This is a genomic window from Dyadobacter diqingensis (assembly GCF_024220585.1).
Classification (GTDB): domain Bacteria; phylum Bacteroidota; class Bacteroidia; order Cytophagales; family Spirosomataceae; genus Dyadobacter; species Dyadobacter diqingensis.
The window spans coordinates 1-230,686 of the sequence record NZ_JAMXKF010000005.1 but is presented as its reverse complement, the minus strand read 5'-3'; the positions used below and the strand labels follow the sequence as shown (position 1 = coordinate 230,686).

Genomic DNA, 230,686 nt, shown 5'->3' with positions numbered 1-230,686 from the left:
CGCTTACCTGCGGAAATGGCGGTTTCGTTCTCGGCGTAGCCCTTTTTCCTTCCAGCGCGTTCAGAAGCGCGGTTTCTTCGCCGCATATGTATCTTCCCACGCCGGTATGCAAATACATTTCAAGATTGTATCCGCTGTTAAGGATGTTCCTGCCGAGATACCCCGCGGCGTAAGCTTCATCCATGGCATGCCTGACAAGCCTGGCCGCTTTTTTATACGCCCAACGCAAAAAGATGTACGAGATATTCGCCTGAATTGCGAACGCAGAGATGATCATACCTTCAATCAGCTGATGTGGGTTCCCTTCCAGCAGCAGGCGGTCCTTGAAAGTGCCGGGTTCCATTTCGTCTGCGTTAGCAATCAGATATTTTGTTGTTTCGCCGTCGTTCATGGGGACAAAGCTCCATTTCATGCCGGTATTAAATCCCGCGCCTCCCCTGCCTTTCAGATCAGATTCCTGTACCGTTTTCGTTACCTCTGACGGATTCATCGACTTTAATACCTTGCGCAAAGCCTGATATCCTCCCACCTGCTCATAATCTCTCAGATTAAGCGGCGGTCGCGAGGAGCTGATATGTTGGGTGAGCGGCGTTTCCATGGCATTATTTATATCCGTCTAAAATTCCATCCAGATCATCACGGGTCACGTTACGATATAATTCGTTATTGACCATCAGTGCCGGTGCATGGTCGCAGGTACCGAGGCAGGCATTAGGCAAAAGCGTAAACCGGCCGTCGGCAGTGGTTTCTCCAAAGCTGATTTGCAGTTTGCCCCTCAGATGTTCATAGAGTTTGTCATACCCCATGACATAACAGGTGATACTGTCACAAAGCAAAATGATGTTTCTGCCAACCGGTTTGCGAAAAACCAGATTATAAAATGTCGCTACACTGTCCAGTTCCTCCGGTGACATCTGCATATAGTCTGCAATGGCTCTCAGGCTCTCGTCCGAAATCCACCCACGGTGCTGCTGGACAATTTTCAGAGCCTCTATGCAGGCCGCCCTGCGCAGCGGAACCAGTGCGATCTCATGATCTATCTCCGTTATTTCTTCTGCTGTCAGCATAATTATTACGAATCATAGTCTAACCCAAACATCTTTACCTGTCAATATCCGCCAAAACATAATCCATACTTCCCAGAATAGATAACAAGTCGGCGACCGTGTAACCTTTGCTGATATACGGCAGCATTTGCATGTGCGGAAATGACGGAGTCCGTATCCGCACACGATATGCCGATGTGTTACCGTCACTCGTCAGATAATAACTGTTGGCACCCTTGGTTGCTTCAATGCAGCTCATGGCCTCTCCCGCCGGAATCACGGGTCCCCAGCTCACGTTCAGAAAGTGGGTGATCAGGGTTTCAATATCTTTCATCGTGTTTTTCTTAATGGGTGGCGTTGTCAGCGGGTGATCAGATTTGTAAGGTCCCTCCGGCATATTGTTCAGGCACTGTTCAATAATCCGGAGGCTTTGCCACATCTCTTCAACCCGCACAACGGCGCGATCATAACAGTCTCCGTTTTTAGCGGTCGGAATGTCAAAATCAAAGTTTTCGTATCCTGAATAAGGCTGCTTTTTTCTAAAATCCCAGGCAAAATCACAGGCTCTCAGACCGGGGCCAGTTACGCCCCATTCAATGGCTTCTTCCAAAGTGTAAATACCGATCCCCACCGTACGCGCTTTAAAAATGCTGTTTTGCATCACCATCCGGTGGTATTCCCTAAGCCGTTTCGGGAAGTGATCAATAAAGCTACGAACCAGTTTATCCCACCCGGCGGGCAAATCCTGCGCAACGCCACCGATACGAAACCAGTTGGGATGCATACGCGCGCCACATATCGCTTCCACGATATCGAAGATCTTTTCACGGTCGGTAAACATGTAAAATACGGGAGAAAGCTGTCCAAGGTCCTGTGCGAAGGTGCCATACCACACCAGATGGCTGGCAATGCGGAAGAACTCGCAAAGCATGACACGAATTACCTCCACGCGTTCAGGCACCTTAATCCCGGCCAGTTTTTCCACAGCCAGCAAATAGGCAAGGTTATTCATCACGCCGCCAAGATAATCCACCCGGTCGGTGTAGGGTATGTACGTGTGCCACGACTGCCGTTCACCCATTTTCTCAGCGCCCCGGTGGTGAAAACCAATATCCGGTACAGCATCCACAATATCTTCTCCATCCAGCTGAAGGATAATTCTCAGCACACCATGTGTGCCCGGGTGCTGCGGCCCGAGGTTCAGGAACATGAAATCAGCATCTTCGCTGTGTCTTTTTAAACCCCATTCTTCCGGTTTAAATTGCAGTGCTTCCTGTTCCCGGTCCTGCTTTTCGTCCCATAACCGGAATGGGTCCATTTCGGTTGCCCGCGCCGGATGTTCTTTTCTCAAAGGGTGCCCTATCCAAGTTAACGGCATCAATATACGTCTAAGATTAGGATGGCCTTCAAACCGGATCCCGAACATATCATAAACTTCCCTTTCATACCAGTTTGCATTTTTCCACAAATCAGAAATGGAAGCAATGCTGGGGAACTCGCCATGCAAAGCAACTTTAAGCCTGACAAAACAATTGCTTTCAAAGGAGAACAGATGGTATACAATCGTAAAATCAGGCGAGATAACACCGTTTGATTTGGTCTTGGCCCTGTTTCGCTCATCAATGGCGGAAAGATCAAACAACATGCCAAAAGGATGATGTGCTGTTTGTTTCAGATACGTGAGAACTTTGACGATATTATCCTTTTTTACCCATAGGGTTATTACCTCATCAGTTGCTGATTGTTGAGCAAGGGCGGATTCTCCAAAAACGGAGATCAGTTCATTTTCCAAGCCTGAATATTCATTCATGCTCTTGAGGTTTTAGTTTGTCAACCGCACGCTAACGTACTTCTGAGTCTTTCAAACACTGTCAGGAGTACGAAAATCAATCATCTTTTTCCTTTCTTCTCTTTTCTCTTCCCTCATCACCAACTGCCCGGGTTTGATAACCCCTTGCGGGCCAATGGCCCAGCTCAACGGCCGCTGCTCCTTCCCAACCGAGTCGGCCAGAAGCGTTAATCCCTGCATAAATGCATCGGGTCTGGGTGGACAACCGGGGACATACACATCCACCGGCAAAAATTTATCGACACCCTGTACCACGCTGTAAATGTCATACATCCCACCCGAGTTGGCGCAGGAGCCCATGGATATCACCCACTTGGGTTCCATCATCTGCTCATGCAGCCTTTTGATAATCGGTGCCATTTTCACAAAAACGGTACCTGCGATCACCATCACGTCTGCCTCACGCGGTGTTCCCCTGATCACTTCCGCTCCAAAACGAGCGACATCATATTTACTGGTAAGGCTCGTAGCCATTTCTACAAAACAGCACGACAACCCGAAGTGGAAAGGCCACATGGAGTTTTTACGCCCCCATGCCAGCAAATCCTGGACCGTTGTGAGCATTACACTTTGCTGCACCGATTCTTCAAAAGAACCCGTACCTTTTACCGCGTTGGCGGGCTCTGAAGGACTACTCAGCCACCATTTCATATGACAGGTTTCTTTAAAGGAAGGTTTTTTCGGTAGGCTTTCAAAATCTTTTTGCCGTCAGGGCCAAAATCCAGTGCGCCTACACTCCATTCGTAGATCAGTACCGCAAAAAGAAGTCCGATAAAAACGGTGATTCCAAGATAACCAGGCCATCCCAGTTCCTTGAACGCCAGCGCCCACAAAACAATAAATACCACCTCGATATCAAAGATGACGAACATCATCGCAACCAGATAAAACTGAGCTGAGAACCGCAGCCTTGCCGAGCCGGTTTCCAGAATGCCGGATTCGTAAGGCTGAGCGGTCGCACGGTCCTGATGACGTTGTCCAAGAAAATAAGAAAGCGAAATGATCAGTGTCAGCAGGCTAAATACCAACAGGGTGTAAACCCAAAAGGGCCAGCCTGGCGTATCCGATGTATTTAATTCATTCATAACCCACTTTATTAAAAAACGTTGTCAGTCAAAAACTGCCCTTTCTTAATGGGTACTACTCTGAAATTTAATACAGACAAGACTCAAACGGGTTAAATCCCCGTGATGTAATGTTTCAGGTTTCCAATGATAAACTGCTGGTCTTCAATAATGTATTTCACCACGTCACCAATGGAAATTATGCCGATAAGCTCTTCATCGTCCACAACGGGAAGATGCCTGATAAATTTATCAGTCATCAATGCCATACAATCTTCGATGGACGTATCCGAGGATACCGTAACAGGGTGCTCTGTCATGATTTCTCTGATCATGATCTCTTTGGAGGCCTTACCTCTCAGGATAACTTTTCGCGCGTAATCTCTTTCTGTGAAGATACCGATAAACCTCTTTTGTTCCATTACCAAAAGCGCTCCGATGTTTTTTTCGAACATCAGTTCCAGGGCTTCAAAAACAGTGTTATCCGGATGAATGGATACAGGCGCTGTCTTTTTTGTTTCCAGAATATTTCTGACTTTTCCCATAATTAGCTCCTTTCTCTTTTCAGATTTGGTAATAATTTGGTTACTATAAAGATAACTTTTATGCAAATAAAAAACTACGATTCGAATATTTTTTAGGATTTTATTTTGCACAAAGATTGATCACCTCCCGAAGTCTGCCAAAAAGTTATCCCAGACCCTGTTTCAGGCCAATTTCACCTCTGCAACTGGTTCCTCAGGATACCCAATTCTACCTGCTTTCCAGCCAGTTTAAAAAACTGCTGACCTTTTCCTTTCCGATGAGCAGTTTATCCGGCGAAGGAATAGTCAGTTTGACAAACAGCTTTCTGGAAAAGTAATGTTCCACTTCCTTGATCGCATCAAAATTGACCAGGTACTGACGGTTAAGCCTGTAAAACTGACTGGCCGGTACGATGCCCTGCACCTCTTCCAGCGGCTGTGAAATCGAATACTCATGATGGTCAAAGGTCATGATGCAGGTCGTTTCGTTGTGTATGTAGAAAAACGCAATATTCTCCGTTTTCACGGTCAGGTATTTATTCTGTTTGAAAACCAGGAAGCTCTTCTTTCCATCAGGCTCACCAAGCCTTTTCAATAACATTTCCAGATCCGGCACCAACGGTTTTTCTGTGGAAAAATAAGACCGCAGATTACTCAGTTTGTCGAGCGCCGATTCAATATGTTCCTTTTTAAATGGTTTTAACAGATAATCGATACCGTTGGCTTTGAAAGCTTCAATAGCGTAGTTGTCGTATGCGGTGCAAAAAATGATCGGCGGAATGACCTTGACCGATTCAAAGATCTCGAAACACAGCCCGTCGGACAACTGGATATCCATAAATATCAGATCCGGCTGCGGATTCTCGGTCAAAAATGAAACTGCCCTTTCTACGCTTTGTATGGTTGCCACGATTTTAGCATCTGTTCTGATGGAAGTGATGATCTGAGCCAGCGATTTGGCTGTTTTGATCTCATCCTCAATGATTAGTATATTCATGAATTAACGGAAGTTTTACTCTAAAAAAGTCCTGATCTGTTTCTATATCTATTTTTTTGTCCAGCAAATGCAGGTAGCGCCGGTTGATATTATCAAGGCCCATTTCGGTAGATCTGCCCGGGTTCTTTTTAAGCTGTAACCGGTTCTCCACTACAAGCCTGTCACCTTCGGAATACAAAACAATATTCAGCGGATAATCCAAAGAAACGACATTGTGTTTGATGCAGTTCTCCACCAGTAACTGGAGCGTAAAGGGCGGAATAAAAGTATTGTAATGCCCTCTTTCAATTTTATATTCAATATCAATCCCTTCTTCAAATCTTGCTTTCAAAAGAAACATGTACGCGTCCAGAATCTCGATTTCCTCCGACAAAGGAATAACATCCATTTTCCTGTTTTCCAGCGTAAAACGATAAAAATCGGATAGTTTCAGGATAAAATCCACGCTGTTCTTATCGTCCAGCTCCACCATGGATTTCAACGTATTCAGGCTGTTAAACAAAAAATGCGGGTTTACCTGCTGTTTGAGCAGCTCATACTGGGCACCCAGATTATCGGCCTTCGTCCGTTCCAGTTCCAGCGTTACCTGCTGGTTCTGATGCGTCTGGTATAACAGATTTAAAAGCATGTAAAAGACGAGGGTAATCAATATTCCGCGCACTTCAAACATCAGCATGACTGGCCCAAAGTTGGGCATCGGTCTTACAAATTCGCGTAGCCCGACCATCAAAAACATCAGGATAATGCCGAGGGTCAGACTGCGGATCAAAAGCGGGAAAGAAAACCCCGTCGCAGAATGCCTTTTTGAAAACTTGGGCAACGAATAAATATTAAAATACCAGACAAAAAGCGTAAATGTGGAGGTGATCAAAGCATCAGCAACGGCGTCGAAAGCACTGAAATGTTTCTCTGCTATTTTGGGTACGGTGGTCAGCACGCCCAGCACAACAGAGCTTAACCAGATCACCACGGCTGAAACTTTAAAAATTATTTTACTCATAACGCATTTGCTTTTACAGATGGGAAAACGGACGCTTTTTGATCAAAGATAAAATTTATCCTTTCCTGTTTGTCAAAATTAACTTTTTCCAAAACGTTCTCACCGTCCGTTTCTACTTCATAGTCCGCCCGGACATTATCCTTGTCAGCGGGCGACACACGGACTGTTTCGACCGTTTGTCTGGCCCCGTTGATGTTTCCGCCGAACCAAAACGGATTGGCTTCCTGCGCCCAGGTCACCAGCGTAAAAACCTCGCCTGGTACGTGCTGGCCGCTTCCGTCCCTCGCCGCTTCAAGCGCAGCCTCATTGCCGTAAAGCGTTGACATTGTGCCACGTTTCTTGTTAAAATTTGATGTGATCACGTGCAGTCCTTTCGCTTCAAAAATCGTTTCGGTGGCCAGTGTCGGCTTGGCTGAGTCGCTGCATGCTGATAACATCAGGCACGCAGCGATAAAAAACAGGATTCCGGTTTTCATCAGTTTCATCACTTTTCGGTTTAAATATTTTCCTTAAAATCAGGTTTGGCTGCTGCCAGAATTTCACCGCTATTTCTGTTTTGAAGAAAACCGATTATTTCCCAGCCCTTCGCATCAAAACCCTCGGGAAGACTGATCTCGGCAGTTCCTGTGCCTGTCTTACCTACCGCCTGGCTCTGGATCTGGTGTACGATCTGAACGTGTGAAAGTTCCCGACCGGCATTTTCTCCGCGTTTTACAGTAGTCCGTGCCACTTTTTGTACCACGGCCAGTTGCAGGTCGGTACTTTTCGAAGCTCCGTTTGTCTGGTACTGAATGATCAGTTTGTTCTGTCCCTGTTTCGCTTCCAAAACCAATTTTGCCGAAGCTGACGATTGTAAACCGGAGGTTATCGCGTTCGTCAGTTTTGATTCGTCAGAGCCGACGAACTCTTTTTCCCCATTCACAACGATCTGTGGCGTATAAACGGTCTCAGTTCTCAGCCAACTGGCATACTCGTATTGCCGGGTCGTAAAATCTCCCTTGCTGAACACATCTTTCCAACCCTGATTATCCCAGTAATCGACATGGAAGGCCAGGATATAAACCGGTTTACCGGGATTGGCCTGTTCCACTTTCGCCACCAGCTCGTCGGCCGGCGGACAGCTCGAACATCCTTCCGACGTGAAGAGCTCCACCACCGCGAAACCCGGCCCGGCCACCTTTTCACGGTTATTTTTTTCCAGACCGGCCTCGTGATTGTACTGAACAAAGGAGGTTAAAATTAAAGCCGCCAAACCCAGGCTGACAGCAACAGAGATCATGATGAACGTTTTCATGTATTTTATTTTTAATGGTTTAAAGTTTATTTTTAGTTGGAATATCAAATACAAATCCATTTTCAGGAACCATACGGTGGCAATTGATGCAGGAAGTTGCAAACGAAACTGTTTTGCCATACGGTTCCAGGCCAAGCCCGTTAAATCTGGCAAAACCCCAGCCTTCCGTATCCTTGAATTTCTTATCGTCTCTGATCATCATTTGAACGTTATTGAAGTTGCCGGGTTTTACATTCCCCTCAGCGTCTTCATGCTGGCTGTTCCAAACCACTTTTACGATCACCGCACCATTTGGCCAGGGTTTAATCTTATTCTCTTTGATCGCGTTTACGGCAATTTCATTTCCATAAATGAGGCGTATCGTGCCGTTGTCAAAACGATTGGTAGAACTTATCACCTTCCAGTTTTTGTAATCGTCAAAATAAGCGATACCATTCACGGAGGTTGGAACCTGATGCCCACGCTCTTTTTCTACTTTAACAACTTCCTCACCTCCCGTTTTTATTTTTGCGGTGTCACCCAAAGCATGATTTTTCCGCGACAGATCGATCACATAATTTTTCAGTATGCTAAGCTCCTCTTTTGTAATTTTTGCACCGGGATGGATTGTCGTGTATGTTGGCAAAGGCATTTTTCTGGCATCAATCATGTTGACCATGTACCACAATTTGGTTTCCTGATCTCCCTTGGAAATGCTGTCCCACTCGGAGAAGTTAAACCGATCTCTGGCCTCCTTCACGTCAGCAGCCACGACATAGGAAAAAGGGGCAATTTTATCGTACCATTTCAGGTTGGTCTCATTGGAATGACAATCATAACAGGCACGCTCGAAGATGCTCGTCACTTCCTTAGGGCCCTTAAATGCACCAGATATCGCAGGGTTGGAAATTTCAGGGCTCGTTGCCTGCAAACCGACAAATCCTGCAAACAAAATACAGCCCAGCAGGACCACCGATTTATTATACCTTTTTTGTTTTGAGAAGTTCATATCTGTTTCTTTTTTTCTCAAAGGTAAATCGACGGCAAAATCCGGAGCATTGAAAACCGGCTCAGTTAGACCAATTGGCGGGTGAACTGGACAGTTTAAAATCCGAACTTTCTTTTGCAAAAAAGAACCGTAAACCCATACATTATTAAATGCCAGTCAGCCATTTTACAACCCTCAAATCACAGAAAAAAGCCGCTTTCCTGCTGGCCATGCGGACTGTCCACTTCACCCTTCAATTTGCCTAATCCGGCTTTTTTCCATGTGCCGTTTTTCTCCTTTTGCTGTCTATTTGTATCAGCATTCAGCGGAAGTCGCTGCCAATCTTATCCAACAAGCATATGAAAACGAACTCTTTTATTTTAGCCATGATGTTGATGGCATCAGCAACCTTTAAAAGCAACGCCCAGGATTTAGTCCTGCCCAATCCGAGCACTACTCAAACGGTTATCCAGGATCTGGGACTTGGGAAAGTAAGCGTTACCTACTCCCGTCCACCGGTGAAAAACCGTAAAATATTCGGTGGGCTGGTGCCTTACGGACAGGTATGGCGGGCGGGTGCCAACAACGCGACCGTTATCAAGTTTTCGGAAGATGCCATTGTGGAGGGCCACAATATTCCCGCCGGTGCTTATGCGCTGTTCTGCATTCCCGAGAAAGATGAATGGACGATAATCCTGAACAAGTCAGCCGATCAGTGGGGCGCTTACGCCTACAACCAGGCCAGTGACCTGATCCGCTTTAAGGTTAAGACGATCAAAACGGCTGAAAAACAGGAGGCTTTTACCATGCTGTTTAACAACCCGACAACCATAACATCGTACCTGAACATCTCCTGGGACCAAACGGCTGTAAATATTCATTTGACGACCAATGATGATGCCAAAATTGTTGCCAGCATCGATCGTATCATGGAGAAAAAAGAGGTATCCAACCTCAACTATTTCAACGCCATACAATATTACTATATCAACAACAAAGATACAGACAAGGCGCTGGGCTGGATTGCCAAAGCGGAACAGGATTTTCCAAAAAGAGCTTCCTACAAACTTTTCAAGTCACGTTTTTTACTCAGAAAAGGTGATAAAGCAGGTGCGCAGGCCGCAGCGGAAGCAGGTATCAAAACAGCGCAAGAAGGCAGTGACAACGAATATTTGCGGCTAAATCAGGAAGCTCTTGAACAAGCCAAACGATAAAGATCCATACCGGACTGCGGTATCATAATCCAAAATTTATCCTTAAACAACGACATCATGAAAACCTTACTAGTATTTGTTGCCGGACTACTTTCAACCTTCTCCGCCAACAGCCAGATTTTGAAACCCGTAAAATGGAGTTATGCAGCAAAGAAAACTTCGCCAACCGAGGCCACGGTTTTTATCAAGGCCACAATCGATGCCGGCTGGCATGTATACGCCCAATCGGTGCCGGAAGGCGGGCCTCTGAAAGCCACTTTTACGTTTACACCTTCCAAATCATTTCAGCTGAACGGTGATGTTGCTGAGCCGAAACCCATTACCAAATTCGAAAAGTTCTTTGATATGAATGTCAGCTACTTTGAGAAGGAGGTCATATTTCAACAAAAAATCAAACTGAGTGGCAAAACCACGGTAAAAGGTGAGGTGGAATTTATGGCATGCAGCAATCAGCAATGCCTTCCTCCCGAAACCGTCGCATTCTCAATCCCTGTGAAGTAACAATCAATAAAATTATCATAAACAATTCATAATCAATAAAACAAAATGGAAAATCACCAAATCGAAAACGCATCTGTGAATCACGCTCAATCAAACACAGAAACTAAATTCACCCAAATTGAAAAGGTGTTGTACACAGGTAAAACCCACACCACCGGTGGCCGTGACGGCGCTTCTCAAAGTTCAGATGACCGGTTAAACATCAAACTATCATCACCGGGAAGTACCGGTGCCGGAACCAATCCCGAACAGTTGTTCGCAGCCGGATGGTCGGCCTGTTTCATTGGCGCCATCGGTATTGCCGCTTCCAAAATGAAGGTTACACTGCCAGCAGACCTGGCTGTGGATGCAGAAGTGGATCTGGGTACGGCTGCCGGCGGGTACTTTTTACAGGCCCGTCTTAATGTAAGCCTGCCAGGTTTGCCTGCCGACATCGCACAATCGCTGGTAGACGCCGCGCACCAGACCTGTCCCTATTCCAAAGCCACCCGCGGCAACATTGGGGTCGTTATTAATCTGGTTTAAACTGAACCATTTCTAAAAATAACCTGTCCGGCTATTACGGGCAGGTTATTTTGTGCTTAAGGCCTGCGTCGTCTTTGATATCATCAAAAACAAATCACTATTATTGCATTAAAAAGATAACCATGAAAATTACTTACTACGGTCACTCCTGCTTCTCGGTCGTCGCTGGTGGCAAACATATCCTGTTTGATCCCTTTATTTCGGGAAATGAACTGGCGAAAGGTATCAACATTGATGACATAAAGGCCGATTACATTTTCATATCTCACGGCCATTTTGACCACATGCTGGATGCCGTCGCTATTGCGAAACGTACCGGTGCGATGATCGTTGGGATCTGGGAACTGTATATCTATTTTACCAAAGAAGGCGTTGAAAATGTGCATCCGTTAAATCCGGGCGGCAAGGTAACTTTCGATTTTGGCACGGTAAAAGCGGTTTCGGCACAGCATTCAAGCAGCCTGCCGGATGGAAGTTATGCCGGTGTTGCGAGCGGATTTGTCTTGAAAACCACCGACGGAAATTTCTATTACAGCGGTGATGCCGGCCTTTCCCTTGACATGACGTTAATCCCCAAATGGGCTGACCTGGACTTCGCCGTTTTCCCGATTGGTGATGTACTGACGATGGGCGTTGAAGATGCGATCGAAGCGGCAAACTTTGTTAAAACAAGTAAAGTTATAGGAGTTCATTACGATACATTCGGGTTTATCAAACTGGACAAAGCAGAAGCAATTCAGGAATTTAAAAATGCCGGCCTGACGCTGCATTTACTTGAAATAGGCGGAAGCATCGACATTTAAGTATAGTTAAAAAACGAGCAGAACGCCAGGGGATTATTTCCCCTGGCGTTCTGCTCGTTTTCATGGATACGGTCGCGATAACTATAAAAAACCTTACAGCTTCTGTTCCAAAAGTGTATTGACAGATGTTTCAAAATGACTTTTGAATTTCAGATGATAATCACCGGCACCAGGGCCGTAAAAGGACGTGCTGATGTCGCTCACCACACCGTTTTTATCCAGCAGAATTGTGGTTGGAAAAACTTTGATCGCCGTCAGCTGCGGTAGCGTTTTTTCCGCCCGTTGCGGGTCTCCTGCGGTCACGCCGGTATTCAGGATCGGATATTGAACATTAAACTGGTCTTTGAATTTTTGCAGGCTTTTCACCGACCTTGCCGCATCCGTGCTCAGCTCATAACCCAGCGCAATAATTTCAACGCCCCGATCTTTATTCTTCCGATAGAAATCGCTCAAAAAAGCTGTTTCGTCCATACAATTCGGACACCAGGAGCCCATGAGCTGTAAAATCACCACCTTACCCTTAAAACGCTCATCGTTCAGTGAAACCGGATTCCCTTCCAGATTTTTGAAAGTAAAATCAAGTTTACCATCACTGCCTTCCTTCAAGGCTGTAACAGCCGTCGCAGGTGCTTGCAGGACTGCATTCTCATCTTTTACGGCTGTCCAGGTTTCCACACCCGAAAGTCCATTGTAGAAATGACCGGAGAGATGGTCGCCATTAATTTTTGCAGACAACAAAAGCGCGTGACTACCATCGAAAGTGGAAAGAGAAAGAGAATCTCCGGATACCACACCATCCAGATACCGGTAGTCGCCGGACGGTGTCAGCACCGATCCCGACAGAATATTCCCCTTTTGAATAATCTGTCCAATAGCCGCTCTTTTGGTGTTATTAGCACGTGTAAATTCGATGTTCCATTTGCCATGAACCTGTCTGGGTTTGCCGGTTTTTCCAATCGCAAAACGGCCACCTCCGGCGGAAGCCCTAAATGGAAAAATGAGATCTTTACTGGCCCCGCCGCTGACCCAGACACCGCTCAGGCTGTCTTTACGAATCACTTTGGCCTTAAAATAAGATTCAAAAACCGGCATTTTAATGATAAGCGAATCATTTTCGATGACCATTTCCTCGGTTTTTATACGTTCTGATGCATTTAAAACGGAGGTTATCCATTTCCCATTCTGGTTTTGAATATCCAGTTCAAAGGGAATTACATGCCCATCCGGCCGCTGCAATGCTGCATGCCATTTACCTTGCGTAAGCGTCGGTTGTGCCACGGCGGATGTGTACAGGAAAAATGCCATACATAGTCCGCCCAGTCCATATTTCTTGTTCATGGATTTAAATTTTGAGTGTTTAAAAAAATTATCGATTGAATACGCTGAGGCCCGATTGAAGATAATCGTGATAACTATCCACATCGTAATCAGCTCCTTTTGGTGTTACCAGTTCCTTTTCCGAAACAGGGTTCTGCAATACATAAAACGGCTGCGAATTGGTATTAAAATGTGTAGCCTGAATGTCGCTGTTGAGCCCGCCGATCGTGGTAATTCTCCTGTTGCTGAATTTACTTATGTATTGCTCATTAGCGGGTAGTTCGGTCTTATCATCAACATACAACTGAATCAGGACGTAATCATTTTTAATTAAAGACAGCACCTTATTGTCCGGCCAGACGGTTGCTTCCATTTTGCGGCAATTGACGCATGCATGGCCTGTAAAATCAATCAATACCGGCTTGTTTACTTTTTTGGCATAGGTTATGCCCTCTTCGTAATCGAAAAACGGGTGCAGGTTAAGCGGTTTGTCAAACAAATCCTGATACTTGCGGGGTTGCGGCTGCGAAACCGACGTTTCATTAACCGCTGTTATGCTGCTATTTCCTGACAACAGTGGCGTGTACAAGTCGAAATCCTGGCCCGACTGCGGCGGCAGAAAAGCAGCGATGGATTTTAAAGGTGCCCCCCAAAGACCCGGAATCATGTAGATTGAAAATGATAACACGATGATCGCCATAAAAAGCCGGGGAACGCTGATGTATTTGAGTTCACTATCGTGACTAAACGTTAGCTTGCCAAGGAGGTATAAACCTGCAAGCGCGGCAATCACAATCCACAAGACCAGAAACACCTCACGGTCAAGAATATGCCAGCGGTATGTAAGATCTACGTTGCTCAAAAATTTAAGAGAAAGCGCCAGTTCCAGAAAACCCAGACAGACTTTTACACTGTTAAGCCAGCCACCCGATTTAGGAAGACCTTTAAGCCAGGACGGAAAAAGTGCAAAAAGCACGAAGGGCAGTGCCAGAGCCAGTGAAAATCCGAACATTCCCATGGCCGGTCCCAAACGCGCGCCCGAAGTGGCTGCTTCGACCAAAAGGGTACCGATGATCGGACCGGTGCAGCTGAACGACACCAGCGCCAGCGTTGCAGCCATGAAAAAGATCCCTGCGAAACCTTTGCGATCACTGTTTTCCTCTGCTTTGTTAAGCCACTTATTGGGCAGGACAATTTCGAATGCACCGAAAAATGAGGCGGCAAACACGACGAGCAACACGAAGAAAACAAAATTAAATATGCCGTTCGTAGCAAGTGCATTCAACGCGTCCGCGCCGAAGACAATGGTGATCAGCATGCCCAAACCCACGTAGATCAGAATAATGGATAAGCCATAGATCACGGCATCAATGATACCTCTTCGCCGTTCCGTGTGTCGTTTGGTAAAAAATCCGACGGTGAGAGGTAACATGGGAAATATGCAGGGCAGCAAAATAGCAGCCAAACCTCCCAGAAATCCGGCCAAAAAAATCGTCCCTAAACTTAATGGCTCTTTTGCCTTTTGCTGCGACGCGGTCTGATTTACCGCCACATCCAGGGATTTCACAGATTCCTTTACCGCTTTATGTTCCAACACCGGTGCTTTTACAACCGGCTCGAAAACAAGGCCGGACGTGCCGGTAGTATCTACCTCCTGAACGGCTGCGTTAAGTGCCGGTGTCAGCAGCAAAAACCATAATAAAAAAATGTAATGCAGTTTGTTTTTAGTGAGCGTTTTCATCATTGCCTTTTAGTAATCTTTTGTTCCCGATTTATTTCCCTTGGTCAGCGGATCACTCTTTTTGTTGTAATCCCTGGTTCAAAAGTATTTTTTCAGCAACAGATCCGGATGAACTAATTACCCCAACCGGGCAAACCGATAGCTGAATTGGGCGAGAAAAGCGTTCAAATTGCAGCACCTTTCTGTCGAACGCATCTTTTCTAAAAAAGGCCGTTGCAGAAGGTTCCGGACAAAAAAAGCCGGCTTAGCATGCCGGCTCCTTTCAAACTACATAAACCTAAAATTGAATTTTTATTTCGATGACGAATAAAGCTGGTTGAACAAAAGTTTGAATGTGCCGTAAGACTGAGCCCGAAAGGTGATCTCCGGCCCGAAAGCGATCAGTTTTCCATTACCTACTGTCGCCTCGAAAGCCGTAACGCCTCCCTGCAAATAAGCCTGTCCCCACGCCCACCCGCTGCGCAGCGGTTTATTGGTATCAAACCACATCAAAGGTTTGATCAAACCTTTGGCAACGGCATCCGCCGACAAATTGAATACAGGGCTGGCGTCAAAATAGATATCACTTTTTGAGCCCATGCCCCAGGTTGTTTTCTGGGTGGAATCCACGGCTACCTGCAAAATGCTGCCCGGCACATAATACTTTTCACCCGGCAGCGGCCTCTCGATACCCGACGATGTCATTTCCAGCAACGCATTTCTTACAGGCAATCCTATGTGATAGGCCAGGCTCGTACTGCTCCCGATGGTAAATACCGAGCCACCTTCTTCCATGAATTTCTTCAAGGATGGGACAGATTTCGCCACGATCAGGTTACCCATTTTATGATGAAATTCAGCAGGCACTTCCTCTTCTTTCGGTTCTCTCCTAGTGAAACCTTCTCCACCCGAACCGTTGGCTCCTATGCCGGGAATTGCTCTGGTTACGAATAAAATCAGATCGTATTTTTTACGGAGCTCACCGGCATCAATATCTTTTGCATAAACAAGCTGAACCGGGAAATGATATTGTTCAGCCAGCCACCGAACCCAGCCCGAAGGCATCGAGCCGCCATAATTGTCCCATAATGCTACGCGTGCCGGCGAAATCCTGTTGAGGTTCGCAGGACGTTTGCTGACTGCTTTTACCGATGAACCCAGCTCCGCCGCCGATTTTTCGAGCAAAACTTTTGACCTGGCCGATGAAGGAACAAAAAATGTCCCCTGGTCTTTCCCACTGCTTACCCTGAAAACCTCAATCCCCGCCGCCAGCAGGTCGTTGATATAAATAAAGGAGTTGTTCACTGCCGGACTCAACACATATCCCGCTGACGCATTGGGCACAACCGTTTTCACCGTCAGCAATTCGCCATAAGGGATTTTCTCAAACGGTCCGGAAAAGTCATTTAGAACCCGGTCAAACTTCACCCCCATCTGGAAGGCAAGTGTCCAGCCGGCGGCGTCATAGGGACGGATCGGCGGACCACCAGCATATTGGAAGTCATTCGGATGATCCTGCGGCTCAAACATATCGAGGATGTGCGGACGAAACGCCTGATTTGATTTTACGATGTAGGACCCTGCGGAATACTTTTTGCCGGCAACCGAGAAATCGGCAGATGCTTTTTGAACCTGAATTCCTGCCTTGATGAGCGCATTCAAAAACTTCACAGCAGTCGGAAAATCAGTCTGACCGGAAGGAATAATATACCCTCTGGCATCGCGTAATGTGGAATCCTTCAATACCAGATCGTAGAAATTAATCTTGGCCGGCGGCGCAGTTACACTGGCTGTTACCACGGGGCGGTTGGCTTTGATGGCTTCATTGATCGCGTCAATCCGTTTCGGATAAGGCGTCCAGAAATCCATATTACCGCGATCAATCGAATTTTTACCCATATGATAAATATTAAAAAGCAGGTCGTCGTAGTTACGTGCTGCATAGTCCAGTACCGAAAAGTTCAGCGACAGGGAGTAGTCGATGGACTGTTTGAAATGCCACGACTGTGGCGTCACCGGATTAGGCGTCGCACCATTGGGGATCAGTCGCTGCGGAACCAGTGGAATATCCTCAGGCGTAGGCCCGCCGATAATTTCGGTCAGCAGGCCCACCATGTTGTGAAACTGCGTCGTCGTGCGCAACCCTCCGTTATACCAAGTCGAAAATGTTGAGCCGGTTAACCGTGTAAAACCCGGCTTGTTTTCAACATTCAACCGGTTGTACATTGCAGCACCCACGGCGTCAATACCGGTAATAAGCAATGGATCAAATACATAGTTAAACGGGTCCCGGTATGGCGGCCCCGCAAGCACAGAACCTGCCGGCCCGCGCTGATGATGGTTATACATAATCTGCGGAATCCATTCGACAAAAAGCTGGCGCCCCATGTTTTGGGATTCCTTCATCTGCATCATGTAAAAATCGCGGTTATTGTCATGACCGATGTACTTCTGATACAGTCTGGGCAAAAATTCCAGTGTACGTTTTTTAGGATCTTTCTCGCGCATGTACCAGTTGCTCACCAGCTCCTGCCCATCCGGATTTGCGTGGGTCATCAGGATAATCACATTGTCCAGAATCCGCTTCGTTTCCTGGTCATTACGGGTTGCAAGTTGATAAGCCGTTTCAATCAGCTGATGGATCCCGACGGTTTCCGTGGCATGCAGTCCCCCGTCAATCCAGACTACCGCTTTGCCTTCCGACGCTAAAACTTTGGCTTGTTCCGGGGTAAGGTCTTCGGCACGACCCAGTTTCTGGGAGATTTCTTTAAACCGTGCAAGATTTTTAAGGTTTTTAGGAGAGGAAACAATCATCATGTACTGGTTCCGGCCTTCTTCGGTCAAGCCGATGCTCGTCAGCTCTACACGGTCCGAAGCTTCGGCCAGTTTCTTGAAATAGACCTCCGTTTGGGTAAAATTGGCAAGCTGATAGTCATCCCCGATAGCAAAACCAAAATGCTCTTTCGGAGACGGAACAGTCTGGCCAAAACTCACCGAAATGCCGGTAATAAATGTGATCAGGATCAGGTGAAAAGTTTTTCTTAACATGTCAGGTTTGTAAAAAGTATAACGCATATCGGGTTTAAACATAAAAGTAACCTTCCTTCATCAATTGCTGTTTTTTGCTGAAACTGTTTTTTACCCGTCGGATGGCGGAAAAAGCCATCCGACGGGAGGCTCGCTCCGTCCGACGGCGGAAAAGCCGTCGGACGGATAAAAAAACGTACTAATCACCAGGCACAAAACCCGGCTAAACCAACCCGACTGTACTACTCGCCCGGATGATAAGTTTTCTCCGCGTTCGCAAGGACGTCCTTTTTATAGAAAAATATGTCCTTGTACTGATGATTAATATACCCATCAACCTGGTCGGTAAAATGCGGCGATGCAGGATCAGCACTCGAACCGCCCGTCAGAATGGTTTTTGCTTTCAGTTCCTTTCCAAATTCTACCACTGCCACAAATGTATTACCGGTTAGCCCATAGCGACTTTTGGTTTTAGGACCCTTTTTACTGACATAAGCATTCAGCGAACCCAGATAACCCGGTGTGGCCGGCAAAGCCCAGCTTTTATTGCTGTCACTTGGCGCTTGTCCGGCAGCATTGCGCTGGTAACGATTGACCGAACCCCAGCTCACCTGCCAGGTACCAAAGTCTTTGTTAAGCTCTGTAATAACCGATTTCAGAGCATCGGTCAATTGGTGTTCTGCAAGATTTTTAGTTGAAACAGCCGCCCCATTCGTGATCGAATACCTTTCCTCCATTGTGTACGGCTTTTGAAGTTTAGCTAAATCCATCTCAATGATTTTCTCGATCCACATCACCGCCAGCGTCGTTGCAACGGAGCTCGTATCCGTTCTGAAATCCCAGTTTTCCAATGCCTCAACGGGACCAGCCAACTCTGTGTTACCCGGAGTTATTTTACCGTAAGCGGAAATCAGATCCGGAATGTATAGGGCAGCATTTGGCAAATAAGTGTCATGTGCAGCGGCCACAATATCATCCATCGTCGCATCCTGAATTTTATCCAGCACCCGCACCGCATTCATAGCCCTTGGCGTTTGTCCGTCAGGAAACATGTATTTGGGTTTCTGGCTCATCAAAGAATCATAGGGCCCTGTGGCATAAAGAACCGTGGAATTACAGTTCTGCAACCAGCCATTGGCCGGGTTAACATAATTCGGGATCTCATCCAGACTGTAAGTTCCTTTCCATTCCGTAGCATCCGTGCTGCCATCGACCGGACGCTTCCAGTCAAAAGACGGATCCTTTTGAGGAACAAAATTGCCATGCCAATAGGCAATATTACCTTTGTCATCTGCATACACCACGTTACTTCCGGTCATAGCCCTCCTGTTCATGGACGCCTTAAACTGTTCCATATTTCTTGCTTTCATCTTCTCCCAGTGCATCGCAAGCAGATCAATGCTTGCGTCGACCGTTTTTAAAGTCACCCATTTATTGTTCAGAATAGAAACTACCGGGCCATGATGCGTGTGATAGGTCATGAACTTTTTGGTCAGGATTTCATTTCCTTTTTTATAGGGAATGGTAATCTCGGTGCTGTCCACGGGCCGGAGTGTTCCGTTATATTTGTAAAAACACTTCCCATCTTTTTGCTCCACCGTTTCTGCATATAGGTCCTTGGCATCAGAAAGAGATACGGGATGCATCCAGCCAAGATTTTCATTGAACCCCTGAAACAGACTGAACTGGCCAAAGAAAGGCGCTCCGTAAGAATTTAATCCCTCTTTACTGACAAGCTGAATTTCGATACGTCCGTAAAATTCTGAATGCGGATTGATCAGCAGCATTGCATTTTTACTTTTCGTACGGGACGGCGCAATGGCCCAGCCATTGGATCCCGATGGTTCACGATACGGGTTCGATTCCTCCATGGGTGCATAGGAAGTAAATTTTGGTGCCTTTTTAGAATACAGAGCAATAAAATCCTCCTCATCAACATTGCTGCCACCCACCGCAGGTATATCATTCATGAGACACATCCATGGCTCGACACGTTTGATCAGTTTTGGCTTTTTCTCAGGATGCGAGATCATATAATAGTTGATACCGCCAGCGAAACCGACACATAACTTTTGAAGCCACGGAGGTGATTTTGAAAACGCCGCTTTCGCCTGTACGGAATCCGTGAACATTTTTGACCAAAGATCCTTGTAAACCGCCGGCTCCCCGTCGACTTCTGCCTGTCGCCCAAGCCGGCTGATCAGCGAAGCTTCCACCTTATCAAAAAACTCCTCACATTGGACATAACTTAACCCGAAGACAGCCTGCGCATCGGTTTTTGTGTAAACGTGCGGCACACCATACCGGTCTTTAACGATGGTCACCTGGCCGGCCTCCTTTTTCAATGTTTTAATTTCTTTCGGCGAGAATGTCTGTGCCGAAAGGTTGAATGACAATGCGAGTAAAGCAAGAACTGATACTTTTTTCATAGAGATTATTATTTGCCTTAATATTCCTGGCGTCACACCATTTTGATTATCCTGACCTTGTTGTATCAGGACCGGCCTTAGCTATCGCCACCGTAACACCCCGACTGATAGTAAGATAACCATAAGACAATTGTTATAAAAAACAGGGTACCTCTGTTTAAGAAGTTCTTCAAAAGTTTAAATTTATTCCTGCTATCAGTATACAAAAACACCTTACCAGCGTATAAAAAACAGAAATCCTGATTCAGAACGGGGTAGCAGCGATTCTGAATCAGGAAAAAAAAGCAAATCAGAATGATCTGCCAAACTCGGTTAAAAGATCGTATTGAGAACACCACCGTCGGCCCGCAGCGCAGAGCCGTTTGTGGCTATCGACAAAGGACTGGAAAGATACACCGCCAGGTTGGCAATCTCGGAAGGCTCGATGAACCGCTGTAATAAGGAAGTAGGGTTGATCGCCTGCATCAGATTCTGTTTTACGGCCTCAACAGGCTGGTTCTGTGCCTTTGCCACATGCTCAATCGCAAGCGCGGCACCGTCGGAATACGTAGGCCCTCCCAGAATCGTGTTCACGGTGATCTCGGTATTTCGGGTCAGCTCGGCCAAACCCCGGCTCACGGATAACATTGCGGTCTTGGTAGTTCCGTAATGGATCATATTCGCCGGGATATGCACTGCGGATTCACTGCTGATAAAAATGATGCGCCCCTGGTTTCTTTCCAGCATACCCGGCAACAAAGCGCGTGATAATCTGACGCCGCTTAACACATTCACTTCAAAAAACTTCGTCCAGTCCTCATCCTGAATCTCGCCAAATTCGCGAAGCTCAAATATTCCTACGTTATTGATTAAAATATCAATTTGCGGAAGAGCAGCCAATAATTTATCCACTTCGTTTACATCGGAAAAATCTGCGGCAATACCTGACACCGCTCCTGCCGGCACTTCTTTCTTTAACTTTTCAACAGCCTGATCTATCTTTTGCTGCGTTCGTCCGTTGATGATAACCCTGGCGCCTTCAAGCAAAAGCGACCTGGCAATGGCAAACCCAATGCCCTGTGTAGATCCGCTGACAAACGCCGTTTTTGATTTTAATTGTAAGTCCATACGACTATTTTTTTTCGATTTTTTAGTTGTTTTATTTTTGTGCTGATCACTACAAAATTGCTCAAAAAAATTTAGCTGATAATTTCGAGCTGCATTTCAATCTGTTTTCGCAGTACCTCCTCATCCGGATACATACGTCTGAGCACGTTCAAACCACTCCACAAGGTTATCAGGTATCGTCCCAGAATAACGGGATCGGTTTGGTTTTTAAGCGTGCCCTTTTGCTGAGCCCTGGTTATAATCCTGACGTAAAATTCCTCTACTTCCTTCAAAATAGTCACCGCAGCCTCTTCCATTTCCTCATCAAGGGATGCCATTTCCACAACGGTATTGACGATCAGACAACCCTGCGCATGCGTCGATACATCAGCTTTGGCTATACTCCTGAAAAAGTCTTTGATCATCTCAACCGGTGTCTCACTGTTGTTGACGGATTCTTCAAACCGTTTCAGTGCCTCCCTGCGCTGGTGAATCGTTTTCTTAAACAGCTCCTTTTTCCCGCCTTTAAAAGCATTATAAAAACTTCCGCTCCCCATGCCCATGGCTTGCAGAATATCTTCTAGTGAAGTCGCTGTGAACCCTTTTGTCCAAAACACCTTTTGCGCTTTCTCCAAAACATCCTGGTTATCATAAATCGCCGGCCTGCCTCTCATGTCCGTATCCGTTTTAAAAGTATTTTTGTAATGATCAATACAAAATTATATATTTTATTTCAAAAAACAATTCCGGCAAAAGAAGAGCACGGGATTTACCACAGAAAGCGTGGATAAAAAACGCCGTCAATCCAAAAAGAAAGCGTCGCATTTTGAATAATTCTCTGTTTGTAACGTCTTATATTGCAATAACAAACAAAGTTATTCCGATCAGGAAAAATACCGGTAATCATCAACCAGAAACGTACTATGAAAAAATTACTTCTCTTTGTCCTAAACCTCCTTATCGTCTGCTCACATGGTGCGACAGGCCAGAAACCAACGCAGCGGAACAGACAGCAGCTATCGAAACTCACCTTGCTTCCGGGGAGTTGGGAATTAAACTACATTTCCGGGCCGAGGATTGCCTTTGACGGATTGTATCCTAAAAACAAGCCGACGCTGATCCTGAACGCATCTCTTTCCGAGTTCAACGGCAATAGCAGCTGTAACGGTTACGGGGGAAAAGTCACGGTAAAAGGCAGCAAAATCACTTTTGGTGATGCCATTGCGACCATGATGGCCTGTGAAGGCAACGGCGAACAGGTTTATTTTAAAACGCTGAAACAGGTTACATCCTATAATATCAGTCCGGATGGTAATACGTTAAACCTCCTGAGTAAGGATATTGCTGTGATGCGTTTCGCCAGAAAAAATAAGGACGAATCAGACGGGCACAACAGCGCTCAGTCGCTGGACTGGCCTGGGACCTACCGTGGAATCACGCCGTGTGCAGATTGTGAAGGGATCGAAACAACCGTTTCTCTTGAAAAAAATCGTACGTTTCAGATTCAGCGCAAATACCTCGGCAAAAAAAGTAAGCCCTTCCAATCCAAAGGGAATTTTACCTGGCGCAAGGACGGAAACTCGATTCTCCTGAAAGAAGCCGGTAACAGCACGACGATTTTTCGTGTCGGTGAGGATCATCTGGTGCAGCTCGATCAGCAGGGAAATACGATCACAGGATCGAATGCGGATAAATATATTCTGACGCGGCAATCACCGGAGATTACGGAAAAGTACTGGAAGCTGATTGATATCGGGGGCAAACCACTGGAAAAAAATGATAACCGAGAGCCGCATATTATCCTCAAAGCCCGTGGAGGGCGGTTTAACGGGCACGGTGGCTGCAATGTGCTCAACGGGCAATATGAATTACAGTCCGGCAACCGCATTTCATTTTCTAAAATTGTCAGCACGGAAATGGCCTGCCAGCATACGGTCAACGAACAGCAATTGATCAAAGTCCTGCAAACCGCCACGCGTTACACGCTAAAAGGTGAAACTTTACTACTGAGCTCATCACGTAATATTCCCCTTGCCAAGTTTGAAGTGGTATACCTTAAATAATAAGCGGGCCAACTAAAAAGAGCAGACCTTGTGAACAAAACCACAAGGTCTGCTCTTTTGCACAACAACTCCGGCAAGTCTACCAACCCATGTAATAACCCTTGCTTAGCCAAACGGGACGTTTCATGCCAAAATGTTCCTGTAACATTTTTTCCGCCTCACAGAATGCACCCTCTACCCAACCCTGCTGGTCCGAATAAGCTTCGCCACAGATATGGATCCGCTCGTTAGCATCCGGTTTTCGCATGTAGGGCATCACATCTTTTACTGAAATTCCGGCCTTCCAGGCGTGGTATCCGGCACCATAGGGGTCGTCCGTCCAGTCTCTGAAATAGGTGACGTAAGGATCAGGAATGGCAACCATTTTTCCATGGACTTCACGGAGCTGCGACATTACTTCATCCACCATCAGCTGCGTTGCCTGCACATGATCCAGCTCCTTCAACTCATTAAGCGAAGCCGATTTGGCAGCTTTCACCTTAAACAACACCTTATCATCCGAAAGCGCCTTCCAGAATGTTTCTGTTTCCATATCCCCGTAACTGCCGAGCAACATCGAATTATCCGTCACCGGGTCCGTACCGAAATAATAACATTGCCGAATCGGAAGATCCGTTATCGAATGCCCTGAATCCAGGCCCAGTTGTTTCCACCAGGGATGTTTGAAACCCATCAGAATCTTGAAAGCAGGCTCCATAATTACGGAACGGATATTTTTATCGAGGACCGTGTTTTCATTTACATTAAAGAAGAAATTGTCCTGATCAAGAAGTTCAAGCGACTTGCGCGGCATCGCCAGGATAATGGTATTTGTATAAGCTTTCCACTGTTTGTTGGTTTTCAGGTTCAGGAAAGTGAGCTCATATTTATGCCCCTTTTCCTTATGGTCCCTGCTGAAAGTAAGCAGTTTGTTTTCCGACCAAATGCAGGCACCTTCATGCCCCATGTACTGATTAGCCAACGCATAAGCGATGCTGTCGTAACCTTCCTCGATCGTTTTGTAAGTAATGTTTTCAGAGAAATCCCCAACCATATAGGGAAATGCCTCGGCTGCGTTCCAGTTGATGGTGTTGGAATAGTACCCGCCTGCATTGGCCAGAAACAAATATCCTTCCTGGGAAACCTGGTCTTTGATCAGGTTCCAGAAGCCCAGGTCGTTGACCTTGCGTCCGTCATAGGGAGAACCCTTGAAATGATAAGTCAGCTTGGGTTTTACCTGGTCCCAGTCGCGGCTCGTGAGCATAAAACTAAAATCATACTGCGAAGGTCCCTTCGAAACTTTATCCGAATAATTTCCGACAAACCAGGGGTCAGCCATTAATACCTCATAAATTATTTTGTTAAACAGCTGATCGGAACTGAAACCGTGATCGTCTTCATTGAGGTAATACCGGGTTTCCAGCTTTTCACCGTAACGCTGGGCAATATTCCAGGCATCCTGTTTGAAATGCTGTTTCCGTAAGTAGAACAACAGTTCGGCCGGATTTCCCATGGGAAAATCTACCGGCGTCATTTTGTCTTTAAGCACAGGCGTGCGCTTGCTGAGATCTTTTTCCGAGGTGGGATAACCCTCAATCAGCGTGGTCACAATTTCCTGGGAAGTCAGGTAACGCATACCGCCAAGTTCGCCCCAAAAGTTCATTCCTGGCATAATGACTGATTCCAGCCTGCCGCCAAGCCTGTCGCTCATGTCAAATATCTGAACCTGATCAGCGGCATATTTTTTATGTTCTGTCAGCCGGTAAGCGCTGTAAAGGCCGGAAGTCCCTGCGCCTATGATGGCTACCTCTATTTTCAATCCGGGCGCCATGCCGCTGTTAAGTGGTGTGTTCTTATTCATCGTGTGGTTATCGTTGGATTTAAATTGCTTTGAAAAAATTATAGCCCAGTTTGAACGGTGTAATATCGAATTCCGAATGTCCGTCGAGCGACAGATCGGTTAATATTTTACCTAAAAACGGTGTAAACTTCGCAGCCCAGCCTGTCGCATAAACCACGATGTTTTTGTGATTGGGCACATAAGGCGGTGCAAAATCGATCAGCAGCTCTTTGTTGGCAATCTTGCTGAGGGCGATCAGACAGGTGGAAGTAAAATGCGGAACCGGATCCAGTCCGGTCATATGGTTTTTTATCCATTCCGAAGTATAGGCAAGCTCCTGCGGATTAGGAACCAACGTTCGCTGGTCCGGGTCAGATAAGGGATCAATCACAAAATCCGGTGCGACCCGGATATACTCAGGGTGGTCCCAGACCACTCCCGGAAAACCATAAAACTGGTTTCCATTTTCTCCGATGGCGTTCTGAAAAACAAACCAGGTGGGATATTGAATGGAAGGATCAGTCTTTTTGAAATAAGCGGACGACATATTCCAGTAAGTCGCCTCGATTCTAAAATTTAACAGGTTGATGACATTGTCGATGTACGGCCCCGGAACAAGGATCAGTTTCTCGGTTACAAACGTCCCTCTTGGCGTCATCACCTCAAACAATTTGCCGACCTGTTTGATATCGGTGACAGGAGATTCTTCCTTCAAAGTGATGTGGGCACTTTTTTCTGCCGCTTCGTATAAAGTTTCTATCGTGGCCTTAAAATCAATACTGGCACCATCAGCCTGAAAAAGCCCGGTATAGGTATCCGGTAAGTTCTTAAAATGATATTTCGCCTCGATCTCTTTCGAGGTCAGTGTGGTATAAGGGACATTCAGGGCTTTAAGCGCCTGTTCTGCTTCGGCGATATTGCCCTCCGTTGAATGGACAGCCGGATCACCAAACCAGAGCGTCCCGACTTTATCCAGCAATTTTCTGGGCGTCTGATTTTGCAATTCATCCCAGAAAGGCTGTGCATCCAGCGCCATTTGTACCATGTATTCCTCGGGGTAAGGAATGCGATATTGCCGGGAGACACCCGCCGAACTGCCCAGCTGATTTTTGAATTTAAACTGTTCAAGCACGAGTGTTTTGCAGCTTCTCTTGTTGAGATGATAAGCGGTGGCCAGCCCGATGGCACCTCCGCCGATGACGATCACATCAAAGTGCTTGCCTGTTTCTTTTGTCATAGTTCAAGATGTTTGAGGGGGAAGACTGTAAATATTTAAATCAATTAAAGGTCCCGTAACTGATCATTCATTTGATCGTTTAACTTTTGGTAAAATGCAGCCGGAAAGCATTCCGGCTGCACCTCATTACTGTTTAACCATGGTGTTGATATTCACGTGAGGCCACTGTATCAGTTTGGACGGATCATGAAACTGAGGAATAAACTCGATCATGGAGGTTTGCGAGTATTGTAATTGCAGGAACGTGCCGCCGGTTGTCGGATTCTGTACCGTTTCTATCCAGAATATGGCTTCAAAACTGGTTGTATTGGCGTTCTTCGTGATAAAGGGGATATTGGAAATACCTCCCTGATTTGCTGTACTGACCGAGATATTAGTAGATGAAATAATGGTTTGTCCGCTTATTGCATCAAGCAGTGTCGCATTAGGGTTGATCTTGTTAAAACCTTGCATCGGCACAAGATAAGGGTCAGTATAACCGAAGGGCATTTGTCCCGGGCCGGTGATTGGCAGCGTGCTTATCGGCTGAATGGGTGGCGGACCGGCCGTTACGGATGAGCCTCCCAAGGCCAGCAGCGAGTCACCGTGCGGAACGGATGCCTGGCGAGCGATACTGAAATCGCTTGGACAATTCGGCAGTAACAACCAGGTGCCATTTTCCGCATGAAGTAAACTTCCGTCAACATTGCTGTGAACACTCAGGCTGTATAACAAAGTCGGCACCTGCTGAATAATGTCCGTTCCGCGGTTGGGTGTCGGCGTACTCAGCGGCGTGATCGTAAGCGTTTCTGTATAGGGCTGTACCAATAGCAAAAAGCCTCCTTTTTGGTTCGGAACGGCTACCAGATTCCAACCTTTATTTCCTACCCAGGTTCCGATAAGGTCCGTTAAAGGGCCGAACATTGATGTAGTTTCTGAAACTTCGCCGCCAAGCCTTAGTGTTTGCGCGATATTACTTGATACTTTTAACATAGGGATTAAGTTTACGGTGATAATTGTATAAAATTGATTAGGGTAATTCGGATTTATTATGGTTCGTATTCGAAGGTGGGGCCAGCCATCATGCCGGAATCTCCCAGGGGAATGTTCATCAGTTCAGTAGCCAGATATTTCAGTTTATACATCAGGGCTATTCCTTTCATCAGCTGTTCCGGCTCTCCATTGCAGGCTTTGTGAATCTGGTCAAGCAGCTGGGTATACGACTGGTTAAATTCCTTTGCTTTTGTCAGTAAATCGGGCTGATCTTTATAATCCTCCACTTTCGGATTGGCTTTCATGTTATGAACGGCAATCCAGTCAACGACGATCGGGTCGCCAGTCGGGCCGCTTTTCGGCGTATCATCTTCGGCATACATGCGTTCCATCAACAGCTCGTTGAACCGGAAATAGTGCGCATACTCCGTGGTCTGACCGAATAATTTCGCATCAGAATCGTCAATTGTATCATCTATTCCTTCGCCCTGCCCTACAATTTCTTCGATTGCTTCCCGCGCATTTTCTATGCTGTATACCGGTACGATCATCCCACCACTGCCGTAATAATGCTCCTGAGTAACCTGCCTCTTATGGACTTCCGGATCATCGATAAAAATCCCGCCCGGCGTATTTTCATTTACATATTCAATTCCCAGCATAATGGCCTGATAAAACTGCCCGATGGTTTGGAAACCAGGATCTTCAAACAACAAATCGGCCGCCTGTTCGGGATCAAATTTCGGAAGCGGTGGTGACGGCTTTTCAATTTTCAGAAAAACGTCAATGCTTTCTTTGGAGAACTTTTCAAGACCGACGATGAAAGACTTATCACTTCCGGGAAGATAGCCGGGATACGTCGGGACAAATTCTTTTTGATTGATTACCGGCTTTCCCCCAATGGCGTTAAGAATATTGGCCGCCAATATCATGTGCAGCATTTCTTCAACAACCACACTGCGGATAATCGTCGAAGCGACCGTATTGGTACCTTCCTTAATGGAGTAAAGCGCGCAAAGATAAGGCGGTATGGTGGAGTGTTCCAGCTCAACAGCCGTTTGCAGGTTACGTTTCAGGTCGTCCAGTGTTTTGATTAAAGGCTGTGGTAACTGTGCTTTTTCCGCTCCCTCCACAGCAAACAATCGGGCGGGCGAAACAGCGGGCAACGGCTTAATCAGTTTTTGCCTTTTCGGATTACCCGGCTGCGTTGTCGATCCGGTATATATTTTGTTTAGTAAATCGCTCATGGGTGAAGATCTTAAAGTTGTTTGAGGATATTTTCGGCCACGTTGAACGCCAGGGCCGTCATGGTCAGGGTGGGATTTGAGGTACCCAGCGTAGGCATATTTCCGCAACCTGCCAAAAACAGATTGTCGTGATCCCAGCAACGCTGATCTTTATCTACAACCGAATCGTCTTTGGTAAAACCCATCCGGTGTGTCCCCACGATATGCCCGGCTCCCCGAAAGGTATAGCCCTGGCCTTTGTAAACCACATAATCCGGGTCAGTCACGGGATTGTAAACCGTATGGTCTTCAATGTCATTGGCCTCAAAAATCTGATCAGAAACAATCTTCGCAGCCTCAAACGATTTCAACATATAATCGCTTACGCTGTAATGAATGACCGGCTTATAATTTCCAAGCGCATCTTTGTAAGCGGGATCAATGGTCACTCGGTTTTCCGGTTCGGGACTTTGCTCGACCTCAAAATGCAGCAGTACCTGACGGGTCACGACCTCATTGATATGATCACGCAAAGCCTTGCCAAACAGGCCGTTGGCGATGGCCGCACTAACATCCGAACCCGGCGAAAATACAGGCCAGCTCCACCCCCAGTTATCGATCGGTGATATCCAGGCCGCATGTTCTTTTCTGAATTCTCCATCGCGGAAAGTTGGGATATTGGTTGTGGAACCCGGGCCGCGGTAAGGATAAACCTTTTCCTTTGACAACCCCCAGGTTAACATCACGAGGTGGTCCATTAGATTACGCCCCACCTGATCGCTGGTATTGGCGGCGTCTGATGCCAGCAAAATCTTGGCATTTTCAATAGCACTCGCAGCCAGGACATAAATCGTGCCTTTTGCCGTCAGGTTGGTATGCTCCGGTTCCCCTGGATTTTCATACCGTTTGTATTCTATGCCTTCGACGCGTTTGTTTTTTTTGTCGATGATGATCCTTGACACCACCGAGCGCGTTGATACTTCAAGATTCTCTTTGTTAGCCTTTTTCAGCGTTTTCAGAGCATTATATTTGGCTTGTACCGGGCAGATGGGCACGCAGCTTGCATTGCCCTCGCAACGTTCACCGGTGTAATTATCCCAAAGAGACGGGATGTTGTTATACTGATCAGCCTTCGCTAACCGGAGTTTCTTTTTCGTTTTATCCCAGATTATTTTGCTGTAAGCATAACGGGTATTAGGTACAGAATTGCGGCCTTGTGGAGTACTGATGCAGCTCAGCTGATACGTTTTATCGTTCACGGTTACTTTAAGCCGGTCGGTTTTCTTTGAAATCAGCCCGTCCATATAACTCTGCGGAATTTTCCTCATCGGATATACATAATCTTCTCCAAAGAAATCGGGACCAATACCCGGGTAATGCTGATCCTGCACATTCCCCGACACTCCTATTTCCAGCTCGGCCATCTCGTAAAAAGGTTTGAGATGCTCATAACTGATCGGCCAATCCACGTTTTGATCATACACCGACTTCATTCTGAAATCGTTGGGAAGCATCCGCAGCGTAGTACCCAGCCAGTGCATCGTGGTTCCGCCCGGCCCGCGCATACAGTCGCTCGCGAAAGGCAGCGGTCCTTTTTGGACCAGATAACCCGGAGGTGGTACCTGTCCCGGTTGCAGTTTCTGAATTTGAAGTACATCAATCGACGGCGCATCTTTCAAATCCGGATAGGGTGAATTCGGGACCTTTGCAGGAGCATTGTAGAAAGTCCGGATATAATCCTGATATACATTGTAAGCCGCTTCCCCTTCCAGAGCGATACCGGCCTGTAAACCAGCTTCCAGTATCAGCACTTTCTTGCCGGCGTTGGTTAATGTTTTGGCAATTACGGAGCCCGATATACCCGAACCCACAATCACCACATCATAATGTTTTGATTCCATTTTTCTCAGGTTTTTAGGTGATGATTACAAAGGAGGCATACTCCAGGAGCCAAATCCAGGCTGTTTTGCACCGGGCGGATGAGTCTGCGCGGCATCCCAGACAAGTCCCTGCACATAGGCCTGGCCGTCTATCACATCATTTCCCCAATTGCCTGTATACCACATCGTAATGATTGATCCGGCCAGGCCGTTATACGATGAAGGTTGCATGAGTCTGGAAGTTATCGCCTGATTAATTTTTTCAGGTTCATTGCGATTTTCAAGTAAAATTTTTTCTACTTCCTCAAAGAAGTAAGCAAAGTTCGCCTGGCCGGTATTAGCCTGCAAGGCATGATAATAGGTATCAAACATACCGGTTGCATAAAGCTCCGCGTTGTTGAAACCCGTAAGAAGCACTGATATTTCAAGGAATAAATTTTTAGGGTCTACTTCTGGTTTCATGTTTACAAATCCTGCTTTTCAGCCGTCTGACCTGATTCACACCGATATAAAAAACTTACAATTAATCACTTACCTACTTTTCTTATTAAAAAAAAGAAGCAAAAAATTGCCGTGCATCACATCATAAATGGCTCACAGGTTGGCTAAAGGGATAATTCCCGATTACGTTCAAGTTCATGGAAGGTATGATATCAACAGGTTTTCCCCGGCGATTTTTTCATCGCCAAGACGTACGTGTAGCATAGGAGGGCATGTTAATCAGTTAATATTTAAAGAACGTTGAGTTTTATTTATGTCATATTTATTTGTAGTTTATGTAAAATAATTATTACACAATATTAGTATAAACTTAAAAAATATTCCAATAATATAATTACTACCAGCTATTGAATTTATTTAACGGTAAAAATTGATAAACTTGACAAATGCCATACAGTGCGATTCCAGCCCGCTTAACCTGTCAGTGTGGTAACGGAACGCATAAATATATACGCACCTGGTAACTAATTCTAAAATTGTGTGCCTTCTGCTGATCCTTTTCTTGCTTTTGAATACGAATTTTATAATATTTATTCGAGTGCATTTTATACCATAAGCGAAATAAATTCGATTCGATGAGGGCTGGTCTATGCTGTATTCTCTTGCTGGGGTTATTTGTCCTGCCGGTTTTTGGCCAGGTTGAAAAAATACGCACACTCAAACAAAGCCTTTCTTCAATCAAAGACAGTACGCAATACGTTGACGCAGTCAACAGAATATCACTGCTTTTTTATGAGCAAAATGCAGACAGCACGCTCTACTATGCATTGCGTGCGCGCGAAATCGCTTTCAGGCTGGAATATGCCCGGGGACTGGCCGATGCTACCAATAACATGGGCATTGTATTTGATATCAAAGGCAACATTCAGCTTGCTTTACGTTATTACAATGATGCCTATAACCAGTACACGGCGCTGAATGATTCTTCCAATATCGTTCAAACACTGATGAATATCGGCAGTGTTTATAGTGTCAGCGGTAAGGATCAAAAAGCATTGGTCAACTTTGATAAGGCACTGTCACTTGGAAACCTGATTGCCCATGACTCGATAACAGCGATCGTTATCTATAATTATGTATTGATTTACCCCCAGAAATTTACGGAAAAACAAAAATCTGCCTACATCGAAAGGGCTGATAAAATTTCCGAAAAATATCATGACCTACGCTTAAAACTGGCGGTTCAACAGCTCAGAGCTAATAATCTGATTGAAAACAAGAAAAAGAAACAGGGCGTAGAATTGCTGGAACAAACCCTGACAAGTGCTCGACCCCGAAAAGGGTGTAACGTTTTTCAGGCAGGCGCTTCGCATTGCAGAGCAAAAAAGCTACCGCATGTACGCCCAACAAATTTGTAAAAGACTTTATGAAATTTATCAGGACCGGGGGGACAATGCAACCGCTTTTATTTACAGTAAAAAACTTTTGAAACTGTATGAACAACAAACCGAAATCGACCGGGTTTCGGGTATCGATTACATTGAATATGCGGTAAAAGACCAGCAGCTGGTTTCTCAGAAAGTGGAGGCAGAGTACAGTCAACGGCTTCTTTGGCTGGCTGTCGCGGTTTCTGTTCTTACCCTGCTCAGCATTATTTTCTTGTGGAGAAACTGGAAACTGACCCGAAAAACCAACGAAGTGCTGACAATGCAATTTCGTCAGCTCGAATCCACCACCGAAGATCTTGAAAAAAGCAACAATAACTTCGCCAGACTTATCAAAATGGTGGCGCACGATCTGCGCAATCCTATTGGCGCTATTCATTCACTGAGCACGCTCCTTCAGGATGATGAGCTGACCTCGGGCGAACGCGGTGAATTTGTCCAGCTTATTTATGAGTCAAGCAATAGCTGTCTGACATTGATCAGTGATCTGCTTCAGACCGATTTTAATTTCCATGAATCAGAATTAAATAAAGAACCGATTGATCTGCCCGCCTTTCTTCTGCAAACTGTCGTTTTGCTGACCTTCAAGGCTAATGAAAAAAAACAACAGCTTGTTTTACAAGAATCAACACCAAAAACCATCACAGCAGACCGCGACAAACTTTTGCGGGTACTTAATAACCTGATCGTAAATGCGATCAAATTCAGTCCGTGCGGAGAAACAATTGAAGTAAATGCGAAGCAGGAAAAGGCGGGAATTATCATTTCTGTGAAAGACAATGGCTTGGGCATCCCAAAAGATCACGCTGAAAAACTATTTGATCCCTTTACGCCATCCAAAAGAAAAGGAACAGCCGGAGAGCAGCCTTTCGGACTGGGGCTGTACATTTCCAGGCAAATTGTAGAGGCACATCACGGCCGGCTCTGGTTCGAAAGTGAAGAAGGAAAGGGGACAATCTTTTTTGTATTTTTGCCGGAATAACCTTCCTGAATTTTCGATAATCCCCCGCCTACATCCGTTTTTAAGCCAAATCAGCCCTCCTGAAAACCGCGGACCAGCACCGGCTCTTTATCCATATTAAAAACAACCCGGATCAAAACTCCGTTTTCGCTCTGAACCACGAGCTTTTCACCAATCTGCCGGGCAAGGCCATCCATAAGTTTCGCTCCCATTGAATCATTCTTATGAAAATCAAATCCCTGAGGAAAGCCAATACCGTTATCCTTCACCTGTAATCTTATCAAAGAATCACTGAGCAGCTCCATACATACCGAAATCAGACCAGGCTCCTCTCCCGGGAACGCATATTTGATCGCGTTCGTAATGGCTTCGTTCAGTATCAGCCCTACGGGAATGGCCTGCGAGATCACAAGATCTATGCTGTTTACATCAATTTCAAACGACAGGTTTTCTTTCCTGTTAAGACTTTCATCCAAATATTTGATCAGCTCGGTGATATAAGTCTGCATATTCACCACCGTTACATTCTCCGACTGATATAACTTTTCATGGATCAGCGACATCGCCTGCATCCTGTGCCTGCTTTCCCCGATCGCTTCGATCGCCTGTTTGTTATCGAGATAACGTGACTGGGTATTAAGCAGACTAATCACAATTTGCAGGTTATTTTTGACCCTGTGATGGATTTCTTTCACCAGCCATTCCTTCTCCACGATCAGTTTGTTCTGTTTTATCAAAACTTCCCTAAGCCTGAGATTTTGTTCATTGATCTCTTTCTGCTGTGCCTGAAGCCTGGTATTATCTTTTTGTTTGATTCGATAGCCCAGATAAGCAAAACAAAGCATCATCAGCGCCGAAAAGCCGATAATGTTTCTGGTGGTATTGGCCTTCTTCAGGTTAACTTCCTGCAACTGCCCTTTCGTTGTCAGCATCAGGATATTCTTTTGTTTTACCTGAAGTTCCTTATCCTTCTTTTCCGTTTCATATTTAAATTGCAGCTCCCCGATCTGATTGCTCTTCGTAATGTTGAACAACGAATCGTCCAGTTTTTTATGCTGTTCAAAATGCCTGATGGCCGACACGTATTTGGCCGAAGCAGAGTCGACCCTGAATTGCATCAAATGAATTTTACTGAGTGTGATCGGTCTCACCCTTCCGGCAGGTATTTCAAGTATCTTATTGTAATAAAATCCAGCCTTTTCGAAACGGTTGGTCAGGACATAAAAATCCCCCATGATCTGAAAATAATGGATATAATCCAGTAACATTTCCTCAGGCTGCGCGTAGGGAATCTGACTGGCCAGATTTAGCTTATACAACCGCATCATTTCGAGATAATGTTTTTCGGCAATCCGGTATTGTTTGAGTGCAACATAACAATTGGCAAAACCTTCCTGAAGATCAACTTTATGAGATCGATACAACGGCGGCACTTCCTGACTTGCTTTGATCAAAAATTTCAGACCTTCTTGCGGTCGTTCGTCTTTTATAAAATCGTAAATGATCAGACTTAAATAGCCATAATAATCATAAAAAACCTTTCTTTCCTTTAAAATATCAAGTGCTCTTATACTCCACACAAGGCTTTCCTTAAACATTTTAAGATCGGCATAAACGAGGGCCAGCTTTTGATAACTATAATCGATCCCCTCCGTTTTACCAACCGCTTCCATACTTTTTATTATTTCAAGCCGGTAGTACAGTTCCTTATGCAGGTCTATTTGCGCCCGGCTGAGTTTTGCGAAGGAATCATAAACCTCATAAAGATTTTTATTGCCCAGTTTTTGATACTGCGCCAGCACAATGTTCAGCTCCGATTTCGCCAGCTCCAATTTCCTCTCCTTAATGTGGCTCTCCGCCATACCTTTTAGCATCGCCACTGACTGAGCCTTATACCCGAGACTGTCATAAAGCGTCCGGGCGTGTTCAAGCGCCCGAATTTTATCGGGAAGGTTAACATTTGTCCCATCCGGTATTTTTTTCGCCATCCGATCCCAGGTCTTTGCTTCGCTAAGCCGGTCATGCTCATTTTGGTAATCCCTGATAATCCCGAAATAAGCCGCTTTCCCCTTCCCCACTTCTCCCCGCACAAAGTAGTAATCTGCAAATTCCAGCATACATCTTCTATACCATCCAGGATTGCGTATCAGCTTGCTCAGACGAATCGCTTCAACATAATAATCTCTGGCGCTATCCAGTTCTCTATCCGTTGACTCCGGCCTGGACACAAAATAACCAGCCTTTCCCAAAAGCCCGCTGATATGGTTTTCATCAGACAGTCTTTTCTGTCGGATACCAGCGAACGCGGAAACTCCGTCCGATAAATAAACTGTAATCGCCATAAGCAACAACAGGCTTCGCAATTTAAAAGAGGAGGACATGATCAGGTCAATAGGTTACAGGTTTATTGAAAGTACCCCAATAATCTTATAAAGTTACGTTCTTCACGAATTTAAGCACGCTTATTGAGATATTTACATCATTAATCCAATAACCGTTAGTTCCGTGACGCAAGTCGACCCAGGATCGGATCGCGAAACGCTCATGGTAACCGTTCTTCAGACCAAATTGTATTACAATCTGAATCCTGCGTCAATAAACACTGACAATAAGGGACTTAATCAAAAACGGGGATATATTAACTTGTGTGCCGTTAAATAAGTTTATTTGTACCTTTTGGAACATATACAGTAAACGACCCTGTTTTTGTACTAAGTTTAATTGCGACGGAAGATATGTGCAGGCATAAACTAACTTAATTCCTCTCCTCTATGAAAATTATTCAGTTCGCGTTCACAACAACATTTCAAAAGTTTACTTTGCCGGAACCGGTTACCCATCGCCATTTCCCGGATAGGAAAATCTTCTATGCCTTATCCAAAAATCTTTCTTTTATGCAATTTTAGCAAAACCTTCTTTTTATAAAAGCCGGTTAAATTATTGCTAAAATGCATCCGCATTCGGTCACAATTTCTCCATCACTCTATTTATGGAACAAACCATAAAACGGAAACATTGTGCGCTATAACAAAGTCTCCCTTGGGCATATACCTGATCGCATTTGCAGTATCGAAAATAACAACGTAAACATGAAACTCCTTCAAAATGAAACATCCATGTATTTTTATTCTCTATTTCGTATTTCAAAACGTTGCTGCGAACGCTCAATTTACGGCTGGATCCAGAGGGCTTTTTATCAAAGGCGGCCATCCGGTGAATCTTTACGGTTTGACCTTGCAACCTACACCCGATTTGACAATCGCGGACAATATTCTTGCGATTTCTAATACACCCATTCCCCGAAATTCGACTCAGGGAATCAAACGTGTTTACAGTTTTGCTTCACCCGTCAATTTTAACGGTATCATCGGCTTGTTTTATAAAGACGATGAGGTAAATGGCAATACAAAATCATCTTTGCAGATCACCTATTCAAGCGCATCCGGCGGACCTTTTACCGAAACTACGGGAAGCACCTCTGCTCCCACTGTTAACTACTTGTCTAATAGCCTCTCCGGAAATGTTAAGGGCATTACCGCAATCAGCCCAACCCCACTTCCCGTTACGCTTGTTCGTTTTAATGTTAAAAAAGAGGAAAAAACAGTACTGCTCGACTGGTCTACGAGCACCGAAACAAACAGCCATCTTTTTGATATTCAGTCATCAACAGACGGATATATCTGGAAGTCCAAAGGCTCCGTATTGGCGAAGGGCGAAAGTACCAAACCCGTTCGGTATTATTTTACAGACACCGCTCCTTTTCCCGGCCAGAATTACTACCGGTTAAAAATGGTCGATCATGATGGTACTTATGCGTATAGCCTTGCACGGAATGTGAATTTTCCTGTTGAAGATATCATTTCGGTGTATCCAAATCCGGTCATCGATAAAGCGATCATTACCGTAAAAAACTGGGCTGATGTTGAAGTCATTCAGATCAGCGATTTACACGGTCGGATCCTATATCAAACGCAAAATAAAATTGATGCTGACTTAAAAAACGGGTCGTCTGTCAGTATGGGCGCACTGCCCGCAGGAGCTTATTTAATCAATGTTAAAAACAAAAATGGAACAAGCCAATCACTAAAAGTGATCCGGCAATAACCTGACCAGGCTGACCTACAATCTATCTATATTTCTATTTTAATATTTGTAACGCTCCAAACATATCAAAATGAAAAACTTCCTTACTTACCTCATCCTTTTTGCGTTAACGATTTCTGGAAATGTTTTATTCGCCCAAGTGGGACTGGGTACACTTACACCAGACCCTAGCTCAGAACTGGACGTAAATTCGACCACGCGAGGAATGCTTACGCCACGCATGACACAAGCTCAACGTAATGCAATTACTGCTCCCGCCGAAGGATTGCTAATATACCAAACGGATCAGGCACCAGGCTTTTACTTTCGTCAGGGTGCCCAGTGGATCAAGTTAAGCACCGCGCCGGACGCACCTCATAATACACTTTCCATCATACCATTTTCGTCCGGAGTTCCGGTACGCATAATTCCACAACATTCGGGGCTGGAAAATCTTGGCAGCATCATCGGATTCAGTAATGCCACACTGGATGTTCCCGCCACAACGCCAACGATCGATGTTACATCGGGTTTGGGAAATAATGTTAATCATGCGATGATTATGCCAATAAACGGAACGATCAAATTTCTTTCTGCCTCATTCACTTTTACAGGCGCAGTTCCAACACAGGAGGTCTATCTCTATGTTAAAATTTATCGGTCGGATAATGGTGTCTCTTTTTACTACACGGGACAATATGCATTTATGGCCAAAGGCGCTGGAAATCCGGTGGCATTGCAGGTTTTGAGAAATGATCTTGACTTATTTGTTCCCGGAGGAACACATCTGATGATGTTTATTTCGGCAACTTCTAACAACGGGAATACCCCTATCACAGGCTTTGCGAGAGCCAGCCTAGGGATTCAATAAATCCTCCCGGCATTATCCATGTAACGCATGAATAATGCCGGGAGGATAAAATTTCTATCTGGAAACGAATTCCAAAATCGCCTCAATCACAACCTCCGGATCCTGCAAAGGCACATAATGTCCGCTGTTATGCGCAATAACCTGTTTACTGTGAGAAGATAAATTGAGCAGATCTTTTTGCTGCTGACGGTGTAAAGTGAGGTATTCCGTTGCCAGTGATTTTTCACCGAGAAAATCAGCTCCGTTGGGATACCCTCCCGTGATTACGGTGAGCGGGATATCGCCGAATGAAGTAATGACCTCCACCTGTTCAAACATCGGATCATCATCCACGGCTTCTTGCAGAAATGTTTGATAGGATTTATAGAAATAGTCCCGCACGTGTTTGTTCATCCAGTGTTTCAGCGGGAGATCAGTCATGAATGGTTTATACGAAAAATAAAGTCGCGCTATCCCTGTTTCCATCAATACCGAAACGAGCCATTTCGGAGGTACAACCAAATATTTCTTTAACTCTTTCGAAGCATTTTTTATTTGCAGCGGGTGCGATACGTCGGCAAAAATAACGGCGGAAATATCCTGCTGATGATCCCGCACAAAAGGACGAAGCGTGATGCCCGCCAGTGAGTGCCCAACCAGAATATAGGGCTTGGGACAATTTGTTTTTTCAAGCAGCTGTTCAAGTTCCGAGGTAATACTTTCGAGCGTCTTTGTTTGTGCACCACCCTCGCTCCACATCAGACCTGCCCGGTCATAGGAGATGGTCGTCGTGTGTTTTGAAACAGAATCCTGTATCTGTTCCCATATTTTATAATCGCCTCCGAGCCCGGATTGAAATACGACCGTCGGACCGCCCTCGCCCTTTTTCACAAAGTGTGTTCTGACGCCATTTATGTCACAGAACTCGTTTTGAGGAGGTCTTTTGCTGTTAAAATACATCTGAGCGCCATGCTCATACAAGGTGCCCATCACCAGCACTGCTAAAAAGAAAAAGAGCACTCCTTTCAAAAACCTTGTTAAGCCTTTTTTCATTTGCGTTTGTATTTACGTTTTCCCGCGAACCTGATATAACCCCGAAATCCAGGAGCCATCCCTGGTTATCCGGCATTCTTCAACCGGTTACCTTATCTCGCGGCCACATCCGGATTGATACAGTACTTATACTTTCTGTTTTCGTAGTTTCTGATCACAAAATTGAAATCCACCAGCCAGTTAAGACACTGGTAAACATAAGGAATACTGATTTTAATTCTCTCCCGCCGCATCAGCAGCAGGAGTTCGTCAGCGTCAATGTACGTGCCTGCGCGTTCCAGAAAAGCGGCCACCTGAATTCGTTTTGATGACATTCTTACCCCTCTGACTTTACACTCGATGATGAGCTGCTGAACAAAACTGGCCTGGCCCGTTTTGTTCTCCATTCCCTGCTCCATGACTTAATTTCCACCTTTTACACGGTTCTGAATATCTTCGCTGCCCGAATTCCGCTTACGCATCGGTGTAATATCTTTTCCAAACCGGTACGAAAAAGAAAGCGTTGCCATGCGGCTGTCGAAACGGATGTGACCGGTCATGTCAAGGTTTTCATACCTGGCCGTCTGGCGGCGCTGACGTGTCTGGAAAATATCGTTAACCATCAGTTTTATCGTTCCTTTTTTACTAAGCACCTGCTTCTGCGCGCCTGCTGAAATCACATAGTAAGCCTTTGACACAAATACGCCATACACCGACTTTGAATTAAAAAACCCACTCAGCTCTGCCGAATAGCCATTTTTAAACTGAAAACTGTTCTGAGTATTTATAGTAAAACTTGTAATGGCATTGTTCAGGTCACCGCCTTTCTGGTCACCTTTGTACTGGTTTCTGAAAACATTGGTAAAATTATTGCTGCTCCACCAGCTTGCCGGCTGTAACGAAGCTGTAAAACTGATGCCGTAATTGATGAAACTTTTCAGATTTTGCGGGCTTTGATATGTGGTGTTCAGAGAGTCTACCTGCCCCATCATCCAGTTCATGACATCGGCTGTATAGCTGTAATTGATGGCCGTAATGAATTTCCCCTTGTACGTATGGCTCACCTCAACCGAGTGCGTCAGTTCCGGTTTTAGAAACGGGTTCCCCTCATAATACAGGAAAGGATCGCGAAAAAAACGGAACGGATTCATATCCGAATAATCCGGGCGCTCCACCCTCCGGCTGTATGAAAACTGGCCGCTGTGCTCTTTTGTAAAAGTTTTGGTCACAAACAAACTCGGGAAAAGCTGAAAATAGTTTCTTTTCACAAGTGAATCCGTGGTTACCTGATGTCCCTCCGTCTGCGTGTTTTCTGCCCGAAGCCCTGCCTGTACACTTAGCGAACCAAACTCCTTGCTGAAATTGACATAACCGGCATGAATGGTTTCTTTATAGGTAAAATAGTTGCTCCACGAAGCATCCGGCACCCACTGGTCATTTCTGAGGGTATCGTATTTCAGGTTGTTATCCACCGAAACATAACTGCTTTTCAGTCCGGTTTCAAACTTGGCTTTCTCCCCAAACGGATGTGCGTAATCGATTTTGGCAACGTACACATCCGTGATCGACGGCACTTTCCCCCGTCTCACCGACCGCCTTTCCAGCGCCGGGCTCTCTGCCTGATAATGGGTATCCATGCTCTGGCTCGACCGGTTATCATTCCTCGAAAAATCCAAGTCAGCCGACAACTCCCGTCCTTCGGTATCAAAACGATGTACGTAGTTAAGGTTATACGCGTTGCTGTTCCACCGGTCCAGGTTATCGTTGTGCGTCTGCGGCTGGCTGATCATCGTCCCATCGACAGAAACCAATTTATTGGTCGTATTATTATCGTTGATATATTTCCCAAAATTGCCGTTCATCAGGACGCCAAAGGTGTTTTTTTCATTGAGGAAAAAATCGGCTCCGACTTTGAAATTATTCGTATACAAAGGCTCGTTCGTGGCCGAGTTCTGGTAAGAGATCCGGTTGGGCTCCCCTTTCTTCTCTCCGTCATAAAACCTTCTGACATATTCCAGATATTCAACTTCCCCGCGAAAAGCGTGGTCATAACTGCCAAAGACATTCAGTTTTCCGCTCCGGTAGTTCAGGCTGGTACCTCCGCCGTAGCGATTCGCGCGGCTGCGAGCCAGGTTGCCATAAACACTGCCATTGATACCGACCTTTTCATTCTTTTTAAGCACGATATTGATAATTCCCGAATTGCCGGCCGCATCGTATTTGGCAGACGGGTTCGTAATCAGTTCAATTTTGGAAACCGATCCCGAGGAAGTACCGCGCAAAAGGGTTGTCAGTTCGCGCTGCGATAAGTAGGTCAGTTTGCCGTTCAACATGATACTAACTCCCGGTTTCCCTTTCATGGAAATATTTCCCTCATCATCTACCGTTACGCCCGGTGCTTTTTCCAGGAGCTCCAATGCCGTATTCCCTTCGGCCAGAATACTGCTTTCAATATTCAGGACAGTCCGGTCCATTCGTTGCTCGATCAGCGGTTTTTGCGCCGTGATCGTCACCGCATCCAACATTTTGTCGTCAGAAACCATCGATAAAATGCCCAGGTGGTGCTTTTGTTCCCGTTCCGAAAGTGTGAAATATTTTGAGTTATAGTTTTTAAAGCCCAGAAAACCCGCACTGACCCAATAGGTTCCAAACGGAATTTTTTCAAAAATAAACCGCCCTGCCGAGTCGCTCAGCGTACCTTTTACGATACTCGAATCTTTGGCATTGTAAAGCGCAATCGTTGCGAATTCGATTCCCTGACCTGTGGAAGTTTTGAGTTGCCCGGTCACCGAAGCAGTGATTTGCCCGTAAACGACCGTCCCTGCTCTGCCCAAAAGCAGGCAGAGGAATACTAAATTCCTGATTTTTTTCATGACATTAGATTTGCATGGCAGCTACAAACTGCCATCCTGTTGATGTTTGTGTTCGTTGATGAAGTATAATTTAGTCTTCTTTAAGTTTGTTGATCAGCAATACCCGGCCCTGAACTTTCAATCCTTTTTTAAGAGTGCCGGATTTTACATCATACGCCCAGATGTGCGACTCCCGCTCATTTTCACTGATGGAGATATAAGCTTTCCCGTTTTCAACCAGTACATTCTCGGTAAAGGTCAGCGCACTGAGCGGCAGATTCAACAACGTTTTCGTTTGTGTTTTTAAATCCAGCACATAATATTTTGCCAAATACCCGTTGACATAATCCATGTATTTCGTTATCCTGTCTTTGTCGATCATCTTCACCAGCGCCTTGTCATTTCCAAGATGGTAGAGAAGATAAGTTTCCTGCTTTTTGTTGTCCGTAACCTGGAAAAAATAATCCGGATCCAGCTTTTCCTCACCCTTTTTGATACGATAAATACCCGAAGGCGCCGATGGGTGACTATGTGTACGCCCCCCCGGAGCCGCCAGAAAATAGATATCACCCTCCTGCTGAAAAGAATAAGGTGCATGCAGGTAAACACCTCCGGGCCAGGTAGAACGCGTATCTTTTTGAACACTGATCGTTTTCATGGACGGATAGTCGATGACGGCAACAAAAGTGGTGTCAACGGGCGGGGTTTTACTTTGCCATCCTTCATAATGCGTGTATCCGACAAACAGCCTGTTGTCACGAAAAGCGCCGATCACACCACCGTATTTCAATCCATTGGGTGGCAGCGGAATATTTAAATTTCCATGAGAAAGCAACTTCATGGCCACCACATCAACGATGCTGTATGTAAACTGCTTCCCGGCCAGGGTACTCCCGATCAGAAGCGTCCGGTCATCCACCCAGCTGTACCAACTTTCATAAACCTTCCAGGGGATTTTGTCAAAAGGTATTCCCGCTACGGCTACCAGCCCTTTGTCGGTCGGCTTATACTTGGTGAATACCGGCTTCCCGTCATCGATTCCATAATAATACCCGGCGCGGCAAGCCATAACCAGACTGTAAATCTTTTCCGAATTTTCAGAAATTTTCAGTTCACCCTGCGTAAGTGAGTTTACCGGCAGCAGATATTCCTCGTCAAGATCTTCGCCCGCAAAAACAACAATTCCATACTTCGCATCCGTTCTTTCGTCGGTCTTATCCGGCTTTTTGTCGCACGAAATTGTCGTGATAACAGCTGCAAGAATAATCAGAAGGGAATGGAGACTTAGTTTCATGGGTCAGGCACCAGGCGTGTTCAGCATCAGGGAAATATTGAAAGTGTAAAGTAAAGGCAAATTTGGGATAATTTGTCTATCCGCCACAGTTTGATCAGATAAATTGCGGCAGCTTATGAAATTCACTGCCGCAACTTTCTTTTTATTTGACAACATCCACCAGTAAAGTCGCTGCGCGCCAGAAAGCTTTGTAATCGTTCCCGTTTAATTTCCCCTCTTCCTTCCAGCTTTTTGAAGCTTCGATAAAATATACCCCAGGCCAGATCGGCACAAATTCTGCATTGCCCTTTTCATCTGTCACAACTTGCTTCGACCAGCCCGAAGGGGAAGAAACCGTGATGTACAGCTTTTCAAACGGGGCATTTTTAAACAATCCTTTCAGGCTGACAGGTTTGTTGACCTTCGCTGCCTGACCCGAAAAAATGCTAAGGTCTGTACTGCTTACGGCATCGTTTCCTGCAACCGGCTTCCCTACATTTACCACCGCATTTGCGTTGAACTGATATACCGTTGTGCCGCCCAGATCTTTGGAAGTATGCCCAACCGATAACGTATATACGCCGTCCTTTTCAGGAGTAAATTCAGAGGTAAAATGATCGGCGCCCGCTGTGGTTGTCAGCTTAACCTTTTGCTTATCGGGACCGGTGAGCCAAAGTTCAAACTCTTTTACATCCGAGTACCAGTCGGCCAGTTTTTCCGGTGTTTCTCCCGGCTCGGAATAGATGATCTTAACGGTTTGTTTCTGACCTGCTTTCCCAACCGGTGCGGTCTGGATCCACAACGCATGTGCAAAAATATTTCCGGCGCTTAAAAGAATTGCTGACGCAAGTAAGGTGAGTTTTTTTAACATGATAAACTTAAATTAATTGAATTGGAATTATTGATCATTAAGATTGTGCTGTACCGATGCCGATCGAATACCCGACCTGGACTTTGCTTGCCCTGGCTTGAAAGCCGGAACTTTTTTCTGTGTGTATACTGTATTCGTTGATGGCAGATCCTCTGCTGGCTGACCTTTCAATTTCTTCGGCTTCTTTTTACGTTTCCCCCACCAGATGATAAAACCGGTCACAGGAAGTGACGCGCCGATCAGCGAAGAAAAAAAAGCAAGCACCTTTCCCGGAAATCCCAGAATACTTCCGATGTGAATGTCATAGTTCATTCTGCGTAGCCGGGCACCGAACGAGGCCTGGGCATAAGGCGTATCATAGAGCTCATTATCCGACAGTCGTTTTAGGGTGTGCCTGTCAAATGTGTAACTTTCGTTATTGTAAAATTGATGTGCACTTGGGTAAATCGTTATCCCGATTGTCGATTTGGCATCCAGTGTATCCGGATAGCTGTAATAAAATCCCTGTGCATCCGGATGAGCCTTGGCAACACTGGCCCAGGCTTTGTTCATGGCCTGATCAGGTTTGTAAAACTTGTTGAGCTGCAAAGAATCCGAAGCGCTTTCCTTCCATTCGGGCAGGGTCTGCCCGCCGGATGTCGTCCAGTATAAGCCTTTGCTGTACCACTCAATGCCCCAAACCATGCCGGTAAGGGCAATAGCCAGCAGGAAAAGCAGGCTATAAAAACCAAGTACGTTGTGCAGATCAAGGTTAACTCTTTTGAACGAACCGTTCCATTTGATTTTAAAGCTTTTATCCCTGGTCGACTGCGTCCATTTTTTGGGATACCACCAGATAAGCCCCGTGATCAGCAGCACCACGAAAATCAACGTACCATAATTAACGATCGGTCGTCCGATTTCATAAGGCAGCCACAAAAAGCGATGACCGTTGAGCACCCAGCGAAAAAAATCCGTTTCGTCTTTATGGTGCGTTACTATGCTCAGCACTTTTCCGGAATAAGGGTTCAGTTTGACTGTGTAGCGGATTTTATCCTCCCACTGCCCCACCCCCACGTTAATGGCGCGGCCCTGATGATAATTGGCATAAGTAACTTTTTTGCCGGGATAAAGACCTGAAACAATATGCCGGATTTCCGAAGGCGCGATTGTCGTTTTATTCTCCACAACCACATTGTTCTCCGGCTCCATCAGCATGGTTATCTCTTCATTAAAAACCCATATACAGCCCGTCACACAGACGATTAACACGATAATTCCCGAAGCCAGGCCCAGCCACAAATGCAACCAGTCGTTAACCCTGCGAAAGAGTGACTTCCCGTCCGTCTTTTTTCCGGCTGCCCTTTTGCCTGCTGATTCTGATAGGTTATAAAATTTCATGGCTATACTTTTGATTCCGTTACAAATCCTCGTAATATTTTGAATATCATGGTGTGTATAAAATGCTGAAAACGGTTTGGAATGAAGTAACTGCCACTTAACTATAAGTAGCATAAATCAGATTTCCCCGAAGGTGTGTTTAAAAAAAATCTATATTTCCGTCGTCTTTTTGATCACAAAGTTGAACAAACAGTCTGCCAACAAGCCAACAGACTGTCTGTCTGAAAAATTACTCGTAAGATAATTTCGATATGGTTGTGATATCGCTGATGCCTTCAAACTGAAGACCTCTTTTACCCACGGCTGTTTTGGCGTCGATCGTGTACACATAGTGCGTACCGGCATCATCCTTCATCACATAACGTACCGTGTTTCCGTCACTTTCAACAAATGTTTTTTGCTTGTATGGCATCTGTGCATGCTCCGGTACGCCCGAAACCCAGGTAATGGTTTCGGCTTTTACATCCACCACAGCCAGTTTTATACGGCCAGCCCATTCGGTTGCCTGCGCTTTTGTCGAGTAAAATGCCATCAGGAATTTACTGCCGCTGATATAATCTCCGCGGGAAATTTTAAGACCGGTTTTCTCTTCGACATTGAAAAAATACGTCTGATCGAATTGGTCCGCTCCCTTTTTTACACGGATAATGGCAGACGGATTCTTCGAGTCCGCAGCAGTGGACCAGGCATACACATCACCGTCTTCGATTTGTCTTAAACCCTGCATGCCAAACCAGTTTCCGATATAACTGGTGCGGCCATCACGGATCACTTTCTGGAATTTAAGGTCAGGATAACTGACCACCATGATCCAGGTACTATCTTTCAACTTTGTTGTCTGCCCGTCTACTCCCGGAAAACACTCGAAAGGAATGTAAAGCTTATCCTTATCAACCGGGAAAACGCCATACCAGGAAGGCATCTCGCCATTGCCGGTTATCTTGCTCATATCAATGGTATTACGCCCTGAAAGAATGAGATTTTTAGCGTTGAAACGGAATAATGTTGACATCGGATCTGATTTCCCTTCAACAAAACCGCCGCCAACCCATTCCTCGTCGTTAACCGCGCCATAAATAGGCGCCGTCACAGCGTTCACGGTATTGCCAGCCTGCACAATAGCACCTTTTCCATCCAGTTTGTAGGGCGTGATAGGCCCTTGCCCACCCCAGACTGCCGCAAAAAGTGTGTTATTTAAAGGTATAAATGAATAGGCATCGGTTTCGATCCCCAGGGAAAGCCCCACTTTTCCACCCGTTACCGAATCCGCGGAAATGATGTAGGGCGCCTTTTCAATCCCCTCAGAACCTACGGAATAAGCCACAAAAACATATTTTGACCTGGCACCTGTTTCAGGCGTTGGCGTGGATTCCTTTTCGTCGTCGCTGCTGCAAGCGGCAAGTCCGAACATCGCCGCCCATGCCATGGAAAGTATAAATTTATTCGTTTTCATAAGTCAGATCAAATTTAATAAGTCAGTTTTGTAATGGTTGTCACGTCACTGATGGAGTCAAATACAAGTCCCTTCTTACCTTTTGCCGTGCTTGCGTCGATCGTATAAACGGCGAATTTCCCGTCATCACTTTTCAGCACATACTGGATCGTTTTGCCGTCGCCCTCGTAATAAGTCTTGTTTTTATAAGCCAGTGTCGCATGCTCGGGCACTCCGTCCACCCAGGTAACAGTCTGGTTGTTAACATCAACGATCGCAAGTTTAACCCGGCCGCCTGAAATACCGTTCGTAGAAACATTACCCGCCGTAAAAATCGACATCAGGAATTTTCCGTTGGCAACATAGTCTCCGCGGTTGATCTTCAAACCTGTTTTTTGCTCCACGTTAAAGAAATAACTCTGATCGAACTGCTCCTCTCCTTTTTTGATACGCAAAATCGCCGAAGGATTTTTAGAACCCGTTGCAGACGACCAGGCGTAAACATCACCGTTTTCAATCTGCTTAACCCCCTGCATACCAAACCAGCTGCCGATGGTGCCCGTGCGACCGTCACGAATGACTTTCTGAAACTCCATCGCCGGATAACTGAACACCGCGATCCAGGTGCTATCCAAATATTTGGTTGTTTTTCCACTCTCGCCCGGCGTTGCGTAATAAGGGGCATAAAGCTTGGAATCAACCTGGAATACACCTGAAAAAGTGGCCATTTCATCGTGTCCGGTGATCTTCGACAAATCCACCGTGCTTTTACCGGCAAGGATATTATTCTTCGCGTCAAATTTGAAAAACGTCGCAGTCGGATCGGATTTGCTTCTGGAAATCTGGGCGCCTACGAAAGCGTCCGCATTGACCGTACCGTAAATACCTGCCGTAACTGCATTAACCGTATTTCCCACCTGACTGACAGCCCCTTTGGCATCGAGTTTGTAAGGCGTAATCGGCCCCTGCCCGCCATAAACCATCGCATAAAGGGTATTATTTTGTGAAATAAACGAGTAAGCATCCGTTTCCACGCCACCTCCCGATGTCGTTAAAGTTCCTCCCGAAACAGAGTCCGCCGTCACAATATAGGGCGCGGTTTCGCCGCTGGATCCCACGGAATAAGCTACAAAAACATACTTTGATTTTTCCTTAGGCTCCGGTGTAGGCTCTGTCCCTTTTTCATCATCACTGCTGCATGACGCCATCCATAGCATACCTGCCGCAAACATAGCGAGTAACACGCTGTTTGTTTTCATCACTTTTTATTGATTTTTAATTAAAACTGGATTATAAGATTTTTCATGGCCATTATTTCACAAGAAAATACCGCAGTTTGATATTGAAAGATCTGCTTGGTTTCTGCAAGCTGAAATTATCGTAAAGCGTTGCGTCGGTCAGGTTCCGGCATTCAAAAGCGATGTTATACTTTCCATTCGCCATCGAATAAACGATGCTCGCGTCATGCGCCAGCTGCTCGGGAATCGTCAGCTTGCTGCTGGCAGCTCCCTGACTTGGCCAACGGAGATAATATTCATGCACATAAAGCAGATTGTATCCGATCGTCAGTGTATTGCTTTTTCCGCCCACGTTCTGGAAAAACAACGACGCATTTCCATTCCCAAAAAGATAGGGCATGTTGGGTATGCGGTCTTTGTACACCGGACTCACGACAGTAGTTGAGCCTTCGTATTTGGTATTATTGCGGATATTCTGGTAGGTAACATTGATACCGGCATTGAATAAACGTTTATAAGAATATCGGATTTCGGCGTCAGCTCCGCTGTTGGTCACGTCACGAAGGTTAACCATCTGCTGAACCGCCCTGCCAAAAGAACTGTAAAGGCTTGGACGGATAAAATCCTTCGCCGAACGATAAATCAGGTTGGCGTCAAAGTAGAGATGATGAACCCTGTTGATGGATGTGGTATAATTCACGCCCAGATTGTAATTGTTGCTGCTTTCCGGACGGAGGTTTGTATTGGAAGCCAGGTTGATCACATCGCCAAACAGCTCATCATTTTCCGGCAAACGGTAGCTTTTCTCATACGAACCTTTCACCTGAAGATTGGGGCGGATAAAATAGGTTGTTGCCAGACCATAACCATTTTGCGTAAACTTGTTCTTTTGAATAAAGTACTCGTTGTTCAGCACATTCGAAGACTTGCTTTTCTGAATATATTCCTTGAAGAAAAACGTGGTGTTCCATTTTGAACTGATATCGTAACGATAACCAAGTCCGATCACATTTTTGTCCGTTTTTTTAGGCAGGCGGATCGACTCGTCGTTCGGATTTAATACATCTTCTCCTTTTCTGTTAAAAGTATTGTAGGTACTATTCAGCACAAGGGAATGTTTTTCGCTGATCTGATAACTCAGGTTTGCATTGAAAAGGCCGTTATTGTTTCGGTATTTATACAAATTCCGGCTGAGCTCCCCTCCCGGAATGTTGGGGTTACTTCCCTTGTAAATGAAATCACCGAGCCAGTTGTACTGTTTAAAAGCGGTATCGATCGACTGCTCCTGTCCGAGGTTAAAGTTTCCGTTAAAGCTCAGATTAAGCCCTTTAACAAACAGATCTTTTTTCGTGTACTTGATCGTTGGCATAACGATATTTCCTTTCCTGCGTCTTTCCCCGAACACATCATACATGCGGTTACCCGTCTGAATATCCGCCTTGTTCTGCCCCAATGTAATCCCCACAATCAAACGATCCGCAAATTTTTTGTTGACCACACCCACATTGGCGATAACAGTTTCATTGCGATACGTGTCGTGAAATCTTCTTACGCGGCTTGGAATGGAAAGCCCCGTGTTAAGATCCGGAACGACATCCACATTGACCCAGTAGTTGTTGTCGGAATAATTTTGAAAGGCATTCAGCTGAAATGTAAACCCGTTTGCCGTCGTAATTCCGGTATTAATTGCCGTTTTATGCGTATTGAAAGAACCGAAAGAATAGGAAGCATCCAGATAATTTCTGCGGTTGGGATTGGTTACGATATTCACAGCACCACCCAGGGCATCAGCGCCAAGCCAGATCGGCACAACGCCTTTGTAAACCTCGATACGGTCCGCAAGGTTGACAGGAATATTATTCAGCTGGAATGACGAACCAAAATTATCCATAGGAATACCGTCCATGAAAAACTTCACCTGTTTTCCGGTAAAGCCGTTCAGCGAAAAGTTAAAACTGGAACCTACACCACCCGTCTCCCGCACCCGAACGCCCGAAACCCTGTCGAGCACATTGGACAGATCCATGGTCGTGTTGTGCAGTTGTTTGGCATCAATGGCCGTTATGTTAAAAGCGAGTTTCGCGGTTTCCTTCACCTCCGTAAGCCCGATAACCGAAACCGCTTCGAGTTCTTTGGTAGAAGATTTAAGCTTGATATGAAATTTATGGTGCTCGCCGGCTTTCACCACCACTTCCCGTTTGTGGCTTTCATATCCCAGAAACGAAACGGATAACGTGTACTTTCCCTGACTTACCTCCTGCAACGAATAATTCCCCTCCGAATTGGAGAATGTACCCTTGCTCGTGCCGGTCAGCGCGACGGTTGCACCCGGCAGCAATTCCCCTTCGACAGACTTGACCGTGCCGGAAATTGTTGCTTTTTGGGCGAACGATAGTAAAGAACAGGCACAGAGTATGCCTGTAAGCAAGATTTTGTTAATTTGCATTACTTTTAATTTTTGACGACTTTAAGAGTTCCCGTAGTGATGCGGGATGAGCCGTACGGTTGGCGCCGTGCGGTTCTTTTTTTTGGTTTATATTACAACCTGTCCGGGTAAATCACTGATCCGGTTACGGTTGACGACTATGATCTCCTCTTTTTGCATGTTATGCTGAAGAGCGACATAGGATTTTCCTTCTTTACATGTTATGATCTGTTTAGCGTTATTTGATTTCTTGCAGTCTGAACTAAAAACGACTTTCATATCTCTCCCCGACCGGTTGGTAATTTCCATCGCACCGCAAAAATGAATGCTGCTGGTTTGCTCGGAATAATTGGTATTGGCCAGGACCTTGCTATGGGGCGCGAGCGTAAAAACAAGCCCGGAAGAAGTTGTAAAACTCTTACTGTTTTCCCCAAGCAGATTGTCATAGGAAGTTATATTCTCCTCGGAAAACGGTTTCGAATTCTGATAAAATCCGTTGATCCAAAAGCCTATGACCAGACAGGCTGCGGCAGCGTACCAGGCAAAGGTTGTTTTTAAATCACGACGTTCCTTACGCTGATAGAGAGCGATATGCCGGTCGAGCACATATTCAATTTCCAACCTGACTTTTTCTTTGCTTTCAGGATCCGGGAAGACAGATGCCGCGGATTCCGTTTCCTCCGAAGCCAGCCACAGCGTCACCGCCCAAATTTCTTCGGAAGTTGCGGTTCCATCGCTGTATCTTGCCAGAATCTGTGCTGTTATTTTCATTTGTTGCTTTCCCTATATAATACAAGTTGAACAAAAGGCACATCAGTCCCAATACGGAGGGAAATATTTTTAAAATACCGGATACTTTTTTTTAATACTTAAACCGGCACGTTCAAAAATGTTCATTCATTGTTTCAAAAACGAATTCAGACCGCAGAATACCCTGTGCCTTTGTCCAGTTTTTCTTTCAGGAAATGTAGTGCACGCGTAAGGTGATTTTTCACCGTCTTTTCAGAAAGTACCATTTCGGTGGCAATTTCTCTGGTATTTAATCCTTGTGAACGACTTAATTCAAATACCTTTCTGCATTGCCCCGGCATGGCATGGACAAAATGTTGCAGCTGGGCATTGAGCTCATTCAGCTCGACATGGTCGAGCGTCGTATTTTCTTCTGTTTTTTGTTGATCCCGGACGTTTTCAAGATGCCGCGTCCTTATGGTGAGAAGCCGGTAATATTCCAGTGTTTTCAACTTGGCTGCTCTGAGCAGGTAATGTTCGACAGGGCCTTCGATGGTCAGCGTATCCTTTCTTTGCCAAAGTGAGAAAAAAATTTCCTGCACCAGTTCCTTTGCGACCTCCGAATCATTGATTTTACTATAACAAACAGTATATAATTTCTCCCAATGTTTGTTATAGATCAGCTTAAACGACTGATCATTGATTCTGAAAAGTTCACTTTTATCGGGTACAGGTTTATTCACTGGCTACATAGTTTGAAGCAAATATAGATATTTGTTTATATTTAGTCCAAATAATAACAAATAAACCTTGATATAAAGAATTTAATAGCCGTTAAACATTACCAATAAGTGCGGCCTCTGGCTGTCCATCAGGCTGATAAGAAAATCCTACAAAATAAAAGTCGTCTGAGGCTCAAACTTCTCCCCTAACCCGAATCATTTCCCTGGGCATTTGTATCGATTACGGACCTATACAAAATATATAGTGTTCGCACACACAATCAAAATATACATGTGTGTGCGCACACTTTTTTATTCATCGCTATTGCGAATATCAGATTAAAGATTAATTTTACTTTTAAGACTACTCATAGAATTAAATTCTAACCTATTCCATTTAACCACAACTAACACTTATGAAAAACAAATTTTCCAAAATTTTGTACCGGTTAGTTACATCAGGTGTGGCTGTGATGTCTCTCCTGCCGTCAGCACTGAATGCTGCGCCTGACAACGGCACCACAAACCGGATAAGCCAGCGCATTAACGCCGCCGAATTCACAGTCAAAGGAACTGTTACCAGTGCCGAAAAAGAAGCACTGCCCGGTGTTACTATCGTCGTAAAAGGGACATCCCAGGGAACAACCTCCGATGCAAACGGGAATTTCTCCCTGAGCATTTCTACACCCGGATCCACCCTTATTTTCAGTTTTATCGGATATGCAACCCGGGAGGTTGTTGTAGATGGCGCCAAAACACTCGACATTGTGCTCGAATCCGATGTAAAAGGCCTTGACGAAGTGGTGGTGGTTGGATACTCAGCAAAAAAACTGCGTTATTTATCAAGTTCAGTCTCCACGATCAACAACGAAAAACTCCGCGACGTCACCTCCAACGAGTTACCTAACCTGCTGCAAGGCAAGGCGCCCGGTGTCGTGGTTTCTTCGGGCTCCGGTGATCCTACGAAAGCAGCCAGTATCGTGATCCGGGGTGCAGGAACAATATCAGCCGGCACCTCCCCGCTTTATGTCGTGGATGGAAACATTGACGGTACCTATAACCCCGTCGACGTGGAAAGCATTACGGTATTGAAGGATGTTGCGGCTACCGGTTTGTACGGTTCCCGCGCCGCCAATGGCGTTATCATTGTAAATACCAAAATGGGGAAAGCAGGCAAAACGGAGATCAGTGTGAACAATACACTGGGTTTTGCAGAAGCCAGCAGCGGGAAATTCAAACTCATGAATTCGCAGCAACTCTATGACTACCAGAGCTCATTTTACCCAAGAGACCCGTCGGCGTTATCAACCAACACCAATTGGTGGAACGAGGCATTCAGAACGGCGTTTGTCAATAATCACAATATCTCTGCCTCGGGAGGCACCGACAAAACCACGTATTACATCTCTGCAAATTATTACAAGGAACAGGGAACGGTTGTGGAGAATGACAAGACCGGTTATAACTTCCGGGCCAATATGAAGTCCCACCTGACCAGCAAATTAACAGCGTCGGTACTTTTCAACGGACAGTACACCAAGGATAATTACCAGAACAGCAACACGTTGTATGATGCTTATGTCAACCTGCCTTTCGACCCTGCTTATGATGCAAACGGTGCTCCGGTCGATGGACGTTATTACCCAAAATGGCTGGGGCGCGATCGTGAAAACTTCCTGCAATCGTTACAGTACAACTATGCCAATGGAAAAAGTTTGAGAACAAGCCTGGATGTGAACCTGGATTACGATCTGACAAAAAATATTACGCTTTCCAGCTATAACCGGGCCAATTTCAGCAACGGATCTACGGTTACCTATTATGACCGACGCACCAAACAGGGTGGAGCCAACGGCGGAGAGTTATACAACGGAAATACCAATGCCAACCGTTTGCTGACTTCAAACAGGATCCGGTACAGTGAAGATTTCGGCAAACACAGCCTGACCGTGCTGGGTGTTGCCGAAGCAGAAACATCCTATAATTATTATGCAACGGTTTCGGGCAAAGGGCTTCCGGCCGGGCACGATGTAATGTCTGTGGCGACCAACGTATTAACCTCTCCCACAGCATACAGCGAGCAGGTGGCATTCCGCAAGTTTCTTGGTCAGGCGGATTACAGTTATGACAACCGCTACTTTTTAGTTGGCTCCTTTGTCAATGAGTTTTCTTCCCTTTTCGGAAAAAACAATTCGTCAGCCAACTTCTATCAGCTAGGTGCTTCCTGGGTACTGTCGAATGAAAATTTCCTAAAAAACAACAAAACACTCACATTTGCTAAAATACGTTTGAGCCACGGGATTGTCGGAAATGCCACGATTCCAAACTTTGCGTCACTGGGTTTATATTCGATATCTCAGTCGGCCAGTTACGCAGGTTTGCCGGGAGCATCGCCTTTCCAGAAAGGAAATCCGGATCTGACCTGGGAAAAAATCAAGTCTTCCAACATCGGGGCTGACATCAGTTTATGGAACAGAGCTGATTTGAGTATCGATGTTTATAACAAAACATCCGACGACCTTTTATATCAAAAACCGCTCACAGCGACCACCGGATATAGTTATGTGTGGGTGAATGCAGGATCTGTAAGAAACAGAGGAGTGGAATTCAACCTGACCACCAGAAATTTCACAGGCGGCGATTTCACCTGGGAAACCAACCTGAACATGGCTTTCAACCGCAACAAAATCCTTGAATTAAGTAATGGCGCAGCCACTTTCGCTCCGGGTAACCGTTTGCCACTGGCAGCAGGACATGACATGGGCGAATACAACCTGCCGATCTGGGCGGGAGTAAACCCTGAAAACGGGGATCCGCAATGGGAAAAACTGGTAACGGATGCCAACGGTGTTATTACCAAAGAACTGACAAACGTTTACAGCAGCGTGCAAACGGCACAATCTCGGCAGTTTACCGGCAAATCGGCTACACCTAAATTTACGGGAGGATTTTCAAATACGTTCAGCTACAAAGGTTTCACGGTCTCTGCATTTTTCAATTTTGTTTACGGAAGCTGGGTGTACAACGACAGCCGTTTTTACTTCGACAACGACGGATTGTATGAAAGCTACAACGCCATGGTACTTGCCAAGGGCTGGTCGCGCTGGGAAAAACCCGGCGATGTTGCCACACACCCGAAACCCATTGTGGGCGGAAACAAAGACTCCAACCAGTCGTCTTCACGATACCTGGAAGATGGCAGTTACATTCGTTTGAGAAACGTACGGGTAGGTTATACCATTCCGGCACGGGCTGTAAAAAAGATCGGATTTTCGAGAGCCAACATTTTCCTCAGCGCGGATAACCTATGGACAGGAACCAAATTCTCGGGAACAGATCCGGAAGTTTCCTTTGCCCGCGAAGGCGAATTTGCGTTGGGCTTATCCAGCATAAAATACCCGATAAGCCGTAAATTTTTGTTAGGCGTTAACTTCACTTTGTAAAATATCAGGTCATGATCAAGTTCAATTCCATAAAATTATTCCTTACTCTTGGGCTGATAACGATGTTTTCAGCTTCATGCGAGCAGTATTTCGAACCAACGACAACCATTGATGAAACCACTGCACTTGCCAACGAATCCGACGTTCAGACGGTTACCATAGGAACTTATTCCATGCTCCTGCACGCTAATTACACAACCAGCGGTCATTACATGATGGAATACCCGAGTGATGAAATCGCACAGGGGCAAATCTCTTCCAATGACCTCACCAGGCTTTACCGATATACGCATATCAACACATCCACTCATGCGACCAACTTCTGGAGTCAGGCCTATAAGGTTATTGCGGCGGCCAACAAGGTCATTGCTTTTGTTCCCGACAACGCATCGGCGGAACTGAAACAACTAAAAGGTGAAAATCTGTTTCTGAGAGCCATGGTGCACTTCAACCTGGTCAGAATGTTTGGCCGCCCTTATCCGCAAAACAGCGGCGCCAATCCGGGCGTACCCATTTTGAAGGAAGGCATGAGTGATGCAGATGTGCTGACGTTATCGAGATCTTCTGTAAAAGAGGTTTACGATTTTGTCATCAGCGACCTGCTGTCGGCGGCGGCGCTGATGGGATCAACCAAAACAAACATTTATGCTTCCAAAGAGGTGGCATATGCGTTGCTCTCGAAAATATATCTTTTTAAAGAGGATAACGAAAATGCGCTCAAATATGCCAATCTGGTCATTGATAGCAAAAGATATTCACTGCTGTCATCGTCGGACTACCCGAGTTATTTCAAAATGGCGACGGAGAGTAACAAAGAGACGATTTTTGCCGTGCGTCATACCAATGTTCAGATTGCAGGGATCGGAACAATGTACATCAGCAGCGACCAGGCCGGAAATCCGCTGGGTCAGGGTGTAAGCGGCTGGGCCGAACTTTATGCTTCGAAAAAGTACATTGATTTCATAGCCAAGTATCCGGAAGATCTGAGAAAATCCTTTGTGACACCCTATAACATCAGTGGTGTTTTGCAGTTCAACCAGAAACTGACGCCTGCCACACCGATGTATTATATCAATAAATTCACTTTGCAGGAAAATGTGATCAATGCAAGTTCTCCTGTTTACCTGAGACTTGCCGATATATACCTCATCCGGGCCGAAGCAAACGCAAAACTCGGGAAGCAGGAAGCCGCCATTACGGACGTTAACCTGATCCGCGCCCGCGCGGGTCTTTCAGGCACTGCGCTTCATACGGCTGCGAGCATTACGGCACAAGGTAAAACATTGCTGGAAACCGTTCTTGATGAACGTTATGTGGAACTTGCTTTTGAGGGACACCGGATTTATGACTTATTCAGAAACAATATGCCGATGGTCAGAAATTATCCGGGAACGCATGCGCAAAACAACACGCCGACCACCGACATTCGTCAGACTGTTTTGCCGACCGATCCACGGGTGGTTTATTACATACCGCAGGCGGAAATCAATCAGAATAGCAAGCTAACGCAAAACCCTTAATATCAAGAACATTAAGTCGCTATGAATGCTGGCTGCTGTTTGAGAATCAACCAACGAGTTGCTTTTCAAACAGCAGCCCATTTTATGTTATGCTTGTTTATACCCCTTTGGAAACATGAACGTGAGCAGCGCCGCAATCAGCAGAAAGTTAAATTCCACACCATTACGCCCGCCTCCTACCACAAACCAGCCTTCCGGAAAATGTACCATCACGATCCCCATGATCAGGATAATAATGGTGATCCCACAGGCCCATTTGACAAACTTTTGAAAGATCAGGCATACAGCGGCGGCTACATGTGATAACTTGATCGCCCATGCCAACGGTACGCCAAACGGCCCAAATCCCTGCTGATTAAGATATAAATTACCAAAATCATTCACGCCGTTGTCAAACATGCCGGGAACGCCATGCATGATCAGAATGACGACTACTGCAAATCGTAAAATAAAGTTATTGTCAAGTAAACTCATGATTTTCGGGTTTGTGTTGGCCTGGGCTTGTTTTATCTCAATTCGCTCCCGGCAGTTGAAAATATAAAAATTATTTAGATATGCAGTAAAACCGTTTCATTCGCAATGGGCTGCCAGGCTTTCACTTATCCCCGCTTCTGAGATTTAAACGGCCGATTCCAAAAGTAATCGTAATTTTACGGAGAAAACTTCTCAGTAATTGACGTATGGATTATGTCTGCAAAGTGAAAAGCAAGACCGGATTGATTGCATTCATGATATTATTTACCAGCTTTTTTTCTTTTGGATTCCCGAGAGAAAAGGGCCGCGTGCTTAATTATACCCTGAAACAGGGCCTCTCTTTTGGCATCGTCAACAGCATTGTTCAGGACGATAAGGGGTTGATGTGGTTTGCCACCAGCGACGGCCTCAATCAGTTTGATGGCAATACTTTTAAAATATTCAAGTTTAATGCCGATAACAAAAACAGTCTTTCCGGAAACTATATAAAATCCATTTTTAAAGACAAAGACGGAATTATATGGGTTTCTTCCCGTAATGGAATTAACGAATTTTCAGCTGACAAAGAGCAGTTTATCCGTCATCACCCTTCTCCTGACAAGAAAGGTGTCGACGCGGACGTGAGTGATATCAGTCAGGCCAGAAACGGTGATTTATGGCTTTCTTTGAATGGAAACGGATTCTGCTCCTATAACAGAGCCAGGAAAACTTTTACCTATTACAACCAGAATACCCTGCCCATATTGGCCTCCAATTCGATCTTAAACGTTTTTGAGGATTCGCACCATATGTTATGGGCGGGAACGCGAGACTCAGGTATCGAGGTTTTCCGGATTGATAAAAACCGCAAACTGACCAAATCGGGTCTGGATCTGACGGCGTTGCCTGACGCCCGGATCAACAGTATTTATGAAGATCATCTTGGTGATATCTGGATTGCATCCTCAAAAGGGCTAATCTTTTTTAAGCGAAGCAACGGCAAATTTTATGTGTTAAAACTCAATACCTTTCACGGAAGTAACATTTGCCTGTCGCTGCTGGAAGATCAAAAAAAACGCCTGCTGGTGGGCGTGCAGGATGGAGGACTGTACAGCCTGGACCTTGCCCAGGTGCAAAGCCGCGAACCGGGTGAGTTTTCGTTTGAACCTGTAAAAAATTCCCGTGCCGAAGGTATTACCCAGCGTTCAGTTCAGTCGCTTTTTATGGATAAGGACCGGAATATCTGGCTCGGGACTTACGGCGAGGGGGTATATCTGATCAGCAGCATCGTCGAAAAATTTCAGCATTTTGAAAAGAAAGTCGTCGATGACCGGGCGGAAGGTTACTTGAGATATTACGGAATTTGTACCGATGAGGAAGGAAATTTATGGCTAGGAACTGACGGTGACGGCATTTATAAAACCAAAAGTACAGGCGAAGTAATCAAACATTACCCGGCGACAAACAAACCCGGCGGTCTGACGGACGGCGCAGTCATTTCCGCTTACCGGGATAGCGGCGGCAACTTATGGTTTGGAACCTATTCGAAAGGCCTCTTCCTTTACAACCCGGCAACGGATTCATTCAAACAATATGCCAATGAGCCCGGCAATCCCCGGAGCCTTCCCAGAAATGACGTCCGGGTAATTTTTGAAGACTCAAAAAAGACAATCTGGGTTGGCACCAACGGCGGTGGACTTTGCAGGATGGACAGAGCCAGCGGCACTTTCAGCCAGTTTATCCCCGGAAACAGCAGCCTTAATGCCAACGACGTAAGAGCGATAACGGAGGATAAGAGAGGTAATCTGTGGATTGGTACATATGGTGGCGGCTTGAATTACCTGGATTCAAAAACCATGAAATTCACCTCCTACCTGAACGACCCGAAAAAGAAATTTTTCCTTTCCAACCGTATCATTTTTTCACTTTATCTTGATCAAAAAGAACGCCTTTTCGTGGGTTCCGAAGGCAACGGGCTCTTAATGGTCGATACCCGGAAGAAAACGGCAAAGCTGTTTTCTGAAAAAAATGGTCTGGCCAATGACGTTATCAATGCCATACAGGCAGAAAGTGATACCAAAATCTGGGTCAGTACCAACAAAGGTCTGTCAAGAATTAATCTGCTTGACAATTCGGTCGAGAATTTTGACCGTAGTAACGGGCTGCAAGCCGGTCAGTTTAATCCGGGTTCGGTATTGTATAACGAGAAGGAAAAGTTTATCTGTTTTGGCGGAACGGAAGGGTGGAACCTGTTTTATCCGGACCAGATCCGGTCTTCGCTCTACCACCCCCGTGTGCTCGTGACAGGCATCCAGTTATTTGGAAAGGACGTTCAGGTTGGCCTGGAAAAAGACGGCAAGATGGTTCTTAACCGGCAGATCACGGACGATACAAGAATCGTTCTTGATCCGAAACAAGCCGTTTTTTCCATTCTGTACACCGCCTTGAACTATGCATACCCCGAAAGAAGCAAGTTTGCCTACATGCTGGAAGGCCTGGATAAGGATTGGAACCATGTGCTTAACGAACACGCGGCCACCTATCGCTACCTACCCGCCGGCGACTATACTTTTAAAGTAAAAGCCTCCAATCAGGATGGCATTTGGTCTGACGACTATGCCAGTGTGCATATCCGCATCCTGCCGCCATGGTATCAGACATGGTGGGCCTACATGCTCTATGTGACGGCCATCGCGCTGGCTTTTTATTATTACCAGCAATATAAAATCCGGCAGTCCAATCTTCAATACGAGATCAGGCTGGCGCATTTTGAGACGCAAAAAGAGAAGGAGCTGAATGAGAAAAAAATCTCGTTTTTCACGCATATTTCGCATGAGTTCCGAACACCCTTAACGCTGATCATCAACCCGGCCAAAGAACTTTTAAAGGAAAATAATACGCAGCAGGATGCAACCAGCCTGAATATCATTTATCGTAATGCAAAAAGATTGCTGAGCCTCGTCGACCAGCTTCTGCTTTTCCGGAAGGCCGAACAAAAACAGGATGAACTGAAACTGGCCGTACATAACTTGCCTGAGCTAATCCGGGAAGTGTTTCAGTATTTCTCCCATCAGGCTGAACATAAACATATCCGTTACGATTTTATCTGTGACAACGAAGACATCGAAATCACGGCGGATCGTGAAAAAATTGAGATCGCCTTATTCAACCTGGTTTCCAATGCGCTCAAATTCACACCCGAAAATGGCCGGGTGAGCGTTCACTTAACCGAAACCGAAAATCAGGTACAAATCCTGGTTTCTGATTCAGGACCAGGAATTCCGAAAGAAGCCAAGGAAAAAATCTTCTCTGTATTTCACCAGTATGCCGACAGCCGTTTTCCATCCAAAGGCGGGTTTGGAATCGGCTTGTTTCTGGCACGAACGTTCACCGAGAGCCACTTTGGCACCTTAACTTATGACTCCGTCGCAGAAGAAGGCACCACTTTTAAAATGACCCTTTGGAAAAAGCATAACGCCCTCCCGGCTGATACCAAAACAAGCCTCAAAACAGAAAATGCATCCGTCCTTCTTGAAGAACTTGCAGAAGCTCCGCCCCAGGAAACAAAACCAATGGGTATTACCAGCGAAAGCAAACCCGTGATGGAGGAGCTGAGTGCGGACTTTGCCACCTTGCTTATCGTGGACGACGATACCGAAATCCGGCAATATTTAAGACATATTTTTACTGGAAAATATAAACTGCTGGAAGCCGTCAGCGGTGAAGAGGGTCTGATGCTCGTCAAGAGATATTTGCCGGACATCATCATTTCCGACGTCATGATGGACGGAATTTCGGGGATCGAAATGTGTGCACAGCTGAAAGCCGATGTTTCGCTGAGCCATATCCCGGTTGTACTGCTCACGGCAAGCTCCTCATCACAGATCCGTCTGCAGGGAATCGAGGGCGGCGCGGACGATTATATCAGCAAGCCATTTGACAAGGATCTGCTGGTTGCCAAAATCGCTTCAATCCTTAAAAGCCGGAGCGACCTGCAAAAATATTTCTTCAACGAAATCACCCTGCAAAGTAACGATTTCAAGATATCGTCGGAGTATAAGGAATTCCTCAAAAGTTGTATCGGCATCGTCGAAAATCACCTGACCGATCCGACCTTTAATATTAAGGTGCTGGCGGCCGAAATCGGGATGAGCCACTCGACATTGTACAACCGGATCAAGTCGATCTCGGGGCAGTCGACCAACAGTTTTATCCGCTTCATCAGGCTGCGCCGCGCGGCCGAAATTCTGATCACCACCGACACGACAATTTCCGAAACGGCGTACCAGGTTGGTATCAATGATATCAAATATTTCCGCGAACAGTTCAATAAACTTTTTGGCATGAAACCTTCGGAATATATAAAAAAATACAGAAAACCCTTCCACGAAAATCAGCTGATCAACAAGGACGTTTTCAGGAATAAAATGGGATAATTCAGCAAGAATATTGAAGTATGAAGCGTATGACAAGCCTGATTCGATTAGAATCAGGCTTTTTTATTGAAATACCCCCTTTTTAATATGAGAATGTCCCCCGTCTGGCAGATTTAAATAATCCTACTTTTGATTGATCAATTTATAAAAAATCAGAACCCCGGCAGGACATATTATTATTTCAAGAAAGGCGGTTTCCAAAGGCATATTTTGAAAATAATGAAAAATCCGCACGCAAATCTGCGCTGATTTTAAAAGCCAATTATTTAATTATTCAATCATTTCTGTATGAAAAAAACTTTTCGTAAAACCTCTGCTTCGCATCCGCACCCACAAGGTGCAGGCAGAACAATTTGGAAAAGCGGGCTGCTTGCTCTGCTTTTTATGGTCGTATCTACGTTCAGTTTTGGACAGGCATTTAATGTCAAAGGAGTACTTACTTCCGAGACGGGCGAAACCCTGCCTGGCGCCAGTGTAATCTTAAAAGGAACCTCAACGGGTACCACCACAGATGCCGAAGGAAAGTACTCTCTGAATCTTCCCGATTCCAAAGGCACGCTTGTATTTACCTACATCGGTTATGTGGGGCAGGAAGTGGCTGTGGCGAATAAAAGTCAGATCGATGTGAAGCTGCTAACCAACGACAAAACGCTTGACGAGGTTGTCGTGGTAGGTTACGGTACACAGAAAAAGGCGACTTTAACAGGATCTGTTTCCGAAGTGAAAGGTTCTGATATCGTTAAAAGTCCGCAACCAAACCTTTCCAACTCCCTGGCGGGACGTTTTTCTGGATTTGTTGCCAACAACCGTGGCGGTGAGCCGGGTTATGACGGTTCCAGCTACACGGTTCGTGGTTTCGCTTCCACAGGAAATAGCGATGTGCTGATCGTTGTGGATGGTATTCCCGGACAGGTTGGCGGTCTTGATCGTCTTGACCCGAATGATATCGAAAGTATTTCTATCCTGAAAGATGCTTCGGCCGCCGTTTACGGAAGCCGTGCAGCGAATGGGGTTATCCTGGTTACGACTAAACGTGGCGGAACGGGTAAACCGGTTATTTCTTACAGTTTCAACCAAGGCTTCTCCTCGGCAACCCGTCTTCCAAAACTGGCAGACGCACCGACTTATGCGACGATTCTGAACGAGATCGATTATTACAACAATCCGGCCGGCGGCATGAACCAGCATTATTCCGCTGCGGAAATCCAGAAATTCAGAGATGGCTCAGATCCGATCAATTACCCAAACACCGACTGGCAGAAGGAAACATTGAAAAAAATGGCGCTGCAAAACCAGCATAACCTGGGTATCAATGGCGGGACAGAAAATGTAAAATATTATGTTTCCCTGGGTACGATCTATCAGGACGGTTTATACAAACACGGAGCGACCAAGTACAAACAGTACAACTTCCGCTCTAATATTGATGCCAATGTTACGAAAGACTTCAAAGTAACCCTTTCACTTTCGGGTCGTCAGGAAAACAGACAATTTCCGGTATCATCGGCTTCCAATACTTTCCGCTCTATCTACCGTGCCTACCCGACCGTGATTTCAAAATATCCAAACGGCTATTACTCAACCGGTGTAGAAAACAGCAATCCGGTAGTTTTGGGGACGAACATGGGCGGAACAACCAGCAACCCTACCTCTGTTTTCAATGGTATTTTACGCGCAAGTTATTACACGCCTTTTATAGACGGGCTCTCAGTGGACGGCTTTTATTCGGTTGATAAATCCTTCAACTTTTCCAAAACGTTCAGTGTTCCTTACACGCTTTACAACTACAACAAAACAACGGACGCGTATAGCGCTGTTGTAGCCGGCGGATCGGCGGGTAAGGCATCTTTGACGGAAAGCCAGACGAACATTACCAACATCACCCAGAACATTCGTCTGAATTACCTGCGCCAGTTTGGAGCACATAATGTCAATGCATTTGTGGCTTATGAGCAAAACAAACGCAATGAAATGACTCTCGGAGCATCAAGGATCAACTACCCTACTGCTTCCACACCGGAACTTTCTCAGGGAGGTCCGGCTGCTACAGACAAGGATAACAACGGAAAGAGTTATAACTTCACAAGAAAAAGCGTAATTGGTCGTCTGGCCTATAACTTCAATGAGAAATATCTGGCAGAAGTACAGGCTCGTCTGGATGGTTCGTCTATTTTCCCGAAAGGAAACCAGTACGGTTTTTTCCCTTCTGTATCGGCAGGTTACCGGATTTCGGAAGAAGACTGGTTTAAAAACAGCGTAAATTTTGTTAACGACCTTAAAGTCAGAGCATCTTACGGTACATTGGGTAACGACAACGTAGGCCAGTTCCAGTATTACAACAACTACTCGTTTAACAATCAATATGTTACCGGTGACAATGTGATCACATCAGGTATCGATTTGACTAAACTTGCGAACCCGAACATTACCTGGGAAACGGCCAAGAAAATGGATATCGGCTTGAATGCGGTGGTATTGAAACACTTCAATCTGGAAGTTATTTACTTTAACCAGAAACGTTCCAACATTCTTGCAGCACGTAACGCATCTATCCCTAATACATCAGGTATCGTAAATCCTTACAAAACCGATCAGAATACGCCATTGGTACCGGATGAAAACCTTGGAAAGGTTAACAGCAGCGGTTTTGAAGCAACTTTGGGATACAACCATGCAGGGAATTTCCGGTATAGTATTTCAGGAAACGTTACCTATGCAAAAAGTAAAATCGTGTTTATCGATGAAGCACCGGGCGTACTGGATTACCAGCGCCAGACAGGCGGTCCGCTTTACACGGAACTTCTTTACAACACCCTTGGGATTTTCCGCACACAGGCCGATCTGGATAAATATCCTCACATCCAGGGTGCGAAATTCGGTGACCTTATTCTGGAAGATTACAACCAGGATGGTAAAATCACAGCCGATGACCAGGTCAGAACAAAATATGGCAATGTTCCTTTGCTAACCTACGGATTGGTTTTCAACGGAGGTTACAAAGCTTTTGATGCTTCGATCGTATTCTCGGGACAAGGCATGGTAACGCAGTATGTATTGCCGGAATCAGGTCAGGTTGGAAACTTTTACAGCAGCTGGGCAGATAACCGTTACAGCCCGACAAACACAGAAGGCACCTATCCGAGAGCAGATACAAGAGCGTCTTCGTCGATCAACGGAGGTCTTTATAAAAACAACTTCTGGCTGAACAACGCTTCTTTTGTAAGGCTTAAAAACATTGAAGTAGGTTACACACTTCCAAAAGTAACGCTTTCAAAAATCAGATTGTCGTCGCTGCGTGTTTATGCAAGCGCTTTCAACCTGTTCACCATCACCGGCGTGAAAGATTATGATCCGGAAGGAAATAATTCAAGCGGACAGTTTTATCCGCAGCAAAGAATTATCAACCTGGGTGTCAACATTAAGTTTTAATTGAAAACCGAATCATTATGAAGCGAATAACAAAATTTACAATACCTGCACTGCTGGGTGCCATGCTTTTAACTTTCTCAGCATGTCAGGAAAATTTTCTGGATGTAGTGCCAACGGACCGTGTTTCGGATGCATCAATCCTGTCTGATTCCGTGCTTTTCGAAGCCTATGTGCTGAACCGCTACATGGGTGCGAGACTGACGGACAAGGAAGCCGAAGGAACCCTGCCTGGGTTTGGACGCGGATTTGAATACGCGATGTGGTCGTCGGTAACGGATGAATCCATCTACAACAATGATGATAATACCTGGCTTGTTCAGCGCGGACAAATTGCGCCGGAGAACACAGGGATTGCGGGAACATTCTGGGGAAGAAGTTACAGAAGTATCCGTGAGCTTAACTATGCGCTGGCAAACGTGGATAACGTACCCATGAGCCAGCAAAAGAAAAATGCACTGAAAGGTGAAATCAAGTTTATCCGCGCATTCCGTTATCATGACCTGATCCGTAACTACGGAAAAGTGGTTTTGCTCGGTGATAAAGTTTACGAAATCAGCGACGACCTGACCAGCCAGGATCTTTTCAACCGTTCGGATATCAAAGCGGGTATTGATTATGCGGTGGCTCAGCTGGATGAAGCGACTGCCCTTTTACCTGCTTCCAATGATAACAATGCCTGGAAACTGGGCCGTGCAACCAAAGGTGCTGCATTGGCTTTGAAAGCAAGATTGCTGCTTTATGGTGCAAGTCCGTTGTATAACGCTGCTACCTGGCAACAGGCTGCTGCGGCTTCCAAGGCTGTTATGGATTTGAATAAATACAGCCTGTTTACCGGTGGTTATGGTAATCTTTTTACCTCTGAAAACAATTCAGAAATTATTTTCGGGCGTTTTTATGCAAAGGGAGCGCGCCACGTATGTCTGGAAATTGCAAACGGTCCTAACAGTTATAACGCCTGGGGCGGAAACGTACCGGTTCAAAATCTGGTGGATGATTATGAAATGCTTGACGGAACAAAAATCTCAGATCCGGGCACAAGTTATGATCCGAAAGACCCGTATAAAAACAGGGATCCAAGGTTCTACGCGACCATCCTGTACAACGGAGCCACTTATCGTAACAGCACCATCCAGACTTTCACACCGGGTGGGAAGGATAGCAAGGACGGTCCATCCAACTGGAATACATCCAAGACAGGATATTATCTTAAAAAATTCATGAACGACAACCTGCCGATCGATAACCCATGGGATATCGCCGGTACGCAGACCTGGATTTATTTCCGCTATGCTGAAATTCTTCTCAACTATGCAGAAGCACAAAATGAAGCTTCGGGACCTGATGCGAGTGTGTATGCAGCCGTGAACGCGATCAGACAACGTACCGGTGTGGCGATGCCTGCCCTTGCGGCAGGCCTGACGCAGGCACAGATGCGTGAGAAAATCAGAAACGAACGCCGTATTGAGCTTGCCTTCGAAGAACATCGTTTTTATGACGTACGTCGCTGGAAAATCGCAAACGTTACTGAGAATGTACCTGCATATGGTATCGAGATCGGTAAAAACGGAACGGCTTTAACTTATACCAAAAAAGAAGCCCTGACCGGAAGAAGTTTCGCTGACAAACAGTACTGGCTGCCGATCCCCCGTTCGGAAATTCAGGCTTCTAACAACAAGCTTGAACAAAATCCGGGTTATTAACTGACCTTGTTTAATCGCCCTTTTCTTCCCGGAAAAGGGCGATGTTTTTTCCCCTAAACAAAAACACATGTATTTTCCACAAAATCATTACTGTAAAACCGTTATTGCTGCCAGCCTCTTTCTATCAGTAACATGTTGTAAGGGATCGGAACCGCAAAAAAACAATACGACGCCGGATAAAGAGAAATCGGTGACGGTGACCATAAATCCGGCAAAAACCTATCAAACCATCGATCATTTCGGCGCATCTGACGCCTGGGCCTGCCAGTTTGTGGGCAACTGGCCCGATGTCAAAAGAAATGCGATTGCTGATCTGCTTTTCAGCCGTGATACGCTGACCAACGGACAACCCAAAGGAATCGGCCTTTCATTGTGGCGGTTCAATATCGGGGCAGGAACGGCTGAACAGGGTGACGGCAGCGGCATAAAAGACGAATGGCGCCGTGCTGAGGGTTTTCTGAACAATGACGGTACTTACAATTTTAACAAACAGGCTGGCCAGATCTGGTTTATGAATGCTGCAAAAATGCGCGGTGTCAACGAATACCTTGCGTTTCCCAACAGCCCTCCAGTCCAGCTGACGGTTAATAAAAAAGGTTATGCCACTGCCGGCAAGCCTAATCTTTCCACGGAACAGTTCGGAAAATTCGCTGATTATATGGCAGAAGTAGTCGCCGGAGTCAAGCAAAAAACAGGGATTACCTTCAACCACATAAGCCCATTAAATGAACCCCAGTGGGATTGGAGCGACGGCGGCCAGGAAGGAACACCTTTTTTCAACAACGAAATTGCAGCGATTACAAGATCCCTTAGTGCCTCACTACTCAAAAAAAACCTCACAACGAAGATTGACGTGGCAGAAGCCGGTCAGATCGAATACCTGTATTCTGAATTTAACAAACAGGGCAGGCAAAATCAGATCAGTGCCTTTTTCAACAAATCGTCCGCAGACTACATCGGCAATCTGCCCAACCTGACGCCGGTGATTTCGGGACACAGTTATTTTACAACCTCACCTTACAAGGATGGGGTGGCAAAAAGGGTACAGATTGCCCAGGCACTTCAAAATAATCCTGGCTTAAAGTACTGGATGTCGGAGTATTGTATTCTGGGTGATAACAACGGAGATATCAAGGGAGAAGGAAAAGATCTGGGGATTGATCCTGCACTTTACGTGGCGCGCGTAATCCATAATGACCTGGTTAATGCCAACGCTTCCGGATGGCATTGGTGGATCGCGCTTTCACCTTATGACTACAAAGACGGTCTGATTTACGTGGATAAAAATAAAACGGACGGTAACTTCCAGACCTCGAAAATGCTTTGGGCACTGGGTCAGTACAGCCGTTTTATCCAGCCAGGCGCGGTCAGAATTGACGTCACCAACAGTTCAGAACTGCTGGTTTCTTCATTCAAAAACACCAATAACCAACTGGTGACGGTGATCGTTAACCCAACGGCTCAGGACGTACCAGTAAAACTGGATTATACTGCTTCCAAGGTAAAAAATAGGATTTACCAGACCTCAGCCCAATCGGATATGGTACCTGTTTCCATCAATAACACAGGCGAATTTGCTGTTGGTGCAAAAAGTATTGTGACTGTTATTGGCAAACCATAACCGACGCTGACTATCTAATTGTTTGATATAAAATGACTCGCAGATCATCCAATGCTGATACTGCGGGTCATTTTTGCGTAAGTGCAAACGAGCGCTACTAAACGTTTGATGGATTCATGGTCACGCATTCAGAGAAAGCGACCAAACCCGTCACCACGAAATTTGTCCGTTTCACCTGGAAACTCTGATAGGGAATAGCTCAATTTTCGCTAATTTCCAGCATGAACGCATCACTCCCACTCCAAAATCTGTACAGACTCAATCTGTTGATGACCATTTTTATCAACCTGTTTGTCTTTGTCATGCTGATCATCAGCAAGGTTGAATCGATCACGTTTGTGATCATGACTTTCGTGCGGGGCTGTATCATGATTTACCTGCTGGGATTGTCAAACATCTACACGCTCCGTATCTGGCGCTCAAAATATGCCCAGTCGAACAAAAGGGGTATTTTTTTGAGATATTTATTCGGCACGTTGTTAAGTCTGACCATTTACACGGTACTGATTGTATGTTTTTCATTTTTGTCAGGAAAGCAAAACGAGTTATCGGATCAAAAAATGATCATAACGCATTTTGTTTCGTACGTGATCTTCAACACACTGATGATCGTACTGCAAAATCAGGTGCTTCTCCAGCACAGCAAGTCTCAGGCAGAACTGGAAAATATGCAATTGAAAGCGGCTGTCAGCGAGGCCTCTAATTTTCTCTTACGGCAGCAGATCCATCCGCATTTTCTTTTCAATTCCCTGACTATTTTAAAATCATTGTACAAAAAAGATACTGAAAAAGGTGAATTCTATCTGACCAAGTTGGCCAATTTCCTGAGGGCTTCCGTTTCAGATCATGCTTCCAAAATTTCTTCGCTGCAAACGGAATTAACGCTTTGTCTTGACTACATGGAAATGCAGAAAATCAGGTTTGGTGATGCCATTGAATACAATGTAAACGTATCCGAGCAAGCCAGAAGCAAATTTGTACCTTTCTTTTCCATTCAGGTTTTACTGGAAAATACAATTAAACACAACGCCCTGACCGAGGAAAATCCACTAAGAATCAATGTCTCGGATGACGGAGATTATATTACGGTTGAAAATAACCTTCAGGTAAAATCCAACAAAGAAGTTTCGACAGGCCTGGGTTTGGCAAATCTTGCAGAGCGGTACAAACTTTTGTCGGGTGATCAAATTGATATAAAACAAAGCGCGGAACGTTTTTCAGTAACTATTAAAATGTACGAGAATGAAAATTATAATCATTGAGGACGAAAAATGGACCGCCGACGACCTTGCAGATACCATTATTCAGGCTGCACCCACAAGCGAGATCGTCACAGTTTTACAGTCGGTAAAAGAGGCGCTAACCTATTTCGGCAAAAACGCCGCTCCGGATTTGATATTCAGTGACATACAGCTTGGCGATGGGCTGAGCTTTGAAATTTTCTCAGCGATCGAGATTACCACGCCAGTCATTTTTTGTACCGCTTTTGATGAATATGCGCTTAACGCTTTCAACGCCAATGGCATCGATTATTTACTAAAACCGTTTACACTAACCTCCGTTCAGGCAGCGCTAAAAAAATTTAATAACCTGCGAAATTCTCAACCGGTAAACAACGACAGCTATTTCCAGTCGCTGATCAAAGAAATCTCGACTCAGTATCAGCCCAGGCAAACGGCTATTCTGGTCTATTACAAGGACGTGATTATGCCTGTAAAACTGGATGATATCGCTTTGTTTTACGTTGAAAACGAAATTACCCACCTCGTAACTTTTGACAACAAAACCTATTACCCCAAAAGCAATCTCGACGAGCTGGAAAAAATAACCGGCACCGGGTTTTTCAGGGCTAACAGGCAATGTCTTCTGAACCGGAAAAGTGTGGTAAATGCATCCAGCTATCTTTCACGGAAATTGTCAGTGGCCGTGTCCATCCCTTTCCATGATATTATCACGGTAAGCAAAGAAAAGACGCCCCAATTCCTGGCCTGGTTATCGGGGCATCCGTAATGTCTCACAGGGCGATGCCCTGTGGTGAGGGATGACGCCCTTTCAGGGCTGTAATTTCAGTCCTTTCCAGAATGGCAGGAACGAAACCGTCAGGTTTAAATAGGGTTCGTTGGTCGTTTTGGTTTTGATGAAGTAATCTGCCGGACGGGCTGTGTCGCCCATAAGTTTGGTAGACGGCGTTGTGAAAATACCGGCACTGACACCCACCACCACACTTTTGGATATCAAATGCTCCAAAGTCACACCAGACTTGATAATTAAAGTTGTTCCAATGGCATTCGCCGGTAAGTTGGACTCATTCAGATTAAAAAAGAAGAAATTGCCGGTCAGCTCAGAACCGAGCGAAACGAAACTTTTGGCTGATAATTCTTTTCTGAGAACAATCCGTGATGGCATATCGGCGAGCAATTCCATGCCCATATTCGAAAACTTCCGGGAATAGCTGATGATTGGCGTTACAGGGGTTACCGAGGAACGGTCACTGATCAGTGCCAGTCCAACCGACAGACTTGAAACCGGATTTCTGAATAGATTAATGGATGCGAATCCTGTAAAAACCAGCCTGGTTCTGTCAAGCTCAGCATTGGCTAGTCCTGACGCAGCAACACTCAGTGTAAGAGGTTTGTGAAACAATGAATCGGTTCTGGTGAAGCTGGCAACAAAATTGAGTGTGGTCAGATTCGTTTTCATATTTTTCACACCCAGCCGGGGTGTATAGCTGTTCACACTACTAAGGTTCAGGTGCTGGTTGGTAATTCCAAACGTTGAGGATATCGAATTTTTACCCCAGGACACAACAGGCACCGTGAGGTGCGCCTTAACCCTGACGATCTGCGCTTTCCCGTCGAACAGATCGTCCCCGAGCAGCTTTGTATTGACATTTGCATTGGAGACAAAATCCGTTGAAATGGATGCCTGCCGGATGCTTGGATATTTTAAGGCAGCCATTCGGTAATAAGTGAATTTTAGTGAATCCAGTGCTTTTGGGCTAAGCTGATATTTTAAACCCTGGCCAAACGCAGGAATTACGATTACCCACAACAGGGCACAAGCAATGATTGTTTTCATTGTTAATAAATTAGGTTAGATTTTTGACCGTTCTGTGAATTAATGCTTTGCACTTTTTGGTAGCCCAAACCGGATTATCATTCCTCCATCATCACGCAAAGACCAGACACAATCGGAATATATATCATGGCGCTGGCCAGCCCCTTCATGATAAACTCCGCGTTGTCACTTTCGACTTCCAAATTCTTTACAGACACAGTATCCGGACACAGCATACCTGTCTGGTAAAATCTGAAAGTCAGCGATTTAATTGGTTTTGATATTCTTTTGGTGCTACAAATCCATGACAAGACAGAACGCTCTTCCCCCTATCTATTTTTCAAAAAAATCATTAATAAAATCACGGCCTGAAAAGATCCTTAAACATCTGCAAATGATATCATTTTTACGCAAAAAAAAAATCTCAGCGAGATCCACTTACAAAAGATAAGTAAATCTCGCTGAGATAGTAAAAAAAATGCTGTTTGACGCGGTTAAGACCGGTTTAAGCATTTAAAGCAATGACCGGTTCGGGTTGTGGTTTGGTACCAAAACGGACAAGCAGTTTTTCGATGATAAGATAAACGGAAGGAACCACAAACAAGGTAAAGATCATCGAGCTCGTAAGGCCACCGATAATCACCCAGGCCATTCCGTTTTTCACTTCCGCGCCCGGACCACTCGCCAGCGCGATCGGCAGCATTCCCAGGATCATCGCCAAGGTGGTCATCAGGATAGGACGAAGCCTTTCCTTACCCGCTTCAATAAGGGCCTCTTTTACAGAATGTCCCTGGCTTTTCAGTTCGTTGGTGAAGTCAACAATCAGAATCGCATTTTTAGAAACAAGCCCCAGCAGCATGATTACCCCGATGATGGAAAAAATATTCAGCGTTTCCATCGTCAGTGCAAGGGCAAGAAACGCTCCGATCAGCGCAACCGGTATTGAAAACAATACCACAAACGGGTAGATCAGGCTTTCATAAAGTGCAACCATGATCAGGTAAACCAGCAAAATCGCCGTAACCAGTGCCATTCCCAGACTGCCAAATGCGTCGCCCTGGTTTTTCACTTCTCCCAGATATTCAATGGTAATTCCCTCCGGCAGTTTGATATGGCCTGCGCTCAGTTTGATATCGTCCGCCACCGATCCCACCGGGCGGCCTACCACGTTGGCATTAACCGTGATCGCATTGAGACGATTATTTCGCTGTAACACACTCTCACCCAGGGCATCCCCCACTTCTGCAAACTGGCTTAATACAAAACTCTGACCATCGCTGTTCGCAAACGACAGATTTTTGACATTCCCAATTTCCGAACGGTTATACTGGTCGAGACCAATTTTGATATCATACTCATTACCAGCCTGTTTGAATTTACTCTTATCATCGCCGCTGAAAGCATTTTGCAAGGCAGCGCCAACCTGGCTGGCATCAAGTCCCAACAACGTCATTTTTTCGCGGTCGAGTTTTACATCCACTTCCTGTTTTTGATCTTTAACGGATAACTCCACAAACTGCGTTCCCGGAATGCTGGCAATGGTATCTTTGAACTGACTGGCCACAGCCCGAACCTGTTCAAGATCAACACCTTTTACTGCAACCTGAATCGGCGCCTGACTTTGTCCGGAAATGCTTGTTGGCGAAGAGGATACCTTTATGCCTGGTATCACCGCGCTGATTTCCCGCTGCATTTTCAACCCGAATTCACCCGGAGAAAAACTTCTTTTACTTTTATCTACCAGTGTCACAGTTAGTTCCGACAAATTTCCATTATTGGCCGCACCAGCAACACTCCCCGAGACAAATCCGATACTTGAAAATACATTCACTACCTCGGGTTTTTGCATCACCATCTTTTCAACCTGCTGCGTGACCATATTGGTCTGATAAATGGTCGCTGACGGGTCCAGCTCAATCTTGATCATAAGCTCACCCTGATCCGATGACGGGATAAAAGTAGCACCAATAAAACCTTTGGCAAGCAGCATAACAGATCCGAAAATCAGTATCAGAACGCCGGACAAAAGCCAGCGTTTTTTCCCCAGTGCAATCTCCAACAGGTATGCATAATCCGCTTTCAGCTGATCAATAATGCGTTCAAAACCAAGGTTCAGTCTACCCCACCAGCTTTTTTCATTCATTTCTTCGAGTTTACCAAAACGGCTTGCCAGAAGCGGGGTAATGGTGAAGGAAACGAACAAACTCATCAGGGTTGAGATCACGACAACCAGTGAAAATTCACGCAGAATAGAGCCGATGATACCACCTGAAAGTGCCAGCGGGAGAAATACCACGACGTCTACGAGGGTGATAGCCAGGGCAGTAAAACCAATTTCACTGCGCCCGTCGAGCGCCGCTTTTCTTCGGTCGGAACCCATTTCCAGATGCCGGTAAATATTTTCCAAAACCACGATCGAGTCATCCACCAGAATACCGACAACCAGCGACATCGCCATCAATGACATCATATTCAGCGAAAAACCGAGAAAATACATCGCAATAAACGTCGGAATGATGGAGCAAGGCAAAGCCACCAGAACGAAAAGAGAGCTTCTGACGCTATGCAGAAAGGCAAGCATAACCAGTCCGACGATGATAATCGCCAGCACGAGATCTTCCATCACAGCATGCGCCGATGAAAGTGTGTACGTACTCTGATCGCTGGAAACTTCAAATTTGACATCATGTGATTTAAACTGATTTTCCAGTGAAGTAAATTTTTCCTTCACCAGCCGACTGACATCCACAGCATTGGCATCTGTTTGCTTAACCAGCTGGATACCAATGGATGGAATACCGTTGATGTGATTGATTGCCGTAGTCTTGGCGGTTGCATCCACCACTTCGGCCACATTTTCAAGATAAATCGTCCCTCCTTTTCTATCCTTTGAAACAATCAGTTTGTTGATCTGCCCTACCGAGGTGACATTGGCGTCATAACGAATGGAAAACTGCTGATTTTTCGTTTCAATCTGCCCGGCCGGAAACGACTGATTGGCCTTGGCCACCGCCTGAGTAACCTGGGCAATGCTTAAATTATAGCCTTTCAGTTTAGCCTGATCAATATTGACCTGAATCTGGCGTTCGTCGCCGCCAATGATATTAACCTGTCCGACACCCGGAATATTCTGAAGAAGCGGACGCACCTGAAGATCAATAAGGTCATACAAGTCCCTTGGAGCCAGTTTGGACGTTACACCTGCCTTAATCACCGGTGTTTCTTCAAGACTGATCTTGTTGACAAGCGGTTTGTCGATGTCTTTGGGCAATTCATTTTGCGCCTGATCCGCTTTTCGCTGAATATCCCGCTCGGCTTTGTCTACATCGGCATCACTTTTCAAAGTCACCGAAATTTGTGAAACCCCTTCCTGCGAAGTCGAACTGATCTGATCCAGACCTTCGATGGAGGCAAAGGCATCTTCCAGCTTTTTGGTTACCGAACTTTCAACCTCCGCTGCCGAAGCACCCGGATAAACCGTGCTGACACTGACGACATTAACCTGCATTTTAGGCAGCAGATTATAGTTAAGCAAGGTATAACTCTGCAACCCGAAAAGGATAAGCACAGTAAAAATTACCACGATTAACAAAGGCCTTTTTACGGCTATTTCTGATATTGACATGTCCTTTGATTAATTAGATAAACTAACTTCACTTCCGTTTTTCAGGTTAATCTGCCCCGAAGTCACCACACGATCACCGGATTTCAATCCGCTGATTATTTCTATCATACCGCCCGTTTCCCTTCCCGGCTGCACGGCTCTCAGAGCCACCCTGTTGTCCTGCCCGATCACATAAACCGAGGCATTTTTAACACTTTCGGTAAGCGCCTCGCGTGGGATAACCAGAATCTGTTCCTTAGATTTTTGGGAGAAATCCGCATAGACAAACGTGCCTGAACGGAGCGGTGCATTCTGCGCATTATCGACCATGATTTCTGCCATATAATTGTGCGTGACATCAGCCTGCGGACTTATAAAAGATACCCTCCCCGAAAAAACCGTATTAGGATATACGTCCGTGGTAATCTTTACAGATTGTCCCTGTTTGATCTGATATACCTCAGCTTCCGTCAGATTCACCTGTACTTTTGTACGCGACAAATTAACGATCGTGGCAATTTCAGAACCTGCATTGGCAAAAACACCTTCTTCCAGATTTTTGGCCGCAATGATACCGCTTGTCGGCGCTTTCACCGAAGCGTCCGTCATTTGCTTTTTGATCTGGTCAACCTCAACAAGCGCGTCGTTGTAATTCTGACGGATCTCGTTTACTTTTTCTCTCGTCGCCGCTTTCCCTTCGTAAAGCTCAGTATAGGTTTGCAGGTCCGTTTTCAGTTTGGCCAGACTGCTCTGGGCTTTTTGAAGATCCAGCTGGGCCGTCCGGTTATCCATCATAGCCAACACCTGCCCCTGACGAACCTGATCTCCCAGTTCAAACCGCACCTTTTGCAAAATACCGCTGCTGGTCGTGATCACCTTCGATTCTTTGTAAGGTGCCAGGTTTCCCGTTTTCACAATGCTTACTTCCAGAACCTGTTCTTTCGCTGCCGCATATTTAACAGGAATTTTGACCGCCACTTTTTTCTCTGGCTGATTATTTTCATCCAGTTGCTTTTTATTGGCTGTCAGCTTAAAAGCGATCAACAGGATCACCGCCAGAATGCCGATTGAAATGATGTATTTACGTTTCATGATGGATATTATAACGTGTTATGAAAAGTTTTCAAAGTGCCGTTCGCTTTTTCAAGATCGATTTTGGCTATCAGAAAATTATAGAGAGAATTCAGGTAATTACTTTGGGCTTCTTTTAGCGAATACTGCGAGTTCAGCCAGTCGGTCAGGTCCGTAACACCCTTCTGATATTGCAGATCCGTGCTTTTGAAAACCGATTCAGCAAGCCCGATCGTTCTTTTGTCATTTTCCAGGCTGCTTTGCGCCTTGATCAGTTGGGTACGGGCATTGTCGAATTCCAAATGGAAGGTCTCCTGATCGATCTTTAAATTCTCACGCGCATTAACCTGCTTAATCCTGGCCTGATTGTACTGTGCATTACGCTTAAAACCATCAAAAACCGGTATCGCCAGCTTCACACCGACAGCGGCAAAATCACTGATCTTTGAAAAAGACTGACCCAGATCATCGCCAAAACCGACCCCGCCATATCTTGCATACGCTGTCAGTTTTGGAATTGCAGTAGCGCGGATCCGCTTCTGGTCGATATCAAGCAGGGTGATGTTAACTTCTGACAACTTAAAATCGGTACGGTTTGAAACGTTGAATAACGGAAAATCAGAGAGGGTAAAATGGGTCTGCTGTGCAACGGGTTCATCCAGCACAAAATCCTGGATTTTAAGCGAATCGCTGAGCGAATAACCCATCGCGTTTTTCAACTGGTTTTGCGCCAGTTCAAGATTGCTTTCCGCAACCAGCACCTGCGAATTGGTGTTATTGTAATTCACCTGGATCTTATTGACATCCGATTCCATCGCCACACCTTTTTCCAGTTGCAGTCTGGAAATCCCGAGCTGCTGCTGATAGGTATCTAGATTGCTTTGCAACAACGACAACTGCTGACGATAGACAAAAATCTGGTAATAAGCATTGCTGATGTTGTAAATGATGGTCTCGTCATTCTGCTGGGCATTTAGCTCCGCCTGTTTGATCGACACCTTATTGGCCTTCAATCCCGTGATCAGGGATTTGTCGAAGATCGTCTGGTCAACCTGGGCAGTGATATTGCTGTTGAATTTTTTAGTAAATGCTACCTTCACATCCGTGGGGCCAAAAACACCGGCAGGAATGACGGATTGCTGCACTTTAAGGTTATCGTCGACACTCCCGTTCACATTCACGGCAGGCAGATATGCCGCCATGGCTTCCTTTGCCTTGAAACGGGCAGCCTCTCCTTCATTTTTATATACAACCGTGCTGCGGTGGTGTTTAAGGCCATAATCTATGCATTGCTTTAAACTCAGATGCTCCTGTGCCTGTGCGGAGACAGACAAAGCGATAGCGAATATCAGAAAAAAATACCTTTTCATTTGGCTTATAGTTGACACTTCAAGTGCATTTTTGATAAGTCAAAATTCATTCTCCGGACGCATAAAGAGTTGCAGTTCGTCATTGAGACGGACAAAATCAGGGGTGAAAAACAGCAGCCATTCGTATTGTTCTATTTTTACTCATTTAAGTTCAAAGGGCATTTATCGAAAAATGTCTTCCCTGCTATGAGCGCGCCGATACCCGTACCCCGTTCTACCAGTTTCAGTAGTCAATTTGTCCGTTTCGCCCGGGAATAGGTACTTTTTCTTGCTGTTGCAACGGAGTTTTGCGTAAGCATTCATCAAGTGGAATAAGTCAGAAATGACCACTTGGGCATACATTCAACGAGCAGGATACTATGAAAAAGGAGAACGAGCACTGTGCAACAGGTTTTATTGAAGAGATTTGGAATGGCAGAAAATTTGACAAACTGGAAAACTATCTCCACCCAGATTTCACAGACTATTCGCTGCCCGCAGGACTGGGAAATGCCGCAGGTTTAAGGGCTTATCTGACAGAATTAACCGGGAACATCAACCACAAAACCACCATTCAAAAACTGATTATCGATCAGGAGTTTATCATTCTGGAAGTCAGCGTAAAGTTAAGCGCCGCCGCCAAACCCATGAGCAAACAGTTCGATAAAAAACAGCATGAAACGATCACCGGATACCGGATTCTGGCGATGGCAGACCAGCACATCATCGGACACTGGGAGTGCTTTGATTAGTGGAGAAAAGTCACAATCGGTTACCTAAAATTGCTGCTTCTGTACCATCACCTGTTTGCCAGCTCCTGAGCAACTCCTGATAATTTTTAAACAAAGATTTGACAGAACCCAAATCTTAGAAATATTTTTATTAGCATTGGGTGTTATTTAGCACATGTCTTTTCTGAAACATAAAGAATTTTAGAAAACATGCCGGCAAATCCAGTCCGGCATCAGGAGAATCGTTATGCATACCAACCAACCCTTACACGTTTTAGTTGCGCCCCTGGACTGGGGATTGGGCCATGCAACCCGCTGCATCCCGATCATCAGATATCTTCTTGAAAAAAACTGCGTGGTAACGCTGGCAGCGGAAGGCCCGGTAGCTGTGCTGTTACGAAGCAATTTTCCTGATTTGAAAATAATACGATTACGGGGTTATAAAATTTCGTATAGTAAAAATTCGCTCACCTTCGCCGCGAAAATACTGGCGCAAGTCCCTAAAATATTAAGATCCATAAAAAAAGAAAGGCACTGGCTCAGCCAAATGGCAGACGAGTATAAATTCGACCTTATTATTTCTGACAACCGGTATGGGCTAAAAACAGCCGGCCATTATTCGGTTATCATGACGCATCAGTTGCAAATCAGATCGGGACAAGGAGCACTGGCAGACCGTGTTTTAAAATCACTGCATTATCCCCTGCTGGAAAAGTTTGACGCATGCTGGGTTGTTGACGAAGCCAGCCAACAAGGCCTGGCCGGAAGTTTGTCGCACCCTGACCAGATACCTGCAAACGCCCGATACATTGGTTTGCTATCTCAGCTGAATCCTGCTGTTGAGAGGATCGCCACGGATGAAAAACATATTTTGGTTTTACTTTCCGGGCCTGAACCTATGCGTGGCATTTTAGAGCAAAAAATATTGGCGCAGGCTTCCGAACGGAAAGAATACCGTTTCACGATCGTAGCCGGGAATCCCTCTGCGCTTGTCCCGTTGTCGTTACCTGATCACATCAGCTACCACACACACCTGAACGCCCCGCAGCTGACGGAGTTACTCAACAAATCGGTTCTTGTAATTTGCAGAAGCGGCTATTCTACCCTGATGGACCTGGCTGTTATGCATAAAAAAGCGTTGCTAATCCCGACACCCGGACAGTCGGAACAGGAATATCTGGGTCATCGCCTGCTTGATCGAGGGTTATGTTTCTGTCAAAAACAGTCGTTGTTAAATCTGGAAAAAGACATTCCAAACGCCTTAAAATATCCGGGATTTGATCAGTCAACCAATGGAAACATTCATCAGCAGATGCATGCCGCGATTGATGAAGTTTTAAACCATATCCGGTCTGAAAAAACGCGTTAAAAGCAGGTTTTTGCTAATTTGCAGAATATCATTAATTGATTCTGCTTATGAAATTTTTCATCAATGAAACCAGTCAGATCGTTAACGAAGCGATTGACGGATTACTCACAAATCCTAAACTGGCCAAACTCGATAATTTTCCGGAGGTAAGGGTTGTCGTGCGTAAAGACTGGGATAAATCCAAAGTAGCAATAATCTCCGGTGGCGGATCCGGTCACGAACCCGCACATGCAGGTTTTGTCGGCAAGGGTATGCTTACCGCAGCCGTTTGTGGTGATATTTTTGCGTCTCCAACGGTTGATGCCGTTTTGTCGGCAATATTGGCAGTAACAGGCTCTTCCGGCTGTCTGTTGGTTATTAAAAATTACACGGGCGACCGTCTCAATTTCGGGCTGGCAGCAGAACAGGCCCGGGCGCTGGGTTTCAATGTAAAAACCGTCACCGTCGATGATGATATTGCACTGGGCAAAGATGTAAAGAGACGCGGGCTGGCAGGGACTTTGTTTGTGCATAAAATTGCCGGGCAGCTTTCCGAAGAAGGGAAAACCCTGGATCAGATTGCCGATGCTGCGCAAAAGGTCATTAACAATACTTCATCGATCGGACTCTCATTGACTGAATGTCAGCACCTTGGACAGGAACCAACACATAGGCTGAATGATCATCAGGCTGAACTGGGACTTGGCATTCATGGGGAGCCGGGTATAGAGGTCATTGCCTATGATAAAGCCGACGTGATGATGACGCTGGCTGTCGACAGACTTACTTCTTTTCTGCCCGAAAGCGACGATAAATATGTTTTGCTATTCAACAACATGGGCAGTGTCAGTCCTATCGAAATGAGCTTACTGGTTAACTCATTTCAAAAAACGAAACTTGCCGAAAAAATCAATTACCTCATCGGGCCGGCAGCGTTGATGTCGTCGATCAATATGAGCGGTTTTTCTCTTTCTGTTTTGTTACTCGATGAGGAAACAGAAAGAGCCTTGCTGGCTCCCGCAGAACCGGCAAGCTGGCAAATTCACCCATTTACAAAACCGGCCACGATAAGCAGTCCCAAATTACCGGAGACGATACCCGACGCTCCTTCTCAAAATCCCAGAGTTCAAAAGCTGATCGAAAAGGTGGCTCATTTACTTGTAAATATTGAAAAAGAGATTAATAACCTGGATGTAAAAGTGGGCGACGGAGATGCAGGTTCTACGTTTGCGTTATCAGGACGGCGACTTTTAACAGTGATAGAAAAACTTCCGCTCAATGAAACCGGAAAACTGCTGTCTACTATCGGCAGAATTCTGGCCCGCGAAGCAGGAGGATCCAGCGGCGTTTTGCTGTCTATTTTGTTTACAGCAGCAGGAACTGCTTACAGCGAAAATCCGGATCTTGGCAAAGCATTACTGGCTGGTTTGCAAAAAGTAAAAGATTACGGCGGTGCGGCGCTGGGCGACCGGACCATGATCGACGCCCTTCAGCCCGGATTTGAGTCCCTGGCGAATGGAGATACTATAACCGCAGCTGCCGGACACGCCCGTCGCGGCGCAGATCATACCAAGGATATCGTCAACACGAAATTTGGCCGCTCCTCGTATTTATCCGAGCAGGTGCTTAGAAATGTACCGGATCCCGGAGCAGAGGTAATCGCGAGAGTTTTTGAAAAAATCGCCGAAATAAGTTAGGAAGTGAAATCTCAAAATCGAAACAAAGCCAGTCTCTCAAATCCCGGACTGGCTTTGTTGTTAGTATTCGGCTTCGAAATGATATTACGGGCCTGACAGAGCCATATCATTTATAATCTGATTGTTAAAATCCGCAATTAATTGTCACAATAATTACTTAACGGACATCTATATTGTTAAAAAAAATCTAAATTCAGTCCTCAATTCCTGAGTAAAAAAGCAATCTGGATTTTTTGTACACCTAACGCCAAACGACATGAGCAAAATCATCCCTCACAACCGTGATTGCAAGAGAAAAAATTTGGTCAAAAAGCAATCTGACAGGACTTAATTTTTGATATTTACTATACTCAATGAGCTCCCCTTTTTAAAGCCATCGTTATGAACCAGCGTTTTAAAAGTTCTCTTATTGACAAGCTTTTAGATAATTCGATTGAGATTGATGAATTGAAGTGGCTGCGTGAAGATATCGACGCGGCGGATCTTTCATGTATCATCCAAAGGATATATGACCTGAACGAGAGCTATATCCTGAAAATCTCTGCCGTTAATGGCATGCTGGAAAAGCTAAATGTGATCAAAAATAAACGCCGTAACAACAGGTTCTTTAATAAAATCAGGAAAGGTTTCCGCCAGGTATCTAAAAGCGACAGGAAGATCATTCTAGCAGAAGGTGATTCCTGGTTTAATTATCCGATCATCCTTACCGATCTCGTGGACGTCATCGGGATGGATAAAGATCTTGCAGTATATAGCATTGCGTCAGGTGGTGACTGGCTTCTGAATATGCTTACGGCGCGTGTGTATGTGGAAGAACTTTCGCTGCTTCACCCTGATTATTTCCTGATCAGCGGCGGCGGGAATGATCTTGTAGGGTCCAGCCGGATCGCAGCCATGCTGGACCCCACCGGGCAGTCCAATGAATATGCCAGAAACGAGTGGGCGCAATACATGATCGGGAAAGTACATGCAGCAGGTATTCAGCTCAATGAAGATGACTTCAACGAAGGGCTAAAATACATCTCAAAGGACTTTTTCGCGCTGCTGATGTTTTTTCACCTTCAGTATTATTTTCTGATCAGCGAAATCCTGAATGCCGGGAATAAAGGCAACAAAACACCAAAGTTTGAAAACATTAAAATCATCACGCAGGGATATGACTACCCTGTTCCTTCCTACGAATCGGGCATCGGTGTTAACCCCTTGCACTGGTATGTTCCGCTTATCAGGAAGTTTCAGCAAAACGGGAACTGGCTCAAAACACCGATGCAGCTGCGAGGCATTAATGACGCAGAAACTCAACGAAAAATCGTCTATGCGATGATCTTTCTTTTTAACGAAATGATGATCGATATCGGACATATTTTCACTGATGATAAAAAAATGCCAGGACGGGTTTTTCATATCGATGCCCGGGAATCCGTCGGTGAGAACGGCTGGACGGATGAGCTGCATCCCAAGGCAGAACATTTCATGAAAATAGGAAGGGTTTTCAAGCAGTGTATCAAAAACCCAACCTCAGCGACTTATCAGCAAGTTTTCGTTGTAAAAGAATTTAACAAATGAGCAATATGAGACTGATTGCCTGGCTGTGTTTTATTTTGCTAGCCGCTACTTTAAAATACCTTTCGTGGGACTTTCAGCATTTCAATCCCGGGATTCCGAATGATTTTGCATTCGAAACGGCCGGCAAAGATGAAACCCGGGCGATTGTTGAAACTTGGGATACATCTTCCTGGGGCCAGCATAGCGTCACCACGGGTGTGAAGCTGTTTACTTTCATCGACTTTGCATACATTCTCGCATACAGTTACATACTGGTCACGCTGAGTTATGACAGGATGCAGCTCGAACGCCATACCTTTTTAAATAATCTGTTGCGGCTCTGTTTCCCGCTGGCTATTCTTGCGGGCCTTTTTGATGTCGTTGAAAATATCCTGTTCCTTTTCAACATGGAGCATTATGATCTGGCCGGAGGTTACATTTCAATCAGTCCGTTCACCTACACCAAATGGACTTTGATAGCCATTGTTGCCCTGATCTGGCTTATTTCCAAAATCAAAAGCCTCATCATCAGATAAAAAATGCGGCGATATGGCTACCGCCGCATTTATCCTGAGAAAATAATTTTACTGCGATGTCTTCTTTTTATTTCAGTTTGACAGCGATCGTGTCATATTTGCTCACCGTAAAGACATCAATCGCTTTGCGGTCCGGTTTGAAAGAAGATTTATAACTCAGCGCCGTACCCGGTTTCCAATCGTTTAGCGTACTTATATTGACAGTTGCGCCCACCAGCAGCGTTTTCGGCTTTGAGTCAGTCGCTACATATTTCAGCTCAGTATTCACATTCACGGTATCCGGCACATTCCAGTTGACTTTTAGCACTTTAAGCGTCGAATCATATGCTGTTGAGCTGATGCTTCGGTTCAGCAGGCCCGTTTCGTAATGCGCTCCGAAGGTTCTTCCGTTAAATCTCAGAGGCACCGACTTATTCCCCTTCGCGTCCAGGGAATACATTTCGAAGTTATACGCGCCTTCGGGTAAAGGATCGATCATGATTTTGACCGTGTCACCAATACGATTTGAAGCAACGGGAGCTTCCAGCGAGTCAGCCCGGTTGTTCCAGTAAAGCCGGAACTTTGTTACGCTGGGGTCGGCACTCAGTACCCACAATAACTGTGTTCGGTTTCTGCCGGATGCCACCAGAACGGTGTCTCCCCTCCCCGGATAAACAATTTCCCCACCAACCTGATACTTCCTGAAATCATCCCATTCTGTGCAGGCTGTGAGCATGATCAGAAAAAACAAACAACCTGTAATGCCGTATTTGATTTTCATACAATTTCTGTGTTAAGTTATTTAGTATCACCCCAAAAGGCCAGCTCCGTAAAATGGACAAACTTGGTATCCGACCAGTTCTGGTGTATTTGCATGCGGATGTAACGAACCCGGGGTGCAGAAAGCGGAAATACAAACTCCTCCCCGGCCGACATATACGCGATATCATCACCTGTATTAACCCCATAAGGACTTCCCGACGGTTTTATCGATTCGCAATCCATCAGTTTGGTCCATCCCTCATAGTTACCTTTGGTATTGGGGGCCTTCTCACTTCCCCACATCGTCCATTTTCTCGGATTACCATGTTTGTAAAACCAGTCGCCCTGTCGTTGCCATAATTTAAACCGACTCAGTTTGGCAACAACGCCAAGGTCAAAAGTAAAATGAATAGGCATTTCCCGGGTGGAAAGCGGAATGGTATGGAAACCCGGCTCCGTCACTTTCGTATCCCATAAATACTGTAACTGCCAGCCATAACCACTTTCTTCATCCGTTGGCAACTTATACTCCCGGAACTTTGTCTTGTCGAGCTGCTGCTCATAAAGCGGCGAAACTTCTTTGAAAATTGTATCCGAATAATTATTCCATCTGTCGCGGACGTATACGCCAAATTTACGGCTTAACGTATCGAACCCACGTGCTGCAAACGAGCCGTTTTTCACCTGCGTGTACAAGGTTTCTACCGGAATAAAATCTCCGTTGTTGTCTTTGGTGATGACCACGATCGCAAGTTTTGCCTCGGAAGGATTGGTAAAAGCAACATTCAGACCACCAAAATCAACACCCAGCTGAACCGAATTAAACACCGTTCTGACCGGCGGCGCCTGTGGAGAGATCTTGACAGTAACCGGCTCCGACTTATTGGAACTCTTATCGACTGAATACAAGGTGATATCATAATCACCAGCGTCAGAAAAACCTTCCACAGTCAGTTTATTGGTATAATGTGAAGCCTTGACCTCGCTCAGCTCTTTCTTGTTTTTATTCGCCGCAAAGGTGGCCATCACATATTCCAGGTCCTCGTCTTTTGGAAGCGAATAAGTTATCGTTGCACCACCGGGAAAATTCACGACCGATGCGTTCATGATCATCCCCGGCTTTTCCGAATCGCTGCCCAGTGGTTTACGGATCTGGTCGGTGTCCGAGCAGGAAAAACAAAAGGTGAATGCGGCTGCCAGCAGCAATATTATCTGTATCTTTTTCATAAATAGCGCAATTTACCAGCCAGGATTTTGAACAAGATTTGGATTGACGATCAGCGAGTTTTCCGAGATTGGCCAGAAATAATCTTTCAGGCTGAAACTGCTGGTAAAAATGGGGCGTACCCTGTAATAATTTACAGCCTCGCGCTGAGCAATATCCCACCCGTTAACGGAACGTTGCAGGTAATTTTCAGCCACCTTCCATCTGCGTAAGTCCCAGAACCGCTTGCCTTCAAAAACCAGTTCGATGAGTCGCTCCCGCTGGATAATTTCCCTGAGGCCGTCTTTCGATGTAAATTTTGATGGTTTGCTGGAAAAATTAGTCCACGATTCAACCACACCTTTTAATCCCGCCCTCAGCCGGACCCGGTCAATCCACTGATAAACCTCGGCGGATGGCCCCTGTGACTCATTTAGCGCTTCGGCATACAGCAGGTACAAATCTGCCAGCCTCATGATCGGAAAAGGATAACCTTCCACAGTATATTCCTGCGCCGGATCATTGATGGCATTGTTGTAATTGGCCAGTTTTTTGGGCCAGTAACCAGTTACAGAATACAATGAAGCGCCCTGTCGCCCACCGGTTTGCCCAAGTTTTCCTTCCAGCACCCAGGTATTGTTATCATCATTTTTGCCATGACCAAACCAGATGCTGCCATCAAAACCCAGATCGGCATAAAACCTTGGTTCCCGGTCGTAATTGAGCTGAACCGTGGTATAACCTTGTTTGATGTAATAACGCTCGCTGGCCAGGGCCTGCCGTAATGCGGTAAACCGGCTGGCATATTTGTAATTCCTATCCTCTTCAATTGGGACGCCATTGTTGCTGTAAAACATTTCAGCAATATGGATCGGAGGTGCCAGCATGGAGCCGATACTTTCGTTGGGAATGGTTCCCGTAAAAGGGCTTAACCGCGCCTGAGATAATGACTGAAATCCACGACTTCCCCCACCGATTGAGTTGGAAGCTCCCCATATCAGTTCCACATTCCACTTATCAGTTACCGCAGCGCGGATCGACATCAGCCGCTGGGTAGAATCCGAAACTTTCGTGGAAACCGATCGCGGCACAAATTCATACAGCTTATGGCCGTTCCCGATACAGGCATCGATGGCAGCCTTACAGGCCAGCGCAGCTTTCTGCCATTTCTCAGGACTTTGTGTGGTGCTGAACAAGGCATCACCATTCTTATTTTTCAGATTGGCGTAATTCTGGTTTCCGTTGAAAAGCGGACTGGCGGCTGTTGTTAATATTTCGGCTTTGATCGATAAGGCGATCGGCTTGGTTATCCTGCCCAATTCAGCAAACTCAACGGGAAGAACCGTCGGCAGATCCACGACCGCTTCATCGATCAGGCTCACGGTGTAATTAAAAACAGAGTCCACATGTTCCCGGTTTACTTTAACCTCGTCAATGGAAGCCGATATCGGAAGATTCTTTTTGATGATCGGAATCGGGCCGTACATGCGCAGCAGGTAATAGTGATAATAAGCTTTCAGGAATTTCACCTCGGCAACCCATCTTTTCTTTTCAAAATCGCTGAGATCCCGAACCTTATCCACGTTTTCGAGAAAAATATTACACTCCCTGATGGCCTGAAAAAACTTCCCGTCCCAATAATTGGCTATCGGCGCCACGATATTCTGCTCGCCCCGGGCAATCCGGTACAAACTGGCGTTGATGTTACCCAGTGACGGATAAACGGTCACAAATTCATCGCCCGTCAGAAATGCCGGATCTTGTCCTTCATTGCCAAATTGTGGTAAATTATTGTAACAGGTATAAAGATATTTTTCTGCGTCAACCCGCATTTTGAAGGCATTGTCAATCGTCGCGACGTTGTCGGGAACAATGTCGAGGTATTTCTGACAGCCGCCGGCCAGCAGCATTACGAAAAGCAAAAGGCCGTGTTTTACGTTAAATATTTTCATATTTCGAGCTTAGAAATTCATGTTCAAACCAATGTTAAAAACCTTCTGAACCGGATAACCCAGGCCATTTCCGCCCATCTCAGGGTCCCAAAGTTTAAACTTGCTAAATGTCAGCAAGTTAGTCCCGCTGAAATAAACCCGAAAATTAGTAACTTTCAGACTTTCAAGGAGTTTACCCTTTACTGTATAACCCGCTTCAAGTGTTTTCAGACGAAGAAATGAGCCGTCACGCATAAACCAGGTGCTTCGCTGCGTATTGTTGTTATTGACAGTGGTAGACATTCTGGGCCAGACCGCATAGATATCACGATTTTCTTCCGACCAGTGACTATCGGCAAAGGCTTTCAAAAGTGCGTTTTCACCGATCAGATTACTCGGGTACAAATTATTGTCATTGTTATCTTTGGGATAATTGATAAAAGGTGCCGTTGCAACCGGATTAATAAAAAATGATTCTCTGCCCAGCCCCTGAAAAAACACTGAAAAATCAAATGGGCCGCGTCCCGCTGAAACTCCAAAACCGTAGGTAATTTCCGGCGTTTCCGGATGGCCGATCGGTACGAAGTCGGTATTGGTGATCTGCCCGTCTCCGTTGATATCACGGTATTTGATATCGCCGGCACCATACATGCCAAAATTCTGCCGTGGGGAATTTTTCACATCGTTTTCATCAATAAAAAGTCGCTCCGCAATTAATCCTCTTGGCTGGTTGATCGACTGCCCAACCCTTGACAGGTGCCTGTCGCTATAATCCGGTTCTTCGAAAACCGAATAAATCGTTCTGGCCATCGTCAGATTTCCGCGGGCGATCATCCAGGTGCCATCTTTGAAGTTCTGGTTAAAATCCACAGCCAGGTCAAATCCTTTCGATTTCGCTTCACCAACATTGGCAGAGGGTATCACCGAAAGCCCCATGGTTGTAGGGATTGACGCCCTTTCCATGAGAATATTCGAGCGGCGTTGTTTGTAAATCTCCGCAATAACGTTCAGCTTTTGTAGGATCGAAAATTCCAGTCCAAGATTGGTCTGGTGTGACGTTTCCCAGGTAATATCCTTGTTCTCATAACGGCTGATTGAAACTCCGTTCCGGGTAACATTTGAGTTATAACCAAATGAAGTACCACGCGAACCATTATTCAGGTTAACTTCTGAAAGAAAGAAAAAACGCTGATCCGGTCGCCCAATGGCATCATTCCCAACAAGCCCGTACGAGCCTCTGACTTTAAGTTTGTTCACCACGCGATCAAGCGGTTTCCAGAAGTTTTCATTGGAAATCACCCAGGCACCGCCAATCGTGGGGAAGAAACCAAACTGCTTCGATTTATGAAAACGTTCCGATCCATTGTACCCGAAGTTAAACTCGGCAAAGTAACGGTTATCATAGGAGTAAGATAATCTTCCGGAAACACCTGTGTTACGACTGGGCAACGACATTTGTAATGTTTGTACTTCATTAGGCGCCGAATTGTCTTTCAGGCTTTGCTGCAAAGTGGTTACCACGGTGGCATTTACAGAATGAACCTGCTGAAAAACCCGGGAATAGTCGAAGGTTCCCTGAAGATAAAGGAAAGTTTCCAGGTTTTTGCTGCCGGGTTTGTAGTTCAGATATTCCGTGGCCGGTTCACTGAAAAACGCATTGCTGGTTTGCTGATTGAGCCAGTTGAGTGTGTACGTATCAGAGGGTTTGTCATAAGTGGAAACACTGTAAAAATACGGATTATAGGCCCTGGTAACATCGAAATAAGAAGAACGGTTGATGTTAGCCAATCCGCGGGCACTAAGTCCCTTGGTAACAAAATCCAGTTTCTGGGTAAGTTCCAGCTGCGTAAGCATTTTGGAACGGGAGTATTGTTTGTAGCCCCTGACCATATCTGCGTACGGATTCAGATACTGGCCCAGGTCAAAGTTCCCGAAAAGAATGTGGTCGGTTGCTTCATTCGCTTTATCGGGGGCATAAAAAGCAGGATAGGAAGTCGGACTTGTTTTAAGTGCTTTCTGATAAATCCCCGCACCACCGTCGATCGGCCCGTTGTAGTCATCAAAATTCCCGTAAAGCCTTACAATAAGCTGGGTCGACGGGCTCAGATTGATGTTCACGTTCGAACGAACAGAATAGTTATTAAGCTTGACGTTGTTGTTGAAGTTATTCATTTTATCTACTTTCAACATCCCGTTGTCATTGCTGAAAGAAGCAGCCACGTAATACTGGGCAACCTCCCCCCCACCGGACACGCTTAAATTCCCTCTTCGGTTTTGCGTATATTCTTTAAATAATGCTTTGCGCCAGTCCGTTGCCGGATACACATATGGATTTTTGCCTTTCAGTGTATTGTCAATCTGATTTTGAGAATATTTGATAGCCGCAAGCGGATCACGTGTCAGCTGCGCCTCATTGTAGAGTTTCATATACGTGATCGGATCGGCAAGCTCAACATTTTGGGTGGGCATGGAAACCGAGTTTTCCAGTCGAAAATTGATTTTCGCTTTTCCGGCCTTGCCTTGTTTCGTCGTAACATAAACCACGCCATTGGCTCCCCTAGCTCCGTACAATGCCGTTGCGCTGGCATCTTTCAGAATGGAAAAACTCTCGATATCATCGGGTTGCAGGCGCGCCAGGTCTGTTACGGTCAACTCCACGTTATCAACCAGAATCAACGGGGAGTTATTATATCCGAAAGTCGTGATACCGCGGATAAAAAAAGTGGCATTGTCAACGCCCGGCTCTCCGCTGCGCTGGTAACCAATCACACCGGATAAGCGGCCAGCGATCGCAGTCGTTAAATTGCTCGAAGGGATTTTCAGATCACCCGGTCTGATGGTTGTTACAGCACCAACAACCGCTTCCTTTCTTTGCTTTTGGCCAAAAGCCGTCACGACAACCTCGTCAAGTGCTTTATTATCGACTTTAAGTACGACGTTTAATATGGACTGCGTCCCTGCTTTTTTTTCTTCCGATAAATAACCCACAAAAGAAAAAATCAAGACCGCGTCGTCATCGGGAATAACCAGGCGGTACGTGCCATCCGCTTCGGAAGTAGTACCTTTCTGCGTGCCTTTCAGCACGATACTCACACCGGGTAAGCCCTCTCCCTTTTCATCGGTGATCTTACCGGCAACCTGTTTTTCCATTACTTTTATAACCGATTCGCTTTGAATCGCACCCGTCGGCTCTTTGGATTCGGGGGGTAATTTGGAAAGAATGATCTGGTTGCTTTTCACAACCTGATAGATAATGTTCCTTGGCAGCAGAAGTCTTTTGAGAATCTCGTCAACAGACTCATCCTTGACTTCCATCGTGATTTTCTCCTCGGAAGCAATCACATTTTTCTGATATGAAAACGACAGATCGACTCGTTTTTCAATATCACGGAGAATTGTTTTAATGGTTCCATTCCTAACCGATAGTGATATACGTTGCTTCAATAACTCCTGGGAAAGTAACGGCACACCCGAGCAAAAACCCGTAAAAAGTACCGCGATTAGAATTTGATGGATTGACACGCATATTATTTTACTAACCTTAAACCGATTTATAAAAATTGCCATACCTTTTTTGTTTTCCATTTTTGAATGAACAGGCGGGTTCGAAATCTAAACCCAGTCAATTACGGCATGCCGGTTTTCCTTACGTAACAGTAGTATTTTCCATGTTTTTTTAAGTTAGGTGAAAGCCCTGATGATTAACTTTATGCAAAAATTTTCCCTTGGCACACCGGCTTCTTTTGAAGTGGTATGCCCAAACAAATGTTAACGACTTATTAAATCTATGTTACCCTTATCGCTGGCTAATTTGAAACCGGGCATATTGATCCCGTCGGCCAAATGCTGGCAGTGACAGAAAGACGCCTCTTATATACAGGTACATCTTCCAAAAAAAACTAACCTTACTTTTTAAATTATTTTTTGTTTTTTTATAACTTATTTTAAAAACAAGAAAAAAAACATGTCGCAATTATTCTCCTGCGCACCCCTTCGATTCGATAACAATCTGTGCGTCAATTTCTTTATAGGTTCCACCGATCGTTTTACAAAGCACATCGAGATTGTCGTAAAGCGATTCACTGCGCAGGGAGGTTGAGACAATACATTTTGAAAGAAGTTCATGATCGTAAATGATCCTGACGCCATAGATCTTTTCCATTTCCTTTAAAACATCCGTTGCCTGAACGTCCTCAAATTTCTTTTTGTATTCTGCCGGAAGATTGGCAATGGGCAGCGGCGTATCCACCAGATTCTTTTTCAGACTTTGTTCGTCTCTGTCAAAAGTTACTTTTTGATTAGGAAGCAGCACCAGGCCAGTCACCTCAGGATCCATGCTCTGTATCCCGCTTTGCTTGTAAACTGAAACACGCCCCGTCCGCACATCAACCGTTACAGATTTACTATTTTCAAAAGCCTTGATTTCAAAACTTGTTCCCAAAACCTTCGTAACCGTCTCGTTGGCATAAACATAAAATGGTTTTGAAGCATCGCGGGCAACATTAAAAAATGCTTCGCCGCTGAGATATACCTCCCTTTTCTGCTTTTGAAAATTCGGAGGATAACTTAATTTGCTGTTCTTGCCAAGCGTCACCACACTGCCGTCACCCAGACTGATCTGCATTGGTGTTTCTCCGGTATTTACCTTTTCAAGGAGCTTATTTTCAACTTCCGCGTGGGTGATCAGTTCTTTGTACGTTATCCGTTTCTGGCCATAATAATAGTTCCAGGCACCCAAAATCACACCAATCGCAGCCACCAGGCTTCCTGCTTTTTTTAACCAATAAAAACCTGCACGCGATTTACCGGTGCGCATTGACGAAGTTTCCTCATCTTTCATGGACGACTCAATTCGTGACCATACCTGGTCTTCATCAAGTGCCGCCGGCAAGTTCTTTTCAGCTTCATGCAGTTCCAGCACGACCTGACGCGCCCTTTCAATCAGTGCTTGCTTGTCAGGATTGGCCCGTAAAAATTCATTCCACACAAAGGAATCTTCCTTGCGCAACACCCAGTTAATGAATGAATCATTATTTAAAAGATTTTCAGGATTCAAACGCTCATCGTTCATTCTAAGGGAGGTATTATGTTGTGCCCTGTTTTACAGGTACAAAATGTTTGAAAAACTAACCTGTTTTCTTGTATTATTTCTGTCAGATTTTGTATCTAACACCAATACAAGTCGTTAGGCCATTGATAACAGCATCGTCAAAAACGAAAGCTCTTTGAGTCTCAGGCGCAGGACCGCGTACGACTTGAAAAGTAGATTGCTCACAGATTGTTTGGAAAGGCCCATCAGTTGTGAAATATCATCGAGACTCATACCGTGATAAAACCGCAGATTGATCACCTCTTTCTGCCTGTCCGATAAGTTTTCGACCGCATCTTGAACCCGTTTCACCCGGGCCTGCAAACTTTCCGAATCGATGGATTGCTGCTCACTGGATAGAGAAACCAGATAATCCAGAAACCCGTCGATATCCTCCGAATTTTCAAAAATGTTGTTTCGTCCATTCCTGACCAACCGATTCCTGAGGGCGCGAAACAGATAGAACTTGATGTTTTCAACTTCGGCAAGATGCTCCCGGCGCCTCCATAAGTCTATGAAAATATCATGAACGGCATCTTCAAGCAACTGCCTGTCCAACGTAAGCCGGCAGCCATAACGGCAAAGAATTTTGAAATAACGCTGATACAGGACTTTGAAAGCCCGCTGATCTCCCTGCTTAAAGTGTAACCAAACAATTCCGTCCGGTAATGGTTCGGAATCGTTCCCTAAAAAGTTAGACATGCGCAATAAGCTTACATTTAAGTGAGTAGTGTTGATCCCTTTCTGATTGAATACATAAAACAAGTCTAGGGATATTTATACTAATATTCTAGTAATTTTCATGAAATATTTTATAAAACCAAATGCAAACCATTTCCAACTGAACTTTACAACAATCAAACCTGGCCCTTAGCACAATCTCAGGCGGGCTGCGAGCTGGTAATTTTGCCTTCATAACAAAACGAAAATCATGAAGACAATTTTTATTACAGGCACTTCGAGTGGCCTGGGAAAAGCGGCGGTTAGTTTATTTCACAGCAACGGCTGGAAGGTTATCGCCACGATGCGTAACGTTGAAAAAGGAAAAGATTTCGAAGGAATGGAACATGTGACTGTTCTGCCACTGGATATCAACGAAACGGATCAAATTAAAACCGCCGTTACAAAAGCGCTCGCGCTGGGCAATGTAGGCGTAGTATTAAACAATGCGGCCTATGGTTTTATTGGTCCTTTGGAAAACGTTACGGAGCAACAACTGCTCACACAGGTCAATACAAATCTTCTTGGGGCGATCAGGGTGACACAGGCATTTATTCCTCATTTCAGAGAAAATAAAAGCGGCCTGTTCATCAACATTACCTCAATGGCCGCGTTGCTCACCTTTCCATTTGCGAGCTTATACCATGCGGTGAAATTTGGGCTGGAAGGTTGGAGTGAAGGAATGAGTTATGAGCTGGCACCTTTTGGCGTGGGTATAAAAACAGTGGCACCCGGTTATATCAAAAGCGAATTTGGGACGAACATGGTGGTCACTACGGGAGAGCCCTACAAAGAGGCTATGGAGCATTATCTTGGCGTTGTGACCAGTCCTGAAATGATGGAGGGAGGCTCAACACCTGAGGATATTGCCAAGGTAGTGTATCAAGCCGCAACAGATGGGAAAGATCAGGTGCATTATGTGGCCGGCAACGACGCCAACAACCTGTACAACCGCCGTTTGCTGGTAGGCCCCGAAATATACCGACAGGAAACTACCCAGCATTTTTTGAAGTAAAACAGTTGGCCGAAAGCCTTTATGTAATTTTACAAGCAGCACTATTTTGCCTACAAAGCCGGTGCTGCTTTTTTCAATTTCCAGATGTCAAATACAACCAGTCCAAACGTTCCGCAGATTGTTTACTCTGCAACTTCGAAGCGCATGATCGAAGGCGAGATCTTTATCAGACAACACGTGATCGACTATATTATTTCCGGTACATCTGAAACATATTTTGGAGGCAAATCACAAATTTATAATGCCGGTGATTTTCGTTTTGCGGTCAAAAATCGGTTGAGCAAATTTGTTAAGCAGCCACCCGCCGCGGGAGCATACCGATCCATATCCATTTGCATTGATCAGGATACGCTGTTTGAAATGAAGGATCAATATCAGCCTGAGAAATTAAGTCCTCGTGCTTTTGACAATGTATTTTTGTTAAAACCAAACACATTGTTTCGCAACTATATGGACTCTCTCCTGCCTTATCTTGAAAATGGCACACAATTACATACAGATCTGGTGAAAGTTAAGATCAAAGAGGCGGTTATGATCTTTATAGCAGCAAATCCCGGGTTAAAAGAAATCCTGTTCGATTTCAGCGAACCCGGTAAAATAGACCTGGAAGCTTTCATGGCATCCCACTATAACTACAATGGCAGTCTTGGGGAATTTGCCTATCTCACAGGACGCAGTCTGTCTGCTTTCAAACGTGATTTTGCACAAATTTTCAAAACCACACCAAATAAATGGCTGATAAAAAGAAGGCTGGAAGATGCCCGATATCTGATCAAAGAAAAAAACTGGAAAGCGACAGATGTTTACATTGAAGTCGGTTTCAAAGATTATTCTCACTTTTCTGTTGCTTACAAACAGTTCTTTGGCCAAAGTCCTTCCGCGAAATAAATTAGGTCAGCGGTTACATGAGTAATTCCAAAAGATACACAGGCAAAACAACGTTCAATAAAAAATTGTACAATACTTGCCAAATTTGGCAATTTACTCACTATGTTGTGTCTGCTTTAAACTTTCCGTCGTTTATCACCCTTTCCCTATGCACAGAATCCGGATCATCAGCCTGTTATTGCTACTAGCGCAAAGCTCATTTTCTCAGGTTCAGGAACAGCACCGTATTAATTTCATGGAAACTTCATGGAAAGATGCCGTGGCGCAGGCCGGTCGGGAAGGTAGGTTTATTTTCCTTTACGCCTACACGCCTTCCTGCCATTTTTGCAGACAAATGGAGAAAGAGGTGTTTCCTAAAAAAGCGGTGGTAGAATTTTACAATACCCATTTTATAAATTATAAAATCAATATAGAAGACGGCGCGGGCGGAGAAGCCCTTTCCAAAGAATATGGCATTTTAGAATTTCCCACTTACGTATATCTTGACGCTTCGGGCAATCGGGTTCATCAAAGCGGCGGTGCCAAATCGGAGAACATGTTTATCGTCGACGGTAAAAATGCCTTTGACCCTAAAACCGCGTTTTTTTCATTGAAAAACAGGTACGACAGCGGGGAAAAGTCGCCTGAATTACTTTACAATTACAGCAATGCGCTGCGCAATTATCATAGTGCTGACAGCAATGAAGATAAAGTTGTTAGTGAATATTTGAATACGCAGCCTGCCGCAGATCTGGAATCCGAAAAAAATCTTCAATTTATCTTTACAAGGTATTTAAGCTATGGAGCACCTTCAACGCAGTATTTTCTCAAAAACCAGCAAAAATTCTCTCCTCTTTTCAGTCAGTCCGAAATTGATCATAAGGCCAACAGAATCATTACTCAAACGGCCAGCCTCGCCGGAAGAGAAAACAACCCAGCATTATTTGAGGAATTAAAACAAATGGTACGATCTGATTTTAAGGACACAACCCGGGTTCTGGCATTGGCCGAAATCCATTTTTACGGAGGAAAGAGAGACTGGAAACAGTATGCAACAGCGACCTGGAATTACGGCAGCAATGTCAAAAACGAAGCAGACTGGAAGACTTTACATGAAACAGCAATCTATTTAAGACATTTCGCGAAGGACACCGCTGTGTTAACAATAGGTGCCAACTTGATGGAAAAAGTGATCCATAAAAACAGAAGTTACGAAAACCTTTGTTTGTACGCGGAACTCCAATACAAGGTTGGCAAAAAAGATCTGGCACTTACTTCGGCGAAAGAGGCTTTGACATTAGCCAACCAGACAAATCAGGATGATAATGATGCAAAGGAACTGATCGCCAAAATAAACGCAGTAAAGAAGAACTAAGGTTGATACCGTTTTAGAATAGCTTTTAGTCTAACAGTTCTTTAACAGACGAATTCGATAAGCATAAAGCAATCCTGTCAAACGAGTGTTTATTGAGCCAAACCCAGACAAATTTCCTGTACGCAGGTTGCTCTTCCCCCTCAATTATTATCGTCTTTTCCCCTTTAAAAGTGCCCGTAAGTTGAAATTTTAAGGTTTATCAAACCTTGTACACCATTTGTACACCTCCTAACACTGGTGTATTAACCTTTTGTATACCTCAAAAAATAGTGGTTGTTTTTGATCCTGCCTAGGTTTGTATCGCCTTCTGCAACACGCTTCCGAAACGGCAGACGGTTAGCAATACCAAAACTTCAATCACTTAATTTTTCAACTTTTTAGCACATTGCCATGAAAAACAATTTACACATTGCCTTCCGGGCAATACTTATTTTTATTGCCTTCGCCGGCTGTTACTCCACCGCTTTCTCACAAAACTGGGACCAGATTATTAAGGCCAACGCGTCAGACCGGAATGACAAAGCAACCGGTGTCAGATCAAAAGATGACGGTTACGGCGCTTCGGTGGCAATCTCCGGTGACTATGCTGTTGTTGGTGCCTGGGAAGAGCAGGAAGATATGGAAGGAGATAATACGCTCAAATCGGCGGGCGCTGCCTATATTCTACATCGTACCGATGGTAAGTGGAAGCAGTTAAAAAAGATTTGCCCTGCCGTACGAAAGGAGCACACCGGTTTCGGCTACTCCGTTGCCATCAACGGAGACTATGTGGTAGTGGGCGCGGCGTTTGAAGATTCTGACCCCACTGCACTCCTAAGTATGCATGATGTAGGAGCCGCCTACGTGTTCAAAAGAGACCGTGGCGGAGAGGATAATTGGGGACAAATCAAGAAACTTATTCCATCTACACCAACTAAAATGGGCCTGTTTGGTTATTCTGTTGCCATTAGCGGCGACTACCTTGTGGTTGGAAGTCCAAGTGAAACAGAGGATCTTAACGGGCCTGGCCAAAAATACCTCGCCGGAGCGGCGTATGTTTTCAAAAACAACGCTGGCGGCACAGAAAACTGGGGCCAGGTAAAAAAGCTTACCATGGTAGAACGTAGAGAATTTGTCGAATACGGTATGTCAGTCGGCATTAGTGGCGATAATATCGTAGTCGGCTGTCCGTTTGAAAACATAAAACTTGCGAACAACGTCGTAAGAGAGGATGCCGGTTCTGTTTTGGTTTACAACAAATTTCAGGGAGGAACTGATAACTGGGGACTGATAAGCACAGTTGTGTCCCCTAACCTGCCAACCTCTTATGGATTTGGTGGGTGTGTAGCCATCAGTGGGAATTATCTGGTTATTGGCCATGATCGGGGATATGGGCTTAGTACGACCATTGAGGCTGCATATATGTTCGAAAAAAATCAGGGTGGTTCAAATAAATGGGGACTGACCAAAACTTTGGCCACTCCTACACACCAAACAGGCGACTATTTTGGAATGTCCCTGGCTATTAGCGGTGAATACGTTATTGTTGGAGCGCTGGGAGATAGTACCACAGGGCAAAATCCTATGCGGGGCTCCGGAGCAGCATATATGTTTAAGCGAGATGAAGGCGGGGCTGGCAACTGGGGACAAATCAAGAAAATTACAGCGTCAATTCCACAAGACAGAGACATATTTGGTGCAAATGTTGCAATTTCCGGTCAGGATATGTTGATCGGTGCGGAGCGACATGACAATGACGAGTCAGAATCTAATCCAGTGAGCCAGGCTGGCGCCGCCTATTTCTTCCAACGCGACAAGGGTGGCAACAACAACTGGGGTTTTGTTAAAAAGAGCATTGCAGAAGACCTTACTCCTGACGACAATTACGGTTATTCGGTCGCTATCAATGGAAATTATGCGGTGGTGGGTTCTCCAAATGAGGACCAGGACCGGTATGGAAGAAATACCTTGCCGGATGCCGGAGCAGCTTACATCCTGTTTAACAACAACGGCAAATGGGTACAGGTCAAAAAACTGACACCGGAATTACGTGGCGCTGGCGATCATTTCGGAACTTCTGTGGCGATTGACGGCTCTTATGTCATCGTTGGAGCACCTGGTCATGACTTTAATACCGAAGGAAACAGGGCCCTCAAAGATGCCGGAGCCGCATATGTTTTCTTTATAGACGCAGGCGAATCAGGAAACTGGGGCCAGGTTGATAAACTCTCCGCGTCAAATCGACAGGCTAATGATCTTTTTGGGACGTCAGTATCCATGAGTGCAGGTATCGCCGTGGTCGGTGCGCCCAACACCGATATGTCCATTGGCGACCAAAACTACGGTTCCGCATATGTATTTGCCAAAGATGCAAACACCCAAAACTGGAACCAGACCAAGGAGTTAATCGCCGAAGCAAGATTTGACAATGCCTATTTCGGAAATTCGGTTGCCGTCAGCGGGAATCATATTATTGTCGGCGCACAAAACGACTACCATAATGCTGCCGGCTCTTTCATCATCAATTCCGGCGCTGCTTATGTCTTTAAAAAAGATGACAAATATCGTAACAACTGGGTTCTGGCCAAAAAGGTATATGCTTCTGTTCCAACCTACAATGACGGTTTCGGTCGTTCCGTATCCATCAGCGGCGATTACGCAATCGTAGGCGCCTATGCTGAATCGGAAAACAGTCTGGATACCGACTACAAACAGTATGCAGGCTCCGCCTACATATTCAAGAAAGATCAGGGAGGTAACGAGAGCTGGGGACAAATCAAAAAGCTGACCGCAGCAGACCGCTCCAAGGAAGACTTGTTTGGCGCATCGGTGTCCATCAACGCGGATTACGCCATCGTAGGTGCCTATCTTGAAGATGAAAACGCAGCTCTTTCAGACACTCGCAACGGATCTGGTTCTGCTTATTTGTTCCACAAAAACATTGGCGGACAGGATAACTGGGGACAGGAGAAAAAAATCACAGCCTATAACCGGCATGCCGGAGATCAGTTCGGGCAGGCCGTGGCTATCAGCGGGCTAAGCGCCATTGCAGGTGCACCATTTGATCAGTTCGATACCGCTGAACAGAATCAATTGGCAGGTGCAGGTTCCGTACACATATTTTCCACGACCATATTTACACAAGTTGACGTCCCCATAAAACTATCCTCCTTTGCAGCCGACAAAGTTGAAAGTCAGGCCAGAATCAGCTGGGAAGTAACTTCGGAGAAAGGACTGGATTATTATCAGGTACAGAAAAGTACCGATTCGCATGAGTGGGCAACAATCGGGGAACTGTCAGCTTCACAGGCAACAGAAAGTGCGGGAGTTCATTCCATGATGGATCTCAAACCCGATGAAGGCCAGAATTTTTACCGGGTAAAAATGGTGCATTCTGATGGCAGTATCGTATACGGGAAAGTCGGGAATCTGGAATTTAAAGAATTGGTAAAAATGGAAGTATATCCTAACCCGGCCGTTGACAGGATTTTTATAAAGGCCAATATGCCAGCCCAGGTGGCATCCGTTCGTATACTCAATACCGCTGGTAAAATAGTAATAAACCAAACTGAGATGACGCCGCAAGGCATAGCCGTTAATCATTTGCCGGCTGGCATTTACCTCGTACAAATTGTAAAAACAGGTGGCGCGATACAAACAGAAAAGATTTTGGTGGCCAGATAAAAACTACATTCAAGTACTGATTATCAATGCCGGTTCGAAATTTCGGATCGGCATTGATGGTTTACTTAACCGGTGAATTTCAGTAAAAAAATCCTTAAACCTTATTCAACACATTATTAAAATGGATAGTAAATTTGCTGCCTTTACCTGGCTCACTTTCTACACTGATTTTACCTCCTGATGCATTTACGATCTTTTTAGCAAGATAAAGGCCAATCCCCTGCCCTTCCACATTGACTTGTAGTCTGGCATACTTGTCGAAAATTTTGTCAATATGATCTCTTTCCATACCAATCCCATTATCCTTTACGGAAAGAATTGTGTTTTCAGCATCTGCTGTCAGACAGATATCGATTACCGGAGGCCTTTCGGACTTATACTTTATACCATTTGAAATCAGATTGAACAGTATGCTTCTGAGATTCTTTCGTGAAAAATCGATTTGTTTAATCTGAAGGTCTCGTCGGATCAGCACATCACTGGCTTTGATTCTGTCGGCCAGGCTCCAAACAATATTATCCAGAATTTCGTCCACATCAACAAGTTCTGTTACCAGTGAATCATTTTCAATTTTGGCCACCACTGCAATTTCACCGATCAGGGATCTGAATTTTTTAATCGATGTATCAATGATCGGCAAAAACTCATCCAGTTCAGCATCACCGGTTTTTATCGCATTCATCACCGAAATACTTGCCTCAATACTTGTCAGGGGTGCCAGCAAATCATGTGAGGCAGTGTGAACAAAATTGTCGAGATCGGCGTTAACGCGCGTCAAAATTTCGTTCTTTTTGTCAAGTTGCTGTTGTGTTATTTTCAGCTCGGTGATATCATTGAATGTAATAATCGCTCCCGTGGTTTTGTTATCCGGCTGCTGGATATACGGCATGGTCATCACCTGATACCAGCGACCATCATTTGCCTCGATCTCGCGGGTGATGACAGAATCTTGCGTCAATATCATCCTGATGTCGTCGGTGATTGTTTCGAACTTAAAATTGGTCGAGATATTACCTATTGGCCGCCCGATATCGCTGTCAAGAAGATTGATCAGCTTAACCGCACCCGGCGAGAACTTCATGATCCTAAGTTCTTTGTCTATAAACAACTGCCCGTTGACATTACTCCTGAAATAGTTATTCAGATCATCATTGAGTTCAAGCAGCTCCTTGTTTTTAAACTGATAGTCGGAATTGATCGTGTGCAGCTCTTCGTTAACCGACTGCATTTCTTCGTTCGTGCTCTGCATCTCTTCATTGGCCGAAAGCAGCTCTTCGTTAAAAGACTGCATATTTTCATTTAGCGAATACAGCTTCTCTCCGGCAGCAATAAGTTTTTCTTTCAGCTCCCTGTTTTCCAATTCGAGGCTTGTCGTATACTTGCTTAGGTAAGTCTGTTCATCGAAAATCTGACCAGCGTCTATCAGGGACCCATTAGGCGTGTCCTCGCTGAAACGTACGACCAAAAAACCATTACGCCGGCCTTTGAAAATCATTGGACTCACAGATAAGGTCACCTTGATAACATCGGAACCCTGCTGGATTTTTATCCCGCTAACCAAAGTGGACTCATTACTAATAGAAACCTCACTTCTGACGGTTTTAAAAGCCACGGCAAGCGGGCCGGGCAACAACTCCGTCAGGTCAGAAGTAAGGATTTTTTGAAGCAGAAATTTGGAAGTGTCCCCATAAGATTTCAGGATCTTTTCATTTTGATCAATGCAAACAATCAGATACCCCAGATCAGTCATCACCGTTTCGCTTACGGCATCACCCAAAGTCCTGTCGATACTCTTGAAGGTATCATCCAGCGGATTTACAAGATCGGATGGCTTCGCATACATAACCCTGGGCAGCGAAAATGACTCAAATCGTACGGCCAGATTCGAATCCAGATTTTTATATATCTTCCATTTTTTACTGACAACTTCGAGGCTCTGTAATATTGGGGAAGGATTTTCGCTTGATCCCAAAAACAGATATCCTTGCTGCCTGAGTCCAAAAAGCAACATCAGATATATCTTCTTTTGCAGCGCCGGCGTCATGTAAATCAATAGGTTCCGGCAGCTGATAAAGTGCATGTTACAATACGGAGGATTTTTAACCAGGTCGTGCTGTGCAAAAATGACCATTTTCCGCAGCTCAGGCCTTACTTTATACCCATTCTCCTCAATCTGAAAAAACCTTTCGAGACGGGCTGTCGAAACATTGGCCATGATCCCTGAATTATAAACACCTCTGCCTGCATGTACCAGCGCCGCGCTGTCAAGATCGGTTGCAAAAATTTTGACGGTATGTTCATTGACCTTCTCCCCCAATTGTTCATACAGCAGCATGGCAAGCGAATAAGCTTCTTCGCCTGTGGCACAGCCTGTGATCCACATACGAATTTCCTGGCGCGGCGACAGGTTTTCGATGATTTCCGGCAGAACCTTCTTTTCAATAATATCAAAAGCTTCACTATCTCTGAAAAATGCAGTGACGCTAATCAAAAAATCTTTGGCAAGTGCTTCCAGTTCAACTGAATTGACCTTCACAAACTGAAGGTAACTTTCGAGGTCTTTAAAACCATGAGAGGCCGCCCTTCTTTTGATCCTTCTCAGGATCGTCGATTGTTTATAATCCGAAAAATCAAGCGGCAACTGGTGGTTGATAAGCTCAATGATTTCCGCTACATGCAGTTCATCATCAATACCCGATACCTGCAAGTCTATCTCTCGTTTTACATAATCTTCAATAACCTCAGGCATGGTTTCAGGTTCAAGAACAAAATCGACCATGCCGGAAGCAATCGCATTGGAAGGCATGCTATGAAATTCGGTAGTTTCCGGGTTTCTCGCAATCACCAGCCCGCCTGCCTTTTTGATGGCCTTAATACCTGCGGTGCCGTCTGAGCCCATTCCTGAAAGAATGACACCGATGGCCTTCGGGCCGAGATCTGCTGCGAGAGAAATGAAGAAAGTATTTATCGTCATGTAAGGAGCCCGTTCATTTTCCTTATCTCTCAAATACAACTTCAGGCCGCGGATCGTCAAAAATTTATCGTTTGGAATAAGATATACCTGATTGTTTACAACCTGCATCCCGTCCTCGGCCTGCTGAACTACCAGCTTGCTATGTTTGGAAAGCAGCTCTACCATTCTGCTCTTAAAATCCGAGGACAAATGCTGGACAATCACATAGGAAACCCCGTCCAGGGGAGTATGATCAAAAAAGTTGGTCAGCTCTTCAAGACTGCCCGCAGACGCGCCTACGGCTATGATATGATGTGGTACTGCTGTGAGCATGGAATGTAAGAAAAATAAATGGACACCATATTAACTACAAGGTAGCCTTAACCAAGGCCATTCCCAGATAAATCATTCATCTGCATCAAATTACTTTGCGCAGCATAGACAGCTAACCGATAAAAAGGCTCCCGACATACCTGAGCAAAGGTTTTATCTTTTTGTGTTTCATCCATTTATACAAGTAATCAAAATAGAACGAATACGATTTCAACCATACATTACATAACCGCCAATATTGTGTACCTTACAGAAACAACAAAATCATGTCGAAAGAAAAAACTGTTCAAAAGGGAGACAAGAAAAAGGCCGAAAAAAATCTGAAAGAAAAACGGGCAGATAAAAAAGCGAAAAAAGGTGGCAAGTCCTACGCAAGTGAATAGATGGTTCTAATAATTCAATAGTAAAACCCCGCATCCAGACATTGGATGTGGGGTTTTTAATTAAATTATTACCGGCAGCTCCGGTTGCAAAACGGCCGGCGATGCAACAAGTCCGATATAGATCGAAACTTGATGCTGCAAACCATCATCGATCAGCATAATTTCATCACCCATCCCGCGTTCGTCGCCGGATTGCCACCACGAGTCAACAATATCATTTAACTGAAAAACAGTAATGTGATACACGGAGCTTTTGAATTTATACTGAATGAACACAGAGGGCCATTCGGCAGGAAAACAAGGGCGAAGTTTAAGCCGGTCGGCCGTACGCTCCATTCCCAAAAATGATCCTGTAATAAACTGGTACATCCAGCCAGCGGATCCCGTATACCAGGTCCACCCTCCCCGCCCCTGATGTGATTCGTTCGCATAGACATCAGCCGCCATCACATATGGTTCCACCTTATAAATCTGTGCAGAAACTGCATCAGAACTGTGATTTAAAGGGTTGATCAATTGAAACAATTCGTAGACCTTTTCCCGTTCGCCCAGAGCTGCAAAACCCATAAGCGCCCAAATCGCAGCGTGCGAATATTGTCCGCCATTCTCTCTCACGCCCGGCACATATCCCTGAATATAACCCGGATTGGGTCCCAACCCGTTAAACGGAGGATCAAGAAGCTGGATCAGTTTTAAGTCCCTTTTTACCAGATGCTCATCCAGGGAAGCCATCGCAGTTATTTTTCTTTCACCACCTGCTGCTTCCGAAAGCACCGACCAGCTTTGAGCTATCGCATCAATCCGGCATTCTACATTCTCTTTCGAGCCCAGCTCAGCACCATCATCAAACCATGCACGTTTGTACCACTTACCATCCCAGGCATTGGCTTCGATATTTTTCTGAATTTTTGTTGCCTGTTGATCACAAAACTGTGCAAAGGCGGCATCGCCAAAAAGATTGGCAACATCTTCAAAACGCTGAAGAACATCAAACAGGAAAAAAGCAAGCCACACACTTTCCCCGACTCCCTTATTTCCGACCTGGTCCATGCCATCATTCCAGTCACCCGAGCCGATAAGCGGCAAACCATGAACGCCCAATTTCAAACCATGTTTTATGGCGCGGACGCAATGCAGATACAAAGTGCCGCTCTGACTGCTGTTCATCGGCAGATCATACAAAGAATCTTCACCCGGATTCAACAGCCGGCTTTCAAGAAATCCAATTTCCTCATTAAGAATTGCCTTGTCTCCCGTGACCTTAACATACCTGGAAACGACAAATGGCAGCCATAACAAATCGTCTGAACAATGCGTGCGAACGCCCCTGCCTTCCGTCGGATGCCACCAGTGTTGCACATCGCCTTCGGTAAACTGCCTGGACGCATTTAAAATGATCTGTTTTCTTGCCAGTTCGGGCGTTGTGTGCAGCAATGCCAGTACATCCTGCAACTGATCTCTGAAACCAAAAGCACCTCCGGACTGATAAAACCCACTTCGGGCAAAAACGCGACAGGCCAGTGTCTGATAAACGAGCCAGCCGTTGGCCAGTATGTTAAGAGAATTGTCGGGTGTGGCAATCCTGACGGCGCCTAAAATTTCGTCCCAGTATTCTTTAACATCCTGAACCGAATTCTTAATTGCATCAATATCCGAAAACTGCCGGATCAGCGTTTGTGCAGCGAAGCTGTTTTCCGCATTACCGATCCTGAAAATAACTTCCGTTTCTTCACCATCCGTCACGTCGATACTTACCTGGATTGCCGCACAGGGATCCATGGCGGCTCCGGTTTTATTGGATAACTTCTTGCGGTACATCGCCTGAGGATCTTTCAAATTGCGGTTTCGGCCGATAAATTCAGAGCGGTCCGTAGTAAAGCTCTGATACACGCCGTCCACCTGAAAAAATGTTACCCGTTCAGCAAAAGCAGTATTGTATCGGTTTCTGATCAGTAAAGCGCCGCTCTCAGCATCGTGTTCAGAGACAATATGCATACCGGTTTTTGAATGTACATCCCCTAAAATCATTTGTAAAAAACCCGTAACAGATAACTTGCGGTCCCTTCCGGATTCATTTTTTATCCTGATCGCAACAAATTTCACCGGTGACTCTTTGTCTACCGACACATGCATTTCCGAGAAAACACCTTGTTCACGATGTTCGAACGTGGAATAACCAAAACCATGCGTAGTGATGTACGGCGTATTTCCAATGGCCGGAAAAGATGAAGGCGACCAAAAACTGCCGGTTTCTTCATCCCGGATATAAAAAGCTTCGCCGCCCATATCACTGACGGGGTCATTGCTCCATGGCGTAAGCCTGTACTCATGAGCATTCATTGCCCAGCTATACGCCGAACCACTTTCGGAAACGACCGTGCCAAAATCCTGATTGGCTATCACGTTGACCCACGGTGCGGGCGTTGTACCCTGCTTATCCGTAATAATCTTGTAGGATTTTCCGTCCGGAGTGAAACCGCCGGTACCGTTATTGTACAAAAGATCGTCGGGTAAAGTCATGGTCTGCTGTGCCAATGGCAATATCCAGGGTTTTACGACAAGCAATGGCGGCAACACATTTGTCTGATAATGCCGGTTTACCTGTTCGGATAAGGTTCCCTTATTGTCATGGATTATGATTCTGGATACACTTTCAAAAAGTGTCCGGTCTTCCGCCGAAAGCTGATCAGCCGATTTGACAAAAATATTGCCGGGCGTATTGTATAAAACACTGCCATTCTCGGCAGATATCAGCCCAAGTATCTGTTCCTGCAAAACCTGACGATAAGAACCGTAATCCTCATTCCAGATCACCAGATCTACTGCCAGCCCTTTTAACCGCCAATAGGCATGCGCCTGAACCATTTGTCTGACGAGATCAACACTTTCAGGATCGTAGATATGTAACAGAACAATAGGCAAATCACCGGAAATGGAATGGCTCCACAAACCGGATTGCCCCCTGAAATTACCGGAAATTACAGCCGCATCAGCTCTCAAACCCGGATTATGGTAAATGATTGATGAAGCCATCCGGTCGTATAACTGTGCATCGGCTTCCTGCACATTTATCTGACGAAGTAATACCTGACTATGAGTCCATGAAAGCTCAAAAGCACGTTTTTTCAAATGCCTGTCCCTGTATTTATGTATCAGATTTTCACAATCCGCTTTGGTAACTCCCATCCCGTAAATCATATCAATCGTCGCCGTCTGACCCGGTTTGATGGTTATTCTGTGACGAATGGCCACAATCGGATCAAGTACAGAACCCTGATTTCCAGAAAGTGTGTCCACGTCCATCGCCTGCGGATGAGCCAGTGTTTTTCCTCTGCCAATAAATTCCATCCGGTCTGTTTCATAGGAAACCTCTTCCGAAGTAGCTCCGTGTATGTCCATCATGTGAAACATCCATGGCGGCAGCTCATCTTTGGAGCGGGCTCGTCTGGTACATATTACAGCCTTGTATTCAGGAATAATTTCTGTTTGGACAAACAGATTGCTGAATGATGCATGAGCCTCATCGGAAGCCTGACTCGCCAGAACGATTTCGGCATAACTTGTTATTTGCAAAACCCTGATAAACTGAGTCTTGTTTGTAATCCGCACCCTTCTCATCTCCGTATCATCTTCGGGAGAAATCACAATATCGGTTTTGGTAAAAAAACCATGGTCATAACGGGCAAATTCTGCATGTCCAAGCGAAAAAACGGCTTCGTATCCTTCACAAGGAAGTAACGTCGGCTGATGCGTATTGGACCAGAAATTTCCGCTGTTCAGATCTTTTATGTAACAAAATATGCCTTTTTCATCCCGGGTAGTATCTTCACGCCACCGTGTAACGGCAATATCTTTCCAGCGGCTGTAACCACCACCGGAATTTGTCACCATCACCTGATAACGGCCATTGCTCAGCAGCTGTATTTCCGGTATTGGCGTATTGGCTGTGGCAATGCTCCTTACCTGCACATCAGCTGACGCCCGGGTCGTTTCGACAAGATCGGCCGTATGAGCGTAAAATACCGTTGCTCTTGGAATCCGTTCCTGAAGAAGTAATAAAGTTGCCTGAAAACGAAGCTCGGAAACAAAACGCTGCTGCATCGGTTTATTGAGCAGAAGATAAGCCAGTGACAAAAATCCCATCCCCTGGTGATGCACCATGAAAGAATAAAGTATACTGTTTGTTTTTCCCCTCGGCAGCCGGCTTGCAGTGAAATCAATGGCTTCATAAAATCCATAATCACCTTCAAAACCCTCTCTGGCAAGCAATTGAAGGTTTGCGCTTGCTTTGGCGGGCGAAACCATTAATGCCAGCATCGAGGCATAAGGGGCTATGACAAGATCTTCCTCCAACCCGCGCTTCAATCCAAGACCCGGAACACCGAAAGCCCTGTATTGATAGTTCATACTGGCATCTACCATGTTGTAGGCCGACTCCGAAATCCCCCATGGAATACCCCTTGATCCGGCATAATCAATCTGCCGTTTTACGGTGGCCTTGTTGGTTTGATATAGCAAGGTATTTTCATAGGCCGGCATGACCAGCTGCGGCATCAGATATTCAAACATCGATCCACTCCATGAAAGCAATATCGGATCCCCGCCCGAATTGGTCAGCAAACGGCCCAGTGCAAACCAGCTTTCCTGCGGCAATTTGCCCTGGGCAATACCTGCAAAAATCCCAAGCCTGGCCTCTGAGGCCAGCAGATCATAGAAACTATCGTCTTTTCTCTGTTCATCCACATTGTATCCGATCCTGAGCAGGCTCGTGGATTTATCAAACAAAAAATCATACTCAACCGTGCTAAGCTGCTCACAATGTTCGGCAAGCTCTTCAACCAGTAAAATCCTTTCACCAGCCAGTTTCCCGGCGGCCTCGACATGGGTTCGGAGCTGCATCAGGCATGTTTTGTTCTCACTGTCCGAGTCGTGTTCGTAGGCGTCGATATAACCACGGAGCACGCCTGGCAATTGCTGAATCTGATTAAGTGAAGGTATGAGACTGATTTGTTTCAACTCCTCAAATTGATTCGGAACGGGTAATAACTCAAGCCAGGGCGTCAATTGATCTAAATCATCCTGAATGCTGGTTATCTGGGCTGAAAGATTATTGATCCACCTGTAAACATTTGTTTCATTCGTACCTTTACCCAAACGAAGTTCTGCTACCAGAGCCGTCAGCTCATCAATGCGGTCCTTGACAAGAAGCAAAGAGTCGTTATCGACGGCAGCCATATCCAGTACCTGCACGATTTTTTCCAGCACATGTACATTTTCCGCTTTGGAAAAATCACAAATGATCGCCACGGTCGTTCTTAGTCCTTGATAACTTTTTTTGCTAAAAACCGGTTCATAAGGCAACGATAAGAGCCCCTGTTTCAACGTAAGCAAATGTCCGACAAGATTCCCGCTGTCCACCGTGGAAACGTAACGCGGTTTCATTGCCAACAATGTAAGCGTATCATACCAGTTGAAAAAATGGCCCTGATATCTTTCCAGCCTTAGCATCGACTGCATTGCATTGTTCGATCTGGAAAGAAGCTCGCCGCCACCGATATAACCAAAATCATAGGCCGTTAGATTGGCAAGCAAAGCCAGGCCCAGATTTGTCGGAGAAGTACGATGCGCAATCACCGCGACCGGCTCCTGCTGAAAGTTATCCGGCGGCAGCCAGTTTTCTTTTTCTGTGACAAACTGCTCAAAATAAGTCCATGTTTTGCGGGCCGTTTTGTGCAGGAATAATATCTGATCTGCCGGCAGTTCAAGGCTCTCTTCTTTTTCGGGCTTACTTAATCCCCATGAAATCGCAGGGGCAAATAGCCACAAAATCAGCATCGGAGATGCCACAAGTAATGCCTGCGGATTGTTATAGCCTAAAAACCCGATGCATAAAACAGATACAAACGGGGCGATCCACATCGTTTGATAAGCCTGACCGATATTATTGGCTGCATTTTGCGACACGGTAGCAGACGGTGTCCATTCCAACAGTTTTTTACCGGTAATGATCATCCGCCAGTTCGTCCAGAATACAGCATCGGAATAATTATAGGCCTCATAGGGCAACACCGCAATCCCGAAAATAAACCGGAGCAGAATATCCCGAACAGATGTCCCTACTTCCGCCAAATGAACTTTCAGGGTTAAATCAATAGGTTTGTTAACCAGTTGCCAGCCCGCAGCGGTCAGCACTGGCAGCAGAATGATGATCGTGACGGCAAGTGTCCACAACCATGGGAAAGGCAAAAGCGACCAACCCATCAGCAACAACAGCATGAGGGAAAGCGGAAGCAGGCTTCGGCGGATGTTGTCGAATATTTTCCACCGCGACAATAAAGAGAGTTTGTTAAGCCTCAACCGCCCATCGCTATCAGTCACGAAGGGAAGCATCCAGGCCCCAATCTGCCAGTCGCCACGAATCCACCGATGGTGTCTTTTTACATCCGCACCATATTGCGTCGGATTTTCTTCATACAAAAGCACATCACTCAGCAAGCCAGACCGGGTATAACAGCCTTCCAGCAAATCATGACTAAGGATACGGTTTTCCTGAAATACGTGATTGACCGCCTCTTCGAAAATGTCAACGTCATAAATGCCTTTTCCAATAAATGATCCTTCCCCAAAAAGATCCTGATAAACGTCGGAGGAAACCCGCGTGTAGGGATCTATACCAGCTACGTCACCCTGTAAACGCGCATAAAGTGAAGTCGCATTTTTAGGCATTGCAGAAGCCAGTCGAGGCTGCAAAATCCCGTAACCTTCCGTTACCCGTCTTTTTACGGGATCATATACCGCCTGGTTCAGCGGATGCGCCATCGCGGCAATAAACTTCCAAACCGCTTCCCGGGGCAATTGGGTATCCGAATCCAGTGTGATCACATATTTCACCTGCATCAGCACTTCATATCTGCCGGAGATCAAAGAAAATGCCTCTTTGCCTTTTCCTCTTAAAAGCGTATTCAGCGCGGCTAACTTTCCACGTTTACGCTCATAACCCATCCATTTCTGCTCGGTATTATTCCAGGTTCTGGGGCGATGAAAAAGAAAGAAAATATCCTCCTGCGGATTTTTATATTTATCGTTTATAGCTTCAATCCGCGCCTTTGCAAATTGTAATAATTCCTGATCCTCCGGTTTTGTTTCGGTATCAGAATCAAGAAAGTCTGTCAACAAACCAAAATGAAGGTTCGCCTCCTTATTGGCCAGAAATCGGATTTCCAATGCTTCAACCAACTCTTCAATATAGTCTCTGGATGAAATCATGGTTGGGATGACAACCAGCGTACGACAGGCGGCGGGAATTCCGTCAGAGAAATCCATCCTGGGCAGCAGTTTAGGCCGGACCCAGATCGTAGAAAACCAATTGACCAGCGAAACCGCCAGCTGGGCGGAGCCGGAAACAGATAACAATGCGACCAGTGATAGCACCCATTTGTTATCCGTTCCGTGACTATAAGCCAGATAAAAAAGCCCCGCCGCCATGGATATCGATAACAAAGCAATTGATGACAAATAAATAGCAACTGGCACGGATCGAACCATACGGACCAATTTTTTACCAACAGAATAATTCATACTGACCGCCAATTCCGTCTGAGATAACCCTTTGTCAACAAGGTAATAACCGACATGCCTGTATTTTTGGCCTGATTGTCCTGCCTCTGTATTTTTTTCGGTTAACCCGATAACCTTCCTTGCCACCTCTGTTTCCGACAAAGCAGAGGATTTGGAAATTGATTCCACCACGTGACGGTACCTGTCGCGGGTCGCAAAGTCCATGAGCGGATAAGTGCCGGCGGTATCTTGTCTTAAAATCTGCTCCACACTGCTGAGTGCTTCTACAAAATCCCGCCAGTCGGTTGCACCCAAAAATCTTAACGTTCCAATGCTATTACGAACCGACACCTGATCGGTTGCCTGTTTCTGATTTTCCTGCCTGACCAAATCATTGCTGCTGATACCGGTGGCCGACAATTGTTGTTCCATCCAACTCAGCGGCAAAGCCAGCGCAGGCCCCTTTCCTTGTAGCTTCCGGGTAAAACCAGCCACAAACGGACTCACCAGCACGGGCTTTGTTCGCGCCATATCAGCAATAGCCAGAATCAGATTCTCCGGTTCCTCCTTCACTGTTTCGATCATCTTGTCCGCCCAAAAATCCGCCAGGTTATGGTCAACCATATCCAGCGCAATCTTTCCGCAAACCCTTCTAAGATTTTCGATTACAGCCAAACGTAACATGATGGGAATCGCCCACAACTCGCCCAAAGTAAGGATGGTGCTCGCCTGATAGGCAGCGACAAAACTGCTCAGGCTTTTTACGTCAACACGTCCGTCGCTATGGGAAATAATTTCAAGTACAATGTCATACACCCTTGGCATACCCGTCGAAATACCTTCCGAGAGGCAGGGCAATCCCTCACTATAACCTTTGGGTAAGTGTTTTCTGGCATTGACAACCTGTTCTTCAATCAGATAAAAATTATCAAGCAGCCATTCTGCACCAGGGGTTACCGTTTTACCGGACCGGATACTTTCTGAAAGCACATTACGAACTTCCAGTAGCGTTTTTTCATTGTCGTCGAGCCTTTTTAACAGCCGGTCGGCCGTCTTGATTTTCGATAATTTATGAGACCTCGCCACAATTCCGCCATGGCGATCCATCTGCTCGGAGCTGTACAATTCTGACCGGATGGGTTCCTCAAAATCAAAACGCAGTGCCTTATCTCCCTGAAATCTTATACGTAAACGTGATAAAATATCGAAAACTGTCGTCGTTGCAACTTTCATAGAAACAGTCTTTAAAATGCTGACCGATCCAGACAACCGCTAACCAGTTTCATGCAATTTTATAACCGCTCTGTTTAAGGCCAGAAAAGAGAATAATTGTTGTTTCGAAGTATGGGGATCCTTTAAGGAAAAAACCAGACAGGGATTCGTTTTTAAACCCTGAAAATTCGACCTGCACAGTGATTAAGTTGCAAAAATGCCTGGCGAGACCACCCGTATAAAAACGGATGATTTGGTCGGAAGAAAATATCTTCATCTGGTCGGTAAAATACCAATTGTTGTAAGATACAAAATTGGCAGGAATAATTCAACAGTTAAGAGAAGTATAAAAGACAGCAAATCAAATTACAACCGTAGCATTTCGATTAACGTAATGTTATCGCCTCCGTATAATATTCAAGGCATAGTAAGTTTTTACCTAGCCACAAACCAGTGGATTTGCAGGTATACATAAGTGTGTTAGCTGACAGTTCCAGCTATTTTTTTATCGCATAACCCGCATAAAGAATATTCATATCCTTACTCCCAACCAGTACAAAGTTCTTTCCCAGATCGGCATAAGTCCATTCCCCTTTGGTTCGTTTTCTCAGATAGCGGAGCATTGTCGGAATAGAAACGTTGGGCTCTGATCCATGATGTTCTTTCCAATCGAAACCGTTTTTCGATAACAGGTGCTTTATTTCTTCCGGCTTGATAAACATTTTCCAGACATGAAGATTCGGCGGCATAAATGCCCATCTCTTCCATTCCTGCCATATTTTTATAGCAACAAGCTTGCTGATAAAAGTCCGGTTAAGTGTGTCGTAGATAAAAATCCCGCCGGGTTTAAGCACTCTTGAAATTTCGAAAATCACCTTGGGCAAGTCACTCACATGCTCCAAAACATCACAGCAAAATACAAAGTCAAACGAATGATCCTGATATGGGAGCTGTTCCCCTGTTCCTTTTTGATAAGTGATGGCAAGCCCTCCTTCCTTTGCATGATTGGCAGCCGTATGCAGCGATTCGTCAGAGGGGTCGATGCCCGTAGTCGTAAATCCCATTTTACAAATTTCCTCTGTCAGTATTCCTCCTCCGCATCCAACTTCGAGCGCTGTCTTACCGGTTGGATCGATGTCGAGTTTTTTTAAAACATTCATGGCAAAACCCACCCGCCAGGGGTTCACAGAAGTTTTCAGGATATGCAAAACAGTATCCGGTTTCCACCAGATGTCGGTTTTTGCATTGTAAAGGTCATTGTCAATTTTGTTATAGATTTCCTGCGTTATCTTTTCCATTTTATCTCATAGATTAGATTTTACCTGACAATCATTTTTGTAAGTAAATGGCCGGCCAAAAGAAATATTAACTAAACCGGCTGCCTGATCCTTTAACAAATTGTCTGGTAACTGATAAGAGATCCGGCTGATGGCATATTCCCGCTTCATTCCGATGATCGTCAATTGACCTCCAACGAAATGCTACATCAAAATAGCAAACAAAATCTGAATTAAAATAGCCGTAGAACAACTTATCCTGAATGAATAATCATCTGATTAACAGCAACATTCATTTCTATTCGCCCGACAAATTTATCGAAGCTCAACAACGGTCATCTCCTGATACAGGCGTACAACAAAATGTAAACCTTTATCCTGAAAAGAATTGTGTAAAAATTAAGCAAACCGATTCGGGAACCGGAGCTACGGCAGATACCTTTTTTTTGTATCTTCCCAACAAAAACCAGATTTATGCAAACACTCGCTTCGATTCTTGTAGGCCTTGTCGCCCTGGAACACCTCTACATTATGTACATCGAAATGTTTGCCTGGGAAACCAAAGGCAAGGAAACTTTCAAAGGCTCGCTCGCTCCTGAGCTTTTTAAACCCACAAAAACACTGGCTGCCAATCAGGGGCTTTACAACGGTTTCCTGGCTGCCGGACTTATATGGAGCTTCTTTATTACCGACCATCACTGGTCATTTTATGTCGCGATTTTCTTCCTGACCTGTATCATCGTAGCAGGACTCTATGGGGCTGCAACGGCAAGCAGGAAAATATTTTTCGTGCAGGCCCTGCCCGCACTTGTAGCGCTGGTGGTTTTGCATCTACGTTAGGCTGATTTTTTACAACAGGTTGACCGGAATAATTCCTATGAAACCATTGGCTTATGGCGTTAAAGACGTCTTGTTTCTTCTTCTCGGATGTATAACCGGATGTTACCTGTTGGTAATACTAAGTCGGTGGCTATTTCCACCTGGTCCGATCTCCGTGTACGAGATTTTCTGGGGTGTGATCTTTTTCGTCTTTTTTTGTATCATACTAATACGCATGACTTGGGATATGAAAATCACGGTCTGGGTGCTTCTCCGTATCCTGTTTTTGTGTGCCGCAATACCCTGTTTAATCTCCTATATGTTTTCTCATTTGTAAAATGTCGCTGATGATTCGCTTCCCCGGCAGCAAAATCATTGGTTAAAAACGTTGGTTTGACCGACTCACTGAGGAGCGGGTCAAACCAACTATTATCCCTTATAAAACAGCGCTATTTTATTTGTCGGAACTCGCTTCTTTTTTTGCCTTATCATAGTCATAAAACCACTTAAAGGTTTTCTCAAAAGGCTCCGCACCCACTTTTTTGTACCAGGCGTCGTACTCAGCTTCAAGTTTCTTTGCTACTTCGGGCAGTTTTCCGGATAAGTCATGTAGTTCTGTCCGGTCTTTTTCAATGTCATAAAGCTGCCATTTTTCAGTCTTTTCCGCAACGAGTTTATACTTTCCGTCACGAATAGCCCGGTTACCTTCATGTTCCCAGAAGATCGGATTTTTCCTTCCTATCGGTTTGCCTGTAAATGCAGGTTTCAGACTTGTGCCTTCCAGCGGCTGGATTTTATTACCCTCAAATGTTTCAGGATATTTTGCTCCACCCAAATCAACGAGTGTCGCCATGATATCGGTGATGTGTGCAGGCTGCTTTTCAAATTTTCCGTTTCTGGAAACCGGAATTCCGTTGGGCCAGGAAATAATCCCGGGAGAAGAAACGCCACCCTCATGCGTATGATGTTTATAAGCCCAAAAAGGTGTACAGGCAGCTTCTGCCCAACCCTGACCAATAAATACCGTTGAAAGTGCCGAACCAGGTGTTTCACCTTCGAAACGACCTTCCAGTCCCGGCTCCGCATTACCTCCGTTATCAGAAACAAACAAAATTACGGTGTCATCAAACACGCCTCTTTTTTTCAAACCTGCCACCAAATCACCCACGCTTTTATCCAGACGGTATATTACGGCTGCGTATATCGCCATCATGTGATCATACTTTTCCTGCTCTTCCTTACTCAGGCTTTCCCATTTTGGAATGTTTGGATTAGCCGGAGGCAATTTCCACGACGGATCCACCAGGCCAAGTTTGATCTGCTTTTCATAACGTTCCTGCCGCAGTTTCTCCCATCCTTTCAGGTATTTGCCTTTGAATTTGTCAATATCTTCCTTCGGAGCCTGCAATGGAAAATGCGGCGCATTATGTGCCAGATAAAGCAGGAACGGTTTTTTCTCGTCAATGGCTTCGTCAATGAACCTTAAACCATAGTCGGTCCATAAGTCCGTAGAATACCAATTCCGCGGAAGCTTTTCTGAGTCATTCGGCAGCTCTTTTCCATTGAGAAATAACTTCGCATTTTTCCCTTCGCCATAATAAAAACCGCCGGCGGGCGCGTGAAGGGATCTGTTAAATCCGCGGTTGGAAGGATAAACGCCATGCTGATGCCCTACATGCCATTTTCCCGTCATCGCGGTGAAATACCCGGCTGTATTCATTACCTCCGCAATGGTAACACTGTTGTGATTCAACTGTCCGCGATAGGCCGGATGAGCCGCGCCCTGATCCTCCATCATGTGCCCAATGCCAGCCTGATGACTATACACACCCGTCAGCAAGGCCGCACGGGTCGGACAGCAGCGGGCAGTGTTATAAAAACTTGTTAACCTGACGCCGTTCTGAGCCAGTTTATCGAGATTAGGCGTCGGAATTTCGCTGCCATAACAACCCAGATCAGCGTATCCAAGATCATCGGCAAGGATCACGATGACATTTGGCTTTTTCTGCGCGAAAAGGCCATAAGAGGTCAGCAACGCCGCAGCGAGCATTAAAGAAGTAGTAATTTTGAATTTCACCAGCATTTAGTTTTAAAAATTATCATAGATTTCTTCCGGGGTATCTAGCGTGTGGAAAATTCTTCATTTACGCAAAACGGAACGCGCTGAGAATATTAAATCTTCTTGCTGGTGGTAACAAGAAAAATAACTCTATTTAATATATAGACAAAGTAAATTATTAAATAGTACTTTACCAAAAGGCTTTTATGCTTTTTTACAAATTTGAAAACGGGGTGCTGTGGAAATAAAGGGTGAGAAAGAAAGTTGGCAAAACCCGATTCTTGCTCCTTAGAACAAATAAGCGATTATTACGCCCATCAGTCGGAAAATAAAAAAGTGCAGCCCCGCGTGTTTTACAATAGGGCTGCACTTAAAAGTTAACTATTTACGAGCGTTACTGTGCTTTTTTCTCAGTAACCTCTGTTCTTATCTCCTGCGCAAGAACTTTGAATTGCTGCATGGCATTACGCACTCTTGTTCCTGCTGCTTTGTTTCCCTTGTCGTAAAATGCCGTAAAATCTGTCTCAACTGATTCAAGTAACTGCTTTAACTGGCTGAATTTTTCCATGGTAATGGTTTTAAGTTTTGTTGTTATAAATGAACTGATCATGTAATTAAAGGTAAATAAACACATTTCTTTTAACAATACACTATCAGTAAACTTACTATCGGGGTTGAAAACACAGGAAATTTTCAGCTCCGAATATCGCAAACAAACTGAGATTCAATCGGCAAGAATCAACTTTTGAAGTTGATAACAGTTACAATTCAGATTTATTTTTTATGTCATTAAGCCAGTCCATGCCGCCATTTTCTTCAACCGGCCGGCGGACGTTTTGGTCTAAACCAAACTGTAAAGGGCCTCCTGATTAAAACCCAGCAATTCTTCCATTCGATTTTCCCTTATCTTTTGAACCCAGTGCGGATCAGCCAATAGAGACCGGCCGACGGCGACAAGATCAAATTCGTTGTTATCCATCCGCCGGACGAGTTCGTCCAGGGAAGCAGCTGCTGAATTTTCGCCGCGGTACAAACTGGTAATATCCTTTTGCAATCCAACCGAACCCACCGTGATTGTGGCCTTACCCGTTATCTTTTTTGCCCAACCTGCAAAATTCAGATCCGAGCCTGCAAATTCAGGTTTCCAGAAATATCGCGTCGAGCAGTGGAAAATATCAATTCCAGCATCTGCCAGCGGCGTCAGCCAGGCCTCAGCTTCTTTGGGAGTTTTGGCAAGCTGGCTGTTGTAATCTGAAAACCGCCATTGTGATAACCTGATCATTAACGTAAACTGCTCCCCTACTTGTCTGCGTATTTCTTTTATAATTTCTACGGCAAATCTGGTGCGTTCCGCCAGATTTTTTCCTCCCCAGAGGTCCTCTCTCCAATTCGTATCCGGCCAGAAAAACTGGTCGATCAGATAACCGTGCGCGCCCTGAACTTCCACGCAGTTAAAACCCATACGCTTCGAGTCAAGTGCCGCACGGCCAAATGCACCGATCGTATCTGCAATATCAGCGTCGCTCATCCTTCTGCCATTGCCAATACCCGAAGGGCCTTCAAAAGAAGTGCCGGGAAGCCACCCCGAAGCATGATTTTCCTGTATACCGCCGTGCCATAACTGTGGCGCCATTTGACCACCCGCGTCATGAACCCCATCGAGCACTTTCTGCCAGCCGGCAAGCGCTGCCTGACCGAAAAAATGAGGTACATTAGGATCATTTGCGGACGAAGGCCGGTCGATCACCGTACCTTCCGAAATGATTAATCCGACCTCCCCCTCGGCACGCTTCCGGTAATAGAGGGCAACGTCGTCGGCTGGCACGCCATTCGGAGCGCAGGCCCTTGTCATAGGCGACATCACAAAGCGATTTCTGGTATGCAGGGATTTTAAATAAAATGGTTTAAAGAGGTTGTCGGTGTTCATCTTTGTCATAATTTTAGTTTGACCGGATGACGACTGACGCTCAAAAACGGGGACAGAAAAATTATCGCAGATAAAAAATATCATTTTTGTCCCCGTTACAATCCTTCGGTCGTCATGAGGAAAAACAATATTTAAAATCATGAAAGAATTCGTATTAATTTTCAGACTCAATAATCAAACTGAGTTAAAAACAACCCCTGAGCAGATTCAGGAGCGAATGAACTGGCTTGCAGGCATCGCCGCTCAAAACAAGTTAGCCGATAAGGGTAACACGTTATCCAATGAAAGTGCCAAAACAGTACACGCAGACAACGTGGTAACGGACGGGCCCTACACCGAAATCAAGGAGTTTATCAGTGGTTATGTTATTGTAAAAACTGAAACCATAGACGAAGCCGTGGAGCTGGCCAAGGCCAACCCTATTTTTAAAATGGGCGGAAATATTGAAGTCAGGGAAATTTTACAACGCAAGTAAAAACAATGAAGTCGGCCGATGAAAAGTTAAATCATGTTTTACCCCAACTATTCCGGTTGGAATATACCAAAATGACGGCAGTGCTTTGCCGTCATTTTGGATTGAAACAACTTGAAATCGCGGAAGACATTGTTAGCGAGACGTTTTTGAAAGCCACCGAGACCTGGAATTCAAAGGGACTTCCCGAAAACCCGACGGCCTGGCTTTATACCGTAGCTAAAAATAAGACCAAAGATTACCTGAAACGAACTTCAATTTTTGAAAACCGTGTTAAAGAGGCTATCAATGAGGACGCGTTTCAGCCAGCATCCGACTTCGATTTCTCCAAAGAGACCATTACCGACAGTCAGCTTGCGATGATATTTGCGGTTTGTTCACCTGCCAATTCGAAGGAAGCACAAATCTGTCTTGCACTGCAAATTCTTTGTGGTTTCAGCGTGGATGAAATCGCCGCCGCTTTCCTTTCTAATGCTGAAACCATCAAAAAACGATTGCTGCGCGCCCGGACAGCCTTGCGCAAAAATTATTTTGAGATTAGCCAACTGGAAAAACCCGCCGTCACGGCAAGACTTGATACCGTGCTGAGGACGTTATATCTGCTTTTCAATGAAGGTTATTTTTCTAAATTCAATAACCAGCTGATCAGGAAAGACCTTTGCTCGGAAGCGATGCGGTTAACCCTTTTGCTGACAGAAAACCCACTGACCGACAGTCGCCAGGCGGACGCATTACTTGCGCTGATGTGTTATCAAAGCTCCCGGTTCCACGCCCGGTCTGATGATACAGGCGAAACAATTCTGTATGACCAACAGGACAAAACCTTGTGGAACCAGGAACTTATCGAACGGGGCCATCATTATCTGGTCAATGCATGTTCCGGTGAGCAAATTTCAAAATACCATCTGGAAGCCGGCATTGCTTACTGGCACACCACCACGACAGCCCCAGATAAGTGGCAACACATCTTTGATCTTTATAACCAACTGATCCTGATTGAATATTCCCCCATGACGGCACTGAACCGGACTTTCGCATTCGCCAAAGTGTATGGAACTGAGGTTGCTATCAAAGAAGCAGAGAACCTCGGACTCGAAAAAAACAGCTATTACCATGCACTGTTGGGTTATCTGTACAGTGAAACGGCTGTTCAAAAAGCCATTTTTCATTATCAGCAAGCGATAAGTCTGACAAAATCCAAAGCTGAAAAGCGCACATTATCCCGGGCAATTACCAGTCTCGAACGCAGCATCCCTTCCATCTGACTGTTCCAAAACCCATACGTTGCTCGCAAGTGTTTCTTTTACATATTCTGTAAAATCCTTCGGTTTCCTGCCCAAAGCCTCCTCTATTCCATGGACTGTATACGCATTCCGGCCGTCGAGCACTTCTGTAAACAAATAAGAAATTAACCCAATGATCTCTTCCGGAACCTGGTATTCCCTCAACTGTGCAGTGTAAACATTTAAAGGAAGATCAACATACTGAATGGTACGGTTTGTTGCCTGCGCAATCTCAGCAATTGCTTCTTTGAAGGTCAATAGACGCGGACCGGTAACTTCATAACACTTGAAATCATGTCCTTCCTCTATGAGTGAAGCCACAACCACATCAGCAATATCATCCGCATCCACAAAAGGTTCTTTCACTTCCGCTACGGGCAATGCGACATATCCGGCCTGAATAGGTTCCAGAAAATAGCTTTCACTAAAATTCTGACTGAACCAGCTGGCTCTGACAATTGTCCATTTCAAACCACTGTCGATAACGATCTGTTCACATCGCTGCGCTTCCGGTTCTCCCCTGCCCGACAGAAGCACCAGCTTCTGAACGCCCGCCTTTGCTGCCTGTTTAACAAAAGCGGCAATTGATTCTTCCGATCCCTCGACGGCGAGATCTGGTTGAAAGGTAATGTAAACGCTTGAAATACCTTCCAGTGCATTCTCCCATGTACTTTTGTCTTCCCAATCGAATTTCGGTTCGGCAGTGCGTGATCCCCTTCTTACGGACAACTTTAAAGCTTCCATTTTCTTTGTAACCCGGCTGCCTGTTTTACCATTAGCTCCTAAGACGAGCGTTGTTTTTGCGTTATTTTCCATAGCTTTTTTTCTTCAAAACTATCGCCCTGAAAAACGAAAAAATAGAACAAAACCGACACGTTACAAAAATGAAGAAGTTGACATAACCTCCACCTGGCTTTCAAAACCCGTTTTCAGTTAACCAGCTTTTGCACAATTCAAACCAGCGCGTGCCGGTTTTCAAATCATGCAGCCCAAAGCCATGACCGCCAGATTGTACAAGATGCATTTCCGTTTTCACACCAGCTTTTAATAACGCATCGAAAAACAGGGTGCTATTCTTTGCGGGAATCACATCGTCATCAAGCGCATGGATCAGGAAGGTCGGAGGAGTTTGGGCTGTGATATGTTTTTCTGTACTGTAAAAATTAAGCTCACTGGCAGAAGGTTTCTTCCCAATCAGATTTTCTCTCGTTCTTGGGACTGCCGGGTCATAAATAGTTACCGGATAAAGCAGGATCATAAAATCCGGACGGACTCTTATCCCTTTTTTATTTTCTATCACCACCCGGTTGAATTGCGTTCCCGCTGTTGAGACCAGATGCCCGCCAGCCGAAAGCCCCATCATGCCAACTTTATCTGGATCGACTCCCCATTCTTTCGACCTTTCTCTTATAATCTTTATCGCTGTTTGCGCATCCTGCAAAGGGCCAACGGATTTGTTTTGCATGATCTGATCGCTTGGCAAACGGTATTTCAGCACAAAGGCAGCGATACCTGTTTCTGCAAATGCTTTGGCAATCTCCACACATTTTTTTGGTGACAATACAAAATAACCGCCACCCGGACAGATGATCACCGAAGTTCCGGTTGACATTTTCTTGTCGGGAAAATACGCGCTCAGTGTCGGGAAAGTCACTTTACTGACCAGGCCTGCGCTATCGGTTTCTTCTGCATATCCGGATGGTGGTATTTTGGAACCAGGGATACCATTTTCATAAAGTGGTATAATCTGGTTCTGGGCATTGGTCCGCTGAAAGATCAGCATCAACGATAGTGTCAGGATAAGGTGTTTCAACGGTTCCGGTTATTTTGGATTGATACTACCGGTGAAACTACAATCATCAAAAATAAGATGGTGTACAAAAATTCTCAATTTTCATAACCCTGCTTTCCTGAATTGAATGGGCTGAATCCGGTAAGCCATTTTAAACGCCCTGCCAAATGTGCTGTTATTCTCAAAACCACACAGCCCGGCAATTTCTGTGGCCGTCAGATCGGTTTCTTTTAACAGTTCCGCTGCACGCACCAGCCTGATTTGCATCAGATATTGATGAGGACTGAGCCCGAAAACCGATTTAAACTGCCGGATCAGCTGGGGAACAGACATACATGCTTCCCGACTGAGACTATTCAAATCCGGATTGCCGGCATAGGAAGCATGAAGCACATCCTTTGCAATACAGAGGCGTTTGTACAATTCGGTTCTGGTACTCGGCTTTATCGCAGCGACTTCACCCACACGTCTGATATCTGCGCGGTATACCCGGATAAGCTCATGCAGAAAAAACAACAAGTGCTCATCGACCATGACCTCGTTATAACCTTGCTGGTTCAGGCTGCCGATCAGCGTTGACATACGCTGCTGCACTTGCGGTTTAATTTCATTAAGCGTCTGGAAAAACTCAGGCATTACTCCGGTGTTCTGAAATGGATTATCCAGGGAATATTCCTCGCTTTGAAATATATCCTGCAAAGCAGAAACAGCAAAATCATTTTTGAAAAAGATCGAAAAACATCTGACTTTTTCATGCGTATCGATCCGGCAGGAATAATTTTGCTCATTATTCAATATCAGAAACTGCCCGGGCCTCACGGCCAGCTGTTGCCGACCGATGCCATACCATTCCTCACCGCTGAGCACAGTCTTAAACGACAGGCAGCCAACGTGGTTATCGCAATGGCTTTCAGAACTCGTCGCATTGAAAATAATATTATGCTTTTTGAATTTATGAAAATGTACCTGTTCATCAAATCCAGGCGCGTCATGGTTGGGCAGGTTTGTAAAGTACATGGCTATTGACGGTATTTTCTTCCAAAATACTGGTTATTAAAACACTTAACAACCCTGATACTCATTCAAATCATCGCGTGACAAAAAATACACCGGGAATTAATTGCTGAGCAGCCCTTCTTTGTAAAACATAGGCGTCGTTCCCCTTATCTTTTTGAACGCAGCATAAAAGGTAGACTTCGAGTTAAAACCCACTTCGTATCCAATGGCTTCCAAAGAATATGGATGCTGCTCACCGATCATCCGGCACGCTTCATTGATACGATATTCGTTCACATAGGAAGTAAAATTCTTTCCAAGGTTATCGTTAATTAACTGCGATAGCTGATAACCCGGCAAGTTTATGGCTTTGGCAAGTTCACTGACCGTCAGATCCGGATTTCTGAAAAGCTCCTTTTGTGCCATGACTTGTTCCAGACTATTCAGTACTGTTTCTGCATCATTGATCTTTTTATTAAGATATTTAACCGGTGCCAGGTAAAACGGATTCGCTGTTTTGCTATCGTAAAGTTGTATAAAAATAATCGCACACAATACGAAGGAAAAAATGACCGTAGCGCCATAAAAAGTGCTGTAAAGGCCAAAAAACAACGTGATCAAAAAGGCGGAAAAAATCACAATATTGGCGAGAAAGATAGCCAGCAGCCATTTCTCAGCGGTTTTAATTTCAGTCACAGCGCCACCCATACGCGACAAAATTCCTTTTAACTGAATCCCCGTACCCACCAGGTAAATGAACCAGACTGCGTAGATAATTTTAGAAAAATACAAACTACACAGGTTGGGATACGACGCAAACGGGTAGAGACTTCCTACAATCACTACCGCCGAGAGCAACACAGCGATCTGGATCTTCCAGCTTTGTGGGACCTGCCTGGTCTGTTCAATGGCTGCCTTGGTGAAAAAAAATAATGCGGGACCAATCAGCAGACAGGCGGACATGCCAATCTGCACGTAAATCCTGGGCAGCATCGGATCAAAACAGGCAAACACGGCCTCACCGATTCGCAGGCTCAGCACCGTCAGCAAACAGCCTAGAAAAAAGCCCGAAAGCGTTCTGCTCTTCCCAAATGATAAAAAATAAATGCCCAGCATCAGGCCGTTGAAGGCTCCAAGGGCACCGAGAGAAAACTGAATATATTGAGCGTAGTTCATGCAGATGGCTATATCATTGACGCTCTGCGAAGTTAACGATTTATCAAATGAATGAGCTAAAAAATCATACAGTGTCATATCACGTTCCAAATCTGTTTCAATTTAAAAATTGGGATTAGATTATTGTCTCAACCGCCCCCTCCGATTGTCCTTTTTGGGGATGATGTAATGACACTGGAAATGCTAATTTTGAGTTGTCAAATTCATAGTAATTAAACCAGTTAACTTAATTTTTTCGTCATGCCCAAATTAAACACTTACCTCAACTTCGATGGAAAATCGGAAGAGGCTTTCAATTTTTACAAATCTGTTTTTGGCGGTGAATTTTCGTCCGTACAAAAAATGTCGGATATGCCCGGTGCCGAGCAGCTTGCCGAAAATGAAAAGGGCCGGCTCATGCATATTTCACTTCCAATTGGTAAGGATGACGTGCTGATGGCATCTGATATTGTTCCTTCTATGGGCCATAAACTCAATACCGGTAACTACGCTTACATTTCAGTTTTTACTGACAGCAGAGAAGAAGCCGACCGTCTTTTCGCCGGATTATCAGCGGGCGGTCAAATAGAAATGGCCTTGGAAGATATGTTCTGGGGTGATTACTTTGGCAGTTTTCAGGATAAATTCGGAATTGGCTGGATGATCAACTACCCGCAGCAACATAGCTAAGCCCAAATAACCATTTGATCCGGAGTAACATGTCCGGTAGCTAAGTATATTGATTCCGGCTCATGTCAGCCTGAATCAATACACTTTGTCAAATAATACGTCAACAAGCCTGGCTAATAATCTCCAAAACAGGCCTTCTCCTATTGTTTTTACACAGTTTTTTCGAGCAGTACACCTTTTGTATACCAGAGAAAATAGGATGTACTGTTATCTCTGACGTAGGTTTGCATCAGTAACAACATCCGCCTCTGTATAATATCAATTATTACAATTGCTCAATAACTGCGCTCCTTTTATTGTTCCGGTGGACAAAACAATGCCAACTTTAATTAAAATTTGCAATGATCTTCTTCTGGATTCTTTGGACATTCTGCGCAGGTATACTGGCGACTCTCCTTTATTTCTTTTTTGATAGCGTGAACACCACACCGGGCGGACCACCGGCTCTTTTTTTCAGAATCGCATTGCCCGTCCTGGGTTCGCTGGTTATTGTGTTATCGGGGAGCCTCTGGCTCGCACACAACGATTATGCCGGACTCGCAAAATTTCTCCTGTCGCTCCCGGATTTGGTGGGTGCCGCCTATCTGTTATGGTTACTTCTGCTAATGACCTGGAAGGGACGTTGGAACTAACTCACACTTAAAAATATGCCGAAATCGATAAAAGCAATAACTTCCCAAACCAATAAAAAGATATGACTGACTGGATTAAATGGCTGACCGGTTCTGCTAAGCCGGCACTTGCGCCGCAAAAATCAGAAGGAGAAGTTCGTCTGGATGGTGACACAGTCATTTATACGGCCAGAAAAGGCTATCGGGAGACCGTTATCGATTTAACCCAGCTTCAATACGTATATGTATACACCACCGAAAACTGTCAGACGCTGGTATTGAATGATTATCATCAACACCTCATCCCTTGCTCAGCAGCCGGATTCGCTCTCCTTTTTCAGCATTTATCCCAACGGCTTGCATTCGATGAAAAGAAGTTTTCCGAGGCTCTGGCGGGCAATAAGGCGGTAAAAGCAGAACTCTGGCGTGCCAAGGGTTTCGATAATTGCAGGATTCCGGATTTGTCAGACGACGAGGCGCAGCTGAGCCATGAACTTTCCGAAGGTTTCTGGGTATGTGCTGAAACCAGACATTGGATCAGTTGGGATACGACTTCCGAGGCACTGGCCGCGTTGCCTTTTGTCCATCAAACAACAAATGAATATGGATTAACCGAAATCCGTTTTCACCATCCGGTCCAGCTCGGCAATTTGTTACTTGACGACTGGCGGTATTACCTGCCCGCCCATCTTCGTCTCGACGTGCCTCTCGACAGCTTCTACACGAACCTGCGGATTCAGGGCAACGGAGATCAAAATTATTTCCTGGCAAAAAAAGCGCTTATGCAAACACTGGGCAAAAGTATTGAGGGATATGAACGCGAAGATCAGAATAACTGCCAATGGCTCTTCCACGGGTTAAAGTTCTCGCTTGTCTACTGGTATGACGACAAATATTCTTACGAGTCGGGTTACACTTATCTGAGCGTTCAGAATGAACGTTCTTATCCAAATTATCTCATTGACCAGCACTACGAGTTAAACGCAACAATCAGTAAACGACTGCTTATTGAGCATACTTTTCGTATTGGTTCCGATTTCCGACGATCACGTTACTTCCGGCAAACACCTCAAACCATAGTAAAAGAATTAATTGCCTCATCGAAAAATTTTATGATCTGGCTGGATGAACCGAATGGTAAAGCCGGTTTTGCAAACAAAGAAAATGCCATGATCTTTCCGATAGCTGCACTAACCGGATTCAGTCTGCAAAACGTACTACCCGACCGAAGCAGTGGCGGCACTTATTTGTCGGCCATTCTCAAAGAAGACGACCCGCAAAGTATTCTGATTGGTGATTGTCGCGCTTTCGATCCTTACATCACACAGACAGCCGAATTGCTTCAACTGCCTGTTCACGAACTTGATCCTTACGAGGCTTAATAAATAATATCAAAAAATATCCATTTGCAGCGCGTCACAGGGTATGTAAACGCTTTGTATACCTGTTTTGAGCCCCCGTCTACCTTTTGTATACCCCTGAAAATAGAAGTTGTTTCTATTGCTGCCTACGTTTACATCGCCTTATGTAAGGTGCTTTCAGACAAAGGGAGAAAGGCTTACCTCTCCCCTCTGATTACCTAAAATATTCTAAATTCTATTAGCGCATGAAAACCAAACAATTATTATCGAGGACGTTTTTTGTGACCACATTTTCCATTGCATCATTACTTACCGGCTCATCCCTCCAGGCTCAGGTAAAGATTGGCAATAATCCCGCTACCATTAACAACGCTGCAATATTGGATATAGAAAGCACCAACAAGGGCATATTGCTCCCACGGGTAGCCCTGACTGCAACAAATGCAGCAGGCCCGCTTTCAGCGCATGTAGCCGGAATGACCGTTTACAACACGGCAAGTGCGGGAGCTGTGCCCTTCAACGTAACGCCGGGCGTATATTTCAATGACGGAAACAAGTGGGCAAAGATCAGCCCGGTTGAATCCGACCTGACTTATATTACAACAACAAACCCGACACAACTGACGAGCAATGCTGCCCCCTGGCAGGATTTTAGGTTTCAAACCGAAGCCAGCGATGTTTTAAATGAGTACAACCCGGCAACCGGTAAATTTACGGCTGCACGCGGCGGTCTATATACAATGACCTTCAACGCTTTCTGCTTTTGCCCCAACGCACCTTTCGAAGCCACCTTGCAGATTGACATTAACAACGAGCAATATCCGGGCGCTACTTACAAATCTCAAAGCAGTGCTTATTTCTCGTCTTCTGTTACAATTCCAATGAAGTTAAGTGCCGGTGATGTTGTTTATCCGAGAATGAATGCCACGGTGAATGGCTGTACCATCGCCTCAAATACCAACTTAACTTTCATGACAATCATGCAAGTGCGATAATTTTCACGGTCAGCAGATATCGGCATAAACAACGTCAAAAATGAACAAACTATCTATTTGCCTTTTTCCGGGATTATCCTGGATAAAAACCCTTGCGGGATTATTCCTGCTGGTCTCCGGCACAGTTTCCCGGGCCCAGCAACTGAGCGCAGGCAACACCACCATTTTTGGTGCGGAACAGATGACGTTCTTCGGCAACCATAATTTCATAACCGGTGGAAGCGGCGTACAGCCCGGTATTATCAATACGATCCGGACAAGCCCGATGGGTATCCTGAACTTCGCCGGTACAGCCAACACCGTTAGCGGCGCAGATGACGCCAACCATGTAGATGGTTATGTCCGTAAACTGGGAACGACTCCCTTCATTTTCCCGGTTGGCGATAACGATCATTACGGGCCATTTGCGGCTTCGGGAGACGGCACTTCCGGGGCTTATTTTTTCGCAGATCCCGGCAAAGCCATTACCAGCAAACTATCCGGCGGAAACTACCCGGTTCTTCCGGCCGGCGGACCATTTCCAGCAACGACGCTGAACACTGGCCTGGCGGTTGTAAGCACTGTTGAATACTGGGATATTAACGGCGCAAACCCGACACCGATAACACTGACCTGGGATGCAAATAGTAAAGTGGGAGCCTTAACCGGCAATTCCTTACCGAAGCTTACCATTGCAGGATGGGATGGCACCCAATGGGTTCCGATTCCTTCCCTCACAGACGTCGTATCGGTGCTGGGAGGTGCAAGCGATTTATCAGCCGGATCTATAAAAACAACTGTTTCCGTTGTTCCCGATACCTACACAGCTTATACACTGGCTGCGCGAACAACACCACTCCCGGTAAAACTGGTTGCATTCTCGGCGGTAAAAGAAGGTAATACTATACTTTTAAACTGGTCTACCGCACAGGAAGTTAATGCCGATATTTTTGACATTGAACGCAGTCCCGATGCTAAAAACTGGATAGCTATTGGCAGCAAAGAGGCGACCGGAGAAACCGAGGTATTGGTGAACTATGAATTTACCGACATCCGGCCACTTTCCGGCATGAACTACTACCGGTTGAAAATGGTGGATATGGACAAAACTTTTGCATACAGCAGTATCAGAAGCGTAACAGGAGAAAAGACGGCGACTGACTTGCTTGCGATTTATCCCAATCCGGTATCAGATGTCATTTTCCTGAAAGATGCCTCGGGTCTGTCTGTGGATGGTAACAGCGTGAAAGGCCTATCGATTATAAACCAAAATGGTATTACAGCTTACAAAAGCAATTCGTTTTCGGCTGCCGGTGTCAATGTGGGCAATCTACCCAATGGAACATACATCGTTAAAATCACCAAAGCTGACGGAACAACCAGCTCTCACAGGATATTGATTATGAAATAATTACAATCGAACAATAACCAAAACCCTAATCGGGTATCGATTCGCTTCCCGGATTTAAATAATTTCTGAAAGATATTGCGGCGATCAGGCAGCGTTATCTCCCATTGAAGTCTTGCCGATAAATTAATAACTTTACCTCTGTCATAACATTATTTAATACCTTTTTCCGTCGTGTAACATGCCCGTTAAACCTGATGACTCTCAGAATCTGTCAACCTTTCTGGAAAAATTCAGGGCTAATTTCCCAGTCCCATCTGAAAAGTGGGATAGCTATCTCGGTCGTTTTAAACGTATTCAGGTTCCTGCAAAAACTGTTTTACTACACGAAGGCGACATCTCCCGAAAGGCTTTCCTGATTGAAAAAGGTTGCCTGCGGGTATGGTTCAATAACAACGGCGACGATGTGACTTTTCAGTTCTTTTTTGAAAACAATACGGTTTCATCGATTGAGAGTTTTAGAAAGAATATCCCAAGTCTGTTTTCTATCGAAACCATAGAACCCTGCACCCTGTGGTGGATTGATAAACTGGATGTGGAATTTCTTTTAGCGGATGTCAGCGAGATTCCAGCGATGCGCGATCAGATTCTGGATGTTATGTTTGGGCGAACATTGCATTACATGCAGCACTTCCTGTCTTTTATCCGGGATAGTCCGCAGCAGCGTTATGTCAATTTACTGACGCAACAACCGTACGTAGTTCAGCGTGTTCCCCAACATTACATCGCTTCCTACCTCGGAATCAGCCGCGTTCATTTAAGCCGCATTAAAAACAAACTTGCCCGAAAAAAATAAGTCTTCCTCAGATTTGATAACAAATATTATCCAGTCATCTTGTCGTTTTGTTGCATCTGATTTCCAAAAGACGACTTCGCCAGGCGTTAAATAGAGTCCGTCACGACTTCGTCACCATCAGCAAACCCGCCCCAACAGGGATTACAGTGGCCATAACATCCGGATCCGATTCAATAACCGATAAAAAATCCTTTACTTCCTCCTGATGCGATATCACATTATCGACCAACAGTAAACTGCCCGGATTCTGACAAATCAAATGTTTTAAAGACACCCAATAACCCGTGTAAGCGCTTCGTTCGGCATCCAAAAAGATCAGATCATAATTTTCATTTGTATCGGTCAGAAAACGACCGGCGTCAATTGTGATGCAGGAAACACGATCGCTGAATCCAAATTGTTCCATATAACGCTGTGCGATAGCCGTTCTGTCGGCTTCAATTTCCAACGTCGTCAAAAAGCCACCCGTCGCCTTCACAGCATCGGCCAGCCAGAGTGTAGAAAACCCATTGGATGTACCGATTTCCAGAACTTTTCTGGCCTGCCTGCTTCTGACCAGAACGGATAATAACAGCGCAGATTCCGGTTCCACATTCCGCCAGCGGTCAAGACGATCGGCTTGTCTGGAATCATATTCCTGAAACTCCCTGTATAATTCGCCTAGCTGATCTTTGAATTTTTGATCCATGATTATCTGAATTCAGTTAAACTATTATCATTCTCCTACGCGCCCAAAACTCACTTCGGGTACCCAATGCAGAAAAGGGTTTCTCCTTCCAAAACAGGCGGCGTGCCAATTTTATATAAAATAATTCCCGCTTATGGTGCGGTGATTTCTGCAAGCTTCGTACCAAAAACGTCCGTTATAAAACCCAGTTTCTGGCCGGCGATAATCTTGTCCCCGCTTTTTAACACACTGTAAAATATTCCTTTTCCCGGCGACTTGATATAATCCTGCCCGTTTAACCAAATCTGGTTTTCTGTATTTTTTATGCCTGCCAGCGGTTCATACATTTTCATTTCGGCAAGCATATTGTAAACAGCTTTTTTAGTCGCGTCAACCGATTTGAACTCAACGCCGCCCAATTTTCCTGCTTCAATACTCAACGCAGTTATGCCCTGGCGTGTCGCCTGCTTAAAAGCATATTCTGCTGGCTGACTGGCCTGCAGGCTGAAAGGATAGACAACATTGTATTTAAAACCGGCACATTTGGTCAGTCGCCTGGCCAGGGAAGTTTGCTCCGGCGTTTGCTTATTGTCGTAATAACAGACAAAATCGAGAAGATCTTCATTGCCATCGCCGGCGTGAATGTCCAGAAACACATTTGATCTGCTGATAATGTCGGAGGTAATCAGATGCGCCAGCCGCTCAGAAATGGTCCCCTCCGGATTCCCCGGAAAAACCCTGTTCAGATTTTTTCCGTCCTGCGGGTTATAAAATATTGAACGACCATAAAAACCAGCCATATTCGCCACCGGGACAATAACCAGTGTCCCTTTTAATTTTTCCGGCCTAATTTCCACCATCAGCTGCTGCACGGCAACAATGGGTGCATACTCATACCCATGAATGCCCGCCACGATTGTAAAAACAGGACCTTCCCCTATTCCTTTGATAATTCTGACAGGCAACTCTGCCACGGTAGTACCCTCTTTCATCGTTAACATCTGCTGGTAAACTTTACCGGGCGTTAAATCCTGATATGCCGGCAAGGTTTGCTGAGCCATCAGTTTTGATGCGTAAAAACAAAGGAAATAAAGTAAGAATCGGATTGATTTCATTCAGCAAAAATCTCAAAAGGTATTCAATAAAACAGGCGGCTAAATTAGTGAAATACTTTTAGCGGGTGACGGATTATTGAAATGGAAGTCTGATACCGTTAATCACAAAACGCCGGTTCATGACTTATGAACCGGCGTTTTGTGAATCGCTTTAAACTATTTAATCTTCGTCTCGGCGATGTAATAGTTTCCGTTATTGTCTGATTTATACTCCTTACCGGCTACGAAATATTTCAGATCGTAGGCCACTACCGAACCATACGGAATTAACTCATCACCTGTTGTCCAGATTGTTTTTCCTTTCAAATTCGTTTTGAAAAGTTCTACCGGAATTTCGGTGTAAGGTTCTTTCCCGTTGGTGATGCGATATCTGACAACGATTCTGTCGACGTCCACACACGCTTTGACTTTGACAGTCAACTGCCCGACACCGTCTTTTAAGTTAACGATCTCGGCACCCAGGATTTCGATATCCTGACTGGTGATCCGAAAATGATAGTTGTTCCCGAAATCGCTGTCAAAAGAAACCTCGCCGTTGTTATCCTGCAAACTGATCCAGGCACTGATTTCCTCACAGGAATCAGGAATCAGAAAATCAGAAGTCAGCATTGAGCCTCTGCCATTTTCCTTGATCACTTCATTTTGCAAAATACCCGTTTCCGAAATCAGTGGTATTTCCAGAGACCCTTCGGGTTTAAATTCAAAATGCGCTGTAAAATTAAATTCGGGGCTCCCGTACACATACCCTTCTTTTCCTGATGCAAGCCGCAACGGGTCATAATTGATTCTGCTTTCCTTACCCGGTGTCAGGATTCCACGAACAAATTCGTGAAAATCCAGTGTAAATATTAAATGTCCCATTAGAATCGGAAGATATATTTTAATTAAAATACCGCATTAATCTGAATATTTGAAGCATTGTCAAACACCTTGATGAAAGTAATTCCGATACCGGCATTCCAGTAATAACTGTTCACCGGCGACGACTCTAGATTTTCAGGTGTATTCACGTTGGCGATGCCGGTGTTCGCGATGGAGACCGAAGACGGGCTGCCGGTGGCAAGCAATGCGACAAAGTAGTAGGTTTCAGCCGGCTGATAGTTGTCTGTAAGCCTGTTAAAGGTTACCTGCCGGACATTATTAACCTGCTGATGACTGATCTCCACATATCGGAACTGACTTGAAGAGGCCGCATTGGTTGAAATCCCGTCATCCAGATAAAGCTTATAGGAGTTTGGTTTCCCCGGATAAATATTAATCGTCAGCGGATTGACGGGAAGCTCTCCAACATATTGCTCCAACTCCCTTGTCGGGATGATGGCGCCTTCCCGGATGTAAATCGGCACACGCGAGAGATCCGCGTAATAGTTGATCGTCGTGCCACCCGGAACCGGGTTTTGCAAGGGATACTGATTATCCATGAAAGCATACCAGTTGCTTCCCGCCGGAAGATAAATATTTCTTTGCGGGGACGTCGGATTAGCCAATGTTTCGTGCTGCGTGATGATGGGCGCAACGAGAAAATCTTTTCCGATAAAAAACTGATCATCCAGGTGGTTAAAAACCTGCTGGTCGCTGCCGTCATTGATAAACAATGCCCGCGCAATGGGAAGCCCCGTTTGCGTCCATTCGTACATGGCATCATAAAACAGTTGAAGCAAGCGGTAACGGAGTTCGATGTATTTCCTGCAATTTGTAGGGACAGGCTCTCCATAGGCATATATTTCCTGAAACTGTTTGTTATAGCCATTGTAGTGATTGCGGAACCAGGGAAGAAAAGCGCCCAGCTGTATCCATCGCGTAAACAGTTCGTAGTTGGTAATACCGCCATAAACTTTACCATAACTTACGCTAAACGGCGTTGTTGTCCCGGAACTGTCCGATGATACCGCAAACCCGCCGATGTCGCAGCCGCTGATCGGAATACCGGAAAGACCGATGTTCAGAACCTCGGGGATGTTGATCTGAAGAAAATCCCAGCTCGACGCAGAGTCGCCGGTCCATAACGCCGAGTAACGTTGCATCCCTGCATAACCTCCACGACCGATAATAAAAGGTCTTCTCTCCGGTTTCAGCTTTTGAAGACCGCCGTAGGTGGCGCTGAGTAAATTCAGCGCATAGGCATTATGAATTTGTGCATGCGGCACAAAATTCACGCCATCACTTTGCTGAAGGTCCAGCGGGAAGGTGTTAATACGCGGATTGGCTATGGCGGGATCCGTCATATCCTGCCATATCATATCCAGCCCGACTTCATTGATCAGGTGCTCGTATTGCTCTCCCCATTTCTCCCGTACATCTTCCCTTCCGAAATCAGGATAGTTGCCCGTCGCCTGCAACGGGATCTGCCCCTGATTGTTGGGTTGCAGCGGAGGCACCGGATACGGATTCGTGCCCGGATTCATCCCGTAAGATACTGTTCCTTCATACAGATTTGGGTTAGGCCCCTGCCCTGCCCGGGTATTATAAATCAACCCGTTGATGCTATTGAGAGCATCCCGCTGGGCATAAGGCGTGATCTGTCCGTTTTCGTCCAGCTGATTTTTGGTAAGCAGCGGCGTAATGTTGGTACTGCATTTAAACCCAATCGAATGCAGATAATCCATAAACTGCGCTACGTTTGGAAATTTAAGCGCGCTGCTGGTAAAAGTCCGGTAGTTATTTTGAAAGTCAACATCGATATGCAGCCCGTCAATAGGAATTCTTGCGGCGCGGTATGAATTGGCAACCACCGCCAGGATCGAACTGTTAAAATAACCATAACCGCCCTGATGATATCCAAACACATATTTAGGCGGCATTGATGACCTTCCCGTGAGCGAGGTATACTGTTGAAGCACGTCTCCTACCTGATCGCCATACATGAAATAATAGTCCATGTCGCCATACAGCGCACCGAAATAATACTTCCCGAACATGTTGGAATAATCGCTAGACCCGATGTTGAAATAAGACTGCGAAGCGTTATCAAAAAATATTCCGTAACTGTAAGGATTTCCGCTATAGGCACCCTGCGGAGCGGGATTGATTTCGAGAAGCAGCGGAACAGATAAGTACAAAGGTTCAGAAGGATTCAAAGGCCCACCCTGGTTATTGGCGGGAATGATACCGGAGGAATAAATGTAGTTATCAAAATTGAAGAAAGTCATCGTGTAGTTATTCTTCAATAACGTGTTGCCGGCTTTCTCTCCAAAACCGCAGTACTTGGCATTGGCAGGATAGGTTTTAAAATTTGCCACGACCTGCTGTCCCGGAATATATACCAGATTCTTGTCGGCATCATCCTGGTTTATCAGTTGATTCCCCTTGAAAACCTGTATTTTATACGGAAAAAGCGAGACCTGTATCTGGATCTGGCCGGTATCAATAAAGAGTAAATCACTGGTTGACTTACTTGTGTCCAGATTAACACTGCCCAGATTCCGGTTGATGACGGCCGGAGAAATCTCTACGCCATAGTCAAAGTTGGGAGCCGGATTGAATCGTACGCGAAAAGTCGTTTCCGACAACACAGAAATCTGAAGCTTTAAAGAAGGATCGTTTTGCAGCTGCAAGGAGAACACATTTCCGGACCTGCTGAAACTACTGATATTTCCAATGGACGTCCACCCCTGATTGTTTGGCGTAAATTCATTGACGTTTACAAAATTGTAAGCCATAACTCTACTTGTTTAAGGTTTTTGAAGACATGGTTGAAGCGGCTTTAAAATGGGCTTTACGTTGTAAAAGCCATTCAAAATCTGCGGTTCGGGGCGGACCGTATTTGGCCGTTCTCACGCCCTTGATCAGCGTATCGCCCACAGCAATACTGGCGGAAGAATGGCAATTGACGCAACCTTCTGTGCCAAAAATCAGCTTCCTGGTATTGACCGTATCCACATTTTGAGGAGAGCCTTCGATCTGAAAATAGGCGGGTTCGTTGGCCGTGTATTTGTTATAACTGGAAGTGGCCCTCGTGCTACCGACGATTGTCCCACCCTGGAAGTACGTTTCCATAACCATGTTGGTTAAAAACGTGGGCGTGGGATCTCCTCCTGATTTATTCGTCACGGCATCCGGAAGTTTATAGGTAGGAGCAAACTGCGGATAAGGGGCGGATTTCGGATTGACCGGCCACTGCGTACCGATAAGCTGGTAATATTGCCAGAACGATTGTTTTCCTTTCAAAAGGTCCTGCACCTGTTTATTCAGTTCCTGGGTAGCTACCGGAATTGGCAAAATTCTTTGAATCTGGTTTTTAAGCGGTTTTATCGTGCTGTCAGGCAACAGGTTCACAGGGCAGGTGTTGCATTCCTGATCATAAAAAGAAGGTTTTAAGTATTTTCCATGAATTTTGGTTAACGCATTGGTTTCCAAATTATCAACATGCTCAAAAGTGGCCCAGATCCATTGCGGCGAGGAAACCGTTTTGGTACCGATATGCATACCGATCAGCCCGACTTTCACCTTTTTGAGTTTACCATCGGCTTCGAGGACATAGGCCGTTTTGGTAAAATAGCGGTCTTCAAAATCTTTCCCGGGCACAATCTCTTTCCAGGCAAACTTCAATTCGATCGTTCCGGCTTTCTGCTGCGAGCCCGAAGTGAATGACACCTTTTTACCAAGTTGACTGAAAGCGATTTGACCGTCAATATTGTAAAGGGTATTGTTAACAATATAATCGACGCCGGGTTTGTTTATTCTGATTTCATAACGAACAATGTTGCCATTCTGATCCCATATCGGTGCCGTAAAAGCCTGATCGACTTCGTCACTCTGGCCGGCAAACACCCTGCCTTTTCCGCTTCGTTTCCATTTGTCATCCTGAAAAGAAGGAAATTTACTTGTCCGGAAAAGGACGTCAACATCCCCTATCTGTTTTATTTTATCCTGAAATTCTTCGGGAAGATCGGGCTTACTACCCCATACATGCGGTTTTCCGCCGTCTTCACGGAATATCTCATAACTTTCTTTCCAGCTTTCCCAGGCCCGGTGGCCTTCATCGCTGATCTCCGGTTTGGGCTTCCCGTCTTCACCCAGCGGCCAGTTGAGCGATATGAACATCTGCCACGACAGAATTTCAAAAATACGCTGGGTTTCTGCCACTTTCTTTTCCGACAACAACTGTTTTTCCAGCGTCGTATCCACGTCATAGGGCGTCTCAGGCGTCAGCGTTGTGGGAAAAGACAGATAATCGGGACTTTCAACAGGTTTGGATTGTTTCTCGCAGGCGGCTAACGTGAGGATCAGCATCGCCAGCATCCATACATAACGTTGGTGTAATTTTTTCATTTACTTTGAAAATTAGAGGAGGTTTAAAACACATGAATTATGTCTCGCAGCGAGGCTGCGTTCCGGTGTTCACCACGAACCACGGCATAAGAAGAGCGGTTTCTGAACTCAAAATCTGATCATTACCGGACGCAGTGATGCAGCCGGTTTCCCGAAATCTCCGCTATCAGGCTTGCAAAACAATCCCGGTCGGAATGGTTAAAACCATTTCAACGATAAACAAAAATTATGTACAAGTCAATAACGGGTCAGTCGTATACGTAAGCGCAAACGTTAGTGTAAAACAATTAACTGAAACTTACTCGAACTAAAATTTTAATACAATGGAAATTAATGCGGTACTTGTGAAGAAGCTGATGTCTGGGTCCTTTTGCCGGGTTACTAAATCAAAGTAAATACTTCTCACGCAAAACCGTGTAGATTTTTATCCAATTTTTTCGTCGAATTTATTTAACGGTAATCGTCTGAATGCAAGCCCAATGCATTGAAAATGGAATAATAATAATTTTTCAAAATTTAACCATATCCAATATACGACACCGCCTCGTGCCTGATTTTAATCGTAGCATTTAAGAGTTTATTTAATTTCATTTTATTCCAAAAATCATCCTATTTTGCTATAAAAAATCTAATAAACGATGGAAAATTTTCCTGCAATTGAAACCCAACGACTGCATTTAACCGCATTACGGTCCGACGATATTCCTCAGATTATCAGACATGCCAATAACAAACATATTTCAGAATTTACGATGAATATTCCTTTCCCGTATGCCGAAAAAGATGCTGTTTACTGGATAAACCAGGCAAACGAGGGATTCAAAAACGGGTCTCATTTTATCTTCGGCATCCGCCAAAAACATGACAGTCATTTCATTGGCGGAATCGGCTTAACGATGGAACGGTATTTCAGAGCGGAAATTGGATACTGGATTGCACAACCGTACTGGAACAAGGGATTAATGACCGAAGCCGTCAAAGCCGTCATACAGTTCGGGTTTCAAAAACTTAGTCTGAACAAAATAACCTGCTCGCACTTTGATAAAAACCCGGCCTCGGGAAAAGTCATGATTAATTGCGGCATGACCAAAGAAGGCGATTTTAAAGAGCACATTTACAAAAACTCGGCTTTCCACAACCTGATCATTTACGGACTTACAAGGAAGGATTACGAAAAGTGATATCAAATAGTTAGAAACAGAGAAAAAAAACTAAATGCATTAAATAAATTAAAAATTTCCCGACCTGCTTCGGGAAATACCCGCTTATGCTACTTGTACCAAAAGACGTAACCATACGCCTCTAGGATATATCAAAAGTAATTTAAGCAAGGTAACAATGCACGCCCGCAGATTTCTGGTTTCCCTATTTTTCCTCCTCATTTTCGTTTTCGAGGTTTCTGCTCAATCCATAAAAATTTCCGGCCAGATCAATGGAGAGGATGGCTCCGGTCTGCCAGGTGTCAGCGTGATTTTGAACAAAACTTCCATTGGCACGGTCTCCAAATCCGACGGCTCATTCGATCTTACGCTAACAAAAGAAGGTTCTTTCACCATTTCCGTTTCCTCCGTCGGTTATATCAGTCAGTCGAAGGAATTTCATGCAAAGTCCGGAAGAGAAGTAAAATTCAATTTCATCCTGAAAAGCGATTCCAGAAACATGGACGAAGCCCTGATTCTTGGAAAAACGGAAACGCAGCAAATCAGAGAAACAGGCTTCAATGTCAACGCGATTGATATAAAGCGTTTTGCGAATTCTAACCGCGACATCAATCAGGTACTCAATGCCACTTCCGGCATCAGAATCCGTGAAAACGGTGGCCTGGGTTCGGACTTCAACTTTTCTATGAACGGCCTTTCGGGCCGGCAGGTCAAGTTTTTTATTGACGGGATACCCATGGAAAATTTCGGCGGCGCGATGTCACTGAATAATATCCCGGTTAACCTGGCTGAAAGAATTGAGGTCTATAAAGGTGTGGTGCCGGTTGAGCTGGGCGCGGACGCGCTGGGTGGAGCCGTCAATATCGTTACGGCACAAAACACCAAAAAGTATCTGGATGCAAGTTACAGTTATGGCTCGTTCAATACCCACCGCGCTTCACTCAACGGGAGTTTCAGTGACGAAAAAACCGGGTTTGTGGTAAATGCAAGTGGTTTTTACAATTACGCCGATAATAACTATCTGATGAAAGGTGTTGAAGTCGGGCAGAACGGCGCATTTATAAAAAAGAATTTCCGACGCTTTAACGATGGTTTTCATTCGGCGATGGGCCAGGTGGAAGTCGGTTTACGCAATAAAAAATGGGCTGACCTGCTGATGATCGGACTGCTTTATTCCGATCAATACAAGGAGCGGCAAACCGGTGTAGATCAGGACATGGTTTATGGGCAGGTTCATTCGTACGGGCACTTCGTGATGCCGACGATCAAATACAAAAAGGAGAACTTCCTGACAAAGGGTTTAACTGCAACGTTGTTTGCGACTTATGCCAAAAACAATACGACGACTGTCGACACTTCGGCCTCCCGTTATGCCTGGGACGGAAAAGTTACCTCCGTCAATCCAAATTTCGGCGAACAGGGAGCCTTTTCATTTTACAAATACACCAATAAATTTGCCATCATCCGGACCAATTTCACCTATCAGCTCAATGCCAATCATGCGCTTGGGTTAAACTATAATTTAAATTCAGGACAGCGCGAAGGGATCAATTCCTACAAAAATGCCGATCAGTCGGGCAACGCACTGGATATCCCGAACAAGCTGGGCAAGGGCATTCTAGGGCTTTCGTGGCAAAGCAATCTTCTAAATGACAGGCTGACCAGTTCGGTTTTTGGGAAACATTATCGTTTACACACTTTTATCCGTCAGGCGGTTTTCTACAATGGCTCGGGTTATGTGAAAGAGGAAGCAAAGGACACGCAGCATTATTTTGGATATGGGGCGGCAACACGTTTCAAGCTTTTGGAAAGCGTGGGGTTGAAAGCTTCGTTTGAGCATGCATACCGCCTGCCCGAAGTCGAGGAACTGTTTGGCGACGGCGTTACCGTTCTTGCCAATCCCAAATTGAAACCGGAAGAAAGTGACAACATCAACGCAGGTGCTTATTTCACAAAGAGTTTCGACCAGCATAAACTGACGATCGAGGCATCGGCTTTCTCGCGCAGTGCCAAAGACTTTATCAATGCAGTTCCCGGCGGTACATTTTCCAGCTACACCAATATTGGAAAAGTAAAAATTACGGGGATAGACGGCGAGGTAAAATACAGTTTTAAAAATCTGGTTTTCGCCAATTTTAACGCCAGTTATACCGATGCGGCCAACGTGGACAAACAATCGGCCGTTTACAAAGACCGCATTCCCAATCAACCCTGGCTGTACGCCAATGCTGATCTGGGTTTAGGTAAAAATGATGTTTTTCAAAAAAGTGACAGGTTACAGTTTAACTGGTTTACACAGTATGTCCACTGGTTTTACCTGACCTGGCCAAGCCGTGGTTATGAGCCCGGCAAAAGCCGTATTCCATCTCAGCTGATCCATAATGCCACCGTTTCATACTCGATGCAAAATGGGAAATACAATATTTCCGTGGAATCCAGAAACATGTTTGATGAGCTCGCATACGACAATTTCCGCTTGCAAAAACCGGGCAGATCCTTCAATGTGAAACTGAGATATTTTTTAAGATAACCTACCAAAGACACTCTTTAATTATTAATACGTACAAATCAATTACAAAATGAAAGGATTGAATAAAACTACCTGTTTGAGCGTGATGATGGCTCTTTGTTCGATGTTCGTCATGTCGTGCTCGGACAGTGATGACGATAACCCAACCGTAGAAACCCCGGATGGCGATGAATTTGTCCTTGTCGGCAGCGTTACGAATCCGGCTGCATCTTATCTTTTGGCCACCGGAAGCCTGACAACCGGCTCGGCAAGCGCGATTGGCAAAGGAGCAGAACTGGCCACGGCGAGCAGATTGTTTAAGGACGGTAATTATTACGTTGCTACCGGAGGAAAACTTAGCAAATACGATTACGAAAACAATCTTTTAGTGCTTGAAAAAGAGATCCCGTTGACAGGAAACAGTCTGTACTCCTACTGGATTGATGATAAAACATTGATCGTTTGGGACGGTGTTGCATCAGCCCCAAAGTCTGATCTGACTTACAATATCGTAAACGTAGATGCGATGACAATCACCAAAACCGGAAGCATTTCCCTAACAGGACTTGCCAGTGCGGATAAGGCCATTTACATGAGCTCCTGCGTACTGAGAGGTGGCAAATTATATGTCGCTTATGCGGTTTATAATTCGGAATGGACTTCCAAAAGCTCATCTTACCTGGCGGCGATCGACTATCCGGCTATGACGAATGTATCTATTTCCACCGATACAAGGTCTGCTTACGCCGGCTCATTTTCAAATGTTATCCCTTCCACGGCGATCGTGAACAACGACATTTACATGATCACCAACACAGGTGACCGTTGGGCAGTAACGCCCGATAAGCCAAGCGCTGTTTACAAAATCAAAAATGGCGAGAACGTTTTTGCTACTGACTATTTCTTCGATCTTTCGAACATCAGCGACGGGAACCGCGAATTTTACGGTTTGTGGGATCTTGGAAACGGGAAAGCCATTACCAGAATGGGCAAGAAAGAATTGTTGTTGACGTTCGAGGATTATTTCAACACCGACGTTTTTGAGTATTATGTACTTGATCTGGTTAACAAAACAAAGACGAAACTTGCACTTCCTCTGGATAAGATCGTACATTCTTCGCCTGTTTTTGTAGAAAATGGCAAAGCCTATATCGCCATTTCTTCGGGTACAGAAGGACATTTTGTCTGGACTTATGACATCGCTTCGGGCAGCCTGACCAAAGGTCTGGAAGTGAAAGGCGTGGATAATGTAAACTGGATTTCAAGATTCGACGACTAAGGTCGATAAAAGTTTTTGATAAAAATAGGATCTTACTTCCTGTCAGAATTCACTTTTGTACAGGGAGTAAGATTTTTCCGTACTAATGTTCGCCGAATGAACTTTAAAAAAATAGCGTCCGTACTTCATTTATGGCTCGGACTGACCGTCGGTCTAGTTGTGGTTGCCAGCTTTTTACCAGCGGCTTTGTTCGTCTGGGAAAAGGAGTTAACCGACCTTTATTACCACGACTACCTCTTTGTTGAACCCCAGGACCATCAGCCCCAATCGCTGACCGAACTTCTTGAAAACGCACGAAAAAGCATTCCTGCCCATCAAAAACTGGACAACGTCGAAATAAGTAGTGATCCAAAACGTGCTTACATTTTTTCCGGACTGGAACACGCCGAAGACGAAGGCTGGACTGCTTTTTCTGAGGTTGAATACTCCGTTAACGTCTATGTGAATCCCTACTCCGGAAAAGTGATCGGCGTGGTCGATCAGGAAACAAACTGGATCTGGCTCCTGCGGATCATGCATCAGCAGCTTTTACTTCAATATGATATCGGTCATCTGATCGTTGGCATTGCAACGCTGCTCATGTTTGTATTGGTCATTACCGGTTTAGTTTTATGGTGGCCGCGCAATAAAGGCGCGCTGAAACAGCGGTTTAAAATAAAATTTGACGCCAAATGGCGGCGCGTAAATTATGACATTCATAATGTCGGCGGGTTTTACACCCAGCTGTTCATACTGCTTTTTGCGGCAACAGGCCTCGTCTGGACTTTCGACTGGTGGACAGACGGGATTTACCGCTTGCTGGGCGACGATCCCGAAAAAGTTTTCACCGAAGTCCCTGCACTTAAAGTGGACAGCCAGGTAAAAACCAACCCGCTTGACCGGGCTTTCTCGGACATGATGACAAAAAAAGCTAACTGGAAACTGATCTCATTTTATTTGAACGAGAAGAAGTTTCTGGGTGTGGTTAAGTACGATGGCGAGTCCGCCTGGGATACCTGGGACATCCACCATTACGACGCAAAAAACGGATCATTATACTTTTCTGTCAAACACGAGGACAAAACAACCGGCGCCAAATGGCGGAATTCCAATTATGCCATTCACGTGGGCAGTATCTACGGCATTTTCACCAAAATCATCGCCAGCATAATCGCCCTTTTTTGTGCCAGTCTGCCTGTAACCGGTTTTTATATCTGGTGGGGACGGAGGAAAAAAGAGAAAAAGGGGGCGGTGAGGAAAGTTGGGTTGAGGCGGCAGGTTATTTGAGTAAGCTCCGCCCTCACCCTATCGCGTTGATTTCTTCATTTAAACCCAAACAACAACGGAAATAAAAACGTCACGATAAGAGTCCAGATGACATAAATAGGCAGGTATGATGAGATCACCTTACCTACTCCCCTGATCTCGGCTTTCTTTGAAAGTACTTTATAAAGTTGTACCGTTACCAGAAGCAGATTGATTAAAATCAATACATTCCCGCCCAAAACTGCGGCCCGGTTGGGCGTTATTCCATATTCCGAAATCCGGAACAGGATAGCAGATAGCGCTATACCGTTCACAATAACCGTTACCAGGGATAGAAGAAAAAGAACCCAGGTTCCCAGCTGGCTTTCCTTCGTCTTCGAGGTTTCGGCTACGGAAAAGAAAATGATGGCCATCACACCGATCAGCAGCGCATTAAAAATAAGCAAAAACTCCCGGTCATTGTAAGGATCTTTGCCCGAGTAAACCATTGCCACAAGATAAATCACCAGCATTACCAACACCAGAGGACTGAATATCCTGGCTATCACCGGGGAAACTTTGCCGACCAGCTGCGGATTTGCCTGCGTGAGGTAGGTGGCCACGAGCGGCACTGCCGACAGCCAGAAAACTGCTACATATTCGAAATAATACTTCCTGATATCAAACCCGATCAGATTAAAAAGACCGATAGTCACGCCGGTCATGATCCCGCTTGCCAGCAATATGAGCGCCGTCATCACGATCAGATCCCCGTTATATCTTAAATACGCCAGCCGGTTTTCCACATCTTTCACCTTCTTTCCTGCAAAAGCAAACCCCAGAACTGCCCACAGAAATAAGGGCAAATGAATACACGATAAGATCAGCGTATCGCTATTCTGAACATCGGGAAGCAAATTGATAAAAACAAGACTAAGGAGCACGGCGCACGTCATGAAGGTTATTCTGCCGACTGATATTTTATTTTTCCAGGCAAAGTAGGCTGACAAGGCAGGAAAAACAATAAACCCGATGTTCCGTGGGTAGAAAAAATCTTCTGTAACATTCAAAAGCACCGGCGTTTTCGCAAAAATACCTGCCAGCAAAGAGACAACAATTACAAAAAACAGGTCTTTGCTATTCCCCCACGAGAGTTCCTCACTGGTGAAATTCAGCCGTTCGTTCCAGAAGCCGGCGAGTGTGTTTTCTTTGAGCTCAGGATACAAAGATTGGAAGGTACGCTTAAAGGTCGGCTTGTCGGTCCGGTACAACTTTTCAAGGTATCCGGGATTGTCGAGGTTTGACAGGATTTCGTCTTTCATGTGCCGTAAGCAAGTTTAACCGATAAATAAAAGTACTTTGTATTACAAAGTAAATAATTAAAAAAGACAATATCCAAAGCATTAGCAGTTTTTTTTCAGGATTTAATAAATTTCACCGGAAACCCGTTTTGTTTTACTCTTCCCGGCTCTTCACTTATCCAGTCAGATGTGAATCACTGGCTTCCCAAACACGAATTTTGAACGTTCAGTAACTATTAACGAAAGATTATAAAGCGGTTTAGAAAAGATTTGGATATAAACTGTAAACTTGCACCCTGGACACTATACAAGCATGATCAAGTACATTATTTTCGATTTCGATGGTACGCTCGCAGACTCCAAGGCGGTGTTTGTCTCTGTTTATAACCAGATTGCCCAAAAGAATAATTACAGACAAATCGGGTCAGAAAACCTTCAGTATTTACGGACTTTATCAATGGCGGAGCGCTGCCGTTATCTGAAAGTGCCTGTCTATAAAATCCCTTTTCTCGCCGGAGCATTTTTGAGTTTATACAAAAAGTCATTAGCAGACATCGAACTGTTTGCGGGCATCAGGGACCTGCTCGGGCAGCTGAGAGAAAGCGGATATCAAGCAGCCATTATCTCTTCAAATGCTGAGAACAACATTGCAGATTTTTTGAATGATCAGGGCATTGACTCAATAAACGGTATTTATTGCAGTCAAAGCCTGTTTGGCAAGGATAAACTGATAAAACGTTTTCTAAAAAAATATGACCTTAAACCCCATGAGGTTTTATATGTAGGTGATGAACTTCGTGATATTGTTGCCTGTAAAAAGACTGACGTCAAAGTGATATGGGTCGAATGGGGATATGATACCGAGCAAATCGTTACTGCGGCAAAACCTGATTACATCGCCCGCAATCCTGCGGATATTATCGATTTTGCAATGCGATTAAAGCAGTAGCGCCAGGCGCTACTGCATTTTCACTACCTGAAATCAGGAACGAATAACACTGCGTCTGCTATCACCGTTTGCGCATCTTGTGTTTCGTGTATTTTAACATATGCCTTATTACCGGCGGGCAGATCAAAAGCGCCCAATGCAAACCAATCACCCGAAGTCTGACCTTCCGGAACGACATCACTCTGCCGGATAATCAAATCCTTTTCCGTTGTACCATCTGAAACTTTCAAAGCGATTTTCTGCACGGCCTCATTTGTTTTAGGCACATAGACATATACTTTGTAAACACCTGCCCTGGCAATAGCTGGCGTGAACCTGACCGAATTTCCAGCCTGCCCATTCGGTCGCGAAGTGATAAAAGACGGTCCGTAACCACCCGACTTATGAATCTTCCAGTCGCCCGTTATTGCTGTTTGAATTTTATCTTCATTGTCAGCCAGTATTTCCGAAACAGCGCCATTGGCAAGCGGGTTATTTTTCAGATTTTGCTGCAACTGGCTTACATTAATGTCCTGAACAGCGGTTTTTCCATCGATCGCCATCACAGCAGCAACAGCCGACGACTGGGCTAACACCATAAAAACGGGCTCCATTCTGATAGAACCATAAGCGATGTGCGTAGCGGAAAGGCAAACGGGCACCAGCAAATTGCTGCACTGCTCCTGCCTGGGGACTAAACTTTTGTAGGCTATGGGATAAGGGCCAAAACCTCCAACCTCAACATTTCCCTCGTTTTTCACCATTCCATTGATCACAATTCGCTGACAATTATGAGAGTCCATGGTATAGGCCGCCATGCCAACACCATCGCTGACCACAACTTTCCCTTCGCAATTCGCTTGTGTCATCACATATGCACCCACCATCCGCCTGGCTTCTCGCACATATAACTGCGGCGACCAGTTGCCCGACTCCACATATTCGTCTCTGGGATATCCCCATTTGAGCATTTGCTCCCGGATCTGCTTTGGCACGATGGAATCATGGCCGAAAAAGTAGAGCAAACTTTTTGTGTAGGATTCGTGGCTTTTGACAATCTTTTCGCGGGTATCATAATCGGCGTCAGCATAGTTGTAATTCATTCCGATCATGTCTGTTGAAAACCCGCCACGGTTATTGATGTCCGTCTTTTTGTTGGGCATCAGGCTCCAGATAAAATAGTCGCTGAGGTTTTGCTTTTGCGGTTGTTTTTTGATTAACCTTCTTAATAATTCAAATTGTGACGGATCGTAGTTTTCCGGTCTCGAAATCTCTATTTTATTTTCGGGATCCGAAGTAAGGCATATCCGGTAATTGTAAGCCTGGAGTTTTTTATCACCGGTTCCGTTTTTGTCAAGCCCACCGGCTGCTATACCCCACAAAAGTCCGCTTTCTGGCTTCCCAGGGATTTTGTAGGGATCAATTCCGTCGGGCAACTGATGCCCTGTTTCCAGCTGGACACCATTGATCGTTTCGTTATAATCGGTGTTCGCTTCCCTGCCTGTGGCAAAGGAGACACCTGATTTTGCCATCAGATCGCCTTCATAAGTACAATCGATAAAAACACTGGCAGAAACGGACTGGCTTTGACCGGAAACCGGGTCATTGCTTTTTTCAAAAACAACAGACTGTATCGCGTTGCCCAGTTTTTTCACGGTTTTAATCCGGTACTGATAAGTAACCTGAATATCGGCTTCGTCCAGATATTGCTGAAGATATTTTTTGGCGACGTGAGGCTCAAAAATCCATTGCTCAAATTTGCCGTAATGTTTTCCTATACGTCGGTAAAAATCGCGCGCAAGACCGGTAATTGCATACTTATTCCCGATATCGGTATAACCAAGCCCTCCGGAGGTCATTCCTCCGAGATGATGTCCCGGTTCAATGATCATTACTGATTTACCCATTTTTTTCGCGGTGTAGGCCGCAATCACACCGGCCGACGTAGCCCCGTAAATACAGATATCAACCTTACGTGGCGTCTGGGCCGGACACTGAAATCCAGCCAATGCCATCAGCCAGAAAATACAAACAAATCTTATGCTCATAAGCTATCATTTTAAACAAAGGCTTTAAAGACAAATGAACGTTTCAAATCCCCATACCGGCACTTCAATTTTTTCGCATTCAGTCAAAACCCCGGCAATAAAATCCGGTTATTTTTTATTAAATGCCGGAAGAATAAATTTACTGATTAATTCATCAGACGGAGATTTTGAATTATAATTTCCTCCTGTAATGACCGTCACCATATTTTGTTCCTCCCAGACATAAATCTTCTGTCCTCCGTTGCCTTGCGCCGCTTTACCCTCATAGCGCACACCATCTGCGTTCAAATATTTGAGCCACCACAAATAACCATAATTAACTCCCTGTACAACAGAATGTTTCTCAAAAGACTGTTTCACCCAATCAGAAGATACAATTGGGTTGCCATTCCAGTTGCCACTGTTGAGGTACAGCAGCCCGAATTTTGCCATTTCTCTGGGTGTCAGGTAAGCCTGGCAATAGTTTTCAGCATTGGTTTTATCCGGTTTGAAATTCCATCTGAAATTTGTAATTCCCAGTGGCGCAAAAAGGTTTTTAACAGCAAATTGTTCGAGAGGCATATGGGTCGCTTTTTCAATAATCCGACCAAGCGTTATGGGATTACCCGAACAGTACATCCCCTCTCCTCCCGGCGTATCGATCATTGGAAGATCTAACGTAAATTTAACCCAGTCATCAGAATAATCCATCTTCGTTTCATTACCCTCCGAATTTGGATTACTTATATCACAGTCAAGCCCGCTTTGATTCGAAAGCAGATTTTCAATCGTAATTTGTTTTTTGGCATCCGACATATTATTCAAGGTGTATTCAGGAAAGTAAGAAAGCACCGTTTCATTTTTGCTTTTAATAAAACCCTTGTCGATAGCGATGCCGGTAAGCGCTGAAACCAGACTCTTGGTAGCAGAACGCATTTCCTGTAAACTATCCCTCGTGTATTCGTAGAAATACTCTTCAAATACAAGCTTGTTATCCTTGATGATCAGGACGCTGTGTACATTCGGATAAGTACCGTCAATAATTTTTTGCATCATACCTGCCAATAGAACCGAATCCAAACCGGAATGTACGATGCCGCCCGTTTTCAATCCATCTTTCAAGTTGTCAGGAATTTTGTAAGCACTGTTTCCCGACAGCCTTGGATACCACATTTCCTTCGGGAACCGAACATTCCTGTCCAACAACTTAAATGTATCTTTTTCAGCCACATATCCTGTTACTTCATTCGACAGATTTCTCAGAAACCGGATTTTATCGTTTGAGACGTTAACAAAAATATTATCCGCCACAGGTTTTAAAGGATAACTGCTTTTATTGATAATGGCATGCAGAAGCGTGTCTTTCGGTGAAGCAGCGATGGACAGCGTCGTGTTATTGATATACTCATAGATCCCCTCAAAGGCTTTGAGCCGTTCATAACCTGGCTTGTAGGGTTGCTGGGCGAATGAACATGTTGAAACGAACAGGCAAAATAAAATCAATGATATCTTTTTCATGGTTTATTTGAAAGTGAATTTAGATAGGAACATCCTTACTGACGCGCCGTCAGTGTTAAGATTGTTTAACAAAAAGGTGCCTGAATCACAAATAACTCACCATCAAACCATTGCTATAATTTCAAAAATTAAAACTGTCCGTTTTCAATACAACCGTGTTCATTCCGGAACATAAAATTCTAGTTCAACTGCCTGAATTCCGATGGCGATTTCCCCAATTTTGTTTTGAAAATCTTTGTAAAATGCGAAGGATGTTCAAAACCAAGCGCATAAGCAATTTCACTGATTGATTTATTCGAACCCCACAACAGCAATTTCGCCTTCTCGGTGATTTGCAGATGAATATGCTCAATGGTGGTTTTACCCGTGTATCTTTTTAATAGGTCCGACAGATAATTTGGCGAGAGATTCAGCTCAGAAGCGAAGTATCTGACATCCGGCAAACCGGCTTCTACCAGCGAGTCCTGTGCAAAATATTCCAAAAGCAACTTTTCAAAATGCTGCACGATATCGTGGTTAACCTTGCCGCGGGTCATAAACTGCCTGTCATAAAAACGGTCGCAGTAATTGAGCACCAACTCGATATTGTTCACAATGAGCCCCTGAGAGTGTTTATCGATGTTTTGAGTGTACTCCCTTTTTACATTTTCAGCACAATCCCGTAATATCGTTTTCTCATCGTCAGATATGTGCAGGGCCTCGTCAGAACCATAATAGAAGAATGAATACTTATTGATTTTTGCTGCAAGATGCGTCCCGTGCAGCAAGTCTGCATGAAAGAACAGTCCCCAGCCTTCATTGTAGGCGACATGCCGCGACGTAGCAATAGCCTGCCCGGGTGCCGTGAACACAAGCGTCCCCTCGTCAAAGTCGTAATGCGACTTTCCGTACCGCATTGCGCCTTTCAGTTGTTTTAAATAAACAGAGTAAAATCCGAGCCGGTAAAAAGCTTCGGTCTCACTGAAATTATCTCTGCTCACCTCTTGCAGATCGATGAACGAAACAAGCGGATGTTTCGGTTTGGCACAGCCATACAGTTTGTGTAAATCAGCTATGGATGTTATGTCTACAAAGTTTGTCGGCATACGAATGAAGTTAACATGACAAATGTAAAGAAACAGAGAAATTATAAATACATGCCACCTGCAACTTCAATGCGCTGTCCATTGATCCAGCCTGCTTCATCGGAACACAGGAAGGCAACCACGCCGCCGATATCGTCCGCTTGTCCGATACGAGGAAGCGCCGTAATGGATTTTATATAGTCCTGAACCTGTGACGATTCTCTTAACCGCGCACCGTTAAAATCTGTTGCTATGGCCCCGGGTGCGACAACGTTAGCCCGTATAAAACGGCTACCTGCCTCTTTGGCCATGTATTTCGTAAGTGTTTCCACGCCCGACTTCATCGCGGCGTAAGCCCCACTGCCGGGATGCGTAAAGCGGGTCAAACCTGTTGAAATATTGACAATCGAGCCCCCGTCGTTTAAGTAAGGCATGGCTTTCGCAGTCAGAAAGAACACGCCTTTCAGATGAACATTCATTAAGTCATCAAACTGTTCCTCCGTTGTAGCCGCCAGAGACGGGACTGTGATGCCGTGCCCGGCGTTGTTGATCAAAAAATCGAAACGCTCTGCTGCAAAAGTTTCTTTCAGGCAGCTTTTCAATGTCTCAAAAAAACCATCGAAGCTCTTTACAACACCGGTGTTCAGCTGCAATGCTGCTGCCTGCTGGCCAATTTTCCGGATTTCGGCCACAACGGCCAGCGCTTCGTCCTTTTTTGCGTGATACGTAATAATTACGTGAGTACCTTTTCTGGCAAGACTGAGGGCTATGTCTCTCCCTAAACCGCGGCTTCCGCCAGTTACAAGTGCAATTTTCTTTTCTGTTGATTCCATTTGGATTATTATTAAATGATAATCACAAAGGTCTCACTAACGAATTATCCTGGTTTATATGTTTCAACTCAATGCTTATACTTTTCACGGTTTCGTCGTCCAAACGGTCAGGAAACACTGATAACCACTGCCAACAATGTCAGCAGTGGTTATACCTTACCTTCCACAAATATTACTTTTGAACCATGGCGGATATTCAACGCCCGATTTGTGTTCCGTTACAGATTGCCGATTCTGCCAGTCAGCAAAGTATTCGCTATATCACGCTATATTTTCATTGAAATGCCTAGTTGCTGCTTATGCATTATTTCAAACAATCTCAATTATTGCAGTTACATCTCCAACACTTTTCCCATCAGTCGATTCGGCAACACAACGGAGCTTGAATTTGTTATCGATGTGGTCTTCCCGATTAACGTGAAGCATAACCCGTTCTCCCGAAAATGCCAGATTTTCGGCCAGCAGCGAAAATTCGGTGACCATCATTTTTAATGTTTTATCACCGGTGACGTGGTGAATGTAGAGGGTTGCAAGATCCAGCATTGAACTTAAAAGAATCGCAACCGGCATTGCAGGATAATTTGGAAAATGGCCGGCGCAGTTTTTATCAAATACTTCCCCAAGAGACGCGGAGGCCGATAAGTCCATCAATTGAACATCGACAAAGCTGGATTTATGCTGATATGGATTTGTCATCACAAAATCCGGCTTTTCCTTATAAAAATTGTAGTACAGACGTTCAAAAATCGCGTGAGGAATTACATGAAAACTGACATCTATTCCGCATATCAGCTGCTCCTCCTGATCCAGCAGACAGGCCCGGATCGTTGCGGTCCGCTTGTTGAAAGAGACACACTCCGCTGTCACAATTAATTCATTACCTGAAAAATGCGGTTTTTCAATAGCTCTTTTATACGTTCCGCGATGGGCCAGATAATAATGCTTTTGTTTGACCGGATTAACAAGAGCGCAACAAACGGACCCCAGAATCGCAAGATGACGACTGGCTTCCGATGCACCAATGGGTAGAACCTCGTCTCCGAGAGGCTGTTCTATTTCAACCTTCGCCATCACCAAGTCATTTGCCCCGACAGTGACATCTTTCAAAGCATAATAGGGTTCATGAACGTCTATCAGTTTAAAAATCTCGTTCTTTGACAATATTCGCCCCGAACGACCTTCTTTCTGTAAATCAATTGCCCTCGACCGCACTTCAATCAATTCTGTACTTCCAATTGTGTGTAAAGATTCCATGGATAACGTTGTATGATTAATTTGATATTCATTGGCTGGCTCCTAATGTTCCTGAGGCTGCGGTTATGTTTCAGGATGACTGGGTTTCTTACCGAATTGAATTTAAATCAATATTAATACATAAAACTAATTCTACAATATTCTACAAAAATATTTTCTTCATTACTACTACAAATTGAAAAATTCAATGAAAAAACAATACGATTTCATTCGGTTTGGGCACGAGATTATGAGTGACCCAATGCACAATTCGTGATCAGCCGGATTCGCGTGCGATTCAGGGATAATGAAAAAGGAGTTGGCGAAGGCACTAGTCCAGAGCAATTATCAAACACATCCTGGCTAGGGGAAATTATTATTCTATCATTTTTGGATAAAAAACTTCCGAAACTCAGAATCAATCTGGAAGTTTTTTACACCGATTTCTTGCATTCGCTTACTATCTCTGGCCGCATCGGCCATCAAGTCCAAAGATTTCCGGTAATGAAATTTGTTTATTGCCGCAACAGTAAAAATACTACGCGTGGCGGCCCATGCAACATCCTCTCTGGTCAGAGATGCCGGACGTTCGAAGAGAAAATAATGGGAGGCTTGATACCCTGGCTTTTGTATATTTTCTTCAAGCTGTTTGCGCGAACAGCTCAGTTTTATTTTTCCTGTAAAATACTCCGTCGACTCGTCGGTGCCTATCATCAATGCCGTGCTGTGCAGGTTATACTTATCCAATAAGCCGATCAGTTTTTCAAACAATGCAGAATCCATTCCTGTAATTTTGTTATCAAGCATAACCCCAAGCTTATTTTCATGACAGAATTGAAGAACTTCTTCCAGCCGTAATGGCGTATTACCGTCCAATGTACTTTTCAGTTTACGGATATCTGCCCAGTCTGTTTCAGAAACTTTCCTGTTAACACCATAATACCGGTTAAAATCAGCATCATGGTTGGCGATCAGCACACCGTCTCTGGTCACCCTCACATCAGTTTCGATCATTTGATATCCGTCTGCCAGAGCACGTTTTAGCGCTGCCAATCCGTTTTCTGTGTAGGAGCTGTCCACAACACCTCCACGATGGGCTATCAATGACTGGGCATTTGCAGGATAAAACCCAAACCCGGAAAGAAATAAAAAAGCAGCTATCCAATAAAATCTCATATGCATAATAAATAAAACATGATCTCATAGGGGTTGGCCTGCTTAGCGCTGTCAATACCTATGAAAGCTTAGCTCAAATTCTCATCTATGACTATCGTAAATCTAAGAAATCGCGTCACGCTTACAATTTTTGTTCTGTTTTTCCTTGTCTCATGCAAGATGACCAAACCTACGTTACAGACAAAATTAATAAATGACACACCGTCGTCGGTCGCATTCTCTCCCAATGGAGACCTGATCGTAGCCGGCGTTTTTGGAGGAGCCAGAACATGGGACCTGACTTCCGAAAGGCACACCGATTATGTGTCCAAACTAAAAAACGAAACGCCCAAAAATGTATGTTTCTCACCAGACGGTTCTCTGATTGCCGCAGGTGTATGGGGAGCAGTACGGGTTTGGAAACTTGGCTCGTCGGATTTCACCGACTTTCCTACCAAAATGAAAAATGATACACCATGCAGGGTTTACTTTTCACCAGACGGAAAATGGATCACCGCAGGCATCTTTGGCGCCGTCCGCATCTGGAATCTTAGCGACGGGGTTTTCAAAGATTATCCGTTAAAAATACGGAACGAAACACCCGAAATCATTGCCATTTCCACGGATGGGAAAGTGATTGCAACTGCGACATTTGGGGGCGTTATGAAATGGGATGTGGAGCCGTTTTAGACTCTTTGGCATCCACCTGTTTCATGATTTTCTCCCTGTGCATGGTACCCCATTTCCAAAGTTCGTTCATTACGGGTCCCAGTGTGGTGCTGTATTCTGTCAGCACATATTCGGTACTGACCGGAAAAGTATCATGCACCTTGCGCACCAGAAAACCGTTTAACTCCAACTCTTTCAGCTCATTGGACAATACCTTTGCCGCGATCTTGTCGACCGCTTTTCTTATCTCACCGAATCGTTTGTTGCCTTGCACCATGGCGATGATAATCGGGAATTTCCACTTGCCATTCAGTACGTAAAGCGCATCCCTGACCGGGGCAAGCGCCCGCGTGCATCTTTCTGCATCTATGCCAGCCGCTTCAAAATCTCCCATTGCCATTTCCTTCATCATATCTTCCATCATCATGCTGTTTGATTACCCGAAGGTTACCGGTTACCTTTTAGAAACCAGTAACATTTGGTAACCAAAGGTAGCTACTTTTGACATCGAAACGAATTCTTTAAACAAGTAAATCATGTCAAAAACAATAGCAATTATCGGCGCAGGACCAGGTGTTGGGTTAGCCATCGCACGCCGCTTTGGAAATGAGGGCTTTAACGTCGCACTACTGGGACGAAGCACGGAAAAACTAAAAAAACTGGTTTCCGATCTGCAAAACGACGGTATCACTGCCGCTGCATTTACGGCAGACGTAATCGACCGGGAAGGTCTGGCAGCATCTTTGCAAAATGTCATAAGCCATTTCGGAAGTATTGATGTAGTTGAATACGGCCCCACACCGGCCATGGAATCACTTAAGACCGTGCTCGCCACGGATGTGGATGCAGCTTCATTTCAGTTTGCTTTCAATGTACTGGGTGCGATAACCGCCGTGCAGACGGTTTTGCCGGGTATGCAGGCGCGTAAAGACGGCGCCATTCTTTTCACAACCGCTGTTTCTGCCCAGTATCCGCTAAACATCACAGCCAGCTTCGGGATTGCTGCCGGCGCCCAGCTGAACTATGCCAGACTGCTTCATAATAATCTCAAAGCGGAGAATATTTACGTCGGTATAGTCTCAATCGCAGCAATGGTCGCGACCGATGACGAGGCTGGAAAACTGGCTGCTGCAAATTTCCCACCAGGTCTCCCGGTTATCACAGCGGATCAGGTCGCTGACCAGCACTGGACAATGTACACAGATCGCGAAAAATGTGAGGCGATTGTCGGAGACGCAGAGGCTATTCTCTCTTTCCCCGGCTTCGATAAATAGCGATACACTTGGTTGGCATACCCCTACCCGACTTATCATTTTGAGAATTATAGCGCGTTTTGAACAAACAAGTAGTCACAATGAATGTTCCGGGCGTACTTCTCATTACTTTATCCCTAACCGAAAGTTTGACGCATCCGGCCAATAGCTGAGTATTTTTTGTCAGCCGACTATTCATCATGCAAAAAATCCGAAACAGAATGCCGTATCGAAATGAAAGGTTAGAGAAAATGTGATTTGTCAACCAAACTTCATGGCTAACAAAGGTCCCGGAGATCTTTGTTAGCCATCACCATCAGCCATATGAAATTAATTACAGGCGTTATACTGCTTTTCACTTCCGCTGCATTTCAAATATTGGGACCTCCACCCGGCGACGCGCCAAAACAGGATCTACCCGATTTTGTCAGATTGAAATATCAGAATAAAGACCTTTTAACGGACCTTGGCGGTGGTTTATGGGCCTGGCCGCTGCCGATGGATTATGATCAGGACGGCGACATGGACATGATACTCTCCTGCCCTGATACACCATTCAACGGCCTTTATTTTTTTGAGAACAAATCGGGAAAAGAGGTACCGGTTTTCGAACCACCGGTACGTATTGCTGCCGGCCTTAAAAATCCGCAAATCTCATACGTCGATGGGAAACCCAGAATTCTTGACCAGGGCGCTGAATTTGAAGATTTCATAAAGGAACATGCAAACCGGAAAACACTGCTTTACCCGCCCGACTCTTTGCAAAACGATTTCAAAAAGAAACCGCGGTTTACAGAATGGAAATTCGTTGACTATGATCATGACGGTGATCAGGACCTTATCGCCGGGAGTGATGACTGGCTCGAATACGGATGGGACAACGGATATGACGCGAACGGAAAATGGATTAACGGACCAATCCACGGTTATGTTTATTTAATTGAAAATCAAAGTGGTAAATACATCAACAAAGGCCGGATAAAAGCGGGAGGTAAGATACTGGATGTCTACGGCGCCCCGTCTCCAAACTTTGCAGATTTTGACGGAGATGGCGATCTGGACCTCATTTGTGGCGAATTTGTCGATAAATTCACCTGGTTTGAAAACACAGGCACGGCTGGCAAGCCCGAGTACGCGGATGGAAAAATACTTGTCAATGAAACCGGTGTCATCAAGATGGATCTGGAAATGATTATCCCTGTGGCTGTTGACTGGAACAAAGACGGGCACGTAGATCTCATCGTCGGTGACGAGGATGGTCGGGTCGCTTATATTAAAAATACCGGAAAAAATAAAAATGGAATGCCGGTTTTCAATGCTCCGTTTTACTTTCAGCAAAAAGCGGGAAACGTGAAGTCCGGCGCACTTGCGACACCTTTCAGTGCGGATTGGGACGACGACGGAGACGAGGATATCATTACCGGTAATTCTGCCGGATACATCACCTTCATTGAAAACAAAGGCGGAGGCAGTTACCCTGACTGGGCTGCTCCGAAGTTTTTAAAGGCAAACGGAAAAACAATTCGTATACAGGCAGGACCCAACGGTTCGATTCAGGGGCCATGTGAGACAAAATGGGGTTACACAACACTATCCGTAGCCGACTGGGACGGAGATGGCTTGAAGGATATTATCTTTAATTCGATCTGGGGTAAAGTCCAGTGGTTTCGCAATAAGGGGACTAAAAAATCTCCGGTTCTTGCAGAAGCGCAAATGGTTTTGGTTGATTGGGAGCGCGATGCACCAAGACCAAAGTGGAACTGGTGGAATCCGCAACCCAACGAGCTGGCCCCTCAGTGGAGAACGACACCCTATGCCATTGACTGGAATAAAGACGGCCTGACGGACCTGATCATGCTGGATCACGAAGGGTATCTTGCTTTTTTTGAAAGATTCCGAAAGGATAAGACACTTTATCTCAAACCTGGAAAAAGAATATTTTACAATGAAGACGGCAGTGAATTATTGCAGCTGAACAAGAAACAAAACGGAGGCAGTGGCAGAAGAAAATTCACTTTGGCCGACTGGGACAGCGACGGTGATCTTGACCTGTTGATCGACAGCAAAAATGTAGACTTTTATGAAAATATCAGCACAGACGCTGATAAGATAAAATTCAAAAACCAGGGTAACCTTTCAGGCCGAAAACTTGCCGGTCACGATACCAGCCCTACAACGGTTGACTGGGATAAAAACGGCATCCCTGATCTTTTGATCGGCGCCGAGGACGGTCATTTTTATTATCTGAAAAGATAAACAGAAACGTCAGTTCTATTGGTTTAACCTACAAAACTGCCGGTTCTGTGACGGAGAACATATGGTACAATCAGGCACCTACCATCTCGGTTGGGGCATAACCGTAACGTTTTCTAAATGCGAAGCCAAAATGAGAAAGGTTCTCAAAGCCCGCTTCCAGATAAACTTCGGAAGGTTTTCGTTTCTTTTCCCGGATCTGGTAATGGGCCAGTTCCAGTCGTTTCTCCATAATCCATTTTTGAGGTGTGGTCTGAAACACTTTCTTAAAATCGCGTTTAAATGTGGTCAGACTGCGACCAGTCAGATAGCCAAATTTGTCAATCGGCATGTTGAACATGTAATTCTGCTCCATAAAATCTACCAGATTAATCTTGCCGGGTTCCTCAAAATTAGCCAGTAAATGGTCAAGATCCGGGTCAATCGTTCTTAGAATAGTGATAGCCTCTTCGATTTTTATGGATGCGACAGGATCGGGCAGTGGTTCTTTAAGCTCAAAATAAGGTATCAGGGAGGCAAGGCAGCTTTTTAGCAACGGGTGCCTGTCAAATGTTTGAAACCGAGGCGTTTGCATCTGCTTAACCTCCACCTTATTTTTGGCATAAAAATCAGTTAACCGCCTCTTGGTAAGGTGCATGACCGCCGACTGATGTGGCAAACCATCTTTAGGATAATTGATAACGGTTACCAACTGATTACGGGGAAATAACAAAATATCCCCTGCGCCAAACCAATGAACCTTATCCCCGTGCACTATTTTGGTTTCTCCTGAAATAAACCATACCAGTAAATGCTCCTCAAACAATACGTCGGCCCTGTAAAGCTTGCTTTCGAAACACGATAGTTTCAACTCAGGATGGATATAATATGCTTGATGTCCCACGATTTTTATGAACAAATTACAAAACAAAACTCGCTAAAACCGGTCTTTAAAACAAATGACAACTCCCGGTTATCATTGCTAAAAGCAAGGCTTTGGCCCTGCTTTTTAGCCGACTTTCAAGCCAGGCACGCCACTTAGCTGTTCAAAAAAACGACACCGGTCAGTTCCTCGCTCAGCTTCCAAAGCCGCCGTGCATTATCCGAATCAACCGAGTAGGGTTTTACACCGCAAAGTGTGAACGGTTCGTCGTAGTTATGCGCGAGGTTTCCTTCGTCCAACGCTGCCACATCGCAATTCTCGCAGTATAACCCACCCAGGTCGTTCAGTAACGGACTTGTGGCGCACCAAACGGTTGTGGCGGCACCTTGCGGAATCGTTTTTAATTTGCCCGCCACATCAGGATACAAATTGCCGTCCCCATCATGTGTCCCCATCTGCTGAAATAATTCCATGGGTGCAACCCGTCCCAGGTCCGTCCCGTTGACAGATCCCGGATGCAGCGACCATGCACGTACGCCATCAGATTTCCCGCGTCGATCCAGCTCCACGGCAAAAAGATTATTTGCTGTTTTGGACTGACCATAACCTGCCAGCGTTTCATAGTCGCGATGCTCGAAGTTGGGATCTTCAAAATTAAACGGAGACATCTGATGGCCGAAGGAAGACACCACGATCACTCTTGCCCCATCTGCTTTTTTCAAAGCAGGCCAAAGTCGCGCTGTAAGCTGAAAATGCCCAAGATGATTCGTGGACAATTGTGATTCGTATCCACGGGCATCACGTTGCAGAGGCACCCACATAATTCCCGCATTATTGACCAGGATATGCAACGGGCTGTCCGTTTCCAGGAACCTTTGTGCAAATGCGTCAATGGAAGCAGGATCCATCAAATCCATCGGTTCGATAATTACGTTGGCTACACCTTCCAAATTCTTTTCCGCCTTTTTCACGTCTCGCGCCGGTACAATCACCCTGGCGCCCGCATTCACAAACACTCTAACTGTTTCCAAACCTATTCCCGCATAACCACCGGTTACGATAGCCGTTTTACCTGTGAGACTAATACCTTTAATGACGTCAGTCGCGGTCGAAACGGATGTAAAACCTGAATGAACAGGCTTTTGCAAGGCCCTTTCCTGATGCGTAACTTCTATTTTTTGTTCCATGTTTTTTGTTATCTAAATGACTGGAACAAAGGTACCTTCACACGGTTCTGACCTATTTGTTTTAAAGCTCTTATTTATTTGTTTTAAGGACCACTTTTAAATTTTATAAGGTAAGGACTTGGATTTTTTTGGCAACAGATCTTACGTGGGAATTTCTGACATGGAGGCGGTTACGGGCACGATTCTAATCGGGTTCATCTGATCGATCAGGATGTTACACTTATTTTATTAAAGACCATTACCCTGCTACATATCCCAGGTACAAAGCCCAATCCACCCATTTAAAAACAAAACCACAGCAACGATAAAAAGGGAAACCACTACAAAAAGCATGTAGCCTGCAACTGCTTTACGCTCGAACAGCATCAGGTTCTTTGGCAGAAAAAACAGATTAAAAAAAGATAACAATCCAAATAATAAAGTTCCACAATAAATGGTCAGGGAAATGCCGGTTACATTTTCCAGCTTGTACAGGAGATAACTATCAGACAATACCTTTTGAAAATTAAATAGCGCCACTATCAAAAACAGGACTGCACAAAACGGCAGACAAAGCACGATCAGCTTTAATACATTGATTTTTTTTAGTGAAAAAGAAACACATCCAATCACAAAAGGGAATATTGACGAGACTGAAAAAAGTACACCCAAAATTAAAATCAGTCGCCTGGTTATGGCCCAGACCGCCGGCACCCGTTCGCAGTATCTGTCATTGAATACCAAAACCTTTTTGGCACCATTGGTCAGGAAAACGATATTGGAGTAATCTGCCCCCTTATTCGCAAACATCATAGTACCCGTGGGAACAATCTTCCGTTTGTTTCCAAGCAAGTTCAGGTTAAGGGTATCGTTAATAATTTCCACTTTTAATAAAAGCAAACGTTCAGCAAAACCCAGGAGATCGAACCTTGGATTCTCCACCTGATAGTAACCCAGATAAGGTGCCACAGCTTCTTTGTTCAACTGAAATTTCTCCTTTTGCGGAACCACAATATTCCTTGTTAAAAAAGCAGCAATCAAATCCTCGATATCTGCCAGACCGTTACCATTCGACGACACCACAAACCCTACTCCCAACTCACGGCTGTAACGATAACTTGATCGACAGGTTCCGAGCAGTCCGCCATGCCCCCTGAATTTTCCAAAAAACTCGTTACCCAAGCCATATCCATTTTTTAACCCTGCCCTGACCGACAGCGAACTATGCGAAGTTTCCATCTGCTCCATTGCCTCCGGGCTTATTACGCCCTTTCCATTATTGAGAAACAGCTTCAACAAACTGACCATATCTTCGCTGTCAGACCATAAAGAACCTGCCGGGCCAATCAAAAAACTTACCGACGGTACTGGTACCAAATTTCCGTTTGATCCGGTATACTCCCTGACATCGAGTTCAGGATATTGGCTAAAAAGGTTAAAATTCGAATGCACCATACCGGCGGGCTTTAAAATTTGTTCCGTCAGGTACCGGTCATACTCAACTCCCGTGATCTTAGAAATGATATAACCTGCGATTGCATAATTTACATTGCAGTAACTGTACCGTTCCGAGGGCTTCCAGCGGCATATCATTGAATTTTTCTGACGCAGCATTATCTCCTTGGTGCTCACATAAGCGCGGCTGACCGAATACATATTATTCAGTTTAAAATCGTCAAAACCCGTCGTGTGTTCCAGCAAATTTATAATTCTGACAGGATTGGTGTTTTCCCATTTGTTTAGAAACGGAACCTCTGGAGCTATTCTCCTGACTTCATCATTCAAATCCAGTTTCCCCTCCCCAACCAGTTTCAGCATCGCCAGCGATACAAGACTTTTTGTGATTGACCCCATCCTGAACAGCGTATGATTGTTTACAGCTCTTCGGTTTTGAACATCCGCGTAACCAATACCTCCCGAAAACAACACAGAATCTCTGGTGGTAATGCCCAGCATAAGTCCCGGAATCTGCTTCCGTTTCATAACAGCAGCAATTGAGTCAACGAGTTCCCGAATTGTACTTATCTTTTTTGATTGCTGTGCAAAAGCATCCAGCTGACACAACAGTAATATAAAAATTATAGATTTTTTCATGTGCCAAATATCTACTGATAAAAAAGTGAATTCCAGTTTTAGGCACAGACAAGGTAATTTCGGGAACGGAAACCTGCTCCGATGGTACAGAGCCGGATTGAAGATTAGCCGGTCATCGTCCGGAGCCTCTCCTGCATTTAGAAAGCTGCTTAAATTGTAGAAAAGATTAAGGATATTAGCCCCATGAATGCAACTCCCAAAGGAATTACCAGACTCTTCACGGCAGGAATAAGACCTCATCTCTTATTCTTGATAACACTTTTTGCCATTGTCGCGCTGGTGACCTTTTCGAGTCGTTATTATCTCGACCTCCTCCCCCGCGCACTCTTTATCTATGTGTTTATCCTGATTTGTGTTTACAGTGGCCGGTGGTTATCATTAAAGTGGCTTTCCGGAAAAAGTATTCTTTTGTTTATCCTTCTTTCAATAACCATCACGGGCGTATTGTCTGCCCTTGGAATTAGCAGCTGGATCTATTTGTCGGCCTATCAGTCGGAGAACTTTTTTATCATTACTCCGCTTTTCACCGTCATCTTTTTGCTTTTGGGCGCCGGATCTTTTATCGGCAGCACGGTGGTAAGGCAGCAACTTAATGAGGCTAAAATCCTTCAAAAGCAGAAGGAAAGCGAACTTGACTTGTTGATCTCTCAATTAAGTCCTCATTTTCTCTTCAATACGCTGAACAATATCTATGGCATGGCCCTGAACAGACCGCAACAGGTGCCTGAACACATTTTGAAGCTGTCGGAATTGCTGCGATATTCGGTGTACCTTTCTAAAAAGCCGCTGGTAACGCTAGGCGAAGAACTTGTTTATCTGCGTAATTATCTGGATTTTGAAAAAATCAGAATTGGGAAAAACCTGAAACTTAATGCGAACTTTGAAGCGGCAGACGAAAACGTAAAAATAGCGCCCATGCTCTTTATCGTTTTTATTGAAAATGCTTTTAAGCATAGTAAAAATGCAACAGGAAATCCGGTCGTGGTCGAGATCACACTCGGTGCAAACCAAAACACTATATCATTTCATATCTCAAATACTTACATTTCAAAGAAATCAAATACTTTATCTGAAGAATCCACTGGCCTTGGGCGGATCAATGCACTCAAAAGACTGGAACTGTTGTATCCCGGTCAATTCGACTTAAAAACCGAGATCAAAGACGGGCTATATGTCGTGAGTTTACAAATTAAAATCAAGTGATATGCGCCAGTACAAATGCCTGATTGTGGACGATGAGCCCATTGCGCGGGAGATTATAGAAACATTTTGCAGCCATTATCCTTCCCTTCGGATCATTGGGTTGTGCGAAAATGCAATAGAGGCCAAACAAATTTTGCTTGAACAGACAGTCGATATTCTTTTTTTAGATATTGATATGCCCGAACTGGACGGAATTTCTTTTCTAAAAACCATAAAAATAAGTCCTCAGGTAATTTTCACAACAGCCTACAAGGAGTTTGCTTTGGATGCTTTTGAGTTATCTGCCTGCGACTACCTGCTGAAACCGATTCCCTTAAACCGCTTTATGGTAGCCGTGGAAAAAGCCATGGAACGTTTGCAGCAAACCGGGTTTAATTCTGAAAAGCCTGACGATTTTGTCTTTATTAAAACGCAGGGCAAAATTTTCAAAGTTGCCTTTGACGATCTGCTTTACGCCGAGGCTAGCGGCAAGAAAGTCAAAGTTGTAACCGGCGATGAAACACTTCTCGCGTCGCTATCATTTACCGCGTTGGAGTTGCTGTTACCCCAGGCACTCTTCCTGAGAGTCCACCGGTCCTTTATCATCAATAAATCAAGAATCAGCTACCTTGAGGGCAACCGGATATTTATCGGTAAACACGAAATTCCAATCGGAGAATTTTACCGCGAAAGCCTTTTCAAGACGTTGGGCCTGACGTCATCCGGTGCTGAAAATAAATAATTCTACAAATAAAACCCCGACCTGATCACCGTTAGGTAGATCTTTTAAAAAATTATATAAAAACACCCGCTATTTGCCCTGATTAGCGGGCCTTTTGCATTAATTCGTTATCTTGGCTTGTGCCATATTCATATCGTTGGAAATATTCATGAACCGCCTCTTCCTTTCATTTTGCCTTTTTCTTGCTTTTCAATCTGTTTCAGCGCAGTCCGGGAATCATTCAAAATATGTTGCTTCCGATCTGTTTTCCGCATCCTCCTTTTTACCTCCGGGAAATCCTTATCGCTCGGCAACCGGCGAACCTGGCCCGGCATACTGGCAAAATCGGGCGGACTATAAAATTGATGTAAGTCTGGATGACAAAGCTGAGATCATTACCGGCGTCGAAACGATCACCTACTCAAATAACAGTCCCAATGCACTTTCGTTTTTATGGTTACAAATGGACCAGAACGTTTACAAAGCGCATTCGAAGGGACTGGATGCCAAATTGTTTCTTAGCTCCAATGAAAAAGAGTCAGAGTTTCAAAGCGGTTTTGTCATTGAGTCTATCCTTTTAAAGGGAGGAAAAGTACCTGACAAACAAGCCGTTTTTGTTATCAACGACACTAGAATGAAAGTTAATTTATCCGAACCCTTAGCTTCCGGACAAAAGATTTCGTTCCAGATCAAATATCGTTACAAGTTTCCCCGAAATTTTAGGAATGCCGATTTCAATGTAAACAGAACGGATATTCTTCCCACAAAAAACGGTGATATCTACTCCGTTGCCCAATGGTATCCCCGCTTATGCGTGCTTGACGACGTGAGCGGATGGAACACGTTACCTTATCTCGGAAACGGTGAATTTTATCTGGAATATGGAAATTTTGATGTCAACATTACTCTTCCGTCTGCTTACATTGTCGAAGCATCCGGTGATCTTCTTAATCCGGAAGAAGTGTTAACTGCCACCCAGTGGGAACGTTGGAAAAGAGCAAAGTTATCAGCCGAGAAAGTATTTATCCGGACAGTTGAAGAGGTTACCGATCCTTCTTCACGACCTTCGAAACCTCTCTGTACCTGGAAGTTTAAGTTAAATACTGCCAGGGATTTTGCATGGACTGCTTCGAAATCCTTCGTTTGGGAGGGCCTCGGCATTACTTTGCCCAGTGGAAAAAAAGTATTGGGAAGTTCGCTGTATCCGGCAGAATCCAAGCGGCCCGGAAGCTGGGAACGGTCGGGAGAATATATCAAATTTACATTACAATATTTTTCACAAAAATGGTATGAATATCCTTACAACAAGGCCGTGAACGTGGCTTCAAATCTGGATGGTATGGAGTACCCCGGACTTGTTTTTTGTTCCGCGAAAGATCAGGGAAATATGTATTGGGCAGTTGTTAATCATGAACTTGGACATACCTGGTTTCCGATGATCGTTGGCAGCAACGAAAGAAAACACGCCTGGATGGACGAAGGTCTTAATGCTTTTATGGATAACATGGCCACGAAAGATTTCAATGGTGGCGAGTTCATCGGTTATCCTGAAATTGATATTCCTGTCTCGGGACTTTTTGCAGACTCGCTGTTGCCGATCATGACCAGACCGGACGTCATTCCCGGCAACGAAGTATATACGGTACAATATCAGAAAGTAGCTTATTTACTTACCTTGCTCAGAGAGCATATAGTTGGAAAAGAACAGTTTGATCCGGCATTTCGCAAGTATATCAGCGACTGGGCTTACAAACATCCCACTCCCTGGGACTTTTTCAGCAGCATCAATAACACAACGGGCGAGGATCTTGGCTGGTTCTGGAAATCCATGTTTATGGAAAACTACCGGCTTGATCAGAAAATAGCCAAAGTCGTAAATCCGGAAACCGGGAAGTCTGACAAAACGCAAATTACCGTGGAAAACATGGAAAAAGCCGCCATGCCTTTGTTCGTTGAAATCACTTTTCAAAACGGAGGCAAAGAATTACATAAATTCCCGGTGGAAATCTGGCAGCAAGGTTCCTCTTATACGTTTGTTCCGGATATCGCGGGCATCGTCAGTAAGGTCGTTATAGACCCCGCAGGCATATTCCCCGATGTGAAAGTCGTCAACAATATTTGGGAAAATAAATAATTTAAGATTGATGAACCACCAGCTTCCACTTCACTTTATTAAATAAAAAAAATACCAATCAGTATTTTAACAATTCATTGAATTACAATATCTTAATGAATAATAAAATAATTATTTTGATTAGCGGGGGTTGACAGTCACGGTTAACTCTCTTACATTGAGTCATAATCAGAAGATTTTTAGCCAAATCACTCAATTAAAGTAAAAAATGATCAACCAAGACTTCGATTTAATCGTCATCGGCTCCGGACCGGGAGGCTACACTGCCGCGATCAGAGCTTCGCAGCTGGGCTTTAAAACCGCCATTATTGAAAAATATAATAGTCTGGGTGGCACCTGCACCAATGTGGGGTGCATCCCGGCGAAGGCCTTGCTGGACAGTTCTGAACATTATCATAATGCAGAAACGAGATTCGGCTCATTTGGTATTCAATTGAAGGATTTGTCCATTGATATTGATAAGTTCTTTGGCCGCAAAACCGAGGTCGTGTCGCAGAATGTGGCCGGAATCAATTTTCTGATGAAGAAAAACAAAATTACGATCATTTATGGGACTGCACGTTTTGCCAGTAACGACAAAATCATCGTGAAATCGGCGGAAGGGACAGAACAGGAATATCAAAGCCGCTATACGATCATTGCAACAGGCTCGAAACCAATATCGCTTCCCAACGCGGTCATCGATAAAAAGCGGATTATTTCTTCTACCGAGGCGCTATCGCTGAATGAGATCCCGGCTACGATGTCAATCATCGGCGGCGGGGTTATTGGTGTAGAAATGGCTTCGGTCTACGCGCGTTTAGGGACAAAGGTGACGATCATCGAATATGCAGCCAATCTGGTTCCTACCATGGACCGGGAAGTCACGACGGAATTGAAAAAAATACTTGTCAAATCGGGAATCGAAATTCTGCTCAGTCAGCGCGTGGATGCCGCCGTCAGCAATGGGAAACAGGTGACCGTCAAATTCACCGGCTCAGAAGGAAAACAACAGGAGATCATAACAGACTATTGTATGGTAGCCGTAGGCAGAAAACCTTACACAGACGGTCTGGGTCTCGAAAATACAAATATCATCAAAGATGACCGGGGACGAATCGTCACCAACGAAGCTTTCCAGACTTCCGTACCGAACGTATACGCAATCGGTGATGTGATCAAAGGTCCTATGCTCGCCCATAAAGCAGAGGATGAAGCCATTATTGCTGTGGAGGGGATGCACGGCATCAAACATCATATCGACTATGACCGGATACCGGGGGTTGTGTACAGCTGGCCGGAAGTGGCGAGCGTAGGGTTAACAGAAGAACAGCTTAAAGAGCGTAACATTCCTTACAACAAGGGAAAGTTTCCTTTCTCTGCGAGTGGCAGGGGGCGCGCCGCGGGTGACACATCCGGCTTTGCCAAGGTCTTATCCGATCCCAAGTACGGAGAGGTGCTCGGCGTACATATCATCGGTGCCCGCGCAGCTGACCTAATAGCTCAGGCAGTCACCATTATGGAATTTGAAGTGACTGACAGCGCTTCGTCTACCATTTCCTATGCGCACCCCACCTATGCAGAAGCGCTCAAAGAGGCATTTCTAATGGCATCCGGACGAGGCTCGCTCAACTTGTAGAGGATATATCGGGCTACTACCTTAAAAAACAGAAGCGGCTAATAAAAGTCACTTCTGTTTTAATGTGCACTCAGCCAATCTTTTGTTAACGAATCAACAATTCTCAGATGCTTCTAACACTGTTATCATGCTTCTGAGTATTGGTTGGCACTTAAAAATGGGTAGTCGGTATATCCTTTTTCACCGCCACCAAACATCGTAGCCCGATCAGGCTCATTCAGAATTGACTCCAACTCGAAGCGTTTTGGCAAATCCGGATTTGCTAAAAATAATGCACCGTAAGAAATGATTTTTGCAATGCCTTTTTCCAGTTCCTCCTCCCCTGTCTGAGCATTATATCCACCATTTGCGATGATTGTATGCCGGGTCAGTTTACCAAAAGTTTCCAGTACATTTTCAGGATAATGAGGCAACTGGTCCAAAGGGTAAAGAGAATTCATCAAGTGTATATAGGCCAACGGGATATCATCCAGCGCCGTAATTAATGCTGTGAATTGAGCGGTCGGATCTGTATGTATAATATTGTTATACGGAATCGTCGGCGACAGTTTGATGGCTACCCTGTCGCCGCCGATCGCGCCTGCCAATTCCCGCATGACCTCCAATACAAACCGATTACGATTTTCTATACTTCCGCCATATTCATCAGTTCTTTGATTGGCACTGTCTGCCAGAAACTGGTTGGGAAGATAACCGAAGGCGGCGTGCAGTTCAACACCGTCAAAACCTGCTTCGATGGCGTTGATCGCTGCTTGTTTATAATCCTGAATCGTTTGTTTGATTTCTTCCATACTTAATGCACGCGGAGTTTCATAGTCTTTCATCCCGTCGCCGGTAAAATGCTGCTGGCCCTCAATAGCGATTGCCGAAGGAGCAACAGGAAGTTCACCGTTCTTTACCGACGAGTGCCCGACACGCCCCGTATGCCATAACTGCGCATAGATCAAACCTTTATTATCATGAACCGATTTCGTTACCTTTTCCCAGGCATTGATTTGTTCCTGATTGTAAATACCAGGTGTAAAAGGACTTCCCTTTGCTTGCTCTGAAATATTGAGACCTTCCGAAATAATTAACCCGGCACCAGCTCTTTGTGTATAATACAAGACCGTTGATTCCCCAACAACGCCCTCATCATTAGCACGACTACGGGTCATTGGCGCCATAGCCATTCCATTTTTCAGCATTACATTTCCTAATGCTGCTTCATTTAATAGTTTCATTTTCAAGTTGATTTATTATTCTACTTTACCTATATATTTCATAGAAATTTATTCCACAATATTTGATTCTCTACCGCACTTTATTGGATTAAAAGCCGGAGCCTTACCTATACTTTGTTCCCGCTATACATCCCTCCGTCAAAAATTTCCGCGTCTTCGTCAGTGATGAATAAAACAAGTTCAGCATCCGCATCATCCGTACTGATGACTACCTGTTCACACTTGATAACCAGACTTTCCATTTTCCCCAGGTTAATCTCACCGTTTACAATAACCTCTCCCCTGAACACATACAAAAGACTAGTGAGGTTATCAAAACCTTCCGGGAGCTGCGTAGATGTATTTTTAAGCAGTTTTGTATCGTACAGCCACGTCTGGCTGCTGAATTGAAACGGTGTTTCCGTAGCCGGAGAAGCAAGCAGTCGCCATTCGTTTTCGCTATGTAAATCTTCCAGATCCAGGAAAACCACTTCCGGTTTCAAATCCTTTTTACCCGGACGTATAAAAATCTGCAAACCTTCCAGCGGCTCGTCCCTGCCTAAAATTTTCTCTTCGTGATAGAAAGACTTACCAGCTTTCATAAGCATAAGTCTCTTTTTACCAATGGTTTTCACAAAACCCTCGGAGTCACTATGCTCTGCCGTCCCTGTTCTGAAATAAGATAATATTTCGTCATTGATATGCGGGTGCATGGGGATAACCGTGTTGATCTGAATATTTGGATGATCAATTCTCCCGATACTCCCGATGCCCGTATCCTTTTTAGAAATGGCCAGACCAGGATAAAGAATCTTGATAGGACCGTTACCGGTAAACATTCCACTGCTTATTTTTTCTAACATAACCGCATTTCTTTCCTGTGAACAGAACAATCAGTTTCTGTGTCTGTTAAATTTCACCAGACAATAGCAAATTTACAGCCGCGATGTTATACTTTTGTTATCTGTTACATAAACAATACCAGTTACAAAAAGGATACCGTCATGAAGGGACATAAATGTATCGTTGGTGATGAAGATAAATGCGCCAAAGCAAGACTGACAATTCAGGACACACTTGATGTGGTGGGCGGTAAATGGAAGCTGGTGTTGATCTCGATCCTGAGAGAAGGAAAAAGAAGATTCCGTGAGTTATCCAGGGAGGCCGAAATTTCACCCCGGATCCTGTCAAAGGAATTACAGGAATTGGAGATGAACGGTTTGGTCACCCGGACAGTTTGTGATACAAAGCCCATCACGGTAGAGTATGCACTGACACCTTACAGCGAAACGCTGTCGGAAGTGATCCTTGCCATGCACAAGTGGGGAGAGCAGCATCGCAGGAAGGTTATCGAAGGCGCCGAGATATAACAATTTTTTCAAAGATCGGTGGCTTTAAACTGATGAAGTTTTTGGCCTGGCGAATTACAAATATTGATAATCTGCATGTTGGGTTGTGCCCCGGTGCTTAACCAGGGCACCCCTTTACATCGGTATCAGCAGCAATAAGCGACATCGGTAATTCGGGTAACCTAAACCGTGGGTATAGTCCCGCCATCAATTACATATTCAGTTCCTGTTAAATAACTGGCCCTTGGCGAAACCAAAAAACCAACAAACTCCGCAATGTCCGATGGCTGAGCGGGTCTTCCAATGGGAATTCCTCCGAGTGCATCCATGACACTTTGTGTCGCCTGTTCTATTGTACTATTTGAGTTTTCTGCTATACGTTCCATCATCCTTGTAGAGGCAGTTGTCATGATCCAACCGGGAGAAACAGTCAGAACACGAACACCTTTCGATGAGACCTCTTTGGACAATCCTTTGCTGTAATTGATCAGTCCTGCTTTGGCAGCTGCGTAGGGCAAGGTGGATTCGTACAAGGGTAATTTGCCTTGAATCGAAGCGATGTGAATAATAACACCATTTCCTCTCTCAATCATTTGAGGTAAAAACCCTCTGTCTAACCTTACGGGAGCCAATAAATTGGTTTGGATCGTTGCTTCCCAGTGATCATCCGAAAGCACTGCAAAACCACCGCCTGGCGTTTCCGAACCACCAAGATTATTGACAAGGATATCCAGTCTCCCAAATTTTGATAAAATTTCTTCTGTCAATTTTTGTGTTGCTTCCGGCTCACTCAAATCGGAGGCAATAAACTGCAAGTTTGCATTTCCCGACTCAGGTGTGTTTCTGGCTGTGACAATCACGGTCGCACCTGCTTTCAGCAGTCGTTCTGCAATGGCCTTTCCTGCACCTTTTGTCCCGCCCGTCACCAGACAGATTTTGCCTGATAACTCATTGTTAAAATCAAATTCCTTTTCCATTTGTATATCTTATTTTATGACAAAATTGAGATATACCATCAGTTTACACAAGTAGGGAAAAGCGATTCATATAGGGATAAATTACTCCCCTATTGTACAATTTGCCGCATAGATGTAATTTTGAAATATGTACGAAAGAAAGATGATTCCTAATTTAACTTGCGGCCTCGACCTGATTGGCGAAGTACTTTACGGCAAATGGAAAATCCGTTTACTTTGGTTCATCAATGAGGGATATAAACGTCCAAGTGAGTTGCAGCGCAAAATTCCCGACGCATCCGGTCGGGTTCTGAATATGCAATTAAAGGAGTTGGAAGATCATGAATTGATTATGAAAAAAATCTACCCCGTTGTACCGCCAAAGGTTGAATACAGCTTGACCGGTTTGGGTAAAACGTTGATTCCGGTCATTTCAGTTTTAGGCGAATGGGGCGACAACAACGAGGAAAAATTGCGTTCAGTTATTTTGAGTAGATTTAATGACTTATCGGGTCATTAAATCTGACGACTTGGAGAGGCAATGCTGCCGGTCAGAAAAAAAACACATCGCAACAAAATCCTCTGATTATTTATTTTCTCACAAGAAAAAATCCCTTGTCGTACCCACGTTTAACATGATCGATCTCAATGTTCTGCTCTCCCGGAACATATGACTCAAATTCAACTTTAATTTCATAATTACTGAAATGTTCGAGCAGTTTTTTTTCATTAAAAAACCACGCCGGATACTTTGCTTCATAAATATCGGGAGGGACAATTTGCAAGGTCAGCCGGTCGGGCTGGTTATCGTTGATGAATGAAGTCCGGTCGATAATGATATACTCGAAATCAAAGCCCTGTATTTCAGCCAGAAAGTCATGCGGTTTTTGCAAATACTGAACAACACTGGATAAAAGCAGCACATTTGCCTTGGCCGAAGCCATGCTTTCAGCAATGGTAAAATGAAATTTTAAAATTTCGTCTTCAAACAGCCCCTGCCCACATTTAACGTAATCCGTTTGCTCAACAACGCTCCATTGCATCTTAACAGCAGGAGGAATAAGGTCTCTCACTTGATAATAAGTGCTGCCCAGTGAGCCTCCAAAATCCAGCACATTCAAAGCACCTCCGCATTCAACAGCGGCATACAGAAGGGCAGATATAATGGAGTACGGATAGAGTTTTTTATCAAATAAAACCGAGTCGCGTTCATAAACCGCCTGCCCATTTTTAACTTTTAATAGTGACTCTTTTGTGATCTCTAAAATTGAATCTGCTTCGTACCCTCCTGAGAGGGCAGCCAGTTCCTCCCAGTTTTTGTAGTCCCCAAACCAACCGTACTTATCTTTCTCCTTCTTTTTAAAATTGAATAACGGCATGTCCTTACTTTAAAATTCAGCGCAATTTAAAGTTTTATTTAATACTCAGGCATCGGCGGACAGGGTTATATCCGTAATATATTATTACCATGGTATGACAATTACTTTTCCGGTTTCGGTCATCATAAAAAGGAGCATTCTGATAAATATTAATTGGTATTTGTACTGACACCAAACTCTGTAATTGTATTCTGATTCATGCAAAATTTTTGCACCCTTTTTAATTCTTTTTACCTCTCAAGGGGGCTGGCCATGTACAACTCGCTGCTCAAACAAAGCAGTGATTTTCACCTGTATATCTTTGCATTTGATGAAGCCTGTCACACCATCCTGCTTCGAATGCAACTTTCACATGCGACCGTCATATCGCTAAGTGAATTTGAAACGGAGGAGCTGCTTGCAGTTAAAAGCAGCCGCACGCAAGGTGAATATTGCTGGACCTGCACTTCTTCGACCATCTGGCATTGCATCCACACCTATTCCCTGGACCATTGTACCTACGTCGATGCAGATCTGTTATTCTTTTCGGATCCCAAAGTTTTGACGGACGAAATGGAAGAAAATTCTGTTCTGATTACCAGGCACCGGTATAGTCCCGACCACGACCAGTCCGAATTAAGCGGCATTTATTGCGTTCAGTTCGTGACTTTTAAAAATACCGAATCCGGGTTGGCGGCGCTCGATTGGTGGAGAAAATCCTGCCTGACCTGGTGTTTTAATCGTTTTGAAGACGGGAAATTTGGTGATCAAAAATACCTCGATGACTGGACAGACCGGTTTGAGGGTGTACATGTTCTCGAACACCACGGAGGCGGAGTTGCGCCATGGAATTCGAAGGAATACACCTGCGAAAACGAAGAGGGACAGTTATGGATCAGAAGCGCCGAGTCACCAAAAGTGCCGCTGGTTTTCTATCATTTTCACGATTTCAGATATTGTATTAACGACAGTTTCAGACTTACGGCAGAACAGTATCTGCTCAAAAACGATATTATTCAGTGGGTGTATGCGCCTTATGTCAAAGCACTACAGGCTGCCGAGTCACAGATTAAGCAAATCAGCCACAAAGCAGTTTTTCATGAAAACCCTTTGCCGCTCAACTGGATCATGATCAGCCTGTCGCGTAAAATCCATTTCGGACTAAGGGGCAGATACAAAAATTACGTAAAGAAAAGAACATTTTAACCCCTACATTAATATACCTTGGCTCAGCTCATTAACCTAAAAACATTCACAGATACACGTGGTAACCTGACTGTGATCGAACGTGTCATACCGTTTGACATTAAACGCATTTTTTATATCTACGGCGTCGACGATTCCGTCCGGGGCGGGCATCGCCATAAAAAGACGATTCAGGCGGCGATCTGTATAAAAGGAAGTTGTAAAATCTCCAACCATGACGGGCAGGATCAGGAGGAATTTACGCTGAGCTCCGCCGATCAGTGTCTTTTACTCGAACCGGCCGATTGGCACCAAATGTATGAATTTACCGAAGATGCCATCCTGATGGTGCTTGCATCCGAGTTATTTGATGCTGACGATTACATTTATGAGCCTTATCCGAAAACCAGCCTTGTCGAATGTGCAATGATGTCCTGACCACTGAACAGACCATCACAAGCCGCCTTTGACTTTTCTTTACTGAGCTTTGTTTTCGTTACATATGGTTTCAAATCTACCGAAAATCACCATCGTTACGCCTTCTTTCAATCAGGGTAAATACCTTGAGGATACGATTATTTCGGTCCTCAGCCAGGGTTATCCTAATCTGGAATATATTATAATCGATGGTGGAAGTGTAGATGACTCCGTTAGCATCATCAGAAAATATGAAAAGCAGCTCGCCTACTGGGTAAGCGAAAAGGACGACGGATTGTATCACGGTTTGCAAAAAGGCTTTGCTAAATCAACCGGAGAGATCATGGCCTGGATAAATGCCGATGATATGTACCATACAAAGTCTTTGTTTCTGGTGGCCGGTATTTTCGAAAAATTCAGGCAGATCCACTGGATCATGGGCGCCAATACATTTTTTGACGAAAGCGGTCACCCCTTTACTTTCGACGATCTGGCCTATGCCCAACGTTGGTCGAGGTCGCGTTTGCTTTTATGCGATGGCCAGTTCATACAGCAGGAATCCGTGTTCTGGCGGCGCAGTTTATGGCACCAGGCCGGTGGTTACATCCACCAAAATCAGTCACTCGCTGCGGATTTTGAATTGTGGATCCGGTTTTTCCGATATCAGAGGTTGTATACAACGTCATTTATGCTGGGCGGATTCCGGTTCAGAACCGAAAATCAGAAGAGTTTTAACCAAAGAAAAGAGTATCTGCAACAGGTTGCTGCATTGAAGGCCGAAGAAAAAATGGGCTTAGATAAGGGTTTACATCTGTCATTTTGCCGCTTATTAATCGTTCTGACGAAACTCATCCCAAAAAAGAAATGGCGTGAACGTTTACAGGCGAGGGTACTGGATCTGCCGCCGAAAATTATTTTTGACAGACAGGCTGGCTTAATTCTGGGTAAAAGATAATATTACCGGCGGGAAAAGATCCCTTTGAATAGCCTGAATTGAAAGCGCAGATAGATTGCGAGCCCAAAATATTGTAAAATCAATCTGCTTTTTTGCTTTTCAAAAAAAAGATCTTTTTGAAGTGAGGATATCCCGGTGTCGTTAAAAATGGCAATATCGAAGTCTCTGAACTCAAACTGGTAATCCTGATTCTTGTTGCACCACATGTTTAACACGTGATCCGCCGAAATCCTGTATCGGGTATCGTACTTATAAAGCGTGAAAACTTTTGATGGATAGATAATCGCCTGGTGGTTAATCCCGATCTTGGCCTGTTTGTAAGGAGAAAGTTGTCCCAGATATTTCCTTCCCGACTTTTGCACGCTTCCGTAATAGATACTCCCTGCATTTTTCAACTCCCTCGCGAAATCTGAAAAGGTAGGTGTTAAAATGTCGTCCGCACCGATAAAGTAGACCCATTGGCCTTGCACATGTGCCAGGGCTTTGTTCATGGCATCATAAATCCCATCGTCTTTTTCACTTTTCCAAAACGCGAGTCTGTCTGAATTTGCCTTAAGAATGGCTGGCGTGTCATCCGTGCTGGCGCCGTCCATGACAATAATCTCAATGCCGCCATATTCCTGCATGTAAATACTATCAAGGCATCTTTGTAAAAATTTCCCCGCGTTACGGGTGACTAAAATAACGGAAATTAACGAGAGACTACTCATTTCGGTCAAATACTAAGTGCATTTTCAGCGTGCTCAACCTGATTTACAACGTCAAAATACTGATCAAGCCCCTGACTGCAATAGACCGACTTGTGCCGTAACGCATAGGTCAGATATTCTTCATTTTCGAGACAGTCCGCCCTGTCGACCTCAGGATGATGAATATGAAAAACGATCCCGCCAAACTTGATGGCCCGCTTCCTAAGCCCCGAGTTGAACAAACGCACCGCAATTTCGTTATCTTCTCTGCCCCAGCCTTGAAAACATTCGTTGTAACCGTTGACGCGCACCAGATCCTCCCGCCAAAACGCCATATTGCACCCGCGCAAAGCGAAAATATCCTGAGGTTTGTATCGATCGGCCAGATATCTGCTCAGCCAGGTGACGTTAAACCGGTTACAAACATTTCGCACACCGCGTTCAAAAAGATCAATGCTTGGTTTCTGCAAACGAAGCAGTTTTTCAGACAGCTGCTGGTTCATCAGCACACGGCTTCCGGCAACGAATGTACCCGGCTTACTTAGTTCAAGGTGATCTTTGATAAAGTGTTTATGTAAAACTAAATCGCCGTCAATTTGAATAATGTAAGAGAATGAGCTCATGGCAATGGCTTTATTTCGGATTTTAGAAAGCTGAAATCCGTCGTCCTTTTGCCAGACATGCACCAGACGCACCGGAAACGTTGGGCGCATCGCCTCAATTACCTCAAAAGTATGGCTGGTTGAACCATCATCGGCAATAATGACTTCATCCGGTAACACAGACTGTTCTTTCACACTCAGCAGACAAAGCCGAAGCGCTTCCGGCCAATTATAGGTTGAAATTATAAGAGAGCTTTTAGTAAAGGTTTTCATATCCATTAAGGCAGATTTTAGCTTTTGTTACCAACGTATTTTTAATTATCTGGCTATGATGCGATTCATTTAATCTTGGTAATTCCTCATGGTGTAAATGATACTGTACCGCGCTCATCTTCACGATTTTTTTAATAATGTTGTTATTGATAAAACGAGCGGCCAGCTCTTCGTCTTCATGTCCCCAACCGTTCAGCTCGTTGTTGTAACCGTTGATTTTGAGAAAGTCAGCTTTCCAAAAGGCAAGATTGCTCCCCCGGACACTACGGCTGGCCATTTCCTTACGCTGGCCAAGGGACCTGAACACCGGCAGGCGCAACGCATTAAGCCGATGATAAACACCCTGAGAATAAAAGCCAAGGCTTACATCACGACTTTCGAGCACCTCGGCAGTCCTGACCTCCGTGATTCGTGCACGGCTCCCCCGGACAAACGTGTCGGGTTCTGCGGCCGCGATATGATCTTTTATAAAAAACGGATGCAGCAAAACATCTCCGTCCACCTGAATCAAATATTTTCCAACACTTTGCATAATGGCTTTATTAAGAATCCTGGTTTTCCTAAAACCCTCATCCTCATGCCAAACATGAATAATCGGAACAGGAAATTCTTTTTGAAATTCGTTGATTACCGCGCGCGTTCTGTCGTCCGATCCGTCATCAGCAATAATAACTTCGGTTGGCAGAATTTTCTGCCTGGCCACACTTAAAAGACAGCAGCGCAATGCTTCCGCCCAGTTATAGGTAGCAATGATAAGTGAGGTTGACAGAACAGGGTTCATCGATCATTCAGGTTGTTTTTCCTACAAAATTCAGACCATAGGCATAGCCCTGGCCTAGCCTACGGGCAGCTGTTTTACCATTTGCCGTTGGCAGGCAAAATATCCCAAGACAATACCCGGATGGATACGAAATGCCGGTAATCAAGCACAACCTGGTCGATTAACGGTTACAATTGCGTATTCGGAAAAGTACAGAGCTTGCGATACTACCCGTGAATAATATCAGAACGACCGGTTACATAAGTGACTATACGTTCGTGTCGTTATTGGCCGAACCAATAATAAAAAACCAGAAGACGAAATGTTGGCGGAGTACATAAGTTATGATCGTTAGGGATGATTGTCTTCAAAACATAGAGACAACGTAAATATCTAAAAAGTACTGGAATTACAGCAAAGCAATTTCTAATTTTTTTCTAATTTCTTTCTAATTGTTTATTAATTACAAAAAATATCAATATTACAGTCTTTGTTTCGCTGCTCCTCTTTTTTCTGTTCTTCTCCTTGCCCAAATATTTTTCAATATTCCTTGGCAGCATTTTACCTGTGGTGACCACTGCACGGTCAAAAAGGTGTTGTGTTAATTGTTTTACTGAAATGAACAAACATGAATCTCGCATAACGTACGTACATCAAATTGTCAATTGTTCCAAATCTACCCGACGCCCGTTACCCAAAACAAAAATACCCTTCTGAAAAACTCAGAAGGGTATTTTACAATCTCACTATACAATCGTCAGATGAACAAATAATTATCCATTAGATTGGAATTATTTGACAATTGTTACTTTTTGAACACTTACGGATCCGTCCTTGCGGATAAGCCGTACAAGGTATATCCCGGGAGCAAATGATTTTACGTTGATCTCTCCGTTAGGTACACCCGCCGATTTGTAAACTGATGATCCCGTTGAATTGATAATCTCAACGCGTTCAACCTGATTCATACCCGTTGCACGAATACTAAGAGATGTACTGGCAGGGTTTGGATAAATCGTTACTGCTGGTTCTCCACCCAAATCCACACTCCTGATTCGGCTGTAAGTATATGTCTCGTCCTGATCAATCATTTTTAAACGGTAATAGTTGACGCCAGGATAAGGATCATGATCGGAACTGTTATATTTTAATGTCCCACTGCTTGACTTGGCCGCTGAGACTGTCCGGATTGCACGCCAGTTCCTGGCATCCTCACTTCGTTCGATGGTAAACTCTTTGCTGTTCTCTTCACTGGCTGTTACCCATTGTAAAAGTACACTGGCATCATCCATTTTAGTTACATCAAAACTAACCAGTTTTACAGGCAACGCACAATCAATTGCCGGCGGATATATTGTAATGTTGGTTGTATCACATACCGATCCATGACAAGCAGAAATAAATGTGCGTATTGTATCTGTCTGACTTACATTGGCGATCCACACGGCACACCCGTTGTCGTCAATATCCAAAGAACCCTGTGTTGAGTCGGCCGCGCTAAGGGCTCCAACTGTATAAATGGTAGTACTGTCACGTGTTGCCGCCCCCAGTGTTGCGCAAATCACTACTGGTGATGGCGGGCAGGTAAGACTTACCGTTTTTCTGTCTACCACACAGCCATCTACCACGGTAATTGAAGTAGTATCATTACAGCCGCCGCCATTGGTCCAGATGAAATTATACTTACCAGGAGCACTGAAACCAGAGATAACCGTATTGGCGCTGTCAGGACGTGCTATTGTAGCCGTTCCCGGGTTTCCTGCCATGGTTAGCCAGCCGATACCTGAAACCTGCGTTGCTTTCATTTTGGCCGTTGCCGTCATACAAATAACATCAATATCAGGACCTGCATCCGGTTTTACGCATGCGAACTGGCAAAGCGCTCCGTCATTTCCCTGCGAAGGCTGCCCTTGTGAACGTAATGCCGCCGTGGTGTTTCCTATAACATTCTGTACAGTACTTATTTTATGAACACCGCCTGCCAGGTTATCCCCAACATACAGGTTACCTAATGCGTCAAAATAAGCAGCACCAAAGGCTCCCGCATTAAATGCCGCAGTGCCTGTAACTGCTCCCAAAGTAGTAATCGCACCAGTGTTGATATTAACTTTCAGAAGTTCATGTAAAGGAGCTGATGCATTTGTACTTACACCGTAAAGAAAACCATCTACCGGATTGAATGCCCAGTCGGCTACGGCCGCTCCCGTGGTGGTTAATACCGGCGACAACAAGGTTAGATAGGTCGGAGAAGATGGGTTTACATCTACTTTATAAATCTTGGTATCGTTGGAAGAATACAAGTAAAGTACACCGTTGTTATCTACTGTTCCTACATTATATTGCTCGATCCCGGGTATTGTAAACAGAACCGGCACCCCGTCAGCGCCAATTCTCGCTACCATCCCGGGCGTTCCGATATAACTTCCCCAGATATGACCATCCGTTACATTGTAACCTACACCGTTAATGTTAAAGTTGTTTGGTGTCACATTCGGATAAAGCGTCGTCTGGTTTCCTGTCGATATGTCAAGACCAATAATATCAGTTCCTGATGGCGCCACAGACTGGTACAAAAATGCAGTATTTGTACAACCGATCGGGCTGCTGCAATCATTAACAACGACGCTCAATGTGTCAGCGCATGACGCAGTTTTCCATATAAATTTGTACGTTCCTGCGACAGTTAATCCTTTTACCAGCGTAGAGGTCGCATTGGGGGACACGATCGTGGCAACGGATGGGTTACCCGTAGCAACCGACCAGGAAGCACCCGTCGCAGCAGTAGAAGTAATCGTTGCCCACTGGTCTTTACATACTTCGACGTCCGCTCCCGCGTTAATCGGTTTGGTTACGGTTTTGTTCACACGAGCCGAAATACATCCTGACGATACAAGCCTGGAGACCGTTGGATATACATCTCCGCTAAGGTTAAAAAATGTTGTAACGCCTGGTGCACCAAAAGTGAGACCGCCGTCGATACTGAATACATAATTGGCCGCACTTGGGGCGGTAAAGGTTATGCTTCCGTTCGGGGCAGCACAGTTCGTTGAATTGACAACCGTAGAAGTCGGTGCTGTAACCGCAGGCAGGGTTATAACTTTTGCAACAGCCGCAGAAACACAACCTGTTGCAATCGTACGTGCCTTTGTCTGATATGTTCCGCCTGTTAATACCGAAAACGACGGATCTCCTGCCGGATGAAAGGTTGCACCATTGTCTACACTGAATTCAAAATTGGCAAGCGGTGTCGGGCCTGTAAAGTTGATCGTTCCGTTGGGAGCGTTACAATTTGTTACAGCTACGACTGATGATACTGGTACGGCCGTCACCGCAACTGTGACCACTTTGGCAACCGCTGCTGAAACACAGCCAGTCGACACGAGCTTTGCCCTGGTCTGATAAGTACCTGCCGGCAGGTTGAAGAATGAACTTGTACCCAATGCAGCAAAGGTAGCTCCGTTGTCGATACTGAATTGATAATTGGAAGTCGGAGTTGGTGCCGAAAAGGTAATGATACCCGTGTTTCCATTACAAGCGGTCGGAGTCACTGCCGACGTGGGTGCAACCGGAATGGTGTTGGTGATCACCTTATTTACACCTGCCGAAATACAACCCGAAGAGATCAGCTTTGCAACTGTCTTGTAGGTACCTGCTGCCAGTCCGTTAAAAACGGTCTGCCCGGCTGTTCCAAACGTAACACCACCATCCACACTAAACTGATAGCTGGTAAGCGGCGTAGGAGCCGAGAAAGTAATTCTACCGTTCGGAGTATTGCAGCTTGTAGAATTGATCACAGTTGAAGTTGGCGCGGTAACTACCGGAGCGACCAGTGTTTTTGCCACAGGCGCGGACACGCACCCTGATGAAATCAGTTTTGCGACCGTCTGATAAGTTCCGCCTGAAAGTGTATTAAAAATAGTCTGCCCGGCCGTTCCGAAAGTTGCCCCTCCGTTGATGCTAAACATATAATTTGCTACGGGCGTTGGCGCCGAGAATGTAATTCTGCCATTGGGGGTTGTACAACTGGTTGGGCTTATAATAGCAGTCGTCGGTGCAGTCACCACAGCTGTAACCACGGTTTTGTTTACCACAGCCGACTCACAACCTGAAGATACCAGTTTAGCGCGTGTTGCATATGTACCCTTATTCAATCCTAAAAAAGCAGTCTGTCCGGGCGTGCCATAGGTGGCACCGCCGTCAATGCTGAAAAGATAGTTGGCAACAGGCGTTGGGGCACTGAAAGTAATAACACCATTGGGAATGTTACAATTTGTTACCGCCGTGACCGTACTTGTCGGTGCCGTAACGGCAGTTGCCGTAATGGTTTTTAGAACGATATCAGATACACAATTCGTAACCACCGACCTGGCAACCGTTGCATAAGTTCCGGCACTCAACCCAGAAAAAACAGTTTGCCCGGCAGTGCCAAACGTTACGCCACCATCGATACTGTACTGATAGTTTGCTACCGGTGTTGGGCTGCTAAAAGTGATTGAGCCGTTAACAGGTGTACAACTTGTACTATTTACAACAGCTGAGACCGGAGCTGCGGTCGACGGGTTGGTCAGCACCTTGCTGGTAACGGCCGACACAACACCTGTTGCAATGTTTTTTGATACTGTCGAATAAGTCCCGCCAAACAGGCCCGAAAACACTGTTTGTCCTGTGGCACCAAAGGTATTTCCACCGTCAATACTAAATAAGAAATTTGCCGTGGGTGTAGGTGCCGTGAAAGTAATACTTCCGTTTGCAGTTGTACAGTTGGTATTGTTTACCACTGTTGAAGTTGGGGCTTGCGCGCTGGCCATGCCCCAACAGGACAGAGCCATCACCGTGAGTATTAATCTCCGGATTCCCTTGTGTAAATCTGAATTCATCTGATTAATTTATTTGGTTGAAATTGACTATAAAAAATGCAAAGTTTTACGGCGAATCTTTTGAATTCGCCAGCAGGTAGTGAAGTATGGCTTGAACCAGGAGATGATTTCCCCTGAACCTAGACATCAGGGACCTCGGCGCCTTAACCAGGCGCAATGACTTAGTAATAAGTCGTTTACAATGATGGAGAATTTCAAGTGTGTTTTTGTTAGTGTGAAAATTTCAGTCTGCGTACTTTATCTCCGTCGGTTACAAAATAAAACCGAAACTATATTTCTGGACAATTAGTCAGTAGCCTCTCATAACAACCTGTGCGTATAGTGTTTTATCTAGTTAAATATCGAGTTGCATTAATATTATCTAAATTATGCCTGGGAGAAACTACCAATGCGGACCTACATAACTGGCTCAACAATATTGTATTTCAGAAACTATTGCCGATACTTACAGCTCGACCTCATCTGTATATAAGTTTAAAATATTGAGCTCAATTTCATAACATACTGACAATCAAACGAAAAAGAACAAAAATCATCAGGTAAAAAACTTTCAGCAATCTTCTATTAATGATTAGGCCATTTATATATTAGAGGTCATGTCAAATATATTCTAAAAACTTCCTGAGCAGCTCCAACAGGATGTTACAAATGTATAGAACGATAAAAACAAAGAATGTAGAATTAATTTTGTCGAAATATCGAAATTAATCGATAATTAGCATTAATATCCCTATTCGAATATTTAATTACACTTTTTGACTAAGAAAGCTATAAAACGACTAAGTTACACCTAAATAACACAATGAAATATATCAATTACACCATTTATTTGGTGTAATTATTCACTCTTTAGTGTTTAATGCACGAATAAATCAACTTCAACGTAGCGTTATCCAATAAGTCAACTCGAATAATTTCTATTGTCATATAGACAAATAATTAATTGTAAATGAATCCGATCATTTATATTTGTAGTGACTTAACCGTGGACAAATAATTACGAAAAAAGGCCATAAGAGAAACAGAAAATCTGAGTATTTCTTTGATTCAAGTAATGACGTACAACTATATACGAGTTTCGATATATATGGCCTCCACTTTCCTGATCGGAGGTGGTCTGCCCGATAAAAGATATACAGACTCAGATTTTGGCCCTATTCTGATAGACCTTTGTTTCAAATCGCGAGACTTTGCTTCGTTCCAGAAAGTGGGTGTACAATCGGACGGACCAAATTGTAATAAAAAGATCGCCACCAAATTGAAAACTGATAATGCGTGAGATACTAATTGTCGAAGACCATCCAATCGTGAGTATGGCTGTTGAAATGACACTTCGGGAAAACTTTCCGGAGTTCTCAGTTTTAAAAGCCGACACATTTTACAATGCTCTTGATATTGTCTCCCAGATCGGCCTGAATCTGATCATCCTCGACATAGGGATCCCAGGTGGCGGAACAGCCAGCATGATTAAAAATTTACGGCTGAAACAGCGAGGAGTACCCATTCTAATTTTCTCGGGGCTTGATGAAAAAACACATGCGGTATCGTATATCCACGCTGGCGCCAACGGTTTTGTATCAAAAAACGCTTCTGAACACGAAGTCATAACCGCAGTTGACACGGTTTTATCCAATCGAAAGTATTTTAGCAGTGATCTCTGGGAACTGGTGGTTTCCGGTTTACCAACACCAGGCGTGACTAATCCGGTGGAGATGCTTACTAAACGGGAAACCGAAATTATGGATATGCTTATTATGGGTAAATGGACAAAGGAAATTGCCTTGGAACTTCACGTAAAAGACACAACTGTCAGCACCCACAAACAGAATATTTTTCGAAAATTTGATGTTACAAACATCGTCGAGCTTGTTAAGAAAAAATCAAATTTTGCAAGAAAGTACTAATTCATGCCACCCAGAGTCATTTTATGAGACCACGAAAAGACATAAGCCGATAAACGTATATACAACATAGTTATACCTGTCTGAAATTTATTACACTCCATTAAAACATTCGGTTATTCAGGCATTTATCAAATTCAAACTGGGATTAGGATCAGTTTATCACAATAATCCTCGTTGTTTTCAGTATGCAAATTGCTCCATATCAAACCGTCTTCGGACTCCACGAAGCAATAATTTTACATCACTTTTGATTTCATTTTATATCTCTCATTTCAATCTGGTCGAGTTCATCTCTTAGTTTTATTACATTATCGACGCGCAGTTTGAAAAATATCTTCGATTTGATGGTACTAACCGTCGATGGCTTCCGATTCAACACACCAGCAATTTCGCCCGTTTTCATACCCTCGCTTAAATACCTTGCTATTTTGTACTCATGCGCCGTAAGCCGTGATAGATTTGCCCGCTTTTCTCTTCGTTCAATCAGGTTGCTTTCTGCCTCCATGATGACTTCCATAATCTCCTGACTCATATAAATCTTGCCTTCCAATACTTGCGCAATACACTCCTGAAGCTGAGAAATGTCCGTCTGCTTGGTAAGATAACCTCTAATTCCGGCTTTTATATATGCCACAACCATGGACGGTTCAGGGTTTTCGTCAAATCCGATAAACTTCACCATTGGATATAATCTTTTGACCTCACGTATCAATTCCAGATTATCATCCTGGGCCGACTGGCTGATCCCAATGATGATCAGGTCCTCCTGTCCCAGACTTTCCTCCTTAAATGAGGAAACAGATCTGGATTCCACCACAATTGCCTTTGCATAATGTTTTTTAAGAAAGTATTTCAATCCCGAACGAAGTAGTGGGTATTTATCTATTATTGCAATTTTCATGCTGGTATAATTTATATTACTCTATTTTGGAAAGTAGCGTTATGGTTATCCAATAAAGCAAAGCTAAATTCCCTGATGCCTGGCAAAACAAAATCTGCCTGTTGGAGCGTCATGATTGTTGCTGACGGTCCTCCTATTTTAATACATAGCCATGATTGTCACATGTAAACCCAGACTACCGGAACATTAATTCCAGATTCGGCACAACAAATCTACTAAACTGTCCAGAAATACACCTTCAACCTGACACACGTACCAGCTTACTATTTAAGACAAAATTATGCTTATGTTAAATTTCTGCTATGTATGACCAGCGATTATTCTAGGCCCAAACCGAAAACATCCAAGTATCAAACCCATAATAGCCTTAGACATCAAAATCACCAAAACGCCAACCTGTTAATGATTAAAAATGTCCTTCATTTCGAGAAATCCAAACCTCTTTTCTTACTGCGGAATTGTGTAACTTTAGTAGCTCTGACCCATTTTCTAAGCCATTTTCAAGCAAAATTGCAACGCAAAACTAGCATTTTAACCCGATATCAATTCAAGGACATAAGATTAAGAAAATAAATCTGCTTATCAAATTCCTAAAGACAAAAAATAACTACATCAAAAAATTAAATCCGATTCGACCAAATGCATAGATCTTTTGGGTATTGAAAAGCTGGCTCTTCTGCCCTTCCCGATTGTTATCAATTTTCTCTCCGTAAAATTCTCTACTGTTTATCGTTGCGTTGAAAAATATCATGGTTTTTATCGACCGGAATCCTACAAACAAGTCCGTGAATATCATGTTGCGATTTATTACATTTTTTTCAAGTTTCCATTTAGAAAGCGACTCGTCGGAAGTGCCGTCATTATCGAATTCTCTTGTTTTAAACCACCCAAAACCTTCCAGCATGGAGTTATGTACAACCCGGCGATATTTGACCTCAAATGAAAAAATGAAATTGTAAATTCTGCCGGGACGGTTTTTAATCATTTGCGTGCCGCTTCTTTCCTTAAAATTAAGGTTACTAAACCCGACTCCCGCGCCAGCGTAGGTAATCTGTTGCCCGATACGTCCTTCTATGGTGCTATAAACATTAATCCAATCCTTCAGACTTGTTCTTCCTTTGTAACCTTTTATATTTTCAATGTTCTTAAAAACATCATTTTCCCTGGAAAGAAGCATAAACTCCATAGCCTGACTCATATTGATTGTAAGACGTCCTCCGTCGGCAATCTGGTTATCCCAGCCAATAGGTGCCGGTGAGTCAATGGTCAGATCCCGGTGCAGCGCCGACTGGAAAGATTCTCCGATCTTTCCTCCCAAAATACCTATTGAAAACTCACCCCTCGCCCGGACGGTGCCCATTTCGTTGATCCTGTACTTTGCCCTGCCGATGTAGGCAATGCCGGCAAAGGGCCGGTCATTCTGATAACTATGATCTCTGTCCAGTTTTGCAAGCGGAGCATACTGGTTCCCGTTCATACGCAACGCCGTCCCTACCGAGTCAAACCGTAAATAAGGCGTATATGCTTCTATCCCGTAAAATATACTCTGATAACTGATGTTGTCTATTTTCAGTCTCCGTATCTCTTTTGAGAAAAAATTCACTACTGGAATTTTTGAGACAAACCGGTATGCTTTCCCGCTAAGAAATGTGTTGGAAAGCAACCTAATCTTGATCAGATCAGTAGTCAGCTCCACCCTGAGACCACCGGTATAATTCATGTCTTTGTTGATAACCGGGCAAAAAACATCATTGTCATGATAGATATTAATCCCTTTCAGTATCTGCCTGCTTGTTTCCGTAAACCGGTATTCGGAGAATTCCTTCCTCGAAATAAAATCCGATTGTCTGGCAATCAGATCCAGATTGTGCTCGATTCCACGGTTAAAACTCGCCAGTTCTTCCTTAAAAAGAATGTATCTGGCCAGTTCTTCGTACAATCCCTGAAGCGCCACATAACTCTGAATCTTTTGTAATGAGTCTAACGACATCGTATTTTGCCCCTTCAAAGCGCCCAGGGTAACCAGTGTCTGATACGTTGTAGTGTCCCTGGGAATGTAAATATTACTTTTTTTAAGCCTGCCGGCGAAGGTTGTTTTGATCAATTCCAGCATTTCAAAAGAATTCACGACGTCATGTTTATCCAACAATTTCCTGACAATACTATCCGGCATAGCCTGGTCGATCACACCCGGATTTATATCGGCATTCCAACTCTTAATCTTTCTTTTAGCATTGTCTATGACGGTATCACTTTGGATCTGCTGACTCCCTTGTAACTTCTCCCCGATCACGGGCGTAGGTTGCTCTTTTCGCTGTGTGCGTTTGCTTTGTATACTGTCTGTCAGAGTTTCCACTTTTGACGGGGCAGGTGCTACCTGCGCGGAAGCAACATGAAATAATGTACTGCAAGTCAATGTCGCAGGAAGAAAAATGACGGAATAAAGTAGTCGTTTCATGACACAGGGAGATGGAGGTTTAACAGGATTTACCAGGCAATTGATGAAATCGTAAAGCGGCTTTCACGTTGATTACAAAAACCACTCGGTAAAATATTCGTCGCCAGAGATTACATCATTGGCCGGCTTACTCAAACCAGCCTTGACTACCTGATTAGTCGTAAAAATGCAAGAGATGGCAAACAAACTCATGCATTTTTTTCCAATCCCCTTCGGTTGTTTATTGATATGTCCCGGATTTAGTTTCGCAGGAATACGGTAGATAAAAAAGAAACCAGCGCTGAAAGGTTATAAAAACCCTCAGCGCTAGTTTATAACAGCATTATGCTTTTTAAAACTTAACGATATGTCAACACTTAAAAAGTATAAACGGAAAGAAATGTTGAGCAACTTGGAGTGGACCAACACTTGCAAAAGCAATGATTATGTCGGTCCAAGTACGCCTTTCAACGGTTAATAAAAGTGATCACTACTTAAAGAATGATATTATTCTGAGGCAGCAGTTGTGGCGGCAAATCTGTTTCACCCAGAAATTCCTTCAACTCGATCTCCATGCTCCGGCACATTTGGGAGATCGGAATATCGTTTGCACCTCCCTCGAACGGATTTTCGGTGCTTTCTCCAACCTGTTCGAGCGACGTATACATCCAGGAGATCATGATGCTGAACGGCACCGCCAGCCAGACCATATTCCCTTTCATGAATCCACTCACCAGTTCATCTAGTTTTTCAAACTCTTTCAGCAAGCCAAAGGGAAGCAAAAAGCAGAACAACCGTATAAATAACGTGTTGATTATGGCATATTGTCGCGGATACGGAGCGTCTTTTATTTGCTCTGCTTTTCCTTGTTGCACATAAAATTCTTTAATTGCCCGTTCCAGTTCAACAAATTGCAGCAGCACGATCTGTTCGGCCTGATAAAGATTTTTAAGCGTTCTGCTTTGCAATCCCATGATATGTGTTGCCTTGTTGCCGGTTTTAAGAATATAGGTAAGCTCTTCTTCGGAGAGATATTTGGCAAGCTCCTTTTTCAGAGGGGTTTCTTTTTCCGGGATAGAATATAACCGCCGGTACTCAGCATTGTGCTTCCGGGTGGTGCTTTCCCAAACCCGGTGCTCCCGCATTTGATAGCGAAGGGCCGTAAGCCAGGCAAGATGCGTGTAAACAAGCTGCCTTGTCCAGTCAGGGTTATCGAGATAATCCCTGCAAACAAGTCCCCATGCCCGGCTGAGATTGAAAATGGTCGTCCATATTTGCTGGGCTTCTCCTGTGCGGTTGTAGGTCTGGGTATTTTTAAATCCGACAATAAACGCTGTGGCCGTACCAAGCAGCGCCACGATTGTCCAGGGAATATTCAGCCATTTCCAACCCAGATTATGATAAAGAAAAACCGGTACTACGCCCATGATAATTAAAACGTAGAGCGTTCTTCGGGTCCAAAACAGGAATTCTGAAAATTTATAGGATTTACCTGCGTGCATGTTTTTGAATGTTTATTTTTATTTATACCTGCTGCCAGGTTATCGCGTAGGTTAGGAAAATCGAATTTGTTATTTAAACTTATGTATAGGTCAAAATCGATATCTGAGGGCGGAGGGTGCGGCTAGATTTACAAATGAAGAATTTCTTTTATCTCCTGTTCAGAATAATAAGGAGCAAGTTCAGACTCATCAATTATTTCTCCCGTTTGCTCGACGTTTGGCGCTACCGCCTCTGCCGTATCGCCAGTTATTTCGATCAGGCCCGCAATGGCCAGACCGTTAAGTACACTCATAACTTTGTCCGCGTCTTTTTCGGACAGGATGGTAAGCTGAAAAGATTTCATGATAAAATATTTTGCAAAGTGAAAAGTAAATGTTTGGCTCAGCACCGGCCAAATCGGTACAGACTTAAAAGAATCGCTTTACATTGGCGCAATTGAAAAGCCGGTTCACTGGATAAGATCATGCGGAGGATTATCACCGGAGCTTTGCAGGTCAGCGATCCACTTTCGCAGATACAAGAGCGTCGCTTCTTTATCAGGCATAACACCAAGTTCTTCAAAAGCCCCGGACACTGCCGCGCCTAAACCAATGCAATGCGATATTTCAAGCCGCATTTGCAAACCCAATCCATAACCGGCACAAAAGCTGTCACGTAAATCATTGGTCACACTGACTGTATCGGATTTTCTCCGGGCGATCTCGAAATGATGCTGTTTTGAAAACAGCATCGCCTTATGATCCGAGTAAATGATCAGATGCTCAACATTCATCGTGTTAAAAATCGACAAATATTTATTCTTCAATGCCATGGGATCCAGGCCTGATGCCGCTGTTTCAGGATCTTTGCCATTCAGCAGCGACCACAGTTTAACAGCCTCACCTTCGTCGAGGACAAAGGTCACCCGGCCGTAGAGGGAAAATTCGCTGATGATATCCAATATCTCATCCACTTCGAATATCAGCCGTTTGGTAGGATCGCCCAGATAAAAAATAAAATCAAAGTCCCGCTTGTTAATCGGTTTGATCACATCGGAAAGTAGCCCATACCAGAGATCGGAAGCGCGATAAACGCTGGACCAGTTTGCAAATGGGATAATCCGGCAATTTCTGAAAAGTACTTTCAGGTCTTCGATGACAGCCTCTGTCCTGAAATCGTGCCATTTGTATTCGGCGGAATCGTTCAGACGGGTGCTTCCAAAGATATCGTTTGAAAGTTTTAAGCGCCCCTGAAAAGTATTCAATGTCAGACTGCGAATGCCGAATTTCTCAAAGAACTCACCGGGTATGGACTCCCCAATGCCCTGCGACTCGACCCGGAATTGACCATCCTGCCCGTGAAAAATATCGTCCGTATCGTTAAAACGCTCTATCATTCCAATAAGGTCAGATAACACTTCAATCGCATTTTCGGAGTCATGTTTTATAGTATACATCGTTTCAAGATTTAGGATAATCTATTGTTTCACTAGTTTCCAAGCCGTATTTCAACACAACCGCCGACCGTTAAAATCGGACAGCTGGCCGCCACTTCCAGTGCCGCGTTGTAATCGACAGCCTTGATGATCACAAGTCCTTCAATCAACTGCGGTGTTTCAGAATAAGATCCGCCAGCTGCGCTGTTGTTCGGAAGCAGGATCATACCGGGAATATCCAGTCGCTGAACCGGCCTTACGAGGATGTCACGTGCGGCCAGCTGATCAAACCAATGCTGCCAATCCTGCATATAAGCCCGGATTTTTCCCGTCAACGGCTTACCCTCGTTTATTTGCTGTCCTCCCCGAAATACTAACAGGTACTCATTCATTGTGTCTCGGGTTTCTTGATTGATTCACTTGTATGAAATCGCCCTGTGGATTTCCACTGCACCTTCCCAATCCAGGATCGGGCACCCACTTGCGATTTCTTTTGCCTCGTTATAATCACTCGCTTTCACAATGATTAATCCGTCTATGATTCGATCCGTCTTTGAGAAAGGCCCCTGCCTGATCACATGGTTGGCTGTCAAAACCTTCCCAACCGGATCCCAGTACTGAACCGGCCAGGCAAGTTTGTCCTGGGCGGCAAGACCGCGATACCAATCCTGCCAGTGATTGAGATAGGTTTGCAACGCCTCTTCCGAAACCAGCGTTTCACTTACTGCATGACTCTTGTGAAAAATCAATACAAACTCGTTCATCCTGTTATGATTTAAATTACGCACGAGTATCTCTTTATCAGACCAAATCGTAAAAGGCATAGAAACTGATTCAGCCAAATTGTTACGAAGTTTTCAAAGGATAGCCACACACCATTTCGCCCATCATCCTGTCGCGTTGCTGATCGGAATTTCACGGATAAACCGTGTCGACGTTGGTTGATTCCGTGCACGAACGGGTGGAAAGTGCACACCTCTTACAGCAGCCTCGACAAGCTGACACCCGTCATCTTCGTTTAGAAGGGCAGAAAAAGTAAGTATTGGCAAAAAAGAAACGTGGAACGGTAACCGCTATACTGTCACTTTGTTTTGAGCAGCGAACCAGGTTTCGAAATTGATTTTTCCAATGCGTGGGTTAGCACCGGGAACCAGCATGTCATCTGTAAGTTCAGCACCGAAATAACGTGCGTGAACGTCGGAAACTACCTTACGCGGATCTTTCATTTCAGTGAGATATTGCTGCACCAATTCTGAAAGACGCAGACGATCGGGACCGGCAATTTCAACAGTTCCGTTCAGCGGAGCACCAACCGTAACCTCAGCCACGGCCGATGCGACATCATCAGAAGCGATCGGCTGTACAAAAGCGGGTGAAAGATGGACGGTCTCACCCTGAGTACCAGACTGCGCAATTCCGCCCAGAAACTCAAAGAATTGTGTCGAATGTACGATTGTGTACGGAATCGGAGATGCTTTGATCAATTTCTCCTGAGCAATTTTACCGCGAAAATAACCACTTTCAGCAAGACGATCCGTGCCGACAACCGACAGCGCAATATGATGTTTTACACCGGCAACTTCCTCCGCTGCCAGAAGAGTGCGGCCGGATGTTTCAAAAAATTCCAAAACCGCCTTATCCTCAAAGGAGGGAGAATTGGCTACGTCCACAACCACCTGAGTTCCTTCCAGAGCCTCGGCCAGCCCTTCGCCTGTGATCGTATTTACACCGGATGCCGGTGAAGCAGCTATGACTTCATGCCCTAAATGTTGAAGTTTCGCAACAAGTTTGGACCCGATCAGGCCACTTCCGCCAATGACTACAATTTTCATAATGATGTTGTTAATGCGGCCGTTTAAAGCCGGCGTTGTAAATTTTGTTTTGTATTAAGGATTTTTTGGTAATCCTGACCGGGCAAGCCATCTGTATCACCAGTTATTGTCGGCCGGATGTGTTAATAATATTGCAATCAGCGTGCCAAATAGCTAAACCACTACAAAACAACAATTTACACACAATATCTATCTTTAATTTCCACTGTATCTAGTCAAATGACGCCCTGATACACTAAATACAGTCAAAATTTAATCGCTTTACAACTGGAAAAATACACCGATAACTTTTCCAACCCGGGCTTCAAACGAAAAGGAAAGACGGCTTACTGAGGAAACGATGTTCCGCAATAAGCCGTCCTGCATTTTTTTCAGATTCCTTTCTCAACGAATCAATCAAAATCCCTTCATGTAAAACACATTAAACCGGTGACCGTCCGGATCAGCAAACATAAAACCGTAATACCCTTCACCAAATGCTTCCGGCTCCGAAAGCATTTTCCCGCCAGCTTTTTTTACCTCCACTGCCCACTGGTCTGCTTCTTCTTTACTTTTGGCGGAAAGTGTAAACAATACCTCGGCCGCCGATTGTGCATCCGCGATTTCTATTTTCATATTGGACCGAAGCACATCCTTCAAAAAAAAGTTTATGACAAATTCAATTTCTCCCACAACAAAGCTCGTCAGCTGACCATTGGGGGTGCCATTGGCCTTAAACCCCAGATCTGTGTAAAATTTTGTTGTCTGCTCTAAATCGCTTACGGCCAGGTTGGCCCATATCATTTTTGGATGCATCGCTTCTTTTTTTACGTTGTCCCTACTCGATTAAAAGGTTTGCTGATGTGATGACGTACGTAGGTAATTTAACCTTCCTTCTGCAAAACATAATATCAACAGCCACATTTAAAGATAATTACAAAGTTTCGAACCGCAACATTTTACAACGAAAGCAGCACTTCTGATTACAATTGTGCACCACCAGGCAATCAGACCGTTAAAAATATTCCGATTTCAGTATGGCCAGCTTTTTAATTTTAGAGTGCAGGGTCGTTGCCGGAATATCCAGATATTCGGCCGCCCCACCACTGCCCGAGAGTTTTCCGCCGCATCTTTTAATTGTTTCAATGATGTATGAGCGCTCCATTTCTTCCAGCGTTCTGCTCGCTAAAACAACCACGTCATTCTTCGAATCCGTTTTGTTTTTAGGCAAATGGACTTCGCGAATAACGTTTTCACGCGTTAGCAGCACACTTCTTTCGATCAGGTGTTCGAGTTCTCTCACATTACCCGGCCATAGATAACTTTTTAATTCCTGTATCACTTTCGGGGCAATGGCGTTTACTTTTCTGCCTGCATTTTTGCTGTACCGCGCGACGAAAAAATTGGCCAGCGATGCAATATCCTCGGTACGTTCCCGCAACGGAGGAAGATTGATCGGAAACACATTTAACCTGTAAAAAAGATCTGACCGGAACCTGCCAGCCCGAACCTCTTCTTCCAGGTCACGGTTTGTAGCGGCAATAATTCTGACATCCACGTTGATCGTCGTTTTCCCTCCTACCCTTTCCAGTTCTTTCTCTTGGAGCACCCTTAATAGCTTGACCTGCGCCTCCAGAGGCATTTCCCCGATCTCATCCAAAAACAGTGTACTGTTATTGGCCAGTTCAAATTTGCCAATTCTCCGCTCCGTTGCACCCGTAAAAGCACCCTTTTCATGGCCAAACAATTCGCTTTCGATCAGGTTCGCAGGCATCGCTGCACAATTCACTTTGATCATCAGTCTATTTTTCCTGGGTGAGGCGTTATGAATGGTACGTGCGATCAGTTCCTTACCCGTGCCCGTCTCCCCCAGCAAAAGCACCGATGATTTTGACCCGGCCACCAGTGACACGAGATGGTAAACCTTTTGCATTTCAGCACCATTGCCGACAATTTCCGAAAAGTTATAGATCGTTTTGATCTGCTCTTTCAGATGATCATTCTCAACTTCGAGCATCTGTTTATAAGAAAGCACTTTTTCGTTGGCCCGGATATTGGAAATGGCTATCGATATTTGCGCGCAGATGCCTTTAAGCAAGTTGTAATTTACTTCATCGGTTAGCAGCCAAAGTGTACCTACATTTTTATTTCCCACCCTGAGCGGCGCGCCATACGCATTTTTCAAGCCTACTTTTTTCCAGAAATAGATATACCTGGCGCTGTTTCCCTTACGCTCTTCCTCGGCAATGTTGAAGATAACCGGATCTTTACTACGGAGCACTTTGGCCGTGAGGTACTCATCAATGGTAATATTCTTGGAGGCAAGCTCTAAAAAAACCGGGTCTTCTCTGTAAAACATGCCCTTATCATACATGTACGGACTTAACGTGACACCATCGTCCTCAATAATCCGGATCATCGAAAGTCTGATGTTCAGCACGTGCTGTAACACACTGGAAATGGCCCTTTCCAGATCGTCTTTTGTTCTGACACCGGCAATATCCTGGCCAAAATCCAGCAAGAATGATTTCTCACGCTCTTTGGCCAACAGTTTTTCATTGGCCGCAATGTTATTCGCCGCGGTTGACAGCTGACTGGCAATACGCTCGATAATATCCAGTGATTTTTCATTGAAGGTATTTTCAGTATTGGCAAACAGTATCAAACTGTGCTTCCCGGCTCCCTCATCGGGAAGTACCTTGATCACCATTTCCCGCGCGCCGGCATTGAAATTCAGTCTGAGCCAAAGCGGAGCCTGGCTCATATCAAACGATTTCATCCTGAATACAAGTGGCTTTTCCGAGCGCATCGCCACATCATAAATGCCATCCTGAACCGGATAAGGATGAGAAATGGCTTCATTGTATTTTGAAAACGCTCTGAGCCGGGAGTCCTCATCCGTCAGGAATGCGTTGTACGTCTCGCCATTCTCTGCCAGGACCGTCATAACGCTATGGGCGAAAGGAATCAGTTTTTTGAGACTAAAATTTATGACCTTCAAAAGATCTTTTCTGTCACGGACGGTGACCATTTCATTGCTCAGTGAAAGCAAAACTTCGTTAACTTTTTCCTTATAAGAAATATCTTCGTTTTTAATAATATTCGAAACCGCGCTTGAAATCTGCGGAGCCACGCCATTGATAATACTTTGAAAATCAGAAGAAAAACTACCCTCCTGATCAGAATAGATATGAAGAAATCCGACTGTCTTATTTTTGCTTTTAAGCGGCATCATCAAAATCTCCCTTATCCCGGCATCGTGGTTTGCCCTGAGAAACTTCGGACTTCCGGGTTTGTCCATAATCTCCTCCAGCCGAAAAAAAACCGGGCCATCCGAGTTGACTACCTGTTGTATAAAGGGCTCATTCAAAGAAAAATGTGAGCGGGTTAACGCAGCATAATCCTCATGATTCCTGATCGGTGATGCCTCGGGGTCTAACAGAAAAGGTGTATAAGTTTGGGCTTCATGGTCAATTAATGTTACGATGGTATGCGTGAAATAAAACAGTTTTTTTATCCGTAAAGAAAAAAGGGTAATCAGATCATTTTTCTCCCGGATCCTGGTGATATCATCACTCAATTCCAGCAAAATCTTTCTTTCCCGCTCATAAGACGCAACCTTATCATGTAATACCACAATCGGAGCGTTGCCATTGAGATTATCAGGTCGACTACCGCCTTCCATTTCCAATGATTTTGATTTTTTCATTTCTCTGTCTTGTTTGAATTTACTGCATTACTTATCCTGTCCGCACACGGTTTGTTAACCGGAAATTTATACTCAAACCAAAGACAACTGAGATCTCGTAGCTGGACAAAAACAGCAGATTATTTTTCATCTTCAAAGCTCTCTTTCCTCTAAAATGGGGTTTGTTTTTACCGAATAATAAGAAGCCCGTCAATTACTCAGGAAGCAACGATTAAAAACAACAACAATTTGACTTAAAGCACCATATACCCTCTTTATATTCCCATGACCAGACCATTGACATTCCGTAAGCCTCCGGTTTTCGCTTTCAACATTTCATTTCATTTGAAACGTGTAAAGAAGCAGACCGAAAACAATTGTAAAGATTTACTCAACAAGCAACCTAAACTTTAAAGGATCATGTCAAATGAACCAAATCCGGCAGTTGACTCCGAAAAGTCCCTGCTAAAAGCCATCGAAAGCCGCGATAACGCGCAGCTGGAATCTGTTATTCTGACCACCCCCTTTCAAAAGCTGGCCCTGGCGCTTTCAGGCGGAGGTTTTCGCGCCGGTGCATTTAGTCTGGGCACGATGAGTTATCTGCACCACCTCAGATATCCCGATGCAGAGCAACCCGACAGACGGGTTCTGGATAATGTGCAATTTGTGTCCTCAGCATCCGGAGGCAGTCTGGCTGGAATCCTGTACACCATGCATGTCAGGCTGGGCATCCCGTTTCCCAAAACTTATCATCAGCTTCTTGACTTTATGACTGGTCAGGTTTCACTGGACCAGGTGCTGCAAACGCTCAATGATGAGCAGCAATGGAAAGGCGAAAAAGCCAGGAATCTGATCAATGCTTTCTCGAAAATATATAACGAAAAACTTTTTGACCATAAAACTTTCGACGTGTACTGGCCTCAGACACAGCAGCCTGTTGCCCGTCCGCTCGAAGTATGTTTCAACGCAACTGAGTTTTACCGGGGCATATCATTCCGTTTTCAGGCATCCACCAACCCCTGGACGGGCGGCATCGCAGGGAATAAATACGTCTACTTCGACAAAAAGGATACAAATTCAGCAAACACGCTCCGGAAGGTGCGGCTCGGAGACATCATGGCTGCCTCTTCCTGTTTTCCGGCCGGGCTGGAACCTATCATGCTGCCAAAGGACTTCACCTACCCGGCTAACGGCGATGGGCCGGGACTGGATTCCGGAACGTTACGCGACGCTCTGGTCACAACTGATTACGACAACAAAGCGCTTAAACCTGCCGTCGACGTTGGTCTTATGGACGGCGGGGTTGACGATAACCAGGGACTTTACAGCGCCATGCTTGCCGATAAACGCAGACGGAACAATAATGCATCGAATGGTTTTGACCTGATTTTTGTGACTGACGTAGCCAGCTATTTTATGGATCCATATGAAGATCCACAGATTTCCACTGCCGGCGAGATCAGAAAAGAGTCTGTTAGTGCTTTGCTGGACACGCCAGTCAAAACATTTTTACCCGGAAAAAACAAAGTCATTTCCGGGCTATTGATCGGTTCGGTCGTGCTTCTTCTAGCCTCGATTTTCATGCTCACGCAATCCGGACAGGGTTCGCTTCATAACCTTGCGATTGTACTCACAACAACGTTTTCGATCACAACCGCTGGGATTTTCGCGGTGAAGCGACTGATTTTCGGAAACCCCATCAAATCGTTGTTGCCTGCTTCGCTGAGTCTGCCAGAAGAACAAACGGCTGAGCTGCTCAAAAAAACGGTGCCCGCGTTCAGAAACTTCTCGGATAACACCCTTGGCGGACTCGTGAAATATTTACAAAAAACGCCAACCGGTGTTTTAGAGCAAATGCTCAAAGCGAGAGTAAATTCGATGCTCAGTATGGTATTGGATGTCAACCTGAAACAAACCCGCCGGCTCATTTTTGATATATTTTATGGCGCTTTTTATGGTGAGAAAACATGGCAAAACCGCCGGATCTTCAATGTGATCTATGAACTGAGCACACTGAATATTGAAAGCCGCAACAAAAGCATCAGGGCCAAATTCCAGAAAAATAAACAAACGGCTGATAACATCGGGACGGTTAACCCGATCGTAGCCCTCCTTACCGATGATTGTGCCATGCTGAATAAAGTGGCTGAGAGTGCCCGCACCATGGCCACTACACTTTGGTTCGACGAAACGGATGTGAAAAACAAACGCATGCGGGACGTAATCGCCTGTGGCCAGTTCACCACCTGCGCCAAACTACTCGAACACATCCTCGCCCTGGAAGAAACCCTGAAAAAACAGCAAACCGACGCCAGTTTCGATCCGCAAATCAATCTGAATGATGAGCAATTAAACATTTTCAGATCAGTTAAAACACAGTTGCTCGCCGATTGGCAAAAATTCAAGGCGGATCCGTATTTTTTGGCGGATGAGCTTGCGGTGAAAGGCTAATGCCAGTGTCTACGAAAAACTCATTTGTTGACAAGAACTTTTCTTTGATCTCTATTTATATAAAAGCTAAACGAAAATGCAATCTTCCATTCCTGACAAAACCTTCCACGATGAAGATTTCGTTAAGACCAACAAAAATGCCGTTCGTGTTCTGTCCATGGTGGATTGTAACAAATTCATGAAGTTCGATTATCTGTTATTCGATCAACAAACCTGGTATGTGAAAAGACAACACCAACCAAGTGTACGTAAATCGAATTGTTTTACGCAAATGCCATATCGCGTAGCTAAATTTTGTTTTTCACATAACAACAAATTATGCTTTTGAACTTTTTTCTTACAAAATCTCCGATGATCAGATGTCTCGTTTTTTTTTAGACCACACTTTAACCACAACTAACTGGTTCTCTTATCTTTCAGCAACATGTGCATCGCCTCACTGAGCGACCCGGCGCGATTGACTTCTCCGGAATTGACAAAAAATATTTCGTCTGCATTTTCGATGGTATTCAGCCTGTGCGCGATAATTACCTGAGTGGTCGATTCAGGGAGCTGCTTTAAAATCTTTTCAAGCATTTTTTCTGTAACGGTGTCGATGTTGGCAGTAGCTTCGTCAAGAATCAATATTTCGGGACTGCGCAGAACGGCACGCATGAATGCGATCAGCTGTTTCTGCCCCAAACTGATACTTTCCCCAGCCGAATTAACCACCGTTTCCAATCCATCTTCAAACAGTGCAAGAATCTCACCTAAATTCGCCCCGTTAATAAACTGTTCCAGTTTTTCGTTGGAATAATCTTTCAACTGTTCATTACCGTAGAGTATGTTTTCGCGGATCGTGCCACTGAACAGGAATGGCTCTTGCAAGATAAATCCAATTTTCTGACTGCGTTCGGCTGGTGTATAACTTCGGATATCTTTGCCATGCAAGAGAATAGTTCCCTGCTGCGGATCATACAAACGTGCAATCAGCGATGCAGTAGTGGTTTTGCCACCACCCGTCGGTCCGATTAATGCATAAGTTTTCCCCTGTTCCAGTTTGAAGCTCACGTGGTGTAATATGTTGCCTTTATCATACCCAAAAAACACATTTTTAAATTCCAGCAAACTTGGATTCGATATCGTTTCTGTTTCCGTTATAACGTTCAGATCTGTCTCCATGGAAAGAATCTGTGAAACCCGGTCCCACCCTGCCATCGCCACCTGAAAACTAGCCCATAACGTTGCCAATTGTCTTAACGGATTATAAAAATTTAGCGCGTAGGCCAAATAACTCACCAGCAAACCGACGCTGAACTCTCCCGTACTGATCAGATAAATGCCATAGGTTAGCACAATCAGCTGCGCAATATTAGAAAACAGACTGTAAACCGGCATAAATATATTATTGGCCAGCCCTGCCCGGGTTGCCAGCCGATAGTTATCAAGGTTAGCCGCATGGAAACGCTGCCTGAAATAATCCCGACGGTTGAACGCGATTACGACTTTGAAATTACTCAGGCTCTCCTGAATTTCGGCACTTAGCGTACCAGTACTTTTAAGGTTTTTGGCATTGGCACTTTTAACCGATGGTGATAAAGCAATGGTAAACAACAGGATCAATACCGCAGGTAACAGCGCGGCAGCACCAAGCTTAACATTAATCAAAAGCAAAAATATTCCCGCCCCCAACATCGTGAAGATACTGCCCACAAACTGCATCAGCGATTGTGAAAAAAACTGGTTCAGCTTGTCGGTGTCGTTATTGACCCTTGATATCAGATCACCGGCCTTGTTCTGATTGAAAAAAGCGACAGGCAATTGTTGCAGTTTATTGAAAATCGCGTTACGCAGTGTAAACAGAAGCCGCTGACCAACCCCTCCCATCAACTTTGTTTGCAGAAAAGCCGTGACCAGTCCAAGCAAGTACATAGCCAACAATATTCCTCCAAAAAGCAACAGTCCGTGAAACTGTTTTGTCACCACATACTTATCAATTGCCTGCCCGATCAGCAGGGGGCCAAACAAGTTAACAGCAGTATTAAGAATAATCGCGACAAGGGCCAGCGCCAGCTTTCCGCGTTCGTGAGCGATCAGCTTTGAAAGTGTTTTGAGTGCTTTGTAAATCGACGTTTTCTCCTGCCCGGAAGACGAATTAAGATCGTAATTCATAGTTGCTGGTGCTTTGTTGTGAATTGAAAATCTGAACATATTCGGGGCTGCTGGCCATCAGGTCTTCGTGCCTGCCACTCCCTATCACTTCACCTTCCATCAATAGAATAATCTGATCATAATGCTCAATCGCTGCTATTTTTTGTGTTACCGAAATCAATGTGATTCCGGGATAATTTCTTTCCACATTGGACAGGATCTTCTTTTCCGTACTGGAATCCACACGGGCCGTAAAATCGTCCAGCAACAATACTTTCGGGTTAACCGCCAATGCCCTGGCCAGCATGATGCGCTGTTTTTGTCCACCCGACAAACTCGCTCCTCTTTCAGAAACAATGGTATCCAGCTTTTCAGGCAAACTTTCAATAAAGGACGTTAACTCGGCCGTCTCAATGGCTTTCCGGAGCGATTCGTCAGTTACTGTGGTACTAAATCCAATGTTTTCCCGTATGCTCATGTTAAAAATAATGCTGTCCTGAAAAACAAACCCCACCTGCTGATGAAACGAGTCGCTATCATAATAATCGATAGGTTTTCCATCGAACATAACCACACCTTTCTGCGCGCCAATCAATCCCGTTAACAGATACAACAGCTGTGTTTTACCCGCCGCTGTCGGACCGATCACCGCGATTTTTGAGCCCGCTTTGATGGACATGGAAACATCTTTAAGCGCAGGTTTTTCACCATAATTTACCCACACATTTTTCAAATCAATATCACCTTTCAGAATATCGCCGGCGTTTCCTTTTTTTTCTTCATCCGGCGCATTCAATACCATGGAGATCCGTTGAAAAGAGGCGGTTGACTGGGCGATCACATTGCTCATAAAACCTATCACCAGGATTGGAAAAATCAGTATCGACAGATAACTATTAAATGCCGCAAAACTTCCCAGCGTCATCGTGCCGTCTATGACGAAATGCCCACCCAATACCAGAATAGTCAGCATGGAAAGGTTGGCAGTAAAAGTTATAACGGGGATAAGTGCCGCAAAAAGTCCTAAAATAGCTAATCCAAGGCTCCTGGCTTTGGTATTGGCTTCAAGAAACTTGGCATACTCCAAATGTTGCGAGTTGACAACCCGGATTAATGCGGCACCCAGAATGCTCTCGTTAATAACCTTGTTAAGCCAGTCGATCACCTCCCGGCTTTGCACAAACAGCGAACGGACTTTTCGTAAAGTCAGAAAAAAAGTGCCCCCGATAATGGGGATAATGGCGATAACTGTCAACCCCAGTTTCCAGTTGATGCTCAACAAAAGAATACTGGCCCCAATGATAATGAACACAGACGATACAATTGACACGATTGCCTGAGACACAAAGAGCTTGATAGAATCCGTATCGGCCGTCAGATTAGTCAATAATTTGGCGGGATTCGCCTTTTCAATAAAAGCATGACTTTGACGCGAAATTTTGTCCGACAATCGGGTACGCAGATCCCTAGCCACTTTTTCCGACGCATAGACCTGAATAATACTTTGCAGATACCCGAATACAAAGATTAAAATCACCGCGATGGAAAATTCAATTAATGTGTTCCTGAGATCGAAACGCTTGTGCATGTAAGCATCGATTCCATCAGCAATAATCTTGGGCAGCCACAGGTTAATTCCGTTGCTAAGCAAGGCGAAGAGCAGCAATAAGACGATCAATCCTTTGTAGGGTACCAGCAGGCTCAATATTCCTGGCGGCCCCTTCACGCCATCATTGGCTTTTTCGGGCATATGGGTTCAGTTTAAATCAACGCGTAAATATACAAAGGCTGATGAATAGAGGTCGCTCCGGCATGCTATTAAATCAATAACATATGCTGCAAAATCAGAATCTCTGTACCACTAAGATATGGAAGACCGCAGATTGTATGTTTTACTACTAAGCGTTGAATAAATCGGGATTCGTTTGAAAGTACGGACCACGGTTGTCAAATACTGTCTTATTACATCCTAAAATTCCAAAGTTGCCCACATTAAGAAGAATAGGAAGCACTGATAAGAAAAGCTTTTTTTTCTAAACCCAGACAGTGCAGGACAGTTACGAAAAAGTGAAACTGCTTATTTACATTCCGATTGCAAGAAATATTTGCATAATGTAAAGCAAGTTTTAACAAATCGATGCGAAATTTTGTCCCGGGTTTGCGTGAAACAAAAAGAATATTTACATGATAATTATTTGTCCGAGCGCTGGTTACAATTCTGCGCAGGGGATAAAAACGCCTTTGGAGATCTGGTGGATCATAACTTCACTTCCCTGTATCACTACGGGACCCGGTTTTCGCCGGACAAAGGCCTTATCAAAGATTGCATCCAGGATCTGTTTCTCGAAATCTGGGAAAAGAGGGAAAAGCTGGATCACATCATTTCCATCAAACCTTATCTCTTCCAATCTTTAAGAAACAATCTGATTGCCCGTCTCAAAAAACAATCCAGGTTTTCTGATCTTTCAGCAAATGAGGAGCTGGTTTCAAATGACAGTAGCCCCGAATTAATCTGGATCACAGATGAAACCGAGGCGCTAAACAGCAGCCGCCTTACAAACGGGATTGAACTGCTCCCAAAAAGACAGCGGGAGGCATTGTATCTGAAATATTACGAAGATCTTTCACATGAGGAAATTGCGGCAATCATGGGATTGCAGCGACAGGCGGTTGCTAATTATCTGCATTATGGTATTCTGAAATTGCGGGAATACTGGAAATACAAAACAATTCTGCTGACCATGATCATCGATTTCATCATCTGAGAAGGTCATTCTATATCATTAAATTTTTTTTTCGTTTTTTTTCATAATCCATGGGTATGAAATAGCAACTGCTCACTCATCGTGTCAGAAGTAACTATTTTAAACAATTCCATGAATAATTATAAGAACTTCGAGGTAAGAGACTGGATCGATGATCCGGGATTTCGTAAATGGGTTTACAAAGGTGAACAGAATTCTTTTTGGCTTTCAATCCTTGAGAACACACCTTCTCAGGCTGAAAACATAGAACAGGCCAGAGATATTTTACGAATGGTCCGGGGAGAACTTGACGACGTTTCGGAGGAAGAACTGGCTTCAAGAAAATCAAAATTGCTTGACTATATTTCTCAGGAAGCACAAACCAGATCATGGTGGCGCGGAAGGTGGTTTCAGGCTGCGGCCGTTTTACTGCTTACGCTGGGTTTTGCAGGATATTACTGGAAACACACTTCCACAACGCCTTACAATGCGGTGCTGTCCCTATCGGGAAACGTGGCCATTACCGAGGTAGTCAATACCGATGAAAAAGTGAAACTGGTTACCTTACCCGATGGCAGTTCTGTAATTCTCAAAAAGGAGGCCCGGATCAGCTATCCTGATGTGTTTTCAGCCGATAAACGGGAAGTGGTTATGTTGGGAGAGGCATTTTTTGAAGTTCAAAAAAATCCGGACAAACCTTTTTACATTCATTCAGGAGAAATGGTGACGAAAGTTACGGGAACCAGTTTCAGCATTAAAGCCAACGCAGCAGAGAAGCAGGTGCAGCTCGTTGTTAAAACCGGGGTAGTGGAAATTTCGGTAAAGAATTCAGGAAAGGAATCAAAAACGAATCATTTGACACTGAATCCTAATCAGCTTGTCACGCTCAACCGGGAAAGTAATGCCCTGGAAAAACGAAATGTAGCAGAACCGGTACTGATTAACCTTCCGATTGAATCTCAATATTTTACATTCAAAAAGACACCGGTAAAAGATGTTTTCAGGACGCTGGAACTCGCGTATGGTGTACATATCAATTTTGACAAGCAGATTACTTCTGAATGTAACATCACGGCGAGACTGGGTGACGAACCTATTAGGGAAAAACTGGAAATGATCTGTGATGTGCTGAATGCAAGATTTGAAATGAAAAATAATGCGATTTCAGTCTATTCCGACGGCTGCGAAAAATAAAATCAATGAGCAATAACTTAACCAAAGCGCGCGATGAAATAGAATATTTACAAACAAAAAGCCGGTAATGCTTTAACATCACCGGCCAAAACTACATCTCCAACGCGGTCTTCGCAATCCGGTTTCGTACACCGGGTTCACTTGAAATGGCCATGGAGAGGGTTTGCAACTCTGCTATTAAAAGAACACAAAACCTAATTCAAAATTATGCAAAAAAGTCGACAAAAAACGAAGGCATTGGTTCGCCTTACAAGGACCTTGATTGCCCAAATTATACTCATCTTCCTGTTCGTTGGGCCAATTTTTGCCAAAGGACCTGACAAACAAAATATCCTGGATCAACGTATATCTATCATAGTTACTGACGTAACACTTGATCAGGTACTTGAAAAAATCGAAAAGCAGGTAAATGTACGGTTTATTTACAGCCATAAAATGATCGATGCTGACCGTAAAGTTTCGGTGCGCGATCAGAATAACCGGTTGGAATCGATCCTGAAAGACATTTTAGATCCACTTGGAATTACCTACAAACTATCAAACAAAAATACGATCCTTCTCAAACGAGGTCCGGTAAAAACGGCTGTTACAAAACCACTGGATAAACCAAAACAGAACTTGTCCACGCTACCGGACAGCAGTTTTATGATCAAGGGGCAGGTATTCGATAGCAACGAGCCACCGGTTGCATTGCCTGGGGTAACAATTCAGGTTAAAAACACGGACCGCGGTGTAACGACCGACCCTAATGGAAATTTCGAGATTCCGGTCAGAAAAGGGGAAGTGCTTATTTTCACATTTATTGGTCTGGATGCAAAAGAAATCGTAGTATCCGGAACGAAAAATATGGTTATCTCGCTTGCCGAGCAGAATACAGCTTTGAATGAGGTAGTGGTTACAGGCTATTCGGAACAAAAAGCACGGAACCTGGCTAATTCTATTGGAAAACTGGATGTAAAGGCGGCCATTGCCAACAAGCCGATCACACAGTTATCGCAGGCATTGCAAGGTGGTGTAACAGGGCTCACCGTCATGCAGGGGAGCGGGATGGCCGGTGAGGATCGTTCCAATATCCTGATTCGCGGAATTTCCACCATCGGTGGCACTTCCCCGCTTGTCCTGGTAGATGGCGTGCCCTTCGATATCAATTCCGTGGACCCTACAACGGTAGAAAGTATTACGGTTTTAAAAGATGCCGCAGCAGCTTCAATTTATGGTGCAAGAGCAGCGAATGGTGTCATCCTGGTCACTACCAAAAGAGGTATCCCGGGCAAATTGTCCGTTACTTATGATGGTTATGGCGGCGTTCAGAACGCAACTTATCTTCCCAAATTTGTGGATGCGCCCAAGTATATGACCATGGTAAATGAGGCATACGCCAACATCGGTGGTTTGGAGCCTTACAGCGAAACAACCATTCAGAAAACGATCGAAGGCTCCGACCCCGTCAACTATCCAAATACAAACTGGTCTAAACTGATGTTGAAGAAAAATCCGGTGATCCAAAGTCATTCGGTGAGCATTTCAGGCGGAAATGACCTGGCGCGATTTGCTGTGAGCGGCAACTATCTGTATCAGGACGGACTGACACCTAAACGCGATTTCGAAAGATTTTCATTCCGGGCGAATACGGGGGTTACCTTAACCAAAAACGTTTCCATGCTGCTGGACTTAGTGGCAACAAGAAGCAGAAACCGGTCTGAGCTGGTAAGGTTCGGAAATTCCCTCCACCTGGTTTATACAACCCCTCCGAACATTGTTCCTAAATATCCGTTGAAAGATGACGGGTATCAGGCCTATGGAAATTTTGGAGAAATGATGAATCCGATGGCTGAGTTAGAAAAAGGCGGTTATGCACAGAACAAGAGAGACCAGATCAATATTAATTTTCAGCCTGTCTGGCAGATCACACCAGAATTGAAGCTAAGGGGACAATACCTTTACCGTGTCACTTCGGAGGGCGGTTTAAGAAACCGGGATTCTTACAATTTCCTGGATTATTATACGGGAAACCTCGTTTTCACCTATGGTAATATCAAAGAATCCACTATCGGAAGGGCCACCTATAACTACCTCTCTTCCAACCTCGAATTTTCCCAAACCTACGGAAAGCATTTTATCTATGCCATTGGCGGACTCTCACGTGAAGCAAATTTTATTTCCAATTTTGATCAGGCAAACCTTGCATCCTATTTTGTGAAATTTAATTATGTTTTCAACAATAAATACCTCCTTGAAAGCACCGTCAGGACTGACGGATCTTCCAAATTCGGCCCCGGTCATAAGTGGGGAACGTTTCCGTCAGTTGCAGTGGGCTGGAATGTGCACAATGAAAATTTCCTGAAAGACGTAAGGGCTGTCACCAGTTTCAAATTAAGAGCGTCTTATGGACTGATGGGCAACAACGGGAGAAACGACGACGTCAGAGAGCTTTACCGTTATCAAAGTCTGATCGATGGAGGAAACGGTAATGAAACTTCGATCGGAAACCCGGCTATCACCTGGGAAACTGTCAAAATGCTCGACATCGGAACCGACATCAGATTGTTTCAAAACCTGGGCCTCACCATCGACTGGTTTAGCAAAACAACGGATAATATCCTGCTCACACCGCCCCTGTCACTTTCATCCGGGGTAGCCACCCTTCCGATTAACTCCGGTTCCGTATCCAATAAGGGTTGGGAAATTATGCTGAATTATTCGAAAACATTCAGCAAAGACCTGGAAATGAGTGCCAGCGTCGGTTACTCTTATTACAGCAACAAAATTTTGTCGCTCCGCGGCGGACCTTATATCGGTGGCAGTGGCGTCGACATTAATCAAATTGGTCATCCGGTCAACAGCTATTATTTATACAAAACGGATGGCCTGCTTACCCAAAAAGACATTGACGGCGGTGCCACCCTTTTACCGGGACAACAAATCGGCGATATTAAATACATTGATATCAACGGCGATAAAAAAATAGACAAAGCCGACAAAGTAATATCCGGCAATCCGAATCCACAGGGCAGCTATTTTACAAACCTGAACTTTGTATACAAGCGGTTCTCGCTCGAAACCCAGATCAATGGCTTCACAAAGAGCCTCGCCTACTATACCGGACGTTACCAAACGCCGCTGAATGTCACTTCTAATTTCGACGGAGGAACGCCGATGCAATTTCAAACGGATTACTGGACACCGCAGAATCCAAATGCCATGTTTCCAAGACTCGCACCTGCTCCCGGCAACAATGTGCTTCCGGCTGATTACTGGCTGACCAACGCCGCATTTTTGAGAGTCAAGTACGTACAACTTGGATATAACTTCAATCCGGTGCTTGTTAAAAAACTGGGAGTAAGTAATCTCCGTGTTTTCGTGAATGCCCAAAATGCAATTACACTGAGTAAGATGAAATACTTTGATCCCGAAACAAGGGGCAGCGAGGCCAACTACCCGATGATGAAAGTTTTTACAGTTGGATTAAACGTTAAATTTTAAACTCAACTAAACCATGAGAAGAATATATCTTTTATTAATAACCCTGTTTTTTCTGAGTTCCTGTAACGATGAATTCCTGAAGAAGGATCACCCAACCGCTACCACCGACGAAAATTTCTGGAATACGGAAGGGGAAATCAATACGGCACTCAATACGATTTATGATCAGGTGCCGACGGGGCAGTTTCAATTTAAAAAAAATACAAGAATCACCTTTGAAGGGATGACGGATAACGCCGTTTGGTATGCCAATTTCTTTGGGGAGGTCAATACAATTGCACTCGGTAACGCCAATTCACAAATGCGAGGTAATGACTGGTACGCCGTACAGCCCGTTTGGGAAGAAAATTACATCGCAATCCGCCGCGCAAACAGGTTTTTGGAACATGCGGGGAAAGCATTGATAGAACCAAATCTGAAAAAGAGATACTTTGCAGAAGCACGTGCATTGAGAGCCTGGCTTCATCTTGACCTGTTCCTGTATTATGGCGAAGTACCCATTGTTACAAAAGTTATACTCCCGACCGAAACCGACCTGAAAAAGAATTCCAGGCAGGAAGTTATTGATTTTGTTGTTGCAGAACTTGATGCAGCTTCGGCTGATTTGCCTGCCACTTATCCTATCAATGATGTAAAGCGAATCACCAAGGGTGCCTGCTATACGATGAAAACGGTGGCGTTACTAAACAATCGCCAGTATGCACAGGCAGCAGCTGCGGCCAAGCAGGTTATTGATCTAAACATCTACAAACTTCACCCTAATTATACAGCCTTGTTCAATTACGAAGGTCAGGTAAATGAAGAACGGATTTTCATAAAACAGGGTGGAAATTATGACACTTTTTACAGAAGTGCGCCGGGTTATCTCGGAGGAAATGCGTGCCTGAATCCAACGGCCTCACTTGTGAATACCTACGAAACCAAACAGGGCAAAACGCTGACCGAACTCGGGACCGACAGTGCTGAGATTTACAAACAAAGTCCCAATTACAAGTCCAACCGGGATCCCAGGATGGACGCCACGATTGCTTACCCTGGTTCAACTTATTACGGCAACCTTGACCCGTGGGATGATTCACCCAACAACCCGAACAGACTGGCAGCTATTTACTCTTCCAAAACCGGCTATTGGCTTCGGAAATACGTAGATCTGGCGGACAAAGGAAAAGGCGGCTCGCTGGATTATATGATCCATCGTTACGGAGATTTGTTGTTGATGTACGTTGAGGCGTTGGTGGAAAGTGGCAAATGGAATGATCCGGATGTACTCAAATACATCAATCAAATCAGAAACCGGGCAAAAATGCCAAATGCAGATGTATCTGTTTATAACTCGGAAGCTAAAATAAGAGAGTTATACCAACGCGAACGACGTGTCGAACTGGCCTTTGAAGGAAGCCGCTTGTTTGATATCAGGCGGTGGAAAATCGGTGAAAAAGTAATGAACGGTATCGTTGAAGGAGCCATCAATCCAAAAACAAAAAAGGCGGTCAACGTAGAAACCCGCACATTTTCCCAGAAAGATTACCTGTGGCCAATTCCGGCAAGAGAAACGGAAGGAAACCCAAACATGACACAAAACCCCGGATATTAACATAGTAAGCATTCTCAAAAACCAGAATCGGAATATCGAAATCCTTAAAATGATGGCGTGAAGTTCAGCCAGAGACTTCCGATGAATAATTAAACAAATTCAAATATTTCCGGAAGCTGCTTAGTCCGCTTTCCACACTCAGTATCTCTTCACCACGAAGAGATACTTTTGTTTATATATCAGCTTTTTCAAAAACGACGGGCATATTAAACGTCTCAAAATTGCCTTATCATTGTTTTAACAACATACCGGTATTGCCGCTTAGAACAAGCAAGATTCTAAAACAGCCCAAACTTCACAAAAAGAAAATCCCGCTCAAATTCCGCTTTTCCAGTCACTCCTACTCCTCCCGCCGACTGCCCGAACGCCAAAATAAATCGGGAAAATTTCATTGCTTCGTAATGATATTTAGTAACAGGATAACCATTGAACTTATATCAAGATGAGCGGGATTGGAATAACCAGCCACGTCCAAAAAGTGATCTGCATCACATATTCCCATCCTTCGTTCAAATGTGATTTAGATCACATAACCAGCTCGGGAATACTGGCGAAATTTGATATACAATTTAACAACAAAGACAATGGAAACTCAAAAATTTGAAATCGTAAGCGCTCAAAGCAGCATCGATTGGGTAGGAAGAAAAGTAACCGGTGCCCATAATGGCACCATCGAAGTTAAAGAAGGTCAGCTCGTTTTAATTAACGGTGAACTGACTGGTGGCAAATTTGTAATCGACACCACATCGATCAAAATACTGGATATCACAGATCCAACACTGAATGCCCAGTTTTACGGCCACCTGGCTTCGGATGATTTCTTCTCTTCTGAAAAATATCCCGAAGCTACTTTGGAGATCACCGCTGTTTCAGGCACTTATATTGAAGGAAAGCTTACCATCAAAGGAATTACCCATCCTGTGGGCTTTGATGCCGATGTACAAGTTAACGGCAGCGAACTGACCGCCAGCGGCAAACTGGTCATCGACCGCACGAGTTACGGTATCCGGTTCCGCTCCGGGAATTTCTTTAAGGATCTGGGCGACACGCTGATCTATAATGATTTTGAACTGAATGTATCATTAACCGCCAGAGCTGCCTAACCGGCGGCTCCGACATCAACAAGTAAAGTCATGCCATACGTAAAAATCGAAGTAACCCGCGAAGGCGTTACGAGAGAACAAAAACGAATCCTGATCAAAGGGGTAACGGACCTGATCACCGGTGTACTGAACAAAGACCCTGAATTGACACACGTGGTGATCCAGGAAGTAGAACTTGACGACTGGGGTTTTACAGGAGAGCAGGTATCGGTGTTACGAGAAAAAGGTATTACAGCAGACAAAAAATAAGAAGATCATGAAAAAGCAAACAATCATTGTTACCGGTGCCTCGTCCGGCATAGGTAAAGAAATAGCCCGCCACTTTTTAAAAAACGGCGATAACGTCGTGATCAACTCGACAACAGCGCATAAGCTGGAACAGGTTTATCAGGAATTGGGCGCAGGTGAAAACCTGGCTATGGTAGCGGGAAATGTGAAGGATAAAAGTACCGGAGAGAGGCTTCTGGCTACTGCAATCGAGCGATTCGGAACGGCGGATGTGCTCATAAACAACGCAGGAATATTTGAAACCAAACCATTTTTAGAGGTGGACGAAGCCTATCTGGACCGGTTTCTGGATACCAACCTGAAAGGGACTTATTTTACCACCCAGGCTATTCTTCCGCAAATGCTGAAACAGCACGACGGCGTGGTCATCAATATCGGCACACCGCTGGTTAATCATGCGCTGGGAGGTGTTCCTATCACGGCTCAAATGGCTTCCAAAGGTGCAATACATGCACTTACGATACAACTTGCAGCTGAATTTGGCAAAGACAACATCCGGGTAAACACCGTGGCACCGGGCACAATCCGTACACCGATGCATGGCGACAGCGCCGACAACAGTGCCGGTTTGCATCTGCTAAACCGGGTTGGTGAAGTGGAAGAAGTTGCAGAAATGGTTTACACCGTGGCCAAAAGTGACTTTATCACCGGAGCGATTATCAATGTAGACGGCGGCATTGCAGCCGGACACAATCTGAATTAACATGAGAATGTTTTTGTTAACCGCTTTTTTATCGTGCACGCTGCCGGTAGTAAAAGCACAAAATTCAAACAAAATGGAAACCAGTCAGGAAGATTCATCAGCCATAACCAGGATTCTGGAAGACTATTATTTTAAAGGGATTTACGAGGGCGACATCAAACTACTCGGGAGCATTTACCATCCCGGCACGCTGTTGTTCGGGGATATCAAGGGGCAGCCCTATGCCAAAAACCTGGACGAATACCTCAACGGTGTAAAAAACCGTCAAAGTGTAAAAGACTCTGGTAAGCCTTTTAAAGGGACAATCGTTTCAATCGATGTGGTCAACTCGATCGCCGTTGCGAAGCTGCATGTAAAAATGTACGATTTCAATTATGACGAGTTTATTTCTTTTCATAAAATTGACAATCGATGGGTAATCGTTAACAAAATGCTGACCGACGTAGCGGTTCATTAAAGACAATTTCTCCGGCATATCCTGACAATTTAAAACACTGTGTCATGAAAAAGGCGATTAACGTAATTTATCTGGGAGGTCCCACCATTATTCTGGAAATCGGCGGGTTACGGCTGATGACAGATCCAACACTTGATCCGGCCGGCGAAATGTTCAGCATTAACGATAAACCAGCCTATCAGAAAACGGCAGGACCCACTTGTACGGATATCGGGAAAATTGATGCTGTACTGCTTAGCCATGATCAACACGGCGATAACCTGGATCATGCAGGCAGAGCATTTTTAAAATCGGTCGCTAAAACCTACACCACGAAAATTGGTGCGGAGAGATTAGGTGGCAAAGCGGTGGGGTTATCTCCCTGGGACAGCATCGTTTTGAATGATGAGGTCAGCATCACGGCAACACCGGCCCGGCATGGGCCGGCAGGCAGTGAACATCTTACGGGTCACGTCACCGGCTTCATCGTTACAACCGCCGACACGCAGATTTACATTACCGGCGACACTGTTTTTTACGAGGGTATTCAGGAAGTTGCCCGAAAATTCGCACCTGAGTATGTGTTCATCTTTGCAGGGGCAGCCAAGCCACGGGGGCCATTCAGTGTGACCATGAGCACCAACGACGCCATTGATACTGCCTTTGCTTTTCCTTCGGCAACGATTATCCCCGTACATTTTGAAGGCTGGTCGCATTACACCGAAACAGGCGAAATGCTCAGAGACTCCTTCACGGCACTTGGGATTGGGAATCGATTAAACATCCTTCAAGCCGGTGTAAAAACAGCACTGTAAAATTCTTCAACAGCAGATCCTCTTTCATTCGGGAAACACCCGGACAGGATAGGTGATGCCCAAAAATAACGGTTCAACGACCGTTGGTCTACGGGTTTTGCCATAAAACCCTTTTTAAAATTCTTAAATAATTTACTACAATCAACTCATTATCAACAACTTACTAATCATTAATTTTTTTAACAACAATAAACTTAATAATCATGAAAACGATTAAAATCTTCTGGCGCACCATTGCCGATATAACCATTGCAAATATTGCGATGATACTTATCCTGTTTACAACTCCCGGTTTCGGACAGACCTCAGTTGGTGATGTACAGGCTTCGGAGACCATCCGTCCCTTTCAAATCAAAGTCAGTGAAACCGAACTGGCTGATCTCCATCAGCGCATTCTGGCCACAAGATGGCCTGATAAAGAAACCGTTACCGACCGAACCCAGGGAGTTCAGCTGGCACAGATCCAGGAGCTGGTTGGGTATTGGGGAACCCATTACGACTGGCGGAAGGCCGAAGCCAAACTGAATGCGCTCCCACAATTTGTGACGAACATCGATGGGCTTGACATTCAGTTTGTACATGTGCGGTCCAAAAACCTGAATGCGCTTCCGCTGATCATTACCCATGGCTGGCCGGGCTCCGTGTTTGAGTTGATCAAAGCCGTTGGCCCCCTTACAGATCCCGAGGCTTATGGCGGACGCGCAGCCGATGCATTTGACGTAATTATCCCGTCGATGCCCGGATATGGATTTTCAGAAAAACCCAAAGGTACCGGCTGGGGACCCGACAGAATTGCCAACGCCTGGGACGTGTTAATGAAAAGACTGGGTTATACGCGTTATGTGTCTCAGGGAGGCGACTGGGGCTCCGTAGTAGCCGATGCGATGGCACGTCAGAAACCTGCCGGTTTGTTGGGAATTCACGTAAATATGCCTGCAACCGTTCCGGCGGAGATTGCCAAGGCACTGAACAGCGGCGCCCCGGCCCCGTCGGGACTTTCTGCCAAAGAGCTGACAGCCTATAAGTCACTTAGTTATTTGTATACAAAAGGGGCTGGTTATGCCGGGATGATGGTTACACGCCCTCAAACGCTCGGTTATGGCCTCACAGATTCGCCTGTCGGGCTTGCTTCGTTTTTCCTTGACAAGTTCAATGACTGGACGTACAGCGGAGGCGACGCCGGCAAAGCGCTTTCAAAAGACGAAATGCTGGATGACATTACGCTCTACTGGCTTACGAACACCGCAGCTTCGGCAGCACGCCTGTACTGGGAAAACAATAACAACAATTTCAATGCGGCCGAACAGCAGACTGCCAAGATAACCCCATACCGGTTGCCGTCACGGTGTTTCCCGGTGAAATATACCAGGCGCCAAAAAGCTGGACCGAGCGCAGCTACCGAAAGCTGATTTACTTTAACGAGGTAACCAAAGGCGGGCACTTTGCACAATGGGAACAGCCGCAGCTCTTTGCAGAAGAAATGCGTGCAGCCTTTAAAACGCTTCGCTAGCCCAAAGGATCCTGACCGATCCTGTCCTCATCGCAAGCAACTTTTTTAGTATTTACCTTAAAAGAAAAATATCATGGCAAATGAACAAATCATCGTTGATTCGAGCTTTTCAGCGATCATCAACGCCCCCATCGAAAAGGTCAACATACCGGAATGGTGTTTTACACTACCGGAAAAGGAATACCAGTCGTGCTCGCCCGCACATATCGCGGCAGGGTTTACCACTTCGCCGGAAGGGAAACGGATGTCGATAAATGTGGAGGTCCTTGGCGGAAGCCTGATGGTGCAGCACTATGTTGAAAAATTAGCAGAACCGGCTCACCTGATCCTGGAATCTGTTTCGGATGTTTTTACGCCAACGGGTCGCGTCACGATTCATGTACACTGGGAACTGAGTGTTAAGAAAATTGATGACCATACCTGTGAATTCACAAACCGGGTACTGTCGAGACCAACTGACGAATTCATCACAGCTCTTGAAAAACAGGGCATACCTTTTGATGTATTTAAAACCCAGCGTCAGCCCATTTCCATTTATCACAACAGAACGGAAACGCCGCTGTTTGCAGCAAGCATTGAACGGCATGCACTGAGCAATAACTAAAAGAAGCAGATTTTTAAAATCAGATCAAATGAAAACACAGGATTATCAACGCGATCAAACGGCGCTGCTGTTTATCGACCCCTACAACGACTTTTTGTCGGAGGGTGGAAAAATATGGCCGAGAGTAAAAGAAATTGCCCAGGCCAATAATCTACTGAACAATCTGCGGGCTATTGTCAAATCGGTTCGCGATGCCGGTATCCAGGTATTTATCGTTCCCCATAAAAGGTGGGAGCCAACCGATTACCTGCACTGGAAATATCCAAACCCCACGCAGGTGGCCATCATGGATCGTCATTCATTTGCCAAAGGCACCTGGGGCGGCGAGTGGCATCCCGACTTCATTCCTCAAAAAGGAGATATCATTGCGAGCGAACACTGGGGCCAAAGTGGCTTTGCCAACACAGACCTTGACATGCTGCTCAAACAGAGAGGTATTTCCCACGTGATCGCCATCGGTTTACTGGCCAACACCTGCGTGGAAAGCACCTGCCGTTTCGCGATGGAGCTCGGATACCACGTGACCCTGGTTAAGGACGCTACCGCAGCATTCACACAGGAAATGATGCACGCCGCCCACGAACTTAACGGCCCGACATACGCCCACGCACTGCTCACTACCCACGAGCTGCTGGAAGCATTGCCCAAATAAAATTAATAAACCCCGATCTGTCGCGCCCCATGTAGTGATAAAGCTGCATGGGGCTTTTATGTTGCAAAGGGAATTTTAACCGGTCACGGTATCTGGCCTATTGTATAATTATTCGCTTCCATATTTTTATTTGCCGATACAAATAAAAAAGACACCAAATTGTCTATTAGCCAGCACATAAAACTTGGCATTTCAAAATCGGAACGCTCATATCAATAGGACAATTCATAACGCTATGGTATATTGTTTTATCCACATCACCGTTCAAGCTCTTATGTCAATAAAGAACCTCTGATATGATTGCAACATCTCATCGTAGCTTACCAAAACTGGCGATGCACCTGTGAAAAGCTGTTTTGTATACTAAATATAAAAACGCACTACAACAAACTAATTCCCAGGAAGACAGAAAGAATACAAAATATTAAGAATTATCATCTCCATTTTTTGAGACTGTCCCATGTCAGTCTTGCAGCAATAGCTTAGTTTTGCACTTCAAAAGGGTTGATTTCGTTTTCACAAATTACGTATATACACATGAGGTACAAAATAACAATAAGCCAAACCAAGGACAGTCATCGCTGCTTCGCACAACAATTTTTGCCAGAAATTCATAAAAACCACCCCCATGTTTCAAACAGCAGTTTTGAAGACTTATGCGACACAAATAAGATTCTATCCGCTCAGACACAAACCTTATTTCTCATTTAATTTAGCCGCAATATAATATCAGTGCTCATGGACAACAAAGTAATAGAATTCGCCGGTTGGCTTGGCGTTATATTTTACGTTTTCGCCTACTTGCTATTAAGCACCGGAATGCTGAAAGCAAACAGCTACCGGTTTCATTCACTTAACATCTTAGGAGCCATTGGCCTTATTATAAACTCCGCTTACTACGGAGATAAACCTAATCTGGTTGTCAATGTCATCTGGCTTATCATTGGAATTTTTGCAATTTACCGGCGCTACCTACACCTATCACTCAACAAGTGAAATTTCCGATATCCGGAGCATCGAGATTGCCTGCTGCTTATATTTATTTAGCCTTTCCTGATGTTCTTTCTTATTGGTAACAAGGCTCAAGTAAAAGTATGCTCCGTCGACCAATACAAAAATACTGTCTGCAATATGCTCAGCATCTTCCGCATCCACGAGGCCTTCAATTTGGCACTGACGGATATACTGGCTGAGCGTACTTCTGAGCGTATCCAAAAGCTTCTTGTACATGCCCCTGATCTCGGGTTCGCGGAACGTCAGTGAATAACAGCTATAAAACAAACCGTCATCAAACAACGTATTCCACTTTTTTGAAAAAATATTGTCGATGATCTCAAGCAAGGCTGCTTTCGAATCACGTGTTTTCTTTTCATTTACTTTATAGATCAGCTGATACTTGTCCAGAATATAATCGATCAACCCGATGGTGAGATCTTCCCTTGTCTGAAAGTAGTGAATAATCAGACTTGGATTAATGTCCATTTCCTTGGCAATTTTGGCAATGGATGTATTTTCCAGTCCCTCTTTTTTTGCCAGTTTATAAAAGACCTTTATAATTTCCTTCTGCCTTGTTTCTTTTAGACTTCTTCTTCCCATCGAGCGAGTGTAATAAAAATATATTTAAAGCAATATAAGAGATTCTCCACTAAAAAAACATAAAAAATTATTTACGTATACTTTGAATGAACATTCAATTAATCTATGTTTACAATTAGTTAATAATCCCTTAACAAACAATAATTTAAAATGGAGGAAATTTGAATTTCGTTTCAATTACCTGGTATCATCTTAAACCCAAAAAACAATTATGTCAGTAAAACTACCATTAACTGCATGGCAAAAATGCGTGCAAAATGCATTGTTTTTAGTCATCGGCTACGTGTTGACCGGCCTCTGCCAGGTCTACGGCCAGCCTATCGTTGTGAAAGGATCGGTCAGAGATCTGAAAAACAACGAAAATCTCCCCGGCGTGAGCATTTTACTCAAAGGAACTCAGCGAGGTGCCAACACAGACGCCAATGGGAATTTTGAAATGGCTGACGTCTCTTCCGACGCCGTACTGATCTTTTCCTACATTGGTTACAAGAAAACGGAGGTCGCTGTAAGCGGCAAGAGTACGCTGAATGTCTCGATGGAAGAGGATGCCAACAATCTGGAAGAGACCATCGTGATCGGTTTTGGCACGCAAAAGAAAATCAACATCGCCGGAGCCGTCGACCAGATTACGGGCAAGCAGCTCGAAGCCAGGCCCATTGCAAATGTGATGCAGGGTTTGCAGGGTGTCAGCCCGGGACTCAATATCACCTACGGTGGCGGGGCACCCGGAACGGTTCCTGAAATCAACGTCAGAGGGTATTCTTCCATCAACGGTGGATCACCGCTGATTGTAATCGACGGAATTCCTGCATCCGACGGATTTGATATGCTACGGCTTAACCCGGCCGATATCGCCTCATTTACAGTGTTAAGAGATGCAGCTTCGGCGGCTATTTATGGTGCACGTGCCGCTTTTGGTGTGATTTTGATTACCACCAAGCAAGGCGGCGAAGGGCGGCAGTCCATTAGCTACAACACGTATTTCTCCTGGGGTAAACCCACGGTGCTTCCCAAGCCGGTAACCGATCCGTACATCTTTTCCCGGGTACTGGAAACTTCAACGGATAACACCCCCTGGGATTATGTAAATTATTCGGACGAATATTATGCATGGGCTAAACAGCGGTCAGACGACCCTTCTTTGCCCAATACCCGTCTAGACCCCTCAGACCCAACCAAATGGGCCTACATGGGAAACAGCGACTGGTATGATTACTTCCTGAATAAATCGTCTTTTTCGCAAAAACATGGATTGTCTTTTTCCGGGGGAGCCAAAGTAAACAATATGCCGGTAGGTTATTATTTATCTGCGGATTACACCAAAGAGAACGGACTTAACAAGCTGGCACCAGACTACTGGGATCGCTACGGACTTAAAGCCAGACTTAACTTTTCTCCGCTTAAATGGCTGAAAGTCGATAACAACCTGTCTGTCTACCAGACAAAGAAGAAAAAACCGTTTGTAGGTATCACAGACCTGTACTATCTGAAACCCACCGATGTTGCGCAAAATCCGGATGGCTCCTGGGCAAATACTTCGGCCGGAAGGTTGGCAGCCCAGCTTGTTGACGGGGGAGATAACATGGAAAACATGTTTGGTTTGCAAAACATTATGAGTGGCGTAGGAACATTTTTGAATGGCGATCTCCAAGTAAATGCCGATGCCAGTTTCAAAAAAGAAATGTGGAGTTACTCGACTAATTCACGAAAATACAAGATTGGCTACGGACCGGATGATATCCGTGAGGAAGGCGGAAACGGAAGTGTCAGTGAAAGAAAGGGAGATATCAAAAACAACGTTATTAACCTGTACGCCAATTACAGAAAAGATTTTGGTGTGCATGCTGTGAGCCTTCTGGGAGGATACAATCAGGAAAGTTATTCGTTTAGCACGGTAACCGCGCAGCGCGACGTACTGGTTTCTTCATCACTGCCTTACATAGGCCTCACCACGGGCGAAGCAAAAATATCTTCTTTGTATGAAGCCTACGCGACCAGAAGCTTTTTCGGGCGAATCAACTATACCCTGCTTGACCGGTATATCCTTGAATTCAATGGCCGAAAGGACGGATCTTCACGTTTTCCAAAAGAACGCCGCTGGGGATTTTTCCCTTCGGTATCAGGAGCCTGGATTGCCAGTTCCGAAAAGTTCCTGAATTTCCTTACTCCAAGCGTTTCCACACTAAAACTCAGAGCTTCTTATGGTGATCTTGGAAATCAGAATGTAGGTTATTTTGATTATCTATACCGTCTGCCAACCGGTCTGTCAAGTACAATCATTGATGGTGTGCAGCGCCGGATTATTACCAGCTCGCCGTCACTTCAGATCGATCCTAATACCTACACGTGGGAGCGCGTGTCGACACTAAATTTTGGAGGAGACATCGGTATCTTAAAAAACAAAATCCTTATCACATACGATAATTACATCAGGAATACCACCGGAATGCTTACTGCCGGCCAGGAATTACCGGGTGTACTGGGAACATCCGTGCCCAAGCAAAACGCTGCCGATCTGAGAACAAAAGGCTGGGAACTCTCGGTTGCTTACAACGACTCCTATAATGTCGGAGCCAAACCTTTGTCTTTTCAGACCAAGTTGATCCTCTCAGATTCACGTTCCAAAATAACAAAGTTTAAAAACGAACAGCAGCTTTTCTCTACCTACCGTCAGGGACAGGACCTGGGTGAAATCTGGGGACTGGAAAGTGACGGATTCTTTAAAAATGAAAAGGAAATTGCCGAACTGAATCAAAAGGCTATTATCCCCTGGGGAGCCTTGGATATTATCCCCGGCTGGCCTAAATACAAGGATCTGAACGGTGACGGCAAAATTGAAAAAGGTCTGTCATCGAAAGACCCCAAAGACTTAAAAGTGATCGGAAATTCGACCCAGCGATACAGAATCGGATTAAATCTGAGTGCCGACTGGAATGGCTTTGATGCATCAATATTCATGCAGGGGGTTTTAAAAGGCGATTATTACCCAAGACATTATCTTTTCTGGGGGCCTTATCAACAGCCTTATGCGAATGTATACCCCTGGCACCTTGATCACTACCGTGCAACGGCCGACTCGGACGCCGACCGGGCGAAGCACTCTGCTTCTTACATTGCCGCCGGACTTGCTGATGCCAATCTGAATCCACAATATCCGGTGATGCAATCCTGGCTTGCCGATGCCAATGAAGGAAATGGACTGGATATTCCGCAAACCAAGTATCTTCTTAGCGGGGCCTATCTGCGTGTGAAGAACGTCACCATAGGATACACCCTACCTGCCTCTTTGATGAAACGGATTAATGTGCAACGGTTCAGGTTCTATGTAACGGGTGAGAATATTTTTGAATTTTCAAAAATCAAAAAATTCATTGACCCGGAGGCTGTCAACCAAGGTTATGCCGCCTGGGCCTACCCTTTCCAAAGAAAGATGGCTGTTGGCCTGAACATTGAATTCTGATTTATTAACGCTATCAAGAACAATCATGAAAAATTATAAATACATCCTGGTCCCGTTTTTGCTGATCCTGGGACTTTCAGCTTGCGAAAAACTCGACCGTTTTCCTCAAACCGAGATCTCGCCTGAGCTGTTCTTTAACACTGAAGGAGATTTGTCACTGTATGTTAACGGACTTACCCAGTTGCCCAATGGCAGTTCCTATTTCCCGGACCGGAATACATACCTTAATGACCAAAATACAGACAACGCAGCCACAACCGGCGCAGTTGAGATGAAAACCATCATGACGGGAACTCCCAATGCGCAAAATATAACAGGCGGATGGGACTGGTCGAGGTTGCGAAATGTAAATTATTTTTTAGAAAATTATCACAAAGCAACTGTCTCCGCCGAAATTAAGAACCACTACGCGGGGCTTGCCAGATACTACCGGGCAGATTTTTATATGTCAAAGATCAAAAGATACTCCAACGTCCCCTGGTTTTCAGGCACGCTGGATCCGGGCGATCAGGATCTGTACAAAACGCAGGACAACCGCGCAGTTGTTATCGACAGCGTGATGGCAGATCTGGAATTTGCAGCCAATAATGTCCGTGAGAAGGTACCAACGGGAACGCCCGGTAAATGGGCAGCCAAGATGCTTTATGCGAAAACGGCACTCTATGAAGGAACGTATAGAAAATATCATGCAGAGCTGAACCTGCAAAACACCGCGGCTGCGTATCTCCAAAAAGCGGCTGATATCGCAGCAGAAATTAGATCGTCGGGTAAATTCTCCGTTTACAATACCGGAAAAGCGGCGTTGGACTATGGGACACTTTTCTCAAGCCAGGATCTGCTTAGCAATCCGGAAGTGATATATGTCAACATTTATGACCAGAGCAAAAACAAAAATCAAAATGTCAACACCGTTGTTTTTGGAGAGTATGAACAGTCGCCTTCTCGTGATCTGGTCCAGACCTATCTGATGAAAGATGGCAGCCGGTTTACTGATGTTTCCGGTTATCAGCAGTTTGGCTATGTGAAAGAATTTGAAAACCGTGATCCGCGGCTCTCTCAAACCTTTGCTTATCCCGGCTGGGTAAGGCAGCCCGAAACGCTTCCTTATGTGCAGCGTCTGAACAAGAATTTTACAGGTTACCATCAGTTGAAAGGTTATGTAAATACTGCGGACCAAACGATTATCAATGGGGTTGATTTCCCGGTGTACCGGTATGCTGAGGCTCTGCTGATCTATGCAGAGGCACTTGCAGAACTGGGTACGCTCACCCAGGCAAATCTGGATCAATCACTGAATCTTTTAAGAAAGCGTGCAGGTATGCCCGACCTGAATCTTGCAGAAGCCAATGCAAATCCTGATGCGGTTCTCAAACAGAAGTATCCCAACCTTTCGGGCCCGAACACAGGGGTTATCCTGGAAATAAGGCGTGAAAGGCGCGTTGAACTTGCATTTGAGAATTCAAGGTTTGATGATATGATGAGATGGCAAGCGGGAAAACTGCTGACCAACATTCCCGAAGGTATGTATTTTCCCGGATTGGGCAAATATGACATGACCGGAGATGGTATAGAGGATATCATTCTGATCGATAAAAACACCTCCATTCCCGCTGAGGCCCAGAAGTTGAAAAACTCCCTGGGGATCACACTGATTTACTACAAAGCAGGTGCGTTTGGCGAAGACGTGACAGTCTATTTAAAAAATGGATTGGCCGGTGGCACACTAGTTACTGAAACGGCAGCCCGAAAATTTGAGGAGCCGAAATATTATTATCGGCCTGTCCCTCAGCAGCAGATACTTCTTAACCCTGCGCTAAAACAGATTTTTGGTTGGTAAACTGCAATGAACGGGAGCGATGGCTCCCGTTCATCAAAACATATTGTCAGCAACAGCGCTCAGATCATTCAGCAGTGCTGACGGTATTTGAGATAAACTAACAGAAAATCTGTACTACCTGAACAGTATCCTAAACCTATTTTTAACATAGAACCAATTGAAAAATGTTTAAAAAAGTATTATTTCTCTTCGCGTTGATCATTACTAACCACCATGGATATGGACAAATCAGGCAAAAAAAGGCGCTGTTCGTCATAGTTGACGGTATTTCGGGTGACGTAATCGAAAAAATAGCTAAACCCAACCTGGACATTATCTCAAAGGCCGGGGGATTCACCCGTGCCCATGTAGGGGGACAAAAAGGAAGTTATTCGCAGACGCCCACAATCTCGGCTGTCGGTTATAATAGCTTGCTTACCGGAACCTGGGTCAACAAGCACAATGTGTGGGACAATGACATTAAGGATCCCAACTACCAGTACTGGACAATATTCCGTTTTTTTAAAGAGCAATACCCGCATAAAAGAAGTGCTGTCTTTTCCACCTGGCTGGACAACCGCACCAGATTGATTGGTGACGGCCTGCCACAAACCGACAGATTACGCATCGATTACCCTTTCGATGGTTTTGAGCTTGACACCATTCATTTCCCTCATGACAAACAAAGTGAATACATTCACCGGATTGATGAAAAGGTTGTCGACGAAGCTGCTTCCTATATCCGTACCGACAGCCCGGACCTATCGTGGGTCTATCTTGAATACACCGACGACATGGGTCATAAGTATGGAGACAGCGAACAATTTCACAAGGCCATCGGGATGATGGATGATCAGATGGGACGCCTTTATAAAGCCATTGAGTACAGGCAGAAGAACTTCCAGGAAGATTGGCTGATTGTGGTCACAACGGACCATGGTCGTGACCCGAAAACCGGCAGAGGGCATGGCTCACAGTCAGACCGGGAACGCGATACCTGGATTGTTACGAACGCAAAAGATCTGAACACTCACTTTAAGGGAAAAGAAGGATCATTTACGCCGGGCATAGTCGATATTATGCCTACGATTACCCGGCATTTGGATGTTAACATTCCGAAAGAACAGGCCTTTGAGGTGGATGGTGTTTCACTAACAGGAAAAATTTCAATTGACCGACCTGAATTAAAAAAAGAAGGAAATAAAATTAATGTCTCATGGCATGCAGTTACCAAAGACGAGACAGTGAAGATCTGGATATCGACCACCAATCATTTTGAAACGGGTGGAAGAGACAACTATTTCTTAATGGCCGAGATACCTGTGAAAAATCAGCAGTGTGAACTGGATGTTTCAAAGCTTCCTTCCGGCTTTTTTAAAGTTGTCATTGAAGGCAAGCACAACAGCGTAAACCGGTGGGTTGTTGAAAAATAGTAAAAAAAGCACGCGCGAAATCGCGCGTGCACACTGTCACATATCCAATATCCGCCATGCGACAGCCGCTCACATATTTTGGTAATGAAGCAAATCGCTCCATTACCATGACGTATACACAATAAAGTTCCATCAAGTTACTCATACAAACCGAGATTCTCTTTCCGTTTGGGTTTAGTTTTCCTGGAATTTACATGCCTGTAAAAGAACAGGAATGGAGTTGGATAACTTCAAATAGCCAATAGGTTTTCTGTGTATAAAATTTTACTTTTATCGGAAAATTTAACCCAAACTATTGATGAAAAACCTCTATTTACTTTTGATCGTGTTTTGTCTGGCTGCCAGCAACGTTTTTGCGCAGGACATTTTTCTTAAGGCAGACAATATTACGGACGGTGCCGGGCCTTCCGGAACTTATTTAAATTATTCAGTGATTTCGAGCCGGCAATTCGGAGTTACTGCCGAATCTTCCTGGTTAAAAGGTGGTGGCGCTTCCGTTGGCAAAGCCCAATTTAACCAAATAGTGATAACCAAAGGCGTGGATGTGGCCTCCAACAAACTCCTGCCACTTATCGCGCAGGGAAAATCGATACCCAATATGGAGATAGTCAGCACAGCAGATAATAACGGACAGACTCAGGTTGTCAATAAAATTGAACTTAAGGGCGTATATATTACCAAGATCACATCGAGTACAGTTGAAGGTTGTACCGACGGCTGCCCGGGAATCGCCGAAAGCTATGAAATGGTTTACAAGGCTATAAGGATCACAACCTATTCTCAGGACAGAAAGACAGGAAAATGGACAGCAAATCCTACACAATTTGCTTGGGATGTTGCCAGCATGGATGATAGCTTCTGATAACTGATCAATAAAATCGCATTAAAAATTATGAGATTTATTCTTTATTGTTCGGTCTGTCTGATATCCTGTGCGGGGGTAAAGGCACAAAATACGTATGTGTCGAAAATACAGGAAAAGGCAAATCAACTTGTAGCGCAGACCAATGGGAATTATTATCCGGAACGAATGGTAAAATCCCTTTTTGCGAGCCTGGATCCTTGCGTCAATAACCTGTGCAGGTCATCGACATTGCCGGTAACACTTGTGAGATTCGAAGGAAAGCGCGTCGATGAAGAAAACGTTGAATTGTTTTGGGAAACCAGCGAAGAGTCAAACAACGATTATTTTGAGGTCGAAAGAACGCTGAATCCGACCCTGGGATACACGACGATAGGCAAACTTTCGGGTGCGGGTTCAACTTCGTCAACAAAAAAATACCGGATAAACGATACAAATTCGTTCACAGATTATACGTATTACAGACTTAAACAGGTGGATTTTGACGAGACATTCACATACAGTTCCATTGTGGGTATAAAACCGGCGGTTTTTCCCTTATCGGTGATTACTTTTCCAAATCCCGGACAAGGCAAAAGTCTGGCGTTTAAAATACAGGGACTAAAAGTCTCCGAACAAGCTTCAATCGCAATTTATGATGCAAAGGGAGTAAGGATTTACGCAGATAACAAGGTTCAGTTAATTTTGGAAGAACAAGTTATCAGGCCATCCATCCCTAATGTTTCACCCGGAAAGTATACCATTAAAATCAAAACCAATGGTCGGCAGGCGGTAAACTCTTTCGTTGTTTCTCCCTGAACGCAAATGTTGTGATCTTGAATACATGCAAAGGGGACTTGAACTAAAAAATTCAAGTCCCCTTTCACGTTTTGATATTTAAGTTGCTTCTTCTTGGCAGATCCGCTCCTTTCGACCGGTCAAACAATGTTAACAAGTTTTTTACATTTTACTTTGTATTTCAAAGTACTTTTTATTTACTTTGAAATACAAAGTATTCAGAAAAGGGAAACGCATTTAAATGCTTTATTGTCACGATGAAAATAAAAAAACTAATCATGATTGTTCTCGCACTGAGCTTATCAGCTGCCGGGTACACCCAAACACCTGACAAGGCTAAACTGGATCAATTTTTTGACCGACTTGCCGAAAAAAACAAAGCCATGGGAAGCCTTATCATTGCCAGGAATGGCAACGTTCTTTATACGCGTTCTATCGGCTACGGCCAGATCAACGGCGCTGATAAGAACCCGTTGAACGCGACGAGCAGATACCGGATTGGTTCGATCACAAAAATGTTCACCGCCGCGATGATTCTGCAACTTGTCGAGGAAGGAAAATTAAAGTTGACCGACACGCTCGACAGGTTCTTCACGCAAGTCCCAAACGCCGGGAAAATTACGATCGTGCAATTACTCTGGCATCGCAGCGGTATCCCTAACATAAAGCGCGAGCAGGGCTCTCAAAGAGATGTGAAAACGATTCCGGTCACGAAAGCCGAAATACTCGCCATGATCGTCAAAGCCAAGCCTGATTTCGAGCCTGACACAAAACATTCTTACAGCAACTCCGGCTATCAGCTTTTAGGTCTTATTCTTGAAAAGGTAACCGGCAAGACTTATGAGGAAGCCCTCAAGGAAAGGATCACCTCAAAGGTTGGGCTTCCGGATACGTACGTAGCGACTGGAAATATTGACGTGAGCAAAAATGAAGCCCTTACCTATATGAACTTCGGTGACGGATGGAAACCCGTGCCCGAAACCCATCCAAGCATCCTCTTCAGCGCGGGCGCGATTGTGTCAACACCAAACGACATGGCCAAATTCATCCAGGCTCTGTTCGACGGAAAGATCGTGTCAAAGGAGAGTCTCGATCAGATGAAAACGATAAGGGACGGCGAGGGGTCAGGAATGGAGCCCTTCACATTCGCCGGTAAAACCTTCTATGGGCATACGGGTGGTGCGGACAACTACGGAGCGTGGCTGGCTTACCTGCCGGAAGAAAAACTGGCCATCGCCTACACAACGAACGCGAAGGTTTACCCGGTAGCCAATATCATGCGCGGTGTTGTCGACATTTATTACAACAAACCGTTTACGATTCCCACTCTGGAATCGATCGCAGTCAGCCCGGAAGTGCTGGATAAATACGTCGGAGTTTATTCGAGCCCCGAAGCACCCGTGAAATTTACGATCACCAGAGATGGTTCAACACTTTTATTTCAACCACCGGGCGAAAAATCCGCCGTCCCTCTGGAAGCAACAGCAGAGAATAAATTTCAAATTGAAGGTGCAGTTATCATTGATTTCGACGTCGCAAAAAAACAGATGACAATAAAACGACGTGGCGGAGAGAAAGTTTTCACCAAAGAACCATAACAAAACTCTAATCCTATGCAAAACATGAAAATAAAACTGACAGAGAGGACTATCGTCATCACACTTATAGTGCTTACCCCCTTCCTTCTGACGCTTCTTGCCACCTGGCAATGGAGGCCCGCCGCCTTTTTTCTTGTCATTATCCTGCTGTTGGCTGGTGCCGGTTTCATCTATGAATTCGTGACGAAGAAAAAATTGAGCAATAAGTCATACCGATCCGCCGTCGGAGTGGCACTTGCGGCAGTATTAATCCTCATTTGGATGAATGTTGCCGTTGGCGGTATCCTTGGTGACAACCCGGCGAATATGATGTATTTTGGGGTACTCCTCGTCGGATGCACCGGCGCTATCCTCGCACGCTTAGAGCCGCGGGCTATGTCACAAGCACTGTTTGCTACGGCGTTCGCCATGGCTATAGTTCCTGTAATTGCGATGATCATCGGAACGCCCGCTTTTACCAACGGTTTGGTGGCAGTATTTGGTTTACATGCATTTTTTGCCATGCTGTTCATCGGATCAGCGTTATTGTTCCGGCGTGCAGCGCGATAGCAAAACGAACAGTACTTAAATCGAAAAATTGCAAACATTCAGTAATGGAATCCGAACCGAACGGATAGATAAATAGCTTGAAGGATACAATTGGTTGGCAATAGATAAAATAGTACTTCATTGAGTACGTACGGCCACAGTTATTGGAACTTTCGATTGTATGGATGTCTTTAACAAAACGGAAAATAACACCGCGTCGTAAAATTTAACAAATCGGCAATCCGCGTAAACATTCCATAGAATTTGCTGAGCTAAGTTCCTATATTTGAAATAAATGAACATTTCAATTTACAACAGCCATGAAAAAAAATCAGCCCATTCTGCTTCTGTCTTTTTTACTTCTGATTGCTAACGTTCACGCGGACGATCTGGACAATTTCATCCGGAGCCAGATGCAAAAACGGCACATTCCCGGTTTGTCTTTGGCCATCATCCAGGACGGAAAAATATTGAAAGCTCAATCCTATGGATTTATTGACAAGGACAGCAAGGTGCCAGTAACAACCAACACTTTATTTCAGGCCGGTTCCATCAGCAAATCTGTTGCTGCCTTGGGCGCTCTGTATTTGGTTGACCAGGGAAAACTTTCTCTGGATGAAAATGTAAATGAAAAGCTAAAAAGTTGGCAGGTCCCCGAAAATGACTTCACAAAGGATAAAAAAGTAACACTGCGCGGAATACTGAGCCATACCACAGGACTTACCGTACATGGTTTTCCGGGATATGAAGCAGGTAGCAGGATACCATCTGCAATCCAGATTCTCGATGGATCGACGCCAGCCAACACGCCACCGGTACGTGTGGATTTTGTACCAGGCTCCCGCTGGCGTTATTCGGGTGGAGGTTACACTGTAATGCAGCAACTTATGGTAGACGTTACCGGCACTGCCTTCCCCGCATTCATGCAGAAAAATGTTCTTTCACCACTAAAAATGAACGAAAGTACTTATCAGCAACCTTTACCGGCCGATCAGGCAAAACTGACAGCAACCGGTCACAACAACAATCGTAACCTGGTCAAAGGCCGATGGCACATCTACCCCGAAATGGCAGCAGCAGGATTGTGGACCACACCGTCTGATCTGGCGCGGTTCGCGATCAGTATTCAGGATGGTTTTGCAGGAAAACAGGGCAGTGTTCTGTCCCAGTCTATGACCCGCGAAATGCTCACTGATCAGAAAAACAGGGATGGGCTTGGTGTTTTTTTGCAGGGAGATAACAAGACTCCACGCTTTGGGCACAATGGCAGGGATGAAGGGTTTGATGCGCTAATGATTGCCAGTGTCGACAAAGGCCAGGGTATTGTTATCATGATCAATGCAAATGATAACTCGCACATGATGGGCAGGATCGTCGACGCTGTCGCCGACTTTTATCACTGGGACGGATTTCCGGTCCATAAACCCAAACGAACCGCAGTCCCTGCCAATGCCAAAACCTTAACCGCTTTCGAAGGCAGATACGAATTGGCAAATAACCGGATGATAACTTTCCAGGCGGAAAACAACCGGCTTTTTACTCTGGAAGATGGTTTTAGTGACGAAGAATTCGTACCGGTAACCCTCACCGAGTTTGCATCCGCCGACCGGAATGTTTCGCTCACATTCACTCCTGATACAGATGGCAATGTGATCAGCCTTTCTTATAAGGACGACAACAACGAACGAAAAATTCCACGCATTGGTCCACTTTTCAATACACTAAAAACCAGTACTGATCCTGACCCGGCGCGCACGCCCAAAATTATGGTGGCCTTACAGGCGATGATAAAAGGCAGTAAAATACTCGAGGAAGCACCCGGCATCACAGCAGGAGCTAAACGGGATTTCTCAAATGGAGTGCATGAACCCGACAGTCTGAAATCGATCACCTTTGTTCATTCTGAAAATGTCGCAGGCCGGGGAATTCAACGCCATGACCACAACGTTGCGGAGATAGTTACCTATCGGTTAAAGTCCAGCCAGCCTGACGCCTATATTCTGGTTCACCTGACTTCCGACGGTCTGGTTACGGATTTCGACATCGTCCAAAAATAAAGCGGTGCAGATTTCGACTTTACTTTATTCCCCAAACATGAGCATCGGAATCAACCCACTTCCAACAGTAACTTTTTCATAATATTGTTTTTAGAGGGAAAAGTCTCCAGCGATCTCCTTCTTGGATAACCGTTCAATGGACAAAAGACTAAATATGGGTTGAGTTCAATAGCAAAATAATAATTGGGCTGCTGCTGAAAATTAAATGCTTAGCAGCCCAATTATTTTTATCACTTCCAATCTGACAAGCCTCAGTTGTTGGGACTGCGGGATATCCAGAAGCCAGGTAATAATATACCGATTCGAAAATATTTTGTGCCAAAATCGCTATCTTATCAAAAAATGTAATGTGTATGTTGCCTTCCGCTAACAAATCATGAAAACCATTACTTCAAGAATATATCAATATAACAAAGGAAGAGATCCTTTTTTCCTAAAACTCAAGTATAAGGCAATGCAGGAAAGTCCTTTCCGATTTTTCAGGGGCAGCTGCCATTTGTTTTATGAAGATTTCGCCCGCGACAGGCCTTGGGATGACCCGACCAAAGTGNACAAATCATGAAAACCATTACTTCAAGAGTATATCAATATAACAAAGGAAGAGATCCTTTTTTCCTAAAACTCAAGTATAAGGCAATGCAGGAAAGTCCTTTCCGATTTTTCAGGGGCAGCTGCCATTTGTTTTATGAAGATTTCGCCTGCAACAGGCCTTGGGATGACCCGACCAAAGTGTGGATTTGCGGTGATCTACATCTTGAAAACTATGGAAGTTACAAGGCGGGAAACGGTCAGGTTTATTTTGATGTGGTAGATTTCGATGAAGCAGTTCTTGCTCCGG

Annotated in this window: 171 protein-coding genes (1 of these 171 cut by a window edge); 77 read left to right on the top strand and 94 right to left on the bottom strand. The window is 44.8% G+C overall.

What is annotated here, in order from left to right; genetic code table 11:
- The 11 genes from nuoF to M1L62_RS16255 all read right to left on the bottom strand — a co-directional run.
- Positions 1-598: the 5' portion of an NADH-quinone oxidoreductase subunit NuoF gene (gene nuoF, locus M1L62_RS16305; RefSeq protein WP_254560669.1), read on the bottom strand. It extends 692 nt beyond the left edge of the window; only the first 598 of its 1,290 coding nucleotides appear in the window; the start codon lies at positions 596-598; its stop codon lies beyond the left edge, outside the window.
- Between the two features lie 4 nt (positions 599-602).
- A complete protein-coding gene (gene nuoE, locus M1L62_RS16300; RefSeq protein ID WP_254560668.1) occupies positions 603-1,067 on the bottom strand; it encodes an NADH-quinone oxidoreductase subunit NuoE in 465 nt (154 codons plus the stop codon).
- Positions 1,068-1,101: 34 nt separating this feature from the next.
- Positions 1,102-2,856 (bottom strand): NADH-quinone oxidoreductase subunit C/D, encoded by a 1,755-nt coding sequence (gene nuoC, locus M1L62_RS16295; RefSeq protein WP_254560667.1) that lies wholly within the window; start codon positions 2,854-2,856, stop codon positions 1,102-1,104.
- Positions 2,857-2,907: 51 nt separating this feature from the next.
- Positions 2,908-3,546 (bottom strand): NADH-quinone oxidoreductase subunit NuoB, encoded by a 639-nt coding sequence (nuoB, locus tag M1L62_RS16290; protein WP_254560666.1) that lies wholly within the window; start codon positions 3,544-3,546, stop codon positions 2,908-2,910.
- A complete protein-coding gene (locus M1L62_RS16285) occupies positions 3,543-3,980 on the bottom strand; it encodes an NADH-quinone oxidoreductase subunit A (RefSeq protein WP_254560665.1) in 438 nt (145 codons plus the stop codon). Before M1L62_RS16285 ends, nuoB begins: the two co-directional genes overlap by 4 nt.
- 92 nt (positions 3,981-4,072) lie before the next feature.
- Positions 4,073-4,504: a CBS domain-containing protein gene (locus M1L62_RS16280; RefSeq protein ID WP_254560664.1), complete on the bottom strand. Its 432-nt coding sequence runs from the start codon at positions 4,502-4,504 to the stop codon at positions 4,073-4,075.
- Positions 4,505-4,712: 208 nt separating this feature from the next.
- Entirely contained in the window at positions 4,713-5,480 is a 768-nt protein-coding gene (locus tag M1L62_RS16275; protein ID WP_254560663.1) for a LytR/AlgR family response regulator transcription factor, read from the bottom strand.
- Entirely contained in the window at positions 5,461-6,480 is a 1,020-nt protein-coding gene (locus tag M1L62_RS16270) for a sensor histidine kinase (RefSeq protein ID WP_254560662.1), read from the bottom strand. The genes M1L62_RS16275 and M1L62_RS16270 overlap by 20 nt, the downstream gene beginning before the upstream one ends.
- Positions 6,477-6,965: a cytochrome P460 family protein gene (locus M1L62_RS16265; protein ID WP_254560661.1), complete on the bottom strand. Its 489-nt coding sequence runs from the start codon at positions 6,963-6,965 to the stop codon at positions 6,477-6,479. The genes M1L62_RS16270 and M1L62_RS16265 overlap by 4 nt, the downstream gene beginning before the upstream one ends.
- A gap of 11 nt (positions 6,966-6,976) precedes the next feature.
- Positions 6,977-7,774 carry a DUF1223 domain-containing protein gene (locus M1L62_RS16260; RefSeq protein WP_254560660.1) on the bottom strand — a complete coding sequence of 266 codons (798 nt, stop codon included), beginning with the start codon at positions 7,772-7,774 and terminating at the stop codon, positions 6,977-6,979.
- A gap of 19 nt (positions 7,775-7,793) precedes the next feature.
- Complete coding sequence (locus tag M1L62_RS16255) at positions 7,794-8,762, bottom strand: heme-binding domain-containing protein (RefSeq protein WP_254560659.1); 969 nt, start codon at positions 8,760-8,762, stop codon at positions 7,794-7,796.
- Between the two features lie 338 nt (positions 8,763-9,100).
- Between M1L62_RS16255 and M1L62_RS16250 the strand changes: the two genes are divergently transcribed.
- The 4 genes from M1L62_RS16250 to M1L62_RS16235 all read left to right on the top strand — a co-directional run bounded on the left by M1L62_RS16250 (position 9,101) and on the right by M1L62_RS16235 (position 11,784).
- Complete coding sequence (locus M1L62_RS16250; RefSeq protein ID WP_254560658.1) at positions 9,101-9,955, top strand: DUF2911 domain-containing protein; 855 nt, start codon at positions 9,101-9,103, stop codon at positions 9,953-9,955.
- 57 nt (positions 9,956-10,012) lie between these two features.
- Entirely contained in the window at positions 10,013-10,456 is a 444-nt protein-coding gene (locus M1L62_RS16245; RefSeq protein WP_254560657.1) for a protein-disulfide reductase DsbD N-terminal domain-containing protein, read from the top strand.
- Between the two features lie 45 nt (positions 10,457-10,501).
- Positions 10,502-10,981 (top strand): organic hydroperoxide resistance protein, encoded by a 480-nt coding sequence (locus M1L62_RS16240; protein WP_254560656.1) that lies wholly within the window; start codon positions 10,502-10,504, stop codon positions 10,979-10,981.
- 122 nt (positions 10,982-11,103) lie between these two features.
- Positions 11,104-11,784, top strand: a complete 681-nt coding sequence (locus M1L62_RS16235) for a metal-dependent hydrolase (protein WP_254560655.1) — start codon at positions 11,104-11,106, stop codon at positions 11,782-11,784.
- Positions 11,785-11,877: 93 nt separating this feature from the next.
- On the opposite strand, the gene M1L62_RS16230 is transcribed toward M1L62_RS16235, so the two are convergent.
- The 6 genes from M1L62_RS16230 to M1L62_RS16205 form a co-directional block, all read right to left on the bottom strand.
- Positions 11,878-13,122 (bottom strand): peroxiredoxin family protein, encoded by a 1,245-nt coding sequence (locus M1L62_RS16230; protein WP_254560654.1) that lies wholly within the window; start codon positions 13,120-13,122, stop codon positions 11,878-11,880.
- Positions 13,123-13,150: 28 nt separating this feature from the next.
- Entirely contained in the window at positions 13,151-14,845 is a 1,695-nt protein-coding gene (locus tag M1L62_RS16225; RefSeq protein ID WP_254560653.1) for a protein-disulfide reductase DsbD family protein, read from the bottom strand.
- 288 nt (positions 14,846-15,133) lie between these two features.
- Positions 15,134-17,896 carry a M14 family metallopeptidase gene (locus tag M1L62_RS16220; RefSeq protein WP_374760305.1) on the bottom strand — a complete coding sequence of 921 codons (2,763 nt, stop codon included), beginning with the start codon at positions 17,894-17,896 and terminating at the stop codon, positions 15,134-15,136.
- A gap of 194 nt (positions 17,897-18,090) precedes the next feature.
- Entirely contained in the window at positions 18,091-20,277 is a 2,187-nt protein-coding gene (locus M1L62_RS16215) for a penicillin acylase family protein (RefSeq protein WP_254560652.1), read from the bottom strand.
- 312 nt (positions 20,278-20,589) lie between these two features.
- Positions 20,590-21,384, bottom strand: a complete 795-nt coding sequence (locus M1L62_RS16210; RefSeq protein ID WP_254560651.1) for an SDR family NAD(P)-dependent oxidoreductase — start codon at positions 21,382-21,384, stop codon at positions 20,590-20,592.
- A 71-nt stretch (positions 21,385-21,455) separates the two neighbouring features.
- Complete coding sequence (locus M1L62_RS16205; protein ID WP_254560650.1) at positions 21,456-22,037, bottom strand: TetR/AcrR family transcriptional regulator; 582 nt, start codon at positions 22,035-22,037, stop codon at positions 21,456-21,458.
- 249 nt (positions 22,038-22,286) lie between these two features.
- On the opposite strand from M1L62_RS16205, the gene M1L62_RS16200 reads away from it, so the two are divergent.
- Positions 22,287-23,426, top strand: a complete 1,140-nt coding sequence (locus M1L62_RS16200; protein WP_254560649.1) for an META domain-containing protein — start codon at positions 22,287-22,289, stop codon at positions 23,424-23,426.
- 79 nt (positions 23,427-23,505) lie between these two features.
- On the opposite strand, the gene M1L62_RS16195 is transcribed toward M1L62_RS16200, so the two are convergent.
- From M1L62_RS16195 to M1L62_RS16170, 6 genes are all read right to left on the bottom strand, one after another.
- Entirely contained in the window at positions 23,506-25,266 is a 1,761-nt protein-coding gene (locus M1L62_RS16195; protein WP_254560648.1) for a flavin monoamine oxidase family protein, read from the bottom strand.
- A 19-nt stretch (positions 25,267-25,285) separates the two neighbouring features.
- Positions 25,286-26,482: an FAD-dependent oxidoreductase gene (locus M1L62_RS16190; protein ID WP_254560647.1), complete on the bottom strand. Its 1,197-nt coding sequence runs from the start codon at positions 26,480-26,482 to the stop codon at positions 25,286-25,288.
- A 126-nt stretch (positions 26,483-26,608) separates the two neighbouring features.
- On the bottom strand, positions 26,609-27,454 hold the full coding sequence (locus M1L62_RS16185) for a heme-binding protein (protein WP_254560646.1): 846 nt from the start codon (positions 27,452-27,454) through the stop codon (positions 26,609-26,611).
- Between the two features lie 56 nt (positions 27,455-27,510).
- Positions 27,511-28,701 carry a ferritin-like domain-containing protein gene (locus M1L62_RS16180; protein WP_254560645.1) on the bottom strand — a complete coding sequence of 397 codons (1,191 nt, stop codon included), beginning with the start codon at positions 28,699-28,701 and terminating at the stop codon, positions 27,511-27,513.
- A gap of 11 nt (positions 28,702-28,712) precedes the next feature.
- Positions 28,713-30,581 (bottom strand): GMC family oxidoreductase, encoded by a 1,869-nt coding sequence (locus M1L62_RS16175; RefSeq protein ID WP_254560644.1) that lies wholly within the window; start codon positions 30,579-30,581, stop codon positions 28,713-28,715.
- A gap of 24 nt (positions 30,582-30,605) precedes the next feature.
- Positions 30,606-31,022, bottom strand: coding sequence for a hypothetical protein (locus tag M1L62_RS16170; RefSeq protein ID WP_254560643.1), 417 nt, complete (start codon positions 31,020-31,022; stop codon positions 30,606-30,608).
- 614 nt (positions 31,023-31,636) lie between these two features.
- On the opposite strand from M1L62_RS16170, the gene M1L62_RS16165 reads away from it, so the two are divergent.
- Both M1L62_RS16165 and M1L62_RS16160 read left to right on the top strand, forming a co-directional pair.
- The gene (locus M1L62_RS16165; RefSeq protein ID WP_254560642.1) at positions 31,637-32,419 is read left to right on the top strand and encodes a tetratricopeptide repeat protein; all 783 of its coding nucleotides are present in this window, start codon (positions 31,637-31,639) and stop codon (positions 32,417-32,419) included.
- On the top strand, positions 32,397-33,428 hold the full coding sequence (locus tag M1L62_RS16160; RefSeq protein ID WP_254560641.1) for a sensor histidine kinase: 1,032 nt from the start codon (positions 32,397-32,399) through the stop codon (positions 33,426-33,428). The genes M1L62_RS16165 and M1L62_RS16160 overlap by 23 nt, the downstream gene beginning before the upstream one ends.
- Positions 33,429-33,478: 50 nt before the next feature.
- Here the strand turns inward: M1L62_RS16160 and M1L62_RS16155 are convergent, their stop codons facing one another.
- Positions 33,479-35,788 carry a sensor histidine kinase gene (locus tag M1L62_RS16155; protein ID WP_254560640.1) on the bottom strand — a complete coding sequence of 770 codons (2,310 nt, stop codon included), beginning with the start codon at positions 35,786-35,788 and terminating at the stop codon, positions 33,479-33,481.
- A gap of 724 nt (positions 35,789-36,512) precedes the next feature.
- Here M1L62_RS16155 and M1L62_RS16150 point away from each other — a divergent pair.
- Positions 36,513-37,511 (top strand): T9SS type A sorting domain-containing protein, encoded by a 999-nt coding sequence (locus tag M1L62_RS16150; protein ID WP_254560639.1) that lies wholly within the window; start codon positions 36,513-36,515, stop codon positions 37,509-37,511.
- 70 nt (positions 37,512-37,581) lie between these two features.
- On the top strand, positions 37,582-38,361 hold the full coding sequence (locus tag M1L62_RS16145; protein ID WP_254560638.1) for a phage tail-like protein: 780 nt from the start codon (positions 37,582-37,584) through the stop codon (positions 38,359-38,361).
- Positions 38,362-38,415: 54 nt separating this feature from the next.
- On the opposite strand, the gene M1L62_RS16140 is transcribed toward M1L62_RS16145, so the two are convergent.
- The 11 genes from M1L62_RS16140 to M1L62_RS16090 all read right to left on the bottom strand — a co-directional run bounded on the left by M1L62_RS16140 (position 38,416) and on the right by M1L62_RS16090 (position 52,315).
- Positions 38,416-39,393 (bottom strand): alpha/beta fold hydrolase, encoded by a 978-nt coding sequence (locus M1L62_RS16140; RefSeq protein WP_254560637.1) that lies wholly within the window; start codon positions 39,391-39,393, stop codon positions 38,416-38,418.
- Between the two features lie 92 nt (positions 39,394-39,485).
- Positions 39,486-39,779, bottom strand: coding sequence for a transcriptional repressor (locus M1L62_RS16135; protein WP_254560636.1), 294 nt, complete (start codon positions 39,777-39,779; stop codon positions 39,486-39,488).
- A gap of 15 nt (positions 39,780-39,794) precedes the next feature.
- The gene (locus tag M1L62_RS16130) at positions 39,795-42,245 is read right to left on the bottom strand and encodes an outer membrane beta-barrel protein (protein ID WP_254560635.1); all 2,451 of its coding nucleotides are present in this window, start codon (positions 42,243-42,245) and stop codon (positions 39,795-39,797) included.
- Positions 42,246-42,315: 70 nt separating this feature from the next.
- On the bottom strand, positions 42,316-43,518 hold the full coding sequence (locus M1L62_RS16125) for a DUF4374 domain-containing protein (protein ID WP_254560634.1): 1,203 nt from the start codon (positions 43,516-43,518) through the stop codon (positions 42,316-42,318).
- Between the two features lie 142 nt (positions 43,519-43,660).
- Complete coding sequence (locus tag M1L62_RS16120; protein ID WP_254560633.1) at positions 43,661-44,368, bottom strand: DUF4198 domain-containing protein; 708 nt, start codon at positions 44,366-44,368, stop codon at positions 43,661-43,663.
- A 27-nt stretch (positions 44,369-44,395) separates the two neighbouring features.
- The gene (locus tag M1L62_RS16115; protein WP_254560632.1) at positions 44,396-45,748 is read right to left on the bottom strand and encodes a PepSY-associated TM helix domain-containing protein; all 1,353 of its coding nucleotides are present in this window, start codon (positions 45,746-45,748) and stop codon (positions 44,396-44,398) included.
- Between the two features lie 229 nt (positions 45,749-45,977).
- On the bottom strand, positions 45,978-47,201 hold the full coding sequence (locus tag M1L62_RS16110) for a DUF4374 domain-containing protein (RefSeq protein ID WP_254560631.1): 1,224 nt from the start codon (positions 47,199-47,201) through the stop codon (positions 45,978-45,980).
- A gap of 14 nt (positions 47,202-47,215) precedes the next feature.
- Entirely contained in the window at positions 47,216-48,439 is a 1,224-nt protein-coding gene (locus M1L62_RS16105; RefSeq protein ID WP_254560630.1) for a DUF4374 domain-containing protein, read from the bottom strand.
- 52 nt (positions 48,440-48,491) lie between these two features.
- A complete protein-coding gene (locus M1L62_RS16100) occupies positions 48,492-50,864 on the bottom strand; it encodes a TonB-dependent receptor (RefSeq protein WP_254560629.1) in 2,373 nt (790 codons plus the stop codon).
- Positions 50,865-50,951: 87 nt separating this feature from the next.
- Positions 50,952-51,614: a hypothetical protein gene (locus tag M1L62_RS16095; RefSeq protein ID WP_254560628.1), complete on the bottom strand. Its 663-nt coding sequence runs from the start codon at positions 51,612-51,614 to the stop codon at positions 50,952-50,954.
- Between the two features lie 146 nt (positions 51,615-51,760).
- Positions 51,761-52,315 carry an RNA polymerase sigma-70 factor gene (locus M1L62_RS16090; RefSeq protein WP_254560627.1) on the bottom strand — a complete coding sequence of 185 codons (555 nt, stop codon included), beginning with the start codon at positions 52,313-52,315 and terminating at the stop codon, positions 51,761-51,763.
- Between the two features lie 395 nt (positions 52,316-52,710).
- Between M1L62_RS16090 and M1L62_RS16085 the strand changes: the two genes are divergently transcribed.
- Together M1L62_RS16085 and M1L62_RS16080 are read left to right on the top strand one after the other, a co-directional pair.
- Positions 52,711-55,737, top strand: a complete 3,027-nt coding sequence (locus M1L62_RS16085) for a SusC/RagA family TonB-linked outer membrane protein (protein ID WP_254560626.1) — start codon at positions 52,711-52,713, stop codon at positions 55,735-55,737.
- An 11-nt stretch (positions 55,738-55,748) separates the two neighbouring features.
- A complete protein-coding gene (locus M1L62_RS16080; RefSeq protein WP_254560625.1) occupies positions 55,749-57,257 on the top strand; it encodes a RagB/SusD family nutrient uptake outer membrane protein in 1,509 nt (502 codons plus the stop codon).
- 87 nt (positions 57,258-57,344) lie between these two features.
- Here the strand turns inward: M1L62_RS16080 and M1L62_RS16075 are convergent, their stop codons facing one another.
- A complete protein-coding gene (locus M1L62_RS16075) occupies positions 57,345-57,731 on the bottom strand; it encodes a DoxX family protein (protein ID WP_254560624.1) in 387 nt (128 codons plus the stop codon).
- Positions 57,732-57,937: 206 nt separating this feature from the next.
- On the opposite strand from M1L62_RS16075, the gene M1L62_RS16070 reads away from it, so the two are divergent.
- The 6 genes from M1L62_RS16070 to M1L62_RS16045 all read left to right on the top strand — a co-directional run bounded on the left by M1L62_RS16070 (position 57,938) and on the right by M1L62_RS16045 (position 70,906).
- Complete coding sequence (locus M1L62_RS16070) at positions 57,938-62,146, top strand: two-component regulator propeller domain-containing protein (protein WP_254560623.1); 4,209 nt, start codon at positions 57,938-57,940, stop codon at positions 62,144-62,146.
- 288 nt (positions 62,147-62,434) lie between these two features.
- Entirely contained in the window at positions 62,435-65,575 is a 3,141-nt protein-coding gene (locus M1L62_RS16065) for a SusC/RagA family TonB-linked outer membrane protein (protein WP_254560622.1), read from the top strand.
- Positions 65,576-65,592: 17 nt separating this feature from the next.
- The gene (locus tag M1L62_RS16060) at positions 65,593-67,275 is read left to right on the top strand and encodes a RagB/SusD family nutrient uptake outer membrane protein (protein ID WP_254560621.1); all 1,683 of its coding nucleotides are present in this window, start codon (positions 65,593-65,595) and stop codon (positions 67,273-67,275) included.
- Positions 67,276-67,342: 67 nt separating this feature from the next.
- A complete protein-coding gene (locus tag M1L62_RS16055) occupies positions 67,343-68,896 on the top strand; it encodes a glycoside hydrolase family 30 protein (RefSeq protein ID WP_254560620.1) in 1,554 nt (517 codons plus the stop codon).
- Between the two features lie 221 nt (positions 68,897-69,117).
- Positions 69,118-70,158, top strand: a complete 1,041-nt coding sequence (locus tag M1L62_RS16050; protein WP_254560619.1) for a sensor histidine kinase — start codon at positions 69,118-69,120, stop codon at positions 70,156-70,158.
- Positions 70,139-70,906, top strand: coding sequence for a LytR/AlgR family response regulator transcription factor (locus M1L62_RS16045; RefSeq protein WP_254560618.1), 768 nt, complete (start codon positions 70,139-70,141; stop codon positions 70,904-70,906). Before M1L62_RS16050 ends, M1L62_RS16045 begins: the two co-directional genes overlap by 20 nt.
- Positions 70,907-70,948: 42 nt before the next feature.
- Here M1L62_RS16045 and M1L62_RS16040 read toward each other — a convergent pair whose 3' ends face one another.
- From M1L62_RS16040 to M1L62_RS16025, 4 genes are all read right to left on the bottom strand, one after another.
- A complete protein-coding gene (locus M1L62_RS16040; RefSeq protein WP_254560617.1) occupies positions 70,949-71,974 on the bottom strand; it encodes a hypothetical protein in 1,026 nt (341 codons plus the stop codon).
- 484 nt (positions 71,975-72,458) lie between these two features.
- A complete protein-coding gene (locus M1L62_RS16035; RefSeq protein WP_254560616.1) occupies positions 72,459-75,578 on the bottom strand; it encodes an efflux RND transporter permease subunit in 3,120 nt (1,039 codons plus the stop codon).
- 9 nt (positions 75,579-75,587) lie between these two features.
- On the bottom strand, positions 75,588-76,649 hold the full coding sequence (locus M1L62_RS16030; protein WP_254560615.1) for an efflux RND transporter periplasmic adaptor subunit: 1,062 nt from the start codon (positions 76,647-76,649) through the stop codon (positions 75,588-75,590).
- Between the two features lie 8 nt (positions 76,650-76,657).
- A complete protein-coding gene (locus M1L62_RS16025) occupies positions 76,658-77,998 on the bottom strand; it encodes a TolC family protein (protein ID WP_254560614.1) in 1,341 nt (446 codons plus the stop codon).
- Positions 77,999-78,357: 359 nt separating this feature from the next.
- Here M1L62_RS16025 and M1L62_RS16020 point away from each other — a divergent pair, with 359 nt between their 5' ends.
- From M1L62_RS16020 to M1L62_RS16000, 5 genes are all read left to right on the top strand, one after another.
- Complete coding sequence (locus tag M1L62_RS16020; RefSeq protein ID WP_254560613.1) at positions 78,358-78,729, top strand: ester cyclase; 372 nt, start codon at positions 78,358-78,360, stop codon at positions 78,727-78,729.
- Between the two features lie 226 nt (positions 78,730-78,955).
- A complete protein-coding gene (locus M1L62_RS16015) occupies positions 78,956-80,077 on the top strand; it encodes a glycosyltransferase (protein WP_254560612.1) in 1,122 nt (373 codons plus the stop codon).
- Positions 80,078-80,124: 47 nt separating this feature from the next.
- Complete coding sequence (locus M1L62_RS16010; protein ID WP_254560611.1) at positions 80,125-81,753, top strand: dihydroxyacetone kinase subunit DhaK; 1,629 nt, start codon at positions 80,125-80,127, stop codon at positions 81,751-81,753.
- A gap of 381 nt (positions 81,754-82,134) precedes the next feature.
- Positions 82,135-83,319, top strand: coding sequence for a hypothetical protein (locus tag M1L62_RS16005; protein ID WP_254560610.1), 1,185 nt, complete (start codon positions 82,135-82,137; stop codon positions 83,317-83,319).
- Entirely contained in the window at positions 83,316-83,834 is a 519-nt protein-coding gene (locus M1L62_RS16000) for a hypothetical protein (protein WP_254560609.1), read from the top strand. The genes M1L62_RS16005 and M1L62_RS16000 overlap by 4 nt, the downstream gene beginning before the upstream one ends.
- Before the next feature lie 67 nt (positions 83,835-83,901).
- Here M1L62_RS16000 and M1L62_RS15995 read toward each other — a convergent pair whose 3' ends face one another.
- From M1L62_RS15995 to M1L62_RS15970, 6 genes are all read right to left on the bottom strand, one after another.
- Positions 83,902-84,594: a DUF4998 domain-containing protein gene (locus M1L62_RS15995; RefSeq protein ID WP_254560608.1), complete on the bottom strand. Its 693-nt coding sequence runs from the start codon at positions 84,592-84,594 to the stop codon at positions 83,902-83,904.
- A 17-nt stretch (positions 84,595-84,611) separates the two neighbouring features.
- On the bottom strand, positions 84,612-85,802 hold the full coding sequence (locus M1L62_RS15990; protein ID WP_254560607.1) for a DUF5000 domain-containing lipoprotein: 1,191 nt from the start codon (positions 85,800-85,802) through the stop codon (positions 84,612-84,614).
- 12 nt (positions 85,803-85,814) lie between these two features.
- The gene (locus M1L62_RS15985; protein WP_254560606.1) at positions 85,815-87,731 is read right to left on the bottom strand and encodes a RagB/SusD family nutrient uptake outer membrane protein; all 1,917 of its coding nucleotides are present in this window, start codon (positions 87,729-87,731) and stop codon (positions 85,815-85,817) included.
- 9 nt (positions 87,732-87,740) lie between these two features.
- Positions 87,741-91,232, bottom strand: a complete 3,492-nt coding sequence (locus tag M1L62_RS15980) for a SusC/RagA family TonB-linked outer membrane protein (RefSeq protein WP_254560605.1) — start codon at positions 91,230-91,232, stop codon at positions 87,741-87,743.
- A 451-nt stretch (positions 91,233-91,683) separates the two neighbouring features.
- Positions 91,684-92,781 carry a FecR family protein gene (locus M1L62_RS15975; RefSeq protein ID WP_254560604.1) on the bottom strand — a complete coding sequence of 366 codons (1,098 nt, stop codon included), beginning with the start codon at positions 92,779-92,781 and terminating at the stop codon, positions 91,684-91,686.
- A 114-nt stretch (positions 92,782-92,895) separates the two neighbouring features.
- Entirely contained in the window at positions 92,896-93,501 is a 606-nt protein-coding gene (locus M1L62_RS15970; RefSeq protein ID WP_254560603.1) for an RNA polymerase sigma factor, read from the bottom strand.
- Between the two features lie 229 nt (positions 93,502-93,730).
- Here M1L62_RS15970 and M1L62_RS15965 point away from each other — a divergent pair, with 229 nt between their 5' ends.
- The 4 genes from M1L62_RS15965 (at position 93,731) to M1L62_RS15950 (ending at position 100,439) form a co-directional block, all read left to right on the top strand.
- The gene (locus tag M1L62_RS15965) at positions 93,731-94,534 is read left to right on the top strand and encodes an SDR family oxidoreductase (protein WP_254560602.1); all 804 of its coding nucleotides are present in this window, start codon (positions 93,731-93,733) and stop codon (positions 94,532-94,534) included.
- An 84-nt stretch (positions 94,535-94,618) separates the two neighbouring features.
- Positions 94,619-95,422 (top strand): helix-turn-helix domain-containing protein, encoded by an 804-nt coding sequence (locus tag M1L62_RS15960; RefSeq protein ID WP_254560601.1) that lies wholly within the window; start codon positions 94,619-94,621, stop codon positions 95,420-95,422.
- Between the two features lie 148 nt (positions 95,423-95,570).
- Positions 95,571-96,776: a thioredoxin family protein gene (locus tag M1L62_RS15955; RefSeq protein WP_254560600.1), complete on the top strand. Its 1,206-nt coding sequence runs from the start codon at positions 95,571-95,573 to the stop codon at positions 96,774-96,776.
- A 390-nt stretch (positions 96,777-97,166) separates the two neighbouring features.
- Positions 97,167-100,439 (top strand): T9SS type A sorting domain-containing protein, encoded by a 3,273-nt coding sequence (locus M1L62_RS15950; RefSeq protein ID WP_254560599.1) that lies wholly within the window; start codon positions 97,167-97,169, stop codon positions 100,437-100,439.
- Between the two features lie 94 nt (positions 100,440-100,533).
- Here M1L62_RS15950 and M1L62_RS15945 read toward each other — a convergent pair whose 3' ends face one another.
- From M1L62_RS15945 to ubiG, 4 genes are all read right to left on the bottom strand, one after another.
- Positions 100,534-103,725, bottom strand: a complete 3,192-nt coding sequence (locus M1L62_RS15945) for a chemotaxis protein CheB (RefSeq protein ID WP_254560598.1) — start codon at positions 103,723-103,725, stop codon at positions 100,534-100,536.
- Positions 103,726-103,772: 47 nt separating this feature from the next.
- Positions 103,773-103,901, bottom strand: coding sequence for a hypothetical protein (locus M1L62_RS29360; RefSeq protein ID WP_256527709.1), 129 nt, complete (start codon positions 103,899-103,901; stop codon positions 103,773-103,775).
- Positions 103,902-104,168: 267 nt separating this feature from the next.
- Positions 104,169-112,898: a glycoside hydrolase family 94 protein gene (locus tag M1L62_RS15940; RefSeq protein WP_254560597.1), complete on the bottom strand. Its 8,730-nt coding sequence runs from the start codon at positions 112,896-112,898 to the stop codon at positions 104,169-104,171.
- Positions 112,899-113,374: 476 nt separating this feature from the next.
- The gene (ubiG, locus tag M1L62_RS15935; protein WP_254560596.1) at positions 113,375-114,175 is read right to left on the bottom strand and encodes a bifunctional 2-polyprenyl-6-hydroxyphenol methylase/3-demethylubiquinol 3-O-methyltransferase UbiG; all 801 of its coding nucleotides are present in this window, start codon (positions 114,173-114,175) and stop codon (positions 113,375-113,377) included.
- Positions 114,176-114,628: 453 nt separating this feature from the next.
- Between ubiG and M1L62_RS15930 the strand changes: the two genes are divergently transcribed.
- A complete protein-coding gene (locus M1L62_RS15930; RefSeq protein ID WP_254560595.1) occupies positions 114,629-114,994 on the top strand; it encodes a DUF1304 domain-containing protein in 366 nt (121 codons plus the stop codon).
- A 433-nt stretch (positions 114,995-115,427) separates the two neighbouring features.
- On the opposite strand, the gene M1L62_RS15925 is transcribed toward M1L62_RS15930, so the two are convergent.
- From M1L62_RS15925 to M1L62_RS15915, 3 genes are all read right to left on the bottom strand, one after another.
- Complete coding sequence (locus tag M1L62_RS15925; protein ID WP_374760304.1) at positions 115,428-117,050, bottom strand: arylsulfatase; 1,623 nt, start codon at positions 117,048-117,050, stop codon at positions 115,428-115,430.
- Positions 117,051-117,426: 376 nt separating this feature from the next.
- The gene (locus tag M1L62_RS15920; RefSeq protein ID WP_374760303.1) at positions 117,427-117,642 is read right to left on the bottom strand and encodes a BF3379 family histone-like protein; all 216 of its coding nucleotides are present in this window, start codon (positions 117,640-117,642) and stop codon (positions 117,427-117,429) included.
- Positions 117,643-117,873: 231 nt separating this feature from the next.
- Entirely contained in the window at positions 117,874-118,959 is a 1,086-nt protein-coding gene (locus M1L62_RS15915) for an NADH:flavin oxidoreductase (RefSeq protein WP_254560593.1), read from the bottom strand.
- A gap of 139 nt (positions 118,960-119,098) precedes the next feature.
- On the opposite strand from M1L62_RS15915, the gene M1L62_RS15910 reads away from it, so the two are divergent.
- Together M1L62_RS15910 and M1L62_RS15905 are read left to right on the top strand one after the other, a co-directional pair.
- The gene (locus tag M1L62_RS15910; RefSeq protein ID WP_254560592.1) at positions 119,099-119,434 is read left to right on the top strand and encodes a YciI family protein; all 336 of its coding nucleotides are present in this window, start codon (positions 119,099-119,101) and stop codon (positions 119,432-119,434) included.
- A gap of 5 nt (positions 119,435-119,439) precedes the next feature.
- Complete coding sequence (locus tag M1L62_RS15905) at positions 119,440-120,696, top strand: RNA polymerase sigma factor (RefSeq protein ID WP_254560591.1); 1,257 nt, start codon at positions 119,440-119,442, stop codon at positions 120,694-120,696.
- On the opposite strand, the gene M1L62_RS15900 is transcribed toward M1L62_RS15905, so the two are convergent.
- From M1L62_RS15900 to M1L62_RS15885, 4 genes are all read right to left on the bottom strand, one after another.
- On the bottom strand, positions 120,649-121,530 hold the full coding sequence (locus M1L62_RS15900; protein WP_254560590.1) for an NAD(P)H-binding protein: 882 nt from the start codon (positions 121,528-121,530) through the stop codon (positions 120,649-120,651). The two genes, M1L62_RS15905 and M1L62_RS15900, sit on opposite strands and share 48 nt — an antisense overlap.
- Positions 121,531-121,630: 100 nt before the next feature.
- Positions 121,631-122,527 (bottom strand): alpha/beta hydrolase, encoded by an 897-nt coding sequence (locus tag M1L62_RS15895; protein ID WP_254560589.1) that lies wholly within the window; start codon positions 122,525-122,527, stop codon positions 121,631-121,633.
- An 81-nt stretch (positions 122,528-122,608) separates the two neighbouring features.
- Positions 122,609-123,523, bottom strand: coding sequence for a helix-turn-helix domain-containing protein (locus tag M1L62_RS15890; protein ID WP_254560588.1), 915 nt, complete (start codon positions 123,521-123,523; stop codon positions 122,609-122,611).
- Between the two features lie 99 nt (positions 123,524-123,622).
- Positions 123,623-124,768 (bottom strand): helix-turn-helix domain-containing protein, encoded by a 1,146-nt coding sequence (locus M1L62_RS15885; RefSeq protein WP_254560587.1) that lies wholly within the window; start codon positions 124,766-124,768, stop codon positions 123,623-123,625.
- 150 nt (positions 124,769-124,918) lie between these two features.
- On the opposite strand from M1L62_RS15885, the gene M1L62_RS15880 reads away from it, so the two are divergent.
- The 6 genes from M1L62_RS15880 (at position 124,919) to M1L62_RS15855 (ending at position 130,497) form a co-directional block, all read left to right on the top strand.
- On the top strand, positions 124,919-125,347 hold the full coding sequence (locus M1L62_RS15880; protein ID WP_254560586.1) for a VOC family protein: 429 nt from the start codon (positions 124,919-124,921) through the stop codon (positions 125,345-125,347).
- A gap of 341 nt (positions 125,348-125,688) precedes the next feature.
- Positions 125,689-125,979: a hypothetical protein gene (locus M1L62_RS15875; RefSeq protein ID WP_254560585.1), complete on the top strand. Its 291-nt coding sequence runs from the start codon at positions 125,689-125,691 to the stop codon at positions 125,977-125,979.
- Between the two features lie 62 nt (positions 125,980-126,041).
- On the top strand, positions 126,042-127,340 hold the full coding sequence (locus tag M1L62_RS15870; protein ID WP_254560584.1) for a hypothetical protein: 1,299 nt from the start codon (positions 126,042-126,044) through the stop codon (positions 127,338-127,340).
- Between the two features lie 224 nt (positions 127,341-127,564).
- The gene (locus M1L62_RS15865) at positions 127,565-128,314 is read left to right on the top strand and encodes a phage tail-like protein (RefSeq protein WP_254560583.1); all 750 of its coding nucleotides are present in this window, start codon (positions 127,565-127,567) and stop codon (positions 128,312-128,314) included.
- Positions 128,315-128,354: 40 nt separating this feature from the next.
- On the top strand, positions 128,355-129,704 hold the full coding sequence (locus M1L62_RS15860) for a T9SS type A sorting domain-containing protein (RefSeq protein WP_254560582.1): 1,350 nt from the start codon (positions 128,355-128,357) through the stop codon (positions 129,702-129,704).
- Positions 129,705-129,882: 178 nt separating this feature from the next.
- A complete protein-coding gene (locus tag M1L62_RS15855; RefSeq protein WP_254560581.1) occupies positions 129,883-130,497 on the top strand; it encodes a Crp/Fnr family transcriptional regulator in 615 nt (204 codons plus the stop codon).
- Between the two features lie 100 nt (positions 130,498-130,597).
- Here M1L62_RS15855 and M1L62_RS15850 read toward each other — a convergent pair whose 3' ends face one another.
- From M1L62_RS15850 to M1L62_RS15830, 5 genes are all read right to left on the bottom strand, one after another.
- Positions 130,598-131,185: an O-methyltransferase gene (locus tag M1L62_RS15850; protein WP_254560580.1), complete on the bottom strand. Its 588-nt coding sequence runs from the start codon at positions 131,183-131,185 to the stop codon at positions 130,598-130,600.
- A gap of 131 nt (positions 131,186-131,316) precedes the next feature.
- Positions 131,317-132,279 (bottom strand): M14 family metallopeptidase, encoded by a 963-nt coding sequence (locus M1L62_RS15845; RefSeq protein ID WP_254560579.1) that lies wholly within the window; start codon positions 132,277-132,279, stop codon positions 131,317-131,319.
- Between the two features lie 156 nt (positions 132,280-132,435).
- Positions 132,436-133,140: a DUF6209 family protein gene (locus tag M1L62_RS15840; RefSeq protein ID WP_254560578.1), complete on the bottom strand. Its 705-nt coding sequence runs from the start codon at positions 133,138-133,140 to the stop codon at positions 132,436-132,438.
- A 23-nt stretch (positions 133,141-133,163) separates the two neighbouring features.
- Complete coding sequence (locus M1L62_RS15835; RefSeq protein ID WP_254560577.1) at positions 133,164-135,938, bottom strand: TIM-barrel domain-containing protein; 2,775 nt, start codon at positions 135,936-135,938, stop codon at positions 133,164-133,166.
- 4 nt (positions 135,939-135,942) lie between these two features.
- On the bottom strand, positions 135,943-137,550 hold the full coding sequence (locus M1L62_RS15830; protein WP_254560576.1) for a ubiquitin-like domain-containing protein: 1,608 nt from the start codon (positions 137,548-137,550) through the stop codon (positions 135,943-135,945).
- 638 nt (positions 137,551-138,188) lie between these two features.
- Between M1L62_RS15830 and M1L62_RS15825 the strand changes: the two genes are divergently transcribed.
- The 4 genes from M1L62_RS15825 to M1L62_RS15810 all read left to right on the top strand — a co-directional run bounded on the left by M1L62_RS15825 (position 138,189) and on the right by M1L62_RS15810 (position 143,764).
- Complete coding sequence (locus tag M1L62_RS15825) at positions 138,189-138,731, top strand: GNAT family N-acetyltransferase (RefSeq protein WP_254560575.1); 543 nt, start codon at positions 138,189-138,191, stop codon at positions 138,729-138,731.
- A gap of 157 nt (positions 138,732-138,888) precedes the next feature.
- Entirely contained in the window at positions 138,889-141,240 is a 2,352-nt protein-coding gene (locus tag M1L62_RS15820; protein ID WP_254560574.1) for a TonB-dependent receptor, read from the top strand.
- 49 nt (positions 141,241-141,289) lie between these two features.
- On the top strand, positions 141,290-142,498 hold the full coding sequence (locus M1L62_RS15815; RefSeq protein ID WP_254560573.1) for a DUF4374 domain-containing protein: 1,209 nt from the start codon (positions 141,290-141,292) through the stop codon (positions 142,496-142,498).
- A 96-nt stretch (positions 142,499-142,594) separates the two neighbouring features.
- Entirely contained in the window at positions 142,595-143,764 is a 1,170-nt protein-coding gene (locus tag M1L62_RS15810) for a PepSY-associated TM helix domain-containing protein (protein ID WP_254560572.1), read from the top strand.
- Between the two features lie 35 nt (positions 143,765-143,799).
- Here M1L62_RS15810 and M1L62_RS15805 read toward each other — a convergent pair whose 3' ends face one another.
- Positions 143,800-145,044 (bottom strand): hypothetical protein, encoded by a 1,245-nt coding sequence (locus M1L62_RS15805; RefSeq protein ID WP_254560571.1) that lies wholly within the window; start codon positions 145,042-145,044, stop codon positions 143,800-143,802.
- A 292-nt stretch (positions 145,045-145,336) separates the two neighbouring features.
- On the opposite strand from M1L62_RS15805, the gene M1L62_RS15800 reads away from it, so the two are divergent.
- Complete coding sequence (locus M1L62_RS15800; RefSeq protein ID WP_254560570.1) at positions 145,337-145,972, top strand: HAD hydrolase-like protein; 636 nt, start codon at positions 145,337-145,339, stop codon at positions 145,970-145,972.
- A gap of 23 nt (positions 145,973-145,995) precedes the next feature.
- On the opposite strand, the gene M1L62_RS15795 is transcribed toward M1L62_RS15800, so the two are convergent.
- The 6 genes from M1L62_RS15795 to M1L62_RS15770 form a co-directional block, all read right to left on the bottom strand.
- Positions 145,996-147,999 (bottom strand): FAD-dependent oxidoreductase, encoded by a 2,004-nt coding sequence (locus M1L62_RS15795; protein WP_310589978.1) that lies wholly within the window; start codon positions 147,997-147,999, stop codon positions 145,996-145,998.
- Positions 148,000-148,107: 108 nt separating this feature from the next.
- Entirely contained in the window at positions 148,108-149,496 is a 1,389-nt protein-coding gene (locus M1L62_RS15790) for a serine hydrolase domain-containing protein (protein ID WP_254560569.1), read from the bottom strand.
- A 179-nt stretch (positions 149,497-149,675) separates the two neighbouring features.
- Positions 149,676-150,581 carry a helix-turn-helix domain-containing protein gene (locus M1L62_RS15785; RefSeq protein ID WP_254560568.1) on the bottom strand — a complete coding sequence of 302 codons (906 nt, stop codon included), beginning with the start codon at positions 150,579-150,581 and terminating at the stop codon, positions 149,676-149,678.
- Positions 150,582-150,622: 41 nt separating this feature from the next.
- Positions 150,623-151,393, bottom strand: a complete 771-nt coding sequence (locus tag M1L62_RS15780) for an SDR family NAD(P)-dependent oxidoreductase (RefSeq protein ID WP_254560567.1) — start codon at positions 151,391-151,393, stop codon at positions 150,623-150,625.
- A 309-nt stretch (positions 151,394-151,702) separates the two neighbouring features.
- Positions 151,703-152,647 carry a hypothetical protein gene (locus tag M1L62_RS15775; protein WP_254560566.1) on the bottom strand — a complete coding sequence of 315 codons (945 nt, stop codon included), beginning with the start codon at positions 152,645-152,647 and terminating at the stop codon, positions 151,703-151,705.
- A gap of 363 nt (positions 152,648-153,010) precedes the next feature.
- On the bottom strand, positions 153,011-153,802 hold the full coding sequence (locus M1L62_RS15770) for a glycerophosphodiester phosphodiesterase (RefSeq protein ID WP_254560565.1): 792 nt from the start codon (positions 153,800-153,802) through the stop codon (positions 153,011-153,013).
- Positions 153,803-153,889: 87 nt separating this feature from the next.
- Here M1L62_RS15770 and M1L62_RS15765 point away from each other — a divergent pair, with 87 nt between their 5' ends.
- Positions 153,890-154,471, top strand: a complete 582-nt coding sequence (locus M1L62_RS15765; protein WP_254560564.1) for a WD40 repeat domain-containing protein — start codon at positions 153,890-153,892, stop codon at positions 154,469-154,471.
- On the opposite strand, the gene M1L62_RS15760 is transcribed toward M1L62_RS15765, so the two are convergent.
- On the bottom strand, positions 154,443-154,877 hold the full coding sequence (locus M1L62_RS15760) for a winged helix-turn-helix transcriptional regulator (RefSeq protein WP_254560563.1): 435 nt from the start codon (positions 154,875-154,877) through the stop codon (positions 154,443-154,445). The two genes, M1L62_RS15765 and M1L62_RS15760, sit on opposite strands and share 29 nt — an antisense overlap.
- A 109-nt stretch (positions 154,878-154,986) precedes the next feature.
- Here M1L62_RS15760 and M1L62_RS15755 point away from each other — a divergent pair, with 109 nt between their 5' ends.
- Positions 154,987-155,724: an SDR family NAD(P)-dependent oxidoreductase gene (locus M1L62_RS15755; RefSeq protein ID WP_254560562.1), complete on the top strand. Its 738-nt coding sequence runs from the start codon at positions 154,987-154,989 to the stop codon at positions 155,722-155,724.
- 303 nt (positions 155,725-156,027) lie between these two features.
- Positions 156,028-157,959, top strand: coding sequence for an FG-GAP repeat domain-containing protein (locus tag M1L62_RS15750; protein WP_254560561.1), 1,932 nt, complete (start codon positions 156,028-156,030; stop codon positions 157,957-157,959).
- A gap of 70 nt (positions 157,960-158,029) precedes the next feature.
- Here the strand turns inward: M1L62_RS15750 and M1L62_RS15745 are convergent, their stop codons facing one another.
- From M1L62_RS15745 to M1L62_RS15735, 3 genes are all read right to left on the bottom strand, one after another.
- Positions 158,030-158,839 (bottom strand): AraC family transcriptional regulator, encoded by an 810-nt coding sequence (locus tag M1L62_RS15745; RefSeq protein WP_254560560.1) that lies wholly within the window; start codon positions 158,837-158,839, stop codon positions 158,030-158,032.
- A 134-nt stretch (positions 158,840-158,973) separates the two neighbouring features.
- Positions 158,974-160,005, bottom strand: a complete 1,032-nt coding sequence (locus M1L62_RS15740; protein WP_254560559.1) for an SDR family NAD(P)-dependent oxidoreductase — start codon at positions 160,003-160,005, stop codon at positions 158,974-158,976.
- A 246-nt stretch (positions 160,006-160,251) separates the two neighbouring features.
- Positions 160,252-161,967, bottom strand: coding sequence for a serine hydrolase domain-containing protein (locus tag M1L62_RS15735; RefSeq protein ID WP_254560558.1), 1,716 nt, complete (start codon positions 161,965-161,967; stop codon positions 160,252-160,254).
- Positions 161,968-162,261: 294 nt separating this feature from the next.
- Here M1L62_RS15735 and M1L62_RS15730 point away from each other — a divergent pair, with 294 nt between their 5' ends.
- The 4 genes from M1L62_RS15730 to lpdA all read left to right on the top strand — a co-directional run bounded on the left by M1L62_RS15730 (position 162,262) and on the right by lpdA (position 167,733).
- On the top strand, positions 162,262-163,281 hold the full coding sequence (locus M1L62_RS15730; RefSeq protein ID WP_254560557.1) for a sensor histidine kinase: 1,020 nt from the start codon (positions 162,262-162,264) through the stop codon (positions 163,279-163,281).
- A 1-nt stretch (position 163,282) separates the two neighbouring features.
- The gene (locus M1L62_RS15725) at positions 163,283-164,002 is read left to right on the top strand and encodes a LytR/AlgR family response regulator transcription factor (RefSeq protein ID WP_254560556.1); all 720 of its coding nucleotides are present in this window, start codon (positions 163,283-163,285) and stop codon (positions 164,000-164,002) included.
- Between the two features lie 148 nt (positions 164,003-164,150).
- Complete coding sequence (locus M1L62_RS15720) at positions 164,151-166,115, top strand: M1 family metallopeptidase (protein ID WP_254560555.1); 1,965 nt, start codon at positions 164,151-164,153, stop codon at positions 166,113-166,115.
- 208 nt (positions 166,116-166,323) lie between these two features.
- Positions 166,324-167,733: a dihydrolipoyl dehydrogenase gene (lpdA, locus tag M1L62_RS15715; RefSeq protein ID WP_254560554.1), complete on the top strand. Its 1,410-nt coding sequence runs from the start codon at positions 166,324-166,326 to the stop codon at positions 167,731-167,733.
- A gap of 125 nt (positions 167,734-167,858) precedes the next feature.
- Here the strand turns inward: lpdA and M1L62_RS15710 are convergent, their stop codons facing one another.
- Both M1L62_RS15710 and M1L62_RS15705 read right to left on the bottom strand, forming a co-directional pair.
- Positions 167,859-168,956: an alkene reductase gene (locus M1L62_RS15710; RefSeq protein ID WP_254560553.1), complete on the bottom strand. Its 1,098-nt coding sequence runs from the start codon at positions 168,954-168,956 to the stop codon at positions 167,859-167,861.
- 107 nt (positions 168,957-169,063) lie between these two features.
- A complete protein-coding gene (locus M1L62_RS15705) occupies positions 169,064-169,798 on the bottom strand; it encodes a pirin family protein (protein ID WP_254560552.1) in 735 nt (244 codons plus the stop codon).
- Positions 169,799-169,939: 141 nt separating this feature from the next.
- Here M1L62_RS15705 and M1L62_RS15700 point away from each other — a divergent pair, with 141 nt between their 5' ends.
- Positions 169,940-170,305 carry a winged helix-turn-helix transcriptional regulator gene (locus M1L62_RS15700; protein WP_254560551.1) on the top strand — a complete coding sequence of 122 codons (366 nt, stop codon included), beginning with the start codon at positions 169,940-169,942 and terminating at the stop codon, positions 170,303-170,305.
- A 161-nt stretch (positions 170,306-170,466) separates the two neighbouring features.
- On the opposite strand, the gene M1L62_RS15695 is transcribed toward M1L62_RS15700, so the two are convergent.
- Positions 170,467-171,261, bottom strand: a complete 795-nt coding sequence (locus tag M1L62_RS15695) for an SDR family oxidoreductase (protein WP_254560550.1) — start codon at positions 171,259-171,261, stop codon at positions 170,467-170,469.
- 127 nt (positions 171,262-171,388) lie between these two features.
- On the opposite strand from M1L62_RS15695, the gene M1L62_RS15690 reads away from it, so the two are divergent.
- The gene (locus M1L62_RS15690; protein ID WP_254560549.1) at positions 171,389-171,760 is read left to right on the top strand and encodes a winged helix-turn-helix transcriptional regulator; all 372 of its coding nucleotides are present in this window, start codon (positions 171,389-171,391) and stop codon (positions 171,758-171,760) included.
- Between the two features lie 70 nt (positions 171,761-171,830).
- Here M1L62_RS15690 and M1L62_RS15685 read toward each other — a convergent pair whose 3' ends face one another.
- Positions 171,831-172,619 (bottom strand): methyltransferase, TIGR04325 family, encoded by a 789-nt coding sequence (locus tag M1L62_RS15685; protein WP_254560548.1) that lies wholly within the window; start codon positions 172,617-172,619, stop codon positions 171,831-171,833.
- A gap of 252 nt (positions 172,620-172,871) precedes the next feature.
- On the opposite strand from M1L62_RS15685, the gene M1L62_RS15680 reads away from it, so the two are divergent.
- The 3 genes from M1L62_RS15680 to M1L62_RS15670 all read left to right on the top strand — a co-directional run bounded on the left by M1L62_RS15680 (position 172,872) and on the right by M1L62_RS15670 (position 175,155).
- A complete protein-coding gene (locus M1L62_RS15680) occupies positions 172,872-173,804 on the top strand; it encodes a glycosyl transferase (protein ID WP_254560547.1) in 933 nt (310 codons plus the stop codon).
- Between the two features lie 18 nt (positions 173,805-173,822).
- Complete coding sequence (locus tag M1L62_RS15675) at positions 173,823-174,221, top strand: sugar 3,4-ketoisomerase (protein ID WP_254560546.1); 399 nt, start codon at positions 173,823-173,825, stop codon at positions 174,219-174,221.
- 64 nt (positions 174,222-174,285) lie between these two features.
- Positions 174,286-175,155, top strand: coding sequence for a glycosyltransferase family 2 protein (locus M1L62_RS15670; RefSeq protein WP_254560545.1), 870 nt, complete (start codon positions 174,286-174,288; stop codon positions 175,153-175,155).
- A gap of 2 nt (positions 175,156-175,157) precedes the next feature.
- Here M1L62_RS15670 and M1L62_RS15665 read toward each other — a convergent pair whose 3' ends face one another.
- From M1L62_RS15665 to M1L62_RS15650, 4 genes are all read right to left on the bottom strand, one after another.
- Entirely contained in the window at positions 175,158-175,865 is a 708-nt protein-coding gene (locus M1L62_RS15665) for a glycosyltransferase (protein WP_254560544.1), read from the bottom strand.
- 5 nt (positions 175,866-175,870) lie between these two features.
- Positions 175,871-176,719, bottom strand: a complete 849-nt coding sequence (locus tag M1L62_RS15660; RefSeq protein WP_254560543.1) for a glycosyltransferase family 2 protein — start codon at positions 176,717-176,719, stop codon at positions 175,871-175,873.
- A complete protein-coding gene (locus tag M1L62_RS15655) occupies positions 176,703-177,500 on the bottom strand; it encodes a glycosyltransferase family 2 protein (RefSeq protein WP_254560542.1) in 798 nt (265 codons plus the stop codon). Before M1L62_RS15655 ends, M1L62_RS15660 begins: the two co-directional genes overlap by 17 nt.
- A 770-nt stretch (positions 177,501-178,270) precedes the next feature.
- Positions 178,271-182,356, bottom strand: a complete 4,086-nt coding sequence (locus M1L62_RS15650) for a T9SS type A sorting domain-containing protein (protein ID WP_254560541.1) — start codon at positions 182,354-182,356, stop codon at positions 178,271-178,273.
- A 1,271-nt stretch (positions 182,357-183,627) separates the two neighbouring features.
- Here M1L62_RS15650 and M1L62_RS15645 point away from each other — a divergent pair.
- The gene (locus M1L62_RS15645; RefSeq protein ID WP_254560540.1) at positions 183,628-184,260 is read left to right on the top strand and encodes a response regulator transcription factor; all 633 of its coding nucleotides are present in this window, start codon (positions 183,628-183,630) and stop codon (positions 184,258-184,260) included.
- Between the two features lie 253 nt (positions 184,261-184,513).
- Here M1L62_RS15645 and M1L62_RS15640 read toward each other — a convergent pair whose 3' ends face one another.
- From M1L62_RS15640 to M1L62_RS15595, 10 genes are all read right to left on the bottom strand, one after another.
- A complete protein-coding gene (locus tag M1L62_RS15640) occupies positions 184,514-185,161 on the bottom strand; it encodes a LuxR C-terminal-related transcriptional regulator (protein ID WP_254560539.1) in 648 nt (215 codons plus the stop codon).
- Positions 185,162-185,768: 607 nt separating this feature from the next.
- Positions 185,769-187,619, bottom strand: a complete 1,851-nt coding sequence (locus tag M1L62_RS15635; protein ID WP_254560538.1) for a lipid A-modifier LpxR family protein — start codon at positions 187,617-187,619, stop codon at positions 185,769-185,771.
- Between the two features lie 473 nt (positions 187,620-188,092).
- Positions 188,093-189,100, bottom strand: a complete 1,008-nt coding sequence (locus tag M1L62_RS15630; RefSeq protein ID WP_254560537.1) for a bestrophin family protein — start codon at positions 189,098-189,100, stop codon at positions 188,093-188,095.
- A gap of 128 nt (positions 189,101-189,228) precedes the next feature.
- Positions 189,229-189,444, bottom strand: coding sequence for a hypothetical protein (locus tag M1L62_RS15625; RefSeq protein WP_254560536.1), 216 nt, complete (start codon positions 189,442-189,444; stop codon positions 189,229-189,231).
- 105 nt (positions 189,445-189,549) lie between these two features.
- Entirely contained in the window at positions 189,550-190,536 is a 987-nt protein-coding gene (locus M1L62_RS15620; protein WP_254560535.1) for a hypothetical protein, read from the bottom strand.
- A gap of 32 nt (positions 190,537-190,568) precedes the next feature.
- A complete protein-coding gene (locus M1L62_RS15615) occupies positions 190,569-190,907 on the bottom strand; it encodes a YciI family protein (RefSeq protein ID WP_254560534.1) in 339 nt (112 codons plus the stop codon).
- A 24-nt stretch (positions 190,908-190,931) separates the two neighbouring features.
- Entirely contained in the window at positions 190,932-191,279 is a 348-nt protein-coding gene (locus M1L62_RS15610) for a YciI family protein (RefSeq protein ID WP_254560533.1), read from the bottom strand.
- 309 nt (positions 191,280-191,588) lie between these two features.
- Positions 191,589-192,347: an SDR family oxidoreductase gene (locus M1L62_RS15605; RefSeq protein ID WP_254560532.1), complete on the bottom strand. Its 759-nt coding sequence runs from the start codon at positions 192,345-192,347 to the stop codon at positions 191,589-191,591.
- 396 nt (positions 192,348-192,743) lie between these two features.
- A complete protein-coding gene (locus tag M1L62_RS15600) occupies positions 192,744-193,142 on the bottom strand; it encodes a VOC family protein (RefSeq protein WP_254560531.1) in 399 nt (132 codons plus the stop codon).
- 199 nt (positions 193,143-193,341) lie between these two features.
- Complete coding sequence (locus M1L62_RS15595) at positions 193,342-196,035, bottom strand: sigma-54-dependent Fis family transcriptional regulator (RefSeq protein ID WP_254560530.1); 2,694 nt, start codon at positions 196,033-196,035, stop codon at positions 193,342-193,344.
- A gap of 399 nt (positions 196,036-196,434) precedes the next feature.
- Between M1L62_RS15595 and M1L62_RS15590 the strand changes: the two genes are divergently transcribed.
- The gene (locus tag M1L62_RS15590; protein ID WP_254560529.1) at positions 196,435-198,465 is read left to right on the top strand and encodes a patatin-like phospholipase family protein; all 2,031 of its coding nucleotides are present in this window, start codon (positions 196,435-196,437) and stop codon (positions 198,463-198,465) included.
- 396 nt (positions 198,466-198,861) lie between these two features.
- On the opposite strand, the gene M1L62_RS15585 is transcribed toward M1L62_RS15590, so the two are convergent.
- Positions 198,862-200,616, bottom strand: a complete 1,755-nt coding sequence (locus M1L62_RS15585) for an ABC transporter ATP-binding protein (RefSeq protein WP_254560528.1) — start codon at positions 200,614-200,616, stop codon at positions 198,862-198,864.
- Positions 200,600-202,345: an ABC transporter ATP-binding protein gene (locus M1L62_RS15580; RefSeq protein WP_254560527.1), complete on the bottom strand. Its 1,746-nt coding sequence runs from the start codon at positions 202,343-202,345 to the stop codon at positions 200,600-200,602. Before M1L62_RS15580 ends, M1L62_RS15585 begins: the two co-directional genes overlap by 17 nt.
- Before the next feature lie 412 nt (positions 202,346-202,757).
- On the opposite strand from M1L62_RS15580, the gene M1L62_RS15575 reads away from it, so the two are divergent.
- From M1L62_RS15575 to M1L62_RS15515, 13 genes are all read left to right on the top strand, one after another.
- Entirely contained in the window at positions 202,758-203,360 is a 603-nt protein-coding gene (locus M1L62_RS15575; RefSeq protein ID WP_254560526.1) for an RNA polymerase sigma factor, read from the top strand.
- Positions 203,361-203,471: 111 nt separating this feature from the next.
- Positions 203,472-204,533: a FecR family protein gene (locus tag M1L62_RS15570; RefSeq protein WP_254560525.1), complete on the top strand. Its 1,062-nt coding sequence runs from the start codon at positions 203,472-203,474 to the stop codon at positions 204,531-204,533.
- Positions 204,534-204,740: 207 nt separating this feature from the next.
- Positions 204,741-208,016 (top strand): TonB-dependent receptor, encoded by a 3,276-nt coding sequence (locus M1L62_RS15565; RefSeq protein WP_254560524.1) that lies wholly within the window; start codon positions 204,741-204,743, stop codon positions 208,014-208,016.
- Positions 208,017-208,029: 13 nt separating this feature from the next.
- On the top strand, positions 208,030-209,610 hold the full coding sequence (locus M1L62_RS15560) for a RagB/SusD family nutrient uptake outer membrane protein (RefSeq protein ID WP_254560523.1): 1,581 nt from the start codon (positions 208,030-208,032) through the stop codon (positions 209,608-209,610).
- Positions 209,611-210,194: 584 nt separating this feature from the next.
- Positions 210,195-210,713 (top strand): YceI family protein, encoded by a 519-nt coding sequence (locus M1L62_RS15555; protein ID WP_254560522.1) that lies wholly within the window; start codon positions 210,195-210,197, stop codon positions 210,711-210,713.
- Between the two features lie 30 nt (positions 210,714-210,743).
- Positions 210,744-210,962, top strand: a complete 219-nt coding sequence (locus tag M1L62_RS15550; RefSeq protein WP_254560521.1) for a tautomerase family protein — start codon at positions 210,744-210,746, stop codon at positions 210,960-210,962.
- Between the two features lie 7 nt (positions 210,963-210,969).
- Entirely contained in the window at positions 210,970-211,704 is a 735-nt protein-coding gene (locus tag M1L62_RS15545) for an SDR family NAD(P)-dependent oxidoreductase (RefSeq protein WP_254560520.1), read from the top strand.
- A gap of 73 nt (positions 211,705-211,777) precedes the next feature.
- Positions 211,778-212,161, top strand: coding sequence for a nuclear transport factor 2 family protein (locus tag M1L62_RS15540; protein WP_254560519.1), 384 nt, complete (start codon positions 211,778-211,780; stop codon positions 212,159-212,161).
- Positions 212,162-212,205: 44 nt separating this feature from the next.
- A complete protein-coding gene (locus M1L62_RS15535) occupies positions 212,206-212,955 on the top strand; it encodes an MBL fold metallo-hydrolase (protein ID WP_254560518.1) in 750 nt (249 codons plus the stop codon).
- 203 nt (positions 212,956-213,158) lie between these two features.
- Positions 213,159-214,364 carry an epoxide hydrolase family protein gene (locus M1L62_RS15530; protein WP_254560517.1) on the top strand — a complete coding sequence of 402 codons (1,206 nt, stop codon included), beginning with the start codon at positions 213,159-213,161 and terminating at the stop codon, positions 214,362-214,364.
- 174 nt (positions 214,365-214,538) lie between these two features.
- A complete protein-coding gene (locus M1L62_RS15525) occupies positions 214,539-215,069 on the top strand; it encodes a hypothetical protein (RefSeq protein WP_254560516.1) in 531 nt (176 codons plus the stop codon).
- A 28-nt stretch (positions 215,070-215,097) separates the two neighbouring features.
- Positions 215,098-215,721, top strand: a complete 624-nt coding sequence (locus M1L62_RS15520) for a cysteine hydrolase family protein (protein ID WP_254560515.1) — start codon at positions 215,098-215,100, stop codon at positions 215,719-215,721.
- A 738-nt stretch (positions 215,722-216,459) separates the two neighbouring features.
- Positions 216,460-216,717, top strand: a complete 258-nt coding sequence (locus M1L62_RS15515) for a CBU_0592 family membrane protein (RefSeq protein ID WP_254560514.1) — start codon at positions 216,460-216,462, stop codon at positions 216,715-216,717.
- On the opposite strand, the gene M1L62_RS15510 is transcribed toward M1L62_RS15515, so the two are convergent.
- Positions 216,703-217,317: a TetR family transcriptional regulator C-terminal domain-containing protein gene (locus M1L62_RS15510; RefSeq protein ID WP_254560513.1), complete on the bottom strand. Its 615-nt coding sequence runs from the start codon at positions 217,315-217,317 to the stop codon at positions 216,703-216,705. The genes M1L62_RS15515 and M1L62_RS15510 overlap by 15 nt on opposite strands.
- Positions 217,318-217,528: 211 nt before the next feature.
- Here M1L62_RS15510 and M1L62_RS15505 point away from each other — a divergent pair, with 211 nt between their 5' ends.
- The 10 genes from M1L62_RS15505 to M1L62_RS15465 all read left to right on the top strand — a co-directional run.
- A complete protein-coding gene (locus M1L62_RS15505) occupies positions 217,529-220,777 on the top strand; it encodes a SusC/RagA family TonB-linked outer membrane protein (protein WP_254560512.1) in 3,249 nt (1,082 codons plus the stop codon).
- Between the two features lie 25 nt (positions 220,778-220,802).
- Complete coding sequence (locus M1L62_RS15500; protein ID WP_254560511.1) at positions 220,803-222,614, top strand: RagB/SusD family nutrient uptake outer membrane protein; 1,812 nt, start codon at positions 220,803-220,805, stop codon at positions 222,612-222,614.
- 164 nt (positions 222,615-222,778) lie between these two features.
- Positions 222,779-224,026, top strand: a complete 1,248-nt coding sequence (locus M1L62_RS15495) for an alkaline phosphatase family protein (RefSeq protein ID WP_254560510.1) — start codon at positions 222,779-222,781, stop codon at positions 224,024-224,026.
- A gap of 298 nt (positions 224,027-224,324) precedes the next feature.
- On the top strand, positions 224,325-224,888 hold the full coding sequence (locus M1L62_RS15490; RefSeq protein WP_254560509.1) for a type VI secretion system tube protein Hcp: 564 nt from the start codon (positions 224,325-224,327) through the stop codon (positions 224,886-224,888).
- A 30-nt stretch (positions 224,889-224,918) separates the two neighbouring features.
- Positions 224,919-225,686, top strand: coding sequence for a T9SS type A sorting domain-containing protein (locus M1L62_RS15485; RefSeq protein ID WP_254560508.1), 768 nt, complete (start codon positions 224,919-224,921; stop codon positions 225,684-225,686).
- Positions 225,687-225,943: 257 nt separating this feature from the next.
- Positions 225,944-227,263, top strand: a complete 1,320-nt coding sequence (locus tag M1L62_RS15480) for a serine hydrolase domain-containing protein (protein WP_254560507.1) — start codon at positions 225,944-225,946, stop codon at positions 227,261-227,263.
- A gap of 24 nt (positions 227,264-227,287) precedes the next feature.
- Positions 227,288-227,812: a hypothetical protein gene (locus M1L62_RS15475; protein ID WP_254560506.1), complete on the top strand. Its 525-nt coding sequence runs from the start codon at positions 227,288-227,290 to the stop codon at positions 227,810-227,812.
- 299 nt (positions 227,813-228,111) lie between these two features.
- The gene (locus M1L62_RS15470; RefSeq protein WP_254560505.1) at positions 228,112-229,848 is read left to right on the top strand and encodes a serine hydrolase domain-containing protein; all 1,737 of its coding nucleotides are present in this window, start codon (positions 228,112-228,114) and stop codon (positions 229,846-229,848) included.
- 376 nt (positions 229,849-230,224) lie between these two features.
- Positions 230,225-230,410, top strand: coding sequence for a DUF2252 family protein (locus tag M1L62_RS29720; protein ID WP_374760302.1), 186 nt, complete (start codon positions 230,225-230,227; stop codon positions 230,408-230,410).
- Positions 230,407-230,686, top strand: a 280-nt coding sequence (locus M1L62_RS15465) for a DUF2252 family protein (RefSeq protein WP_254560504.1), incomplete at its 3' end; no start/stop codon positions are given. The genes M1L62_RS29720 and M1L62_RS15465, both read left to right, overlap by 4 nt.

Bases quoted from the DNA above. Each gene is read 5' to 3' on its own strand.
- M1L62_RS16275 (WP_254560663.1), bottom strand. From the start codon at position 5,480: ATGAATATACTAATCATTGAGGATGAGATCAAAACAGCCAAATCGCTG.
- M1L62_RS16205 (WP_254560650.1), bottom strand. From the start codon at position 22,037: ATGAGAGGCAGGCCGGCGATTTATGATAACCAGGATGTTTTGGAGAAA.
- M1L62_RS16130 (WP_254560635.1), bottom strand. From the start codon at position 42,245: ATGAAAAAAATCAGGAATTTAGTATTCCTCTGCCTGCTTTTGGGCAGA.
- M1L62_RS15930 (WP_254560595.1), top strand. From the start codon at position 114,629: ATGCAAACACTCGCTTCGATTCTTGTAGGCCTTGTCGCCCTGGAACAC.
- M1L62_RS15600 (WP_254560531.1), bottom strand. From the start codon at position 193,142: ATGCATCCAAAAATGATATGGGCCAACCTGGCCGTAAGCGATTTAGAG.
- M1L62_RS15870 (WP_254560584.1), top strand. From the start codon at position 126,042: ATGACTGACTGGATTAAATGGCTGACCGGTTCTGCTAAGCCGGCACTT.
- M1L62_RS15495 (WP_254560510.1), top strand. From the start codon at position 222,779: ATGTTTAAAAAAGTATTATTTCTCTTCGCGTTGATCATTACTAACCAC.
- M1L62_RS16210 (WP_254560651.1), bottom strand. From the start codon at position 21,384: ATGGACTTACAATTAAAATCAAAAACGGCGTTTGTCAGCGGATCTACA.
- M1L62_RS16005 (WP_254560610.1), top strand. From the start codon at position 82,135: ATGAACCAGCGTTTTAAAAGTTCTCTTATTGACAAGCTTTTAGATAAT.
- M1L62_RS15825 (WP_254560575.1), top strand. From the start codon at position 138,189: ATGGAAAATTTTCCTGCAATTGAAACCCAACGACTGCATTTAACCGCA.
- M1L62_RS16190 (WP_254560647.1), bottom strand. From the start codon at position 26,482: ATGACAAAAGAAACAGGCAAGCACTTTGATGTGATCGTCATCGGCGGA.
- M1L62_RS15810 (WP_254560572.1), top strand. From the start codon at position 142,595: ATGAACTTTAAAAAAATAGCGTCCGTACTTCATTTATGGCTCGGACTG.
- M1L62_RS16095 (WP_254560628.1), bottom strand. From the start codon at position 51,614: ATGAAAATAACAGCACAGATTCTGGCAAGATACAGCGATGGAACCGCA.
- M1L62_RS16225 (WP_254560653.1), bottom strand. From the start codon at position 14,845: ATGATGAAAACGCTCACTAAAAACAAACTGCATTACATTTTTTTATTA.
- M1L62_RS15680 (WP_254560547.1), top strand. From the start codon at position 172,872: ATGTACAACTCGCTGCTCAAACAAAGCAGTGATTTTCACCTGTATATC.
- M1L62_RS16000 (WP_254560609.1), top strand. From the start codon at position 83,316: ATGAGCAATATGAGACTGATTGCCTGGCTGTGTTTTATTTTGCTAGCC.
- M1L62_RS15800 (WP_254560570.1), top strand. From the start codon at position 145,337: ATGATCAAGTACATTATTTTCGATTTCGATGGTACGCTCGCAGACTCC.
- M1L62_RS15815 (WP_254560573.1), top strand. From the start codon at position 141,290: ATGAAAGGATTGAATAAAACTACCTGTTTGAGCGTGATGATGGCTCTT.
- M1L62_RS15550 (WP_254560521.1), top strand. From the start codon at position 210,744: ATGCCATACGTAAAAATCGAAGTAACCCGCGAAGGCGTTACGAGAGAA.
- nuoC (WP_254560667.1), bottom strand. From the start codon at position 2,856: ATGAATGAATATTCAGGCTTGGAAAATGAACTGATCTCCGTTTTTGGA.
- M1L62_RS15610 (WP_254560533.1), bottom strand. From the start codon at position 191,279: ATGAACGAGTTTGTATTGATTTTTCACAAGAGTCATGCAGTAAGTGAA.
- M1L62_RS16180 (WP_254560645.1), bottom strand. From the start codon at position 28,701: ATGAGCGATTTACTAAACAAAATATATACCGGATCGACAACGCAGCCG.
- M1L62_RS15570 (WP_254560525.1), top strand. From the start codon at position 203,472: ATGAATAATTATAAGAACTTCGAGGTAAGAGACTGGATCGATGATCCG.
- M1L62_RS16010 (WP_254560611.1), top strand. From the start codon at position 80,125: ATGAAATTTTTCATCAATGAAACCAGTCAGATCGTTAACGAAGCGATT.
- M1L62_RS16065 (WP_254560622.1), top strand. From the start codon at position 62,435: ATGAAAAAAACTTTTCGTAAAACCTCTGCTTCGCATCCGCACCCACAA.
- M1L62_RS16150 (WP_254560639.1), top strand. From the start codon at position 36,513: ATGAAACATCCATGTATTTTTATTCTCTATTTCGTATTTCAAAACGTT.
- M1L62_RS15625 (WP_254560536.1), bottom strand. From the start codon at position 189,444: ATGAAATCTTTTCAGCTTACCATCCTGTCCGAAAAAGACGCGGACAAA.
- M1L62_RS15615 (WP_254560534.1), bottom strand. From the start codon at position 190,907: ATGAATGAGTACCTGTTAGTATTTCGGGGAGGACAGCAAATAAACGAG.
- nuoB (WP_254560666.1), bottom strand. From the start codon at position 3,546: ATGAAATGGTGGCTGAGTAGTCCTTCAGAGCCCGCCAACGCGGTAAAA.
- M1L62_RS15525 (WP_254560516.1), top strand. From the start codon at position 214,539: ATGGCAAATGAACAAATCATCGTTGATTCGAGCTTTTCAGCGATCATC.
- M1L62_RS16165 (WP_254560642.1), top strand. From the start codon at position 31,637: ATGAGGGCTGGTCTATGCTGTATTCTCTTGCTGGGGTTATTTGTCCTG.
- M1L62_RS16230 (WP_254560654.1), bottom strand. From the start codon at position 13,122: ATGAACAAGAAATATGGACTGGGCGGACTATGTATGGCATTTTTCCTG.
- M1L62_RS16260 (WP_254560660.1), bottom strand. From the start codon at position 7,774: ATGAAAACGTTCATCATGATCTCTGTTGCTGTCAGCCTGGGTTTGGCG.
- M1L62_RS15785 (WP_254560568.1), bottom strand. From the start codon at position 150,581: ATGCCGACAAACTTTGTAGACATAACATCCATAGCTGATTTACACAAA.
- M1L62_RS16255 (WP_254560659.1), bottom strand. From the start codon at position 8,762: ATGAACTTCTCAAAACAAAAAAGGTATAATAAATCGGTGGTCCTGCTG.
- ubiG (WP_254560596.1), bottom strand. From the start codon at position 114,175: ATGGAAAAGATAACGCAGGAAATCTATAACAAAATTGACAATGACCTT.
- M1L62_RS15915 (WP_254560593.1), bottom strand. From the start codon at position 118,959: ATGAACACCGACAACCTCTTTAAACCATTTTATTTAAAATCCCTGCAT.
- M1L62_RS15540 (WP_254560519.1), top strand. From the start codon at position 211,778: ATGGAAACCAGTCAGGAAGATTCATCAGCCATAACCAGGATTCTGGAA.
- M1L62_RS15560 (WP_254560523.1), top strand. From the start codon at position 208,030: ATGAGAAGAATATATCTTTTATTAATAACCCTGTTTTTTCTGAGTTCC.
- M1L62_RS15890 (WP_254560588.1), bottom strand. From the start codon at position 123,523: ATGTACTTTACAAACCTGCCCAACCATGACGCGCCTGGATTTGATGAA.
- M1L62_RS15865 (WP_254560583.1), top strand. From the start codon at position 127,565: ATGAAAACCAAACAATTATTATCGAGGACGTTTTTTGTGACCACATTT.
- lpdA (WP_254560554.1), top strand. From the start codon at position 166,324: ATGATCAACCAAGACTTCGATTTAATCGTCATCGGCTCCGGACCGGGA.
- M1L62_RS15565 (WP_254560524.1), top strand. From the start codon at position 204,741: ATGCAAAAAAGTCGACAAAAAACGAAGGCATTGGTTCGCCTTACAAGG.
- M1L62_RS15720 (WP_254560555.1), top strand. From the start codon at position 164,151: ATGAACCGCCTCTTCCTTTCATTTTGCCTTTTTCTTGCTTTTCAATCT.
- M1L62_RS16160 (WP_254560641.1), top strand. From the start codon at position 32,397: ATGTACGCCCAACAAATTTGTAAAAGACTTTATGAAATTTATCAGGAC.
- M1L62_RS15470 (WP_254560505.1), top strand. From the start codon at position 228,112: ATGAAAAAAAATCAGCCCATTCTGCTTCTGTCTTTTTTACTTCTGATT.
- M1L62_RS16050 (WP_254560619.1), top strand. From the start codon at position 69,118: ATGAACGCATCACTCCCACTCCAAAATCTGTACAGACTCAATCTGTTG.
- M1L62_RS16135 (WP_254560636.1), bottom strand. From the start codon at position 39,779: ATGGAGAACAAAACGGGCCAGGCCAGTTTTGTTCAGCAGCTCATCATC.
- M1L62_RS15830 (WP_254560576.1), bottom strand. From the start codon at position 137,550: ATGAAAAAATTACACCAACGTTATGTATGGATGCTGGCGATGCTGATC.
- M1L62_RS15510 (WP_254560513.1), bottom strand. From the start codon at position 217,317: ATGGGAAGAAGAAGTCTAAAAGAAACAAGGCAGAAGGAAATTATAAAG.
- M1L62_RS16270 (WP_254560662.1), bottom strand. From the start codon at position 6,480: ATGAGTAAAATAATTTTTAAAGTTTCAGCCGTGGTGATCTGGTTAAGC.
- M1L62_RS15655 (WP_254560542.1), bottom strand. From the start codon at position 177,500: ATGAACCCTGTTCTGTCAACCTCACTTATCATTGCTACCTATAACTGG.
- M1L62_RS15635 (WP_254560538.1), bottom strand. From the start codon at position 187,619: ATGAAACGACTACTTTATTCCGTCATTTTTCTTCCTGCGACATTGACT.
- M1L62_RS16070 (WP_254560623.1), top strand. From the start codon at position 57,938: ATGGATTATGTCTGCAAAGTGAAAAGCAAGACCGGATTGATTGCATTC.
- M1L62_RS15760 (WP_254560563.1), bottom strand. From the start codon at position 154,877: ATGATGATGGAAGATATGATGAAGGAAATGGCAATGGGAGATTTTGAA.
- M1L62_RS15995 (WP_254560608.1), bottom strand. From the start codon at position 84,594: ATGAAAATCAAATACGGCATTACAGGTTGTTTGTTTTTTCTGATCATG.
- M1L62_RS16145 (WP_254560638.1), top strand. From the start codon at position 37,582: ATGAAAAACTTCCTTACTTACCTCATCCTTTTTGCGTTAACGATTTCT.
- M1L62_RS15590 (WP_254560529.1), top strand. From the start codon at position 196,435: ATGTCAAATGAACCAAATCCGGCAGTTGACTCCGAAAAGTCCCTGCTA.
- M1L62_RS16175 (WP_254560644.1), bottom strand. From the start codon at position 30,581: ATGGAATCAAAACATTATGATGTGGTGATTGTGGGTTCGGGTATATCG.
- M1L62_RS16220 (WP_374760305.1), bottom strand. From the start codon at position 17,896: ATGCGTTATACTTTTTACAAACCTGACATGTTAAGAAAAACTTTTCAC.
- M1L62_RS16240 (WP_254560656.1), top strand. From the start codon at position 10,502: ATGGAAAATCACCAAATCGAAAACGCATCTGTGAATCACGCTCAATCA.
- M1L62_RS16265 (WP_254560661.1), bottom strand. From the start codon at position 6,965: ATGAAACTGATGAAAACCGGAATCCTGTTTTTTATCGCTGCGTGCCTG.
- M1L62_RS15705 (WP_254560552.1), bottom strand. From the start codon at position 169,798: ATGTTAGAAAAAATAAGCAGTGGAATGTTTACCGGTAACGGTCCTATC.
- M1L62_RS15820 (WP_254560574.1), top strand. From the start codon at position 138,889: ATGCACGCCCGCAGATTTCTGGTTTCCCTATTTTTCCTCCTCATTTTC.
- M1L62_RS15775 (WP_254560566.1), bottom strand. From the start codon at position 152,647: ATGGAATCTTTACACACAATTGGAAGTACAGAATTGATTGAAGTGCGG.
- nuoE (WP_254560668.1), bottom strand. From the start codon at position 1,067: ATGCTGACAGCAGAAGAAATAACGGAGATAGATCATGAGATCGCACTG.
- M1L62_RS16055 (WP_254560620.1), top strand. From the start codon at position 67,343: ATGTATTTTCCACAAAATCATTACTGTAAAACCGTTATTGCTGCCAGC.
- M1L62_RS15515 (WP_254560514.1), top strand. From the start codon at position 216,460: ATGGACAACAAAGTAATAGAATTCGCCGGTTGGCTTGGCGTTATATTT.
- M1L62_RS15910 (WP_254560592.1), top strand. From the start codon at position 119,099: ATGAAAGAATTCGTATTAATTTTCAGACTCAATAATCAAACTGAGTTA.
- M1L62_RS15880 (WP_254560586.1), top strand. From the start codon at position 124,919: ATGCCCAAATTAAACACTTACCTCAACTTCGATGGAAAATCGGAAGAG.
- M1L62_RS15985 (WP_254560606.1), bottom strand. From the start codon at position 87,731: ATGAAAATATTTAACGTAAAACACGGCCTTTTGCTTTTCGTAATGCTG.
- M1L62_RS15845 (WP_254560579.1), bottom strand. From the start codon at position 132,279: ATGAAATCAATCCGATTCTTACTTTATTTCCTTTGTTTTTACGCATCA.
- M1L62_RS15650 (WP_254560541.1), bottom strand. From the start codon at position 182,356: ATGAATTCAGATTTACACAAGGGAATCCGGAGATTAATACTCACGGTG.
- M1L62_RS15555 (WP_254560522.1), top strand. From the start codon at position 210,195: ATGGAAACTCAAAAATTTGAAATCGTAAGCGCTCAAAGCAGCATCGAT.
- M1L62_RS15520 (WP_254560515.1), top strand. From the start codon at position 215,098: ATGAAAACACAGGATTATCAACGCGATCAAACGGCGCTGCTGTTTATC.
- M1L62_RS15485 (WP_254560508.1), top strand. From the start codon at position 224,919: ATGAGATTTATTCTTTATTGTTCGGTCTGTCTGATATCCTGTGCGGGG.
- M1L62_RS16140 (WP_254560637.1), bottom strand. From the start codon at position 39,393: ATGAAAAAAGGCTTAACAAGGTTTTTGAAAGGAGTGCTCTTTTTCTTT.
- M1L62_RS16285 (WP_254560665.1), bottom strand. From the start codon at position 3,980: ATGAATGAATTAAATACATCGGATACGCCAGGCTGGCCCTTTTGGGTT.
- M1L62_RS16110 (WP_254560631.1), bottom strand. From the start codon at position 47,201: ATGAAAACGAATAAATTTATACTTTCCATGGCATGGGCGGCGATGTTC.
- M1L62_RS15665 (WP_254560544.1), bottom strand. From the start codon at position 175,865: ATGAGTAGTCTCTCGTTAATTTCCGTTATTTTAGTCACCCGTAACGCG.
- M1L62_RS16170 (WP_254560643.1), bottom strand. From the start codon at position 31,022: ATGAAACCAGAAGTAGACCCTAAAAATTTATTCCTTGAAATATCAGTG.
- M1L62_RS16115 (WP_254560632.1), bottom strand. From the start codon at position 45,748: ATGAAATTTTATAACCTATCAGAATCAGCAGGCAAAAGGGCAGCCGGA.
- M1L62_RS15740 (WP_254560559.1), bottom strand. From the start codon at position 160,005: ATGGAACAAAAAATAGAAGTTACGCATCAGGAAAGGGCCTTGCAAAAG.
- M1L62_RS16025 (WP_254560614.1), bottom strand. From the start codon at position 77,998: ATGAAAAGGTATTTTTTTCTGATATTCGCTATCGCTTTGTCTGTCTCC.
- M1L62_RS16100 (WP_254560629.1), bottom strand. From the start codon at position 50,864: ATGCAAATTAACAAAATCTTGCTTACAGGCATACTCTGTGCCTGTTCT.
- M1L62_RS15795 (WP_310589978.1), bottom strand. From the start codon at position 147,999: ATGAGCATAAGATTTGTTTGTATTTTCTGGCTGATGGCATTGGCTGGA.
- M1L62_RS15750 (WP_254560561.1), top strand. From the start codon at position 156,028: ATGAAATTAATTACAGGCGTTATACTGCTTTTCACTTCCGCTGCATTT.
- M1L62_RS16250 (WP_254560658.1), top strand. From the start codon at position 9,101: ATGAAAACGAACTCTTTTATTTTAGCCATGATGTTGATGGCATCAGCA.
- M1L62_RS15735 (WP_254560558.1), bottom strand. From the start codon at position 161,967: ATGAAACGGAAGCAGATTCCGGGACTTATGCTGGGCATTACCACCAGA.
- M1L62_RS16200 (WP_254560649.1), top strand. From the start codon at position 22,287: ATGAAAAAATTACTTCTCTTTGTCCTAAACCTCCTTATCGTCTGCTCA.
- M1L62_RS16185 (WP_254560646.1), bottom strand. From the start codon at position 27,454: ATGTTAAAAGTATCAAGTAATATCGCGCAAACACTAAGGCTTGGCGGC.
- M1L62_RS15660 (WP_254560543.1), bottom strand. From the start codon at position 176,719: ATGAAAACCTTTACTAAAAGCTCTCTTATAATTTCAACCTATAATTGG.
- M1L62_RS15805 (WP_254560571.1), bottom strand. From the start codon at position 145,044: ATGAAAGACGAAATCCTGTCAAACCTCGACAATCCCGGATACCTTGAA.
- M1L62_RS15535 (WP_254560518.1), top strand. From the start codon at position 212,206: ATGAAAAAGGCGATTAACGTAATTTATCTGGGAGGTCCCACCATTATT.
- M1L62_RS15855 (WP_254560581.1), top strand. From the start codon at position 129,883: ATGCCCGTTAAACCTGATGACTCTCAGAATCTGTCAACCTTTCTGGAA.
- M1L62_RS15920 (WP_374760303.1), bottom strand. From the start codon at position 117,642: ATGATCAGTTCATTTATAACAACAAAACTTAAAACCATTACCATGGAA.
- M1L62_RS16015 (WP_254560612.1), top strand. From the start codon at position 78,956: ATGCATACCAACCAACCCTTACACGTTTTAGTTGCGCCCCTGGACTGG.
- M1L62_RS29360 (WP_256527709.1), bottom strand. From the start codon at position 103,901: ATGGATGAAACACAAAAAGATAAAACCTTTGCTCAGGTATGTCGGGAG.
- M1L62_RS16235 (WP_254560655.1), top strand. From the start codon at position 11,104: ATGAAAATTACTTACTACGGTCACTCCTGCTTCTCGGTCGTCGCTGGT.
- M1L62_RS15945 (WP_254560598.1), bottom strand. From the start codon at position 103,725: ATGCTCACAGCAGTACCACATCATATCATAGCCGTAGGCGCGTCTGCG.
- M1L62_RS15620 (WP_254560535.1), bottom strand. From the start codon at position 190,536: ATGTATACTATAAAACATGACTCCGAAAATGCGATTGAAGTGTTATCT.
- M1L62_RS16105 (WP_254560630.1), bottom strand. From the start codon at position 48,439: ATGAAAACAAACAGCGTGTTACTCGCTATGTTTGCGGCAGGTATGCTA.
- M1L62_RS16060 (WP_254560621.1), top strand. From the start codon at position 65,593: ATGAAGCGAATAACAAAATTTACAATACCTGCACTGCTGGGTGCCATG.
- M1L62_RS16155 (WP_254560640.1), bottom strand. From the start codon at position 35,788: ATGTCCTCCTCTTTTAAATTGCGAAGCCTGTTGTTGCTTATGGCGATT.
- M1L62_RS16075 (WP_254560624.1), bottom strand. From the start codon at position 57,731: ATGAGTTTACTTGACAATAACTTTATTTTACGATTTGCAGTAGTCGTC.
- M1L62_RS15700 (WP_254560551.1), top strand. From the start codon at position 169,940: ATGAAGGGACATAAATGTATCGTTGGTGATGAAGATAAATGCGCCAAA.
- M1L62_RS16085 (WP_254560626.1), top strand. From the start codon at position 52,711: ATGAAAAACAAATTTTCCAAAATTTTGTACCGGTTAGTTACATCAGGT.
- M1L62_RS15710 (WP_254560553.1), bottom strand. From the start codon at position 168,956: ATGAAACTATTAAATGAAGCAGCATTAGGAAATGTAATGCTGAAAAAT.
- M1L62_RS15545 (WP_254560520.1), top strand. From the start codon at position 210,970: ATGAAAAAGCAAACAATCATTGTTACCGGTGCCTCGTCCGGCATAGGT.
- M1L62_RS15950 (WP_254560599.1), top strand. From the start codon at position 97,167: ATGAAAAACAATTTACACATTGCCTTCCGGGCAATACTTATTTTTATT.
- M1L62_RS15640 (WP_254560539.1), bottom strand. From the start codon at position 185,161: ATGAAAATTGCAATAATAGATAAATACCCACTACTTCGTTCGGGATTG.
- M1L62_RS15505 (WP_254560512.1), top strand. From the start codon at position 217,529: ATGTCAGTAAAACTACCATTAACTGCATGGCAAAAATGCGTGCAAAAT.
- M1L62_RS16030 (WP_254560615.1), bottom strand. From the start codon at position 76,649: ATGAAACGTAAATACATCATTTCAATCGGCATTCTGGCGGTGATCCTG.
- M1L62_RS15940 (WP_254560597.1), bottom strand. From the start codon at position 112,898: ATGAAAGTTGCAACGACGACAGTTTTCGATATTTTATCACGTTTACGT.
- M1L62_RS16035 (WP_254560616.1), bottom strand. From the start codon at position 75,578: ATGTCAATATCAGAAATAGCCGTAAAAAGGCCTTTGTTAATCGTGGTA.
- M1L62_RS15840 (WP_254560578.1), bottom strand. From the start codon at position 133,140: ATGGGACATTTAATATTTACACTGGATTTTCACGAATTTGTTCGTGGA.
- M1L62_RS15975 (WP_254560604.1), bottom strand. From the start codon at position 92,781: ATGAACGATGAGCGTTTGAATCCTGAAAATCTTTTAAATAATGATTCA.
- M1L62_RS15630 (WP_254560537.1), bottom strand. From the start codon at position 189,100: ATGCACGCAGGTAAATCCTATAAATTTTCAGAATTCCTGTTTTGGACC.
- M1L62_RS16040 (WP_254560617.1), bottom strand. From the start codon at position 71,974: ATGAAAACAATCATTGCTTGTGCCCTGTTGTGGGTAATCGTAATTCCT.
- M1L62_RS15960 (WP_254560601.1), top strand. From the start codon at position 94,619: ATGTCAAATACAACCAGTCCAAACGTTCCGCAGATTGTTTACTCTGCA.
- M1L62_RS15965 (WP_254560602.1), top strand. From the start codon at position 93,731: ATGAAGACAATTTTTATTACAGGCACTTCGAGTGGCCTGGGAAAAGCG.
- M1L62_RS15860 (WP_254560582.1), top strand. From the start codon at position 128,355: ATGAACAAACTATCTATTTGCCTTTTTCCGGGATTATCCTGGATAAAA.
- M1L62_RS15970 (WP_254560603.1), bottom strand. From the start codon at position 93,501: ATGTCTAACTTTTTAGGGAACGATTCCGAACCATTACCGGACGGAATT.
- M1L62_RS15780 (WP_254560567.1), bottom strand. From the start codon at position 151,393: ATGGAATCAACAGAAAAGAAAATTGCACTTGTAACTGGCGGAAGCCGC.
- M1L62_RS15770 (WP_254560565.1), bottom strand. From the start codon at position 153,802: ATGAGATTTTATTGGATAGCTGCTTTTTTATTTCTTTCCGGGTTTGGG.
- M1L62_RS15835 (WP_254560577.1), bottom strand. From the start codon at position 135,938: ATGGCTTACAATTTTGTAAACGTCAATGAATTTACGCCAAACAATCAG.
- M1L62_RS16020 (WP_254560613.1), top strand. From the start codon at position 78,358: ATGAAAAAGGAGAACGAGCACTGTGCAACAGGTTTTATTGAAGAGATT.
- M1L62_RS16080 (WP_254560625.1), top strand. From the start codon at position 55,749: ATGATCAAGTTCAATTCCATAAAATTATTCCTTACTCTTGGGCTGATA.
- M1L62_RS15730 (WP_254560557.1), top strand. From the start codon at position 162,262: ATGAATGCAACTCCCAAAGGAATTACCAGACTCTTCACGGCAGGAATA.
- M1L62_RS15580 (WP_254560527.1), bottom strand. From the start codon at position 202,345: ATGCCCGAAAAAGCCAATGATGGCGTGAAGGGGCCGCCAGGAATATTG.
- M1L62_RS16280 (WP_254560664.1), bottom strand. From the start codon at position 4,504: ATGGGAAAAGTCAGAAATATTCTGGAAACAAAAAAGACAGCGCCTGTA.
- M1L62_RS16045 (WP_254560618.1), top strand. From the start codon at position 70,139: ATGAAAATTATAATCATTGAGGACGAAAAATGGACCGCCGACGACCTT.
- M1L62_RS15490 (WP_254560509.1), top strand. From the start codon at position 224,325: ATGAAAAACCTCTATTTACTTTTGATCGTGTTTTGTCTGGCTGCCAGC.
- M1L62_RS15875 (WP_254560585.1), top strand. From the start codon at position 125,689: ATGATCTTCTTCTGGATTCTTTGGACATTCTGCGCAGGTATACTGGCG.
- M1L62_RS15685 (WP_254560548.1), bottom strand. From the start codon at position 172,619: ATGCCGTTATTCAATTTTAAAAAGAAGGAGAAAGATAAGTACGGTTGG.
- M1L62_RS16245 (WP_254560657.1), top strand. From the start codon at position 10,013: ATGAAAACCTTACTAGTATTTGTTGCCGGACTACTTTCAACCTTCTCC.
- M1L62_RS15905 (WP_254560591.1), top strand. From the start codon at position 119,440: ATGAAGTCGGCCGATGAAAAGTTAAATCATGTTTTACCCCAACTATTC.
- M1L62_RS15500 (WP_254560511.1), top strand. From the start codon at position 220,803: ATGAAAAATTATAAATACATCCTGGTCCCGTTTTTGCTGATCCTGGGA.
- M1L62_RS15765 (WP_254560564.1), top strand. From the start codon at position 153,890: ATGACTATCGTAAATCTAAGAAATCGCGTCACGCTTACAATTTTTGTT.
- M1L62_RS15475 (WP_254560506.1), top strand. From the start codon at position 227,288: ATGAAAATAAAACTGACAGAGAGGACTATCGTCATCACACTTATAGTG.
- M1L62_RS16215 (WP_254560652.1), bottom strand. From the start codon at position 20,277: ATGAAAAAAGTATCAGTTCTTGCTTTACTCGCATTGTCATTCAACCTT.
- M1L62_RS15755 (WP_254560562.1), top strand. From the start codon at position 154,987: ATGTCAAAAACAATAGCAATTATCGGCGCAGGACCAGGTGTTGGGTTA.
- M1L62_RS15670 (WP_254560545.1), top strand. From the start codon at position 174,286: ATGGTTTCAAATCTACCGAAAATCACCATCGTTACGCCTTCTTTCAAT.
- M1L62_RS16125 (WP_254560634.1), bottom strand. From the start codon at position 43,518: ATGAAACTAAGTCTCCATTCCCTTCTGATTATTCTTGCAGCTGTTATC.
- M1L62_RS15725 (WP_254560556.1), top strand. From the start codon at position 163,283: ATGCGCCAGTACAAATGCCTGATTGTGGACGATGAGCCCATTGCGCGG.
- M1L62_RS15790 (WP_254560569.1), bottom strand. From the start codon at position 149,496: ATGAAAAAGATATCATTGATTTTATTTTGCCTGTTCGTTTCAACATGT.
- M1L62_RS15530 (WP_254560517.1), top strand. From the start codon at position 213,159: ATGAAAACGATTAAAATCTTCTGGCGCACCATTGCCGATATAACCATT.
- M1L62_RS15645 (WP_254560540.1), top strand. From the start codon at position 183,628: ATGCGTGAGATACTAATTGTCGAAGACCATCCAATCGTGAGTATGGCT.
- M1L62_RS16120 (WP_254560633.1), bottom strand. From the start codon at position 44,368: ATGTTAAAAAAACTCACCTTACTTGCGTCAGCAATTCTTTTAAGCGCC.
- M1L62_RS15850 (WP_254560580.1), bottom strand. From the start codon at position 131,185: ATGGATCAAAAATTCAAAGATCAGCTAGGCGAATTATACAGGGAGTTT.
- M1L62_RS15990 (WP_254560607.1), bottom strand. From the start codon at position 85,802: ATGAAAAAGATACAGATAATATTGCTGCTGGCAGCCGCATTCACCTTT.
- M1L62_RS15605 (WP_254560532.1), bottom strand. From the start codon at position 192,347: ATGAAAATTGTAGTCATTGGCGGAAGTGGCCTGATCGGGTCCAAACTT.
- M1L62_RS15585 (WP_254560528.1), bottom strand. From the start codon at position 200,616: ATGAATTACGATCTTAATTCGTCTTCCGGGCAGGAGAAAACGTCGATT.
- M1L62_RS15955 (WP_254560600.1), top strand. From the start codon at position 95,571: ATGCACAGAATCCGGATCATCAGCCTGTTATTGCTACTAGCGCAAAGC.
- M1L62_RS15690 (WP_254560549.1), top strand. From the start codon at position 171,389: ATGTACGAAAGAAAGATGATTCCTAATTTAACTTGCGGCCTCGACCTG.
- M1L62_RS16195 (WP_254560648.1), bottom strand. From the start codon at position 25,266: ATGAATAAGAACACACCACTTAACAGCGGCATGGCGCCCGGATTGAAA.
- M1L62_RS15595 (WP_254560530.1), bottom strand. From the start codon at position 196,035: ATGAAAAAATCAAAATCATTGGAAATGGAAGGCGGTAGTCGACCTGAT.
- M1L62_RS15480 (WP_254560507.1), top strand. From the start codon at position 225,944: ATGATTGTTCTCGCACTGAGCTTATCAGCTGCCGGGTACACCCAAACA.
- M1L62_RS15900 (WP_254560590.1), bottom strand. From the start codon at position 121,530: ATGGAAAATAACGCAAAAACAACGCTCGTCTTAGGAGCTAATGGTAAA.
- M1L62_RS15695 (WP_254560550.1), bottom strand. From the start codon at position 171,261: ATGGAAAAGGAATTTGATTTTAACAATGAGTTATCAGGCAAAATCTGT.